This window comes from Pedobacter sp. R20-19 (genome assembly GCF_000708265.2).
In the GTDB taxonomy this organism is placed as follows: Bacteria; Bacteroidota; Bacteroidia; order Sphingobacteriales; family Sphingobacteriaceae; genus Pedobacter.
This window is the reverse complement of record NZ_JCKI01000002.1, coordinates 461,004-691,689: the sequence shown is the minus strand read 5'-3', so window position 1 is coordinate 691,689 and position 230,686 is coordinate 461,004. Positions and strand designations below refer to the sequence as shown.

Sequence of the window (230,686 nt, the reverse complement as noted above, 5' to 3'; positions counted from 1 at the left end):
ATTGATTACGTTAAAACCCTAATCACTATTCTATGCCAAGTGTTTTGATCATTGAAGATGAGTTGCCAAATGTGTTGAGACTCGAAAAAATGCTTCACCAGCTAGATAGCAGCATAATGGTGGTAGATCGCTTACAAACTGTTCAAGATAGTATCATTTGGTTTCAGGGACACCTACAACCAGACCTTATTTTTATGGATATCAGGCTTACAGATGGACTAAGCTTTGAAATATTTAATCATGTTGAAATTACTGCACCTGTGGTTTTCATTACCGCTTATGATGAATATGCGTTAAAAGCCTTCGAGGTAAACGGAATAGATTACCTTTTAAAACCTCTTGATGTAGATAAACTTTCTAAAAGTTTAAGAAAGGCGGCACCAAAAGACCGGCACACCAATGATTTACTTTTGCAGACCTTAAGGGAGTTACAGGTCAGAGAAATATCTTACCGCAACAGGTTTCTGGTTTTTTATCGGGATACCTACGTGCTGGTGATGACCAGTGTAATTGCTTATTTTTCATCCGAGAATAAAACCACTTTTCTGCATACCTTCGACAATAAGCGCTATGTGATCGAGCAAACGTTAGAGAATCTGGAAAAGGAACTTGATCCTGATGTATTTTTCAGGGCAAGCCGACAATATATCGTATCATTAAAATCGATCCACAAAATACACCTTTTCTTTAACAGTCAGCTCAAGATTGAGTTATCGCCTTCTGAGGGCGAAGCAATTACCCTTAGCAGGGAAAAATCTTCCCAGTTAAAAAAATGGCTGAACCAGTTCCCCTCAAATAAGCTTTAGCCTTTTATATATAGCGTCCTTGCGAGGCACGAAGCAATCTATTTTGAAGATTTCTTTGATAGAGATTGCTTCATCAGATGAAGAATCTGCTTCGCAATGACGAATTTTAAGGAGATTTTTTAGGTACCCTTTAACCCACTCGTCATGCTGAATTTATTTCAGTATCTACCTTGATAAGATCCTGAATCAAGTTCAGGAGGACGATTATTCGTGCTTCGCAATAAAGAATTTGATGAGTTTTTTGAGGAAACCCTTTAACCCACTCGTCATGCTGAATTTATTTCAGCATCTACCTTGATAAGGTCCTGAATCAAGTTCAGGAAGACGATTATTCGTGCTTCGCAATAACGAATTTGATGAGTTTTTTGAGGAAACTCTTTAACCCACTCGTTATGCTAAATTTATTTCAACACCTACCTTAATAAGATCCTGAATCAAGTTCAGGAGGACGATTCTTCGTGGGTATAGGAGGACGAGCCATTAAGCAGAATCCTCATTTCAAGGAGCTACGACAGCTTGCCCCGACCTTACGGGGAAGCAATCTATTGCGTAAAATTTTCAACAGCGCTTTCATACCATTCATTCTGTAAGGTGAGCACCGGATTTTGTCACTTCAGTAACTATCATCCAAATAACCTTACTGTTCTGCTACATCTTTGCCAAGCAGTAGTAATATAAAACACAATGAATTTCAGCACCTTTAAAAAAGTAATACTTATCGCTCTGGTTTTTTCCGGCATTTATTATACTGTAAAAGCGCAGACTTCAGATCCGGTAAAAGAGCGCAAATGGCGGATAGATTTTGGCGGGGCAATTGGTTTGTTTGCCCCATTTGATCAGGTTGCTGGTGAACCCATGCTCCTGGGTACTACCTCTCAAACCACCGTTCAGTTCAACTACAAGAAACAATTTTTCGGGAGGATACAATTGGGCGAAACCAGTGTGGGCTACAAGAGTAACACGGCATCAAATGGAATAAATTCTATGATAGATGCAAATTCCAATAGCATAAACCTGGGCTTGGGCTTAGGTTATCATAGGGGTTTGGGTAATTGGGTGCCTTTTATTGTAGCAGGCTTAGGTCCATCTTTGGTTCGCCACCCACAAGCTGATATTGATGCGACAAGCAATACAGTTAATTATTATAATGATTCTAAGTTATACCTGTATGGTAATGTCGGACTAGGCGTGAATTATAATTTATCAAAATCCATTATGCTATTACTTGAATGCCAGGCTACTAAAATCGCTAACCTCCCCAAAACACCTAGCACCCACCTTAGTGGAATCAGTGCTTTGATTAATGTGAAGTTTGCTTTATAAATTTGCGCTTTTTTCTACTGGTTGGTGTGACACCAACCACGTAAACGATTAAAAGACGAGTTAATATAGATGAATTACCACCCCGCCTTACAGGCTCCCCTCCGGAGGAGGGGAATGAAAAACTACTTTTCTATCTTAAACTTTCCTTCCAGCTTCACCTGATCTGAAGAGGATGAAACCATTACCGTATATTCTCCAGCTTCAACCGCCCACTTCATTTGAGCATTATAAATTTCCAGATCATCATGATTCAGCACAAAAGTTAAATTCTTTTGCTCACCAGCATTTAAGGAGATTCTTTTAAACTGTTTTAGCTGTTTAGTCGGCAATACGACAGATGAGGTTTTCGTTTTTACATAAAGTTGAACCACCTCTTCCCCATCTACAGTACCTGTATTTTTCAAATCAAAATTAACTGTAGCCAATCCGTTCTCATATTTAATTTTAATATTTTGGTAATCGAAAGTGGTATAACTTAAACCATAACCAAAGCTATACAAGGGTTTAGCATCCATTTCAATATAATCGTGTTTCTCAGGGTAGCGGGCATTGTAATACACGGGTAACTGTCCGACAGATTTAGGAACGGAAATCGGCAAACGGCCGGCAGGATTATAATCACCAAAAAGCACATCAGCAATGGCATTTCCTCCTTCCTGACCAGGATACCAGGCATCCAGAATGGCAGGAACATGTTCAGCAGCCCAGTTTAAATTTAACGGGCGACCTTTGATCAGCACCAGCACCACTGGTTTACCTGTATTTACTACCGCTTTTAAAAGTTTAAGCTGATCACCGAGCAAATCTAAAGTAGCCCTATCATAACCTTCACCACTTTCCATATCGCTGAGCTGATTACCTCCGGCCTGAATTTTTGCCGCTCCGGTTTCAATATATTCGGTTTTAAAATCCCTCGCACTGGATCCACCCAAAACAATGACCACTGCATCAGCTTTTTTTGCCACACTAACCGCTTCCTCAATGTTGCTGGATGTAGTATCACGTATGGCGCAACCTTTCACATAGGTGATTTTAGTATGGTTACCCAGTTTATTTTTGATTCCCTGTAAAACGGTTACCACATTGCCTTCACTTTGCGGTGCAGAATAATCGCCAATCTGGTTGTAAAACTGATCCGCATTTGGACCGATCACCGCAAGATTTTTTAGCGATTTACTTAACGGAAGCAGTTTGTCTTGATTTTTTAACAGAATGATAGATTCCCTTGCAACCTGCCTCGCCAAAGCTACTTTTTCCGCACTTCTTACCTGCTGTTTTGCAAGGTCAGGCTTTACATAAGGGTTTTCAAAAAGCCCCATATTAAATTTAATACGCAATACCCGGCTCACGGCGGTATCTAAAACCTGAGGACTTACTTTTCCTGATTTAATGGCGGCCAGCAGAGCCTTGCCATAACCGATGCCACTTAAATCAGCATCTAAACCAGCGTTAATGGACAATTCAGCTGCTTCTGCCGCATTTTCAGCAATGTGGTGATTGGCTTTCAATCCGGAAATGCTATTTAAATCCGAAACGACGAAACCTTTAAAACCCCAGTCTTTTCTCAAAATATCATTTAACAATATTTCATTAGAAGAACAAGGAATTCCATCAATGGAATTGTAGGCGGTCATCACAGATAGTGCACCAGCTTTTACAGCAGCTTTGAAAGGTGGCAAATAAAACTGATGCAAACTGCGTAAGCCAACATTAATGCTGCTCCCGTTATGGCCACCTTCGGGTGCCCCATAAGCAGCAAAATGCTTTAAAGTAGCGACCACGTTGACACCGCTATTGATGTTTTTACCTTGGAAACCTTTCACCATGGCCTCACCCATCCGGCTGTTGAGTACCTGATCTTCTCCATAAGTTTCTTCCACTCTTGACCATCGAGGTTCACGGGCTAAATCCAGTACCGGGCCATAACCAACGTGCCCACCCTGTAAACGGGTTTCTTCGGCAATTGCAGCAGCCATTTTCTGAATCAGTTCCGGATCAAAAGTACTGCCCTGCCCTATTGAAGTCGGAAAAACGGTTGTTCCAATGGCCATATGGCCATGTGGCGCTTCTTCCGAAAGTAAAACCGGAATACCCAAGCGGGTATTTTCAATCGCGTATTTTTGAATGGCATTGGTAGCCTTGGCAGCCAGCTCCGGATTTAAACCATTGGCTAAAGTCTTTTTCGTCCAGGGATCAGCACGAAGCGTTGCCCAAAGCATGCCAGTATATTCTTCCTTCAATGATTTTTTGAAAGCCTCACTTACTTCCACCTCATTTCCGTTTTTGGTATACATGGGCCAGCCAAGAGGCATAGAAATCTGCCCGACTTTCTCTTCCAACGTCATCCGGGAAAGCAGGTCTTTAATCCTACTTGCTACAGGTGCTTTTGCATTTTTATATAAGGGAAGTTTTGCCTTAGTTTGAGCAAAAACATTGGTATTTATTGTGATTAAAGCCAGGCTGAAGTACCAGGCCAGTCGTTTGTTTATCTTCATATCAGGTAAAAATTAAGTCCAGGCGTTTCTAAGAAAGCGCAACCAGTTGCCATGCATCAGGTGCTGAACGTCGGTATCGGTATAGCCTCTTTTCTTAAATAACTCAGACACTTTTTGCAGGTCGGCGATGGTTTCTAAATCATAAGGACATTGCTCTTTACCAAAAGCGCCATCAAGATCAGAACCAATGCCCACATGTTTTGCATTTCCGGCTAGCTGGCAAATGTGGTCGATGTGATCAATCATCACTTCCAAATTGCAGTTCATTGCCCTGGGCTGAGAAATACCCCGCTGCCAGTTGGGTACCATCATCCAGGCATCAAGCGCTGCACCGATTACGGCACCACGACCAATCAATTCTTTAATTTGCTCATCACTATACTGGCGGTTGTGGTTCACCAGGCTCCGGCAGTTGTTATGCGATGCCCAAATATGTCCGTTAAAACGGTTCATGGCATCCCAAAAACTATCATCACATAAATGCGTGGCATCTAAAATGATATTCAGGCGTTCCATTTCTTTTAATAAATCGTGCCCAATTGCCGTCATTTTTCCTGTGGCATCTGTTCCCTGTGCGTAACGTCCCGGGCCATAATGCGCAGGACCCACCGCCCGCAAACCATTTTGCCAGGCTTTTTCCAGATGGCCAACCGTTACCAGAGAATCTGCCCCTTCAAGGCTAAGAATGTAACCGATTGGCTTTTGATCATTAGGCTGATGATTATTCCATAGCGATAAATGATGCTCCAGTGTTTCCAGGTTATGAATCTGAACCATCTCGCCAGCATCTTCCATCGCTTTGTACCAGGCCAGTTGTCCTTGCGTTTGCGCCCAGGCCTGCGCTGGCGAATGCCATCCGGGTAAATGGTTATCAGGCGCCACATAACGGGCAATTTGTGTGGCCACCACCAATCCAATCTGGCCTTTACGCAACTCTGGGAGCGATACGGTTGCCAAAGCACGGTCGGGTTTATCGGTTAAGCCTTTCTCACGCAAATTAAGATCGGCTATGGGCTGCGTTAAATCGCGGTTCCACTCCAAAGCATTCATGCTTAAATCTAAATGGGCATCTATGGTAAACATGGTTGAGGTTATATGGTGATTTTTCTTTTCCGGGCAATAATATCCCAGCGTCTAATTGATCCGTCAGCAGTTAAACATAATGCTTTTTCATGCAAAGCTACTGTTGGGCAGATGTGGTAGGGTAAGCCATAAAGCATATTGCCCAATTGATATTGTTCGGGTTCATCAGTGCTCAAAACCAGGTGTTCTTCGCTCTGGCTTTGTACTTCCATAGAAGGTGCATTAATAAAAAACACACGACTTTGGAGTTCTTTTTCGGCAGCAACGGCTTTGTGACCTAAATCTGAACACACCAGGCCCTGAATCGGGAATGACACGATCCGGCTCAACAACAAAGCTGCTGTATTAAAATTTTGTTCGGTATAAGCATCCTGGTAGCCTCTATCCCATAAGATAAAAGTACCTGGACTGCATTCGAAACGAGTATTTAAAGCATAGATCGGAAAGGTTGGCGTTCCGCCAGCAATCACCTTCATTTCTTTGGCAGCTATACCTTCCATATCAATTTTTAAGGCAGCCAGTTGCGTAATAATGGGCGTTGTTTTTTGTTTTCGAATTTTAATAGAAGCATCATGGATCTGACCATCATAAGCATGTAAGCCTTCTACTTGCACGAAAGAAAACGCCAGCATGGAGTTAAATAAATCAAGTGCAAACTCAGGTAAAATCCCGGTTCTGTTCATGCCCACATTCAGATCAATGTAGACATTAATTATGGTATTTTCTTCTTTACCTTTTATCGCCAGTTGTGTGGCGATGTCGAGGTGATCAACCAGGCAGCTGAAATGCGTATCCGGATACCTGGCTTTCAGTTTAAAAAAGCGATCAATATTTTCGCCTACAGGCTGATAAGCAAGTAAAACATCATCGGCTTTCGCCATCGCCAGCATCTCAGCCTCGGCTATGGTGGCACATTTAAACTTTCTGATCCCTGCTGACAACATCAGCTCGGTAATTTCCAAACACTTATGCGTTTTTACATGTGGCCGCAACCGATCCGGATCATCAATCATGCCTTTCAGCATTTGAATGTTTTCGCGTAAACGTTCCTCATAAAAAATAAGGGAAGGCGTTTCGATATTGGCCTCATTCGGCAAAAGATACCATGCTTGCTCTTGCATAATGGGTTTAAAAAAGTTCAAACAAAGCTTCAATCTCTACCGGAATATTATCTGGCAAGGAGCCAAAACCCACCGCACTTCTTACCCCAATTCCATTTTCTTCACCCCATACCTTTGCAAAAAGTTCACTGCAACCATTAATAATGAAAGGGTGTTTTTCAAATTCAGGCGTACAGTTTACCATGCCTAGCACTTTAATTACCCTTTTCACTTTATTGAGTGAGCCCAGGTTTGTTTTAATGGTAGAAAGCATAGTTAAGCCTACCTGTAAAGCCGCAAGCTTTCCTTCTTCCTGACTTAAATCTGAGCCAATGCGACCGATAATTAAAGATTTATCTTCCTGCACCGGACCGTGACCGCTTAAATAAAGATATTTCCCATCAACCAGGCAAGGTTTATACACACCCAGTGGTGCAGGTGCAGGTGGCAGGTTAAGTTTGAGTTGTTCGAAACGTTCATCAGGTGTTAAATTTTCCATTGTATCTGTTTATATAATTATACGATAATAAGATGTAGTAAAAGTATGCCCAACAGGCCAACAATGCCCACCATTGATTCCATTAATGCCCAGGATTTGAAAGTATCTTTAAGGCTAAGTCCGAAATATTCTTTAAACATCCAGAATCCGGCATCGTTCACATGCGAAAACATTAAACTTCCGGCTCCAACGGCTAAAACCATCAGGTTCGGATTGGTATGGGTTTGCTCCATCAGCGGAACAATAATGCCTGCTGTAGTGAGCCCTGCAACCGTGGCCGAACCTACACAAAAGCGAATAATGGCCGCAATTAACCAGGCCAAAAATAAAGGTTCTACTTTTACATGCTGTAAATAATCTGCAATTTGATTGCTTACGCCACTTTCCGTTAGCACTTGCTTAAGTGCACCAGATCCGGCTATGATCAATAAAATCAGGGCAATATCTTTAATCGCATCGCCGTAAATAGTCATAATATCTTTGATCTTTTTTCCTTCGGATACGCCCAAAAGCCAGGTGGCTACCACCAGTACCAGGAGCATAACCACCGAAGGATGACCTGCAAATAAAATGTAAGGAAGTATTTTGGAATCTGCATTTAAAATTAAAGGGAAAAAAGATGCTGCTGCCAATAAGAGCACAGGCAACAAGGCCGTAAAAAAGCTTTTGAATCCGCTGGGTAAATCTTCATCAGCCAGGTCTTTTGCATTAAAGGAAGCTAATGGAGTAGCCGGAATGGCTTTCAAAGTTCTCGAAAATATTGGCCCGCCAATTACGATTGCCGGAATGGAGACCGCCAAACCATAAAGTAACGTTAAGCCCATATCAGCATTAAACTGAATGACTAAAGCTGCTGGCGAAGGATGTGGGGGCAGAAAACCATGCGTTACAGAAAGTGCCGCCAGCATGGGCAAGCCAATGTATAAGGCTGGTAATTTATACCGATATACCACTGAAAAAATGAGCGGCACCATTAAAACGAAACCGATGCCATAATAAAGCGGAATCCCAATGAGGAAACCAGTAAGCACCATGGCCCATTGAATATATTTCGGACCAAAGGCATCCATACTCACTTTTGCTATTTTTTGCGCGGCACCGCTTTCAGCCACCAGTTTACCCAGCATGGCTCCCGCAATAATAACAATGGCCAGTGAGCCTAGAACGTCGCCCATCCCCTTTTCAATCATCGAGGGAATTTTTGCAGGTGGCAAGCCTAATGCTAAAGCAGCAAGAAATGATACCGCCAGAAAAGCCAGAAAGGCATTCACCTTAAAGGCAGAAATAAGTATGATGAGCAGTGCAATGCACAGAATAACGATGAGTATAGTCATTTAATTGATGATAATTTCGTCAACCATTAGCCAGGCTTTAGTGCCTGCGCCATAAAAGCCATCCGGGATGATCCCGATATTGCTGGCCTTAATTTTTACATAGCGGGCTGGCATGGCCTTCAGCTTTTGCCTGGCCATGTTAATCCCTTCTTTACCGAAAACCGTTTGCCTGGAAACCTCTTTAAAACTAATGTTATCCGTAGATACCTCGAAAGTGAGTAGTTTTGGCGGATGCATTTTTTGCCATTGGTAATTGAGGGTATTCAGCCCTACTTCACTGATGGTTTGCACTGCTTCCAAATCTACAACAGCCTCAAAATCAACCCCACTGTAACCAAGCCATTCGCCATTATTGTAGAGTGGCGAGCCCTGAACGCCATTGGTTAAAATTTGTGGATCTACATGGTAATTGCCCTGTCCGGGCTGTGCAAGACTTACTTTTTTTCCGGTGGCCAGGATTTTTATAAGGATTTGTTCGTACAGCTTGCCGGCTGCCTTTCCATCTTTAAAAAGCCTTGCTTTAAGGGTTCCGGATTTTTCCATGCGAACCGGAGAAATGTATTTTAAACTGCCTGGTGTGGGATCAGTTCCATTGATCGTGTACCTGATTTCAGCATTTTTTAGATCAGTGGAAAGCTTAAACGATGAAGCATTTTTAACGCTTTCACCTGTAATTTCATTAAATGAAGTGGCATAATGAATTCCTTTCAAAAAACGGAGGTTTTGGTTTAAGCGGATCAGGAAATCCGGGTACTTTTTATATTCCGGTTTAGACCATGCTGTTTCTGCCAAAGCAATGATGCGGGGAAAAATCATATACTCCGCTTGTGCAGCACTGTTCAGGTATTCCGACCATGCATTGGCTTGTACCCCTTTGATGTAACGCTGCTCCGATTTAGAGAGTTCATCAGGCATGGGTTCGTATTCATAGATTTTACGAAGCGGCAAATAGCCTCCGGCGGCAACGGGTTCTGTTTTACTGAGCGATTGATAGTAATCGAGGTACACGAATTTCTCCGGCGTCATGATGACATCATGTTGGAGTTTGGCTGCAGCAATACCGCCTTCTAAACCACGCCAACTCATTACCGTTGCATCCGGCGCCAAACCACCTTCTAGAATTTCATCCCAGCCAATGATTTTCTTGCCTTTGGTATGGAGGTATTTTTCCATCCTTGCGATAAAATACGATTGCAGTTCGTGCTCATCTTTTAGCTTTTCATCCCTGATTCTTTTCTGGCATTTCGGGCAATTGTGCCAGCGGGTTTTCGGACATTCATCACCACCAATGTGTACATATTTTGAAGGAAATAAAGGTATCACTTCATCCATAACGCCTTCTAAAAAATGAAAGGTTTCTTCATTACCTGCACAGAAAACATCTTCAAAAACACCCCAATAGGTAGCCGTTTGGTATGGGCCGCCTGTACAGCCCAGATTTGGATAGGCTGCCAAAACCGCCTGTGCATGTCCCGGCATTTCAATTTCTGGTATGGTGGTAATTTGCCTGTCTGCCGCATAGGCAACAACATCTTTAACTTCTTCCTGAGTATAATAGCCGCCATATCTTTTTCCATCAAAAAGGTGTGGATCTGTTCGCTTATGGCCGATTAAAGTTTCTTTTCTAAAAGCAGAGACACTTTGCAGCAAAGGATATTTTTTAATTTCGATGCGCCAGCCCTGATCATCTGTTAAATGCCAATGGAAGGTATTGATTTTGTAAAAGGCCAGCTGATCAAGCCATTTTTTTATTGCCGCCACGCTAAACAGGTGCCGGGCTACATCCAGGTGCATGCCCCGGTAAGCAAATCTAGGTGCATCTGCAATGTGGTATGAATCCACAAAAATCTTTTTACCTTTTTTTTTGATCAGCTGTGTAAGTGATTGCAAACCATAAAACAAACCGTGTTCATCACTGGCTTTGATCACAATGTTTTTTGGGGATACATCCAACATATAACCTTCTGTCGGAATATTGGAGGCCGAATCAATCAAAAAACTAATTCCATGCGATGCTGATTGACGACTCGTTTGAAGCGAAAATCCTGACAAATCCTTCAGGTATTGATTAAAGAAGCTGGCATTTACTTTTCTGCCATTAGCGAAAAATAACTTCGTATCTGGATTAATGATAAATGTACCCTCTTTCTTAATTTCTTCAGCAGGTCTTGGTATAATTCCTGAATGGTGATCTCCTTGTGCTTGTAAAAGCTTGGAACAAAACAACAAACTCACCGTCAGGATGAAGGCGAATATCATCGGCCTGATGAAAAGGAAATTCTTCTGGGAAAATTTTATCATAATACCAATCTTCATCAACTAAGGTAGATTTAAAACTTTATTTTCTCCTTCTATCACTACATTTTGCTGTTCTGCTACGGCTTTGTATTCGTACGAACCCTTCGGCAATTTTATTGTCCCTAAAAATGTTCCATCAGCTTTAATGGTTACCCATGGGCTCATTTTCCATTCTTCAGCATAAAGCGTTTCCACTTGTCCGCGGTATGGGCGATAGTAAAATTTTGCCCGGCCTGGTTTAACTTGTGTATAGTTTAATATTTTGCCATTCAGGGTAGCCACACCGCTATTGGCTTTAGCATTACCTGTTTGTACCATGGCTGCCTCTGCAAAAACAGGTGCTACATTTTCTATTTTAATCACGACCGGATTTGGCCAGCGGTGATCATCATAAATACGCTGGGCTTTCACTACCGATAACTCCAAACCATTGCCGGTTTGTTTAAACCTGGAAGAAACATCTAAATCAGGCTTATACTCCATGATTTTACTGTTTTGGCCCAACACACTGATTTTGGTATTTGCAGTTGCCTTTGCTGATTTTAAAAAGAAGTTTCTACGTTCACCTTCTTTCCAGTCCTTTGAATCCATGACGATGGCAAATAAAGTGCCCGGCGCTTTCTGAGTAAAATAAATATTATTTTCTTTGCTGACTACCCAACTGCGTACATCATCCATTGCTTCATGATTGATGAAATACCAGCCGGCCATTTCGCGTAAACGGTCTTCCTGCTCGGTGGCTAAGGCGCCACTTGGCTTCGGCCCTATATTTAATAACAATGATCCTCCCTTCGATCTGGCTTCTATCAGCAAATCAATCAATTGCGAACCTGATTTATACCTTTCATTAGTAGGCTGATATTGCCATGCGGTTCCGATAGTTACCGGAGATAACCAGGGTTGAGTGATCTTTGCACCTGGCAGGGTTTGCTCAGGAGTTAAAATAGCACCTCTGGTAATTAGAATATCAGGTTGCATTTTCCATGCAGTTTCCTTCACGGTTTCCTTCGGATCGCCATCAATAAACAGCACATCGATTTTGCCATAGTTCTGCATCAGTTCTTCTGTTTGCCTGCGGTTATATTCTGCATATTCTTTTGTGGTTGCCGCATCCAGATTGGTAATATTCCTGCTGATTGGGATTTTGTGTTTGTAAAGGAAATTGAAATCTTCGGGCGAAAAATAAAAACCGACATCCAAACCTGCATCACGGGTAGCCTTTACAAATTCTTTGAGTAAATCTTTTTTATAAGGGGTATTGGTGATGTTAAAATCGGTTGTTTTGGTATCCCAGAAGCAAAAGCCTGCGTGATGCTTAGTTGTAAAAACAATGTATTTCATCCCCGCCAGCTTGGCCAGCTCAGCTACCTCTTTCGGATTGAAGGAAGAAGGATTAAAAGTTTTAGGGAGTTCATTAAAGTAACGTTCCGTGTAATCATCAGAAGCACCCACCAGCGAGTGGCTGATTACAATGCCAAGTTGCGCATCTACATTAAAATGGATAAATAAACCTGCACCTGTATTTCTTAACCATTCTTCCCGTTCGGGCTTATTTAAATTGTATGTGCTGGAAGTTTCGTCTTCCACCACATCGTTTTTTTGTGCATAAACGGTTCCTGTAAAAAGCAGGCAAAGGATGAGTAATCGGTACATATTGCTTATTAAGTATTGTAAATCAATTTTGTAAAGGTTATTGTTTTATTTGGGGTCGTCATTGCGAACTGAAGTCCAGGCTTTGTGTTATCGGGGTGAAGCAATCTTTCAAAGCAAGGCTCCTTAATATTCATGTAGTCATCGGATGAATATTTGTACCTAGCCTGGTATTCATCCGATGACTAATTCCATAAACACCCCGCCCTGCGGGCTCTACAATTTATCCCACCAGATCCTGGTCATGAAATCATCAGAACCTTGCCTGGCGATGGCTGCGTCTAGTGAGGCCCGGTTTAAATTTTGCTCAGAAAGCGGGTACAACATCCTTCTAAAGATTCGGCCTCCTGTAGCATTACCTACATACACCACCGGAACCAAAGCCGGGTATCCCGTTCTGCGATAGCTCGCAAAAGCTTCCTGGGCATCAGGAAATATAGCCAGCCAGTATTCTGTATAAATTTGTTGCATTTTCTGTTCAAACGTTCCTGCTGTGTTAAATGGATGGTATTTGATATAGGTATTAATTTGCAGATCGCTGATGATTCCATCCGCAGGCACGATGATGGCCCACTGTTTCATCGCTGCCCTGATGCCGGCTTCATAAAGGGCAGCCGCATTACCTGCCGCATACCAGCCACGCAAATTGGCTTCAGCCAACAAGAAATCGGTTTCTGCTGTAGTGTAAATTAATTTTGCTCCACCTAAGGCCAGCACGGTCTTCTGGTTCGGTTCTGAATAGGTTACAAAATCAGCAGGTTTTGAACTAAAAGTTGCCGGCATTCCTTTTTGAATGGCCATAGTAGTATCAGCTACTCCATTCACATACACTACAGATAAAATCCCCAAACGCGGATCTTTATTCGTTTTCATATAAGTGATGAAGGTATTCTGGTATTTACCGCCTTCCTGGTTACTCGTTCCATCTGCTTTGATGTAATCTCCGTTGTAAAGCGTTAAAGCGATTGGATTTTTGTTAATGTCCTGACCAGCGCTCATGTATGAAATTTTGGCAATGTCGGCATCATCGGTAATCACACCACCAGCAATGGCTTTTTTAACCCAGCTTTCAGCCAGCACAATATCTACTTTAGTTAACCGCATCCCTAAACGCAACATTAAAGAATAAGCAAATTTTTTCCACTTGGTCGTATTTCCGGCATATATCAAATCTGCCTGACCGAATGTAGTTTTTGCAGCATTCAGGCTTAATGCAGATTCTTCCAATTCTTTTAACAGATCAAGATAAATGGCTCTTTGAGCATCGTAAGCAGGTTTATAGTTGGCACTGGTATATCCTTGCGCAGCTTCAGTATAGGGAATATCACCATACAAATCAGTGGTCCTGGCAAAACAATATGCTCTCCAGATCCGGGCTGCAGCCAATAAATTCACCTGATCAGGATTGGCTTTTACGGCATCAATCACCAATGTAATTTCATTTATTTCCTGGTAGTAAGCGTTACTAAACTGTGCTGAAGATTGCTGACTCTGACTGGACACATACTTCGATCCAAAACCAGCCACATCATTAAAGCTGGTGGTGTATTGCATGGTACCCAGTAATAAGGTCAGGTTATTTTTAGCGCCATCGTACAGCGCTTTGGTAAAAACAAATGCGGGCTGTATATTGGCCGATGCTTCAGGATCGGTATTGATTTCCTGAAAATCTTTTGTACAGGAAGGCAGGATGGCACTGAACAATAATGCGCAGATGGCTGCTTTATATTTTTTAGCGTACATTTTCATTTTTTTAAGCATTAAAATTTAACCATTAAATTCATCCCGAAGGTGCGTGTTCTAGGCAACCCGATTGATTCAAAACCCTGCGCATTGCCGTTTGAATAACTTGATTCAGGATCGAAGTTGTCGGTTTGTTTGTAAAACGTTAAAATATTACGAGCCACGAAGGAAATGCTGGCCGATTGCACCTTCAAGAAATCCAGTTTTTTAACTGGAATGTTGTAGGAGATAATGGCCTGACGAAGTTTTACAAATCCACCATCATGAACGAACAGTTCAGAATAGTTCCGCATATCGTTGTAATAAGCCCTTAAATCACTTACTGGAATTAAGGCTGAATAAGGATTTCCTGCCTGATCTACGCCTGAAATCGTTAAGCCATTTTCACGCCCTGGCAAGGTACTTTTCATTAAACCTAACCTGGTGGCGTACACTTCTTTCACAGAGAAAACTTTATTCCCGAATTTCCCATCAATCAGGAAACTGAAATTAAAGTTTCCGAACCTGAAATCCTGTGTTAAACCCATGGTGAGTGGTGGCACGCCATCGCCTAATTCTTGCAAACCGGTAGCAACCGGGCGTTTTGTTGCTGAATTGTATACAATTTCTCCGGCATCATTTCTCAACATTCGGGTACCCACAATCGTTCCGTAAGAGCTGCCAACCGTTTGGTTAATGTAACCCCAATTCCCTACCGAAGTGGCCATCTGAAAGGTATTGGTACCATCTACCAGTTTAATTACTTTACTTTTATTGTAAGCGATATTGTAACTGATGTTCCAGCTAAATTTATTGCCTTGAACTGGTGTACCTGTGAGCAAAAACTCAATTCCTTTATTGCTCAGTTCCCCCACATTTAGTACCGCATTGTTATAACCAGAAGTTGATGAAATGGCTGCATTCAAAATGTCATTGGTTGTTTTACGACTATATGCGGTGAAATCAAATCCCAATCGGCCTTTAAACATTTTTAGCTCGAAACCACCTTCATAGGTAGTGGAGGTATATGGCTTTAAATTTTGGTTCGTGATGTCATTACTGCTTACGTTTTGCAATGGCTGACCTGAACTTGGCACATTGGTATAGGTTAAATTAATTTTATAAGGGTCTGCCGCACCACCGCCAACCTCTGCCCATGATCCACGGATTCTGAAAATATCTATTGATGATGGCATTTTTAAGGCATCAGATAGCACCAAACTTCCACCAACACTCTGGTAAAGAATACTATTATTATCTGGACTCAATGTAGAAAACCAATCATTTCTGGCGGTATAGGTTAGGTATAGAATACTTTTATAATCTGCATCAACTGATCCAAATACAGAGTTGGTTCTAATGCGCTGATGTGTTGGAACAGTACTTGCTGTGGCCAGGTTTTTATAGCTATAGAAGTAAGGAATGGTAAACGTATTACCAGTCATATCAAGTTGTTTGTTTTCGAAACGGCGGCTGTTGGCACCACCTAAAATTGAAATCCCGATTTTATCGGCTATCCGGTTTCTATAGTTACCTGTAATGAGTGAGTTGGTTTCAGAAACATCAGATTTTATAGCCGAATATTGTCCGTTGGGAACATAAGTATCGCCTGTTGGTAAAATATTCTCGTAATTATAATTGTAAAAATCGCGACTGATGACGCCTTTTAGCTGGAAGTTTTTAACGATATCATAGCTGATGGAACCCTGGCCAATAAACCTGTTTTTCGTATCATTCTGTTGGTATTTGTTCATTACGAAATAACCGTTTGTAGCAATACCGGCATCATTCCAAGGCGTTTGGTTGCCTGCCGCATCATAACCTGGAGCCAGCCACCTCACATCTACCGTATTGGCCACCTCGTAAGGCGTCCAGTTTGGGTTACCCAGGGCATCCCCTGCTGAAGTTCTGTTATAACCCCGCTCTAAATTATACTGTGCCAAACCCTCCACTTTAATCTTATCTGTGATTTTGGCATTGATATTTAAATTGGCCGTTTGACGTTTAAACCTGGTGGTGGAAATAATACCTTTACTATCCAGATCGGCAACCGATAGACGGTAAACAATACCATCTGTACCACCAGAAAATGCAACAGTATTGGTGAAGTTGGTTCCAGTGGAATAAAAATTACTGATATTATCTTTAACTGCACTGTAAGGATGCGTTAAACCATCGGCAGCCACATAATCAGAACCATCTATTTTAGCACCAAATGAAAGTCGGCCGGTGGCTATTGCATCATTTTTATTCATAGGCTTTACCCCATTTAAACCCTGACCATACTCATATTGATAATCGTTATCATTAATCGCATTTTCCATGGTGAAGGTAGAATTGTATTCAATACCAATGCCTTTTTGCTTCACGCCCTTTTTAGTAGTGATCAGAATTACACCATTACTGGCCCTTGATCCGTATAATGCCGCTGCCGTACCCCCTTTCAAAACAGTGATGCTCTCAATATCATCAGGATTGATGCTGCTGATTCCATCGCCCCGGTCTACATTACTGGCTATCCCATTTGTAGTTGCCGCACCTCCTGGTACAGAATTATCTATGGGCATACCATTTATCACATAAAGTGGCTGGTTATTGCCATTAAAGGAACCATTACCACGAATAATGACCCGGCTTGATCCACCTGGTCCGGTAGATAAACCTGTAGCATTTACACCTGCAACTTTACCAGTTAGTGCATTAGCCACATTATTTTCACGAGCTTGTGTAAATTCAGATCCTTTTACTTCGGTTACTGCATAACCCAACGCCTTACTATCACGTTTTATCCCTAAAGCCGTAACCACCACATCATTTAGGCTGCTGCTACTTTCTTTAAGTTTTACACTAATAGGCGTTTTGAAGTCGCTTACTGGCAATTCTAAAGTCTGGAAGCCTACTGATGCAATGCTTAATACGATCGGTTTTCCAGCAAATTCGGCTGGAATAGTTAAGCTAAACTGACCCTGGGCATCGGTTGAGGCCCCGGTTTTGGTACCCTTAATGTAAACGGTTGCGCCGATTAATGGAAGATTATCAGTAGCAGAAAAAATGGTACCTTTTATAATATCAGCTCTTTTTGCTTTACCAGCATCTACAATAATATATTGCGACTCACTGATTTTATTAAAGTCTAGCGTAGTGCCATTTAGCACGAACGTTAGTGCCGTTTTAGGGTCACCAAAGGCCATAATCTGGGTTTCATCCAAATTACTGTTTTTATTTTCAAGAATCCCCTCTTTATATGCGATTTTAATCTCGAACCTGGACTTTATTAGGTCTAGTGCTGTTTTAAGCAATATCTTATGATCGCCATGAATTTGCGCTTCACCTTTTACCCGAGTCAGGTTCCGGGCCATCAGTTGGGCAGAACAAAACACGGTGCATGCGCAGAACATCATAGTAAGGCAGCCGAATTTCGCTACCCTGCTAAGGTATAGTATTCTCATAATCTGTTTAGTTTTAGTTGTTGGTTGTTGCTTTTATAGTCGACCAGATTTAAGCGCTTAAATCATGCAAACTATTTGGTTATGGTTATCTTTTTATTTTCGGTTTTAATGGTTAAGTATAAGGTATTGGATAAAATCTGAAGTAATTCTTTTACGCTGCTCACGTTAATTTCGCCTTCCAGTTTCAAATGGTTCAATTCATCATCAGGAAGCATTACTTCATAACCCAGGTCATCCTGCAGCACGGCAATCATTTCTTCTAGCGATGCATCCTGAAACACCAGGTGGCGGGTGGTCCATGCCGTTAAATGTTGTGGGTTCACAATTTTCTGGTGCACCAGTTTACTTTCTCTGGCATATTTCACGAAATCGCCGGGAGCCATTATAAAGGCTTTCTTCGTTTCAGAAACGTCGTTATAATCAATCTTAATTTTCCCACTAAGCAAACCTACGCTTGTTTGATCATGCCGGCTTTTCACATTGAAGGTGGTTCCTAAAACTTCAATATTCATATCGCCACAATGCACCATAAATTTCTCAGCTGGTTTAATGTTGTTGGTATCAATATTAATGTGCTTCACGTTAAATAATGCCTCACCATTTAACCAAACCTCTCGTGTGCCTTTCTTAAAGTCTTTGGCATAACTAATTTTAGAATTGCCATTCAATGTAACTTCCGAGCCATCAGGTAAGGTCAAAGTTTGAATATGGCCAAAATCTGTTTCGATTGATTTTTTGTTCCAAAAGCTAAAATAGAGCACAGCTGTTAAGGCTACCACCGCAAAAACAGCCGCTACCCTAAAAAACGATAAAAAATTAAATGATTTTATTTTGGGTTGAGTAGTATTAATGGTTGCCGTAATTCTATCAAAAACCATCGATTGTGAGGTTTCGTTGGTAAAAACTTTTTGTTGGCGATAAGCAGAAAGGGTTTCGAATGCCGCCTGTGCAACTTTACTTCGATACGGCTGCTCCTTTTTGAAGTTTTCCCATGCATCCAAATCCGAAGCTTTTTGATCAATAATAAAATGCAGGAAAGCATCATCATTTAATAGATCTTCATAATTGTAATGTATGTATTGAGAAAAATCCATATCAACATGTTATTATATCCCTTATATACATGAGGTAACTGAAATTATCCCTCATCCTTTAAAAAAAAATTAATTTATTTCTAAAAGTGTCTTTTCAGATGCAAGAAGACATAAAATCATCATCAAATCTTCCAGCTTAACTTGTTTCTGAAGTTTCCCAATAGCCTTATACAATAGTTTATAAGTAGAATTGATGTTTAGATTCATGATATCGGCAGCTTCTTCATAGCTTAAACCTTCATAAAACCTCAGGTAAATAATTTCTTGTTGCCTTGCAGAAAGCGTTTGGATGGCTTCCTTTAATTTCTTTTGAAGATCTTTTTTGGCCTCATTCTCCATGAATAAGGTATCGAAAGAGACTTCAAAATGGAATTGATAATCCTCTCCGGCATTTAACTTAACGAATTTTTGCTGCGTTTCCATTTTACGAAATAGCATGTTTCGCAAAGATTTATACAGATAATTACGCACAGAGGCAGGATTGCCGATTTGTGTTCTTTTTTGCCAGAGGTTTACAAAAAGATCATGTACTGCATCTTCAATCTGATCAGTATCTCTGGTAAACTTATATCCGTAATTGTTTAATAATTTGAAATGTGTATCGTAAATGCGACCAAAAGCTTCCCAGTTCCCCGCTTTAAAGGAGTTCCATTCTATATAATTGGTTTCATTATGCAGAATTTTTTTAACAGGCATAGAGATAGTTCGTTTTACTAACATAATAAAAATTAGCTAGTAAAACGTATTACCTGCCTATTTTAACAATTAATGCTAAAAACTATCAGGTTATTGATGCTTACACAACTTAACGGAGTAAAATTAAGTAAGGTTTATGCTCTTGAAATGTATTTGCCTGATTGACTTAGATGCTTTTCAGGTACGCAAAAATGAAGGTCAACAATATAGTGATCCTTATGGAATTTATTATTTAGTTTTCATTTTCCACCAATCAAGGTTGAAGCTACCGCCTTTAAAAATCAGATAAAGGTCATGCTTACCTTTTACGGCTTTGATCTTGCTTGAAATGGTTTCCCAGTTTGGAGATTTAACATTTAGCGTACCCAATAAATCGCCCGCCTGATTGTCAATCCTAATTTCCAGGCTTCCTGCGGTAATAGCTACCATGCGGGCTTCAAATGTTTTAGCGCCTTCTCCAAAATCAACACCACGTACTTTTATATATGCACCGGCACGGTTATTACTGGCAAAAAGCTGTCCGGTTTTAATATCCTTTTCTGTATTAATACCATCAGCCCAGTTGATGGTTTCAGCTTCTGTACGTTTGTAAGGATCAAGATTTTCGATCTGCTCAACCCCAGTTTCAGACCACCATGGTAATTCTGGAATCGTTCCATCAGTATTATATTTTAATTCTTCTACGCAAACGGAACGTCGTTCATGATGTTGCTCGGTAAGCATAAAATTCAACCTGAAATTAAAACCAAATACATAGGACTTCCCCTTATAATCAATAATTCCAGGATGATTACCTGATGATTTTGCATTTGGTTTCATGATGTAGCCCTTATATTCCCAGGGGCCGATGGCACTATTGCTCATGGCATAACCAATCCCTTCCGGGCAACAGGTAGAAGCATAAGCCAAGTAGTAATGTCCATTGCGTTTGTAAGTCCATGGCCCTTCCTGGTAGTGATAGGCATCTTCAGTAGTTTGCCCCTTCTCTTTACCAATATTGGGAATTTTAGTGACTTCACCAGCGTAGGAAATCATATCTTCATTTAGCTTAACATACCAAAGGCTTGGATTGCCCCAATATAAATAAGCTTGTCCGTCATTATCAATAAATACCGAAGGATCAATATCGTTCCACAAATGATCGGTATCCACCAGCCTTTTGCCTATGGGATCTTTAAATGGGCCATAGGGGCTATCAGCAACTAACACCCCAATTCCACTTCCTTGTACAGCACAATAAAGGTAAAACTTTCCATTGCGTTCAATACATTGGTGGGCCCATGCGCCATTATCCTGCCTGCCCCAGGTAAAATCTTTTAATGATGCCACTACACCATGATCTGTCCAGTTCACCATATCAGTAGAAGTATAAAGGAGCCAGTCTTTCATCAGGAATTTTCCCATACCGGGGCCTGCATTATTCTCATCATGAGTGGTGTATAAATATACGGTATCCTTATAAACCATCGGAGCCGGATCTGCGGTGAATTTAGTTTGAATAATAGGATTCTGTGCAACGGATACCGAAGATATTATGCTCAAAAAAATGATGGTGAGTACGCTAAATTTCTTTGTCATTTTTATTAATGTAGATTAAGCTTATGATATTTTATTTGGATTTACAGCAACTGGCATTTTGATTATAGCCTGATAAAAACACACTTAGCTACTGTAAATTATTTAAGGTTAGAAAAAATATGCATTAAAACAGATTTGCAATGTATTAAAAAACAAGTTTTTATCATGCCGATTAAACATATGTACCATCATTACATCAAAATTTATAAATCAGGAGGGTGTAGATAATGCTTTAATGCGCATAAAATTGATTCTTAACCTTTAGCTGGTGTTATCACCAAATTGTGATTTTCAACCATAACCCTCTACAGCAATAAAAACAACCATTTAAATATCAAAGATTTAACTTGATAAAGCAGATTTTAATCACTTACGCATACGTTAAATTCTGATCTCCGGTTTTTACTAAAGACAAAACCAAAGGTTGTAACATTTACGATACACAAAACAAACATTTCACCTACACCCCTGTTCTCTATCGAAACAAAAAATAACCGTTATGAAAATAAAAATTACAAAATCAACTTTGATGAATGTGAGGATTGATCATTCCAAGATCAGTTTTAAAACATTGTTTTTGTAGGTAATAAAAAATTACGGCTTATTGAAATCAATTTTATTAACCTAGAAAAAACAGAAAATGTCACAAACAATTCACACAGTAAGAGATAAATCTGCTATCGGATTTATCAGTCGCCTATCATGGAGCGCAATCATTTCAGGCGTTTTTATTGCCATTGCCATTCAACTTTTGCTCAGTATTCTTGGTTTGGGTATTGGCATGGGAAGTATCGATCCAATCGAAGAAGCAAAGCCTTTTAGTGGTCTTGGAACCGGAGCATTAATCTGGTGGATTGTAACCATGCTTATTTCTTTATTTACAGGTGGCTGGGTAGCTGGCTGGTTTTCTAACCATGTTCAAAAAACAGATTTAATACTACATGGATTACTTACCTGGTGTTTATTAACCTTTTTAAACTTATATCTCATTACTTCATCAGTAGGTAAAGTGGTTGGTGGAGTTGGCTCTGTAATTACAAAAGGTTTTTCTGTGGCTGGAGAAGGCATTAAGGCTGCAGCTCCTGAAGCTGGAAATATGATTAAAGATCAGCTAGGTGTAGATGAAAACACTTTTGGTAAAATGAAACAAGAGGCAGAACTGTTATTAAAACAATCTGGTAAAAAGGAATTACAACCAGGCGCCTTAAAAGAGAAAGCCAATGAGGCAACCGGAGCAGGTGAATCAACAGGAAAAGATATTTTGGAAAATCCTCAGGATGCACAAGAGAAGCTAGATGCTCTTTTTTCTAAATTGTTTTCAGCGAGCGACTCTACCTTTAATGCTGTAGATCAGGAAGCCCTGGTTAATATCGTTCAGACAAGAACCGGAAAAAGCCGTGTAGAATCTCAACAGATTGTAGAAAATTGGGTAAGTACCTTGAATACCGCAAAAGAAAAAGTTAAACAAGTTAAAGCAGAAGCAGAACAGAAAGCCAGAAAAGTTGGTGATGAAATGGCATCAGCAATTTCTAAATTCGCTATTTTCTCCTTCATCGGAATGATTTTAGGTGCCGTTAGTGCCAGTATGGGAGCCATTTTTGCTTCACGAAAACGTGTTACTGTTGTAGCTCATACAGCAGATAATTTGTAAAAGTTAACATTCATTTTTGGCATGATTAAAATGCCAATAGAATAAAGTGGGGAAATCTTAAAAGCTGAGTTGGTTAATTATTTGTTTATGCAACTAAACTCATACTTAAAATATTCCTCACTTTATTTACATCATATGCGAATGCTTAAATAACCTGTAAAGTACTGATTAAAGTTTAACCTTTACAAAGTATAAACGGTTCCGATCTACGGTTTTAGTTAATGGTAAAATCTTTTGGGCAAAGCCACTTGCTCCATTATCCACCACGCCAAAATCGTCATCATTAGAAATAACAAGGATGTTTCCAGGTAATAGCGCAAGTCCTTCTGCCTTATCATGTGGGTAAATCGATGGCAAATCTTTTAACAGATCTAAAACGAGCGTTTTTGAAACAGGAGCAATTCCCACAGCTGCAAGCCCTGCCTGATTATTTAACTCTTCTACCGTTTTTCCACCGTAAAGTTTTCCTGTTGCGCCATCGGCTGCATCAGAAATATCTGTAGCATTGCTGATATCAATCTTAAATACTTTTTTAAAGGCTGCAGGATTAGTGGTATCACCACCAAAAAGCCCATCTCTTTCTATGGTTAAAAACGTAGTCGCATTTACAGCTACAATATCGCTCACGCCGGTAAGTGTGGTATTATCCATTAAATAAACATATTGTTTGGTTGCACCAGTTGCGATATCAAAAGTTAAGATCCGCAGTACTGTTGAATTGGCCACCGCACTTTTTGAAGGGTTATACATTGGTGATTGCATCATGCCCACCAGCGTTTTCCCATCCGGTGTAATGGCTAATCCTTCCATCCCACGGTTTGCCCTTCTTTTGGTAAAAACTGCCGGAATTTTTCTGCCTCCCGTTCCGGTACCAAATGGATTAATGCGTTCAATGGTTTTTCCATTGGCATCAAAATGGGCTAGGTGTGGTCCGTATTCATCACTGATCCAAAAAGTTCCATCTGCTGCCCTCACCAATCCTTCTGAATCAATGCCATCAGCACTCGGCGCAATCACCTGCCCGTTTAGGTCATACGCTGTCTCTCCTGAAGCCCCCATACCTGCCGGATTTGGAATTCCGTTTAACTTTCCACCCGCTGCATTTTTCAGCTCGATGGTTTGTTCCAATATCAGTTTTCCATCTTTCAACCTAAACTTTCCAATTTGTGGATCGAAATCAGGTTTTCCGATAATAATGGAATTGGCCAGCTGCCCGGCTACATTTGCACCCCTATCCGTTAACATATAAAATACTGCTGCGTCATTTGGATCTGCTGCAACAGCCGAACCGAAACCACCATTATAAACCTTAACACCACTTGCCGTGGTAAATAGGATAGCTGGATCAGCAACTTCTGCCATATCAGGATAGGTAATAACATTTGGTTCATCGTTGCCCGGAGTCTTTTTACAAGATACCATCCCCAAAAACACCATTAGCCCCAATAAGATTAATTCTTTCTTCATTTCTTAATTTGAATAGTTATCCCGCAAATCAACTACCCGCATATGAATTTCATGTTAATCCAGCAACAAGTAATTTCCATGCTTTATATTGATGACCTATTGATTGATTAAAATTTAACATTTTGATCATACAAATCGAGGATATAACTTTTATATTCACAGGTATGTATTGGTATGAAGATGAGGTGAAACGTTTAGAACAGGTTTCTCCAGAGAAAAGAAAAAATTATTCCACCATATTTTATGGAAGTTCATCCATTCGTCTCTGGCAAAGCCTTCAAGATGATTTTCCTGAGAAAAGAGTTATTAACCTTGGGTTTGGAGGTTCAACACTCGCGGCATGTGCATGGTTCTTTGATCGGATTATGACAGGCTATCAGCCTGATGAACTCATCTTTTACGCGGGCGATAATGATTTAGGTGATGGACGAAACCCTGAAGAGATATTTTTGTTTTTTCTTCAGCTGATGGCAAAAGTAGATGAACACTTCGGCCCTATCCCTTGTTATTTCATCTCGCTAAAACCAAGCCTTTCCAGGTGGCACATGGCCGATCAGTTTAAGTATACCAATAACCTGATCGAGAACGAGCTAATTAAACGGAATGGGAACTGGCATTTCATAGATGTATTTAGAAAAATGCTGGATAAAACCGGAAATCCAGATCCAAATTATTATGATCACGACGGACTTCATTTGAGCAAGGCCGGGTATGATTTGTGGCAAATGATTATTCAGGAAAAATTAGGATAATCATGATCATTTGTTAATGTTGAAATAATACCGCTAATGTAATTTCCACAAACAATCAGACATGCATAGGGAATATCACAAATGGTACAGTAATCACCTGGAGCGCGACATGGAACTCCTGGTTTTCGGGCAGGCGGGCAGGGCGGTATTAATGTTCCCAACCAGAATGGCCAGATTTTACGACTATGAAAACTGGGGAATTGTGAATTCATTATCTGACAAGATTGAAAGAGGCGAACTGCAGCTTTTTTGTGTGGATAGCGTAGATGCAGAGAGTTTCTATAATCAGTCAGTTTTTCCATCAGTACGTATGGCGAGGCACCTGCAATATGAAAGATACCTGCTGGATGAAGTAATTCCATTAATGTACCAAAAGGGTACCTCTAACTGGATCGAAACGGTTGGCTTTAGTATGGGCGCCTATCATGCCATTAACCTTTCCTTAAAATATCCCCAGCTTTTCAATAAGACCGTGGGCATTAGTGGAAGGTATGATCTTACCCAGGCACCCGATCCTTTTATCGACCTGATGGGTGGCTTTCGCGATGAACTTGTTTATTTTAATATGCCAGAGCAATACCTGCCAAACCTTCAGGATGTTAATCTTATTGCCAGCTTAAAATCCATGGAAATCATCCTGGCCGTTGGAGAAACCGATCCCTTTTATGAAAGCAATAACAGGTTAAGCCAGCTCCTTTGGGAAAAGGGCATCACAAATCAATTATATAAATGGGACAATGATGCGCACCGCCCGCATTACTGGCGAAGAATGGCGCCACTCTACATCTAATAACCTACAGCGTAGGCGCTTAACGCTAAAGATAACGCAATACATCAATTATTTAACATTGAGGATATATACACATCACTTCTATTGTGGTACTTTGATGCTGTGCCTACCCTTAATCTTTACTTTATTATATGTCTTCTTTAAGCGTTATACTTCCCTTTGTGGGCGATACCCATTTAAGCACTCCCCTGTTATTAATATTTTTGTTATGCTTGCTGGCTGTTGTAGCCTTTGAGTTTGTTAACGGGTTTCATGATACCGCTAATGCAGTGGCTACCGTAATTTATACGAAGGCATTAAAACCAGTTATCGCCATTCCCTGGTCGGGATTTTGGAATTTTATGGGCGTTTTTACCGGAGGGATTGCAGTTGCCATGGGGATTCTTAAACTCGTTCCGCTTGATGCGCTCATGAACTTACCTATTGGCGTGGGCGCCTGCATGGTGCTTGCTGTATTACTAGCCTCAATCGCATGGAATTTAGGTACCTGGTACCTGGGCATTCCTTGTTCCAGTTCACATACCATGATCGGAGCTATGATTGGTGCCGGATTGGCTTTTACCTGGTACTACGGCGGCGCGGGTGTAAACTGGGGAAAGGCAGAAGAGATTGGTTTATCGCTCATTTTATCGCCCATTATCGGTTTTGGTTTGGCCATACTGCTAATGTATTTCCTCAAACATGTAATTAAATACCACGCCTTATTTCATATTCCACAGGGTGAAAATGACAGACCACCGCTGTTAATCAGAGGTTTGCTGATTATGACCTGCACATTGGTTAGTTTCTTTCATGGTAGTAATGATGGCCAAAAAGGAGTTGGCCTTTTAATGCTTATCCTCATTGCCTTTTTACCGGCTAAATTTGCAGTGAACCACCATATTGCCAAAGAAAAAGTACTTACCGAACTCAACAGCAGTGAAGTGCTGCTAAAAAAGATTGCTGTATTAAATCACAATGAGGGGATTAATATGGCAGAATTTATCAAGCGAACCCATCAAACCAAAATTCATCTTGCTAAAAAAAATGAGACGGATAAGGAAAATACCTATCAGTTCAGGAAGCAGATTGAAGGCGTTATTGATATGATGGGTAAGGTAGAAGCAGATCAACACCTAAAGATGAATGTTTCAGACAAGAAACAACTTTCGGAAATTAAAGGTGAGCTTTCAAAGTTGGTTGATTTTGCCCCGCTTTGGGTAATTTTAATCATATCTATTTCATTAGGACTGGGCACCATGATTGGCTGGAAACGGATTGTAGTCACCATAGGTGAAAAAATTGGCAATGAACATCTCAATTATGCACAGGGCGCTACTTCTGAAATTGTAGCAGCATCAACTATTGGCCTGAGTACAGCATTTGGCCTTCCCGTAAGTACTACGCATGTATTATCCAGCGGTATTGCCGGTGCCATGGTTGCTTCAGGTGGTAGGAATAATTTAAATAATAACACATTAAAAAGCATTGGTTTGGCCTGGGTACTCACCCTGCCTGTATCAATTGTTCTGGCTATATTGCTTTTCATGCTGTTCCACTTATTCATATAGTTTCAAACCTTAAATCACATCAAAATGAAACAGATACTGGTTGCCACAGATTTTTCAAAAAGTGCTGCAAATGCATTTGCTTATGCACTGGCGATGGCCAAAGTGTTACAAATGGAAGTGGCTGCAATTCATGCCATTCACCCTACAGAAGGGATCAATAACAGTACCTATAATGCCATTTTTATTGAATCTTATTATCAGAATAAAAAAACGGCACTTGAGCAATGGGCAAATAACATTCGCGAAGAACAACAGCTGCAGCAAATTAAAATTTCAACCACCTGTGATGTTGGTTTCTTAAAAACAGTAATTACCAAATACACCAAAACCAAGCCAGTAGAATTACTGATTATGGGCATTACCGGAGCAACAGGAATAAGTGGCATTGTAGGCAGTAATGCGAGTATGGTGGTTACCAAAATGCGCATTCCAACTTTAATTGTTCCCTTAGAAAGTAATTTCCCAGCAAGTCCAATCATTACGCTGGCTACAGATTATGAAACTAAGCTTTCTCAAAAAGATGTATTGGCATTGGTAGAAATGCTGAAGGCTTCTGGCTCACAAAAAATGCAAGTGTTATATGTAGCAGAAAACTCCGACCAAAAGCATATTGAAACTGGTGAAAAAAGCATCAGGGAACTTTTACCAGGTACAAAAATCGAATTTAATTACATTAAACACAATAGCGCACCCAACGGGATAATGGATTTTATTGAACAAAACCATACCGATATTCTTTGCCTGGTTAAACATCACCATAACATTATTTACCGCCTGTTTACCAGTAGCACGGTAAATCAGGTCATCAATAAAACAGTGAAGGCTATTCTGGTGCTTCATGAATAAATTAGTAGCCGGATGAATATAGCCTATAAAACAATATTCATCCGCCGCCTAAAAAATTTGTTCCTCACAGATCATTACCACGGACTAATACCTGTTTCATCTTCGATATCGTTACTATAAAACTGTCCTGAAAGCGCACCATCATCAGTTAAGGTATGTTTGATAATAAATGAGGCTGCACTTTCTACCGTACCAGGGCCACTATGATGGTTAAAGTCAGTTGCTGTATAACCCGGATCAATCACATTCACTTTGAAAGGAAGGTCTTTCAATTCATAGGCCAGCACAATGGTATAAGCATTTAGGGCAGCTTTTGATGTTCCATACGCAGCCGTTTTAACCTGGTAGTATTTCCATAATGGATCACTATGAAGCGTTAAAGATCCAAGTCCCGAAGTAATGTTGCTGATTCTCGGACTATCAGATTTTTTAAGTAAATCCAAAAAGGCCTGTGTCACACTGATCACCCCAAAAAAATTCGTATCAAACACTTCCTGTATGTGACTTATAGGCGTATCAACAGCCATTTGAGGGCTATCCCCAAGAATACCTGCATTGTTTATCAGGATATCAAGTTTCCCTTGTTCCTTTTCTATGCTATCTTTAGCTGCAGATATTGATTCAGCCTGAGTGACATCAATTGCTATCGCTTTGATATTTTTAAACCCCTGCTTCAGGAGATCAGCCACAATGGCTTCACCTTTTTCCAGATTACGGCTGCCTAAATACACAAATAATCCTTTTTCCGACAGCTGTTTTGCAACTTCCAGGCCAATGCTTCTGTTGGCCCCTGTTATTAGTACTGATTTCATTTTTCTTTTGGTTTTAATTGATGATGTAAAGTTGCATCAACAGATTGGGGAATCATTTGCCATTTGGCAAAAAGTATTTACCGGATATTTTTTCTAATCCTGCTTAATGATGATTGTGTAACGCCCAGATAAGAAGCAATATATGAAAGCGGAATCCGGTTGACCACTGTTGGATAAATTTCCAGAAATTTCAGGTATCGGGTAGTGGCATCTTCCGTTACCAGCGGACTTCTTCGCTCTACTTTTTGCATCAGTGCCCTTGAAATGATTTTATTCACCATCGTTTCAAAGCCAACAATGGTTTGTAACAGCTCCTGCCAGTCTTTTTTAGAGAATACAATTAAGGTACAATCGGTAACGGCTTGCACATAAGCACTCGAGCAGATTTCGAGATCAAAGCTTTCCAAGTCGACCACCAAATTATTTTCTTCAATAAAATATTTGGTAACCTCTTCGCCTTTATTACTATAATAGCATACCCGCACAATTCCTTCTACAACGAAGCCTACCTGCCGGGCAATTTTTCCGGCTTCTGAAAAGTATGCATTATTAGGAAGCTGCATTTTAACAGCCTTGCTGGATATAAAATCCATCTGCTGCTGATTGAGATTCCCAAACCTCAGCATAAATTCAAATAATTCTTTCATGCGTGTAAGTTAGGCAAAGTAAGCCTTAGCACATTTGCCATTTGGCAAAAAAATATCATCCCAAAAAGCCTGTACCTAAGCATCAATATTTTATGGCAGGTAATAATTTTGCAGGCTTGCCAGCTTATTTCTAATTTAGCAATTGCTCATGGGCATTTGTTATTTTTAATATGGGAACATCAATAGATACCTTACAGGAATTATTGTTTGATTTAGCAGGTGTGTTACCGGCAGATACAGCGCCTTTATTTGCCATGACTACCCCGGTATTGCTGGAAACCAATGAGGCCTACATCCGCGAAGGAGAAAACAGCCGAAGGCTTGCTTTTATTGAACAAGGCGTAATCAGGGCATATACCATAAAGGAAAATGGTGATGAAGCCACACTTCTCCTTCGTTGGGAGGGACAGTTTATTGCTTCGCATGATACCATTATCAACCGCCAACCTTCCAGGTTTATTTACCGGGCGCTTGAACCGGTAAAGTTGCTACAGATCGATTATGATGTTTTAGAAGAGATTCTGAAAACACACCCGGAATACGAACCACTCCGTAATTTTTTCCTGATGAAAATGCTGGCAGAATCCTTAAAAATGCTGGAATCTTTTGTTACACAATCGCCTGAAGAGCGTTATCGGGAACTCCTGGCAGAACGGTTTGACCTGGTAAACCGGGTGCCTGATAAATACATTGCTTCCATGCTTGGTATTACACCAGTATCCCTAAGCAGAATCCGAAAAAGGATGCATACAAAAGGAAAAACATCAACATAAATTATCCTTTGTTAAGCCACTAAATTATCTTTTGTTAACGGCGCTAAATACATCTGGTTTATACTTTTGGAGTATAAAAATGATATAGATATGGAAAAGATAATAGAAGCCACCATTAATATTTTTAGTTTTTCGGCTATCCGATATTTTATACTTGCCGGAATCCCTTTTGCATTGTTTTATCTGTTGATGCCTGCCAAGCTAGGCAAATTCAAGATTCAGCAAAAAATAGCCACCAAAAAAGACTTTGTACGTGAGGTATGGCATTCCATGCAAAGCACGCTGATATTTTCAATCATTGCGGTTGGCTTAGCTTTCACACCATTACGTCAATACACCAGAATTTATGCGCATATTAATGATTTCCCAATTTGGTACATTGGCGTTGCATTAGTGCTGAGTTTGATTATACATGACACTTACTTTTATTGGATGCACCGTTTGTTACACCATAAAAAATTGTTCAAACTAACGCACCTGGTTCACCATAAGAGTACAAACCCCTCTCCATGGACCTCATATAGTTTTCACATTCTGGAAGCCATTACCGAAGGGTTGGTTCTGGTACCAATTGTGATCCTGCTGCCAATGCACCCATTAACCATATTACTTTTTACCATAACGGGTTTCATCATTAATGTGTACGGACACTTAGGCTATGAAATTATGCCTAAAGGGTTCCGTCATACCTGGGCATTTGAAATACTTAATACTTCGGTACACCATAACCTGCACCATAGTAAATTTAAAGGTAACTACGGCTTGTATTTTAGAATCTGGGACCGGGTGATGGGCACGGAACATCCAGATTATGTTAAGGAATATGACCGCTTGCAAGATCAGCGGTTTGGACATATATCGTCAGAAGAAAAGGATCATAAGTCCCAGGCTGCCTGAAAAAACATATCTATCTATCTATAGAAGCCTTTCTCTTAAAGAGCAAGGGCGAAGAAGAAAAAAATATTTATCGAATCTAAAAGCCATATCGTAAAATCAAAACCCCTCCTTTTTATGGAGGGTTGCTTCAAGGCGGGGGTGGTTAAACCTCATGAGTTTTAAATTAACTTACGAAGTTTCAAAGGCCAGGAGGGTGGTAGAACTTCTTCAGTTTCCTGGTGCCCCCCTATCTCACAAAATAAACGCCTATCATAAATATCATATTCCCCTCCTTTTTTTAAGGAGGGGTGCCTGCAAGGCGGGGTGTTTAAAAGACAAACATCTAATTTACCAATATTTAATTACTCACTCCTACAAGTACTTTTTAATGCAGTTGAAATTAAAGGTTCTAATTTCGGTTGGTGAGACACCTTACCGATAGATGAAAGCCTGAAAAATACTCCTATCCGCCTACAAGAACCTTTCCACTTGAAGGAGAAGGCCGTGAAAAATATATTTATCGAAAGTAACATATTGTAAAATTGGTCTTTAATAAAAAAGTCCCTATCACCAATCAATTATTAATCAAAAAAGAAAAAAACAGTCACATACCTGTTACAAAAAGAATGATATTGCCTTAACCTTTTGGTTATCTCGGCTTACTAATTTCGGCAAGAAAATGACCAAACACATGATCAAACGACTACAAAAATTACCCTGTTACTTCACTACACTTTTTATTTTACTTACGCTAACTGCGCTTTTTGTTAGCCTATTGCCAAAAATTCAAGGCTTTTTATGGGTAAATCAATACCATACCAACTGGCTTGATTTTACTTTTAAAATCATGACCAATCTAGGCGATGGCTTTTTCATCATTTTTGCAGTGATATTGCTATCGGCTATTAAGAAAAAAAAGAAAGCCATAGCCGTTTTACTGGCCTATGCCTATTCTGGTCTGTTGGTACAGTTATTTAAGAGATTATACAATCAACCCAGGCCAAAGTTACTCATGCAGCAACTCCACATTCCTTACACACATTTTGTTCAGGGCTTAAATGTGCATAACCACTCTTCCTTCCCATCAGGCCATACGGCATCTGCTTTCGCACTATCCACGATTATGGTATTGGTTTTTAAAAAGAAAAAAATATCTGTGCCATGTATCCTGTTTTCCATAGCTGTGGGTTATTCCAGAATTTACCTGGCACAACATTTCCCTATTGATGTTCTTTTTGGCGCTTTGGCTGGTGTGCTTTGTGGCTGTTTAAGTTACCACCAAACTTATATTCTTAAATTATTCAGACCAGTTAAGGTTGCAAAACGACTGAAACGTTTGAGAATGGCTAATCCTGAACTGATTACTAATGGCTGATTTGGAGGATAACATAATAATAGTTTACCTCTAAACCGCTACACATTCGGATCAAATTCTACCGTCCATTGAACGCCAAATTGATCAACAAGCATACCGAAGTATGAACCCCAGGGACTATCTGCAATAGGCATTTCTATTTTTCCATCAGCTGAAAGTTCTTTAAATAAATACGCCGCTTCTTCTTTATTTTCAGCACTAATGGCAATGTGAAAATTATCTCCGAAAGTAAATTTTCGCCCTTCCATTTCCAGCATCGCGTCAGAGCCCATCAGCATATTATTTTTCCCGAGAGGCAAAGCGATGTACATGATTTTATCCAGATAGGTTTCTGGAATTGCATATTCAGCAGTTGGGGTCAAATCTTTGTAACGAACCAACTTGGTAAATTCTCCACCAAGTACTGATTTATAAAAGTTAAATGCTTCTTCGGTATTACCGGTGAAATGTAAATAAGGATTAAATAACGCCATAATTTTATTTTTTAGGATATTAAGATTGAGCTCAGTCTTATCTTCGTATCAATTATGGTTGGTTGGGGATTGGCAAAACGACTGCTCAATTCAAATATAAACACAAATCTTTTATTTTCAATTGTTATTTGATCTCTTACTTTAAATGCGATTTAGTAAAGTAGTTTGTAAATAAAAACAGCATCAGCTATCAAATTAGATTCCTGCTGCTATCCGGCATAAAGCCAATAATCCCGACTGCTATTTAAAATTTCACTTCTATTTTTTTGCCGGTATAAGCCACGTTTTTCTTTGCACCCGAGGGTAATAAAATGGTAAATTTTCTATTTTGAAGCATGCCATTATAACTACCTTTCCGATTGGCAATGGTTAATTTCTTAGCGGCATCATTCCAATTAAACTCAATTTCTGTATAAGCGCCTTTTTCATAATTGTAGTTATCCAGCTCGTCTTCATACAATACGAAAGAACCATTTGCACCAGGATATACTTTAACTTGCAGGTTATCCCATTTTTGTTGGGTAGCATATTGTACTTTTGGGCCCATTGGTATAATTGCACCAGCCTTAATATAAATCGGAATCATATCAATAGTCGTTTTTTTAATCAGCTCCTGACCACCTTTCAACTGCTCATTCGTCCAGAAATCGTACCATAACGTACCAGCCGGAAGATATACGGGTGATGATTTTTCAGCAGTAAAATCTATTGCAGCTTTCTGATCATTTTCTTTACCTTCTTTTTTATTCCAGCCACTATTTTCATTCACCTTAACTATAGTTTCTGGCGTGTATTGGGCTTTAATAACTGGTGCCACAAGGATAGACTGACCAAACATGTATTCATTGTTCATATCCCAGACTTTTTTATCGTCTACAAAATCCATAAAAAGGGCACGCATAAAGCTGGATTGCTTTGCTGTAACCGCCCAGGAAGTAGAATAGATATAGGGCAAAAGGGCGTAACGGAGGTTGATGAATTTATCTATGGCATCATAAATTGGCTCACCCTTTTTCCCAAACTGATAAATTTCTCTCGGTACATCAGTTCCATGCGAACGCATCATTGGATTAAATGTACCAAACTGAAGCCACCTGACATACAACTCCTGGTATAACGGGTTTTTGCTGCCCGAACCATCACTCCAGGCTTTATTATATGCGCCGGCGAAAAAACCACCAATATCAGAATTCCAGTGCGGTATGCCGGTAAGCGAAAAATTTAATCCAGCAGGGATCTGCTTGCGGAAAGTATCCCAGCTGGAACCTGTATCTCCAGACCAGGTATTGGCACCGTAACGTTGCTGCCCCGCAAAGGCCGATCTCGTTAAAATAAAGACCCTTTTATCTGACGTAGTTTTACGCTGGTGATCATATACCCCGCCCACAGCCATAAGTGGATAGGCATTACGCACTTTACGAAATGATCCAAGATAGGTTTTGGTGTCATAATCAGCAGGTTTGACCTGCAGGTGATCAGGCTCGGTAGAATCCATCCACCAACCATCAATCCCTTTGGCAAGCAAACCATTATTGGCATATTTCCAATAAATATCGCGGGCTTCAGGATTGTAGGCATCATATACTCTTACTCCAGAGGGATAATCCAAATTCGGAGGCCATTTCTCTGAACCTGATTCTGGCCAGGTTTTAATATTGAAAAGCATACCTTTTTTATCCATCTCCTGGTATGGCTTAGTTTGCGGACCAAAGGAAGACCAGATGGAAATAATCAGGTGTGCATTTTGCGCATGTACATCATCGGCCATTTTTTTCCCGTCAGGAAAATCTACATTCAGGAAGTCCATCGCATTCCACAGGTAATTATTTCCCCAATACTGCCAATCCTGAATAATGCCATCAAGCGGCACATTCAGTTCGCGGTAAGTTTTCACCACATTTAATAATTCCTGTTGACTTTTATAGCGCTCCTTACTTTGCCAAAAGCCATATGTCCATAAAGGGAACATCGGCACCTTACCTGTTAGTGCCCGCATGTTGGAGATAACGCCATCAGCATTGCCACCATACATGAAATAATAATCTACCCCATCTCCTACCTGCGATTTAAAGGACGTTTCATCAGCATCATCATGAAATTCAGTCGGAGAATAATTATCCCAGAAAAGGCCATAACCTTTTACCGATTGAAAAAAAGGCACGGCATCCTCTACATTGCCCTGCTCAAGATGATATTGCTGATTTCTTTGATTCAGGTGGCCACCTTGATGCTGTCCAAGTCCATAAATTGGTTCCTCCTGCTCTAAAACAAATGCCTGATAAACATGATAACTGTCTGCACCCGTATCATTGAATGACGTAAACTTTGTCCCTTTATTTTTTTCTTTGAGCAACCCTTTACCTGAAGCTGATAAAAATTCAACATTTCCGGTCCCAAGATCTAACCTGACATTTATTTTTTCTGTTTTTAACAGCACTGTACTGCCCGTTTGCTGTGTGGTGAAAATGGTTTTAGATGGAGACAAAGTTACCGAAAGGCTTTCTTTTAAAAATGGTTTTCCTGCAGGTGCTTTGATTACCCTAACTATTGATGGCGTATAAAATTGTACTTCTACTTCATTACCGTTAGCAATGGCTTTTATACCCAGCTTAGTTTTTTGAAATGGCTGCGCAACTATATTCAGCGTGGATACAGCAAGCACAAGCATTAAGCAGATTTGTTTCATAATGGATTTATATTAGCTATGGGTTTGAAATTTCTGTTACAATATCGCAATATTGATATCATATAAAGATTCTGACTGGCTAAAGTAGAAGAAATAAATTACCAGGGTTTGCACTGATGTTGAAACAATGGTTTCAAATGTTGAAGAAATAGCCATTGAAATTAAAATATACTATTAGAAATGACTGGAACCCACGTTCCAAATCTTCACATTTTATCAGCATAATTATCCATATCTTTGCAAAAACATCCCATTTATTCATGAGCATCATCAAAAGAAATAATGTAACCATTAGAGGAACAGGCCAACAGGTGATGATGTTTGCACACGGTTTTGGCTGCGATCAGCACATGTGGCGCTACATCGTTCCTGCTTTTGAAGATGATTATAAAGTAGTTATGTTTGACCATGTAGGTGCCGGAAATTCTGATCTTTCTGCCTATAGTTATGAAAAGTACGATCGTTTGGATGGTTATGCGACAGACATCGTTGAGATTGCAACAGCCCTTCAACTTCAGGACGTTATTTTTGTTGGACATTCAGTAAGTGCAATTATAGGACTCATGGCTGCAGAGATGGCACCCCATTTATTTAAAAGCCTTATTTTGGTAGCACCATCGCCATGTTACATCAATGACGAGGATTATGTTGGCGGATTTAGAAAAGATGAAATAGATGAATTACTGGAATCTCTTAACAGCAATCATTTAGGATGGTCTATGGCGATGGGGCCTGTGATTATGGGCAATCCAGACCGGAAAGAATTGGGTGAAGAATTATCTAACAGTTTCTGTAAAACTGATCCGGAGATTGCTAAACATTTTGCCCGCACCACCTTCTTAACAGATAAACGTTCTATACTCCCTCAAGTTAAATTACCTTCATTAATTCTACAATGCAGCAATGATGTGATTGCTCCGGTTGAAGTAGGCGAATACATGCATAAAAACATGCCCAACAGTACGCTGGTCATAATGAGTGCCACAGGCCATTGCCCTAATCTTAGCGCGCCACATGAAACAACCGCAGCCATAAAAGCATTTCTATAAATGAACAGTAAAATACCATCATCTATTTCGCCTTTAGCTGAAGATTTTGAGGATTTTTTCGACCATTCCGTATGTGGTTTTATCATTACGGATGCGGAAAGTAATATCCAGCGAATGAACAAAACAGCTGCCGAATGGCTGAATGGTTCTCCAGATGATTTTATAAACAAGCGTTTTTCTGATCTTTTTGCTGTGGGTGGTAGAATTTATTTTGAAACCCATTTGTGGCCCCTGTTACGTATGCAAGGTCATTTTGATGAAGTTACAGTAGAGCTAGCGGATACCGGCAATGGAAAAATGCCAATATACCTCAACGGTTTAGAACGAAAAGCGGATACCGGACTGCCGGTTTTTATGCGCTTTGTATTGTTTCGTGCAACAGATCGCCGCCTGTATGAGCAGAATCTACAAATGGCTAAACAGTTGGCAGAGAAAGAATTATCTGGAGAAAAACAAAATGCAGTAATTCGTGAGCAATTTATAGCTGTACTTGGTCATGACTTGCGCAACCCACTTGGAGCAATCATGAGTGCAACTCAAATGCTGGCCCGTACCACATTGGCAAAAAATGAAGAAAGACTAATAAAAGTTCTTCAAAATAGCTCTAAAAGGATGCACGAAATGATCGATAACATCATGGACCTTGCACGTGGGCGTCTTGGTAGTGGTATTACGATTAATCCGACAACTGTAAATCTGGATGATTTGCTAAAAGAAGTGGCCGAAGAACTTAAACTGGCCTGGCCCGAAAGAATAATTGATTTCGACTTTGATATTGAGACAGAAGTAAATTGTGATCGTGGCCGGATTGCCCAGCTAACCTCTAACCTACTCGCCAACGCACTTACCCATGGTTCAAATGATGCATCTGTTTTACTAAAGGCAGTCGCGAATGATTCATATTGGGAAATCTCCATTTCCAACCAGGGAAAACCCATTCCAGAACATTCATTTGCCAATTTGTTTCACCCATTTCATAGACAGGATGCACACTCCAGCCAGAATGGATTGGGACTAGGCCTTTATATTGCTTCTGAAATTGCAAAGGCACATCAGGGGCAAATTACAGTGCTATCTAATGAACAAGTAACCTCGTTTACCTTCAAAGTGATAATGGCTTAAATGATCGGGAACTAACCCTTTATTCAGCATAATTAGCCGCAAAACCAATATCCATCCTACTTAAATTTTAGATTTAAAGAAATAATATGGGTTATTAGCGCTGTTGAAGGGCGCATCCAAAACGTAACCTGCAAAAATTTCTTTCACCTCATCCTTTTCTTTTTCAGGTACTTTTTCTATTTCAAGTTACTCTCTACTGAGTTCACATTCATAATGTTCCTGCTCCGTTTTAACAGCCAGGCATTCGTCAAGTCCCATCGCAATACAACTAGTAAGGCTAAATTGTGATTTAAGTTTTGTTTAATCTGTTGTATGTTTATATTTGCCAATGTGAACAAGCTAATCGTAATCTTACTGTTCCCCATTATCATTTTTAACGCTTCCATCTGTGAAGTGCTGAAAACACCTCAGCTTGTTTTTCACTACCTGCAACACCATGAGATAGATTCAAAAATCACTTTTCTAACTTTTCTGGAAATGCATTATTTAGGGAATGACCTCAATGATAATGATGAGGACGAGGATATGAAACTCCCGTTCAAGAAAATTGATGGTCATCATTCAATCTCTATTGCAGTTCCAAGTGAAGTGATAGTCTTATTAAATTTTATTCCGACACCTATATCTGATTCCATACAATCAGAATATACCTTCTTGCATAGCAATCCGAGTCCGGGGTCGCTTTTCCGACCACCCATGTTAATGGTTTAACACCATTATATCCATTATTTCGTCTGTTTTGCATTTTATATGCCTTACAGACTATTTTTCAGATCCTTTTAATATACTATTATGTTGAATAACATTATTGGTTTTTCCGTAAGGAATAAGCTGATCATTGCCTTATTCGTATGCTCACTAATTGGTTGGGGTGCGTATGAGGTTACAAAATTGCCTATTGATGCCCTCCCCGATATTACAGACAATCAGGTTCAGGTGATTACAGTTTCTCCTTCACTTGGTGCTCCTGATATCGAACGATTAATTACCTTTCCAATAGAACAATCCTGCAGCAGCATTTCAGGATTAAAGCAAATCAGAAGTTTTTCAAGATTTGGCTTATCGTTGGTAACGATCGTTTTTAATGAAGAAACAGATGTTTATTGGGCACGACAGCAAATTGCTGAGCGTTTGCAGCAGGTGCAACAAGAAATACCCCAGGGAATTGGTGCACCGCAAATGGCTCCCGTATCTACAGGTTTAGGTGAAATTTACCAGTATGTCGTTCGCCCAAAGAAAGGTTACGAAGGGAAATATGATGCGCAGGCACTAAGAACCATTCAGGATTGGATTGTGCGCAGGCAACTATTGGGTACCCCAGGCGTAGCAGAAGTTTCTAGTTTTGGTGGCCGGCTAAAGCAATATGAAGTAGCCGTTAGGCAAGATCAGCTTAAGGCATTTGGCCTTACCATAGCAGATGTATTTGATGCCTTGGAGAAAAACAATGGCAATACTGGTGGTGCTTACATCGAAAAAGGACCTACGGTATTGTATATCAGAAGTGAAGGATTAACCACAAGCTTAGCAGATATAGAAAAGATTGTAGTTAAAACCTTGCCCAACGGAATGCCTGTACTCATGGGGCAAATCGCTAAAGTCCAGTTTGGCTCAGCCATAAGATACGGCGCCATGACATACAATGCCCAGGGTGAAGTTGCCGGAGCAGTGGTGATGATGTTAAAAGGAGAAAATTCTTCCGTTGTAGTGAAGCGGGTTAAAGATAAGGTTGCTGAAATTCAGAAAATGCTGCCAGAGGGTGTAGTTGTTGAACCATTTCTAGACAGAACTAAAATGGTGGATAATGCCATCAGTACGGTAGAAACAAATCTGTTAGAAGGCGCACTAATTGTTATTTTTGTACTTGTTTTCTTTCTCGGGAACTTACGTGCCGGTCTCATCGTGTCCTCGGTAATCCCCCTCTCCATGCTTTTCGCCATCATTTTAATGAACACCTTTGGTGTGGGCGGTAACCTGATGTCGTTGGGTGCTATTGATTTTGGTTTGATCGTAGATGGTTCAGTTATCATTGTGGAAGCTATCCTCCACCGCTTTTCGCATAGCAAACATTTCAGGTCTACAAGCACCATCAATCAAAACCAAATGGATGCAGAAGTTGAAAAGTCGACTGGCTCCATGATCAAATCAGCAGTATTTAGTCAGATTATCATTCTTATTGTTTACCTCCCGATTCTTTCTCTTGAAGGTATTGAGGGTAAAATGTTCAAACCAATGGCCTGGACCATAGCCTTTGCCATATTAGGCGCATTCATCCTTTCGGTTACCTATGTGCCTATGATGTCTGCACTTTGCCTTAATAAAACCATCAGCCATAAAAAGAACCTGACAGATAAATTGATGATCTGGATAGAGCGCAGATACCAGCCTGCTTTAAGCCGCATACTGGGTTATCCTAAAATGATTTTGATGGTAACCATATCGCTTTTTGTCATCGCTGTATTTACCATGGGCACCTTAGGTGGAGAATTTATTCCGCAGCTGGAAGAGGGAGACTTTGCCGTTGAAACACGGTTACTTACCGGAAGTAATCTAAAAACAACTATAGAAACCACCCAGCAGGCTTCTAAAATTTTACTTGAGAAATTCCCTGAGGTAGAAAAAATCGTCACCAAAATTGGTAGTGCCGAAGTTCCAACTGATCCTATGCCATTTGAGGCTGGCGATATGATGGTGATTCTGAAACCTAAAAAACAATGGACTTCTGCAAGCTCCTTTCCTGAACTCAGTGCTAAAATGACCAAAGCTGTTGAAGTAATTCCCGGGATTACTGTTGGATTTCAGTTTCCGGTACAGATGCGTTTTAATGAGTTGATGACCGGTGCAAGGCAGGATATTGTGTGTAAAATATTTGGCGAAGATCTGGATTCACTTGCCATGTACTCCAAACGTTTAGGAAGCATTATTGGAAATGTAAAAGGAGCCATCAATATATATGAAGAACAGGTTACTGGAATGCCTCAGGTAGTGATTAAATACAACAGAGATGGTATGGCACAATACGGCATTAACGTAGAGGATGTTAACCGGGTGGTGAATACAGCATTTGCGGGCCAGGTTGCCGGGCAGGTATACGAAGGTGAGAAACGTTTCGACATGGTGGTGAGGTTGGATGAAAGTGCCAGAAAAAACATTAAGGATGTAGAAAATTTAATGATACTGGCCAAATCGGGAAATCAAATCCCATTGAGCTTAGTTGCCAGTGTGGTAGAAGAAGAAGGGATTAATCAAATTCAACGCGAAAACACACGCAGACGAATTATAGTAGGCTTTAATGTGAAGGATAGAGATGTTCAATCAATCGTAGAAGAGCTTCAAATCAAAGCGAACAAGGATCTTAAGCTGGCCAAAGGCTATACCATCACCTATGGAGGATCATTTGAAAACATGACTGCTGCAAAATCAAGATTGGCCATTGTGGTTCCTATTGCTTTATTATTAATCTTTTTGCTCCTCTATTTTGCTTTCAATTCAGTGAAGCAAGGATTATTGATTTATACCGCCATTCCATTATCTGCTATTGGTGGAATATTTGCCCTATGGATCAGAGATCTTCCTTTTAGTATTTCAGCTGGAGTAGGTTTTATTGCACTTTTTGGTGTAGCGGTACTTAATGGAATCTTACTGGTAACAGAATTTAACCGATTGAAAAAGGAAGGATGGACTGATGTTAAACGTATTGTGATCCATGCTACAAAGTCTAAACTGCGGGCGGTATTAATGACGGCACTTGTTCCCTCTCTTGGATTTATCCCCATGGCAATTAGTACTGGTGCAGGTGGCGCTGTACAAAAACCATTGGCTACAGTAGTTATTGGCGGCTTACTGGTTTCAACCCTGCTTACCTTATTTGTATTACCTATGCTTTATATTTTATTTGAAAAGGGATTTGGTTATTTTAATAAAACCAGAAAAACAGCTGGCTTAATTGCTACCCTGATCTTAATTAGTTTTTCTGTTAATGCACAGCATCCAATCAGTTTAAAGGCAGCACTGGATACTGCAGCAGAAAAAAACTTATCACTGCAAATTTCAAGAACAGAGAACAATTACTACCAGCAGCTTACCAAAAATAATTTTGATGTACCTAAGGCATCTGTAACCTTTGATTATGGAAAGTTTAATAGCCTGGCCAATGATAATAAGTTCTCCATTTCACAGGGATTGGATTTTCCAACCGTTTATACCAATCAACGTAAGGTGAATCAGGGTAATTTATACATCAGTGAACAGCGTACCCATCTGAGACAAATCGATCTTCAAACCGAAGTTAAAATCAGTTATTATCAACTGCTGTTGTTACGTGAAAAAAGAAGTTTATTGGTTTGGGCCGATAGCATTTATTCTGCATTTCTTGAAAAATCCACTCAAAGATTTAAATCAGGTGATGTTGATGCGCTTGAATTTCGAACTGCAGAAAACCAAAAACAGCAAATTACCAATCAACTTGAGCTGTTAAGGTCTGATTATAAGCAAGAAATTAACCGGTTTAACTTTTTATTAAACAGCAATAATCTGGAACCTGCTGTAGATAGTAGCATTTATCAATTGAAATCTAATTTATTAAGTCAAATTCTTGGTAACCCGATGCAGAAACTAGCAGAAGCAGAAGTTAACCTCGCCAAACAACAAAGGGTACTGGAGAAAAGTAAACTACTCCCGTCCTTATTATTTGGTTATAACAATTCAAGCATTGTGGGCTGGCAGAGTAATAGCATCGGCACTGAGCAATACTTCGATTCCAGTAAACGGTTTTCTTCAGTAAGTTTTGGTTTAGGAATACCTATATTTTCTGGTGCCTATAAATCAAAAATTAAAGCCTCAGGTATCGAAGTTCAGAGAAAAGAGCAGGAACTTAATCTGATTTCCAAAACAGTTGCGCTCAATCTGGAGAATGCCCGAATGCGCTATATGGAACTGAGTAGATTAATTGCGTCTTACCAAAAGGTTTCCCTCCACAATTCAGCAGATATTGTTAAAACTGCATCTGAAAAATTATATGCCGGTGAAATTGCCTATCTGGATTGGGTAATGTTGATTAATCAATCGATACAGCTTAGAAGTGAATATTACGAAAAAGTACAGCAGCTAAATCAGGCTGCCTTTGAAATAGAAAGAATTACAGCAACAGAAAAATAAGATATGATAAGATATAAATTAATATTAGCAGCAGTATTGGTTTCTACACTAATGGCATGTGGAACTACCGATCAAAAAACTGAAGCCAAAGCAGATACTCAATCCCCACAAATGCCTGAAGATGAAGTGCAGCTCACTGCTGAACAAGTTAAAAATGCAGGTATTCAAACAGGTAGCCTGCAGTTAAAAGCTATGCACCAGGTAATCAAAGTGAATGGCATTGTAGATGTTCCACCAGAAAATGCTTTTTCAGTAAGCGTACCCATGGGCGGCTATATCAAATCAATGAAGATTATACCAGGTATGATGGTAAAAAAAGGTAGTTTGTTAGCAACTGTCGAAGATCAGCAATATATCCAGCTGCAACAGGATTACCTCACCGCAAAAAATAAACTTCGTTTTGCTACTGCTGATTATCAACGCCAAAAGGGCTTAAACCAAACCAAGGCCAGTAGCGATAAAGTATATCAATTAGCTGAAAGTGAGTATAACAATGTAAAGGTATTGGTTAATGCACTGGCTCAAAAACTTCGTCTGATCGGGATTAATCCGACTTCCTTAAATGAATCTAATATCACCAGAAACATCAGCATAAAAGCACCTGTATCAGGTGTGGTTATTAAAGTTAATGTGAATGCTGGAAAATATGTGAGCAATACAGATGTACTTTTTGAAATGATTAGCCAGGGAGGACTCCATGCTAACCTTACCGTTTTGGAAAAAGATGCCGCCAATATTAGAGTAGGCCAAAAAATCGTTTGTACATCAAGCGCCAATCCACAGAAAAATTATATTGCAAAAGTTCATTTAATTACGCCTAGCATTGATAACGATCGCACCACTTCCGTTCATTGCGATTTGGAAAATGCAGATAGTAAATTATTGCCAGGAGCCTTTCTCAGTGCTTCCATATCGGTGTCTAATGCCAATATAGAAGCCATTAATGATGATGCGATAGTTAAGTGGAATAGTAAATATTACGTTTTTTCAGATTTAGGCAATAACAAATATAAGATGACAGAAGTTGAACCCGGCGAAAGTGTGGACGGTTTTACGGCGGTTAACACTAAAGCCAAGCTTAGTAAAGTCATCATTAAAAATGCGTATGCGGTATTGATGAAAATGAAAAACAGTGGAGAAGAAGACTAATCTTCTATTGATTTTAATCCTTTAAACCATTTTAAGCGCAGGCCATTGCTATAGTAGAAACTTAGTAGATAAATAATATGGATTAAAAATTCATAGATAAACAAGTCCGGAAAAAAATTCCGGACTAACGCATGAGCTGGTCGGGATCTACAATCCCGACCAATTTCCCTAAGGATTTTTAATCCTTTAAATCAAGCTTTCCATGATTTATAAGTTTAATAAGTCTGGAAAAATTTCCGGTCTAGCGCATAATCTATACATTGATCAAAGAATGTCCACCCATGAAGATGAATAGAAATTTTGATAGGATACTTTAGTATAACTATCTTTAAAATCCAAAACACCGAAATGAAAGATACCACAGTAGCCGTATACATTGACCGTCTCTTCCCACAATTTGAACCTGCACTAAAGGCCATTCTGATCGAAAATGCCCTGCTAAAAGATTTTCAGGGAGGAGATATGTTAATGCAGACCGGACAGAACATGCGTTCAACGGTACTTATTGTGGAAGGGATGGTGAAGCTATACAGGGAAGGTGATGATGGGCAGGAATTTTTCATGTATTATCTCCAGCCAGGAAATGCCTGTGCCCTTTCGATGATCTGCGCTACCAGGCAGGAAACCAGCGAGGTGATGGCAAAGGCAATTGAGCAGACCAAAGTACTCATGATCCCTATTGCCTTGATGGATAAATTGATGCGTGATTACAAAACCTGGTATTATTTCGTAATGGAAACCTACCGCATGCGTTTCGAAGAATTACTTTTCGTTATTGATAATATTGCCTTTAAAGCCATGGATGAACGACTGGCATTTTACCTAAAAAAGCAGTCAGAAGATTTAAACACAAAGAATTTGCAACTTACCCACAGCGAGATTGCTGTAGATCTGAATACCTCAAGAGAGGTAGTCTCCAGGTTACTTAAAAAGATGGAGCAGGCCGGAGGAATCGTGATGCACCGGAATTATATCGAATACCGACTGTAAAAAATAAATCTTCAAGTCAGCACATCATATACCATTGATCGGTAGGTTATAGTATTTTACTATCTAATTTTTAAGAAAAATATCGAGTGTGACAAAAGTCACCAACATCAGCATATCATAATCCGATTTTTGTTAAAAAATAACAAAAATGGAAATCCTCGCTTATGTAGCCTCTGCCCTAATTGGTATCTCTCTTGGTTTAATTGGTGGTGGCGGATCCATCCTAACCATGCCCGTACTAGTTTATCTCTTTGGCGTTAGCCCTTTGCTGGCTACCTCCTACTCGCTGTTTATTGTAGGCTCTACAAGCCTTGCCGGAACAGTGGGCAATTTTAAACGCGGCTTAGTTAATGTCAAAACCGCTCTGTTATTTGGCAGTGCATCTATCTCTACCGTTTTTTTTACCCGAAAGTTCATCATACCGCTCATTCCCAAAAATATCATAAGAATTGGAAGCTTCGAACTCACAGAGAATATGCTAATGATGGTACTTTTTGCTGTATTAATGGTAGCGGCTGCAGTAGCCATGATAAAGGGCGTTAAAGATGAAGATGTAGCCCAGACAGAAAGACCAAAACTGAATATTAAAAAACTATTGCTTTATGGAATCTCCATAGGCCTGGCAACTGGATTTTTAGGTGCAGGGGGCGGCTTCCTGCTGATTCCCACACTGGTTATCCTGGTAGGCCTGCCCATGAAGGAGGCGGTCGGTACATCACTCTTTATTATTGCTTTAAACTCACTTATAGGTTTTACTGGCGACTTAGGACACTTTTCAATTGACTGGTTTTTTCTTGCAAAGATTACTGTGGTAGCTATAGCCGGAATCATAATTGGAGGAATGATGAGCAAGAAGATAGACGGCGCAAAGCTTAAGAAGGGTTTTGGATGGTTTGTACTCGTAATGGGTTGCTACATCATCCTAAAGGAAATTGTTCTTAAATAAATTCTTCCATCAAAAATAGCTGTGTGACAAAAGTCACCATAGTGAAAAATATTAAGTATTAATTTTGAAATATTAAACTGATGATCATGATTATAGAACAGATTTATACCGGATGTTTGGCACAAGGAGCCTACTATATCGAGAGCAATGGAGAAGCCGCTATTATAGATCCGCTTCGCGAAGTTAGACCTTATCTGGAGCGTGCAAAAAAAAGTGGCGCAAAAATTAAATATGTGCTTGAAACGCACTTCCATGCCGATTTTGTATCAGGCCACCTCGACCTTGCAAAAGAAAGCGGAGCCAAAATTGTATATGGCCCCAATGCAAAACCTGATTTCGACTTCTATGCCGCAAAAGATGCGGAGATTTTACAACTATGCGGGGCAAAAATTAAAGTACTGCATACACCAGGCCATACCATGGAAAGCACCTGTTTTCTGCTTAGCGATGAACAAGGTAATGAAATAGCACTTTTCTCAGGTGATACGCTTTTTATAGGTGATGTTGGCCGACCAGATTTGGCACAAAAGCTAGTGAACGAACTAACGAGTGAAATGCTTGCGGGTTACCTCTTTGATTCTTTGCGCAATAAGATCATGCCTTTAAGCGATGACATTATCGTTTATCCTGCTCATGGAGCGGGTAGCGCTTGTGGAAAAAATATGAGCAAGGAAACAACCGACTTTTTAGGCAATCAAAAAAAGACCAACTATGCATTAAGGGCAAATATGTCTAAAGCTGAATTTATTAAAGAAGTTACAGATGGACTGCTTCCACCACCCGCTTATTTTCCTGAAAATGTGATGATGAACATTCATGGTTATGATCCTTTCGAAAAAGTAATGAAAAGAGGTATGCATGCGTTAAGCCCAGAGGCTTTTGAGCAAATGGCAAATGAAACCGGAGCAGTAATTTTAGATACCAGAGATCCTAAGGTTTTTGTAAAAGGATTTATTCCAAACTCAATTAATATTGGTATAGATGGAAACTTTGCACCTTGGGTAGGAACCCTTATACCCGACATTAAGCAGCCCATTTTACTCATAACGGATGAGGATAGAAACGAGGAAGTGGTTACCAGATTATCCAGAGTAGGCTTTGATGGCGCAATTGGTTATTTAGCTGGTGGTTTTACTTCATGGAAAAATGCTGGAAAGGAAACGGACGAAATAAAATCCATTTCTGCTGAAGAACTGGCAAAAATTAAGCAGACAACAGCAGTAACTATTCTGGATGTTAGAAAAACGAACGAGTTCCAGAGTGAGCATGTGGAGAATGCCATTAACCTTCCTTTGGATTATATCAATGAAAAATTTGAGGATATGGATAAGAACCAGACTTACTTTGTTCATTGCGCCGGTGGTTACCGCTCTGTAATTTTCAACTCCATCATGAGGGCAAGAGGATACCATAACCTGATCGATGTGGCCGGTGGTTTTAAAGCCATTAAAGAAAATAGCCATATCCCTACCACTGCATTTGTGTGCCCAAGTACCCTGAAATAAATCAATAGCAAATGGTAAGCTCAGGTTTATGCATTGCTAACCTTGCCCCTCAATGGGCAAAATCACTGACAATGAATCATAATATTAATACTTCGGCACAACAACTAGCCGAAAATTCACAACAATACAATGAATAAAATATTCCAGATGCTGAGCGGTTTCTTTTCAAAAAGTGAATACGACCTTAGTGGTGATTACTTTAAAAATGAGTTTAAAAAAAGTGAAAATAATGTACTTCTGGACGTGAGAACACCAGCAGAGCATAACAATGCCTCGTTGCCTTCGGCCCTGCATATTGATTTCCTGGATCCTTCCTTTTCATCATCAGTTGGTAAACTGAGAAAAGACAAAAACTATTTTGTTTTTTGCCGGAGTGGAAGCAGATCTGCTTCAGCTGTTTCAATGATGAGAAAGATGGGCTTCGAAGCATTTAATCTGGTAGGTGGTATTGGTGCCTGGCCAGCTTAAGCCGAAAATGATATGTTAAAGCTATTGGTTTATACCAGATCTTTTATGGGTATAGATGATTATTTATCTGTAGCTACCAGGCTGCATCATGTTTTTGGCGTAAGCGTACATTTCCTCCACCGTTACAAAACGGATGAACAAACGGTAGAAATGCCGATCAACCTGAATAGCAGATACATCAAACAAGCACCCGAGGACATGAACATATCAGAACATCGCATTAGCAAAGCCAATAGGGATCTTGTAAAATCCTATGCAGAAGGAATTAAGGCGGAAATGATGGTTACACAGGTATCTCGTTACCCTGAAGGTGGCAACACAAATATTCAAACCCTTTATCAAACGGCAAAAGAGCTTGGCCTGCCAATGCTCTTACTTAAGAAAGGTTTTGAAAAATTAAACCCTAAGCATGTATTACTGATTGCTGATGCCGAATATTTCGGAAAAGGTGTTCAGATTAATGCATTGAAGAAATTTGTTGACAGCCAAAAAGGGAAAATTCACCTGTTACATATTCTCCATAAAAAAGAAATGGAGGACATTGCAACCGAGCAAATGAAATTCTTTGCAAAAGAACACCATATTTACCCGGCGAGCTTTCACTTGATTAATCACAAGAATCTCGAAAAGTCCTTAACAAAACTCTGCCAGGAAATGTCAATTGACTTGATCTGTATCAGAACGCATGGCAATCAAAACATGGGAAAGTTTTTTCTGGAACACTCAGATATTAATTTTTTATTAAACTCAAAAATACCCTTATTAACATTTCATTTAAAACATTATGATTGATTTCATTAAACAACCCTGGCCCTGGTATTTTTCGGGTACAATGATCGTATTGATTATGCTCATATTGCTTTTTTTTGGCAAATCATTTGGTTTCTCTGCTAACCTACGCACCATTTGCAGCATGGCAGGAGCAGGAAAAAAAATAAAATTCTTTGATTTTAAGTGGAAGGACCAGGTTTGGAACCTGATGTTTCTGGCCGGTTCTATTTTAGGCGGGTTTATCGCTACACATTACCTGAGCGAACCAGCTCCAATCAAGCTCTCTGAAGCAACAATTGCCGATTTAAAACAATTGGGGGTAAAATTTGATGGCGGCCTGAATCCAGCTGATCTCTTTTCCCTCGAAGCCATGAAAGATTTGAAAACACTTGGCATCTTACTCATTGGAGGACTACTCGTAGGTTTTGGCTCCCGCTATGCAGGTGGATGTACATCAGGCCATGCCATATCCGGGCTCTCCAATCTTCAGCTACCTTCACTCGTTGCCGTAATTGGTTTTTTTATAGGAGGCCTCATCATGACTTTCCTGATCATGCCATTCATCTTCTAAACCCACAACAATGAAATTTATCAAATATATTTTAGCAGGAACACTCTTCGGCATCATCATGTTTAAATCTGAAGCTGTTTCCTGGTACAGAATACAGGAAATGTTTCGTTTCCAATCCTTCCACATGTATGGAATTATCGGTACGGCAATTGTACTTGGTGTAATCGCGGTATTCCTTATTAAAAAATTCAAGATCAAAGATATCTCAGGAAATCCAATCCTCTTTCATCATAAAGATAAAGCATATCGTAAATACCTGATTGGAGGAACCATCTTTGGCTTAGGCTGGGCACTAACCGGCGCATGTCCAGGGCCAATGTTTGTTAACCTCGGTAGTGGATATGCCGGGATGGCAGTAGTTATTTTGGGCGCCCTCCTCGGAACATATTTATACGGTGTGATGAAGAACAAGCTGCCCCATTAATGATTAAACATTGCCTGATGACAAAGCTTACTATGGTAATAAACCAGAATGATCCAGGTCACACTATATCAATTGATCAGAAATAGGACTTACCAGATGAAACCTGAAATGAACGCCGAAGAAAAGCTTAAAGCCTTTTCAAGTCTTGGAAAATATCTGTCATGGATCGGATTGATATCCGTTGGCGTGATGTGTTGCCTGGTTCTTTCATTAACAGGCTTTCATTTTCCTAAAACGCTATACACGAATACAAACGATCAATTATCTTCAAAAAATCAATTAAAACCTGCAACCGGGCATATTGCAGGGCCTCGCTATTGGATGGCGCCTGACACGATTAAAATACGAGATAAACCCGATGCAGACCTGATCAGATATGGGAGAAATTTAATTGTGAATACAGCATCATATTTAGGGCCACAAGGTACAGTAGGAAAGCTCGCAAATGGTATGAATTGTCAAAATTGCCATTTGGATGCCGGAACCAGGCCTTTTGCAAATAATTTTTCCGTTTTCTATGTAAGTTATCCCAAATGGAGTGCAAGAAAAGGCAGAAAAGAAAAAGCCTTTGAACGAATTGATGAGTGCTTTGAGAGAAGCATGAACGGGATAGCACCAAAAAGAAATTCAAAAGAAATGCAGGCCATGTTGGCCTATTTAAAATGGGTTGGAGAAAAAGTAAATTCAGAAACGCCGCTTGCTGATCATTCGGTAAAAAAGGTTCCCTATTTAGATATTCCTGCAGATCCGATTAAAGGAAAAATTGTTTATACTTCTAAATGCATGAGCTGCCATGGTGGCGAAGGTAAAGGAATGGTAGCCCCTGGCGGAAAAGGCTATATTTACCCACCGCTTTGGGGGCCTGACAGTTATAATGATGGTGCAGGGATGTTCAGACTTGGAAATTTTGCTGGTTTTGTCAAGAACAATATGCCTTATGGTTCAACTTACCAAGATCCGATATTAAGCGACGAAGAGGCCTGGAATGTGGCCGCATTTGTGAATTCACAACCAAGACATCATCTTAACCCGAAAAAAGATTATAAAGATGTCTCAACAAAGCCTATCGATTATCCGTTTGGACCATATGCAGATGGTTTTAGTGAAAAACAACACAAATATGGACCGTTTAGTGAAATAGCAAAACAACACCCTCTTAAAAACAAAAAGATAACATGAAAAAATTATTAATCTTAGTTTCCTTTATTTTAATTACAGCAATTTCTTCAGGCCTGTCTGCACAAGAAAAAGCGAGCAACTATGTGGGCGCCATAGCAAAAAAGAAAACTTATAAAGCACTTTATGTACTCAATAGTGCCGATGAAAAACACATTTCCGGCACACTTAGGAATATGAATAATGCCTTGGAAGATCCAAGATTAAAGGGAAAACTAGAACTAGAATTGATTGCTTTTGGAGATGGAATGGCGGTTTACCTTAAAGATGGGAAATTTCTTGATCAGCTTAATACACTTAGAAACAAAGGGGTGCGCTTAGCACAATGTGAGAATACCATTCGTGAGCGCAAAATTGATAAATCGACTTTGTTTGATTTTATAAACTATGTACCCAGTGGTAATGGAGAAATTATCATTCTTTCGGCAGAAGGCTGGGCAATTGTACATCCATAAAATCGCCTGTTAAGGGTATAAATAGATAAGTATAGCCTCTACAGCGTAATGGTTAAATTTTATTTTGATCTTATTTTAGGATTTAAATTTTAATGATCCTGCTGAATAAAGTTTCCTTATAAAACTTGGCAACGCAATGATTAACAACGGCAATGCAACAATAAACCCACCAATTACAGCAATCGCCAGGGGTTGGTGGAGTTGTGCACCAGCGCCAATGCCTAACGCCAATGGCATTAATGCAATAATTGCCCCTAATGCAGTCATTAATTTCGGCCTTAACCGGGTGGAAATGGCAAAAGTAATCGCATTGTCCACATCTTGATCGGACAAAGATTCCTTAAATTGAAGGAAGGTGAAGATTGCATTTTCCCCAATAATGCCAACTATCATAATTAGCCCGGTATAAAGATTGGCCGTTGCTAAGCACCTCATCATAACCATAACTGTGAATAATGGGTGCATAAAGTCCGCTTGATGTCCCGGTAACCTGCGGTTTTGCTGTAGCCCTGACAATCAAACTATCAATGCCTGCAGATTTATGCTGATTCGCCAGATCTTTAATCATTGGGCTTGATGTTTTGGCCTGACCAAGATAAAAATCGAGATCTTTAATCTGCTCTTGTGCTTTTACCAAAATAGAAGAACAGAAGAGTGCAAAAAAAAGAAAATACTTCAATCTCATTTTCATTTGCTAAAAATTGATCTCAGCTAAATAAAGCTTTATCATAAGCTTCAGCTGATTTGGATGCCTGAGTAATACTGTACCCGTATTTTAGAATTGTCCTGAACCAATTTTACAACCGCCCTGAAAGCATCAAGCCCGATGCACCTGGTTGATAAAAGGGCATCAAGGTAAATTTGCTATCCTTTTTCTTGTCGAAAATCTGTTTCATATATGGGTAAATCAGATAGGCTATTTTAGTTGACGCAATCCCGAATCCGGCGCCAGCAACCACATCACTAAACCAATGTTTGTTGTTGTACATCCTAAGTGTACCTGTAGCGGTTGCCACAAAATAGCCTGCATAGCCAATCCAGAGATTTACATCTTTATACTCCTGATGCAAAAATTCTGCAGCCATAAAAGCGGATGCAGTATGCCCCGAAGGAAAAGAGTTTTCGCCATTTCCGTTAGGCCTTTCCCTGCCCACACCTTGTTTCACAAAATGAGTAGAAACGCCCATAATCGCAGCTGAAGTTGCATAAAGCATAGTCGCATCGAAGAGATTATGTTTTCCTTTTATGCCTGAAAGATTTAATGCATACACTGCTGCCGCAGGTGCAAACTGCAGGTAATCATCTACATGTGCGGCAAAGAGTGGGTGATCTTCCTGCAGTTCAGCCTTCGTACTCACATCAAGCTGTTTGAGTGCACCTTTATCATAAACTGCGGCAAAACCATAACCAATAAGAACTGCAGGAGCAATAAATGTGGCTACTCTAAATTTATTTTTTGGGACAGGATTACCTGCATACCACCTACCCAGCGAATCTGGTGTAAGGACATTTTTTAAAGAATCTGCATTTTGGGCAAATGAAGATAGTGTTACTGCCATAAACAGCAACATTAAGGTGATTAACTTGGCCATACTAAGGTTTTAAAGCGTTTCCTTTTGTACCGCACATCAATAAAAAAATCCCTAAAAGCTTTTTCATAGTTTTTATTTTTAATCAAAACTATCAAGCAATTATGTAGGAATTCTGTAGTTAGGATTCAGGATCAAAAAAAATAGAAAATTGGTGCATGCCGTTCATTTGCTCATAATTTATATGATATCCGTAGAGGTTACAAACTTGTTTGGTTATGGCTAAACCAAGTCCCATGCCTTCAGATTCGGGTGATTTTGAGAACCTATCAAAGAGCCGCCCTGTATCATTAACGTTCTTTCCAGTATTAGAAATCACCAGCGCAGTTTTAGAGAGTGCTATCACAATTCTTCCATCTCTGAGGTTATGCCTTACCGCATTACTGAAAAGATTATTCAATACTATATCTGCAAGATAGCGACTCATGATTACCGTTTTATTACTCAATCTAACTTCAACAGTTAAACCATCCCTTTCAAAAAGCTCCTGAAATTGCCTCACTTTAGACTCAACGAGATCTTTAAAATCTAGTTCCTGAGCATCTGTAATTAAGTTATTTTCGATTTTGGCCAGCAGTAAAAGTGATTGATGAAGACGTGCAAGCCTTCCAGTTGCCTGATAGATATCTTCTAATAATGCGCCCTGCTGTGCAGTGAAAGATTCAGTCTGCAAAAGCGAATCAAGTTTCGAGTTAATAACAGCGAGTGGAGTCATCATTTCATGCGAGGCATTATCAGTGAAACTTTTGAGCTCCCTGTAATCCTGTTTCACACGGTCGGCCATAGCATTTACCGATTGGTTAAGCTCAATAAATTCATCTATTTCTGTAAGATCCTGGCTTACTTCCCCTATTTTAGTCACTTCAAAAGATTTCATCCTTTTCAGCGTACTATAAAAAGGCATCCAGAGTCTGTTCAGCACAAACCGATTAATTAAAAAAAGTGAAACCAGTAAAATTAAGGTCACGCCCAATGTGATGAGCAAAATTACCCGAACCAGATCTTCAGATTCAACCCTTGATTTTGTAATGGTAACCTGAATGTTTTTGCCTTTTAAATGAACAGTTGTTACCAAACTCCTTCCCGGTTCCCGATCATTTTCTTCTTGATTTAAATAGGTAGTATAGCTGAATTCGGGAATATCATTTGTATTACCCGGTAATTCACGATAGGAAACCTGCTGATCCAGGTAGCTTGCCGGTAGTGGCAGCTTTTGGTAAGTTCGCGTGTATTGCCTGATCTCATCCTCCTCAACAGCCAAATCCTTATCCAGTTTATTGGTTAGAATGAGGTGGATAAAAAAGTAATAGATTATACCGGTTATAATCAGGATAATGGAGGAAGTAAGGATATTAACCCTGTTGTAGCGGGTGGATAACTTCATGCTTCTGTAAATTTATAACCAATGCCATAAACCGATTTAACATAATCTTTTGCACCTGCCTCCCCTAGTTTCTTTTTCAAATTTTTAACGTGGGTGTAAAGGAAATCGAAGTCATCCGACAGATCCATTTCATCACCCCAAAGATGTTCTGCCATCGCATTTTTTGTCACCACCTTGTTTTTATTTGATAAGAAGTAAACAAATAAATCAAACTCTTTTTTGGTAAGCGTTACCGGATTATTGTTTACTGTAATGTTCATGGCTGATATATCTACATTGATCTCATTGAACTTGATTACATTATCTCCATCAAAATTTTTCCTCCTTACAATTGCGGTAACCCGGGCCTTTAGTTCAGAAAGATGAAAGGGCTTAACTAAATAATCATCGGCTCCGAGATCAAGTCCTGAAAGCCTGTCATCCAGCGAATGTCTCGCGGAGATAATAAGTACACCATCCTTTTTGTTAGATTTCTTTAACTGTGAGAGGAGGTCCAGACCTTCGCCACCGGGTAAACCAAGATCTAAAAGAATACAATCGTAGCTATATAATTGAATTTTTTCACTTGCCGTATTAAAATCTGCAGCATGTTCGCATATATTTCCCTCTCCGGTGAAATAATCAAAAATGCTTTCATATAAGGCATGCTCATCTTCAACAATCAGTATTTTCATGATAATCTAATTTTTATGCATCATAACCAAACAGATAACATAACTCATTTTGATATACACCACATAGCAAGCTCCCATTAACATATTTTAAAGTGTTTCTTATTGTGTTGGAAATAACTTTAGCATTTCAGCAATTATTAAAATTTCATACATTTTGTTGACCGGCAATGTGCTAAACCATCTAAATGTTGATCTACAAGCTGCGCCAAAGCTTAGGTAAGTTGATAAGGTTAATCAGTCATATTCAAAGATAATGATAAATAACAGGATAGAATCTGAGTGTTATGGTATATTCATTTGTTGTTTTCTGATAAATTTTCTTTTTAAGCACCAATTATCTATCTTAAAATTCTAAAGCGACCGAAATGGACTTTACCAGAATTACGCCACATCCAGATTTAGATGAATTTATCGAATGTTATTGGATGATGTACAGTGATGATTCAGTCCCCATAATTGAAAAGATTATTCCCGATGGTTTTACAGAGATTATTTTCAATTACAGAGATGTCTATAAATCTAAAATTAGCGGCGACTGGCATTTGCAATCGCCAAACCTACTCGCAGGGCAACTCAAAACTTTTTTTTATCTTCAAAATACCGGGACTACCGGTTCTGTAGCCGTAAAATTTAAACCTGCGGCTTTAACCCAGTTATTTGGTTTCCACATGGATCAGTACGTAGATAAAATTGTCGACCTGGATACCTTTCAAAATTTAGAACTTAAACTATTAAAAGAAAAAATACTGGCAGATGTTAGCCCTGGTATTAAAATACAAGCGCAACACATTAAACAAATTTTAGACGATTATTTTATTTCAATAATTCAGCATGCACCAGCCAATCCTTTAAAAATACCTTTGGAACTTATATTTAATTCTAATGGAATAGTTACCGTAGCCGAAATGGCTGCTATGGCCAACGTTGGCGAACGACAGCTGGAACGTTTATTTAAAAAATATATCGGCCTTCCTCCAAAATACTATGCCCGGATTATCCGGTTCAATTATATTTTTGAATTAATGAAATCAAAAACCAATACCTGGGCAGAAATTGTTTATCTATCCGGATATTATGATCAATCGCATTTTATCCAAAACTTCAAAGCTTTTACTGGCGAAGACCCTTCAGCCTACTTTTTCGAGAAAAAAAATATGGCAAACTTCTTTTTGAACAAATTATAACCAAAGTCGGCTTTTTACAATACCATAAGGAAAGAGCAACCTATTTTTGATCAAAAAACAAAATGGGCACCAAAAAACTATCCCTTCTTATTCCCTTGCTTTTATGGATATACACTGGAAATGCACAGGAAAGCAACAAACAAAAATTTAAAAAACTAGAATGGCTAACCGGAAAATGGAATCGGACTAACTCAAATGCGGGGCATTCTGGTTATGAAACCTGGAATAAAATTTCTGATTTGAAGCTAAGCGGTAAAGGCGTAACGCTTAAAAGTAATGAAGTAATTTTTATGGAGGAACTGGAGTTAACTGTAAAAGGTACCGATATTTTTTACGTAGTGACATTACCAGGTGAATCAAAGCCCGTATACTTTAAGTTAACAAAACTAAATCATCATGGCTTTACATGTGAAAACCCAACGCATGACTTCCCCAAAAAGATAACCTATAAGCGTAGCGGAAATCATGTTAAAGCAGTAATTTCTGGTGATGGTAAAAGCGTTGATTATATTTTTGTGCGAGAACAGTCCAGGTAAAGCATATGCCTGTGACCACCTGCTTTTAAATGTTTATGGTAATTTCAAAGAACCTATTCACCCAATTTTCCAGGTTATTTTCTTAGTGATCAAATAGGCAACGAACAAATTTGGAATCCATGACAACCAAGCCACGATAATATAAGCGGTGTTGAAGTGACCAATGATCAAAATCAAAATGGGCAGCCAGATTCTCAGTGTTACAGCGGCAAAACAAGCCGCATAACTGTAAATCATCAATACCCGATGTTTAACAATCTGTTGATTCCAAATGGTTAAGTAAGCCATTAAGGTGGTACAAAACCAGATGATACCCAGACAGCTAAATCCTAGCGATGCCCAGAACCCTCCATCTGCAAATAGCGCAATATAAGAACCAGAAAATGAACTGAATAAAGCTGAAACCACATAAATCTTCCCAATGTACCGGTGTATATTAACATTTCTGGACCTAATTTTAGCGCTAAATTGAAGCCAACCCACCAATAATGAAATCCCTCCCAAAACAATATGTATGTAAAATGCAATATACCAAACGACATGATTTAAAAGCCATTCGGGTTTAGCATTCAGTATGCCAACCTTTCCATTCATTAAGAAATACTTAAGTGGATATAAGCCAATAGTAATAGAGAAAAAACCAAATAAAACCCAGAAAATCTTTTTTTTCATGTCAGCATACCTTGTTAAATGAATGAGCTTTGCAAATACGGCGTGCCCAAATATTATTTCAACAAAAATGTATATTAAGGCATTAAAAATGGTTCCACTTTGTAAGGTGGCACCTCATTATGGGCTAGATGGTAGCTTTGAGATGGATCTTCTGCTGTTTTAAATAAGCGGTTGGTGAAAATCCTGTCTTCTTTTTGAAATTTCTATTGAATGAAGTTTTAGAATTAAAGCCAGCTTCATACGCCAGGGCCAGTAAGGTGAACTTTTGATTTTCTGCCCGCATCAGCATACGTTTAAATTCTTCAATTCTAAGTTCATTGATATAATCATAGAAGTTTTTATTTTCTATGGTATTAATGACCTGCGACAAAGCATTTGGATGGATGTTCAATCGTTCTGCAAGTTCATTCAAACCCAGTTCGGGATCTTTAAATAACTTTTCTTGCCGCATCAGCTGTGTAACTTGTGTGTGTATTTCTGAAAGGTACTCATCTCCTATTGTTGATTTTTGATATTTCACCCTGGCCGTTATTAAAGGCGTAGTTTCACTGACACCTAAAAATTTCATATCAAAATCGTTAATAGGCAAAGGAATGGCCGTGTTGCTAAACAGTCCCACCTGTTTGATGCCAAAATAACCGATAAACAGGATATACAGATCTACCAATGTAAAAGTGGAAATGTCATTACCAAACATAATGGATAACCAGATCATACACATACCGATCATCAGATTTCTCAACCAGTTCAGATTAATCTTTTCCAGTCGAGAAACCAGGTTTGAGATATTTTTACGATGTTTTCCAATCAGATCAAGCGACATGATGATATAAGCAATACCAGAAGGTAAGATGGCAAAATGGATAATTTTTAAAAGGCCCAGATAACCAACACCATTATTTTCATAAATAAATATCTTTTCAGCTGTTGATAATATAAAGAACCTTGACAAAGCGATATAGACTAAGGCTGCAGGAAGAAAATGAAAATACCTGTGTGATTTATGGATTGTTTTTCCGGTCAACAAAGTGGTATACCAAAAGAAAAATGGACCATGAAGCAGTGGCATGGCGATTTCGAGACCCAAAAAGTATGGAAATTCCTGAATTTTATCTGATGCAAGTAAATAATAGCAAAACAGGTGTAAAGAGATTAAAAAGAGCCAGAAGGCCAATACCAGATCAGCACGGGATTTACCCTGTTTGGTAAAAAGTAGTATGGAAAGGAATAAAGAAATGACAATTCCTATAATATGTAGCATGGCCTAAAACAAAAGTATAGGCTAAATATAAAGAAAACAGTTAGATTTTGAATTTACATACACCTTATCACTTCTGATAATAACGGGGCAAAAAATATAATCAAGTTGAAACAAATCATTTTTAAGAACTACGATATTTCTTCGGAACATTTCCTAATCTTTTTTAAGCGCTTGATAAAGTGATGTGAGTATTTAAATCCTAATTTTTATGCTATTTCATTTATACGCTTATTACTCAAGCATTTCAACAGCCCATCACCATATTGTTGATGGTAGGTACGGAAATGGTAAAGACAAAACTCAAGCTAAATGCCGGACAGCATTCGATGCTTACAATTATTATGACATTTACCATTTGCCAGATGCTATGATGAACTATAGGTGTAAGGTAATCAAGCCACAAAAAATGTCGCTTTAAGAAACGGCTCGACAGAACAGATCACCCTGCCAGGTTATAAAAGTGAAGCTTTGCCCCCCCGATGGAAGTAAGCGATAACCCTTTTTACCATAGGTACTGATTTCGCTCGCATATGAACAAACCAATGTTAATGGCATTGGCTTTTATTCATATGCCCTCTACCCTCTCTAATTAAACAAATGTCTGGACCCCAGGGGCGAAATATTTGTCTTTGACTTGAAAAGTTTACTGAAAGATTGTGAATGTTCAAAGCCCAGTTCATAAGCAATTTCAGAAACAGATAGATTTGTAGTTGATAATTTTTCTTTGGCTTTTTCTATAATTACATTCTGAATGTATTGTTGCGTGTTTAGCCCTGTTAATGAACTCAACATGTCACTCAAATAGCGTTGCGACAGCTTTAATTCCGTGCTGATATATTTCACGGATGGCAAGCCGTTTTTCAGACTGTTCTCTTCTTCAAAATAGCGGTTTAAAAGTTTGTCCAGAGAAGTGATAATATCATGATTGACTGCCTTCCTGGTAATAAATTGCCTGTTGTAAAAACGATTGCTGTAATTTAACAACAATTCTATTTGCGATACCAAAACATCCTGGCTGAAATGATCAATATTGTTGTCTAATTCATTGGCTATTGTAGCAAATAAATTGGCTATGATTTCTTTTTCTTTTGCCGATAAAAATAAAGCTTCTGAAACATGGTAAGAGAAGAATCCATATTGATTGATTATTTTTCCTAATGGATAATTTCGGATAAAATCAGGATGGAAATACAAAGCGATTCCTTCATAGCTTTCTATATCTTCAGGAGAAAAAACGATTTGTTTGGGCTTCAGGAATGCCAATCCACCTTCTTCAAAATCGTAATAGCCCTGTCCGTATTTGATGTGTCCTGTAAAAGTAGGCTTAAAGGAAATTTTGTAGAAATCAAGACTTACTTTTTGCCCTTTTGGAAACCTATCAATCGAAACATTATTGTAATCGACTAATGCAATCAATGGGTGCGATGGTGCAGGAAATCCCAGGATACGCACCAGTTGCGATATACTTTGAATGTGATTGATGTTAGGTTGTTGCTGCATTTTCGTTTACGAATTTAATCAATTTTGTTTTGACGGACGAATCACAATATCGCCAACTTCAACATCTCCAGGTTGGCTCATTGCATAAATCACCGCATTGGCTATGGCTATCGGATTGATGGCAATCTGTTCCATTCCTTTTTGAATAGCTGTTTTCATTTCTTCGTTTTTGATATTGTCCGCAAAATCTGTTTTCACAAATCCGGGCGAAATACCTGTAATGCGTATGTTTCCGTCTGATTCCTGACGAAACGCTTCTCCGATAGTGCGAATGGCATTTTTAGTCCCTGCATAAACGCCCTGCATGGGTGTAATCTTTATTCCTGAAGTGGAAATGATATTAACAATATGTCCTGATTGTTGTTCCTTGAAAACGGGAATTGCAGCCGCCATCCCATACAAAACACCTTTGAGATTAACGTCGATCATTTCTTCCCAACCGTCAATATCCAATTCATCAATTCGGCTTAATTGGCTTACACCTGCATTGTTGACGATGACATCTAATTTTCCATATTGCTCAACGGCTGTATTAACCAACCGAACTAAATCAGCTTTATTCTTTACATCAACTTGAGTACAAGTGGCATCGCCACCTGTACCTTTAATTTCTTCAACGAGCTGCTGTAAGTATGCTGTTCGTCTTGCACCCAAAACAACCATAGCACCGTTTTTTGCTAATGCTATGGCGATGGCTTTACCCATCCCGCTGCTGGCACCGGTAATAGCCACAACTTTCCCTTTAATATTTTGCATTGCTGTTGGTTTTTATTTGTCTATTTGTTTTTCTAAAAATTCCGGATAGCGGTCACCTACAATTGTAATTTCATTGACTGTTGTGTTAATTTTTGCCAGTTCATCGGCGGTTAATACAATATTTGTACTGCCAATGTTTTCTGCTAAACGATGCAATTTTGTAGTTCCTGGTATGGGCGCTATCCAAGGCTTTTGCGCTAAGAGCCAGGCCAATGCCAATTGTCCGGTGGTCACATTTTTTTGTTCGGCAATTTCTGAAAGCGCCTCCACTAAAACCAGATTGGCCTTTATATTTTCTTCACTGAAACGGGGAATAATATTTCTACGGTCTACATCTGCTAATTTTTTATTGATGATGCCGGTAAGGAAGCCTTTGCCTAAAGGACTGAACGGAACGAAGCCAATCCCTAACTCCTCCAATGCCGGTATGATCTCATCTTCCGGTTCACGCCAAAACAGAGAATATTCGCTTTGCAATGCGGTTACAGGTTGTACTGCATGTGCTCTTCTAATCGTTTTAACACTTGCTTCAGATAAACCGAAATATTTCACCTTGCCCTCTTTTATCAGGTCTTTTACTGTACCTGCCACATCTTCTATGGGAACATTCGGATCAACCCTGTGCTGATATAACAAATCGATATAATCTGTCTTTAATCGCTTTAAAGAGGCTTCGGTGACTGCCCTGATCGTTTCAGGCCTGCTATCCAAACCTACTGCTGGTCTCGCATCCTTGCATCCAAATTTCGTAGCAATTACTACGTCCTTTCTATAAGGCTGTAATGCCTCGCCCACAATTTCTTCATTAGTATAAGGGCCGTAAGCTTCGGCAGTATCAAAAAAGTTGATTCCTCTTTCAACTGCATTTTGCAGTAAAGTGATGGCATCTTTTTTATCAATACCTTTGCCATCCAGAAAGTTTAAACCCATACAGCCAAAGCCTAATGCGGAAACTTCCAAGCCACTATTTCCTAATTTTCTCTTTTGCATCATTCTTTATTTAATTATTTCTATAACTGATTTTTATCTCAGGTACAAAATTCTGGATGGTAGATCTATAAAAAGTAGCCAGATTGGTAATAATTGTAGTCAGGTTTTCAAACCTGCGCTAAATACTATAAATGAGTCTCGATCTTCGGCAATACTTTCAATATTAAAAGCATTTTTAATGCTTATTAATGCTATAGTTAATGATTTGGAAGCTAAAGAATTTATAAATAATACCAAACCCAGTCAAAGTATTTTATTTCAAACTACCTTGACCGGGAAACTTTGAACAGTAAACTTGATATTTCAATTGATTGTAGTTTGCTAATCAATATTCCGGCGTTCTTCCTTCAACTACAGGATGCGCTCATTAGGTTAGGAAGTGGTGTTGACGATTTGCTGTTTGTTCAGGTATTAGAGCCATTTCAGTCGCCCTGAGAAAAGTTCGTATAAGGGTTCGTCCGCCCGTTCATAGTACCGGCGTAGCTGATATTTGCTATTTTTAATGGTCTAAAAAGCCCCAGGTCGCTGCGACACACGTCGGAAAACGAAGATAGGCCGGACTTACACCGGATCGCCTGAGCTATGTTGTTAATAATAAAATCGTGGGATTGCAAATGTTTATTGTGTCATGAATATAGAATTTTGTTTTAATGGGTTCATTATAAATCTGGGCAATAATCCATAGATAAAGATTATGCTACAATAGCTTCTTCATCAGATTCCCGATACATCATATTATAATGTTCTTCATGGCCCATTTCAATAAATATTCGCTTAAATACATCAATATATTTTTCCAGTATAGCTTCCTGTTGTTCTATATATAAATCGTCAGGTAGTCCGTGAGAACCGTCATTTATCCAACAAACTAGCGAACGACATATTTCTTGTTCTTGAGGATTAGTAAAACTTTTGATAAGATCATCATCCGCATATTTTCCTAAAATTTTGAAGTAGTTTTCTATAATTCTTCGCATTATATTTTGAACAGTAATACCTGAATTTTGCTGTGTATTTCTTAATTCCTTCCAAAGTAGTTCATAAGAACTTTGGATAGGGTTTTCCATTCCATAAGACTGAACATTAGAAATGTTATTGTTTTTTCTTATAATCCAGAAATTTGTATCACCATTTTTTGGTGTTCTTCCATCCACAAAAGAGACTTCTTTATGAAAATATACATTATGAGTAAGTAATATAAGTTGCTTTACACTACCTGTATTTTGTTTTATCGATTTAATAATTTCCTTGATTAAAGAACTTACTACAAAAAGAACGGTACTATCAAGACTAGAAATAGGATCATCTACAATTAAAATCCGTTCTTCAGTTATAGTATCTTCTTGTGTACTTCCTTTAGCTAATTGTAAAAAATATAAAAAAGTAATAAATGTTGATTCTCCTTCACTTAAGGTAGATTCTGCAATTGTACCATCTTGTCTTAATATTTGATACTGATTCGCCTCAGTTTTAGATGGAACTATCTCGAAATTTAAAAATCCATATGATTTTAACAAGCGATTTATTTCATCTACAGACCGTTGCACGCTCGTAACATTTTTATTAGCCTCCCTTATTTTCTTATTTAATTCTAAATATTGTTGTTGAAGTGCTTGATGCCGTTTCCCTATAGCTTCAATTCCCTTCGATAATCCTTCTTGTTTTTTTACAAATGAATCTATTATACCATTGTGAGAATCAATCAGATATTTCCAAATAGAATTAATTAAATTATTTTTTTGGTTAGTATAATCTTCAACAATAACGTTATGAGATTTTATTTCAATATTACATTGATCGATTATTTCCTGAATTTTCTCTAATTGTTCTTTTGTTGATATTAATTCAAAACTTCTGCTGGGTTCTTTTGCCTTATTGCTCAATAACTCTTTGTTAGCTATAAATTGATTTATCAGAGTTTTTAAAGAAGCAGAAAATAGGTCAATATTAAGTTTAGAATCAGGTTTTGCTTTTTCTTGACTTTCGATTTGTTCTAAAAGATTTTGGATATTTAAAGCATCTCTGTTGTATTGTATTGATAAATCCTTTACTATTTGTATATCCTTTGTAAATGTTTCATCAAAATAATCTTCTAGTTGTTTTTTAAAATTTTCATTAATAGTTTTTTGTTGGCAAAAAGGACATGTTTCATCTTCTGTTAGGTAATTCCTTCCTTCATTAACCCAATCATTAAGATTTAACTTTTGAATCAATCCTGCAATTGTTACATCTGATTTACCAATAATTTTTCTTTTCCATATACTATCAACTTCTATTTTAAGAAAATCATTAAATACAATCGAAGTGATTAGGTTCATCGCTGATGGTGTTGAACCAAATATTATTTGTGCTTTTTCTTTCAACTCTTCAACCGTTGATAAGGATTCTTTGTTATTATCAAACTCATATAATAATTTATCTTTAAATGTATCTTTTTTAAGAAATCCTCTGAATGCATCTTTAAAATCATCCTCATTTTCCTTGTAAATATCTGTCCATACAACTTCTTTAAAATTATTTTCTTCTTGCAGTTTTGTTTCCTCTTGTTTTATAAGACTAGCCTTCTTTTCTATGCCTTTTGTTTTAAGCTCAGCTAATTCCTGCTGCATTTTCTCAATTTTTTCAATCTCGTCTTTTGTCGCCTCTCCAAGTGTAAATACTCCATCTATTTTACCTTTTCCAAAGTTTCTGTCTCGAAAATCTTTATTGTATACAAGTACATTTACAGGTAATCCACCTTTCCAGCCAAGATTACAAGCATTGTAAATTGGATTTGTATTATCATAAATGTATTTGGACAAAGTTGTTTTTCCACAGCCATTTGCACCATATACGAAATTGATTTTCTTTAGATTCTCTAATCTTATTCCAGCCGGATCATAAGTGGCAATACCTTTAATGGTGATTGATTCTAACATAAGCTTAATATTTTGATTGTTAATTATATTTTAACCCCCCATCACCTCCACCTTACTCCTCCCGCTCTGCTGCTTACTCACCTTAATCTGCACCGGGATCCGTTCCGTCATTTCCTGTACGTGTGAGATCACGCCCACTTTACGGCCCTGGTTGTGCAGGCGTTCGAGGGCATCCATAGCGATATTAAGAGTGGTGGGATCCAGCGAGCCGAAACCTTCATCAATAAATAAAGATTCTACTTTCATGCGGCTGGACGACAGCGAGGCCAAACCCAAGGCCAGGGCCAGCGACACCAGAAAAGATTCTCCGCCCGAAAGCGAGTAAACCGTACGCACTTCATCGCCCATGTCCTGATCTACCACCTGGAGACCCAATGATGCAGGAATGCGTTCGATCCGGTAGCGGTTGGTCAAGCCCTGCAAATGGATATTGGCATAACCGAGCAGCACATCCAGCGTATATTCCTGGGCAATCTGGCGGAATTTCTTCCCATCGGCCGAACCAATAATCTCGTTGAGTTTGGCCCAGTTTTCAGTACTGGTGGCCTGTACCGAAATGCACTTCAAGAGATCGCCTATTTTATTCTTGTTGGTTTCGTCCTGTTGCAGGCGGAAACTGTTTTCTCCTTTTTTATGCTTCTTTTCTTCCACTTCCGACCGGGCATTCGCCTGCAAGGTCATCAGTTCTTCAAGTGCTGTTTCCGACTTACTGTTTTCCTGATGACGGTCCAGAGCCTGTTTCCGTTCAGTCAGAATGCTATTGGCTTTGGTCAGTTCCTCGTCAATGGCCTGCAATGCCATCCGTTCATTTTCGATCCAGTCATTTCCTAAAGCCAATAAGCGGTAAAGGTTGTCCAGGTTTAGGGATTGACCATTCTTTTGGTTATAATCGTTAAGCCAGTCCTGCATTTGCCCGGAAGTTTTCCGTATGGCCGCCTCCAATGTGGTTAGGGCATTCGTGAGTTCCTGCTGCTGGGTCAGAACTTTGGTATGTTCGATGGCCAGCTCTTGCTGCCTGGCTTTCACCTGTTCTACATCCGCCTGTGCCTGGGTAACTGCCTGTTTGAGTTGACGTTCCATTTCATCGGCTGGCAAGCCTTCAAAGAGCGCTTTACGTTGTTGAACCAGATTCAGATACAATTGCTGTTGCGTCAGGTAGATTTCTGCTTTCCTGCCGGCTTCCGTTTCCATACTTTCGGCCTGGTTTTCAAGTTCTTTCAGTGTAGCTTCAAGTGCCGCTTTTCCCTGGGTATGAACTTCCAGTTTTTCGGTATATTCTTTCCATTTACGGGCAAAGTGGGTGATGCTTTCCACAAATGTTTTGGGGTCTTCTTTCCACTTGTCTATCCAGCCGGATGCTGTAAAATAAGGCGTAAGAAGCTGTTCAATTTCACCCAGATGGACGGTGGTGAGTTCCTTTTCGCGTTTAGCCTGGCTTTGCTGCTCGTCATAAAGCGACAAGCTGTTTTGAAGATCTTTGAGTTGTCCGGAAAGCGCATCGGTATTTTCTTTGAGCTGATCGATCCCTGTTTTAGCGGTTTCAAGTTCCTGCTTTTGCTCCGCATAGACTTTTAATTGGGCAGATAAATTGGCTTGTCTCTCTTTTAAAGTTTCTAATTGCGCTGCGATCCAGTCTGCTTTTTCAGTATCGGCGATGTCATGGCTATTTTTAGCAATGTCAAAGTGCGCCCAGGTCTGCCTTTGTTTGGTTAAGGCTGATGCTTTAGACGCTATTTCTTCATTTCGACGCCGGATGTTTTCTTTGAGGGTTATATATTCCTGTTCCATGGCATCATGACGGCTGTGGAGGCTCAGATGATGTTGTGTTTTCTCCTGACAAGCTCTTTCCAGTTGGGCCAATACTTTTTCCAGTTGCGGATTTTGAATGACATAAGGATGATGGGTGCTGCCACATACCGGGCAGGGTTTATCTTCTACCAAGGCTTCCCTTAACGTTTCTACATTTTCTGCCGATGCCAGACGGGCCTGTTGCAGGAGTTGATCTGCCGTATCGCTTTCCGCTTTTGCCAAAGGGATTTCCTGCTTCAGCTGCTGTAAAATTGCTTGTTTGGCCTGATGGTCGGCCTGGTCCTGCACTTGTTTCTGCCCTAGGTTTTTCCACTCCGTTTGTGCATAATGCAAGAGCTGCCATTGTGCCTGTGCCCTGATGCTTTCTTCTATTTTTTGGTCGGTGTCGGTTTTATCAATGGTTAAAGTGTCAACCGGAATGGAACGTAACGCTTCGAACTTTACTTCATAAGTTTTTCGTGTATCGTCCAGCAATTAAAGCTGTTGTTTCCAGGTATCCTCAAGAGCTTTATGCTGTACTTCGACCTTCCCGATTTTATCTTTTACATCAACTAATTTTGCTGAAGAAGCTTTTAAGTTCTCTAACAGTTTTTGCGCGTCTTCAAGTTTGGTGAGGATGAGGTCTTTTTGTTCCGCAACCATTTTGCGGTGAGCCTGTTCACTTTGCCACTGCGTAATACTTTCAATCTGTGAAACCAGGTTGGTAAAGATTTGCTTTTTCTCTTTTAAAGCATCCTGATGCTGCCGGTTCTGTACAGTTGCTTTTTCAGTATCTGCTTTCAGCCCGTCCAACTGTTCTTTTTTCTCTCCCAGCAAGGTATCCAGTTTGCGGGCTTGTTCCAGTAATGGCAGTGCATCGGCCAGTTTCTGGCTTTGAAGGGAAAGCTGATGTTCAACCTGTTGAAGCTGCGTTTCTAGCGTTTCCTTTTGTTGTTGTAAAGAAGTGAGGGTTTCCGTTACGGTTGCCAAAGCAGTTGTTTTAGCGGTATGTTGTTCATTTAACTGCGCTAAAGCATCTGCCCAGCTTCGGGTTTGTTGCGCGTGTTCAACCATACGCAGGTGCTGGCTTCTTGACAAGGCAGAATTTTTGTTTTCAGATGCCAGCTGTAAAGTCTGGATTGCTTCATCGTAGCTTTCCCGGTATTTGGCCAGCTGCTCGTGCCAGCTGATTCCTGCATTTAACCTTTCCATTTCTTTGTCCAGATCTGTGATCTGCTTTTCCAGAAGCGCCTGATCTGCGGTTAAGGCTTGCAGTTCTTCATCGCTCAGGGTGATGATGCCTTCTTTACGGATATGGAGATCGCGCAGCTGTGATTCTTCTGCTTTATATTTTTCAAAGATCTTCCGGGAGATTTCAGAATAGATATGGGTTCCCGTCAGTTTTTCAAGCAGGGAAGATTTCTCATCCCGATTGGCTTTCATAAAAGCGGTAAAGTCGCCTTGCGCCAGTAATACCGACCGGGTAAATTGTTCGAAATTCAAGCCGACCAATCTTGCGATTTCACTATATGTTTCTGCTTTTCTTCCCGGAAGATCAACCAGATTAGAGATGCTTTTTAAAGTCACTGCATCCGACTGCATGCTTCCGTCAGCGCGGTTCCTGGCCCGTCGTACGCTCCAGGTGGCCCGGTAATTTTGTCCGTCGATTCCCCTGAAATCCACCTCTGCAAATCCGTCTGCCGTGCCGTCGCGAAGGATACCGCGTACATCTCCCTGGCTCAGCGTGCTGCCCTGCACGTCTTTAATCTCTATACCTGTTTCCCTCGCTTGCAGATATCGTGGTGTTTTACCATATAAGGCCAGGCATAAAGCATCCAGTATGGTCGATTTTCCGGCGCCGGTAGCGCCGGTGATGGCAAAAATACCTGCCGAACATAAGGGTTCTGCCGTAAAATCAATTTCGGTGGTGCCTTCCAGAGAAGCTAAATTTTTGATGCGTATGGCTAATATCTTCATGTTATCCGGCGGTTTGGTTTACTTCCTCTGCAACCTGTTGAAATAACTGCATGATTTCTGGTGGTACTTCGCTTTGGAACCTGGATTGGTAGACTTTACCGAAAACATCAATCGGCTGCAGTTCATTCAGCTTTTCAGCGGTAATGAGTTCCTGTGTTTCTTTGGCAGAAGTTGGATACTGCGCATCAATTTTGGCCAGCCGTACAGGTTTACCGGCCAGGGCGGTTTCTATTTTATGCCGTAAAGCGGGCTCGGGTCCATCAAGTAACACACGAACCTGCAGATAGGGCAGGTTTTCCGGGTTGGAATCGGCTACTGGTAATTGTTCCAAAAGGGAAATGACTTCATGCAAGGGCTGATGCTGTTGTGGAATTCTTTGCAAGGGTACAGCTACCGGAATCTCAATCGCTTTCAGATCGCTGATTTCCTGATCAAGGTCAAAAACAATGACCTGATGTTTGTAATGAATTTCGGAAAAAGACATCGGCAAGGGACTGCCGGAATAATGGATATGTTCTTTTCCACCAATTTTTTGTGCTTTGTGGATGTGTCCCAAAGCCACATATTTGATGTCGGGATGAAAAGCTGTAGCTGAAATGCATTCCACACCGCCCATGATCAGCCGTTCGGTCTTATCCAGATCAGTGATCTCTGCCTGCTGGGTATGCAAATGTCCCATAGCAATGATGGGTTGATTTTCCGCGTTATGTTGTTGAGCATAATCAAAAGCCCCTTGATATAAAGCCGCAACGCCTTCGGTATAAGGATTGGCGCAGTCGGCAATGGCCGGATAGTCGCCCATACGCAGGAAAGGAATGGCCAGGCACCAGGCTTTAATGTTCCCGGAAGCATCGTGTATTTTAACCAGCAGTTTTTCGTAATCGATATTTCCCCCGGCATCTTTCTCTACCAGGCCGATGATGTGAACATTAGAAGATTCCAGTAAAGGTTTGGGTGCTTCCAAACGTGCCGCCGAATCATGGTTGCCGGCCGTAATGATAATTTGCAGACCAGGCAGTGCAGTTGTTGCCTCATTTAGGAAACGGTAGAACATCCGGACCGAGACTGCCGACGGGTTGGAACTATCGAAGATGTCACCACTGATCAACAGCACATCGATTTTTTCAGCGACCAAGGTTTTCACCAGCCAATTCAGAAATTGCTGATGTTCGTAGCTGCGGTCATATTCGTGAAACAGCTGACCAATGTGCCAGTCTGCAGTATGTAGAAATTTCATAAAAGGGATTTTAATACGCTCAATATTTATCCTATAAAACTTATAGCATAAAAGAGTACATAGCCAATATTAGCCCATGCAAATCACGCAATGCTTTAGTAAAGCTGCTTATCGAATTAAATTAGGAACTTGTCTATTTGGTTTTTTCATGATGAGGCGTTATTAGTTGATGCAATTTAATAATTAATTTAAAATCAGAAATAAATTTCCCAAATATTTATATACCTGTATAAATTCTTCCAGCAATACTAAAATATCAGATCGAAATTAAGCTAAACAAATGACATAAAGGTAAGGGAAACCGTAAGGTTTAGCCGTTTATTTTAATAAGGGACATTGACTCAAGATTCATTCGCAGACTGTTCCAACCTTCAATAACGTAGTCCCTAATGGCTTATTAACATAATCGGCAATGATAAAAAGTCATTGGCGAAGTTTCCGATGACGATTTCAGACACATCAGATCAAAAATAAAATCTGCCAGATATATTGCACCAGCAGTTAAAAAAATATTTGGCATATTTCTTTAGTAAGTAATCAAAAGCAATCCCTTAAAAATCATTATTATTTCTCCATCAAAAATCTATAGAAAAATGAATAGAATAGATTCACTTGGAGATTCTAGTTTTTCTGATAACCGGATGATCAAAACTCCTGGAAAAAAATCCCTTGAAAAAGGCTTAAATTATATTAATCGATAAAAGTCATAAAAAAACCGGAATCGAAGTATTCGATTCCGGTTAGTACCCGGAGCCGGAGTCGAACCGGCACGGTTTCCCACAGGTGTTTGAGACCAGCGCGTCTACCAATTCCGCCATCCGGGCATGTATTGGACGGGGTTGCAAATGTAGATATCCGAAACCTAAATCACAACATTATTTTAAAATAATTTATAACTACTTTATTAAATGCCACTTGCAGATTCCGCACGCTCATCTTTCAACTTTCTGTCTACAACAAATGGTGCAAAAGGTAGTAATGAAGCCAGGAAGATCAGCACCGCTTTCCCAAATTTCCATTTCTGTTCTTGCCAGGCCATGATTAAGGTAGCTGCATACATCACAAATAGCAATCCATGTGCCCATCCAGTGTATTTTACATATAAAGGCAAGTGAGCCCAGTATTTTAATGGCATGGCTACAAATAACAAAAGCAAATAGGAAATCCCTTCTGCCACAGCAACTTTTCGAAAAATGGATAGTGAACTCATGAATCTGATTTTTTTTCGAAAATAGGGTAAAACAGCTATTTCAACGAATACTAAAAAATGATTTGACAATCAAGTGTTGTTGTACAACAGCTAAAATAGGAAATGAAACACAACCTATTGCTATACAAACTTGAAGTAAGGGTTCCAATTTCAAAGAATACTCCACACAAAACTATTGCCGATGTTTTTTGATATAGGTAAGGTTTGTAAAAGACGCATAAAGCGCTTTGGATAATTGGCACTGCAAATGTGCAGCATTTATTAACACTGCTAGATACAATATTAATTCTGAAAATTACCATGCTCCTCGGCAAAAAGCGAGTAAGAATCTTTAACAAATTAATGGTGTCCACATGATAGCCCTTTGAAGAGGAATCGCGATCGTAATTTTCCTCTTTCAGAGAGGTGGTTGCAGACCGGGGTGTTAAGAAACGGAGAGATCTTGAAAATCAGGTTTATTGATCAATCTAATTTACGATTCCAAAGGTTGCTCCAAAGGAAATGAACAGGCTTTCGAAGCAATTAAACCACCCCGCCTGTAGCTTCTGTAAATATTTTCAAAGCCTTTCCCTTTCAGTGGAAAGGTGCCGATAGGCGGATAGGATTTTAACAAATAGGGTACCCTATTTAAATAACATGGTAAGGCATATCATTAATCGAACGCCCATGTTATAGAAAATAATTTAATTATTCTCCCTATATTTAAAGTAGTGTTAAATCGCTGAAAAGACAAATCAATTTCTTCACCCCGCCTCCATTCCACCTTTACTCCACCTTTAATCCGCCTTCTAGCCACACTTACATTGTACATAACTTAAGTCTGCCTGTAGATTTAAATAATGATAACGGCTAATATCATCTATCTAGCAATATATTAATTACTCGTATTAAATGAATTTAGAAATATGATTTCGTACCCCCACTTGATCACTTTGATAAGCGTTCACGAATTCTTGCGGTGTATTTTTGACGGTAAAATATATCCTTTATAGCAGGTAAGAACTTTTCTGAATCATCCGGATGACGATCAAATGCCTCAATCAAATGATTTAATTCATCTTCCAGCTGTTTTTCAATAAGATCAATATCTTTTTCAACCTCAGCCAATTTCGCTGCATCAGGTTCAAATTCAAGGTCCATTAAAGCCTCATTCACATCCATCATTTCCATCAGGAAAGATTGCGGTAATTGGTAACCTTCATCCGTTTCTACAATCCCCTTCAGCTCAAGCACATATTTTAATCGCTTTTTAGCATGACTAAGCGTTTGATAAGCTTTATTATTCAAAGTAGATAATTCCAGTACCTCCTGCTGCTTTTCATCGCTCTCATTAGCATAAAAGTCTGGATGAAACTGCTTACTTAAAGCATAGAACTTCGCTTTTACAGCATTTTGATCTGGATTAAATTGAACCGGTAATTCGTAAAACTCGAAATAATTAGGTTGCTGTGTGTTTTCGCTCATGATAGGTATAAATAAAAAAAGCCGCAGCTGTTCAGATTATAATCTATCCAGCTGCGGCAATAATATAAATTTGGTTTTACTTCCCGAAAGATTTTAAGATATCATTACCAAAAGCAAACACCATCAGGCAAATTAAAATCACGAAACCTACAATTTGCGCTTTCTCCAATACTTTTTCACTTACAGGCTTGCGTTGCACCATCTCAATTAATAAGAACACCACATGGCCACCATCTAAGCCTGGAATAGGCAATAAATTCATAAAAGCCAAAGCCATGGAAATTAAGCCGGTTAAAGTCCAGAATTTTACCCAATCAAAAGTGCTTCCATAAACTTTTGCAATACCAATCGGACTGCTGATATTCCTCGCACTCAATTTACCAGTGATCATTTTTCCAATTCCTTTTGCATTATCTACAAAAGTACTCCAGGCCATACCCGCTCCCACCGGAAGCGATTCTGCAAAGCCGAAATCAACATGAGCAGTTTCCGGTGCTTTTAAATTTGGAGCAATCCCGATGGTACCATCAGCACCCACTTTTAAATTGAAATTAACTGGTTTTCCCTGGCGCAATGCCTGAACAGAAATTGCCTTATTTTTATTGGATGAAACCTCATCTTTAAACTGATCGAAAAAAGTAATGGCTTTCCCATTTACTGCCAGGATGCTGTCACCAGGTTTAATGCCTGCAGCATAAGCCGGGTAAACAGGTTTTACATATTTCCTGCCAAAAATACGATCCAGGAAAGATTGCTGATCTGCTTTTTCATCTGGTGCCAATACCGTGGCTACACTGGCCATGCGGTAACGCGGACTAATAAAATTCTCCTTATCGTTTTTAGATAACTTATTTAAAATCGTATCCGGAATAGAAACATAAAGGGTTTGGCTGCCTCTTAAAATGGTAAGTTGCGCACCATCAAACAATACCTTACTCGAAATCGCATCTTCAAAACGAATTAATTTATTGCCATTAATCGCCAAAATCCGGTCTCCGTTTTTTAAGCCGATTTCCTTACCCAGCGTGCCAACTGAAATACCATCATTTAATTTTCCATTTACAGTATAGTTTTGACCAACGTTAAAGGTGAGCATCCAGAAAATAAAAATACCCACGATAACATTCACGATAATCCCGCCAAGCATCACAATTAAACGTTGCCAGGCCGGTTTAGATCTAAATTCCCAGGGTTGAGCAGGAAGAGCCATTTGCTCTGTGTCCATACTTTCATCAATCATCCCGGCAATTTTAACATAACCACCCAACGGAAGCCAACCCACACCATATTCTACATCACCTTTTTTGAAGCTGAAGAGTTTAAAACCCCAGGCATCAAAAAACAAATAAAACTTTTCTACTTTAATACCAAATGCTCTGGCTGCCAAGAAATGCCCTAATTCGTGTAATATTACCAATAAAGACAATCCGAGCAGCAGCTGCCCCGCCATAATCAATCCATTCATATGCTATACTAATATTTTATTTTAGATGTTAAATGCTACTTTTTGTTACTAATTCGCCGGCTAAGATACGGCTATGTTTGTCAGTTTCTAAATAATCAGTTAATTGTGGTTTTTCTGTGAAGCTAATTTCAGCCATACATTGCTCAATCACATCACTCATTTCCAGGAAACCAATCTTATCCTTTAAAAATGCCTCCACCACAATTTCATTGGCTGCATTTAAGATACAAGGCATATTCCCTCCCTTTCTTAAAGCTTTAAAAGCTAAATCCAGATTTCTGAACGTTCCCCTATCCGCTTGCTGAAAACTTAAATTAGGATAATCCAGAAAATTAAAACGTTTAAAATTGTTTTTTAGCCTGTCGGGATAATTTATAGCATACTGAATAGGTAATTTCATATCCGGAACCCCCATTTGTGCCTTCATAGAACCATCCGTAAATTGCACAATAGAATGAATAATGGATTGGGGATGAACAATTACGTCAATCTGATCCACATCAAGATCAAATAACCATTTGGCTTCAATCACTTCCAGCCCCTTATTCATCAAAGTAGCAGAATCAATGGTGATTTTTGCACCCATAACCCAGTTGGGATGTTTTAAAGCCTGTTCTTTTTTAATGGTAGATAAGAAATCTTTCCCCTTTCCCAGAAAAGGACCGCCGGATGCAGTAAGGTAAATCTTTTCAATCTCGTTCTGTTCCTCACCTACCAGGCACTGAAAAATGGCAGAATGCTCTGAATCAACCGGAAGAATTTTTACCTGATGTTCGGCTGCTAAGGCGGTAATGTATTCACCCGCAACCACTAATGTTTCTTTATTCGCCAAAGCGATGTTTTTACCTGCTTTAATGGCTGCTATAGTGGGTTTTAAGCCAACCGAGCCCATTAGAGCGGTAAGTACGATATCACTTTGCGGATAGCTGGCTACTTCCGATAAAGATTCCTCTCCTGCCAGTACTTTTATGTTTAAAGAAGACAATGCGTCTTTAACAGTCTGATACTGGTTTTCATCGCAAATCACCACTACTTCAGGCTTAAACTCTTTTGCTTGTTGGACCAGTAATTCCGAATTTTTTAATGCCGATAATACAGAAACCTTAAAAATCGATGGATTGTCCCGCACTACTTCAAGTGCCTGCGTACCGATGCTTCCTGTAGAACCTAATATGGTTATGTATTTCAAATCGTCTTAATATAATCATGCTTAAAATGTAATTAAGCACTTTATTTATTCATTATTATAGTTTTCGTCATTGCGAAGCTGGGCCTGAGTGAGCTGAAGCAATCTGATTTGTTCAAATGAGATTGCCGCGTCGTGCCTCCTCGCAATGACAATGAAGATCTAAACAATATATTTCTCCAACCTATCCGCCAACTTCCTGTCATTACTCAATCTAGGCACTTTATTTTGGCCACCCAACTTCCCTTCACTTTTCATGTAATTTACAAAAGCATCCTTTTGTAACCTACGTATAATTAAGGGCTGAAGGATGTTCCCCTCAATTAAATCAAAATAGTAAATATTTTTCTTTTGCAAGGCCTCATCTACTTTTTTACTGAAAGCAGCCATATCTTTTGGTGCAGTCGAAAACTCTACAAACCACTCATGATAAGGCAATACACCATCTGCCGGATTTACCTGAGGTGCTACCGTAAACTCTGTAATTTCTACCTGCTCGGCATTAGCAACACTTAATAGCGCCTGCTCCACTTCTTCACCGATTACATGTTCCCCAAATGCAGATATAAAATGCTTAATCCGCCCGGTGACCACAATTTTATAGGGGTTCTTGGAGACAAATTTTACCGTATCTCCAATACTATAACCCCATAAACCTGCATTAGTGTTCAAAACCAAAGCATAATTCACATCCAATTCTATTTCTCCCAATGATAGCCTGGTTGGGTGCTCATTATAATACTCATCTGCCGGAATAAATTCGTAAAAAATTCCTGCATCAGCCAAAAGCAGTAAACCTTTGTCATTTTGAGCATCCTGATAGGCTATAAATCCTTCTGATGCCGGATAAGTTTCAATGGAATCTATTTTACGACCAATACTTTGCTCAATTTTTGCACGATAAGGCTCAAAATTCACCCCTCCATAAATAAACAGACTAAAGTTTTTGAAAATTTCGCTTATCTTTTTCCCATTTGTTTTTTCGGTAAGCTTATCGAAATACATTTGCACCCAGGGTGGAATCCCAGAAATCAGTGTCATATCCTCATGAAGGGTTTCCTCAACAATCGCATCTACCTTCTCCTCCCAATCTTCAATAATATTGGTTTCATACGAAGGCAATCGATTCTTTTGCAAATAGGCCGGAACATGATGGGCTACTATTCCAGATAAACGCCCTACATTAATTCCATTTTTAACATTCAAAACAGGGCTCCCTTGTAGAAAAATCATTTTCCCATTTACAAAATCGGCTTTTCCTGTCTCATGAATATAGGTAAGGATAGCATTCCGGGCAGCTTTAATATGCTCCGGCATCGATTCTTTGGAAAGCGGAATGTATTTTACACCTGATGTGGTACCAGATGTTTTAGCAAAATAAAGCGGTTTGCCTTTCCAAAGTACATCTGCCTCGCCCCCTACCACACGGTCTACATAAGGTTTCAACCCCTCATAATCCTGTATGGGTACATGCTCTTTAAAATCATGATAGTCTTTGATTTCAGCAAAATGATGATCTTTACCAAAAGCTGTTTCCTTCGCTTCAAGGAGGAGGTTTTTCAGAATTTTATCTTGGGCAACAACGGCATTCTTTTTCCATTTGTTGATCTGCCATACTGCAAATGCCGCAAATGGTTTACTTAATGCTGCTTTTAATCCCATAATTAATGATTGATTTTTGGATAATTAAAATGATTTTCCTTAAACGATATTATGCAAGATATCCGGATGTTCATCTCCCTTATATTCTCCCGAAATTTTGCGGTAAGCTACTGTTAAGGCTACGCTGGATAAGGGAACAATAATAAAAGAACTTAAAATGTTAACTACAAAAGCAACAAAAGGCCAATGCAACAGATTAAAAAATAAATAAATTAAATATCCTCCACCCAAAACCAACAACAACAACAAAATTTTAGTGAAGTTTCCTTTTGTAATGGCCAGACTAAGTTTAATAGATTCAAATGGTGGTGCATTTTTATCAATAATAAAAAAAGGAAAAAATGAAATCCTTAACCAGGTGATGAATAAGGCCAGAATCGCAATCCCTACCGCAATTTGTGTAATAACTACACCTGTGGTTTGAAAACTTTCTACCCAGCCAATCTTAACGAGATAACGCAAAACCGGATCCAATACATACAAAATTGGAAAAAGGATTAATCCGATAAATAAGATACAGCCTATAAAATATAATGTGGCTACTAAAAACCTGATAATCTGTTGCCTGGTCGGGAGCGTACCAACAATAGTAACGTCTTCATCCTCATTATCAATAAGGTGAAAAATATATTTAAAAAGCGAAAGGTTGATGGTAAAGTATAACATGATGAAAATAATCACCATAAAGAAACTAAGTACCTTGCTTACATCCTTAATAAAAAAAGCCATTAAACTGGATGCGCTCGCAGTAATGAACATCAGAAAACATAGCGTAGCAATAGAAAAATAATGCTTTGTCATGATGCTCCAGGCTTTGCGGATCACATCATTAACAGCAAATGTACTTTCTTTTAGATAGTTGATCATTTTAATTTCTGATTCTTATTTTTTTGTTGAAAGGTGTTCCACTTTCCTTATCATTCCTTCAATTTCCCCTGAATATTCCCTTCCCAATCTATTTCCCAATCCCTATTCTCGCTTCTCTATTTCCTCTTCTCTATTTTATTTCCCCGAAAAAATCACTCTTTTAAATAAATCCTGTATAAAACCTAAACCATAGGCAGTTAATTGGATGAACGAAGATATAATGCTCAAAAATGCAACTTTTAAAGATTTATTTACAGACCAAGAGTGAAAAAATATCAACATAAAATATAATAACACCATGAAATCTAAAACATAAGCCAAAGGTGGATAAATAATATTCATAAGCAATGTTACCATCATACCAATTGTGGCAACTGCCGGAAAAAAATGGATCAATTTTAATTCCTTCGGAAAGTGTTTATAAATATTAATTCTCGCCCTGCCAAAAAAGTGCAATTGTTTGTAAAATTGACTGAAGCTTGTCCGGCGCTTGTGATATACTTTTGCCTCGGGGATTAAGCCGATTTTAAAACCATTTTCATGAATGCGAATGCTGTATTCAATATCTTCCCCTAACCTGGGTAAAATAAATCCACCAACCTTTTCCCATGCCTGTCGGGAAACACCCATATTAAAGCTTCGTGGATGAAACTGCCCCACATGCTTTTTGTTTCCTCTAATTCCTCCCGTGGTAAACGGGGAAGTCATGGCGTAACTGATGGCCTTTTGTACCGGGGTAAAACTTTCATGTGCCGCATCCGGACCACCATAGGCATCAAGCTGGTGTTCATACAGATAATTTTTTACGATCTCCAGATAATCTGCAGGAACCAGGATATCCGAATCAAAAATGATGAAATAATCTCCGTTAGCTCTTTCAAAAGCATAATTGCGGGCAAAACCTTGTCCCGCGTTTTCCTTATAATAATATTTAATATCAAGCCGATCGGCATAACTATCTACGATTGCTTTCGCATCATGAACAGAACCGTCTTCAATAACCAATACTTCAAACTGTAAATACGTTTGTTTGGTTAAAGTATACAAAAGCTCATCAATTTCTTGTGGACGGTTATAGAGCGGGATAATGATAGAGAAAAACATGTCTTGAAGCTGAAAGCTTAAAGACTAAAGACCAAAGCAATTTTGCTTTAAGTTTTAGTCTTAAGCTTATTTAAGTTCTTTTTCGATTAGGTATTGATTTCTTTCTGGTGCGTTTCGCGATAAAAGTTCGGCAATAAAACCAGCCAGAAACATTTGAGAACCCACCACTATAGCCACTAAAGACAGGTAAAATAGCGGTTGTTGAGTTACATCACGGTAGGCTAAACCATTCCAAATTAGATATTGCTTTTCGATTAAGGTATAAAGCGACATGATTATCCCAACAAAGAAACTCAATACACCCAATGAGCCAAAAAAGTGCATGGGGCGTTTTCCAAATTTGCCAACAAAGAAGATAGAGAGCAAATCTAAAAAGCCATTAATGAATCTGCTAAAGCCAAACTTGGTGGTGCCATATTTACGGGCCCTATGTTCTACAACTTGTTCGGAGATTTTATTAAATCCAGCCCATTTCGCAATAACCGGAATGTATCGGTGCATTTCACCATAAACCTCAATGGTTTTGATCACATCGCTACGATAGGCTTTTAAACCACAATTAAAATCATTTAATTCAATGCCACTCATTTTTCGGGTTGCGGCATTAAATAATTTTGTAGGTACGGTTTTAGTAATGGGATCGTAACGTTTCTTTTTCCAGCCAGAGATCAGATCTAACTTTTCTTCCTTAATGCGACGATATAATTCAGGAATTTCATCCGGACTGTCTTGTAAATCAGCATCCATGGTAATCACTACATCGCCCTGTGTGGCTTCAAAACCAACATTCAGCGCTGCAGATTTTCCATAATTCCTCCTGAATTTGATTCCTTTTATTGCTGGATTTTGCAACCTTAATGCTTCAATAACTTCCCAGGATTTATCGGTACTGCCATCATCAATTAAAACAATTTCATAACTGAAATTATTTTCCACCATCACCTTATCAATCCATGCCGTTAATTCTGGCAGGGACTCATCTTCATTGAATAAGGGTACTACAACTGATATATCCATTTCTAATATTTAAACCTCAAAGGTTTTAAAAACCTGTGAGGTTTGTGCAAAATAAAACGTGCAAATTTCATCAAATTAAATGATAAAACCTGCACGTTCAAAATTTTATAAAAATTAACCTTCCGTAGGGAAAGTATTAAAAACAACCGGTGGTTTCTTTTTCAAGATCGCAGCTAGAATTAATGAAATTACACCATATGATGCAATAGAAACCCCAAAACTGGTGAAAGTATTCTTAAAACTAGGCTCTAGTTTTTCCTGCATATTGCCAGCCTTTGCCATTGCTTCATCAATTTCATCATTACCTAAACCAAATTTTGCCATCATCGCTCTTTGAGCATCTTCAATAGCGGCCGCAGCTTTTGCCGGAAGATCAGGATCAATTAACTTCATCAAAATAAAATTGTAAAGTGTAGCTGTAATCGCAAGAATTAATGAAATAATTAAAAAGGCTTTAAATGCTTCTCCAAATGTCCAAAAGCCGCCAATTTCCTTACGGATGTTGATACCTGAAACCACTAAGAGCGCAATAAAAACAATAAAAATACCAATTGAGGCCATCACATTAGTGTAAACCAAAACCGGATTGATGAAATGCATGGTAAGAGAAATTACCACCGAGACAGCAGCGAGTATAAAACCATACTTAAGAGATAACTGGGAAATTTGAGCACTTTTGTCCATTGTAATGAAGTTTAATTTAGTTATTAATCGTTGTAATTAATATATAAGTAGCAGAATCGAACGATTTGTTACTGCTAAATTGAATTATTTCTTTAGTAGTAGTTGCGCTTCCCTCTACATCAAGGAAAAATGCCATAAAAGGAACAAACAATTCCTGCATTTCTTCACTGATATTTAAGGTTGGTGCAGTTTTGCAAATTTCCTCCACACTGCCTTCAGCCAATTGCTGATTACTGATCATTTCTTCATAAATTTCAAACTCATCCTGAAATTCATCATCTTCTACCAATAAAAATTCTTTGAGGAAATCACCCAATTCAGGATCAATATCTTCATCCTTACACTCTTTGATGTAAAGCAAAAGATTCAATAATTCCGTCCCCCTATCAATGGTTTCTTCTTCAATTTTTGCCCACTCATCACTTTCCAGATAGTCATCTTCCAGTTTTTGAACATCACTGCTAAAGAAATTCACCATTAGCAAATCGAAAAACACTTCACGTAATTCTTCAAATTTAGGGTGAGCATCAAAAACAGCATCAAATGCAACTACTTTATCCAAGAATTTGGTATCAAGTTCAAACGCAGCCAGTAACTCCGTTTCAAAACCTTCAACATTAATTGCTGCTACTTCAGCATATTTATTTAGTGATGCGACCAGCGCTTTTTTTACTCTATTGTCCATATTAATTAGTATCAGGTATTTAGTATCAAGTCCCACGCAAATGCCTTATTTTTTTGTTCTAATCTTATTGCTTTAGACCCCCTTAGCTTTCATCTTTAGTCTTTCTGCTTTGAGCTTTACCCCTCAGCTTTCACCTTTAGGCTTTCTGCTTTGAGCTTTACCTCTTAGCTTTCACCTTTAGTCTTTCTGCTCTGAGCTTTACTTCTTAGCTTTCACTTTTAGTCTTTCTGCCTTGAGCTTTACCTCTTAGCTTTCTTTATATTGATTGTTATTATAAACCAGAATTACTTTTCCGATAAGTTCCGTGCCTAACAATGGGCTATTTGCAGATTTAGAAAAATTGCTTGATGAATTGTACAACCATTTTTCATTCGGGTTGAAAACTGTAAAGTTTGCTTTTGTACCTTCTTCAATCACCGGAATATTTAAATTTAGCAATTTACGTGGATTAATGGCTAATTTCTCTGCAATCATCCCCACATCTAAACCAGCCTTAAGTAATAAAGGAAGCACGGTTTGCAGCGCAATGATCCCATAATGGGCTATCTCAAATTCAACATTTTTAAATTCAATTTCCTCCGGACGGTGTTGTGAAGTAATGGCATCAATGGTTCCATCTTTTAAGCCTGCAATAAGTGCCTTTACATCGGCTTTACCACGCAATGGTGGTTTTACTTTATAGTTGCTATCAAAGTCGGCCAAAAGTTCTTCGGTAAATACGAGATGATGCGCAGTAACATCGCATGAAACCTGAATATCGTCTTTTTTTGCTTTTCTAATCAAAGCCACAGCACCAGCGGTAGAAATATTGCTGATGTGGATTTTTGTTTCATTATAAGTGGCCAGAAAAATATCACGGGCAATGTGCATTTCTTCTGCCAAAGCAGGCAAGCCCTTCATCCCAAGAAGGACAGAATTTTTACTTTCGTTGATTTGCGATTTACCAGCAATGGATTTGTTTTCTGGATAAACCATCAATAAAGCATCTAAACCTTTAGCATATTGAAGCGCACGGCTCATAAAGCCATCATCCTGCAAAGCCCGATCTCCATCAGAGAAAGCAACAGCTCCTGCTTGCTGCATATCAAAAAGTTCGGCTATTTCTTTTGCCTCTCTGTTTTGGCTAATGGCCCCAACAGGTAAAACATCAACCAGGTTATTTCTGGTTTTATTGATAATATATTCTACCTGTGATTTAGATTGCACCACCGGATTTGCCTGCGGCAGTAAGGCAAGGCCAGTAAATCCACCAGCTTTTGCAGCCGCTGTGAGGGTTTCAAGATCTTCCTTGGTTTCAAAACCGGGATCTCCGGCTACACAATTCAGGTCAAAAAAACCTGGAGTAAGGCATGCACCAGATGCATCAAAAATAGTTTCGCCTTCTTGAGCAGTTAATTTACCTATGTTTTTAATTTGACCATCAACTACCCTTACATCACATTCTTGTTTGTTGAATTGACTTTGCGGATCGGTAATGATTACATTCTTAACCAGGAGATTCATATTGTTCTTTTTGTGTTGTTAAAAAATCGGATAAGGAGAATTTCTGCTGCAATAAAAATCAGTGACAAAATTAAACAAAGTTTCCATAAAGTTTGCCCGATTTTATCGGCTCCGGCAGTGAGCTTAATAGCATCCTGATCTGTATCAAATATTTTTAAATGACTGTTTCCAGCCAGGTTATTGAGTTCAGTTTTACTCAGATAGTGCATGTCAGACTCTTTTCTATCACTGTTGAAAGCATATACAGCAAGAATAGAGTCGGCAAGGCTGAGGTTATAAAAACCAGCATCCTTAATTTGATCTGCGGTATAAATTAATGTCTTACCATCCACCTGACGGATTTCGGGAATGGTTTCAAAGTTATCTGCCTTTAGCTTTAGTGTTTGATTTTTACCTATAACCATCTTCTTTCCTGATAACACATTATCACTCCCAAGATAATGATAAAGCGCATCTGCCGTACCACCACTTAAAGCAACACGATACATTAATGGTACAAAAACCGGATGAAGAGCTAAATTACCATCCGCAGCATTTAAACCAGTTGCCGATAGATAAAGTGATCCATTCCCCATGCCATATTTGGCAAAGAACAGTTTCCGGCCAGGAAGGGTTAAAATATTTTCCTTATTGACTGAATTGCGCTCAATGAAACTATAATATCGGTTTATTAAAGGCAAATCGAGGTTTTTAGGTATTTCCTCAAAAACAGTTTTAAAAATCGGGTGCTGAAGGTCTATCTGATCTACCTTGGTTTCAGTTTTCTCTAAGCTTTGAATAGCGGGTAAGGATAAGGCTGAAAAAAAAGTATTATAAGTCTGAATATCTGCATCAAGATCTGGAAAGATAACCACCAAACCTCCGGCATTTAAATAAGTTTTTAACTGTTGCGCCAAACCCGTTGATGGATTTTGCAAACCATTCAGCACAATTAAGCTATAATTGGTAAAGCCATTATAATTGACGTTGCGCTCATCATTTTCAGTAAGCTTATAATAATCATCAGCGCCAAATAGTGCCCTTATATAATTCCCGGCATGGGCACCATTAATGCTTAACACCGGCAAGCTTTTATCTACCTTAAAACTAAAAGATAACGCATCATCAAACGTGACTGGAAAATCTTTTATACTTACTATTCCCTTTTGCCAACCAGCACTTAGCCCTGAAAAATTTAAGGTATCTCGTTTGGTTTGTTCTGCAGGAATGGTAATTGATCCTAAACCTTTTTGCTGATTATTTAGGGTTAATTTGAGCGGGATATTTTTAGCTTCTTCAGGCGAATAGTTTTTTAATTGAATCACCAATCTTTCATTTGCACCAGGCTGATGATTGGGCGACAACATCCATACGCTATCTACTGCAACGTTAGGTAATGTTGAAGCATTTAACTTAACAAATGCGTATTGGATATCAGGATTTGTGTTGAGCTTTTTAGTCGATATGATGCTTTTCTGAAAATCGGACAATACAAAAATATATGGATTAGCTGCGCCGCTGAACACATTTTCTTGTCTATTTAAAATTTGTTGAAGATTGCGAGTGGCCGCCGAGATTTTTACCTCATCAAGGGCTTTAAGAAATTCTTCCTGATTTAACAAACGCTGATGCTTGCCTTCAAAATCATTGGTAAGTAACTGAAACCGATCATTTATACCAAAGCCTTTTACGATTTCTTTTGCCCTTCGCCTCGCTTCATCAAACAGGTTACCATCTTTATTAATGGCTTCCATGCTGTAAGAATTATCAATATATATACTGACTATATTATTTTGAAGACTTCTTTTTTTCGAACTTACCGGGATATAGGGCTGTGAAAAGGCCAATACCAAGAAGATAATGGCTAGAATTCGTGAAAAAAGGATCAATAAGTTTTTAAGCTTTTCTCTGGATGAATGCTGCTGCTCTACCGCTTTCAGAAATTGAACATTTGAGAAATAAACCTTTTTAAATTTCCTGAAATTAAATAAATGAATGATAACCGGAATGGCAACCGATAATAGTGCGAAAAGAAAGCCTGGATACAGGAAATTCATTAAAAACCAAAGATAGAAAAATTATGGAATTGGGCATAATATTCCTGATTTATTATCAATGTTATTTATGTCTTGATTAACGGTTATCCTAGCCTACAGGAGAATGCGTGCTATTGAAAGATTGGGAAAAAATCGTCCTTTTGGAATGGAGCGTGTTTTATAATTCGTATTTTAACTAAATATTTAAGAGCTGGTTTATTCCGTTAGGATAATAATTTTTTATGCTATTTATTTATCACCGTAGTGGCCAGCAGCCGACAATACCAATACGCTTATCATTTCGCCATTTATTTGATAAACCAATCTATGCTTCTGTGTTATCCTTCTAGAATATAAACCAGACAAATTGTATTTCTTTAGTTCTGGCTTGCCAGTACCAGTAGTTATATGCTCAATAAGTTCCAATAACAATTTCTGAACCTTATTATAAGCATTTTGATCAGTTTTCTTGAGCCACTTTAAATCCTCTACTGCTTGATTAGTAAACTCAAGGATATACATTACAAATCTTTAAGAAATTTAACTAAATCATCTTTCCCAGTAACCTTTGTAATTTCTCCATTTTTAGCCTGCAAAAGTGATTTTTCGATTTTATTAATCATCTCCTTTGAAAAAAAGATATCATCATTTTTGATTGGCGTGATTGAATATGCTTTATTCTTTCCCCTTTGTACAATAATTTGTTCGCCACTATCGGCCATATCCATGTATTCGGCCTGCTTTTCCCTAAATTCTCTACTGCTTACTACTAACATTACTCTATTTTTAGTGTACCATATTGGTACAAATATAAAGATTTATATTTTTATTATGACTTGCTTATCAATAGTTTTAAATTGATATTAAAATAAATCTTAGTTAAGTAATTTTAGTAACTAAACCCAGGAAACTCAATATTAACAATTTTCCATCGGCCATTTTGCAAAGCGAAGTATAACTTAAAGGGACCACTAATAATTTTGGATTCTTTCTTCAGCACCGCCCTGAAACCCGCAACACCTTCTACAAAGCCCATTCCTTTGCCACCATCAAGCAATTCATAATGGGTATCAATGATGTCGTATCTTCCTCCAACATACTCATCAGCTTGGCCAAAAATGCCTTTAAGCCTGGCAATGATCACCTGCTTATCGATTACTTTTCCCACTGGAAGAATGAAAAAATCACTCAGCTCTTCTGTAATCTTTTTAGATTGTTTAAACCATGCGTTCGTAAATCTGATCGCACTGTTTACGATATCGGCTCCATGATTGAAAGTTGATTTTTCTTGCATTTTTGAAGGTGTCTTTCATAATTTAACCTGCTAGTCATATGACTAGCAGGTTAAAAACTTGGCGAAGTTAACTATTCTTTAGCCTTTCTCTAATTTCAGCAAGAGAATAATCAATCAATAAATTTCCATCCCTGAAAACTTCCTTCAATTCACCCTGTGCCTCTTCTGCCCAGGTACACTGATCTTTCAGTTCATACTCGCCCTGAGCATTTTTGAAAATCTGCAATAACCCCTTAGCCGATTTCTTGGTTCCATCATCCGTAATGGGATCTTTAAAAATCTCACGTCCAACGCCATCCACTTCTCCGTAGGTAGCTTTCATCGCAAAACCAAAGGTATCACGGGTATTGTACTGATAAGTGAAGGAACCGATCCCAAAAACGACATTAGTAGAAGCAAAGCCTTTGGCTTTCAAGCGTTCACAAATTTGAGTAGCCCGATCTGTGGTAATGCTATCACCATAAATGGCACCAATCTGTGGTACCAATTCTTTATAGCCTTTATCATTGGTTTTTCCGCCAAAAACATCCCAAAGCAATTCAATTACACCTTTTTTCTCGTTTTCATCTTTACCATCCGGATTTCCACAAATAATATCAACCGGATCTCCAGAATCTGGCCTGATTACCACTTTTCCGTCTCTACTGATGATATCTTCTTTTAAAGCAGGCAAATATTCAGTAAGTACCTTCCATAAATCCCAGGTATCAGATACGATCGATACAGTTCCTTTTGGATACACCTCTAGAATTAACCGTTTAAAAGTTTCCAGCTCACCGGTGTTCGTACCCATACACATTACAGAATGCTCTGTAGCGGCAACAGAGCCACCAATTAACTCATGATCTGAGTCTGCATTATAATATGTTTCCAGAAAATCAATTGCTGGGATAGTATCTGTTCCGGTAAAACTTAATAAGTGTCCAGCTGCAGAAGTTACGGCAGCTTCTATCCCACCCATGCCACGCATAGAAAAATCATGACCTTGCCAATCTACAAACTCTGGCACTGATGAGGTTTCTGCCGCATATCCATCCATAATTGCCCGATACTGCTTCGCAATGGTAGCAGAATTACAAGGCAGCCAGACAACAGCAGAGAGCAATGTCTCAAAATAATTAGTCAGCCAAAAAAATTGCGGTAACGTATTGTACATAGTAAACATGGGCACACGCAATGGAACTTCAGCACCTTCTGGCAGTGATTTAAAAACCATCGGAATGTATCCAAGATCGTGCAAATCAGCAATGTGTTGCGTTCCAACTAAATTTTCACCCAGATAATTATTAATTCTGCGGGCATATTTCTTTAAAATTTCTGCTTTAGGCTGTTTAAAGAAATTCTGATTGAAATCTTCAATAATATATTTTTTAATAAAGTATTGCAAACCAAATAGTACAATGTGGTCTACATTTTCAAGCCTGCTTTTTCTAGGTGTCCAATTGGAATAAACCAGGGTTGTATTTTCAGGATATTGCCTTCGGTGATCTACTTTGTATCCATCTGTTAATAATAATGGGTTCATCATAATATTATATTTTATAGTTTAACGTTTATTTCTACCTTTTTCATTTGGATAAAGGCTTTGTAGGGCATCGCTTTGCCAGAAATCCTTTGTCTGAATATCTAAACAGCTTAATTTTCCGCTGAAAGCAGCACCGGTATCAATGTTCCAAACATTGCATCCATTCATGGGCACTTCCACATTGTAATATAGGGTTGGCGTGTGGCCGATATAGATCTCATGATAAAGCAATAAGCGCTTGGGATAAATCGCAGAATTTTTTGCGATTCTGTTATCCATAGTTAATGCCATTTCCCACAGCGTTCTGTCCCATGAATAATTGGATGAATAACGCTCTTTATCAGGGCCATGCATAGAAGAAAAACCAGCATGAATAAAAAGGTTGTTTTCTTCATCTACATAATAATCTTTCATTCTTCTAAAAAAACTCAAATGTTCCTGCATTTCTGAATCAGAAATTTCCCGATAACTTTCCATGGTTAACCGGCCGCCATGAACAAACCAAACCTCATTAACGATTTCTTCTTCCAGCCAATCGATACACCAGGCATCATGATTTCCTTTGATAAAAATACAGCTATAATTTTTTTCCAGTTGTATCAGATAACTAATAACCTGAGCTGATTCGCTCCATCCATCCACATAATCGCCCAAAAAAACCAGCTTGTCGTCTGTGGAGATTTCAGCACGTTCGAATAACTGGATCAAACCTTTTAATCCTCCGTGAATATCTCCTATTACTAATGTTCTCATAGATTAGTTTTAACAAAAATGATTTGGAACTGTTCAGATATTAAGTTTATAAATCAACATGTAAGCCATTTAGTTTCATTTCATCCCGCACTTCCATCAATGCGAAACCTAAAAGATTTAATCCCTTCCACCAAACCGGATTCTTCGCATTGGGATGTTCTTCTGGTAATCCAATGCCCCAAATTAAATCCACCGGACTGGCTTCTGCTAAAATCTTTCCCCCGGTATTAATCAGAAATTCTTTCAGTTCTTTATGCTGACTAAATTTATGAAAATTGCCCATTTTCACAATTTCGTATCTGTTTTTAGTCCAAATTGCTTCATCATAATTACGCACCTCCCTGCCTAATTTTTTAACTTCTTCCGGCGAGGTGGCGGCTAAGATTTTATTTAACACGATCTCATCATTAAACAATTCTGCTTTTTTACTCATCATCCAATGCTCAGCAGTTTTGTATGTAATCTGATTAACGGTGAAAGGCGCATCCCACCACTGCGTTAAACAGGATTTAGTGAGTATTCCATCTTCCGGTACTTGATGCTCCCAAAAGAAAAAATATTCCAGTTTTTCATGGCTTGAAAACAGCTTTTCTACCGTATAAGTTGGCGTTTGATTATATTTATTTTCCAATGTTTTGCATAGCTCCTCAACATCTGATCGCCGGACGAGCAGGTTTTTCCATTTTTCTGGAATGGCATCAAAACCATAAATTAAACCAGCCAGACCGCCGGCAATTGCAGCCGTTGTATCGGTATCTTCGCCCAAATTAACCGCTTTCAGAACCGCATCCTGGTAAGATTCCGTAGTGAGAACACACCATAAACTGGCTTCAAGACTATGTAAAACATAACCAGATGAATAAATTTCATGCTCATGAACGGTTGCTATATCACTATTAAAGATCCTTTCAAAGAGATCAATTTCATTTGTATCGAAATCATTTTGTGCGATGAACTTTTTAACAGTGACCTGCGTGTTTTGATATGCGGCCTTTTTATCGTAGCCCTTTAATAATTCCAAACCGTAAATAATATAGATAAAACAGGCAAAAACAGAACGGAAATGTGCATGGGTAATAGCAGAAACTTCCTGAACCTTATTGAATATTACCTGAAGATTATCTTCATTTCGAAGATAAAAAAGCAGGGGTAAAATCCGCATTAATGATCCATTTCCATTATCCGCTTCGTTGTTTCCACCACATAAAACAGGATCAGTTCCATTCGCAATTTTGTTGATAGCTTTACTGGTTGCGATTCCAATATCAAAAACCTCACCATGTGGCGTCCAAATCTCAGCACGGTACCAACGGAGAAATTTGTGGCTTATATCTTTCAAATTATAACCTGAACAAAGACTTTCTGCCAGACAAAAGGTTAACGAGCTATCATCACTCCAGGTTCCAACAGGCTGATTATGGGCACCATAACCTTTCATATCTTCAACAGGATTTTGTTTTAGATATGCTCTAGATTGAAACTCTACGGGTACCCCAAGTGCATCGCCAATGGCTAAACCAAAAAGTGCACTTTGAACAACTTTGCTTTTCATTTGATAGGAATTTAATAATTGATCAATTTCAGATTTATTGAAAATCTTGTAACCTGATTTGTGTAACACCCGGGTGTTCCACTTCTTTTATAGAATCTGTAGTGAAAATTTGTTCGAAATACTGGCTTAAGTCATCAAAGCCTTTACTGAAAATACCGTGACTAACTGCCAGATATAATTTACCTGCATTTTTTGCCTGAAGTGCTTCGGCTAAACCATTAAATGTTCCTCCGCCATCGCAAATATCATCTACAATCAGGCAATCTGCACCACCAAGGTCATCTGTGTAAACTTTAAATCCAGAAAGTTTTCCGGTTTTAACGTCCCTGCTTTTTGAACATTCTACCACTTCTGCACCACCTAAAAACTCAGAAACTTTATAAATTTTCTTCAGTGCGCCACCATCAGGAGAGATAAGTTTTACTTCTGATCCGATTTTAGCAATCACCTGCTTAATAAATTCATGATTGGAAATGGTGATACAGTTATTGAGCAACGCAGGTGTTACTTCACTATGTGGATCAAAAATAGTTACACTAGCTAAGTTCATTGCATTAATGATATCTGCATAAACCTTTACAGACAAAGGCTCGCCGGGAATCATCACCCGATCTTGCCTGGCTGCTGGAAAGTATGGAATGTAAAGGTGAATTTCTTTTACCCCCATTCTTTTCAAAGCATCAACCGTGATACAAATTAGACCTAAATCATTAAAAGAGTTTATTCTTTGGGTAATGGTTACAGGTTCATTATGATTGAAATTTCCATCAATTTTAATGTGTGGTTCGCCACCTGCAAACAGGAAAGATTTGTAGTTTATGGAGTTATTTTCGCCTAGCGGATTAAAACCCGGATCTAAATTTATCATATATTTGCGTATTATTTACACAAATATAGAAATGATTTTTATAATCCAAAAATAATTTGTGTTTATTTTACGCAAACCTAATGTCAAACTGGAAATTATCCTTCAAAAGTTGATTATATTTTGACTTATCAAATGTAAAAAGCTTGCCTGGTCTACCACTAGCCCCTATTTTAACAACTTTATCGGTTTCATTAACAATTCCGAAGCTTAGAATTTTTTTTCTGAAATTTCTTCTGTCGATATCCCTTTCCAGAATGCAGCAGTATAAATTCTCCAGTTCAGAAAACAAAAATTCATCACCTAAAAGGTCAAAACCAATGGGCTGGTAAGTAAGTTTATTTTTTAATCGTTGATGCGCCAGCGTGACCATATTCTGGTGATCATAACCTAAAGCCGGAAGTTGGTTAACTGGAAACCATTTAGCATCCTTAGCATCAGTATCTGCTTTTAAAACAAAGTTTTGAGGATTAACCAATGCAAAGTAGGCGACAGAAATTACCCTAAACCGATCATCTCTGAGAATATCATCACCAAAAGTGTTGAGTTGTTCGAGGTAATTAACGGCTATTCCAGCTTCTTCTTTCAATTCGCGTTCAACAGCTGCCAATAAAGGTTCATCATCTTTCACAAAACCTCCTGGAAGAACCCATTGATCAGTCAGTTTTCCAAATCGCTGCTGTACAGCCAATACGTAAAGAATTCCTTTCTCGTACCCAAATACAATACCATCAACAGCTATTTTGATATTTTGATCAATCATCCTTATTTGTGTAAAAACAACACAAAGTTAAGAAATTTATACACTATGAGAACATTGCTTCGCCAATAACATTAAATCACCATACTTATTTCGCAATTACAAAATCGATCACGCTCACTTACTGTAACTAAATACTTTGATAATGTGAGCCACATTAAATCACTACCTAAACTTTTTCATCGCCACCCAAAGTTTTTCATCCATTTGATAAATATCAGGACGATACTCAATTTTATTATTTTGAGACCAGGCTGTGATATAAGTAATAATAATTGGCACCTGTTTTTTTGGTCCGAACCAGGCGGGTTTTAATTGAAAAGATTTAGAAGTATCAGCCTTAGCAGCCATTCTTTTTTTATACCATTTCATATGTGTACTATCAATCGGAGGAAGATCAACTTCCGCTCTTAACTTGTCATATGTATATGAATCGCCAACTAATTTTTCTGCAAACTCTAAAGGTTTTTCTACGCGTACACAACCATGGCTAATGGCCCGGTTACTCAGGTTAAAACCATTCTTATTATTGGTATCATGAAGGTAAATACTAGAGCTATTATCGAAGATAAATTTAAACTTTCCTAAGGCGTTTCCACCGCCTGATCCCTGCTTAAATTTAAAGGGTAATTTATCTCTTGAATACCGACTCCAATTGATCGTATCAGGCTCACCAATCAGCTTATCTTTATAGTAGACTTTGATGTTGCTATTTGATAAATAATAAGGATCTTTTCTAGCCATCCAATAGATCTCACTTTGCGCAATACTCACCGGAATATTCCATACCGGATTGGCTTGAATAGAATTGATTTTACTGAACAACATAGGAGTCTCGTGGTTCTTAGGTTTATCATCTAAATTGCCCGATTTAGCAAAGGCTTTCAACTTCTCTTCATAGCCATTTTGACGCTTTCCGCCAACGCAAACTTTCATACTGATAACAGTGTCTGCTTTATCGAACCAGGTTAATTTAAAATCAGGAATATTAACCTGAACATAATTGGATCCGGTTTCAGGCATTTTCCATCGAAAACGCTCCATATTTACGAGCAATATCCGTTTCTCATTTTCTTCAGTTGCATTTAAAAAGGCTTTTTGAAGCGCTTTATATTGCATAGATGATGGTTGTATTGCCCTTAAGGTATCCAGAATATTTTCAGAAGAAAGCAATCTGATCATTCCTGCACTATCAGGCCGTTTTACTTTAATATAGTACCGTGAAAAGATATTTCGTGGATTTACTACACCATACTTTAGAAAATTATTATAATTTAAATACGCATTGGCAGAAAGCAATTCCAAACGGGCAATCACAGGATAACTTTCTTCAACTTTTTTAAATTTATTATCAGAAAGCTCCTTTAATAACGCCTTAATCTGGCTAACCTTAAAAATTTCCGGGTTAAATCCATGCACTTTGCTATTATCCAAATAAGTCGCAAGGGAATCCAATTCCCCATTAGTGTAGAATTTTGTAACCAATTCTGGTGCCCCATGGTGTTCGAGGTAAAAGGCTTTAACAGTCTTTGGATTGATGAACCCCTGATCTAGACTATCCATTGTTTTTACAAAAACGCTATCATAAGCTATTGTATCAAAATCTTTATAAATCTTGTTTTTAAAGTGTTCTGATAGCACTTTTCCAATTTCGGGTGGTGATTTAAACCAGTTACAAGCCGAAACAGATATAATAAGTGGAATGATTAGAAAGCGAAAGTTTTTCAACACGTAATAAGTTAATACAAAATAGATTTAATTATCTAGAGCGTAAATGGCAAATTAAGTGCCATTATTTTTTGATTTACCATTGCAAACGTTATATTTGCCAACGCTAGTCAGCTAAAGCATTGATATAGGCAGAAATAATTATATGGAATTAACTTTGAATCATCACTTACATTTGCACCATCGCCGTTAGGCGATATGATATGTTTGTTTTGTACTTCAAAACTTTTTTTCCGTAAAATACTTTTTTGTTCACTCTATATTCAATACTTTGAAAACACTTAAAATTGCTATCCAGAAATCGGGTAGACTAAACGAAAAATCTGTAGAAATATTAAAAAATTGTGGTCTTTCTTTTGAAAACTACAAAAGCTCCCTAATATCTACCGTTACCAACTTCCCTTTAGAAATACTTTTCCTTCGTGATGATGACATTCCGGAATACGTACAGGATGGCATTGCCGACCTTGGTATTGTTGGCGAAAATGTAATTGTAGAAACCAAAGCCGAGGTAAGCTATTTACAAAAATTAGGGTTTGGAAAATGCACTTTAAAAATTGCCGTTCAAGCCACGAGTAACATTCAGAATCTAGAAGAGTTAAACGGCAAAGCCATTGCCACTTCTTACCCCGTAATTCTAGAAAAATTCTTACAGGAAAAAGGAATAACTTCTGACATTAGAACGATTTCAGGTTCAGTAGAAATTGGTCCGGGTTTAGGATTAAGTGATGCCATTTTCGACATCGTTTCTACAGGCGGAACATTAAAAAGTAATGGACTAAAACCTTTCGCAGATGTAATGCAATCGGAGGCAGTTTTAATTGGAAATAAATCAATTGCTGACAACCCTGAGGTAGCAGAATTACTGCAAAGAATCCGCTCAGTGTTAAGTGCAAAATCAAATAAATATGTGGTACTTAATGTATCAAAAGATAACCTTCAAAAAGTTGTTGATTTGTTACCTGGTGTTAAAAGTCCAACAGTTGTTCCGCTCTTCGAACCAAATTGGGTCGCTGTTCATTCTGTAATAGCTGAAGAAGATTTCTGGGATAAAATTAACAGCTTAAAAGCTGCCGGTGCAGAAGGAATTTTAGTTATGCCAATTGAGAAAATCATCACTTAAAAATTGATAAAATCATAGCAAAGCACATTAACTAATAGTTAATTTAAAATCATAACACATTGAAAATCTACAATTATAATGATTTATCTAAATCAAAAATTAAAGAACTCTGTTCAAGACAAATTGATGATGATAAATTGATAGAAGAGCGTGTAATAGACATCATTGAAACAGTAAAAAAAGATGGAGATAAAGCACTCTTTAATTTTGCAAAAACCTTTGATCAAGTAGCACTAGAAAAGCTTTTTTTAGATAATGAAGAATTAGAAGCGATTGCTTCCACAATTCCTGATGAAGCGAAAAAGGCGATCAATACTGCGTATCAAAACATCAAAACATTTCATCAGTCACAACTAAAAACTGAAGACAAAGTGGAAACCATGACTGGTGTAGTTTGCTGGCGTGAAACGAGAGCAATTGAGAAGGTTGGACTCTATATTCCAGGGGGAACAGCTGTTTTACCCAGTACGTTTTTAATGCTTGCCACACCTGCAATTCTTGCTGGATGCAAAGAGATTGTGGTATGCTCTCCACCACAAAGTGATGGTAAAACAAATTGCTATTTGGCCTATTGCGCAATTCTTTTAGGTATAGACAAAATATACCTGGCAGGAGGCGCTCAGGCAGTGGCTGCGATGGCACTTGGAACGGAAAGTGTTCCACAGGTATATAAAATTTTCGGACCAGGTAACCGCTACGTAACCACAGCTAAAACAATGCTACAAAATAAGGTGGCTATTGATATGCCAGCCGGGCCTTCTGAGGTTTTAGTAATTGCAGATGAGACTGCCAATCCGTCATTTGTTGCTGCAGACCTACTTGCACAAGCTGAACATGGTATTGATAGTCAGTCTATTTTAGTTTCTACCTCAAATGAAATGATAGCTGAAACATTAAAAGAAATTGAAAGTCAGATAGCTGAACTACCTAGAAAAGATATAGCAGCCAAAGCAATAGCAAACTCATACGCCATATTAACCACTGATTTACAAGAGTCTATGGATTTTTCAAACCAGTATGCTCCGGAACATTTAATTTTGGCTACTGATCAATTCGAAAGCATCATTCCATTGATCATCAATGCAGGGTCAGTATTCCTCGGAAACCTAACACCTGAAAGCGCTGGTGATTATGCTTCAGGCACCAACCATACTTTACCTACCAGTGGCTTTGCAAAAGCTTATTCGGGTGTTTCGCTCGACGCCTTTGTTAAAAAAATCACCTTCCAACACCTTTCTAAGGATGGATTAAAGCATATAGGTGCAACTGTTGAAACGCTGGCCGCTGCTGAAGGACTACAAGCACACAAAAATGCCGTCACCATTAGATTAAAGACTTTATAAAGCATAAAATTTGAAGCTAAGGGCTATTGCTAGTCCCTTTTACCTTTTACCTTTTACCTTTTACCTCAAAACATGGATATCAACGATTTAGTTAGAGAAAATATAAAAAACCTTAAACCATACTCCACCGCCAGAGATGAGTTTAAGGGACAGGCATCAGTGTTTTTAGATGCCAATGAGAACAGCTATGGTTCTCCCCTACCCGCCAATTACAACCGCTACCCCGATCCTTTACAGTTGGATTTAAAGGATGCGATCAGTAAAATTAAAGGTGTGCCGATTGAAAATACTTTTTTAGGAAACGGAAGTGATGAAGCGATAGATTTATTGTTTCGAGCCTTTTGTAATCCAGGAAAAGACAATGTAATTGTGCTTCCGCCAACCTATGGAATGTATGAGGTTTCGGCTAACATTAACGATGTTGAAATCCGTAAAGTAAGCCTGCTTCCAAACTTCCAGTTGGACATGGAAAAAATTGCAGAAACGATTGATCAGAACACCAAATTAATTTTCATTTGTTCACCAAATAATCCAACAGGTAATTCAATAAATCGCGAAGATATTGAAACCATATTAACCAACTTTAAAGGTCTGGTTGTAGTGGATGAAGCGTACATTAATTATGCCCGGCAAAAGACCTTTATTCAGGAGCTAACTGAGTATGCAAACCTCGTAATTTTACAAACTTTTTCTAAGGCTTGGGGGCTTGCAGCTTTGCGTTTAGGCATGGCATTTTCTTCCAGAAAAGTAATCGATATTTTAAACAAAATTAAACCACCTTACAACATCAATCAGGCCACTCAGGATTTAGCTTTTGAAGCATTAAAAAACATCAGTCAGGTGAATGATTGGATCAAAGAATCTGTTGCCGAAAGACAGCGTTTATCTGATGCATTAATCGACCTTAAAATCGTTACAAAAGTATATCCTTCTGATGCAAATTTTATTTTGGTTGAAGTAACTAATGCACTCCAGATTTATGACACTTTGGTTAACCAAGGAATCATTGTTAGAGACCGCTCTAAAGTGACCTTATGTGAAGGATGTTTACGCATTACAGTAGGCACGAAAGAAGAGAATGATTATTTATTAAATGTGCTAAAAAACATATCATGAAAAAAGTATTATTTATCGACCGGGACGGGACATTAAACATTGAACCGGATGATGAACAGGTAGACAGTTTTGCGAAGTTAAAATTTTATCCGCGCTCACTTTATTACCTTTCTAAAATTGCCCGTGAAATGGATTATGAATTGGTGATGGTAACCAACCAGGATGGCTTGGGCACACTATCAAATCCTGAAGAAAATTTCTGGCCAATTCATAATTTCATGTTAGATACTTTTGCAGGCGAAGGGGTGAACTTTAGTGAGATCGTGATCGACAGAACATTTGCAAAAGACAATGCACCTACCCGTAAGCCAGGTACCGCTTTGTTAACAAAATATTTCAGTTCAGATTACGACTTAAAAAATTCTTATGTTATTGGAGATCGTTTAAATGATGTGGTCTTGGCTAAAAACCTTGGCGCCAAAGCGATTTTCCTTCGTCAGAATGATGCACTAGGATCTACCGAAGCTTTGGACAAACATGAAACTTTGCTTGATATTATTGTGCTTGAAACCAAAAAATGGGAAGACATCTACAACCTGTTGAAGGCAGGAAGCAGAAAAATTAACCATGTTCGTAAAACGAATGAAACCGACATCACCATCAATTTAGATTTGGATGGAACTGGCAAAGCAAAAATTGAAACTGGTTTAAACTTCTTTGACCACATGTTAGATCAGATTGCCAGACATGGTAGCGTTGATTTAGAAGTGATTGCCAAAGGCGACCTGCATATTGATGAGCACCATACTATAGAAGATACCGGAATTGCTTTAGGTGAGGCCTTTGCTAAAGGATTGGGCAATAAACTTGGCATTGAGCGCTATGGCTTCTGCCTGCCCATGGATGATTGTTTAGCACAAGTGGCGATTGATTTTGGTGGCCGAAACTGGATAGTTTGGGATGCGGAGTTTAAACGGGAGAAAGTCGGCGATATGCCTACAGAGATGTTTTACCACTTCTTTAAGTCGTTCAGTGATGCTGCAAAGTGTAATTTAAACATTAAAGCTGAAGGTGACAACGAACATCATAAAATTGAAGCTATCTTTAAGGCCTTCGCAAAAGCAATTAAAATGGCCATTAAGCGTGATGCAGAGAAAATGGTGTTGCCGAGTACAAAGGGGCTGTTGTAAAAGGAAAAATGGACAAAGATTAATAACTAATGGTCTTTAGTCCTAGAAAGATAAGCATCTTGTCTTGACACTAAATACTTGATACTAATATGATTGGAATTATAAACTACGGCGCTGGGAATATTTTCTCTCTTACTGCTGCATTAGACCGCCTAAATGTGACCTACGGCATGGTAAATACAGAAAACGACCTCGAAAAATATAGCCACATCATCATCCCTGGTGTTGGGCATGCTAGTGCAGCGATGGAAAAACTAAAGCATACCGGATTAATCAGAGCGATAAAAGCACTCACTAAACCTGTTTTGGGAATCTGCGTAGGTATGCAGCTGATTACTGAACATTCTGAAGAAGGTAATGCCGCTTTATTAAATATTGTTCCGGTAAAGACTAAAAAATTCGATAAGTCATTGAATATCAAAATCCCGCACATGGGCTGGAACGCGGTGCAACATCAAAACAATGCACTATTTGAAGGTATTGAAGATAATGCACAATTTTACTTCGTTCATTCGTACTTTATTGAATATAACCCTATTTTTGACATCGCCGCTGCAAATTATGGATTAAAATTTTCAGCAGCAGTGCAAAAGGATAACTTTTATGGCGTTCAGTTCCATCCGGAAAAATCGGGAAAAGCTGGCGAACAGATATTAAAAAATTTTTCAAACTTAAGCTTATAAAATGTACATAATTCCTGCTATTGATATTCTGGATGGAAAAGTTGTTCGCCTTCGTGAAGGTGATTACAATCAGAAAACTGAGTATGATGTTTCTATTGCCGACATGATAGAAAAATACCGTTCAAACGGAACAGATTTCATTCATATTATTGATTTAAATGGTGCTAAGGGCGATTTTAGCAATCAGAAATCATTGTTTGAAATCATCAAAAAAACTGAAATGAAGGTACAATATGGCGGAGGTATTCGTACTATTGAGCAGGTTACAAATTTGCTCGATGCCGGAATTCACCGGGTTATTGTAGGTACTCAGGCCATCACTAATCCTGACTTTTTACAGCAATTAAGTGAGGCTTTTGCTAAAAAAGATGATTATGCCAACCGCATTGTAATTGCCATTGATGTTTTAGATGAAGTGATCAAATATTCTGGCTGGATGGAAAGTTCACCCATTAAATTAATGGATTATGTGGATAAGTGCCTGGCATTGGGATTCTTCCGTTTCTTATGTACGGATATCAGCAAAGATGGAAAGTTAGGTGGTGCAGCTGTTGAATTATATAAAAAACTGCTGGAGCATTCTCCAATGATTAAGTTAATTGCTTCAGGCGGGGTGAGTTCGATGGAAGATATTTACGAATTGGCCAAATATCCAATCAGAAGCGTAGTAGTTGGAAAAGCCATTTACGAAGATAGAATTACCATCGAAGAGATTAAAGAATGGAATTTGAAAGCATTGAGTAGTATATAACCCACCAGCCCCCTAAAGGGGGAGCTAATAACATCGTGGAAAGGCGAGCGATTAGTGGATAGTACCATAACATTGAGTGCGATAGAACTTAAGGAAATTAAGAGTTACAAGCGAGTTGGAATGTAAGGTTAAATGTCTGTTCACATAATAGTTTTATTTAATAAAATATGAACAACGATAAGACAAAGCCTAATTTAAAAAATTGGGGTTTAATTGATGATGATCTTGATTTTTTGCAAGTCAATGAACCAAAAATGTTTTATGGTGCTTCGAACATCATTTTTGAAAACGCCAAGAAGTTAAGAAATACGGTCACAGATGCTGAAAAATTATTATGGGAACATCTTAAAGAAAAGAAACTAGGTGTAAAATTTAGACGACAGCATCCAATTTCTTCCTTTATTGCTGATTTCTATTGTCATGAGAAAAAATTAATCATTGAATTAGATGGCAGCATCCACAATATAAAAGAAATTTTTGAGAATGATTTAGAAAGACAGGCAGCAATTGAAGCTTTTGGAATAAAGGTTATTAGATTTAAAAACGAAGAAATTTATAAAAACATAGACATTGTTTTGAACAAAATAAATAAAGCCATGCAGGCTGAGCAATTTATAGTTCCACCTTTAGGGGGCGGAGGGGGTTTAAGTAAAAGAATAATTCCTTGTTTAGATGTTAAAGATGGCCGCACAGTAAAAGGTGTAAACTTTGTTGATTTACGCGATGCAGGCGACCCTGTAGAATTAGCAGCTCAATATGCACAACAAGGTGCTGATGAGTTGGTTTTCTTAGACATAACGGCCACTCACGAACGTCGTAAAACGATGATTGAGATGGTAAAATCTGTTGCACGCCAGCTCAATATTCCTTTCACCATTGGTGGTGGCATCACTGAAATTGCTGATGCGGAGGCTTTATTAAATGCTGGTGCCGATAAGATCAGTATTAATTCTGCGGCAGTAAGGAATCCAAAACTTATTGAAGAACTGGCCAAAGCTTTTGGTGTTCAGTTTGTGGTTTTGGCTGTTGATACTAAATACGTTGACGGTAAAAATATGGTTCATTTAAATGGAGGGCGCTTAATTACAGAACTGGAAACTGAAAACTGGATTAAGCAGGCAGAAGATTTGGGTGCAGGAGAAATTTTGTTAACTTCTATGGATCATGATGGCACTAAAGCTGGTTTTGATTGCGGTTTGTTAGGCCGGATTAACCAAATGATCAACATTCCAATTATAGCCTCAGGCGGAGCAGGTAGCATGGAACACTTTACAGAGGTTTTCCAAAAAGCCAACGTAGATGCAGCGTTAGCAGCATCCGTATTTCACTATGGTGAAATTTTAATACCTGATTTAAAGAAAGAGTTGCGAGGACATGGAATCCCCGTAAGATTATAAATTAATAAATACACTCGTCATTGCGAGGCAACATCATAAAAATGAACATCGATATACAATCTCTTGATTGGGATAAAACAGCCGGCTTACTTCCTGTTATTATTCAGGATTATAAAACCCTTGAAGTTTTAATGCTAGGTTATATGAATGCTGAAGCTTTGGAAAAAACACAAACGGAAGGCAAAGTAACTTTCTTTTCCCGCTCAAAAAACCGCCTTTGGACGAAAGGAGAAACCAGCAACAATTTCTTGTATGTAAAAGAACTTTTTGTGGATTGTGATAACGACACGATCTTGATAAAAGCAGATGCAGTTGGACCAACCTGTCACACCGGTAGCCGCAGCTGTTTTAAAACAGATTTTAATCAGAATTTTATTTTTGAGCTCGAAAATATCATAACTGATCGATACGAAAATCCTGTTGAGGGCTCTTACATTAATAAGATGCGCAGCAAAGGTTTGAATAAAATTGCACAAAAGGTTGGTGAAGAAGGGGTAGAAACAGTTATCGCCGCACTTGCTGAAAGTGAGGAAGAATTGATTGGCGAAGCATCTGATTTAGTTTTTCACCTGCTATTTTTATTGAAAGAAAAAGGTTTATCCATTCAAGATATTGCAAAGAATTTGGAAAAGAGACATCAGTAAAGTTGCGAGTTACAAGTTGTGAGTTACAAGGCAAATTGCTTTAGAAATGACAGATATTTTTGAAACCATTTTAAAGGCTAAAACCGAAATTTGGCATTTTCTTTTAGTATTTATAATTTCTGCTTTAGTATGTTTCTTCTCATACACCTTAATTATTCCTCTTATTTATTGGGGTGCTTATGGAAAAGGTGCTGAATTAGCAAGAATTGAGGCTTTACCAATCAACGTATTTATTGACGAGTGGGGCGCCTTAATTTTTATTGTTTTAATTTTAATAATTTTGACAGGGATTAATCTAAAAATACATAAAATTAAAAGGACAAAGTCATTCATATTAACATTATTGATCATAATACCGGTTTACTTCTTTAGAAATCCAATTATTGATTTATTAATTGAACTAGAAATTTACTAAGCCATCGGCTACCTGACCTGCAACTTGTAATCCACAACCTTCAACTCTTATGCTTAAACACCTCAAAACCCTTTCAGGCCATCAAAATCCTGTGTATGCTTTGGCGAATTCAGATCAGGATGAAACATTTTTTAGTGCAGGGAATGATAAAGGTATAGTGGAATGGTCATTAAATACCATGGCTTTTATAAAGGTTAAAATGCCTGTACAAAGCTCTGTTTACTGTTTGCATTATTACAATAATCAGCTTTTTGTTGGAGAGCGCAGTGGCGCTTTTAGTGTCTATGATTTAAAGGGAGAAAAAGTAATTGCCCGAATTAATGCACACACCAAGCCCATTTTCAATATTCAAACGGTTAGAAGTAAAAACGAGCTGCTAACAACAGGTGAAGATGGAACTGTGGCAGTTTGGTCATTAAAAGATTTTACGGAAGTTTATCGTTTCCAAGCTGCATACGATACGGTTAGGGCAATTGCCATTTCAACTGATGAAAAGGAAATTGCTTTTGGCTGCAAAGATCACCTGGTAAAAATCTATCATCTTGCAGACTACAGCACTAAACAAAATTTAGATAGTCATACTTTACCTGTTACTTCTTTGGCTTATCATCCGAACGGAAAATATTTAATTTCTGGCAGCAGAGATGCGCAATTGAAGATTTGGACTTTACCTGGCTATGAATTGATTAACACCATTCCGGCGCACATGTTTACTGTATATGATATAGCCTTCCATCCTACCCTACCTTACTTTGCAACGAGTAGTCAGGATAAAAGTATTAAACTTTGGGATGCAGAAGGCCTTAAGCTGTATAAAATATTAAGTTTAGAAAAAGCGGGTATTGGGCACACGCATTCCATCAATAAAATTATTTGGAGCAATGATGGAAAGTTTTTAATTTCTACAGGCGATGACAGGCAGGTAATGGTTTGGGAGATGCATTTGTAATGTTTTATCCATTCAAAAACTGGGCAATTTTTTCAAGAAATGTTGGTTGTTTTAATACTCCAAATCCGCCTAAAATATAGCTTCCCATTTTCAAGCCAATTACAATACGTGCTTTTTTGGATAAGTTTATTTTTATGTTTTTACCCTCATAACCAATATACCTTAAATCTAAAATCACATTTTTTTTGAATTTATTTCTATCTAAAACAAGTTCAAAATTTCCATCCTTATCCGTAACAGCGCTTATAGATGAGCCTTTTACTCTTATATTTGCACCAATAATAGGCTGCTTTTCATCTTTATCGATCACAGTTCCACTAATGGTCACCAAATCTTCTGATACATTCTTACACTCGATGTTTTTGGAAAATGATTTTCGACTGTCGCTCTGAAAAGTAGCGAAAGGTTTAGTATTAATTGCATTTCCAAGCTTTGGAAAACTTAATAGCGCTATTAATGACGCAGCAACTAAACCAGGTTTAAAATTTCCTACTGAAAAATTTGATTTTTTTTCAATTAAACGGTTAAGTTGCTCTGGTTTAAATCTGCCACAGCCTTTACCTTGATTTCGAACAAACCAATTCTTCAATTCAGCATCAGAAAATTGAGTAAAATCAACAACTGCCTTTTGACAACCGATGCAAAACTTACCATTTTGATGCGCTTTCATCTCAGCCCAATGTGCTGTACATGGCTCATTTATTATTAGTTTAAAAGAAGTTGCCATAAATCAGTTTTTATAATATGATGCCGCTTTGGGGGTTTATTCCACAAACCGTTTAATAATCCTCAATTTATGGCTGTAAACACCCAATTCCCTATTAAAAATCCCCTCATCATCAATCGGATCTATCTTTACTTTTGCAGAAGCATGAATAATCTCGTTCGACCCCAGCATAATACCCACATGGGTAATTTTTCCTTCTTCATTATCAAAAAAAGCTACATCACCAGGCCTGCATTCTGCTAGAAAACCAACCAGTTCACCTTGTTCTGCCTGCTGAGAAGCATCCCTGTTTAATTTGATATTCAACATTTTAAAAACCGTTTGCACAAAGCCAGAGCAATCCATCCCAAACAAGTGTCTACCGCCCCATAAATAAGGTATGTTTTGAAAAAACTTTGCTGTTGCTTCAACATCTGCCTTAAAATTTACTTTTGTTGGATCATGCGGCTCGAAGTTTAACCGATACTTCTCCTTTCCGGTATAACAAAACCCTTCTGCTAGGTAAGGCAGGTTGCTAGCCGGATTTAAATGATACAAACTTCCATCGGTAGCCGTTAATACATTGTTGAAACTCAAGGGTGCCAACCACTTACATTCTTGCAAATCTATAAACTGATCCTGGGTAATGGTAGTCAGCTGTCTGAAATCCATCCAGCCTTGATAGCCATCATAACCATTTTGAATGAGCCACCAGCGCTCATCTTTTTTAAGAATTTCTACGTGATCGCCAAACAAAAGCTGCGAAACAATTTCTGCTCGATCTGAAGGTTCAGCTCTTAAAGGTGCTACAGCAACCCTACAAATTCCATATTGATTTTCCATCTGGTTATGATCGGTAAAGATATCCGTAAAACTAATAAATTAATCAATTGTCTAACATTTCGCCCCTAAATTTGTTATTTTTATGATGATTATTTAATCTTTCCAATATGAATTTTAAAAAAATATTAATTGCTGTGGACAACAGCACCTGTTCAGAAAAAGCAGCTAAAACTGGTTACGATATGGCTGAAAAATTTCAGGCTGAAGTGGCATTGGTTAATATTATAGAGCCCGTTCCTGCAAATGTAAATCCCGATTTAACACTGGCGCCTGTATTTTTAGAAACCTATGACAACAGTGAAGAGAATAGCCATATCTTACTAAAGGAAATTGAAAATAAATATGGCAATGGCATTCAAACAACCTATTTAAGTGTGGTAGATACTGCCGCTCATGGTATTATCCAACAATCAGATGAATGGGGATCAGACCTGATCGTTATCGGAACTTATGGCAGAACAGGTTTATATCACTTTTTAATGGGTAGTGTGGCACAGCATGTGGCCAGGAAATCTGCATGTCCGGTATTGATTATTCCAAATAAATGGGACGTATCTGCAGAATAATTCACGAAAGCCAATGAGAAAAATAATTTATTTCCAGCTCCTGTTTGTATTATTTACTTGCCAGTTAACACAGGCACAAACCAACAGCACATCTTTTTTCATTTCTGAAAAAAAGATCCGGCAGATCGATCAACTTTTTAAACAATACCTGGATAGCGGCTGGATAAAAGGGATTACCGCAAACATCGCCATTGATGGCAAAACGGTTTACAACAAGGCGTTTGGCAATCAAGTAGGAAGACCATTCAAAACAGATGATATTTTAAGAATTGCCTCACAAACTAAGGCGATTACCAGTGTTGCGGTTATGATGCTTCAAGAAGAAGGCAAATTTTCACTTGATGATCCCATTTCCAAATACCTCCCCACCTTTAAAAATCCTGAAATTTTAGTAAAATTCAATTCGAAAGATTCCACTTATACCTCCAGACCTGCAAAAAATGAAATCACCATCCGTGAATTGCTTACTCACACCTCCGGACTTGGATATGCACAAATTGGCTCGCCTGAAATGCAGGCCATTTACGCTAAGGCAGATATTTCAGCAGGATTTGTAGATCATAAAAAACTATTGAAAACCGATATTGATAAATTGGGTAAGCTTCCACTCTCTTCTGAGCCAGGCCAAAAATGGCAATATAGTTTAGGCATGGATGTATTAGGCAGGTTAGTTGAGGTAACATCTGGTTTAAATCTTGATCAGTTTTTTAGAGATAGGATTTTCATTCCGCTGGGCATGAACGACACTTATTTCGCTTTGCCAAAAAATAAACAGCTGAGATTATCATCTGTTTATACCGAAGATCCAAAAACCAAAGCAGTTATACCCTGGGTAGATGGTGTAGTTAAGGGATCATCCATTAATTACCCGATCAATGAAAATGGTTATTTTGCAGGTGGTGCCGGGTTGGTATCTACCTCTAAAGATTATGGAACCTTTTTGCAGATGCTTTTAAATGGTGGTGAATACAAGGGTAAAAGAATTTTATCAAAAAACAGCGTAGCCTTAATGACAAAAAATCAAATTGGCAATATCCCATTCGGAGATAATTATTTTGGATTGGGTTTTGAGGTGGTTTCTGATAAGGGAAGTAAAAAATTGGGACAAACAGCCGGCTCTTATGGATGGGGTGGGTTTTTCGGTTCAACGTATTGGGTAGACCCCAAAAAGAAGATGGTTGCGCAAATCTATGTTCAGCAATCACCATTGTCTCACGGACAATTGCCTAATCAGTTTAAAGCATTAATTTATCAAGATAATAAATAATTGAGATAAGCCTTTAACCAAAGCGATAATATCGAATCTGTTTTTACAAGGCAATATCCCTGAACTTAAATATCAGTTTTACAATTTTTGGAATATCCCAAATAAATGCGATTTTTGAGGTTAGATTTTTCAATCAAACAAAATGAAAATTCATTTATTTGGGGCTTCTGCTTCCGGTGTTACTACGCTCGGTCATGCCCTGGCGAAGAAATTAAATATCCCCTATTTTGATAGCGACCAATATTTCTGGTTGCCCACTGATCCACCTTTTACTTCAAAACGCAACCCTGAAGAAAGAAATCAACTTATTAAAAAAGCTTTAACGGATACTGATCATTGGATTTTTGGAGGGTCGAGCGTAAGTTGGGGTAGCAATGTGTTTCCCAAATTTGATTTAATCGTATTTCTCTGGATTCCGCCTGATGTGAGACTGAAGAGATTGAAAGAAAGAGAATTTGAAAGATACGGTTCAGCCATTTATGATGACCCCGACCGGAATAAAAATTATCAGGAGTTTATGGATTGGGCAACCCAATACGATATTGATCCAAAAGAATCTGGCTTCAAAGGTAGATCTTTAAAAGTGCATGAAGACTGGATAAAGGGTTTAAATAGGGAGGTATTGGAAATTAGAGGAGATTTTAGTGTAGAAGAAAGAATTCAAAAATTATGAAATATCTTTAAATTAAAAAGGCGCTAAAAATAGCGCCTTCATTTTATATTTTCAAAGCTTATCCTTCTTGATGTAACCAAGCTTTTTTAGCTAATAATTCTTCTTCCGTTTCGCGGATATCTTCATCATCCACACAACAATCTACCGGACAAACCGCAGCACATTGAGGTTCATCATGAAATCCTTTACACTCGGTACATTTATCAGATACAATATAATAAACTTCATCAGAAACAGCTTCCTGAGCAGAATCAGCTTCTATTTGTTGATTACCAAAATCGATGATACCTTCTAAATTCGTACCATCAGAAAATCGCCATGCAGTACCGGCATCGTAAATTGCGTTATTAGGGCATTCCGGTTCACAAGCCCCACAATTTATACACTCATCTGTTATTTTAATCGCCATGTCTTCGTCTAATTCTTTTGCTTAGTTTACCTTTGCGCTGCAAATATAAGATATAATCAATTAATAATAATTCTAAATATGTCAGTTTTAACACAGGAAAAAGCAATAATTGCATTCAAAACACTTGGCAAAAAACTTGCTCATCCTACTGATGTTTTAGGAGACTCCATTTATCAGGTACAAAACAGCAATGCCTGGTTTACTTTAGCGTATATAGAAAAGGCAATTCTATCATTTTCTGAAATGTTAAATGATGCGGATGTAGATCAATGGTTTGAAACTGTTCAGTTTACTTCATCAGCAAAAAAAATCGGTTTAATACTTGCCGGGAATATTCCTATGGTTGGCTTTCATGATGTGCTTTGCGTATTAGCTACCGGCAATATAGCCCTGATCAAGCTATCGTCATCTGATGACAAATTAATTAAAATGGTAATTGCTGAATTAATCGCTATTGAACCTGCATTTAATGATAAAATTGAATACGTAGAAAGGCTAAAGGATTTTGATGCCGTAATTGCGACTGGAAGTAACAACTCTTCAAGATATTTCGATTATTATTTCAGTAAGGTACCTAATATCATCAGAAAAAACAGAAATAGTGTAGCTGTGCTTGATGGAACTGAAAGTGAGGAAGATATTAACAATCTTGGTGCAGACATTTTTGATTATTTCGGACTTGGCTGTAGAAACGTTTCAAAACTCTATTACCCTAAGGGATATGATATTGCCCGATTTTACGAAGGAATTGAGCATCATCAAAACATCATCAATCATTTTAAATATCAAAATAATTACGATTATAATAAGTCTATTTACCTGGTGAATATGGCTAAACACTTTGACAATGGATTTCTGTTGCTAAAGGAAGATGAGCAACTTACCTCGCCACTTGCGGTTTTATTTTATCAGGAATATGAAAATCTGGCCACGGTTGAAAATCAGTTAAAAGCACAGGCTGAAAACATTCAATGCATCATTTCAAAAGCTGATATAAGTCTGCCAAAATTTCAATTCGGTGAAAGTCAGCACCCTAAGCTTTGGGATTATGCAGACAATATAAATACAGTTCAATTTTTAAATAAACTGGCATAAATCTGTTGTTGTAAGTATCAAAGGAATACTGATCCCTATCATCTTTTGCCTTTCAGCTTTCAGCTTAAATAGTTATTTTTGAAAACAATGTATATCGTTAAAGTTAAAGGCATCGCCAAAATTCCAGATTATGTGCAATTAAGAGATGATAAATTTACACTCTTGGCATATTTTAGGGTAGACAGACCAGATAAATCCTTAGAAAAATTAGGGCTGGCAGATAAACAAGATTACATTATGGAAATGATTAAAGATTTGCCTTTCGGGCAGATTGCTAAATTAGAAATATAAAATGGCAGGAAACGCAGTAATTCACTTAAGCAATGTTGATGTTTTTCAACAGAAACACTTGGTACTTTCTAACGTAAATTTACATATTGAAAAAGATGAGTTCATTTTTTTAATCGGCCAGACCGGTTCTGGTAAAAGTAGCTTACTAAAGATATTATATGGCGATTTACATATTGGTAATGGAGAAGGAAATATTGCCGGTTTTGATTTAAAGAACTTAAAAGAAAGCCAGGTACCATTTCTACGCCGTAAACTAGGTGTTGTTTTTCAGGATTTTCAATTGCTTACTGATCGTACCATTGAGAAAAACCTGGAATTTGTTTTAAAAGCCACCGGCTGGACTGATGCAAAGTTAATTAATGAGCGGATTAAAGATGTACTGGATAAAGTAGGCTTACGCTCAAAAATCAGAAAAATGCCTCATGAAATTTCTGGGGGTGAACAACAACGAATTGTAATTGCCAGAGCGCTGTTAAATGATCCGGAAATTATTCTTGCAGATGAGCCAACCGGAAATCTGGACCCTGAAACATCTGAAGAAATTGTAACGCTATTAAGGCAGATTAGCCAGGCAGGAACAGCCGTTTTAATGGCTACTCATGATTATCATATTATTCGCACCTTTCCATCACGCATTATTAAATGTGAAAATGGTGCCGTATTGGAAGGCGCACAAATTGCTTAGGGGTTAGGTTTGTAGAATTACGATTTTAGCATATTTGATCATCAAACTTTAAAGCTAAAATCGTAATCTAAACCCAGCAATCATCCATCTCCCTTTCTGCCAAAATCGTATCTCTAAAATCAACAATCTTACGTCCACTGTCAATCTGTTCAGATTACGCTAAATAAATCTGCCAGCTTGGCTGATTTAGGTTAATGGCAAAATAGTTGACATTAACACAAAAAATTCAGCCTGTATATTATGTTTAACAAGAAGAAAAATAACGATAAAGACGAAAATATAGTGAATCCTGAAAATACATCAGAAAATCCAGTTGAAAATGCAGAACAAACTGATACCACGGTAAATCAGACAGTAGAAACTCCTGAATTATCGGCAGAAGAAAAGTTACAAGCAGAAGTTCAACAGCTTAATGATAAATATTTAAGGTTATATGCTGAGTTTGACAACTATAAACGCCGTACACAAAAAGAACGTGTTGAGTTGTTACAAACTGCCGGAAAAGATGTAATTGTATCATTATTACCCGTTCTGGATGATTTTGATCGTGCTTTAAAGGCAATGGAAACCGCTGCAGATGTTGCACCAGTTAAAGAGGGCATCCTTTTGGTAAGCACCAAATTCAAAAACACACTTGCACAAAAAGGTTTAAAAGATGTGTCAAGCATTAATGAGCCATTTAATACAGATTTCCACGAAGCCATTACCAATATCCCTGCTCCTACTGAGGATTTGAAAGGAAAAGTAATTGATGAAGTGGAAAAAGGCTATACCCTTAATGATAATGTAATCCGCTTTGCTAAAGTTGTAGTAGGCGCGTAAATTAATTATTGAATGCCAGAATGAACGAATGATTGAATGGTTTATACATTCTCTAATTCAATCCTTCAATAATTCAATCATTTTAAAAAGAAGATGAGTAAAAGAGATTATTACGATGTATTAGGCGTTAGCAAAAGTGCCGCAGCTGATGAGATAAAAAAAGCCTATCGGAAGATGGCCATTAAATATCACCCGGATAAGAACCCTGGCGATAAGGCTGCAGAAGATAAATTTAAGGAAGCAGCAGAAGCTTACGAAGTTTTAAGCAGTGCTGAGAAGAAACAACGTTATGATCAGTTTGGTCATGCAGGTGTTGGCAGTAGCGCATCAGGTGGTTACGGCGGTGGCGGTAATATGAATATGGATGATATCTTCAGCAACTTTGGAGATATTTTTGGTGGACATAATCCTTTTGAAAGCTTTTTTGGCGGTGGTGGCGGTGGCCAGCAACGAGGTGGTCGTCGTGTAGCGAAAGGCTCTAATCTCCGCATTAAAGTTAAATTAACGCTGGAAGAAATTGCTCATGGTGCAGAGAAGAAAATTAAGGTAAATAAACTAATTTCTTGTAAAACCTGTGATGGCACTGGTGCCAAAGATCAATCATCTGTAAGTACTTGCGGTACTTGTGGCGGTAGCGGACAAGTAAGACGCGTAACCAATACCATTTTAGGCCAGATGCAAACAGCATCTACCTGCCCAACTTGTAATGGTAGCGGACAGCAAATTACGGCTAAATGTAATGTTTGCCATGGCGAGGGTGTAGTACGTGGTGAAGAAACCATTACCATTAACATCCCTGCTGGTGTAAGTGAAGGTATGCAGTTAAGCATGAGTGGAAAAGGTAATGCTGCACCAAATGGTGGTATCCCTGGAGATTTAATTATATTAATTGAGGAAACTCCACACGAAACATTAAAGCGTGAAGGAAATAATATTGTTTATGACCTGCATTTAAGTTTTGTTGATGCGGCCCTGGGCTTAAGCATTGAAGTACCCACTATTGATGGTAAAGCAAAAATTAAAATTGAGCCTGGAACGCAAAGTGGAAAATTATTACGCCTTAAAGGAAAAGGTTTACCTGAGGTAAATTCTTATCATAGAGGAGATGAGATTATTCATATTAACATCTGGACACCAAAAGCATTAAGTAGTGAAGAACGTAATATTTTAGAAAAACTACGTGAATCACCAAACTTTAAGCCACAACCAGGTAAGAACGACAAAAGTTTCTTCGAAAGAATGAAAGAATATTTTGAATAATTCTTTTCTAAAAGAATACAATAAAAAACCCGATAGCTTTGCTATCGGGTTTTTTGTTTGCTAATGTTTAGCGCTGAAGTAGTAATAAAAAAAAACATCGTTGCTTAGGTAACTTCCTCAGCTCGTGAAACAATTTTATTTTACCGACTAACCTACAAAGTAATTATAAGTAGTACGCATGTACTCGTGTTTTCTAACCAAATCTTCGATGTCACTTTCCGTTAATTTGCCTGTAGCAGAAGCATCTCTAAGTGTTTTTTTAGCTTCAATTAGATAATCTTTAAAACTCTCATTGAAACGATTAAACGAACCATCTTTACTTGGAAATTTTGTTGCATCCGGAGCATCCATTTCAGTGTGTTTTTTATTTTGGGCTTCCAGGGCTGCGTAGGCTGATTTTATTTTGGCTTCATCTGCTTTAAAATTCTTGGTGTCCATCATTACCTTGTTAAAATCTCCTACAGCTTTTCTATCATCTTTCATCGCAAAAATATATTCCTTTAAAGGATGTGTTTTCAAAATGATTCTTTCCGCATCATCTCCAATCACTTCAAGTTTGGCTAAAAGATTCTCATCATATTTATAATAAGCTTTACTCATGGAATAAATAGAATCAATTAATTTTTTCCCTTTAACGCTCTTATCATCCTTCCAGTCTTCTGCCTTTAAATAATCATCTAAAGACTTATAAGTATCTTTAATTTTTGTCATGGTTTCATTTAAACCAGCTACATTTTCTTTAAAGTACTTTTGATCATCACTGCTTAAAGCTGATGGTGGTGTTTCGGGTTTAAGTTTTGAAGTGCTAAAAGCTGAAGAAGAGTAGGGTGAAATAATCCCAATAAAAGCAAATCGATCATTGGGATTATCCAGCCCCTTATCTATCTTCTGCAAATTTTCATCAAGTCTTTTTAAGTATTCATTGTTTTTATCGGTTAAACCAACCAAAACGTTATTATACTCTACAATTTGATTGGCATCATCATTATCGGCTTCGGCATATTCTGTTTTTGCTCCATCTTCCTTTTTTTTATCTCCACTTTTACAAGCAGTAAATGAAATGGCAATTGCCACGACTAATAGTTTAATAGTTGACTTCATTTTTTAGTTATTTATATTATCTGATAATTGTTTGAAACGCATATACCTTTTGGCGAAAACTTTAACAATTACAACTACAAGTTGTTTTGGAAAAATTTAAATGATTACAAAAAAGGAATCTCTATCACTATAAAGTTATTCATCTAAAAGAAACTTAATTCAATCCTTAAAACTTTTAATAATACGTCCTGTTTATCGAAATGAAATGACAAATTAGGTGCTTAACATTTATATTTAACGTCGTTAATTTGGTAATGACAACTCCAGTCAATTTATGGAAAATTTATTTTTAGTTTGCCTCATTCCACCAGTTTCAATTGTTGAAGACATTGATACCATCAGAAATTATATTTCTGAGACGTTTAATGTTTATGAATCTTTAAAAAGGCCTGCACATATTACCCTATATAATCCGGTAAAAATTACTTCAAGAGAAATGGAAGAACGGTTCTTCAATGCATTGTCATCAGCAGCTTACCAGAATTCTTTTACGCAAATACTATCTCATTTTGGTTCATTTCCATCGCACACTTTTTATCTTAATGTGGAGCAAAACACAGGCATCATGAGCCTTCAATCACAGATTAAGACTGCACTGAAACCATTAAAATTGCTTCTACAAACCGATAATTTTAAATATACGCCACATTTAACCCTGGCTTTTAAGGATGTGAAACCGCCAGTTTTTGAAGAGATCGTTAAAACATTTAAAGACCGGAAATTTAAAAGAGAATTTTTAGTTTCCGGATTTTCAGTTTATAAACATGTAAACAAAAGATGGCAGCCTTATAAAGAATTTCTGTTTAAAAGCCCAAAAGATAATCCAAAAACATTTGATCTTTTTAGTTAGTTAAAATGGCATGCCGATACCAAAATTATATTGAACAAAACGATAAGTATCTGGTGAGTGGGTGGCGTTATAACTATCTTTAAACTCTTTTGTTCCTGAAAATAACTTACCAATTACCCATTGATCGTTGCCTGAAAACTGCGGATCTTTTAGCTTAAGACCAATATCAAAACGAAAAACAAAATATTGAACATCATACCTAAAACCAATCCCAGTACCTATTGCAACCTGTTGAGCTAATTTACTTAATTTAAATAGTGTCTTTTCTCTTTCTGCCTCATCTACATTAAATATGAAACTTGAATTGTTCAAGTTCCAAACATTTCCAGCATCAACAAATGCAGCTCCTTTTAATGTTGCTCCAAAAAACTTTTTTACTAAGGTACAACGGTATTCAAAATTAGTTTCAATCTTCATCTCTCCTAATTGATCCAAGCCAAAAAATGCTTTACGTGCCTCAGGGGTTGGAATCACGTCCCGATTGTAATTACCTGGACCTAAAGTTCTTGCCTGCCATGCCCTGATTCCACTAGATCCACCTGCAAAAAAGAGCTTTTCAAAAGGAATACCATAGTCAATTGCATTGCCGTAGGCATAACCCACACCTGCATTTACCCTGGCAATAAATTGTTTTTCGCCGCCTAAATGCTTATACCATCTTAAATCAATTTCTGGTCTTACATACTGGTTAAATGGCAAGCCAAAAATTTTGGCTGTATTACTACGATCCGGATCGCGCTGGGCTCCGGTTATACTGGTTATTGCTTGCAATAAATTACCTGCGATATCAATTCCTCCCCTGAAATAAAAAAATGTTCGGTATTGATTTAATTTATCATTATTTAAAGTGTAAACATATTTCATCCCTAAGGTAAAATCTTTTCTATTCAGCAATGCTGCATAATAAATATTGTTATTAAGTGTAACAGAGTCTACACCTGGTTCAATATTTCCAAATCGATATTCAAAGTTTAGTGGCGTAAAAGAGTGAAGTTTTGATTTAGTTTCAAACCAGTCATAAGTAATCGAATTAATAAAGATATTTCTCACGGAAATATCTTTTTGCAAAGCATAAATATAACTGGAAGAAAAAGTAGTGTGTGGCATTCCATTTCCCCCCAGTTCAGGGTTATAGAAAGGAATAATTAAACGTGGTACAGAAATGCTGGCACTTACAGAAAAGTCTCGCTGATAGATATCTTTGAAAGGCTTTGCACCATTGCCTAACCTAGACTGTAAACCACCTTTAATCTGTAATTCGAATCGTTCGGCTCCCCTAAAAAAATTATTATTTGTATAGGTGTTACTGAGGTTAAAACCTACCGTACCGCCATTAAATGGCACCTCACCTTCTACCCTGTTGCTCATTACCTTTTGAGGGGTTAGCAGAATAATTGGAATAATCTTGTTTGATGTACTATCGCGATTGTAATAATCGATTTTAACATTTTTAAAAATGTTTAATTCATACAAACGATCAAAAGTTAAGTTTTCATTTCTGATATCAAACATATCTCCCCTTTTCAGGAAATCATATCTTACAATCGGATTTCTTCTGTAACGTTTAGAAAAATCTGTGAAAATAACACCGCCAACAGTGTCTTTACTTAATTTACTTCTTACAGAATCTGGAAAGCCATCCGGACTAGGTGCAATAAGCATATGCGTATAATCAATATTATACTGCTTATGCGGCCCTTTCGGCGGATTGGTGATGTTTAATCTAACATCTACCTGATCGGGTTTTGCCGTTTCAATTACATCAAAATTTACATAAGGCCTAAGGAAATAAAAATAACCATTTTCCTTCATTACCCTGTAAATCTGCTCTCGTTCATAAGTAAGTGAATCTACATCATATTGCATTCCCTCATGCAAACGTGAAAAAGTCGGTTTAGTGGTATTGTAAACACTTTTAACATTAGGGGTATAGATAGAATCAGTAATTTTATTGATGTAAGAAGGTTTGCCCTGATCTGCCTTAAATCGTATATCAGCCTTTTTATCCTTTACACTAACTTCTGCAGTAACCTTTGCAGAAAAGTAGCCCTTACCAACCAAAAACTTTTGAATCTGATTTCTCGAAATTTCAACCAGTGTACTATCTAAAATAGCTGGTGGTGTACCGAAGGGTTTTATGTTGTTGGTTTTATAACGTCCATCTTTCGTATTAAAAAGATTGTAAAGCGGTACATTAATACTAAAAGCAGAAAGCGGTCTGATATCTTTTTGCACATAATTGTATGCCTGCTCTTCAAATCTTTTGTCTACACTATCAATAGTAACCTTTTTAACTATTGATTGATAATCTGCAATGTATTTTGTAGATGAACAAGCCTGAATTAAAACAATAAATAATAGTAATATTGCAAGACTTTTAAGTTTAGAATATATTAAAGATTGGTATGCTTTCAAAATCACAGATTAGTTTTATTAAATCATTACATCAAAAAAAGTATCGTAAAGAAAATGGGCTGTTCCTGGTTGAAGGTATAAAATCGATCAGAGAATTTATATCATCAGACTACCGGATTGATACCATTTATTACGATAAAGAGCAATATCAACATTTACCCAAATTACCAGCAAATATAAACTTATTTGAAGTAAACAACGCCGAATTAAGCAAGATTAGTACTTTACAAACTCCACAAGGCTTTTTGGCATTGGTTAAAATACCTGAAACTAAAAATATTGCAAAAAAAGACCTTAAAAATAAATTCACACTGGTACTGGATGGTGTTCAGGATCCAGGAAATATGGGCACCATTATAAGAACGGCAGATTGGTTTGGTTTTGAAAATATTATCTGTTCTATAGATACCGTTGAAGCTTATAACCCTAAAACGGTACAGGCAACCATGGGGTCTTTAGCCCGGATAAAAATATTTTATGAGGACTTACCTGCATTTCTAACTCAAATCGATATTCCGGTTTTTGGAGCATTATTGGACGGAAATTCCATTTATGAAACCAAATGGGGTGAAGAAGGATTGGTTGTGCTCGGCAATGAGGGGAAAGGAATTACAGCAGCGGTTATTAAAAAGATTAATCACCCTGTAACCATCCCACGAATTGGCGCAGCAGAATCATTAAACGTTGCCGTAAGTGCCGCTATTTTTTGCACTGAAATAGTGAGAGTTAAAAATTAAATACATATTTATTGCGATATTATTTGCGGGCTTAGTAATAATTGCTATTTTTGCAACCTTGAATTTCAAGGTCGAGTGGCCGAGTGGCTAGGCAGAGGTCTGCAAAACCTTCTACAGCGGTTCGAATCCGCTCTCGACCTCCATTTGTACAAATAAAATAATTAAAAGGTTATTACCATGGCAGTTACCAGATTAAAAAGAAAAGACAGAAGAAATAAAAATACAGCTCACCAAGAGGTAGCATTTTTAAAAAGAGCAACTAACATTGAGTTAGGAAGCCGTTCTGCTCAACCTAAAAACGATCAATTAGCTAAAAACAATGCTGTTTTAGCTGGTTTAGCAAAATAGTTTTTAGAAAGAAATTCTTCTTTAAGATTTAAAGCATCCTTCTGATCAAAGGATGCTTTTTTTATTGGGTAAAATTTGATGTAAATTTATAGCATCAATAAAATTAAATGTTTACGCATCACGGAAAATCAAGAACATTAAGTCATAATCTAAAAATTGCTTCTCTTTTGTCTTTCGTTGCTGGTGTGGTAAATGTTGCCGGTTTTTTAGCTGTTCAAAAATTAACCACAAATGTTACTGGTCATTTTGCATTTTTTGTAGATGAGGTTTTTAAACTTCATTTCGTTGCAAGCATTACGTATTTTCTGTATATCTTCTTTTTCTTTTTAGGCTCATTTACATCCAGTTTTTTGATAGAGTTGATATCCAGAAAAAACATGCGCTATGTTTTTGTTATACCTACCATTATAGAATGTATTATCTTATTTTTTGTTGCCCTATTTGGCAAAAAGCTAATTACAGAAAACCCGAATTTAATCGCCTTTAGTTTATTATTTGCCATGGGTTTACAAAATTCATTAGTTACAAGAATTTCTGGCGCACTAATTCGCACTACGCACTTAACTGGTTTATTTACAGATTTAGGCATTGAACTTTCACAGTTATTTTTTCGCAAAACTGAAGAGCAAAGAAGAAAGTTAATCACAAACACACAATTACGTTTAAGAATAATCTGCTTCTTTTTTATGGGTGGTGTTATTGGTGGCCTCACTTATTCTTCTCTTGGCCTGCACAATCTATTCATACCAACTACAATTTTAATATTAGGCTTATTTTACGATACGCTAAAGTTTAAAATCATACATTGGAAAAGAAATCATTAACAGTAACAATCTGTTTTCAAGATAAATAAACAACCTTGGAGATTTTGCATTTAAATTGATCTTGTTGACATCAAATTTTAGATACAGTATACATGCATCATGAAACGATGTTTACTTAAGGCAAAAAGGATAAACAGAAAAATTTTATTTTATTAGCGACTTACAGATGGATTTAATTAATCCTGGCCCTTCGTAAATAAAGCCTGTGTATAACTGAATCAGGCATGCCCCAGCATCTAATTTTTCTTTTGCATCTTTAGGAGAGTGGATTCCACCTACTCCAATAATTGGAAAAGCTTTATTTGATTTTTCTGAAAGATATTTAATCACTTCTGTTGACCGCTCTTTTACTGGCCTACCACTTAAACCGCCCATCTCTTCAGATAAAGCTTTTTCTGTAGCCAGATTTTCCCGACTGATGGTCGTGTTGGTAGCAATAATACCAGCAATTTTTGTCTCCGCCACAATCTCAATAATATCATCTAATTGTGCATCGGTTAAATCGGGTGCTATTTTTAATAAAATTGGGCGTGAAATATCATTTTTACGGTTACGCTGCTGGAGTGTATTCAGAATGTTTTTAAGTGGCTCCTTTTCCTGTAACTGACGTAAACCCGGGGTATTTGGAGAACTCACATTCACCACAAAATAATCCACTACATCAAAAAGCCGATCAAAGCATTTAATATAATCGCTTACCGCATCTTCATTTGGTGTGGCTTTATTTTTACCAATGTTGCCACCTACAACAATATCAGGATGCCTGTCTTTAAGCAAGCGCAAACGCTCTGCCATCACATCCACACCTTTATTGTTAAAACCCATCCGATTGATCAGGGCTTCATCATTTGGTAACCGGAACATCCTGGGTTTATCATTTCCAGGCTGTGGCATTGGCGTAACCGTTCCAACTTCTACAAAACCGAAACCCAAATTACTCAATGCTTCTACATATTCGCCATTCTTATCAAAACCAGCGGCCAATCCAACAGGGTTTCTGAATTTAATTCCAAAAACTTCTCTCTCTAAACCTTTAATATTGATATCGAAACTGCTTCGAATGATGGTTTTACCCAATGGAAACTTATCATTAAACCATTTGAGCCGCTTAACCACAAAGTAATGTACGTTTTCAGGGTCAAATTTAAAGAATATTGGTTTAATAAGGCGATACATGCCACGAAGATAAATAAAATATGGAAAAAAGGGATGATGTAATCTCGAAATTGGATAATCACTTACCCTATCCCTAACACTACATCATCACTTTTATGATATTTTGTATTTTTTAGTATGCTGCTGTAAATTGTTCTTGGTGATGTGCATTTTTTTCCAGTTCATCAGCAATCACAATTGATAAATCTTCAACAGATAATATCGAACGTCCTTCCTCATTAAAAACCGGGGAAGTTTTTCCTAAACGGTATTTACCTGTGCGACCAATGGTAATACCCGGATGCATTTCAATTGCCGGACTGAAGAATACCCAGTCTAATTCTTTTTCTTCTTTCAATTTATTAAAATAGTCTCTCACTGCTGATGCACCAGGGTAAATTTCTTTCGGAAAATCTGATCCATCTACCAACTGATTACCATCTATTTGCAAGGTACCTGCACCGCCAATAAAAATAAAGCGTTTTACACCTGATGCTTTAACGCCCGCCTGAATGGCTTCCGCTCCTGCAACCGTATCCTGATAAAGGTTTGGATTGGTCCAGCCTGGGTTGAATGCGCTTACCACTGCATCTGCACCTTTTAAAGCCGCAGCTAATGCTTCAGTATCCAATACATCAACAGCTACTTTGGTTACTTTTTCATCCGTACTTTCAATTTTAGCCGTATCGCGGGCAATGGCAATTACTTCATTTCCACGACTTACCAACTCATTCAAAAGGGCTTTGCCTACAAATCCTGAGGCACCTATCAATGCTACTTTCATATTCTTAAAATTTAATGTTTAACTTGATATTTATTTATAATTGTAATATTTTTAGTTACAGTTTTAAGCAAAAAAAACTATTTAAACTTTATTGCAAAATCTGCCAGGGTTTGTTTCGACAGGTTTTGAATTAAAGCATTTTCAGCCTCACTATACAAACTGATTAAATGTTGGTTAATTTGTTTTCCGATTGGACATTTCGGATTAGGTTCATTTTTATTCTGCCCTAATATATAATCTGATTTTACCGCATTGTAAACTTCACCTAAATTAATGTCTGCTGCACTTTTAGCTAAAAATGAGCCTCCACCCTTTCCTTCCTTGCTATCTACGAAGCCAAATTTCCGCAGGTTCATAATCTCTTTACGCACTAAAACCGGATTAATGTTGATACTTCCAGCCAAATAATCAGAACTCAACAATTCGCCATTTGCATCATCAAGCAAGGTGAGAATATGTAAAGACACTGGAAACCGATTATTCATTCTGTAATTATTTTTGTTACAGTACAAAGGTAAATACTTTTTTGCTTTTTCAAAATTTATTTAAAATATGATGAAAGTACCTGAATCAGAAAGAGGTTTACTGTTCATACTTAATCCAACAAATGATTCAGTTGAGCATATTGTAATAGCATAATCGTTTTCCCATCTTTAATTTCACCAGTCTTAATCTTATTGACAGCATCATTAAAAGACATTTCTAAAACTTCGATATTCTCCTGCTCCTCATGATGACCGCCACCATCGCTCACCTTCATATCTTTTGAATATTCGGCTACGAAAAAATAAAGGATTTCGGTAACAGAACCTGGTGACATATAGGCTTCAAAAACCTTTTTTACATCCGTAATTTTATAACCTGTTTCTTCTTCTGTTTCTCTTTTGATGGCTGTTTCCGCATTGTCCTGATCCAATAAACCAGCACAGGTTTCAATGAGCATTCCGCTTTCATTGCCGTTAACGTAGGTTGGCAAACGAAACTGCCTGGTTAAAATTACAGTTTTTGCTTGTTTATTATAAAGTAAAATGGTTGCGCCATTGCCCCTATCATAGGTTTCGCGGCTTTGGGTCTCTATTGATCCATCTTTTTTATGGTATTGAAAAGTGACTTTATTAAGGGTATACCAATTATCTGAAAGAAGTTCCGTGCTAATGATCTTAATGTTTTCGTTGTTCATGTTTAATACTTTACGTCCAAATATATTATAATTTTTAGCTGATATCATTAAAAGAACGGTAACGATGTGTTAAGATTGTGGTATTTCATATCAGCATTTCATACGCATTCTTTGCGTTAGCAAGTCATCTGCAAATAATTAAAAATGATGTTTTTTCTATTTCATTTTGAAACTAAAAAAAGCCTTTAAAATTCGTACTTTTGCAGCCGAAATGATTTCAATAAATAATTTAACATTCCTGATTGGCTCAAGAGCCTTATATGATGAGGCCAACTGGCACATTAAACCAGGGGATAGAGCTGGCTTAATTGGCGCTAACGGAACGGGAAAATCGACACTTTTAAAAATAATTGTTGGTGAATACGCACCGAGTTCTGGTACGGTCTCTATGTCTAAAGACCTGAAAATCGGTTACCTTAACCAGGATTTACTCTCTTACGACTCACACCACAGCATTTTGCACGTAGCGATGGAAGCTTTTGAGCGCCAAAACAAGCTGCATGATGAAATTGAAGAGCTGCTTAAAAAAATAGAAACGGATTATAGCGAGGAAGTTTTATATAAACTAAGTGATAAACAGCAGGAATTTGAGGCACTTGATGGTTACAACATTGAATACAGGGCCAATGAAATTTTAGCAGGTTTGGGTTTCAGCACAGCAGATCAGTTACGTCCGCTAAATACCTTTTCAGGAGGCTGGCGCATGCGGGTAATGCTTGCGAAAATTCTTTTACAAAATCCTGATATTTTGCTGCTTGATGAGCCTACCAACCACATGGATTTACCTTCTATTAAATGGTTAGAGAACTATTTAATGGGTTTTGAAGGTGCCATCGTCATTGTATCTCACGATAGGTATTTCTTAGATAAAATCGTAAACCGTACTGTTGAATCACGCAAAGGAAAGTTAACTGTTTACGCAGGTAACTATAGCTTTTACGTAGAGGAAAAAGCTTTGCGTGGGGAGATTCAAAAAGGTGAATTTAAAAATCAACAGGCTAAAATTAAACAGGAAGAACGTTTAATTGAGCGTTTTAAAGCCAAAGCTTCTAAAGCTAAAATGGCACAATCGCGCATGAAAGCCCTTGATAAAATGGAACGTGTTGATGATGTAGATGATGATAACCCAACGGTAAACTTTAGCTTTAAATTCACTAAGCCATCTGGCCGTCACGTGGTTCGGATTGAACATGCCACCAAACATTATCCAAATGTTCATATTTTGGAAGATGCTGAGGCCGTGATTGAAAAGGGCGATAAAATTGCCCTAATCGGGGCCAACGGAAAGGGTAAATCTACCTTATTGAGGATGATAGCAGGCACAGAGAAATTTGATGGTTTCTGTGAAACCGGACATAATGTAACCACCACCTTCTTTGCGCAGCACCAGCTGGAATCATTACACCTTGAAAATTCGATTTTAGAAGAATTACAGGCATTTGCGCCTAAACATAGTGATACTGAATTACGTGGTATTTTAGGTTGTTTCTTATTTACCGGTGATGATGTTTTCAAAAAAATTAAGGTATTGTCCGGTGGTGAAAAATCACGTGTGGCACTGGCCAAATCCTTAACCACAGATTCGAACTTTCTGATTCTGGATGAGCCAACCAATCACCTTGATATTCAATCGGTAAACATTCTGATTCAGGCACTTGATCAGTTTGAAGGCACCTTTATTGCGGTATCTCACGATAGATACTTCTTAGATAACGTAGCCAACAAAATCTGGTTTATTGAAGGTGAAAAAATTAAGCAATACCCAGGCACTTACGAGGAATACGAAGAATGGAATAGCAAACGCGAAATTCCGGTTTCAAAACCTATTCCTGTGAAAATGCCTGAAAAGGAGAAAGAAGCACCAAAGCCCGTTACACCTAATACTGCTAGTCAGTTGAAAAAACTGAACGATGAGTTAAAAAAGATCGAAACTTCAATAGCTGAATTGGAATCTTCTGTAAAAAACATCGAAGCAGAACTAGCAGATGAAAATGTTTATGGCAAAGCTGATAAACTGGCTGAAGCGAATAAGCGTTACTTAGCTGCCAAAAAAGATCTGGATCAGCATCAGGCTAAATGGGAAACCTTAGCTGCTGAAATTATGGAGCTGGAAGGTTAAGTAATTTTTAATAGTTTTTAAAGCCACAGGATTATTTCTGTGGCTTTTTAATTATTATCCTTGAGAGGAGGAACGACAGCCTGCCCCGACCTTTCGGGGAAGCCATCTCCCTTTTTAATTCTTCGATGAAGATTGCTTCAGCAGATGAAGATTGCTTCAGCAGATGAAGAATCTGCTTCGCAAAGACGATTTTTCTTGGGGATGCACTAACAAAACCGTCATGCTGACCTGTAGCGCATCGGAAAGCTAAGCAGTAAATTTAGTTCAGCACCTATAAAATAAGATCCTGAATCAAGTTCAGGAGGACGAATTTTCAAGTGGAATCGTCCTTGCAAGGAGGCTTCTTCAGCCGACGAAGCAATCTCTTTTATAGACTCCTCGATGGAGATTGCTTCAGCAGATGAAAGATCTGCTGAAGCATCCGATAGCTATCGGATGATGGATTTTCGTACGGACTCTCTAACCAAACCGTAATGCTGACCTGTAGCGTAGCGGAAAGCTACAAAGTAAATTTAGCATCATTCTGAATTCATTTCAGAACAGCAACTATTTCGATAGATCCTGAATCAAGTTCAGGAGGACGACTCTCTAAAAACTTACTGGAGGCAGACTAAACCACTAACCTCATAACCCCCTAACCAATCTAACCTCTTAAACAAAATTATCACATCTACGCACGCTATCTTTAACGAATACTTTTTACATTTACCTATGCAAAAACTAATCGCCATACTTTTATTTTTTATTTCTTCCCTAACCTTTGCCCAAACCAACCAAACTTTCAGTAACGAGAATAAAACTTATCTGCCCAACATCAAAACGGTGCTTTGCTACAACAGTTCAAAAGAACAAAGCATTCCGGTGATTATGCTAAATTCAGCAGAAAAAATTATACTTTCATTTGATGATTTACTTGGTGGCACGAAGAACTACTGGTATACGATTGAGCATTGCACCTCAGATTGGCAAACATCCAGAATTTCAACAACAGACTATTTAGATGGTTTTAATGATGATCGGATTATCGATTACCGCTATTCATCTAACACCGCCAGAAAATACACCCATTATCAAATCAGTTTACCCAATACGCAAATCCAACCTAAAATTGGCGGCAATTATATCCTGAAAATTTACCTGGATAGTGATAAAAATAAACCTGTTATTTCACAGCGTTTTTATATTCTGGATAGTCAGGTGGCTGTAGCTACAGAGATTACCAACCCTTTGCAGGTTAGCGATCGCAATGCCAGGCAGAAAATCAATTTTACTATCAATTACAATATGTCTATAGCAAATCCTTACCAGGAAATTAAAGCTATTGTAATGCAAAATTTTGATCCGAATACTGCCATCGTCAATACCCGTCCGGCATTTATTAAACCCAATCAACTGGTTTATAATGACATCAACACCAATGATTTTTTCGGGAACAACGAATTCAGAAAGTTTGACACCAGAAGTTTGCGCTATAAAGCAGGTAATGTAAAAGATATTTATCGCGACAGCCAATCGGTTAATGTCATGCTGTTTCAGGATGCGCCAAGAAATACAGGTGCTTTTGGAAATCAATTTGATGAAAATGGAAACTTTTTTATCCGGAACACCGATGGCAGAGATGACCAAACAGAAGCTGAATATACCGACATTCTCTTTACACTGAATGCTATAGCACCAAGTGCAAATGGCGATGCTTATGTGGTTGGACGTTTCAATAACTACACCTTAAACAAAGAAAATCAGCTGATTTATGATGCGGGCAGAAAACAGTTTTATGCCAATATTTTACTTAAACAAGGCTTATATGATTATGAATATGCCTGGGTAAATCATGACACCAAATCTGTAGAAACACAACCATTTGAAGGATCTTTTTTCCAGACTGAAAATAGCTACCAGATTTTTGTTTACTATCATCGACCTGGTGCCCGCTGGGAAACATTGGTTGGATATACCAATTTAAGCAATAAAATCTCAGAAGGCAGATAAAACCTTTTAGCTAAATAATAAATGTCATTTATACTTTTATTGTTACATAAATTTTCTTCATTTTAAAATTGGTTAATTACTTTAGTAATCAGATTATTGAGTAACTTAAATACCTGTTAACAGGTGTGTCTAACCAATTTGTATGTTGAAAAGAATTCTTGCGTTTGCATTAATCATTATTGTACACGGGCAAAACTTTGCTCAAGATTCAAAGCCTTACACACAATCTATCAATGGAACCAAATTAAGTTTCGATATGCTGTTTATTCCGGCAGGTACCTTTAAAATGGGGAACAAAAATGGCAAACCAGATGAACAACCCGTTCACGAAGTTAAGCTGGATGCTTTTTGGATGGGCAAATATGAAGTAACCTGGGATATCTTTGAACCTTTCCTGTATCGTGATTATGAAAAGCAAGCCAGTATCAGTCCGATTCCGGCGGAGGTAGATGCGGTAACCCGACCTACAAAACCCTATCTAGACATGACTTTTGGCATGGGTAAAGAACATCAGCCTGCAGTTGCCATGACCCAATACAATGCCATTCAATTCTGTAAATGGTTATATGTGCGTACAGGTGTCTTCTATCGATTACCAACTGAAGCCGAATGGGAATATGCCTGCAAAGCCGGAACAACTACCGAATATTCGTTCGGCAACGATATAAATAACCTTAAAGATTATGCCTGGTACAAGGATAACAGTGAAAATAAAACACATCCCATAGGGCAAAAGAAACCTAACCCGTGGGGATTATTTGACATGCACGGCAATGTAAGCGAATGGACTTATGATCAGTATTTTGCAGATTTTTATTCAAGGGATAAAGCAAAAGTTGCCGTTAATCCGGTAGCCATTCCTAATCAACTCTATCCAAATGCCGTTCGTGGTGGTTCTTATGATGAAACACCAGATCATTTAACTTCTACCGTAAGGTTAGCTTCCGATCCTTCGTGGAAACAACTCGATCCTCAAATACCTAAAAGTAACTGGTGGTTTCCTGAAGCACCCTTTGTTGGTATGCGTTTAGTTCGTCCGGCTAAAACGCCAACAAAAGCAGAAATTGATGCCTATTACAATAAGCAACCCATTAAAGATCTTTAACTCACCTCAATGAACCAATATAAACTTGTATGAAAAAAGAACCAAACGCACACGAAAGACGTGATTTTTTAAAGGCCTCTGCCCTATTGGCCGGCGGTGCCATTTTAAGCAGCATCCCACTGGCAGGCGCTTATGCATCTGGCAGTGATACCATAAAAATAGCATTGATTGGCTGTGGCGACCGTGGAACCGGAGCAGCATTTCAGGCACTGAGCACTAAATTCAATTTAAAGTTAGTGGCAATGGCTGATGCCTTTCAAGATCGGCTGGATAGCAGCTACCAATCATTAAGCTCCAAATTTGCCTCCAAAATGGATGTTCCAAAAGAACGGCAGTTTGTAGGTTTCGATGCTTATCAAAAAGCCATCCCCCTGGCAGATGTTGTTTTGCTGGTAACGCCCCCAGGTTTCAGACCCATACACTTTGAAGAAGCCATTAAACAAGGCAAACATGTGTTTATGGAAAAACCTGTAGCAGTAGATGCACCTGGCATTAGAAAGGTGTTGGCTGCTGCAGAAGAAGCTAAAAAGAAAAAGCTTAATGTTGTGGTGGGTTTACAAAGAAGATATCAAAGCAATTATCGTGAAGCCATGAAGCGGATTCAGGATGGTGCGATTGGCGATATTGTTTCTGGCCAGGTATATTGGAACAGTGGCGGCGTTTGGGTTCGTCCGCGAACAGCCAACCAAACAGAAATGGAGTATCAAATGCGTAACTGGTATTATTTTAACTGGTTATGTGGCGATCATATTGTAGAACAACACGTTCATAATATTGACATTGCCAACTGGATTACCGGACAGCACCCCGTTTCAGTAGAAGGTACAGGAAGCAGGGCCTGGCGTACCGGAAAAGATTATGGCGAAATTTATGATAACCACGCCAATGAATTTACCTACGCCAATGGTGCTAAAATTTACAGCCAATGCAGGCATTTTGAAGGCACCAGAAATCGGGTTGATGAAAGCTTCCAGGGTACAAAAGGTAAGGTTTACCTGTCGGCAGGCAACCAGGCCATTATTTGGGATGCTAATGGAAAAGAAATTTATAACCACAATACCAAGGGAAATGCCAATCCCTACCAAACCGAACATGATGAACTTTTTGATGCAATATCAAAAGGAGAATATAAATTTACCAATGCTGATTATGGTGCAACCACCACGTTTTCTGGCATTATTGGGAGATATGCAACCTATTCCGGACAAACCATTAAATGGGATGAAGCATTAGCTGCAAACAACAGTTTACTACCAGAGCGTTTTGCCTGGGATGCCAATCCAAGGTTGATGCCAGATGAAAATGGCTTGTATCCTATTCCTACACCAGGGAAAACTAAAGTTTTATAAACGGTGATGAATAAACTGCTGTTCCTTTGCATGCCTTTTATTTTTGCTTTATTTCCTATTGATGAAATGAAGCAATATAAAATTAAGGGCTTTGCGCAAGGAACAGATTACACCATCATGTATTATGCGAAAGATAGCGTTGCGACTAAGAGTGGTATTGACAGTTTATTAAAAGTGATTGATCAGTCGATGTCTTTATATCAAAAAGGCTCACTGATCAATCAGTTTAATGCCGCAGAGAAACAAATTCAAACAGACCGTTTTTTAAATGCGGTGCTAAAAAGAAGTTTTGAAATCAACGCGGATACAAAAGGCATATTCGACATTACGGTTGCACCACTGGTTCAGGCCTGGGGCTTCGGACCAAAGCCAGTAAGTACCGAGCCAGATGAAAAGAAAATAAAATCGATTCTCAATATTGTCGGCATGCAAAACCTTAAACTGAAAAAAGGCTTACTCATTAAAACAAAGCCCGATATCCAGATTGATTTAAATGGCATTGCCCAGGGGTATAGCGTCGATTTAATTGCAGATTACCTGAATCAAAAAGGCATTAAAAGTTATGTGGCAGAATTAGGTGGAGAGATTAGGATTGCTGGTCCGAAACCAGACGGCACACCGATGAAAATTGGTATTGAAGGGCCCGATCAAAATGATGAACCTGCCATCAGGCATATTGCCCTTTTAAATCAGGGTGCCATCACCACTTCTGGCAATTACAGAAAATTTCACCAAAGCGGGAAGAAAAAAATCTCACACCTGATTAATGCACAAACCGGCTATCCTTTAGAAAATGAAATGATCAGTGTAACCGTTTATGCCAAAGATGCCATTACCGCTGATGGATATGATAATGCATTAATGGGCATGCACCTTCAGGAAGCTTTAAAATTCGTAGAAGAACGACCAAACCTAGAAGCTTACTTCGTGTATCATAAACCAGATGGTGCCATTGCCGATACCTTAAGCACAGGCTTTAAAAAAATTTTAAAAAATTAAAACTGGCTTTTACATTTTAAAAACCAATAAATGAAAAGAAGTGAATTTATAAAAAGCAGCCTGCTCACCGCAGGTGCGCTTACTGCTGGTGCAGGCATTACCAATACTTTTGCTGCCGAAAAGCAAAACCCTTTTGCCGCAGGTAAAACTTTTAACATGGATTATGCCCCTCACCAGGGCATGTTTGAAAACCATGCAGGCAAAAATTTTCTCGATCAGATTCAGTTTATGTACGATAAGGGTTTTCGTTCAATAGAAGATAATGGCTTTCTAAACCGATCTGTTGAAGAGCAAAACAAGATTGGAAATCTACTCACCAAATTGGGCATGAGAATGGGCGTTTTCGTGGTAGATGGCGGCGACAACTGGAAAACTTCATTAGCTACCGGAAAGAAAGAATTTAAGGATAAATTTATCGAAACCTGCAAAAAATCTGTTGAGGCAGCCAAACGTTGTAACGCCAAATGGCTTACTGTGGTTCCGGGATTTTATGAGCGCAATTTACCCTACGGCAATCAGTTTGCCAACATTATTGATGCCATGCGAGCAGGCGCAGAGATTTTTGAACCGCATGGATTAATTATGGTACTCGAAACTTTGAGCGATACCCCTGAGTTATTCCTGCAGAAAACCAATGAAACCTATGCCATTTGTAAGGCTGTACAAAGTCCGTCGTGCAAAATTTTATATGATATTTACCACATGCAGCGTACCGAAGGTGATTTAATTAAAACCATCGATCGTTGCTGGGATGAAATTGCTTATATCCAAATTGGAGATAATCCCGGTAGAAAAGAACCGACTACGGGAGAAATTAATTACAAAAACCTGTTTAAACACTTGCATGCCAAAGGCTATAAGGGTGTGATGGGTATGGAACATGGCAATTCAAAAAGTGGAAAGGAAGGAGAATTGGCGGTTATTGCGGCGTATCGTAAAGAAGATGATTTTTTGTAAGGTTTGGGGCACCAATCGAAAAGTCGTCATTGCGAAGCAGATATTTAATTTGCTGAAGCAATATCAATCGAATAATCTTCAAAATAGATTGCTTCCCCGAAAGGTCGGGGCAGGCTGTCGTTCCTCCTCGCAATGACGAGTTTTCCTATTTCTTTCGCCCTTTCCCCTCAAGGGGAAAGGTGCCGATAGGCGGATAGGGGGTTAATCCGTATTACAACCCTTCTGCCTCTTTCAAAATCCAAACCGATACACTCCCGGCATTACAATGAAATTCAGCGCAACCTTTATCATCTATCACAACCTCCTGCGGCCTATGGCCTAAAGCATCAATAAATGTTTTACCAGCAAAGCGTGTTCCTATCTCCATGGTTTTATATCCTTCCTCACTATTACTCAACACCACTGCCAGACCACTATTTTTATGATCATCATCTCCGCTCCTCGTCCAGCCGATGCAGTTTCCATGATCAAAGTAATCACGCTGTTCACCATATGCAAAGGCAGCCCTGATTTTACTCATCATTTCCACTTCAGGAAGAATCGCGAGTTCGACATGAACCACATCACCTTCTTTATCCTTATCATCATAAATGCCACCATATAAATCAGGAAAAAACAAACACGGAATCCCTTGAATCCGCAGCAAGATAATAGCATAAGCTATGGGCCTGAACCAAAAATCGACATAACTTTCCAATGCTTGCAGCGGCTGTGAATCGTGATTATCAACAAAAGTAACCGCAGAATCAGGCGCCATCTCCACCAAGGTGTTATTTAAAATGGTTCGCATATCGAAAGTATTTCCTTCCTTACTCGCAATGAAAAAATTATGATGTAGTAACGAATCGAAAATTTGCGTTCGTCCCTCCATTAGTTTAATATATTCCAGTTGCGATTCATAATTATCTACATTCCAGTCTTCGGCTACGATAAAAAATTGCTTATTGTATTTGGTGTCCAGGTGTTCGAGCCATTCCTTAATAAAATCAGGGTTAATATGTTTAACAGCATCCAGCCTGAAACCATCAATATGCGTATTATCTACCACCCATTCGCCCCAATACTTCAATTCTTCTACCACTGCACGGTTACGGAAATCAATATCACTAAACATGAGGTAGTCATAATTTCCCAGCTCTGTAGAAGGAACCTCCTCAAAGCCCTCGCCAACAAAATTCTGAATAGAATAAATGGCTGTTTCCTTGCGGTCTTCAGCCCAATCTACACCACTAAAACACTGATGATCCCAGGTAAATGTAGAGTACTTACCTTTTCTATTTGGAAAAGTAAATTTAGTCCAGGCCTCAATTTCAAAAATATCACTGGTAAATTCGTTTCTATTTTCGGGGTTTACCGTTCTTACCTTCACTTTCTCCACTTCATCGGCACCCGCTTTATGGTTAAAAACAATATCCGCCATTGCAATGATGCCCTGCTGTTGCAAAGCTTGTATCGCTTCTAAATATTCTTGTTTTGATCCATACTTGGTATTGATACTCCCCTTTTGGTCAAATTCGCCTAAATCAAATAGATCATAAATATCATAACCTACTGAAACGCTACCTGTACTGGCCTTATACGCCGGAGGCAGCCAGACACCCGTTACACCTATTTCTTTCAGGTAAGCTGCTTCCTTTACAACTTTAACCCATAAATTTTGAGTCTCATTGTAATACCAATGGAAATACTGGATAAGCGTTTGATTTTGCATGTACGGATTATGTTTTTCAGGGTAAATATACGTTTGTTTGGTAATAGATAGGTTAGATGGTTTAGGCGGTAAGTTGAACAGGTGGTGAGTATTGGGTAATTTAGGTTAGATGGTTTAGGGGCTAAGGAGGTAAGTTGAGAAGTTGGTGAGGCAGATAGCTTAGCATGAAAAGTGCACTAATCAGCAAAATGTTTTCCTAACTTATATACTAAACCCTACCACCAAACATCTAACCAACCCATCTAACCAATACTAACCCACCTAACCAATTCTAAACCATCTAAACACCTAACCCACAATAACCCATCTACCCCCCTAAAACACCTAACCACCTTTCCGTCTTTTTAATTACTTTTGCTGAATTATGAGTTTGAAAAATAAATTTGCCAGAGAGAGTTTTACCATCATGAATGAACTGGTATTGCCGAATGACACCAATACGCTGAACAACCTAATGGGTGGCCGACTGTTGCATTGGATGGATATTGCGGCGGCGATTTCGGCTCAAAAACATTGCAACCGGATTGTGGTTACCGCTTCTGTAGATAATGTATCTTTTAAACATCCCATTAAACTGGGTGATGTAATTACCATTGAAGCCAAGGTAACCCGAGCTTTTAATACCTCTGTAGAAGTACGTTTAGATGTTTGGGCAGAGAACATTCCAAGTGGTGCCCGCCAAAAAAGCAATGAGGCTTATTACACTTTTGTAGCGCTTGATCAAAGCGCCAGAACCATCCCCGTACCCGAACTCATTCCGGAAACGCCAGAAGAACTCGAACTTTTTAATGGCGCCTTACGCCGCAGACAATTGCGACTGGTTTTAGGCGGAAAAATGAATCCGGATGATGCCAGCGAACTCAAGGCCCTCTTCTTTAAAGCCTAAATTTTACATCAAACTTCTTTCAGGTTAAACTGTTTGTCTTATTTTAGCAGCTTACCATTCGCTCAAAATATGACTACATATACCATACTTATTATTTTAAGCGGATTAGTGATCTTTTCCTATCTGTTTGATTTGGTGGCCAGTAAAACCAAAGTACCATCGGTTTTATTACTGTTGTTACTGGGCATTGGCCTGCGGTTTCTGGTCGATTACCTTAAAATCCAGACTTTTAATTTCCTCTCCATTTTACCCACACTCGGAACCGTAGGTTTAATCCTGATTGTTTTTGAGGGATCGCTGGAACTGAAGTACGATCGCGAAAAAAATAAAATTATAAAAAGCGCTTTCTTCTCTGCATTAACCATTCTACTGGGAACAGCAACCATCATCACGCTGATTATTTACCAGATTACCCATAAAGATTTATATACCTGTATTGCCAATGCCATTCCGTTTAGTGTAATCAGTTCGGCCATTGCCATCCCCTCTGCAGCGGCACTAGGGAAACAAGACCGGGAGTTTGTAATTTATGAATCTTCCTTTTCAGATATCCTTGGCATTATCATTTTCAATTTCGCCATTACCAACCACTCCATCACCACATCTGCCTTTATTGGCTTAGGGTTAAGCACTTTTTTAATCGTTTTATTATCGGCGATTGCTTGCGTGGTGCTGCTTTATATAATGGGGAAACTGGTGCACCACATAAAGTTCTTCCTCATTATATCTATCCTAATCCTGGTTTATGCCATTGGCCAATCGTACCATTTATCTTCGCTGGTGTTAATTCTAAGTACCGGATTATTTCTAAACAATGCAGATACCATCCAGAATGCATGGTTCAGAGGAGTATTTCTTTATAAAAACCTTTCTGCAGATTTATCGCAACTTTACCAACTCTCTGCCGAAAGTGCCTTTATTTTAAGAACCTTTTTCTTTGTGATATTTGGTTTCACCATGAACATTAGCGAGCTTAATGACAAGCCCGTACTGGCCAATGGTTTTTTTATTTTGGTAACCATTTTCGCCGTACGGTTTTTCTTTTTGAAGGTGTTCAAAAAAGGCGCACTTACCCCTATAGCTTATATTGCGCCTCGTGGATTAATTAGTATTTTACTATATTTTAATCTGCCTAATTCGCTAAAAATTCCTGAGGTTGGGCCTTCTTTTCTATTCCTCGTGGTGTTGGGTACCAGCATTGTGATGACTTTAGGTATTACGTTGAGCAAAACCAAAACAGAAGAAATCCCTACGGCTTAAAGGATTTTAACTTCCCATTTCCAATATTTTATCAAATTCTGTTGCTTTTAAAGGCATTACCGATAAACGGCCCTGGCGAACCAAAGAGATATCAGATAAGCTAGGTTCAGCTTTAATTTGCTCTAACGTAACCGGATTTTTTAATGATTCTACAGGCACTAAATCTACTACTACCCAGTTTTTATCATCAGTAGTTGGGTCTTGATAAGATTCTTTTACCACCTTCGCTACGCCCACTACATTTTTGCCTTCATTGCTGTGGTAGTAAAGCACCAAATCGCCTTCTTTCATTTCCCTAAGGTTATTTCTAGCCTGATAATTCCGAACGCCATCCCAAAAGGTGCGGCCATCTTCATTAAATTTATCCCAGCTGTATTTAAAAGGTTCTGATTTTACTAACCAATGGTTCATGTAAGGTAATTTTAAGCCACAAATTTAAGCTTTTTGCCCTTACTTGTAAAGCACTAAAAATAAATCATCAGAAACTGCTATTTTGCAGATTGGTTATCTAGTTACGACGATAATGAATTAGTAAACTGGCTGAGGTATGAGCACCATTTAAATTCTAAATTAATAAGGCATTTCAGCCTCAATTTCCCATCAAAAAGTACCCTATAATAAAAACAATTGATATGAACAAAGACGAAAAAGAAAGAAGAAAAGAAATATTAAATGAGTTGCAGAAAAAAGAGCAACAAGCATTTGATCAAAGCTTACCCATGGAAAGGCATTTTTTTGAACTTTTATTTGATTATCTTGATCAGGAGTTGGAAGAAAATGGCTGTGATGATACCAATAACCTAACGAAGGCTTTTTTGATAAGCCATAAAATATCAAATCCAGAGATTGTTTTAAACTGGTTGGCTGAACGCAGCTGTTATTGTGATTGTGAAATTTTAGCTAATGTCGAAGAACAGTTTGAGTAATCTCTAAAAAAGTTACTGACCTACTTCCTGGCTCACTCATGCTGCGTGCGTGTGAAAGCCTTTGTAAAGTTAAGGTCTATTAAACTCTTGCAGGTAAATATTAGTCTTTTTAACGCCTGATAAAATAACGCACACGCGGCATGCATGCGACAGCTAAAGGGTTTAAAAAACACGATAATTTAAACCGTTCTAATATTTGAAGCAACTATCAATAATACTGGCAAACACTATAAATGCTAGATTTAAGTATTTGTAACTTTTTTCATATTAAAGTTGCATAATGTTTATATTTTAGTAAAAATAGAAATCTTACCTAACCTTTTCACACATTCTCATCATTCGATCTAAATAACAATAACTCTTTAATAAATAATTAACCATGCCCGTAGAAACAATCGCCTTTAGTATTGGAACCTGGATACTAGGAAAGGTGGGTGATAAAGGATTTGATTCCTTAGCCTCAAAACTTTCAAACACAGATTTAATTAATAAAAAATTTGGAAAAGCTGTTAAAAAAGTATCTACTGAATTTCAATCGACTTACCCCAATTTGCTAGGAGGAAATATTGAATTTTTCTTTAAAAAAGAAGAGGTTTTTGGAGAGTTATTCAAACTTCTATTCAAAATTTCAAAAATTGATGACACAACAATTGAGAATATTTTTGATACGACTACTCTTCCTGAATACTTCATTAAAAATTTCATCGAGGCACTTAAAAATGAACTTTTGAAAGATAAAGTATTTGATGAACTATTTTCTAATAATGAATTATATATTGTTTTTCAGGGATTAGGAATTAATATAAGAAATATCGCACAGAATTCAGATATCACAGTTGAGAAACTCTCTGGCATTTCCAAAATACTTGAGGACAGAATGGGAAACTCTTTCGATTTTGGTGAATTTATAAAAACTTATACTCATAATGCCCTTAATAACCTTTCTCAAGTTAACTTTATTGGTTTAGGAATCGACATATCTATAAAAAAGCAAAGGAAAAATTTGTCAGATATTTTCGTTAAACCTTTGTTCAGGGTATACAAAGATGGAGAAACTTTTTCTGACATCAGCCATTTAAGCTATAGCAAAAGTAATGGGATAGGGTATGATGATTTATTTGTTACAGGAAAAAGATTGGTAATCTTAGGAAATCCTGGATCAGGGAAATCAATAGTAATTAAATCAATAATATGTGACATCTTAAAAAAGGAGAACGAAAGATTTTTTGGAAAATTAATAGGATTTCTACCATTTAGAATTGAATTGAGAAATTATCTGGCATTTAAAAAGGAGAACAAAGGTTCATTTTTAAAATATCTTGTATTTCTATTAGAAAATGAATATCAAATAAATAATATTACAGAGTCTATTCTGATAAATATCTTAAAAGAAAATAAATGTATCTTACTATTTGATGGTCTTGATGAAATATTTGACATCCAAGATAAAATCGCGACTAAAAATGACATAGAGAACTTTCAAAATACATTTGATAATATCTACTCAGTAACCACTTCAAGAGTAATCGGCTATGATGAGGCTAGCTTAAATGAAACATTTGCCCCTCTTTTAATTGATCAATTTGACCATGTGAAAATTGAAGAATATGTCATTAAATGGTATGAAAAAGAAGAAGAGATAGAAGATATACGTTTAAAAGAAATCGAAGGATTTATTAGCAAGATGTATGAAATTGATTTTGAACTTATAAGTAATCCTTTACTTTTATCTTTAATAGTAATACTTTATAGAAACATTTTGAAACTTCCTGAATCAAAATTGGAGATATATCAAAGTTGTACAAAAACGTTAGTTGATAAATGGGATGCCTCTAAAGACTTAGTAATAAATTTAGATTCTCAGCTTTTAAAAGAGAAAGATAAATTATTTGCAGACTTAGCACATTGGCAGTATAATGAATTAAGCAGTAAGTCCACAAACATAACATATAGCAAGGCAAAACAAACAATTTCAAAATCTATAATTCGATTGAATATTTCAAAGGAGGACGATTGTGATAATTTGGCAGATACATTTATGGAATATGCTCAAAAGAGATCACTTTACTTTGACAATAACTTTACACATAAGACATTTTTAGAATATTATACAGCATACTGGATCTATTCGAATATTGAAAAAAAACACCTTGTCAACGAAAGAAATAACATTATATCAATATATATAGGAAATCCCTTTTGGTTTATTGTTCTAGAACTTCTCCTAAATTTAATTGATAAAGATCAGGCAGACAATGATATTATTGATGAAATAATTAATAAACAATTGGAGGTTTCTAATAACAGTATCCCATTTCTAATTAACATTTCTTATAAGCTTAAAAATGTAAGTAATAGTGCAATACAAAAATGTGTGAACCAAGGGATTAAATATATTGACGAATTCAATAAAGATAAACATAGAAAATTAGCCCGAACAAGAAATAATTCTATATTCAATTCAATTACATCGGCTACTAGACACTCTTCGAAGGTTAAAAATTTTGTAACCCAAGAATTAAAAAGACTCGAGGCTCTTAAAATTGATAAGCCTAGTCAACTAAAAAATATCTACATATTACGCCTAGAATTATTAAATCCACTCTTTACCGAAGAAAGCTCAGAGTACATGTTAGATGACACATCTACTTTCGAAAAAATATGTAGAACTGATGCATATCTCTTCACGTTAAGCAAAACATTTTCAATTCCTTACCCTAAAAGAGTCTTCGATACTATTGACGAATTTATATCACTTTTTGGCATTGAGAAAATTTTTATAAATCTTCCTTCCGTTTATGATACATATAGGTTTAGCTCTTATTTTGAAACGTTTATTTCAGAAACGATAAAGAGAGATCTTTATAATCTAGAAGATGCACTTTCTGTATTAAAGAAATGGGGAATGACATACAAAGAGATAGCTTTTAGAATATCAAAAATCGATATCGGATTCTCTCTAGATATAGAAAATCTTGATAAACAGTTTGCTGAATTCAGTCGGCATCCAGATTTAGAAATTTCTGAAATACTTATACAAGTAATTAGGCAAGGAAGAAATATTGACATAACCAAATTTAATACTAGCAAGCTGAGTGTAGACAAACTTAATTTATACGAACGAGTGATGGCATCCGAATTAGACTTTGACGAAGAAGACTAATTAAGTCCCTTTATCTCACGCCGCATATTGCATATGAATTAGGTGCTGTTCTAAAATGAATTCAGTATGATGATTCTATCCTGAGATCGTCATGCTGAACTTGTTTCAGGATCTTATCAAAGAAAGATGCTGAACTGAATTCAGCATAACGATTCGGATAGAAAACCCTTTCTTGCATATGCGTGCCAACGATAGTAAATCCCCTTGCTGGCGCACGCGTGCCGCGTGTGGATTTGATACTGGTGCATCCTAATCTTTATTTCACAAGCGACACGCATGGGCCAGCGCAGTGAACTGCAAGTACAGAACTATCAGCTGCATGATCTGAACTATTGACTGCAAGCATAAACCTGCCAACTGCAAGCATAATGTTGTTAACTGCGCTGATAGAACTATCAACTGAAAGTATACAACTTTGAACTGCAAGTTCAGAACTATGAACTAAAAGCACAAACCTACCAACTGCAAGTATAATATTGTTAACTGCAAGTTCAGAACTGCGAACTGAAAGCATAGAACTGCTAACTGCAAGTATAGAACTATGAGCTGCAAGTTCAGAACTATGAACTGAAAGTATAGAACTATCAACTGCAAGCATAAACCTACCAGCTGCAAGTATAATGTTGTTAACCGCGCTGATAGAACTGTTAACTGCAAGTTCTGAACTGCCTTCATTTATGCGTTATCTGAGCAAAAATATTTTGTAGATTGATTTTATTGTATTTATCTTAGCGATGCTAAATGATAATTAACATATTTTACAAATCTTAAAAGAGAAGCAATTAAGTAAGCAATTCAATTTTTAACAATATTCCTGAGACGAGCGGTAGTCCCGCATCTATATTTTCTCTGTAAAGAGTTAATTGTCGTTTAGCAGCGTCTCAGGATCTTTTTATCAATGTTATGCTAAACGACAATTGTAAAAACCCAAACACACAGCTCCCAAATCAGGTAGTAGCTGTAACAGAATTCCGGAAACTTATTGGAGGCTATTTTGAAATGAATAGTTTATCGGATGTAAATCAAATACTTACTGAAATGCTCAGCGCAACTACCGGGCCCGATCCTCGTTCAGGCAAACACAAACCCATTACTATTGCCAACGCACTTTATGATGTAAACAATATCATCAGCCTGTTTGCCAAAACCAAACCTTTAGCCAATGAAGACACCTTTCAGCAATATGCCCAAAGCCAGACTTATCAATTGCAAGCCGTCGGCAATTTTGATGTAGAGCACCTATCCGAACTGTTATATTATGGCTTAAATGCCTACATCTTTCAAGAAGAAGGTTATGAAGGTGCAACCCTAAACTTTTCTGCCGAAATTACCGCTGCATATAAAATGATTTATGATTGGTTTACAAATTGCGATGCCTGGCATACCGCTTTTAAACAAAGAATTCAAATCAATTAATTTGAGTAGCTGTATCACTAACTGATAGGTTATGGCAATCGATACACCCCTCCTTTTTTTAAGGAGGGGTGCCCAATGGGCGGGGTGGTTTAAGCCCCTATCCGCCTATCGGCACCTTTCCCTGAAATGGAAGGGGTGATGATAAAAATATTTACCGAAGCTATAATTACATTAATTTCGGCCGGTGAGACACCAGACCGATAGGTAAGCTAATAGGCGGCATGGTTTATCGCCTCGAAAAACTCGTCATTTCGAGCGCAGCCGAGAAATCTTTGAAACCTCAATTAGATTGATCAACCCTGATTTCAAAGATCTCTCCGTTTCGCTGCTGCCTGAAAAAGGCAGGCGCTCCAGTCGAGAAGACGACCTTGGTGTAAATTAACCCCTATCCGCCTATCGGCAACTTTCTCCTGAAAGGGAAAGGGCGATGATAAAAATATTTACCGAAGCTATAATCACATTAATTTCGGCCGGTGAGACACCAGACTGATAGGTAAGCTAATAGGCGGCGTGGTTTATAGCCTCGAAAAACTCGTCATTTTGAGCGCAGCCGAGAAATCTTTGAAATCGTGAATTAGATTGATCAATCTTGACTTCAAAGATCTCTCCATTTCGCTGCTGCCTGAAAAAGGCAGGCGCTCCAGTCGAGAAGGCGACCTTGGAGTAAATTAACCCCTATCCGCCTATCAACACCTTTCCCTGAAATGGAAAGGTCGATGATAAAAATATTTACCGAAGCTATAATCACATTAATTAGGTAGGTGAGACACCAGACCGATAGGTAAGTTAATAGGCGGCGTGGTTTATCGCCTCAAAAAACTCGTCATTTCGAGCGCAGCCGAGAAATCTTTGAAACCTAAAATTAGATTGATCAATAAGACCTGATTTCAAAGATCTCTCCGTTTCGCTGCTGCCTGAAAAAGGCAGGCGCTCCAGTCGAGAATACGACCTATACGCCTATCGGTTGGTGTCTCACCAACCGAAACAATACCCGATTCCTATCCCGACAGATAGATGAACGCAATGCTAATGCATCGTTTTCTTTGATTCAATCACCTCTCTAAAGAAAGATAAAACATCATCAATATGATAGTTAAAACTCAGGATTTCTCTTTTATCCCACATTTCCTGCTTTATGCGATTCATCTGTTCCTTATTACTGAGCTGCACAGCCAGATCATCATAAGAATGATAAAAAATCCCAAATCCATTTTTACAGGTAAAAGATTGAGAAGCGCAGATATGCCCGGTATTATTCCGCTGAATCATCGGGAGCCCGGCAGCACCAAGTGTAGACATCCTCGCGGCGTAGTTGAGATCTAGCCAACTTGCTTTCATCAACTCCCCAAAATTTTCCGAATCGTAAATATGAAGCCAGCCCGCATCATATTTAGAAAGTTCTGCTACCCAGTGCTGTGGCGAACATGCCGGATGCAGATGGAGATAGCCTGGAGCCAATAAATTGGCCTCATCAATCCATGATTTATAAACACTGTGGTAGAAATCTCCATAAAGATGTAAATGGATTTTCCTTTTAGCCAATTCCTGAACATCAATTGGTGATAGCCCCATCGGCCTTCCCGGAACTACGGTATGAATCTCCCCATCCTGCTCCGAAATCAAACTGCTTGGCTTTCCTTTAAACCGTTCAACATGAGGTAAATCTCCATCTAAGATCATACTCAACGGTACATCAAAATGAAAAAACTCTTCATACCAGCGCTTAATTTCCTCATTCAGATAAATCGTTCCGTCAGCATACTGAAAAAGATCAATCATTTTATCCCACAAGCCTTTTTGCCTGCAAAAAAACGGACCTTCTTTAAAATGCCACACAAAAGGAATCCCTAAATCTGCACGGAGCACTTCATGAATAAATGGTATTGCCCTAAAATTTAAGAGCGCATAAATGATATCTGGTTTGAGATTTTGTACAGTTTGTTGCCAATTCTCTTTAGGGATGTCGATGATATTGCCAAAAGGAAGTGGACCAACCGCGTTATAAAAAGAGGGCTCATCCATCCATAAACCATATAACTGATGGCCCTTTTCTTCAAAAGCCAAAACCCGCTCAGCATTATAGGCCAGCTCACCTACCAAAAGGATTTTTAAGGATGGCTCATTTGAAATCACAGGACGATGATCAAAGTCTAAATATTCTACGTGTTCATCTATTAATCCGCCAAAAGCCGATTTGAATTTCAATTTTTGATTGATCTGGTAAAACTGCTTGTATAGATTAATCCCGCCGCCCCAACGCTCGCTAATAATTTTATGTCGCTGACTGGGGTGAGAAGTCCATTCGGCAGTAATTTTCATAGTAAACTTAGGCTCGGTTCCATTTAGCAATTTATTCCAGAACATATTATTCAGACTATCCGTTACCAATTCGCTCCTTTCCAACCATCTGTGATCTGTTTTTTTGTGCATTACCTGCACCAGCTGATACCCAATATCTATAAAAAGCCCAAAACACTTTTGTCCGCCACTGCCACTATGATCATCCTGATAATTATGTTTTGCACCCGAACAGAAAAAAGCAGCTCCCGGATTGGACAGTGCCAGATTCCATAGCGACTGAAGATGATCTTCAAAGTATACATCATCAGAAGGCAGGTAGCTAATATAATCATACGAGGCATGATCCAGCCCCTGGTTAATGGCAGCACCCAAGCCCTTATTTGATTTATTGCACAGGTATTTTATTCGATCATCGCTGAGATAGCAGTTGATCACATCTCTTGTTGCATCAGTACTGCCATCAACGATGATGATCAGTTCCCATTCGCGAAAGGTTTGAAACTGTAAACTGGCAATTGCCCGTGAGATAAATGCGCCATGCTGATACGTGGGCATGATCACACTAATGCCTTTATTTTTCATTTAATGGAGAGAAATGGCAATAGAATGCACATCATCTGCATCCGATTACCGATACGTTAAAAAATATTTAGATAGTTAAGAAAAGGATACCATTGTAAGCCCTTTAATACAATAATAAATATTATTTCTTACATTATTCTAAAGGTCAGTCCCGCAGATTTAAATGATTATCGCAGATTTTAACACCCTATTCTGCTGAAGTCTTCAGAATCTGCGTAGAGTCGTCCTCCTGAACTTGATTCAGGATCTTATCTAAATAGATGCTGTTCTGAAATGAATTCAGAATGACGCTAAATCTAGCATGATGATACCGTTTTAAATGATTATCGCAGATTTTAACACCCTATTCTGCGAAAATCTTTTAGATCCGCTGGAAAAATTATTTTTCCTCCCTGAGAGATTTCACCAGATAAAGATGCCAAACCGCTGGAAACATAATAGTTTTCTTTTGATGCCACAGACGCAGTAATGGATCAATAATGACCTCTTTCTGAAGCGCAGACACATCCTGTGTTGCTGCCATTTCCTCAATCTGATTCATTATTTTTTCGGCTTGCTGCACATCATTATTTTCTGCAGCCCATTTGGCAAAAGCGATTAAGGTGGTGATTTTGCTATCGAACAATACGTATTTCGGAATAATTCCGGTGCCATCCTCCCCTTCATCCAACAGGTATAAAATTCTTTGTAGATCTTGTGCTAGAAATTTTTCAGGAAACGCTGCCAATACGAAATTAAAATAATCAGTTTGTTCCAGGCCTTCAATCAGATTCTCCAAATGACCTATCAACACTTTTTCTGATGCTTTCAAATCAAACTTCCAGCTTCCCCAACTGCTTAAATGTTTATTCTTATTGCTAAAATCATCAGAAAGCCAGCCGGATAAATCATAATGAAAATGCCAGTCTTTTGGTAAAAGCGAAGCCTGCTTTTCTTGCCATTTCAAAATTAAACTATGTTGTATTGCAAGTTTACAGAACAGGGTATTTTCTTCCACATCCAGCTGAAGCTGAATAAACAGGCGATGACCTGGGCCTCCATATTGATCATCGCTAAGATCCTGATACCAAAGCCAGGTTTCTCTATGATCTGTTTGAAGGTATTTCCAATTTAAAGGTACCAGATGACGATCAATAACGGGTTGGATGAGTTTTATCTTTTCATGTCCTGTTTCTAAAGCAAGCTGATCTTTCCTGTATGCACTTTCCAGCGTGGCAATATCTTTTGAAAGTTCGAGCAGGTAACGGATTTTGTAGGCTTCCTCTACGCTGGTTGTATCTAAAAGATTGATTTTTAAAGCCGGGAACGACAAATAATCCCCTTCATTTTCACTTGTTTTCTGCTTATCTAGCCGGTTGCGCATTGCAATATCCCGGATTTCAGGAAGATGATCATGCCTTAAAAAACCAGTAAATGTGCCTGGTATACCTTCATCTTCTCCAAAATCGCCTTCTAAAATGGCATTTACAAGTAAGTTATACCATTGTTTCAACAAATCATCATGCTGTTGCCTTTCTGCCTCCAGCATCATAATTTTAACAAGTTGCGGTATCGATAGCCTTTGCGGACTTTCACGATCTGTTTTCGGCAAAATATCAAGTTCACATAAACGCTTCCAAAACCAATCTCCAGCATCACAATACAGGTACATCTCGCCATTTTTGCTTTGTGCATAACCCATTTCCTTTTGATCCTGATCATACACCCAATCACCATACTCATCTGTAGGAAGCTGTTCATCGGTAATGCCCAATTGCGGGTATTTTGCTATGGGGATTTGATAAACAAACCGATTTTTAACCAAAATATCCATCACTCTGAAATGAGTATAACTGGTATCAAAAAATGCTTCTAAACGGTACAAATTAAATAAGATGTCTCGCTTAGTTATTAAACCATCGTTAGAAGATCGGTCTACCAGATGAGTAGTTTCTTCGACGAGGTCTTCAATTTCGTGCATTGACATGGCTTTACTTTCTGTTAAGGTCTGTAATCAATAATGGATTATCCACTTTTAAACGATCAATGAGCTCTTTTACGGCATCTGTAGTTGGATTTAGCTTGAGTTGTTCTACCTCAGTATTGGTAATGCCTACCATTTGGAGAAAGCTAACTTCACCGTGTGGCGTCTGGATTTTTCCCAGTTCAGGGTCCAGGGTAAAAACAAAACCAGTAATTTCAGTTTCCGTATCCAGTCTGATGGGTCCATTGGCTGGAACAAAGTGATTTTCTTCAAACCATTTACCGCTCGAAAATACATAGCGGGCCAGGTTATTCATCACCTGTATGACCCAGATAGGATCATTCTGATCATCTTGAAAGGGTACCAACCTAAAGGTAAACTCAAAACCCCATTTACTAAATTCGCCACCAGCTTTCTCTTCATCATAATAAAGTTCACTCATACCATAACTTACAATGTGGCGGTGAAATTGCTGGTGATTGCTATCATATACGCTGGCACCATCTATCGGGTCGCTGCCACCTGCCATATAATGGATACCACATAAAGGTGGATAATGACGTGGTTCAATACTGCCATAAATTTTATCCAATTGATGATCAATTGCCTGCCAGCCTGGGGTATCTTCTGTGGTGTATTGTTTTTGATATTCTTCTTTATTCATTACAATTGCTTTTGTGTTCAGGTTATAAGAAACATTTTTAATGAATGATTATAAACGTATGAATGGATAACTTCTTATCAAATTACGGCAGATCTAAATAGACAAACCTTGCTGCAAACAATTAATCTGTTATCATTCCGTGGCCTTGCCAGCCCAGAATATGTCCATCATCATCACTTACCCGTACCAATTTGCCGCTTTTATTAAATACCAGTTGCAGGCCATGCTCCTGTTCCCATTCGCAACTAAAGGTTAAACGAAGGTATACGCCCTTATCTTCATAAGGTTCGCGGGTAACATATATTTCCCGTGGTGTAACATAATTCCATATTTCCTGAGGATCTTTGATATCCCATAAATGCTGGTCAGCTTCATCATAGCCTATTGCATCTAAAAAATCCATACAGTTTCTATACACATGTGCATTTGTTGCTTCGCGATCTTTAAGCGTTTTCGACATAAAATTACGAATGGTTTCATCAGCTTCATCCATAAAGTTTTCATCCTCATTAGGATTATAATCGGTGATGGTGAAGTTCATTTCAACATCATCTAAAAAACCGATTTTTTGCGGTTGTGATACCCACCAATCGTCGAAATCTGCGTTATTTAACACACCAATTACAGCAGATCTTACTTCCGTTTGGGTGATGGGTGCCCGTTTCTTTTGAAGAGGAATTTCATTATTCAGACTTGCAAATGCGGCTTCCTTTTCTGCTTCTGCTCTTGGCGTATAACTTTCCAGTTTAGAAAATATTTCCTTAATGTTCGTTACCCGTGTCATCTCTTTGCTGGAAATGGTGATGGCCAAATCTTGTATATTCTGATCATATCGAACAGCTAACATATTATAATTAAAATTTGTAGGCAGCTCAAAAAAGAAGTATGAACTATAGGTATAGTAAGCCAGGCAAATTCTATAACCATCTGACGGATTAATGGGGTCATTTGGAGAGCAGTTTAATGCAGGATGATATTTGCGGATAATAAATAGCTTTTCCCCATCAGGACTAAGCGCTGCCAAAAGATATTTTTTTAAAAAATCCCTTAGATATTTATCGTTTTTGGATAGAAGATTTTCTCCTGGGTTTTCAATTTCCCAACCTGTCATGCCCATATTGTTAAAGTTTAATAAATTTCAAGTAATCTTTATCGCTTTGTGGTTTTTGCTCCCGGAAATATTTTAATTCCGTCAACAGTTAATGTTTTTACATACACACTAATGTGAGGCCACCACATGGCTTCATTGGTACTGTAAAAACTTTCAGATGCCGAGGCAACCTCCCAGTTAGTAAAGGTGATGATGCGCGGTTTGTTTAAAACGTTAACATCTGCAATGGTAATTTCACCCTTTATATCATTTATGGTTCCGGCCACCCACTTAAGCAGAAAATCATCTGCGTTTTGCGCCATTTCTAAAATCAATGTACAATTGCTTTCCGCAGTAGAATTTCCTTCTTTTTGAAGTATAAATGGCTTACTTACCGAATAACTGCTTCCTAAAAGCTTGTAGGTATGGGTAGCTTTGGAAGCGTTATCGGTAATCTTTAAGTCTATTTTTACCTTCTGCGTATAGTTATCCCCTTCTGGATTTTGTGCTAACGCTTTAAAACCTGGCAACAGGATAAAAAGTGCTATGGCATAGCCATAACACCTTAAGCTGAGAGGCGCTATAATAATTTTGAATAACGACTTCATTCTGATTTTTTTTAAATTTTACTTTCTTTTTCTGAAGCGAAGTTGAATCTGCCTTCAAATATTTTTCCGATGATGGGAACTGGTTTCTCTACTTCATTATTCGCCGCAATAATGCCTAATAACAACAGCAAAAACGGAATGAGTAAAACGATATAAAAGATAAAACCCAACGAAGGGATAATCGCCAGGATGATACTACTGATGATACTTAATGCAAATGAGGTAATGATAATTCCAAGCGACTGACCTAAATGATAATTAACCAGTCTGCTTTTTTCTGTAGATTTTTTAAATTCCAGATAAGAAATGATCCACCCAATAAGGGTAATGTAGGCTACTATTGCCATCGTTTTGTTTTTCATGATTTTATGATTTAGTGATAGAATACCACAAAATTAGCGGCACTTGCATTCCAAACCAAGAAAACAGGGTCTACTCAAAGACTACAGGCAAAAAAATAATGGTCTACAATGCGTCTACAAAAAACACCTAAAACTCTTTATCACAACAACTTAATATAATTTACATTTTTCGGGAAAGTATTTCTTTTTTCTATTTTTGGTTCATGCAGCTACCACTGAAATCACTATTATTGATTGTATCCCTTTCCTGTATTTTTAATATAGATGCATCAGCACAAAAAATATATCTGGATTCACTTAACCGTTTACTGGCCCAAAAAGATATTTCTAAAATAGAACAGGTTAATATTTTATGCAAACTGGCGAAGGCAAATTTTGAGCAACATCTACCACTTTCGTTTGAGCAGACCAACAGGGCGCTTCAAATCAGCCAGACTTTGCCTGATGGACAAGGTAAAGCCATGGCCTATGCCACGTTTATTCATCTGTATGTTTGGAAAAAAGATCTTAAAAATGCTTATGCCAGTCGAGACAGCGCCATGTACTATGCCAGAAAAACAAAAGACCGGGCAACACTAGGCTTTGTATGGTTTAGAAACGGGTGGTTAGATCTGGTGAATGATGAGAATGATCAGGCAGCAAAGAAATTATTAAAAGCACTAGATTATTTTAAAGGGCAACAGGTACCAGACTATGAAAGTACTACCTACCATTATTTAGCCAGTATTTACAGCTACGGGAACAATTCTGCAAAGCAAAAAAAATATGCCGATTTATGTTATCAAAAAGCATTGGAGAGCCAACAGGTAGATCAATTGAATAATGCTTATTATACCATCGGACAAACCTATTTCGATCAGTTTAAACTCAATACCTCCAAACGGGGCCTTTTGGATTCAGCCATTTTTGTTTATAAAAAATCTTTGTTGCTTTCTAAAAAACAAGAAGGTCGTTTAATTTTAAGAAGTAATACCGCAGCCATTGCCTTAAATACTGCTAATGCCTATTTCCAATATTTCCCTGTCACTTACCGTGACAGTGCAGAGAAATACCTGGATCAGGCTATCGAAATTGCCACTAAAACCAATTTGCAGGAAGTATTACTAAATTGTTACGGCTTACGTAGTGAATATGCTTTGCGAGACGGGCATGATGACGAGGCCGAAAAGATTTTATTAAACGGCTTAAATAAAACAGATGGCGTAGTGAGTATGCCCATAACCAAAGCCAGAATTTACCAGGGACTGGCTAATATTGCAGAAAAGAAAGGTGATGATAAGCTTGCCTTGAAATACATGAAGCAATATTTTGAGTATTACAAAAAGGCGTTTAACGAAGAAAAAATCAATAGCATAACCCGGGTAGAAGCACAGTATCAATCAGCCAAGAAAGAACAGGAAATTGCTTACTTGCATCAAGAAGCTGTATTTGCAAAAAAACGCACCACCTTTTATGTCATCTTAGGGATTATGGGAATGGCGGTACTGCTTTTTCTACTTCGATCTTATAACTTTAAATTAAAGGCATCAGTCAGGAAACAAGAGTTAATAGATAAGGAGAAAACGGCAGCAGAATTAAGGGCACAACTAAAAGAGGCTGAAGCCATACAACTACAAACGGAACAGGTTTTACTTAAAGAGCGACAGCAACGTTTACAAAAAGAACTGCTGGCTGGCACTTTACAGATAGAAGAGAAAAATGAATTACTGGAATTGCTTTCAGGCAAGGTGGATACAGAAAGTCATCTTTCTTTTGATGAACAAATCAAAAGGATTTTGAACCAGCAAAAGAAAATGGATAAAGATTTTGAAGTGCAGAAAGCTGATTTCTTTGAAACTAACCCAGCGTTTTTTGATCGTTTACAACAGCAAGCCAACCAAAGCCTAACCCGGCTTGATCTAAAATACTGTTCTTATATGCTGATGGGGCTTTCAAATAAAGAAGTATCTATACGTTTAGGCATTGAACCCAAAAGTGTGCGTATGAGCAGATACCGGATTAAACAAAAGCTTGGGCTTGGAAAAGAAGATGACCTGAATGTGTTTCTACAAAATCAAAGTTAAAAACGTTAAGGTTAGCGGGTTATAGGTTTAGAAGGTTAGATGCGTCTATGAGAAATTAACGCAGGCCGTCTTCCTGAACTTGTTTCAAGATCTTACCATAAAAGATGCTGTTCTGAATTGAATCCGATAACTATCGGATCAGAATGACGCTAAATTTACTTCGTAGCTTTGCGCTGCGCTACAGGTCAGCATGACGATTTCGCTGGATAATCCTCTCGAAAAATCGTCATTGCTTCAGCAAATTCTTCATTTGCTGAAGCAATCTCCATAGAAACATCTACAAGGAGATTGCTTCGTTCCTCGCAATGACGATAGTTCGATAGTTCGTCCTCATGAACTTGTTTCAGGATCTATCTAAATAGGTACTGTTCTGAAATGAATTCAGAATGACGCTAAATTTACTTCGTAGCTTTCCGCTGCGCTACAGGTCAGCATGACGGTTTGGTTATACCATTCCCCCTTATTCATCCTCATAAACTCACAAAAGTTACTAATCTATCGTAAAATACCTCAGCCCAAGGGTAGTGCTATTTGCCTTTCTAACTTTATTGGCTAAGTCTTTATCTGCTGAAAGTTTCTTCTCATACGAAGGAATCATTTCTTTCATTCTTGATTGCCATTCTGGCGAAGCCATTTGTTGTGGAAAGCATTTTTTTAATAGCGTAATCATAATATCAACAGAAGTTGATGCACCCGGCGAAGCACCTAATAATGCCGCCAAACTGCCATCTTCGGCACTTACCACTTCCGTTCCAAATTGAAGTACACCACCTTCTTTTTCATCTTTTTTAATAATCTGCACCCTTTGTCCGGCAGTTTCAAGTTTCCAATCTGAAGCCTTTGCTTCTGGAAAATATTCCTTCAAGGCATTTAAACGTTCCTCGTCGGATTGTGTAACCTGACTAATCAAATACTTCGTTAACGGAATATTATCTGCTCCGGCAGACATCATTGGCCAAATATTTTTTAAGGTAATGGAACGGGTTAGATCTAAATAAGATCCTTGCTTTAAAAATTTGGAAGAAAAGCCTGCATAAGGACCAAAAAGTAATGCCTTTTTACCATTAATAATTCGTGTATCCAGATGTGGTACAGACATGGGTGGTGCGCCTACTCCTGCCTTACCATAAACCTTTGAAATGTGCTTCGCAATGATTTCCTGATTATTGCAAACCATCCACTCGCCACTTACCGGAAAGCCACCAAAGCCCTTCCCTTCCGGAATTTTAGATTTCTGGAGCAGCCTTAAAGCGCCACCTCCGGCACCAATAAATACAAATTTCGCCTTTATATTGCGCTCTTTTTCTGTTTTATTATCCAATACGGTAACCAGCCAGGTACCATCATCCAGGCGCTTAAGATTTTTCACCTCATGATTCAGTTCTACCTTAACACCATTTTCTTTTTTTAATGAGGCCACTAACCCTCTGGTTAAACTTCCAAAATTAACATCAGTACCAATGGCCATATAAGTTGCAGCAACCTTTTGTTTCCGGCTTCTTCCCGTCATGACCAGCGGCATCCATTTAGAAAGGGTATCAAAATTTTCAGAATATTGCATGCCTTTAAACAGCAGCTGCTTGCTCAACACATCATATCGTTTCTTCAGGTATGCTACATTTTTATTTCCCCAAACAAAACTCATGTGCGGCACATTATTGATAAAGGAATTAGGTTCGGGAAGTCTCCCCTTGCTCACCATATAAGCCCAAAATTGTTTTGAAATTTCAAACTGTTCATTAATGGAAATCGCTTTGTTAAACTCAATGGTTCCATCCGGACGCTGCGGCGTGTAATTCAGTTCACAAAAAGCTGAGTGGCCTGTACCGGCATTATTCCAGGCATCAGAGCTTTCTGCAGCCACCAGATCCAAACGCTCATAAATATTGATTTTCAACTTTGGGTTCAATGTTTTCATCATCGAGCCTAGTGTTGCACTCATTACCCCTGCACCAACCAATACAACATCAGTTTCTTCATCAGCACTTTTATTTTTGCAACCTACACTAAAACCTATTAATAGGATAAGCAGGTATGTTATTAATTTTTTCATCATTTTTAATTATTATTTATTTTCAAACGAGTGCGTTAAGATTCGCTTTTAGAAATAACAAGCGCTGCGATGGCATGTCCAACAGTATTGGTAATGGCCCGTGCTTCGCTCATAAAACGATCAATGCTCAGTAAAACGGCTAAACCTTCTACCGGAATTTTATGTATGCTACTTACCGTAGTCACCAAAGCTAAAAAGCCTGTTCCGGGAATACCCGATGCCCCTTTAGAGGTGAGTAAAATAATGACAACAATGCCGGCTAGTTCAGATACGGAAAAACTTACATTGTAAAGCTGTGCAAGAAAGATTACAGACATCCCCAGATAAATACAGGTTCCATTCAAATTAAGCGAGTTTCCGGTAACGGTAACTAACCTCACCACCGGCCTTTTCAAGCCTATTTTTTCCAATTTTTCGAGAAGTAAGGGAATAACTGAACTGGACGATGATGTTCCTAAGGCATAAAGCAATTCATTTTTGATTGAACCTAAAAAGATATAAAGATTCACCTTCAAACCGGCAAGTAAAGACCCCAAAATGAGTGCAATAAACAAGAACATCGTAATATAGGTACCGGCCAGCATTTTACCGATAGGCACCAAGGTATCCAGCCCAAAACGCCCAACCGTATAGGCAATGCCACTAAAGGTAACAATCGGTGCCAATAGAAAAAGGTATCTTAATATCCGAAGCACTATAGATTTGAGCTGTTCAAAAACTTTAACCACGTGATTCCGATTTGCTAAACGGTTGATTAAAATACCAATGGCGACGGCCAGAACAAATAACAGCAGCATGCCATTTTGCATCACAAATTTGAGCCAGCCTTCATAGTGAGTAGAAATTACCCTCGCTGGTTCAATGGATTCCACTAAACTACGGTCTATCTTTCCTGGGTGAATAATCAGTGCACTGCAAATCCCAAAAATAATGGCCACTGTGCTTACCGCTGCAAAATAAAAAATAGCTTTTGCGGTAATCCTTCCAGCCAGTTTAAGGTTTTCCAAACTTCCGAATACACTCACGATGCTTAGAAATATAACAGGTGGCACAAAAGGCTCAATCACCGAAACAAATAAACTCCCCACCCATTGCAGCCTGATGGCAAAACTTGGAAAGCAAACACCAGCCAGGGCACCCAATATAATGGCCGCAAATATTTGTAAGCTCAGGGTTTTGTTCAGCTTATCAATAACCAGATCTGTTTTCTCTATCAGCCTCAAATTATATTCTATTGATCTTCAATATAATAATATTTCTACACAAGTGACGGAGCTGCATCCTTAATTACCGTACTGGCCAATTCTGCATAGCTAGAGAAATGATGCTCAAACAAGAGCGCTAAGTCAATTGCTTTCCGGTCATATTCCTTCACATCTTCCCAAAGATTTCTCGGGTTAAGAATTTCTGCTGGCACACCCGGACAATCCTGAGGTACGGCAAATTTGAACACCGGATGATTTTCATACCGAACATGCTGTAAATCTCCCTTCATGGCAGCAGCAATAAGTGCCCTGGTGTATTTCAGGCTAATCCGGTTTCCCGTTCCATAGGCACCTCCAATCCATCCGGTATTCACCAGCCAAACATTAATATCAGGATTTGCATCCAGTTTGCTGCCTAAAAGCTCAGCATATTTAAGTGGATGAAGCGGAAGAAAAACCCTTCCAAAACAGGCTGAGAAAGTAGATTGTGGTGCAGAAACACCCATTTCTGTACCAGCCACCTTTGCAGTATATCCTGATATAAAATGATACATGGCCTGCCCCTTATCCAGCTTGCTAATAGGAGGTAAAATACCAAAGGCATCGCAGGTGAGGAAGAAAATGTTTTTTGGCATTCCCCCTGATGAAACCTTTTTGGCATTGTGAATAAAATCAATGGGATAGGCCAGCCTAGTATTTTCTGTTTTTGTCGTATCAGAAAAATCAATTACTCCGCTGGAAGGATTTACCACCAGGTTTTCTAAAAGCGCACCGGGTTTAATGGCACCAAATATTTCAGGTTCTTTTTCCGGATTAAGATCTATGGCTTTTGCATAACAGCCGCCTTCGAAATTAAAGATTCCTTCGTCAGACCAACCATGTTCATCATCGCCAATTAGTGCACGACTTGCATCTGCGCTCAATGTTGTTTTACCCGTTCCAGATAAGCCAAAAAACAGTGAAACATCACCTTCTATCCCTTCATTTGCAGAACAATGCATGCTGAGCACACCTTTTTCTTCTGGCAAAATATAATTTAACACACTGAAGATTCCCTTTTTCATCTCTCCGGTATAAGCCGTTCCACCAATCAGGATGATTTTACTGGTAAAGTTCACCACTGTAAAGTTTTTTGAACGTGTACCATCTTGTTCAGGATTGGCTTTAAAACCCGGAGCCTGCAAAATCAGCCAGTCGGTTTCATCAGCTATCATATGCTGTTGTTCGGGCCTTAAAAACAAATTGTAGCAAAATAAATTTGCCCAAGGCGTTTCATTTACCACTCTAATGCTTAGGGCATATCTCGGGTTGGCACAGGCGTAAGCATCTCTCACCCAAACCTCTCTATCAGCCAGATAAGCCCGCATTTTACTATACAATCCATGAAAGTGGGCTTGAGAAATAGGCCTGTTTACATCGCCCCAGTCTATGGTATCCCTTGTGGTATCGTCAATTACGGTAAACTTATCTTTTGGAGAACGGCCTGTAAAAGTGCCAGTATCTACGCAAAGTGCGCCACTGTCGCTCAAACTGCCTTGCCCACGCTCAAGCGTTTGACTGATCAGTTTTTCTGCACTTAACTGATAATGCACCTGTTTACCATAAACGCTGAACCTTAATTCTTTGAATGTTTCTGAAGTATTCATTTGATTGGATTTAGTACACAAATTCTTGTTTCGCCAGTTTATTTTCTGATCGTATCGGGTTTTCATCTTCTTCTACACGAGGATGAAACTCATTTTCACTTTTAGAAATCACGATGGTGGCTACACCGTTACCGATAATATTGGTTAAGGCACGTGCCTCACTCATAAACTTATCTACGCCAAGCAAAAAGGCAAGACCCTCAATCGGAATTTTATGAATGGCAGCCAATGTGGAAGCCAGCACAATAAAACCACTTCCGGTAACACCCGCAGCACCTTTTGAAGTCACCATTAAAATGCCGATGATACTTAGCATTTCCCACACGGAAAGTTGAACGCCATACAATTGGGCCAGAAAGATAACGGACATAGAAAGATAGATGGACGTTCCATCAAGGTTGAAAGAATAACCAGTTGGAATAACCAACCCGACAACAGATTTACTACAACCCATTTTTTCCAATTTCAGCATGATGGATGGCAATGCAGATTCTGAAGAAGATGTTCCGAGAACTAGTAAAAGCTCTTCTTTAATGTACTTAATAAACTTCCAGATGCTCATCTTATAATATTTCATAATGCTACCAAGAACTATGAAAATGAAAAGCCCCATTGTTAAGTATACTGTACCCATTAATTTTGCCAAAGGAACAAGCGTGTGTAAACCAAATTTTCCGATGGTGTAAGCCATTCCGCCAAAGGCACCGAGTGGTGCCAGATACATTACATATTTTAACCCTTTAAAAACAATTTTGGAGGCATAACTCAGTCCACTCACTGCCTTTTCACGATATTTGGAATAGTTTAAAATAATACCGACAATAATGGCAACCACTAAAACCTGAATGGTAAGGTTACTCATGAAAAAATTGATCCAGTCAAAGCCCTTAGCTGGCGCTGAAGTATACTTAGAAGCATTCTGGATTTGCAGATGAGATTTATCAATATTACCAGGCTTAATTAAGATCGCCATCAGGATACCAATCGCTAATGAAATGGTAGATACCACTTCAAAATAAATCAGCGATTTGAGTCCGATTCTACCCACCTTCTTTAAATCGCCCATCCCACTAATGCCCAGCACGATGGTTAAAAATATAATGGGTGCGATGAAAAGCTTAATGATATCGATAAACGTTTTACCGATAATTTCCATCTTCACGGCTGTTGCTGGCGCATAACTACCCAGTATTACACCGGCAATAATGGCGATAAGCACCCAAAAGGTAAGATTGGAGAAAATTCGTATCCAAAGGCTTTTAGAAAGCCTGGCTTGCTGATCTGCTGGTTGAGGATTTTTGTTAATTAACATATTACGCTGTTTTATTAATCTATATTGATATGGTACATCAGAACGAACATCATTTTCCTATCAGAAACTTTGAGTTCATTTCCCTGAAGGGTATAAATAGGTCTGCTTTGTGCATTAAATACAAATTTTGACGCATGATCACGAAGTAAAAGATTCAAACCGAGGTCGTAGGTAAACATAGGATCGGCTAATCGCTCAAATTTAGAATACTGAATCCCAATGACAGGCATTAATCTTGCTTTCTTTTTTTGCTGATTAAAATAAGGCATTGAAAAACCAGTCTGAAAAATGAAACTGTTTCCGGTTCCCACCACCGGATAGGCATTTCCAGATCCATTAAAGGAAGCTGTGCTGGCATCAAGCCCGTTCGCCATATTATTGATTCCTAAATTACGCACATAGCCGGGGCCATAATCATGGTAAAAAACGGCAGCGTAAATATTTAATGAGGTTCCCTTTTGTACATTGATCGGCGTATCATAAAATACATCTGCACTATAAAGCTTCATATCATTCAGTATCGTATCCGCTCCGGCCATGTGCCACATTAAATCTTTTTGAAATTCAGCTCCGATCCCCAGGGCAAGTACCTTTTTCTTTCCTAAATAACTTCCCACAGCAGTTGAACCCGCATTACTTTCCTGCTCAAAAAATTGCCATTTAAGGTAAGCAGATAGATTTGGCTTTACGCTTAAATTATTAAATCCAGAAATTTGCTGTATCGGTTTTGTAGGGGCGGATATATAAGGCTTCGCCAGAATGATGCGATAATCTAATCTACCCAATTGACCTTTTGCAAAGATATTCAGGTTTCGCAAGGTCAGATCTGTACGGTTAACATTACCCAAATCAAGAAATGGAACATCATAAAGCAGTGTTGATGTAGGGCCGGAGGCAAACCGGGTAAGTCCTTTCCAATTGGAACGGCCTGCACCGATGCTCAATTTCTCGCTAAATTTATATTCCCCGAAAGCATCGAGCAGATCGAAAGAACTTTCACTATCATCCAGATAAGTGAGGTTGGTGGTACCGCCTTGAAAAATTAAAGTAAAATGATCAATCAGGTTAACCACCATTTTCATTCTCAATCTTCTTAATGATAAATCTGCAGTACTTTTGCGAAGACTTTCATTTACCTTACTTCCTGGATTTAGCTCCGTGTACCTCGCCCATAATTGTGCGTAGCCAGAAAATTTTATGAAATGGGTTTTATCTTCATTCAAATAAGCAACAAGTGGCTTATTCTGCCTTTCGTCTTGTGCAGATGCACGATAGAAAAAAGCATTGCATATGCAAAGAATAACCATAAACGGCAGAACACGAATTAGCGCAACATTTTTATTAAAGAAAATAGATTGATCAGCCATCATTGATTGTTGCCTATTAATTGAAATAGTAAATCCTATGTTTATATTTGGTTAATTCAGATATGAAAAAGACATCACTGAAAATTAAAGATGGGTATAAGTAGTGCTGAAAAACATTTATATCAATAAACGACGTAAATTATAAACGAACTACAGAAACAAAACCAAATACCATGATCCTTTTGGTCAATCTTGTCTTCCTGATACTGATTCTTCGCCTTTCGTTCGATAAAAAAGTGATGGATCTACTGTTAAATGGCAAATGGCCTGGCGTAATCACTGTTCAGCATTTGCTCTTCTGGATGGCATTTCTTGGTATATGCAGTTACATTTATGTGAGTTTTTTTAATATACCTGAGGCGGCATTAGCCATGCTGTTCATGCTGGTCCTTAACATTCCGGTGTACCTCCTGTGTTTTAAAAAGCTAGTTCCAGAATTTTATCAGAAGGCCAGATATGGCGAGTATGTTCGGTACACCGCATCATTATTTGTAATCTCCAGCTTGATTAGGATACTGGTTGAACCAGAGATTTTTAGCGCATTTAAATCTACAGATGGCAAATATTTATTTATGGTTTACCTCATGCAGACCATTATTATTCTGGTTCCTTCTGTACAGGGTATTTCCAAATATAAACTTATTGCTGAGCGTGAATTATCGGCATTAAGCCTGAGAAAAAAAGAGGCCGATATGGAACTGCTGAAATCTAAAATTAATCCGCATTTCCTTTTCAATACACTTAATAACATCTATTCTCATAGTTATGCTACAGATGGAAGTTCTGCCGATTTGATTAAACAGCTGAGTCTTTTGATGCAGTATACCACCTATGAAATTGAAAAGAAAACCATTCCTATTGAACGCGAATTGCAAATGATTGCAGCACTAAGCAAGCTTTATCAATTAAAAAGTAACCGGAAACTAAATATGGTGATCAATTTTGAAACCAGTGAACTCACTGCTATTGTAGAAATTCCACCCACCATTTACCTTACCCTTTTTGAAAATGCCATTAAATATTCGGCTATGGGCAGAGATGAAAATGCACAGATTACGGCTTCATTATTGTTTAAAAAAGCTGAAGTTGAGTTTAATCTTTTCAACACGATATCCGAAAAGAAGATAACAGATGATGCCTCAAATTATCGTGGCACAGGACTTAAGGTATTAAAAATGATATTAGATGGTGAGTATGGAGAAAAATATGAAATGAAAACTGAACAGAATGATAACACTTATTCATCTAAACTGATCATACACATATGAAACCAATAAAGGCAATTTATGTTGATGATGAAGCCCCGGCGCTCGATTTGATTCGAAAGTATTGTGATACAATTGAAGAAATAGATCTTTTAGCTTGCTTTCAAGACCCTACAGAAGCGGTGATTTACGAGCGAATGGATGAGGTGGAATTGCTGATTCTGGATATTGAAATGCCTGGCATATCGGGTACGGAAATGGTAGAACTGGTACCCAGTGGCAAACTGTGTATTTTTATCACCGCCGATCCTACCCATGCCGCAAAAGCTTACGAACTGGATGTAATTGATTATCTGGTAAAACCCGTATTTCCTGAACGTTTTTTAAAGGCTGTTCAAAAAGCTGCAGATTACCTGAAATTTACAGGATTGGATCAGGAAAATGATTTTCTGGTATTTAAGTCAGATTACATGGTGAATAAATTGCCTTTAAAAGATATTTTATGGATTGAGGGATTTGGAGAATACCTAAAAATCATCACACGGTTTAAACAGTACATGGTTTTACAGCGCCTGTCAGATTTTATTGAGAAAAACGAAAAACTGGGTTTCGTCAGAATTCATAAATCATATATCGTTCATGTTAAACAAGTGAAATCGCACAATTCACAATTTGTTTTCCTGGCAGATGAAAAACAATTGCCAATAGGAAGAAAATTTAAAGACTGCCTTAAATAATTGATCATGAACAATCTACTAGTCAGGTATACCTAAGTTTGTAACAACTTTTTCCATACTCCATCTAAAAGATAACCTAAAAAAAGATGTTATGAAAAAAAGTTACCTGATCATTTTATTGTATGCCGCCCTGCCACTCATTGGCTGGAGCCAGGAGTTAATCTCCCCGAAAAAAAATTTAGTAGATAAGAAATGGATCCACAACGAAAACTACCAGATGGAATGGACCATGCTTAGAGACACCAGCAAGTTTACCATTGGTTTTGTAGATACAAAGGTGGATGTTTTGGGTGATAAAATACAGGTGATTACTACCGTTAAAATGAAATCTTCTCCTTCACCGTGGATTGATTCAACTATTGTTAAAAAAGCAGATCTTTCACCAGTTTACCATGCTTCTTACAATGCGCAACGAGATATGTCACTTCACTTCGGAACAGAAATTAATGGTTTCTACCAGGATAGAATCAGTGGCAAAAAGACAGCAATAACTCAACAAGCTGCAGCTGGTTATTTCGACAGTAATTTCTACCCAATGCTTATAAACTGGTTGCCGTTAAAGACTGGCTTTAAAGCTGATTTAAATATTTTCGATTATAATCCAAAAGGAAAAACTGGTGTTATTAAGGCACATATATTAAGCGTAAGCGAAGGGGAATAACATTCCAAAAAATCTGGTGATAGAAAGGTGTGGATTGTGGAAGTTTCAGATGAGATTGGCAGTGCAGATGGAAAAAGTGTTTATCAAATCGACCAAATCACCAGGCAGCTTTATCAACAGCGAATTACAATGGGCAACCGCATCATGGAAATGACCCTCGTAGAACCTTAGTTTCTTTCCACATTCGGTACATGCTGATTTAAAAAAGATGTACCGATAAAAAAATAGACTTGTTTTCCAATATTCAATTATCCCCCAAAGGCAATTAGATCCCGTTTAGGTAGTATAAAATTTATATTAAAATAGAGAAGGATTAGCGATCAATCTATCTTATTTAATTTTTCATGACGATTGCAATCGATCCCGTGAACGATTGCACAAATATTTTTATTGAAATCAGACATGAGCGCAGTCATTATATGTAATTTAAAAAATACATCCTGTATCATATTTTCCGACAGTCAGAGAAACATTGCGCTCACACTCTTTTCAATTATAACCAAATTTTAATTCAAAATGAAAAACAAGTATTTATTACCATGCCTTGTGGCTATGGCCATGGCATTTTCTATGCCTGCATGCAAGAAAACAAATCAATCTGAAAGTGCTGATCTTAAAGAAGAAACAACTTCCTCAACAGTTGCTGCTACTGAAGCTGTTTGTCCATCAAAAGGCTGGTCATCTCAAAACGGCGGGACAACTGGCGGTGGTGAAGTAACCGCAACTGTAGTCACAAACTATACCACGCTGAAATCGGCCATACAAAACACCAGTGTTAAAGTGATTCAGGTAAATGGAACCATCACCATCCCTTCGGGAGGACGGATTTCTTTTCAGGATCAAACCGGAAAAACAATTTTTGGTTCATCAGGCGCCAAAATTGTATCAGCCGACCAAACTAAAGATAATTCCGGGATCATGTATATTAAGAGGTGTAACAACATCATCATCAGAAATATTATTTTTGAAGGGCCTGGTGCATATGATGTAGATGGGCAAGACAATGTAACGGTTGATGCCTGTAACAACATTTGGGTTGATCACTGTGAATTCAGGGATGGTGTAGATGGCAACTTTGATATCAAAAACATTTCTGATTACATTACCGTATCTTACTGCAAATTTTCATACCTCAAACCTCCAAAAGCAGGTGGCTCAGGCGGATCAGATAATCACCGTTTTTCTAACCTGATCGGATCCAGCGATGGCGCAACTGCCGATAGAGATCACCTACGAATTACTTTTGTCCGCTGCTGGTGGGCACAGGGTTGCGTGGCCAGAATGCCTCGTGTAAGATTTGGCAAAGTGCACATTGTTAACAATTTATTTAATAGTACGGTAAGCAAAAGCTGTGTACAGGCTGGCTTTGAAGCAAATATTTTGGTGGAATCAAATGTATTTGAAAATGTGAAAAATCCTATTGACCTTATGGATAATACCGCTACAGCAGTACAGGCAAAAAACAATCTTTTTACCGCAGTTACCGGAAATACATCAGGTAATGGAGTCACCGCTTTTACGCCTCCATATAGCCTGACTATTCTTAATGCTTCTAGCGTAAAGGCTACAGTAACGGCTTCAAATGGTGCAGGTGCAACGCTATCCGGTAATACTTGTTCGTCACTATAATTTTTAGCCATCTGATGAAGACAAACAGGATGCAATATTCACTGGATGACCTCATTAGCAGTGAAAAATAATGTATGATGACTGATCGGAAATAACAGGATAATTATAAGTCATTTGATGGATACAAACAGAGCGCAGGTATTCATTAAATGACTTAATTCGTATTGATGTTAATGAATGATTTTAAAAACCAGTTCCTTTAATAATTCGCCATCGCTTACATTTCCAGAACTATCAAGGCCTTTGCTTTTTAAATCATAAGCCCTTAGCAAACCAATCACCTGAAAAACTTTTCCGGTATTATAGTTTCTGGCTGCCAGTTCATAATCTTTGATAAAAAATGGAGGAACACCTAGCGCAGAAGCCGCATCAGCTTTATTGGGGATATAATGGTATTTAAGTAGTTTGGTAAAATACCCACCCAAATTTGCCAAAACCATTACCGTTGGATTGGCTTTCGGATTACTGGCAAAATAATTAATAATTTTATTGCATTTCAACACGTCTCGAATGGCCAGCGCTTTCTGCAATTCGAAAACATTATATTCTTTACTGATGCCGATATTTTTCTGAACTAAATCGGTATTGATGGTCACCTCTTTAGGAACATTAAGCATCAGTTTTTCAATTTCATTGGCGATTTTAGATAAATCAGTACCTAAATATTCTGCCATTAACGCAGATGCCTGCTGATCGATTTTATACCCTTTTTCTTTTATAAATTCTTCTATCCAGGGCACCAGCTTATAATCACGAACCAAATCTGATTGAAAAATTAAACCTGATTTATTAATCGCTTTATAAATTTTCTTCCGCTTATCAAAATTGGCATACTTAAATGCCAGTACCAGAATGGTACTAGGTAAAGGTTTTTCGAAATAGTTGAGTACAAATTCGGCCTCTTTACTACCTGCATCTTCTTTACCCCATTTTAAATCCTGAGCCTCTTTCACAATAACCACCTGAAAGTCAGACATCATTGGATACCGTTTTGCAGCACCCAAAACGGTGGCCATATCGGTATCCTTACCATACAAAACAGTCTGATTAAAGCCTTTCTCCGCATCATTTAAAAGCTTATCCTCAATGTATTCGGTAATCTGATCGATATAATAAGATTCTTCGCCATGTAACAAATACACAGGTTTAAATTTTCGGGCTTTTAAATCTTTGATAATTTCGGCAGCTGTCATTAGCGGTAAAATTACAATTTAGCTTTTAGGATTTAAGTAAAAGTTTATAAACAATATTAACTTTGAAGCGGCTAATAATGGTTAGATTGTTTTGTGGTTAAATTATTAACCCAAGACATTCAATTGAAAACCACCAACTGATAAAATGTTTAACCCTACTCCGCTTAACCTTCCGCCCTATCCTTTTAAAATTACCCGAAAAGATGATGTAGTTTTCATTTTTGATGAATTGAGAAAAAAGCATTTGGTTTTGACACCAGAAGAATGGGTTCGCCAGCATTTTATACAGCAACTGATTGCAGAAAAGAAATTTCCAAAAACATTAATTCAAATTGAAGGTGGTTTGGTTCTAAATCAATTGCAAAAGCGGAGTGATATTCTGGTGTACAATACTGCCGGAGAAAAAGTGATGCTTATTGAATGTAAAGCCCCTAAAGTAAAAATTACGCAAGCAGTTTTTGAACAAGCATCGCGTTATAATTCTATTCATCAGGCTAAATGGATAGTTCTGACCAATGGTTTGCAACATGTTTTTGCCAAAATGGAACTGAAAAAAGGGAGTTTTGTTTTCATTCCTGAAATGCCGGATTATCAGGATTTGTAAATTTGATTTAAAGCTATTCTTTGAGAGGATTGTAGTGCCCAGGAACGACGCAATTCCTTTTAGATGCTTCGATAAAGATTGCTTCAGCAGATGAAGAATTAGCTTCGCATCCGATAAGCTATCGGATGACGGATTTTTCGTAAGGATCCACTAACCGAATCGTCATGCTGACCTGTAGCGCAGCGGAAAGCTACGAAGTAAATTTAGTTCAGCATCTATCTCAATAAGATCCTGAATCAAGTTCAGGAAAACGATTTAACGATAAAAAACCATTAAACAGCATATTCCTTTTTCCAAACCTGTTTATTTCCTGAATATATCGCTTCATTACACATCGCCACACAAATCGAAGCCTGAGTACCAGTTTTTACATTTGATGCCGGAAGTTTACCAGAAATAATCGATTCATAAAATTCTTCCAAAGCATAATTCGTTCCATCCATAGTTGGTTTATCTAAAATCGGGATTCCTCCATCGGTGTTTACTACAATTTTAGATGCCCCGGTAACCCCATCTACAATCCCAAGTTCTTTTTTCCTTTCCGGCTCCGGATAAAAAACCCCCGTATTGGTAAGCAAAGAAACCGAGCCTTTTGTACCCTTGATTTTAAAAAGATAACCATCATGAGCATTACCACAAGTTGCACCAAAGTTCCCGATCATTCCGGCCTGATCGTAACGAAGCATCGCCTGGATATTATCATAAGTTTCTCTTCCATCTTTAAACACGTCAATACCTCCCGTTCCAGTAATTTCATCAGGCTGGGTTTCGAAAGCCCAGTTAATAAAATCAATTTGATGTGAAAGCAGTTCGGCAGCTAATCCTCCAGAATATTCTTTGTACATCCGCCAGTTAATCTGACGTTCCAGTTTAGGATCATTTACTTTTCTCCGCCAGTTCCCGTTTCTATCCCAGCGGCAATCAACCTGCGAAACCTTGCCTAAATACCCGCTTTGGATCATATCCTTCACCCTAAAATACAAAGGTGAATATCGGTATTGATAACCTACCTGATAAACCTGTTTAGGATATTTCAGCACTAAATTTCGCAGTTCCAACGCCTGAGCAATGTTATAGGTCATGGTTTTTTCAACATACACATGCTTTCCGGCCAATACGGCATCCTTTGCAATTTTAAAATGTTCACTCAGCGGCGTGGCGATAAAAACAGCATCGATCTTTGGATGATCTAAAATTTGTTTATAATCCTTGATAGCCTTTGCAGATGATGGCACATATTTTTTGGTTTCTTCCAAACGAAAATCCAGCACATCACAATAAGCCAAAATGTTAAATTTTTGAGGCATCGATTGGATAACAGAGAGCACACCTTTACCCCTGTCGCCACAGCCAATCATTGCCACGTTTATTATTTTCTCCCGATTAAGTGTCAGGTTGGCCAATACTTTTTCCGAACCCAGAACCCCTGAACCCACCAATACCGACTTTTTTAAAAATGATCTGCGATGCATTATAAAGTCTTAATTTTGATGGTTCTGAAATCAACTTTATTTCCATGATCCTGAATCAGGATATGACCTTTGGGCGCCTCTCCAAAATTTTTCCAGTCCTTATATTTACTAATGGCCACCAGCTTTTTAAACTCCGCTGATCCACGCACATATTCTAAAACCTTTACACCATTCAAATAATGCTCTACTTTATTATTTGGGTAAACCACTAAACGGGCATTATTCCAGCTTCCAATCGGCCGTAAATACCGGGCTTCTTTTTTGGCGGTAATTAAGTCATATAAGGAAGCCAAAGTACGGTTTCCATCTCTCCCTAGTTTAGCATCAGGATGCAATTCATCGTCTAAAACCTGGTATTCTAAACCAATGGCCGATCCTTTATTATTTTCACTTAGTGTTACAAAATACTTTACACCACTATTTGCACCAGGTGTAAGCTTAAATTCAAAAGAGAGGTCAAATGCTGAATATTCTGCCTTTGTTACAATATCCCCACCATTAGTAGATTCTGAACCGCCAGATGGCTCAACACTGATTACACCATCAGCTATCTTCCAACCTTTTGCCGGGAAATCATTTTTATACGCCCCAATCCAACCATTGTTTGTTTTACCATCAAAAAGCAATTGGTATCCTTCTGATTTTTCATAGGCAGATAAAGTATTTGGGGTTAAGTTAACGGTGTAAATCCCTTTAGGAAACGCTTTAGGCTTTATCCCTTCAGTTTGAATGTTAATATTTTTGAAATAAACCTTCTTCCCGTCATTTTCCAAATTATTGCCAATACTATGCACCTGCAAGCCAATAAAACCTGACTGATCCAATGTATCAATCACATCAGAAACTGGCTTCCCATTTACCCAGGTTTTAAGCTCATTACCAATGCATTCGATTCTGTAATGGTTAAATTCATTCTTTTTATACAATGATTTGGCAGTCGGATTTAACTCCAAAGGATAAAGCCAAAGTCTTCTGGCCTCGTCATAAATACCGCCAGTCCACGCACGCGATGTTGGGTCTATTTCTACTTGCCTGCCATAAACCAAACCTTTTCCTCTGTTTCCTTCAGGTTTAATATGGCTCCTCGTCTGGATACCAGAATTGGTATTATCACCTTCTAATTTAACATCCAGTTCCAGAATAAAGTCTCCGTATTCCTGTTCTGTAATTAGGAAAGAATTTGGCGTATCCTTAGTCATGGTACCCACAATCATTCCATTCTCCACTTTATAAGGTGCTGCTCCCGCAACGGCTTTCCAACCGGTTAGCGTCTTTCCATCAAATAAAGGTTTTGTTTTTTGTGCAACTGCTGACAGGCTGATCAGGCAAAAGGCTAGAATACTATATTTTTTGATATTTAACATGATAGGTTTTTTCTTGCCGTCATTGCGAGGAAGAATGACGAAGTAATCTTTTTTGCTGAATAGATTGCTTCGTGCCTCGCAACGACGATATTTTTATTTTAATATTTAAATACTTTACCGTTGGCGATTACTTCCTGACGGCTTTCATCAAAGACTGATTTTGCTCCTGTCCGGACTGCAGCATTGGTCATGATGTTGGCAATAGAATGAGAATAGCCAGCTTCTACGGGTGCATTAGGTGTTTTACGACTCCGAACGCATTCCATCCAATTGCGCATATGTCCGGATGTTAAACCATCTCCGCCCATGTTGGCGCCGGTTGCTGCTTTAATTTCTGTTTTAGATAAATCAAATTCAGGCAAAAGATTCGCTTTCAACCCCATCGCTGCAGCTTCCTGCTGTCTTAACCCTCCCTTTGGAGAAACTTTATTGGTCATCAGGTTTAGTTCCCCACCGTTTGAATAGTAAACTTCGCCTACATCACCAACGCTATTTTGCATTCTAGATGTAAAAGTAACCTGAAAACCATCTTCAGAATTGGGCTGACCATAATCGAAAACCGCTACCATAGAATCCCAGTTTCTGCGGCCATCTTTCCATGTGTAAATGCCACCATTTGCCACTACACTTCGTGGATGTTTTAAGTTGGTAAACCAGTGAACGGTATCAATCTGATGTGACATCCATTGTCCGGGCATCCCGGATGAATATGGCCAGAACAACCTATACTCCAAATATTTTCTTGGATCAAAAGCCTCAGAAGGACGATTCAATAAAAATCTTTTCCAATCGGTATCTTCTGCTTTAAGTTTAGACACTAAATCTGGTCTGCGCCACCTTCCAGGTTGGTTCACATTCCAAACAAGATCTACTGCTGTGATGGGACCAAACTTCCCTTCCTGAATGTATTTTGCCGCATTGGCATAATTCTCTCCACTCCGGCGTTGAGAACCTATTTGAACAATACGATCAGTTGCTTTTACCGCTTTAAGTGCTGCTTTTGCATCATCCATCGTTTCAGCAAAAGGTTTTTCAACATAAGCATCACAATTGGCCTTTACGGCTTCAATGGTATGTAAAGCATGCTGAAAATCAGCCGTACTGATAATTACCGCATCCAGATCTTTCATGGCATATAGTTCATCATTATTTCGGCAGGCTTTAATATCATGGCCAAATTTTGCGTTTAAATGTGCTACCCCTAAATCCCTTCTGTAATTCCATAAATCAGAAAGTCCAACAATATCGAAGTTTAATTCTTTGCTATGGTTTAGGAAACAAGGCAGCAAAGTATCTTTAAAGCGATCTGAAAAACCTACCACACCTACACGAACCCGGTCATTAGCACCGATAATTCGTCCGTAACTTTTAGCACTCATGCCCATAGTACCCGCATAGGTTGCCGCAGCAAATATGGCAGATTGCCTGATAAATTTTCTTCTGGAATTTTCCATATAAATGTTTTAATAAATAGCCGGTGTATGTTCTTATTTGGTGTAAACTTCTTTAATTTGTTTAGTTAGATACTGATAGCAAAATGCCATTTGCGCTGGTGAATAATTACTTCCAGCCTCAACAAATATTGGCCCTTTATATTTTGCCGTTCTTAAAGCCTTCAAGTAAGGTCGAAAATCATCTCCCATAATACCAGGCAAGGTTCTTTCTTTATCTTCTGCAATTTCACAATGGATCAGTAAATTTTTGGCATCAATAATACTTTGAGGCAATTCTCCTTCCCGCCGCATATGAAAAATATCGGCGTTGAGTTTGAAATTCGGATGGTTTATGCGTCTTACCACATCTGCTGCAGATCTTACACTGTTCAGAAAATTGGTTTCTTTGCTTTGCAAGTTTTCAAGCGCGATTTTTACGTTATATTTTTTAGCGATTGCTGCAATTTTTTTTCCTAATAAAATAAAGTCTGACGTTGCTTTATTGACATCGTAACCATCGGGTAACCTGCGTGCGGCACCACTCCCTAAAACGATTACCTTAACTTTAGCTTGCTGGGCCCTAGAAAATAAACGATCAGTATAATTTAATACGGCTTGCTCTTGAACATCCGGACCAGCTATTTTCATTTGACCAGGAAACATAACATTACAAATATAGAGCCGAGATTTTGCATTTTCAATCAGCTTTAGGTTTTGTTTAAATTTCTCTTCAGATAAGGATGGAGAAATCATTCGTCCAACAGATTCTCCGAATAATCTAAATCCTGATGCAGATATTAAACTGTCTTTTTCTATTGGCGCCACAATACCAAGTGAGATAAACGTTTGATTAGCTGATTGAAAACTAAATAATAAAGGTGTAAGAAAAAATATAATGGCTAATTTTTTTAATCTCATTCTTCTTTATATTGTTTAGTCAATTTGCAAAACAATGAATAATTGCAACTCCTGACTTTGGATTTGGTTAGAAAAAGCTAAAGCCTTTTAATTACTCTAAAATAAGGCTTTTACAGGAGAGATTGTAAATTGGTAGGTAACATTTTAGAAACCGGAGTACTTAGCAGTTCTAAATCAATCGAGCAGATGAATTTAGTTTTGAATTTTTAATAAACAAAAAGCCCTTTAGAAAATTAATCCTAAAGGGCTTTTCAAACCTATGAGGTTTTAAAAATCTCATAGGTTTATTTAATAATCTTATCCCAGCATCACCAGACTTTCTTCAATGATCTTGATTTTTGCCTCAGCATCTGCTTTCTTATTGCGTTCATTGGCAATAATTTCTGGTTTCGCATTTTGCACAAAACGTTCGTTACTCAACTTCGCATCAACAGATTTTAAGAAACCTTGCAAATAAACTAAATCAGCATTTAAACGGGTGCGTTCTGCTTCAACATCAATATTTTCAGAAAGCGGAATGAAAAATTCATCCTTTCCAGCCATGAATGCAGTTGCACCGGCAATTTTATCGTTTACAATTTCAGCTTCAGAAACATTAGCCAATTTGAAAACAATATTCAACCATTTTTCGTAGTCGATATCAGAATTCACTTTCAAACTGAGTGGCAAGGCTTCTTTTGGAGATATTTGTTTTTGATTCCTCACATTTCTAATTTCTGCAACAACCGTTTTTATCACCTCAGCATCTTTCAATAATTTTTCATCTATTTCACCAGCTTCCGGGAATGATGCAACGATACAACAATCCATTTCTCCACGTTCAGCAAACAAATCATCATGCCATAATTCTTCTGTTAAAAAAGGCATATTAGGATGCAATAACTTAATAATCTGCTCAAAAAAAGCAACGGTAGCCTGATAACTCTCTGCATCAATTGGTTGCTGATAAGCCGGCTTAACCATTTCTAAGTACCAGGCACAGAAATCATCCCAAACCAATTTGTAGGTGATCATCAAAGCTTCCGATAAACGATATTGTTTAAAATTAGCCTCAATCTCAACTAACGCTTCATTGAAACGATTTTCAAACCAGGAGATTGCCTGTGTATTCGGATTCTCTAAATTTTCATCAACTTCCCATCCCTTAACCAAACGGAAAGCATTCCAAATTTTTGAGGCAAAATTACGCCCTTGCTCACAGTAGCTTTCATCAAACATCAAGTCGTTACCGGCAGGCGATGACATTAACATACCTACACGAACGGCATCGGCACCATATTTTTCAATCAGTCCAATCGGATCAGGTGAATTACCTAATGATTTAGACATTTTGCGACCTAATTTATCGCGAACAATACCTGTTAAATACACATTGGTAAATGGTTTTTTACCCATAAACTCATGTCCGGCCATGATCATACGAGCCACCCAAAAGAATAAAATCTCTGGTGCTGTTACCAAATCATTGGTAGGGTAATAATAATTGATGTCTTTATTATCAGGGTTTTTAAAACCATCAAATACAGAAATTGGCCACAACCAGGAAGAGAACCAGGTATCCATTACATCTTCATCTTGTTTGATAAATGGCTCAAGCTGATGTTTGAAGCCAGCTTTATCTGCCTCCACACCATGATCATCTAAATGCTTTTTATTCCAGAATTCTTCTAATGCTTCGTCCTTTGTTTTGGCAACTACCCAGTTTCCTTTATCATCATACCAGGCAGGAATTTGTTGCCCCCACCAAAGCTGACGGGAAATGTTCCAATCTCGAACGTTTTCCATCCAGTGGCGATAGGTGTTTTCAAATTTATTCGGAATCAGGTTAACTTCTCCATTCAAAACGTCATCCAATGCTGGCTGCGCCATCTCTTTCATCTTTACAAACCACTGCATAGAAAGTTTAGGTTCAATAGCAGCATCTGTCCGTTCAGAGAAACCTACCTGAGATTTATAATCCTCAACTTTTTCTAAATGACCTGCTTCATCTAACAATTTAGCGATCTTTTTACGGGCAACGAACCTATCCTCGCCCACTAATATAACGGCAAGTTCATTTAAAGTTCCATCATCATTTAAAATATCAGTAACAGGCAAATTGTGTTTAACGCCCAATTCATAATCATTTAAATCATGTGCTGGCGTAACCTTTAAACAGCCTGTACCAAATTCAATATCAACATATTCATCCTCAATTACTGGAATTTCGTGATTAACCAGCGGAACAAAAACTTTTTTTCCTTTTAAATGCGTAAACCGTTCATCGTTTGGATTAATACAAATCGCTGCATCGGCCATAATCGTTTCAGGTCTCGTTGTAGCGACGGTTAGGTATTCCGGATCATCTTGATTATCACTACTTACTACCTGATACTTAATATAATATAATTTCTGATTTACTTCCTTACGGATTACCTCTTCATCAGATACGGCCGTTTTACCAGCAGGGTCCCAGTTTACCATACGGATACCACGATAAATCCAGCCTTTCTTGTACAAATGAATAAATGAATCGATAACAGCAGCGGAAAGGTCTTCTTCCATCGTAAAACGTGTACGATCCCAATCGCAGCTTGCGCCTAATTTCTTTAATTGCTCTAGAATGATACCGCCGTATTTTTCTTTCCATTCCCAGGCATATTTCAAAAACTCTTCACGCGAGAGGTCTTTTTTATCCATGCCTTGCTCCTTTAACATGGCCACAACTTTCGCCTCAGTAGCAATAGATGCATGGTCAGTACCCGGAACCCAACAGGCATTTTTACCCTGCATACGTGCTTTACGAATCAAAACATCCTGAATCGTATTATTCAACATATGCCCCATGTGCAATACTCCAGTTACATTTGGCGGCGGAATGACGATGGTATAAGGCTCACGCTCATCAGGCTCTGAATGGAAAAACTTTTTTGATAGCCAGTAGCTATACCATTTATCTTCTGTTTCTGCAGGATTGTACTTAGTGGAAATGCTCATGAAAAATTAATATAAAAGCCCAAAAATAGCTAATTAAGCGCAAAGCTAAAAGACTAAAACAGAAAGATAAATGCGGAATTTAGGTATATAGCATGATCTCCCTCTTAAAAAGTACTTCTTGCTGTAATTGAAATCATCGAAAAGCAATTAGCTGAACTTCACACTGGCTTAATTTGCTATTGGATAGGGGAAGTTAAAGATATTTATAGGCTTCATTCCGATTGACGAAATACCTGTCTTAAGGTCAAAACCTACCGAAAATCATAATAATTTTTTCCAAATTTGTTGATGAGCAAATTTAATTGGCATTCCGAACCTTTGAGTGATCAAACAATCATCACCAAAGATTTTAAAAACACACAAAATGTACGGCGTTATTTCCGATCACATTTCGGAGAAAGCTGGAAAAACAATAGAATCTTTATGGCTTGGTTTAAAGACAATGATGGAAAAACTTTAAAAGAGGCTGTAGAAGAATTTAAGAATCAATATATTTAACTTGTAGCTCAATTAGCAATCCATAATCTTCTAATCTAAATCTTGAAACACATCGTCAAGTGATAGTTCAAAACCTGGCAAAACTGATGAAGATACCTTTTCACTTAAGGTAAATATTTTTGAAGGTTGAAATTTACCAAACTCATTTAAGGTATAAATCAAAATACTTTGATCGCTTTGGCTCACCACCCAATATTCCTTTACGCCAAACTCTTGATAAACTTTATATTTATGCAACAGCTCCACTTTAGTATTTCCTGGGGAAAGAATTTCGATAATCAAATCTGGTGCGCCGATGCAGCCCCGATCATCTAATTTATTTTTATCACAGATAATACAAATATCGGGCTGCAATACGGTAAATACGTCTTTATCCTGTTTACTTTCTTTAGGAAAACGAACATCAAAAGGTGCGTTATAAACCTCACAAGATTTACCTTTTAGAAAATGAACTAATGAATAAGAAATTCTAATCGAAATTTTTTGATGTATACGTGATGGCGCAGGGCTCATCTTAAAGATTTTACCTTTAATGAGCTCAACCCGATCCTGAAATAACCAATTTAAATAATTCGCATAACTATACGTTAATGATGCATCAATATCATTAAATTCCCTAACGGGTTCATCATTTAAATCTGAATATATAACTGGCTTATTCATAATCAAATATACTAAAATTTATAGTATAAAAAACTACAACAAATTGCCTCCCTTAATTTATATTTCCAATGATTTAATCAAGATCCTGAAATACATCGTCTAATGCCAATTCAAAACCCAATAAAACAGAAGAGGTTACCTTTTCGCTTAAAGTAAATATTTTTGAGGGCTGAAATTTACCAAACTCATTTAAGGTATAAATCAAAATACTTTGATCGCTTTGGCTCACCACCCAATATTCTCTGACACCAAACTCCTGATAAACCTGATATTTATGTAATAGCTCCACTTTGGTATTACCTGGAGAAAGAATTTCTACAACTAAATCAGGTGCACCAATGCAGCCCCGATCATCTAACTTACTTCTATCGCAAACTACACAAATATCTGGCTGCAATACGGTAAACACATTCTTATCCTCCTTACTTTCTTTCGGAAAACGCACATCAAAAGGTGCAGAATAGACTTTACAATATTGATTTTTAAGAAAGTTAGCTATTGGATTAAAAATATTCCTGGAAATTTCCTGATGCACCCGTGACGGCGCTGGGCTCATCTTAAAGATTTTACCCTTAATGAGCTCTACCCGATCCTGAAAAAGCCAGTTTAAATAATTCGCATAGCTATAAGTTAATGATGCATCAATATCATTAAATTCCCTAACGGGCTCATCATGTAAATCCGGATATGAAACGGGCTTATTCATAACCAAATATACTAATTTTTGTAGTAAAATAAAGCGAGATATTCAATACTAAGACGTCTTAATTTTTTTATCCCGGCTAACATTAACATAACACATTCTAATTTTTGCTAAAAATAAAAGATGACTTAAAAGCTTAATGATAGAAAAATCATAGAGAATTAAATACCTAATAAGTTTACTGCATTTGTAAATAAGACTTTCAACTTTAGCCCTTACCCTTTAAGCTTTTAATTTAAATCACTAAAAACATCATCCAATGCAAGTTCAAAACCCACTAAAACAGAAGAGCCTACCTTTTCACTTAAGGTAAATATTTTTGAGGGCTGATATTTACCAAACTCATTTAAGGTATAAATCAAAATACTTTGATCGCTTTGGCTCACCACCCAATATTCTTTGACACCAAACTCTTGGTAAACCTGATATTTATGTAATAGCTCCATTTTGGTATTACCCGGTGAAAGGATTTCTACAACTAAATCAGGTGCACCAATGCAGCCCCGATCATCTAATTTACCTTTATCGCAAACTACACAAATATCTGGCTGCAATACGGTAAACACATTCTTATCCTCCTTACTTTCTTTTGAAAAACGAACGTCAAAAGGCGCAGAATAAACTTTGCAAGGTTTACCATCCAAAAAATTTATGAAAGATTTTAATAAATTAATAGAAATTTCTTGATGCACCCTGGATGGCGCAGGGCTCATCTTAAAGATTTTACCCTTAATGAGCTCAACCCGATCCTGAAAAAGCCAGTTTAAGTAATTCGCATAGCTATAGGTTAATGATGCATCAATATCATTAAATTCCCTAACAGGCTCATCATGTAAATCTGGATAAGGAACTGGCTTATTCATAACCAAATATACTAATTTTTATAGCAAATTAAAACTTCATTTTCTGAATTCTAACTGCATTCAAAATTGCCAGTAAAGCTACACCAACATCAGCAAAAACAGCTTCCCACATGGTGGCAATTCCACCAGCACCTAAAATTAACACCAATGCCTTTACCGCAAAGGCCAATGTAATATTTTGAATGACTACTCTTCTGGTTGCCCTACCAATTTTAATGGCCGTTACAATTTTTGAAGGTTGATCAGTTTGTATCACTACATCTGAAGTTTCAATAGCAGCATCACTCCCCATGGCACCCATCGCAATCCCGATATCACTAATGGCTAAAACTGGCGTATCATTAATACCATCGCCTACAAAAGCAACTACATTATTTTTATCTTTTTTAATTTCCTCTAATCTCGAAACCTTACCTTCAGGTAGTAAATCCCCAAAGTAAGAACTGATGTTTAAACTCTTGGCAACTTTCTCAACGATACTGGTCTTGTCTCCACTTAACATTACAACCTGAGTAACGCCATTATGATGAAGCTGAGCAATCGCATCAGCTGCATCTTCCTTAATTTCATCAGCAATTAAAACATAGCCAGCATATTTTCCATCAATAGCCAAAACCACAATGCTTTCAACCAGATTATTAATTTCTGGATCGAAATCGATATTAAATTTTGTAAGGAGTTTAATATTGCCAGCCAAAAGTTCCTGGCCATTTACAACGCCTTTCAGTCCCATTCCAGAGATTTCCTCTACGTTTTCAGCCTGATAAGTAATGTGATCTCCAGCATATTTAACAATTGCTTTAGCAATTGGATGAGTGGATTTAGCTTCTAATGCTGCTAAGAGACCAATAAATTCATTTTCTCCAATATTACTTTCTATTTTTTGAACATTGAAAACGCCTTTAGTCAACGTTCCCGTTTTATCCATTACTACTGTATTTAATTTCGTAATTAAATCCAAAAAGTTAGATCCCTTAAAGAGAATCCCATGAGCAGAGGCTGCACCTATACCACCAAAGTAACCTAGCGGAATAGAAATAACCAATGCACAAGGACAAGAAATGACCAGAAAAACCAATGAACGATATAACCAGGTTTGAAAATGATAGTCATTTCCTAAAATTAATATGGGAACAAGCACCAAAGCCAGCGCTAAAAAAAATACAATTGGTGTATATACTTTGGCAAACTTGCGAATAAACAATTCCGTTTTTGCCTTTCTCGTTGTCGCATTTTGAACCATTTCTAAAATTCGGGATAGTGCACTATCAGCAAATATTTTAGTCACCTTAATTTCGATCACCTGATCCAGGTTTAGCATCCCTGCCAATACACTCTCTCCTTTAATAATAGTTCTAGGACTGCTTTCTCCTGTTAATGCAGCGGTGTTAAAACTACTTTTTTCTGATTGCATTTCGCCATCCAAAGGAATTTTTTCACCAGCTTTGATTTGTATGGTTTCGCCTATAATAACTTTTTCCGGATTAATACTTTCATACTTTCCATTGCGTAATACATGAGCGATATCGGCACGTACATCCAGTAATGCAGAGATATTTCTCTTTGCCCGATTTACTGCAGCCATCTGAAATAACTCTCCGAAGGTATAAAAAAGCATTACCGTTACTCCCTCAGGATACTCACCAATGGCAAATGCGCCAATGGTTGCGATAGACATTAAGGAAAATTCAGTAAAGAAATCTCCCGCTTTAAAAGTTTCCCAAACCTCCTTCAAAACAGGGATACCTACCGGCAGATAAGCAACAACATACCAGTAAGGCCGTATAATGGTAAATGCATCAACTCTCAAAATATGGTCGAAAACAATTCCAATCAACAACATTATTAGGGTAACCAGTGCAGGCAGATAGGTTTTAAATGCAGATGGATCGCCACCATGATCGTGGTCATCTCCATCTTCATGCGAATGTTTATGCTCAGGCTTACAATGGGCTTTGGTACTGCAGCAACTATCTTCTTGATCGTGATTATGGCTCATTATATTTATGCTAACTATATTAAGTTCTTAAATGATGAAGGAAATACAATTTTAATTAAAAACCTAATGAATTTAAAAATCATCAAAAGAGTATAAATGTAGCTTAAGCAATATCTATCCACAATAAGCCTTCATTTCAAGTCTGTTAAATAACAGACGATCAAATTTAGATAAAATTAAATGCTTTATGCTGAATCATTCTTGATAGTGATTTTTTTGACAAGGACACAATAAATAATGTTAAAAAATGTTAATACTGTTATAAAGATTGAAAATCATGAAATCCATTAAAATCACATTTTCAGCATCAGAAATTATCAGACGTCTCGGTTTGGCAAAAATATACTATTGGTTTAACAAGTAATATTCTTGGTATAAAGCCTCAGTATTAATTAGTATTTCATAAATTTCGCATTAATAACTAACTTATTCAATCGAATGAAATACCAAAATTTGAAAACATATTTTGCTGCACTTGGTATAGTAGCCGCAGGCCTTTCTGCAAACGCACAGACCACGAAAAAATTTATTGACCCGGCAAATATGGATTTATCCGTAAAACCCGGCGATGATTTTTACACTTACGCCAGTGGTACCTGGGTTAAAAATAATCCAGTTCCAGCCAAAGAGACTCGCTGGGGCTCATTTAATGAACTTCGCGATTTTAACATCAATGCTGTAAAAACTTTAGTAGAAGATGCTGCAGCTGATAAATCTGCACCAGCTGGTTCAGTTAAACGCCGTGTTGGTGATTTTTTTGCCGCAGCAATGGACACGGTAGCCATTGAAAAACTAGGCTATACACCAATTAAAGCTGATCTGGAAAAAATAAATCAAATCAAAGATATTCAAGGTGTTTTAGATCAGGTAGCCTATATGCGGGTGAGTGGAATTGGCAGTCCGATGTTTGGTGTTGGTATTGGCCAGGATCGCAAAAATGTAAGCAAATACATGGTTAACATTGGTCAGGGTGGTACAACTTTGCCAGATCGTGATTACTATTTGAAAGATGATACCAGAAGTGTTAAAATTCGTGAGGCTTACAACACCTATATGACAACCCTGTTCACCTTAACAGGAAGTGATGCAGCAGCAGCAAAGCAGAAAGCTGAAACTGTTTTTAAAATTGAGAAGCAACTGGCAGAGGCACAAATGAGCCGCATGGAAATGCGTGATCCATATGCCACTTATAATAAACTTACCGTAACAGATCTGAATAAGAAAACACCTGATATTAACTGGGCTGCTTTTTTACCAAAATTTAAAATTAAGGGACAGGATACTGTTTTGGTATCATCACCTAAGTTTTTAGCCAGTTTAGATGGCATGTTGAAATCAGTTCCACTGGCAGATTGGAAAACATATTTACAATGGAATATTTTAAAAAATTCTGCAGGAAGCCTGAGTTCTCCATTTGTTAAGGCAAACTTTGCTTTTACACAAGCACAAACCGGACAGAAAGTACAAACTCCACGCTGGCAACGCATGTCGTCTTTAACAGATGGCACTATTGGTGAACTTTTAGGACAGCTTTATGTGGCCAAATATTTCAAACCAGAAGCGAAAGCACGGATGGATGCCATGATTGTAAACTTACGCAAAGCTTTCGAAATTAGAATTAACGGCCTGGAATGGATGAGTGCAGAAACCAAGAAAAAAGCTTTAGAAAAACTTGCTGCCTTTAAACCAAAAGTAGGCTACACTACAAAATGGGAAACTTATACTGGCCTAGACATTAAAAGAGATACTTATTTCCAGAACTTACGTAATGCAAGTGTATGGAGTTACAATGAAAACGTAAACAGATTAGGTAAACCAGTAGATCGTAATCGTTTTGGTATGACTCCTCCAACAGTTAATGCGTCATACAGCCCTACCATGAACGATATTACTTTCCCTGCCGGAATTTTACAGTTTCCATTCTTTGATCCAAATGCAGATGATGCTGTAAACTATGGTGGAATTGGTGCTGTAATTGGTCATGAAATGAGCCACGGTTTTGATGATAGTGGAAGTCAGTATGATGCACATGGTAACTTAAAAAACTGGTGGACAGCTGAAGACAAAGCTAAATTTGATGCTAAAACAAAAGCGTTAGGTGAGCAGTTTGATGCCTATACTGTTTTAGATACTGTTCATGTTATTGGTAAATTAACTATGGGCGAAAATATAGGCGATTTAGGTGGACTAAATGCAGCTTACACAGCCTTCAAAATGACAAAACAAGGTCAGAGCAATGAAAAAATTGATGGTTTTACACCAGATCAAAGATTCTTCTTATCATGGGCACAAGTTTGGAGAGGTAATATTTTACCAGAAAGTGCAGCGCAATTAATTAAAACAGATCCACACTCTCCAGGTCCGTACCGTACCATTGGCGCACCAGTTAATATGGATGCCTGGTATACGGCTTTTGATGTGAAACCTGGCGATAAATTATATAAAAAACCAGAAGACAGAATTAGAATGTGGTAAATTAAGGTGAAGAGTTGAAAGTTGGAAATCGTAAAGCTATCCACCAGTTAACCTAAACTATCCACCCTATTCATTCATACATTATCGCAAACGCTCCCACAACCATGGGAGCGTTTCGTTTTATGATTCTTAGAGATTTTAATTCAGGATCAAACTAAAATCCATGAGAATCATTATATCTTTGATCTACTTATGCATCCATCATCATTATCCATGAAAGTAACACTTAATTTTTTTTCCTTACTGGCCCTATGCTTCATCTCATTTGGTGTTTCCGCTCAAAATAAACTCATCAGTTTAGATAAATTAATTAACAAAACTGATCCGGCCTGGCCATTGGTACAAAAGTGGATTGATTCTGCTAAAAATAAAGTTGAAGTTTTACCCGTTGATTCTTCTAGAGCTAAAGAAGTGCTATATAATGCACAGATGACCACCTATGCCACACTGGGATCAGTTATTTACAATACTGGCGGTATCATGGTAGACAATGGCTGGATCAGAATTTTAGGCTCAGGCAGTGAAAGATTAACACGTAATATCGCAGAATGGAATAAAGGTAAAACCATCAAGGAATATGGAGACAACATTCCTTATCTACTTATTGCTGACGATGCCGTAGGTGGTTTCTTCGCCATTAATTATGGTGGCTTAGGGCCTGATGTTAAGAATGTTTATTACTTAGAACCCAATACACTTACCTGGCAACCCCTTGGCGCTGGCTATGGAGAGTTTCTGATTTTCTGCTTTGATAGCGACCTATCTAAATTCTACAAAGGCTTACGCTGGAGCACCTGGGATCAGTTTATTGGGAATTTAGCAGATACCAAAAGCTACAGTTTCCGCCCTTATTTATGGGAACAAGGTACTGATATTGAAAAATGTACAAGAAAACTAGTGGGCATTGAAGAAATGTATAATTTCAACATCATGAAATCAAAAGAGTTGAATGCAGATAAAGGAATAAAAAAAGACGATGCAAAACAATAACCTAACCGCTATTAACTAAAATGCAAAGCAGTGAAGAACAGTTAAATCAGATAAGAAACACCAGACTGTTTATTTTAGATTTAGTGAAGGATTTGAGCATTGAACAGCTCAATAAAATCCCAAATGGTTTTAACAATAACATCATCTGGAATATTGCACATTTAACCGCAGCACAACAAAATCTTTGCTATTCGAGGTCAGGCTTGTTACCTACTGTGGCAGATAAACATTTCTTGCCTTTTTTAAGTGGAACAAAGCCTGATGGCTTCCTTAGTGAAACTGAAATCAAAGATATTTACATTACCTTTTTAGCCAGTATCGATCAGTTTAAAGTAGATTATGCCAATAATTTGTTTTTAGCGTTCGATCAATGGGATAAACGCTATGGCATGAAATTGAAAAACATTGAAGATGCCATCAACTTTATTCCTTTTCACGAAGGCATGCATATCGGTTACATCATGGCACTTAAAAAACTGATTTAAGCTTCAATATATTTTGCCTGTGTTTTCTTGGGCAATTTGGCTAAAACCATCGCTCTTGAGTCGGCCACCCTCGATTTCAATTCCTGATCGTTAAAAACTTCGAGATTTTCAATCATAATCCATTGCCTTTTTGCCAAATGATAAGCCTGTGCAATTCCATCTCTCGCCGTTAATTCATCAAAATCATCAGGATTACATTTTATCGAAAACCTGCTTCCCTCGTCAATAGCAATAATGATGTATATTTTTTCTTCGATCATAAAACACAAATGATCCCATTTCATTCCCTCGGTTGTACCAGGCAAGCTTAAACAGTATTCTCTAAAAGATTCAATGTCCATGGAGGTAGTTAGGTGGTTAGGTGAAACTAAAATAGAAGTACTATTTTTGCATGATCATAAATTATTGATATGCGAAAATAATAAATTTTCAACTATTATCTTGAACCCGTTAATCCTCATCATCCAAAACATGAATATTATAACCCCTACTGCCGATGGTTCCAACACCCTTTACAATGAAACCATTGGAGAGCATTATCATAGCAAGCATGGTGCTTTACAAGAAAGCAAACATGTTTTTATAGATGCCGGATTAAAATTTGCTTCAGCAGAAAAATCAGCTATTTCAATTTTGGAGGTTGGCTTTGGAACGGGATTAAACTTTATCTTGAGTGTAGAATACTGTGCTCAACACCAAATTCATTTAGACTACACCAGTGTGGAGGCTTTTCCACTTACTTTTGATGTAATTAACCAAACAGGTTATTCAGCTTATGTATCTCCAGCTATTTGGGATAGTTTTATTAATAACTATAATGAAGCTTTACATCACCCACAAACACTATCTGAATACTGTAAGCTTGAAATCCCATATACCACACTTGTCAACTTTACCACAGAAAAAAGATTTGACCTAATTTATTACGATGCTTTCTCCGTGCAACATCAGCCTGAAATGTGGACGAATGAAATTATTGCTCATGCCTGCAATTTTTTAAAGCCAGGTGGTATTTTTGTAACCTATGCCATTACCGGCAACCTTAAACGTGCGGTAAGAGCAGCTGGTTTCAACATTGAAAAACTACCTGGTGCGCCAGGTAAGAGAGAAATGCTTAGGGCAGTAAAAATCTGACAAAAAGGAGACTGCCAGCAAAAACCACCATTCTATTGGTTTGTTATTCTATACAAAAGTGAACATCATGGAAAAAAGAACATTAGGAAAAACAGATTTAAATATAGCACCCATAGTATTTGGAGGAAATGTTTTTGGATGGACAATCGACGAACAAAAGTCTTTTGAAATACTCGATCATTTTGTTGATGCTGGTTTTAATTTTATTGATACAGCCGATGTGTATTCACGCTGGGTTCCAGAAAATAAAGGTGGAGAATCAGAAACAATTATTGGTAACTGGCTTAAAAAAAGAAACAGACGCCATGATGTGGTTATTGCAACAAAGGTAGGCTCGGATATGGGGCAAGGCAAATCATTAAGAAAAGATTACATCATTAACCAGGTTGAACATTCTCTTTCGCGTCTGCAAACAGATTATATCGATTTATATTTTTCTCATTTTGATGATGAGTCTACACCTGTAGAAGAAACATTAAGCGCATATGAAATCTTAATTAAATCTGGCAAAGTACGTTGGATTGGTGCTTCAAACTTTTCTGCTGAAAGATTAAAAGAATCTTTAATTTTCTCTGCACAACACCATCTTCCAAGTTACGAAGTTTATCAACCCGGATATAATTTATTTGACCGGGAAGAATTTGAACGCGAACATGAAAAAATTTGTTTGGATCATGATTTAGGAGTAGTTAGTTACTATTCTCTGGGCAGCGGTTTTCTAACCGGAAAGTACCGCAGCGAAGAAGATTTAAAGAAAAGTCAACGTGGTGGCGGCATTAAAAAGTTTCTAAATGAAAGAGGCTTTCAGATTCTGGATGCATTAGATCAGGTTGCAGACAAATATCATGTAGAACAGGCATCTGTAGCACTGGCATGGCTTATTCACCATCCTTCCATTACAGCACCAATTGCAAGTGTAACAGATCTGAATCAGTTAAAATCTTTTACAGCAGCGGCCAATCTGAAATTAATGCCAGAAGATATTTCTCTATTAAATAAGGCGAGCAGCTATTAAAAATAATCACCTATATTTAAATGCCCGATTAATCAAACAATTAATCGGGCATTTTGTATTAAACTGAATTTATAACACCATGAAAGAAAAACTTACCTTTTTGCCTAAATTGGCCCTTGTTCTTTTCTGCCTGATCAGTCTAACTTACATTGCTATTTTAGGACAATCACTTTTAGCGCCACTACTTTTTTCTTTTTTAATGGCTATTCTCCTGCTTCCGGTAGGTAACTTTTTAGAACACAAGTTTAGGTTTAAAAGAAGCCTGTCAACCATTCTTGCGGTCATTCTAATGATTGCTGTTATTGGTGGTATTGTTTATTTCTTCGGAAATCAATTAAGCGATTTATGGTCAGACTGGCCTTTACTCAAACAAAAGGCTAACGTTTCTTTTCATGAATTGCAGCATTGGATCTCAACCACTTTTCATGTGAATACAGAGAAACAACTGTCATACCTGAATGACAGTACAGAAAAAGCATTAGCTACCAGTGCCACAATTGTGGCGACAACACTTGCTACCCTATCTTCTACCTTGCTATTTTTAGGCTTCACCTTGCTATTTACCTTTTTCATATTAAATTACCGCAGGGTATTATATACCTTTCTAACAACAGTTTTTAAAGAAGAACATAAAGAAAAGGTAACCGAAATTGTAAGTCAGATTCAATACATCATCAAAAAATATATCATCGGTTTGTTTTTGCAAATGCTTATAGTAACCATTTTAATGATTGCCATTTTAAGTTTATTGGGCGTTAAATATGCTGTCCTTCTAGGCTTAGTAGCAGGCATTTTTAATGTGGTTCCTTATCTGGGCATCTTTTTCGCCTTACTGGTAAGCTGCTTAATTACCTTTGCAACGGCAGGTGCGGGTAAGGTTTTGCTGGTTTTAATTACATTTATAGGTGTTCATGCCATTGATGGTAATATTCTAATGCCACTGGTTGTTGGCTCTAAAGTAAAAATTAATGCGCTTTTTGCCTTTCTCGGAATTATTATAGGTGAGATGATCTGGGGTATTTCAGGAATGTTTTTATGTATTCCTTATCTGGCCATGTTAAAAATTATATTTGACAGGGTAGATAATCTGAAGCCATGGGGAATTTTAATGGGCGAAGAGCATAAACCTCAAAAGAAAAAGCGTGTGTATCAAATCACCAAAAAAATTAAGCTAGAGGAAAAAGATTAATAGTAAAACTTGCTTAATGAAACCTTTATTTGTTTTACTAGTGGTATATGTGGCTGTATTGGCCTTTAGCAGTCATACTACCTTCGACAAAGGAAATATTTTTGCCGGGAATATCGCTATGTCAGTGATGCTTCTTTTTACGGCAATTGGTCATTTCAAATTCAAGACAGCTATGGCCGCCATGATTCCGCTATTTATACCCGCAAAGGTTGAAATTATTATTTTTACAGGTGTGCTTGAAATTTTATTTGCTATTGGTTTAGGGATAGAAAGTACCCGCTATTATACTGGCATCGCACTAATCATATTTTTGTTTACTATTCTGCCTGCCAATATTTATGCGGCTAAAAACCGAATCAATTATGAGAATTTATTTAAGCCTGGCCCCGGAATCAAATATTTGTGGTTTAGAATCCCATTTCAATTTTTCTTAATCGCCTGGGTTTGGTACTTTAGCATCAGATAAAATATAAATATGCCTAATCATCCAATTCCTGCAGCTGCTGATCATCCTGCTGGCGCCTTTAACAGATTACTTACCGTTCTGGATACACTACGTACGCAATGCCCATGGGATAAGAAGCAGACCATGGAAACCTTGCGCCATTTAACGATTGAAGAAACTTATGAGTTAAGTGATGCCATTTTGGAAGGCGACCTGGATGAGATTAAAAAAGAATTAGGTGATGTAATGATGCACCTGGTTTTTTATTCACGTATTGCATCAGAAACCAGTGCGTTTGACATTACCGATGTTTTAAATGGCGTGTGTGATAAACTGGTTAATCGCCATCCACACATTTATGGAGATGTAGAAGTACAGAATGAGGAAGATGTAAAACGCAATTGGGAACAAATTAAGCTAAAAGAGGGAAATAAGTCTGTACTTGCTGGTGTTCCAGCTTCTCTTCCTGCCTTGGTAAAGGCTTCACGTATTCAGGAAAAAGCACGTGGAGTGGGCTTTGACTGGGAAGATAAAAATCAGGTTTGGGAAAAGGTGGAAGAAGAACTTCAGGAATTTAAGGCTGAATTTAATGTAGCCGATCACACGGCAATAGATATAGAAAAGGCTGAATCAGAGTTTGGTGATGTACTTTTCTCTTTGATTAACTACGCCCGTTTCATCAACATTAATCCAGAAAATGCCCTTGAAAAAACAAATAAAAAATTTATTAAACGTTTCCAGTATTTGGAAGAGAAAGCCAAAGAAAATGGCAAGGCTTTAGCAGATATGACACTCGCTGAGATGGATATTTATTGGAATCAAGCGAAGAAATTATAAATATGAGTTCTGAATTTAAAGATCATCAAATACCAAAAAACCTGGTGAATATCATCACTTTTAATGTTACTGACACTAAAAGCGTAGATGGCGGTATTGTTCCATGGGTAAATATCGGACGTGCAAATGAGGAAATTCTCAATCTGGTAGATGCAGATGAGATTGTAATTCCTGAACATGACATTTCAATTTCCATAGATTACCCTATGCAAAATCCAGAAACTTTTCAGCTCTATTCATCCATCGGATTTTCCAGAAAACTACTATTGATAGAAATCAGGGAGAAGTTTCTGGAACTTTCGAGCAGGAATGATGAGTCATTCGACAGCAATGCTTTAGATCTGGTTGCTTTGGATGTGTATAAAACCGAAGCCGGAAAAATTGAAATCACTTTAGATATAGACGCTTAATATTTAGCACCATTTTTTTTTCGTGCATCATCAAACATATGAATTTTTTATACTTTAACTTATTAATAATCTTCTTCTCTATTAACGGCTTAAAAGCTTCACAGCTGCAAGATTCGATTCCCGCCCACGATAGTTTTACCATAATATCGGAGAAGGTTGGAGAAACCAGAACCATTAATGTTTGGGTTCCGGAAGGCTATACTAAAAATACCGATGCTCTGCCCGTAATGTACATGGCTGATGGCGGCATAAAAGAAGACTTTCCACATATTGCAAATACATTTGCCAAACTGATCAATGCCAAAAGTATTCCACCTATAATACTCGTAGGCATAGAAAATACACAAAGAAGAAGAGACCTGACTGGTTTTACCGAAGTTGCAGAAGATAAAACAATTGCTCCGGTTGTTGGAGGGGCAGAAAAATTCAGAGCCTTTATTAAAGATGAGCTTTTCCCTGAAATTGGTAAACGGTATCACGTGTCTAACAAAAGAGGAATCCTTGGTGAATCCCTTTCAGGATTATTCGTGATGGAAACTTTAATGCTAAAACCTGATATGTTTGATTACTACATTGCATTTGATCCTTCATTGTGGTGGAACAATCATAATCTGCTTAATCATGCAACACAGCAGTTAAAAAAATTACCACGACCAGAAAAAACATTATGGTTTGCTGGTTCTGGTACAAAGGGTATTTCAGAATACACCAAAGCTTTAGCCAATATTTTAAAGTCTGGAAATTATAAACACATCAAATGGATGTACACTGACAAACCTGAAGAACAACACGATACCATTTTTAAAGCTACAAAAGAGGAAGCCATTTACTGGACATTGCAAAAATAAATGGAGTATTACAGCCTGTTTAATAAAATACGCCATCTACATAATACCACTTCCCGTTTTCTAATACGAAGTTTGATTTTTCATGGAGTACCGCTGTCTGAAACTTTTGAGTAAGATAAAAGGCTTTAAATTCTACGGTATTAAAATCGGCAGCAATAATTTCTAGTTTTACCCACTTGGTCTCTTTCGCACTTTGCAAATAAGCGTCTTTTCCATTTCCTTTTCGCTTGCTTACATGCGTAGTTTCAGAAAGATAATCAGCTTCCGCTAAAACAAAAGCAGCATACCTCGACCGCATTAAGGCCTCGGCAGTTGGCGCAAGTTTAAGCTTAAGGTGATAAGGTTGGCAGCAATTTTCATATTGCAGAGCACTTCCACAAGGACAATTCATATTGTTAATTAACTTCATTTAAATAGTAAGAACTGTTCATCTTCCTATTGGGTTCAAAATTATCATAAATCATTTTAACACCATCACTAAATCTGTATTTATGTTCTAAAGTAGCTTTTAAGCCATTAATCAAATTACATTCTTTTTCGCTGAAGTAAAAATTATGCTGGCTAAAATATTCCATAATGATGTTGAATCTGCGCCGATCTGTGTACTCCGCATCAACCAATAACCTAAGTTCTTCTATCTTTTTCAAAATATTCGAATGCATTACCTGAGGCTTTAACTCTGGAATAAGGTTGATCATCCCATCTTCTGAAATCACAACTAAAACAATGCCCGTCTTTTTCTCCATAAACTCATAATACCTAATGGCCGAATTAAGCCTGGCTCCTCTGGATGAATCGCCATAAGAACTGGCAATTCCATCCAGAATCACCCCTATTCCATAACACCAACAATTCGTATCCAATAATACGGCACCATCAATAGATGTAATTTGCTGCATCAAACTTCTGTTTAAAGCTACGGGCTTCACTTTAAAAGATTGTTCACTTAATCTTTCGGCTTCCTCTTTTGCCGCATTGGTAATCACTAGAATTGTTCCGTGTTTCTGCTTGGTCGCTTCGATGGTAATTTCCCATAAATTATTTAATCTATCTCGGTCTATATCTTTAAAAACCCTGTTTAATGTAGAATAAAACTTTTCCTTATTAATTTGTTCACTATACAAACTGGGCATCCTGAAGGCAACAGAGAGCATAATTTTATGATGATGCAAAACTTCCCAATGAAAATGTTTGGTAAAATGAATAACAAACAACGATTCCTCGTGGTGGTTATATTTACCTTTAATTTTCCCCAGCCCATAGATATAGACCGAATCGGAAATCAACAGATTTTTATGATCAGCCAGTTCCAAAAACTTTCTTACTTTCCTAAAATCCTTAATGAGAATAGGTTCTTCCAGTGCAATAGTTAAACTTATATTTTGATGATTTTTTTTGGCAATAATCATTTTGCCTAACCCCTCTTCACCTTCATATTTTAATGATGAAATGGTATTACAAGCATCATATAAAATGTGGAGGTTGTGTCCGTTTTGCCCGCAGGCCGAAACCGTTTTCATAAAATCATGCGCTGCAGAACTAACCAGCTCATCCCTGCTTTTAGATAAAATTTTAAACTCTGAAAGCGATTTTGCTTTTAATGCATTTGTACTGGCATTTAGATAAGTTTTAATGATACTTTCAATAAAGGAGCGACTTATTTTTTGTGTCCTAGTGGCAGTTGAATAATCTTTAGTTAAGGTATAATAAGTGTTCATTACACTTTTATTCAGTTCGGTAACTACAAAAACCAAATAACCATTGATATAGGCTGGATTGGAAATGAAACTTTCCACCACTCTGCTTTTAGCATGACTTCTTAAAATTCGTTGTATTTCAGCTAAATACTGGTTGATAAGATAGGATGAAACTTCGTTATCTGAACTTTTTGCTACAGGAAGAATGACCTTCGGAATTGATTGCAAACTTATAAAATCGGTAACACAGTAATCACAATCTTTACATTCTAAGTGAATGAAAGCTTTTTCCAGGTCATTATTTACCCTTACCCCAATCATATATACTTTTGGGTACAATCGCTCATCTAATGAATCAAAAAGTTCTTCTGCGGCAAGCTGTAGCGATATCTGACAGTGTAGCTGTTCCTCCCAAATTAAATTATTGCAACCCATCATAGTTGTTCACGAATTTAAATTAGGTACAGATTTCTACATGTCGATTTTTTTACTTTAAAGATTATTTTCAAAGATATCTGATTTCGCAATATGCCGATGTTAAAAAAGGTTAAGCATCAGTAATTTTTAGAAGATGTTTAAACCAGTCGAATTAAAGTATTTTTGTGTAAAATTGCAGTTCAAAAAATGAGGTATTTCTTTCACATCGCCTATCAGGGTCAGTATTTTAGTGGTTGGCAAAAACAGCCTGGTGTAAAAAGCGTGCAGGAAGTTATTGAGCAAACGCTTTCTAAAATATTAAAATCGCCAATCGCTATAAATGGTTGCGGAAGAACCGATGCACATGTACACGCCAGTCAGTTTTTCTTTCATGCAGATTTTGAAAAAGAAATTGAATTTGATTTACTTTTCATCCTAAACAAAGCCCTGCCTTATAACATTGCTGTTTTCGATATTATCAAAATGGAGGGAAAGCCACACGCCCGTTTTGATGCCGTTCAACGAAAATACGACTACTTTCTACATACTTATAAAGACCCTTTTTTAAGCACACAAAGTTCGCTTTACCAGGAAGCAAATTTTGATTTACATAAAATGAAAGCAGCAGTTAATCTCTTAACAAAGTATAATGATTACAGGGCTTTCTGTACCCATCCAAATAAGTACGACCATACCAAATGTAATGTAATGGAAGCAGATTTATTTGTAAATGCTAAAGGAGATAGATTTCGTTTTAACATTGCCAGTAACCGCTTTTTAGGTAAAATGATTCGTATCATTATGGGTCAGCTTATTAAAGTTGGCAAAGGTGAATTAAGCGTGGATGCGTTCGAAAGTCATTTTATCGATTTGCAAATTGGTAATGTAATTGCACCTGCTCACCCAACAGGTTTATACCTTTCTAAAGTTACTTATCCTTACCTAAATCTGGAGCCAAGAACCGATATGCTTTCGATGATTGAAGGCACACATTGGATTTCGATTTAAATAGTGTAGCACTTTTGCTATGCGCACCGTTTAAGTTTAAAACCTATACCAAATGAAAAATCAATTCATCGCTTTCGCCTTATTTGTATGTTTGATCAGCAGCTGTAAAAAAACAACATCCCGAGCTTTAATTCCAAATGGCAATTATTCTGGTGTATTAGAAGTATCCTCGAGCGCATACAAAATGCCATTTACATATCCAATCGCAATAACTTTTGAGAATGAAACATACAAAATCAGTCCCGATCCAGCTAGAAAAGATGGCGGCGGTTCAGGAACCTATGTATTTGATGGAACAATAGGAAATTTCAATGATGTAAATGTATGGAAAACAGATTTTGATAGTAACCTTATATTAAATGGCGAATATGAAATTCAATCCAATGGTAATAATCTGGTTTTAATTAAAAGATTTAAAGCATCTACCCAAACTCCACCTCCAGCCGTAACCATCTCTCAAATGTATTACAAATACATTTTAAAGAAAAGTAACTAATTTTACCTGTTACTTAATAAGTATTGCACTTTAGTCTCTAAGCTTTAATCTTTCAGCTAAATAAATAACCATTAAAGTTAAAAACCCTCTTTAAATATAAAATTTAAAGAGGGTTTTATTTATTTAGCTTTCAGCCCTAGTCTTTTAGCTTTAGCCTTTCAGCTTTAATCTTTCAGCTCTGCCTTTCCGCTTAACTAAGCATCAATCTTTGCATATTTCGCATTACGCTCAATAAATTCTCTACGTGGTGCAACTTCATCACCCATTAACATAGAGAAAGTATGATCACATTCCGCAGCACTTTCAATAGTGGCTTGCAACAAAGTACGGGTAGCAGGATTTAAAGTGGTATCCCAAAGCTGCTCAGCGTTCATTTCACCCAAACCTTTATAACGTTGTATGTGCACACTATCTTCTTTACCAGCACCTTTTAAACGTTGTACTGCGGCATCACGTTGCACATCATTCCAGCAATATTCAAATTCTTTCCCTTTCTTAACCTGATAAAGTGGCGGTGATGCGATATAAACATATCCGGCTTCAATCAATGCCCTCATATAACGATAGAAGAAGGTTAAAATTAAAGTGGTAATGTGTGAACCATCAATATCCGCATCCGTCATGATGACGATTTTATGGTAACGCAATTTCGTTAAGTTCAAAGCCTTATCATCCTCAGGCGTACCAATACTCACACCAATAGCCGTGAACATATTCTTAATCTCGTCATTTTCGTAGATTTTATGCTCCATCGCTTTCTCCACATTCAATATTTTACCTTTTAACGGTAAAATAGCCTGGATGTTTCTATCGCGACCTTGTTTAGCGGTACCACCCGCCGAGTCACCCTCTACTAAGTAAATTTCGCATTTTACTGGATCACTGTCCGAGCAATCGGCAAGTTTACCTGGCAAGCCAGAACCACCCATTACACTCTTGCGCTGAACCATTTCACGTGCCTTACGTGCCGCAGCACGAGCCGTTGCCGCTAAAATCACTTTGTTAACAATCATTTTAGCTTCCTTCGGATTTTCTTCCAAATAAGCACCCAATGCCTCACCAACAGCAATATCTACAGCACCCATCACCTCACTGTTACCCAGTTTAGTTTTAGTTTGCCCTTCAAATTGCGGCTCTTGTACTTTTACAGAAACTACTGCTGTTAATCCTTCTCTAAAGTCATCACCAGTAATTTCCATTTTTAGGTTCTTTAACAAACCCGATTTATCTGCATAACTTTTTAAAGTACGCGTTAAACCTCTACGGAAACCAGCAATATGAGTTCCACCCTCGTGTGTATTAATGTTATTTACATAAGAGTGAACATTTTCAGAATAACTATCATTGTATTGGAAAGCCAGTTCAACCGGAACACCATTTTTAATCCCATCGATATAAATTGGCTCTGGTAAAAAAGAAGCTCTGGTTCCATCTAAAAAGGAAACAAATTCCTTTAATCCACCTTCAGATTGAAAAACTTCTGATAAAAATGTACCATCCTCTAAAGCTTCACGCTCATCTGTTAAGGTGAGCTTAATTCCTTTATTTAAGAAAGCCAATTCGCGTAAACGACTGGCTAAAGTATCGTATTTATATTCAGTTGTTTGCGTAAAGATACTCGCATCAGGACTAAAGGTCACAATTGTACCGCGTTTATCAGTCGTTCCAACTTCTTTAACATCATACTGCGGAACACCAATTTTGTATTCCTGCATCCAGATTTTACCTTCACGGTGTACTTCCGCTTTTAAATCTGTTGATAATGCGTTAACGCAACTTACCCCCACACCGTGTAAACCACCAGAAACTTTATAAGTATCCTTATCAAATTTACCACCCGCGTGCAAAACCGTCATTACAATTTCTAACGCCGATTTATTTTCTTTTGTATTAATCCCCGTTGGAATACCACGACCGTTATCTTCAACCCGGATGGAGTTTCCTTCTAAAATCCTTACGTCGATTGTATCTGCATGACCGGCTAATGCCTCATCAATAGAGTTATCCACAACCTCGTAAACCAAGTGGTGTAAACCCTTTACACCCGTATCACCTATATACATCGAAGGGCGCTTACGCACCGCTTCCAAACCTTCTAAAACCTGTATATTATCTGCCGAATAATTTGACTTTAAATCTTGTTCTTCGCTCATATTTTATTTAAAAACTATAAGTATCAAAAATACGGAATATTTGGCATTTAAACTAATATGTGGATAAATGTACCAGGGTATTAAAGAGGTTGTGTAAACCCTTATATCCCTCGCAGATCATGAAGATGAGCATCACGATGAATTATTTCTGCTGTTTCAATTGAAAAACATTTCCTTCAGGGTCTACTCCATCACATAACCAATAGTCATAAGCCTCAAAAGTTTTAACGCCTCTCATCTCTACACCCTGATCCATCAAATGAGTTCTTAGTGCATGCATATCCTGATCAATTTCAAAGACAATTTTTACATTGTTTTCAAACTTAAATGGGCCCTTACTTTTATCAAGGTAATCTTCTCCAATTTGATGAAGACCTATTTTACAAGGCCCCGCAGAAAGAAGCGCCCAGGAAGATTTGAATTCTTCTACCACCTCAAAACCAAAAATGGTAGTATAAAAGGCCCTTAATTTTTCTACGTTTTGTACATAGAATATAATGGTGTCCAGATTAAATGTTGTGTTCATATATTATAATAAGCTTTGCAGCACTAGAAGGTTTAGTACAATTTCACGTTAACTTAATTATCGTTGAGCCCTGGTTGCTTTATCGAAAGTGAAAACTAAACTTTTCTGATCAATTTTATTTAATGGAATTTCACTTGTTTTTATACCCTCGCCTGTAGTAAAATAAACACTGGCTTTCATTTCCGATCCCTTATCCAATCCATCTTCGAATAAGGCAATACCAAATAAGCTTGGGTCTGTTTTAGAGGTAGCTGTAATGCTAACCGTACCTAAATCGTAATTACCATGATTTTTTAAGGTAATTACACCATTTTTATACGTGTAAGTTAATCCCTTTATAGTTGCCAAATAGGTTTTGTTTTTACTGGTTACCGCTTGGTAGGTTTGTGCCTGTGCAGAAATTCCCATCCCCAGGGTAATTAAAATTGCGGCGAATGCTTTCATCATATTTTATTTAAAAGTAAAGCTAAGAATATATCAATAAATCTAAACGCACTAGTATCATAAATAGTCTTTAACTTACTTATTATTAGCAATTAGCAAGTTTTAAAAAGCAAAAACTGTGCTCAATTCAGAGTTAGTCCCGCTTTCCTTTCCAAGGCACGTAGAAAAAACGGGCGCTTTACACTACAATCGGGTTTAATAGGCAAAACAAATAGTTCCTAGGTAAGTTTAATCTCCATTCAACCGTCCATTTCAGCAATAAAAGCCCACCTGAACCCGATAAAAGCGGACACGGCGCAATAGCCTTTTTGGCTAATTAAAGCTTAAAGTGAGTAGCAGGAACAAACATTAAAATGAAAAACTCAACCTGCTTTCCAAATCATCTTTAGCCACTAATCTCATTTGGCTAATGCTAAGCGTAACTCTTAATTGCATTTAAAAACTAATTTCTATAAGTTTGTTAAAATTTATTAAACAATAATGGAAAGAAAAACCTTTAAAACCTTTGGTTTATTTGCTACAGCTGCTTTAATCACAGCATTTTCTGCATGTCAAAACAAAGACACTAAAACCACTGAAACTAAAAAAACAGATAGCACTACCGCAGCGGTTTCTGTTAGCGACAAAATAGTATTTGTTAACCAAGACTCTTTGTTAACAAAATACGACTACTATAAAGACCTTAAAAATAAATTTGAGAAAAAAACCAAAGATGCGCAGTCAGACCTGCAATCAAAACAACAAGCTTACCAACGCGAAGTAACTCAATACCAACAATCTGCAGGCTCACTTTCAGCTGATCAACGCAAATCTACTGAAGAGCGTTTAGGTAGAAAAGGTCAGGAATTACAGGCTTATCAGCAAAATGCTGGTGGTGCTTTACAAAATGAGCAGGCTGTAGAAACCGAAAAACTTTATGATAAAGTAGCTGGATACCTAAAAAATTACTCGAAAGAAAAAGGCTATAAAATGGTTTTAACTTTCTCTAAAGGCAATAGCGCAATTCTTTTTGCTGATGAATCTCTTGATATTACTTCTGAAGTAATTAAGGGTCTTAATGCAGAATACACAAAAAAATAATAATTAAAATATAAAATATAAATGCTCCGGGTAATCGGGGCATTTTTTTTGTGTCATCATTTAATATGGAGAATCAAAAACACGAAGAATTTATGAAGATGGCTATTGCGCTATCGGTTGAAAATGTAACAGAAAACGTTGGAGGACCATTCGGCGCAGTGATCGTTAAAGATGGAAAATTTGTAGCAGGCTCAGCCAATAAGGTAACCTCAACAAATGATCCAACAGCACATGCTGAGGTTTCTACCATCCGTTTAGCTTGTAATGAATTAAATACGTTCGATTTAAGTGGATGTGTTATTTACACCAGTTGTGAACCATGCCCCATGTGTTTAGGTGCTATTTATTGGGCTAAAATTGATACGATTTATTATGCCAACACTAAAACTGATGCAGAAAATATTGGTTTCAGTGATAAATTTATCTACGAAGAGCTGGAAAAACCGATGGAAAAAAGATCACTACCCGTGGTTCAAATGATGCGAGATGAAGCTTTACAGGCATTTAAACTTTGGGAAACCTCACCTTTAAGCATTAAATATTAACCAGATATAGAAACAATTCGCACCAGTTTAACGTCTGAATAGTAAATAAAATGATGACTTACGAACAAAAGATAACGAGTGAACTGGATTTCTGGAAGTTCAAAACTTTACAGAAATCTTCACTTTTTAATAAAGTTACAGATACTGTTCAGAAGAAGATCAATAGTTATATTCCTGATAAAATTCATAGTGCCATTACCACAGCCATAAAGCAAATGGTGAAGGCGGTGCTTTTTGGATCAACTTTTACAACAGCAAAGCCTGTTACCGATTTAACACTGATGCATCGCGAAGCACTGATCAATCAAAAAATAGACACTTATAAAAAAACTGGTGCTGCAGAAGGTGGCATTACCGGTGCTGGTGGTTTTTTGATGAGTTTGGCCGATTTCCCCTTGCTATTAGGCATTAAAATGAAAATGCTTTTTGATATTGCTGCCTTATATGGCTATGATGTCAAAGATTATCGCGAGCGCCTCTACATTCTTCATATTTTTCAGCTCGCCTTTTCAAGCAAGGAAGAAAGTAAAAACGTTTTTTTGAAAATGCAGAATTGGGATGATGTCGCACATAAGCTACCAACCAATATTGATGAATTTGATTGGTTAACTTTTCAACAACAATATCGTGACTACATTGATCTGGCTAAATTAGCTCAGATGCTCCCCTTTATTGGTGCCGCGGTTGGAGCAGTTGCAAATTATAAACTGATAGAGAAACTTGGCAAAACTGCCATGATGAGTTATCGCATGAGGTATTTTAATCTTCAGTCTATAACTTTAAGTCATGAGCCAACCAGCGATTTTAAAATCACAAAAGGGAATTGATTTTCCTTATCTGATGCCTATGGACTTCGGACTCAAGACTGATGATTAATTATTCTTCCTCTTCAAACATACCGCTAATTAAATCATCGGTTTCACGCCTGTCCTTTTTAGTTGGTCTGCCTGCCCCACGATCACGCTTTAAATTTGGCGCATGAAAAGCCGATTTAAAAGCATGGGTTTCTTCAACCGGCGTTAAATCCTTATATTTTGTTAAGGCGGTAGGAGAATCAGTTCTATTATAAGAAAAATCTACTACTTCAATAATTTTCTTTTCTATTCCTTTTGATACCTGATAAACATCGCCAATTTTTACAATTGCAGATGGTTTAATATTTTGTCCTTTTAATTTTATACGCCCGGCTTTACAGGCATCGGTAGCCAGACTTCTGGTTTTAAATAACCTGATCGCCCATAAATATTTATCAATCCTAAGTTTCTCTGCTTCTGCCATTGGTGGTTTGTTAGTTAGTTGGTTTTTTAGTTGATTGGTAAAAACCATAACATAAAATCCAAAATGCTAAAATTTGAAAAACAAAGTTAAGCAACCATATCCCAAAAAACCAAACATCTAAAAATCTATACAACCAAATGAGCAACCCTAACCCCAAAAAACCAAACACGTAAAAAACTAAAAAACCGAAAAATTTGATTTATTTTGCGTAAAATTTAAAAACATCATGTATTCAGATTTAAAGAAATTAATTGAAGCCGCTTGGGAAGATAGAACCCTTTTAAAATATAGCAACTATTGCGAAGCGATCGAAACCATTATTCAGGGATTAGATAAAGGCGAAATTCGTGTTGCTGAACCAGTTCTAAATTCTTGGGGCATTAATGAGTGGGTAAAGAAAGCTGTAATTTTATACTTCCCTATTCGTGAGATGAAGGAAATTAAGAGCGGTCCTTTTGTATACCATGATAAAATGGATTTAAAAACCGATTATAAAGCAACTGGTGTACGTGTAGTGCCAATGGCGAGTGCCCGTTACGGTTCATATTTAGCAAAAGGTGTAATCATGATGCCATCTTACATTAACATTGGTGCTTATGTAGATGAAGGTACAATGGTTGATACCTGGGCTACTGTGGGTTCTTGTGCACAAATTGGTAAACGTGTTCACTTAAGTGGTGGCGTGGGTATTGGCGGAGTTCTGGAACCTGTTCAGGCTGCACCGGTTATTATTGAAGATGATGCATTTTTAGGTTCAAGAGCAATTGTTGTGGAAGGGGTTAAAGTAGAGCGTGAAGCAGTATTGGGTGCCAATGTGGTATTAACAGCATCTACTAAAATTATTGATGTAACTGGCCCAACGCCTGTAGAATATAAAGGTGTAGTACCAGCACGTTCAGTAGTAATTCCAGGTAGCTATACCAAAAAATTCCCTTCTGGAGAATATCAGGTTCCTTGTGCTTTAATTATTGGAAAACGTAAAGAAAGTACAGATAAGAAAACCTCACTTAACGATGCGTTGAGAGAAAATAATGTAGCTGTTTAAGCTTAGAGGGAAAAGGTGAAAGCGGAAAGCGAAAAGCAAATTTCTAAAGCCGAAAGTCCTGAACTTGATCAATCAAGCTTTGGTCTTTCGGCTTTAAGCTTTCCAATCCAAATAGGCTTTGATGGCAAGCGTGCAGCAAATAACTTAACTGGATTAGGTAATTATAGCCGGTCTTTAATTGAATCGCTTGCAGCGCAGTACCCTGAAAATCAATATTTGGTTTACTCACCAAAAGTAAAGCATGCTAAACAAATTGATTCCTTTTTTGAAAAAGAAAACATCACGTTAAAACTTCCTAAAGAAGGTGGTTTTCTTTGGAGAACTTTAAATATCCTCAAAGATCTGGGCAGAGATCACGTTCAGATTTTTCATGGCTTAAGCCACGAAATTCCATTCGCCATTCAGCACACCCGCATTAAATCCATTGTTACCATTCACGATTTAATTTTCCTTCGTTTTCCGCAATACTATCAATTTATAGATCGTAAACTTTACAAATGGAAGAGTAGATCTGCTTGCAAAAGAGCTGATCAGATTATCGCCATAAGTGAAAAAACCAAAGCAGACATTGTAGAGTTTTACAATGTAAATCCCGACAAAATTAAAGTCATTTATCAAAGTTGTAATGATGGATTTAAAATGGCAATGCCCGAATCAACTTTAAACAGGATTAAACTCACTTATGAACTTCCAGAAAAATACATTCTCAACGTTGGAACCATCGAGGCACGTAAAAACCTCAAATTATTAATACAAGCACTCAAAACTGTAGATCACCAATATAAGCTGGTCGTTATTGGAAAAGAAACCGCTTACTTTAAAGAAATTGAAAGAGAGCTTGACCGTTTAGCTTTAAGAAATCGGGTAATCTTTTTAAAAAACATTCCATTTACAGACTTACCTGGCATTTATCAAATGGCTAAACTGTTTGTTTATCCTTCCTTTTACGAAGGCTTTGGCATTCCTATAATCGAGGCTTTATATTCGAAAGTACCTGTAATTGCAGCCACAGGTTCTTGCCTGGAAGAAGCAGGCGGACCTGATAGTATTTATATCAATCCAACAGATGTAAGTGGTTTAGCCTACTGGATTGATCAAGTTCTTCAACATGCTGATCTCCAAAAAGAGATGAAAGAAAAAGGGCTGGAATTTGTTCAAAAATTCAACAGCCCTCAAGTAACAAAGCAATTAATGGATTGCTATAGCAATTTATTAGGTTCAGCTACTACTTAGCAGCCAAAGCATTTGGTGGATATTGTGCCAGAATTTCTTTAACACCAGTGTAAAGGCGTTCTTCTCTTTTCTTTAAATTATCCAAATTAAATCCACTACCCCTTCCGTGCCAGAATAATTCTTTTTTAGCCGGATCTAAGAAATCAATGATGATCGTACCTTCAATGTATTGGTTAACGTAGTTACCGCCACCCCAGAAAGGAGAACCCCAACCACCACGCCAGCCCCAGCCGCCGCCCCAACCCCATCCACCGTAATAGGCAGGGCCATAAACGTCTGTTTTTTCTCTCGCCACCACCACTAAGTTTACAAGCATATCCGGCCTTTCAGATTTTGTAAAACCTTTAGCATTCATCTCCGTTTCTACGGCAGCCATTAAACGTCTTTTATCTAAGTTATTCAACTTTACTCTGGCGATTCCTTTGTCATAAAAATTGTAGGTTTTATAACGATTGAAATCTGCATTTTTATCAAAATCAGATGCGGTACGAAGACTCGAACATCCTGCTAATGCGATTACGATGGCAAACAGCATTAATAAGTTTTTAATTGTTTTCATTGTGTGTTGTTTCATATAAATAACCGATATTAAATATAATAAAATTTAATTTTAATTTCATAAAACTGGTATAATTTTACAATCAGATTGTTTGGATAGAACGTGTTATAAAACAGAAAGTTTTATGGCAAATGTTAAATAATTAGCCAATGATGAATATTTAACATTTCAACTAAAAAATTAACTTTGTATCATGTTAAAAGAGGAAATCAATAAAGCTTTGGAAGTGCTGAAAAATGGTGGTGTAATTTTATACCCTACAGATACAATCTGGGGTTTGGGCTGCGATGCAACCAATATAGAAGCTGTAGAGAAATTACTTAAAATAAAAAACAGGCCAGCAGATAAAAGCTTAATTGTATTGCTCGATGTAGATAGCAAATTACAAAGCTATGTAACGGAAATTCCTGAAGTAGCCTATGACCTGATTGAATACGCTGAAAATCCTTTAACGATTATTTTCTCTGGGGCAAAAAACCTTGCACCAAATGTAATTAACGCAGATGGCAGCGTAGGCATCCGCGTGGTGAAACACGATTTCTGCACACCACTTCTCCAGCGTTTTCGCAAGCCGATGGTTTCTACCTCTGCCAATTTAAGCGGAAAACCTTCACCAAAATATTTTGATGATATTGATCCTGAAATTTTAGAAGCAGTTGACTATATAGTCGATTTCGAGCAAGAGAATAGAACGCATAAAAAGCCATCTACCATCATGAAACTTTCTCCGAGTGGACAATTTGAATTTATTCGCAAGTAATTTTATTACTTTTGCATAAACTTTAAATCAATTCGTCACCCTGAATTTATTTCAGGGTCTTTAGCCAAAAAGATGCTGAAGTCAATTCAGCACGACGAAAATATTATTATGCATCAACACCTACAAGATCCGATTTTTAAAACCCTTTCCACAGTAGCTGATCAGCAGAATATCGAAGCTTATGTTATTGGAGGTTTTGTCCGCGATATATTTTTAAACCGAATATCTAAAGATATAGATGTGGTGGTAGTGGGTAGTGGAATTGAATATGCAGAGGCTGTTGCAAAAAAACTAAACACAAAAGTTGCTGTTTTTAAAAACTTTGGTACCGCAAATATTAAATTCAAGGATTTAGAGGTCGAATTTGTAGGTGCCAGAAAAGAATCTTACCGATTAGAATCCCGCAAACCGATTGTGGAAGATGGCACGCTAGAGGATGATCAGCTACGACGCGATTTTACCATTAATGCGCTTGCCATTAACCTTAATATTGCTCACTTCGGTGAGTTGCTCGACCCCTTTGATGGTCTTACAGACTTAAGAAGTAAATTCATCCGTACGCCGCTTGATCCGGAAATCACTTTTTCCGATGATCCTTTGAGAATGATGCGGGCAATCCGTTTCGCTTCGCAGCTTAATTTTAAAATTGATCCGGCGGCACTCCACGCAATTCAGACTCAAAAAGAAAGAATTAGCATTGTATCTAAAGAGCGAATCACGGATGAACTGAATAAAATTATTTTGTCCTCCAAACCATCTATTGGATTTAAACACCTTTTTGATACCGGCCTTTTACAAATTATTTTTCCACAAATGGCACAGCTTTATGGGGTAGAAATTGTCAAAGGAAAAGGGCACAAGGATAACTTCTATCATACTTTGGAAGTACTGGATAACATTTGCCTACATACAGATGATTTATGGCTACGCTGGGCCGCTATATTGCATGATATAGCCAAACCAGCGACAAAACGTTTCGAAGAAGGCCATGGCTGGACTTTTCATGGGCATGAGGACAAAGGCGCAAAGATGGTTCCAAAAATCTTCGCTCAGTTGAAACTGCCACTGAATGAAAAAATGAAATTTGTTCAAAAACTTGTTCAGTTACACTTAAGGCCAATCGTTCTTGCACAGGAAATCGTTACCGATTCAGCCGTGAGAAGGCTTTTATTTGATGCAGGCGAAGAGATAGATAGCTTAATGCAACTGTGTAATGCCGATGTTACAACCAAAAACGAGTATAAAAAAATTAAATATCGAAACAACTTTGAGTTAGTTAAACAAAAGCTAAAAGATGTGGAAGAGCGTGATAAAATCAGGAATTGGCAGCCTCCTATTACCGGAAATGATATCATGATTACCTTTGGCCTGGATGCAGGTAAAGAAGTTGGCCTAATTAAGAATGCCATCAGGGAAGCTATCCTGGAGGGAGAGATTAAAAACGACTATCAGGAAGCATTTAATTTTATGATAATTCAAGCCAAACAAATGGGATTAAATCCTGTTCTTAAATAATTTAATTGACCAAATACCACTCAAAGGCAATATCTTGTAAGACATGATGTTTGTGGTTAATATAAATTAACTTTATTTTTACGGTTCCAAAATACAATAATGGCTATTTATAAATTTAGAATTACTTTCGAAGATTTTGATGATGTGGTGAGAGAGATCGACATTAAATCAAACCAAACATTTGAAGACCTGCATAAGGCTATCCATAAATCTACTGGTTACAATGCAGAAAAATCTTCGTCATTTTATGTAAGTACAGATAATTGGTTAAAGGGTGATGAAATTGCCTATTTGCCCAATGAAAGAAAAAAAGATCGTGTGGTTTTGATGGAAAATTCTAAGTTAAGTGGCTTCATTGAAGATCCTCATCAAAAGTTCTATTATATTTATAATTTCGACCGTCCTTTTGATTTTCATGTAGAATTGGTTAAAATCGTTTTAGATCCAGATCCAAATATAGAATATCCATTTTTAGCGAAGAGTTCAGGTGAAGCACCGAAAATTTTTGAAAAGAATGCAGTGAGCATAGATGATGCCGAAAATTCGGCTGTAGCTGTGGGTGAATTTGATTTTTTAAATGAATTAAATTTCGTTCCTGAAGATACAGACGAACTCGAAGCTATGGGTGAAATGGGCATTAATGAAAAAGAGCGGGATGATGATGAAGAATCTGAGGATGATGAATTTGGAGATGAATTTTCAGATAATGATAATTTTGAAGACGATACCAAAGATGATTATTAATTAATACCAACCTATATGCAATTATAAAAGCTGTCAAACATTAAAATTGGCAGCTTTTATTTTATATAAGCTCCTCATGTCTAATTTAAAAACATTAATTTCCGTTGTAGGGCCAACTGCTATTGGCAAAACTGCCCTGGCTATTGAACTGGCTAATCATTTTCGAACAGAAATTATTTCTGCAGATTCGCGACAGTTTTATAAAGAAATGGAAATTGGTACTGCTAAGCCTACTCAAACTGAGCTCGCAGTTGCAAAACATCACTTCATAAACTCCCATTCTGTTAATCAATTATTTAGTACAGGAGATTTTGAAGTCGAAGGTTTAAAAGTGCTGGATGAAATTTTTAAAACTCATGATTTAGCCATTATGGTGGGTGGATCGGGATTATACGTAAATGCGCTGATTAATGGTCTGGATGACATGCCAGAAATTGATCTGCTTGTCAGAGATCAACTCAACAATCTTTTTAAAACAGAAGGTATCTCCCCTATTCAGGAACAACTAGCAAAACATGATCCTGAATATTATGCCAAAGTAGATCAGCATAATCCCCAAAGAATGATCCGTGGTTTGGAAGTCTTTTTATCTACCGGAAAAAAACTTTCATCCATGTTATCTGCCACTAAGAAAGAACGGCCATTTAACATCATCAAAATAGGTTTAAATACAGAGCGGGTAACTTTGTATGATAGAATTAATAGCAGAGTTGATCAGATGATCAGTAATGGTTTGTTAGATGAAGTAAAATCGTTAACTGAATTTAGATCTTACAATGCACTAAATACAGTAGGTTATAGCGAAATATTTGATTATTTAGATCAAAAACTTTCATTTGAAGAAGCAGTTTCAAACATTAAACAAAATACACGCAGGTTTGCCAAAAGACAGCTAACCTGGTTTAGAAGAGATGAAGAAATAACTTGGTTTGAGCCAAATCAACACGAGGAGATCGTCAAACATATTGAGCGCAGAATAAAATAAAAAAGGGACTTGCTAATGGCAAATCCCTTTAAATATTATTAGTTACATCATGTTATTTTGAATCTGGAAATTTCACACCCCTGTATTTGGTAATATCAATTGTTGGAATGGTTGAACCATATTTAGCATTAATCGCATCAACAAATACATTGGCTATGGCAGCATTTCCACGTGGGGTTAAGTGTATACCATCTAAAGAAAAAGCACCACCTGTAATAAATGCGGCATTAATGTTTATACCTTGAATAGAAATACCTGCTTTTACCGTATTAAAGTAGGTATAAGTATCGGCAAGAGCCAACCCTTTACTATTCGCAAGAGATTTAATGGTACTGTTATAGCTATTTACATAATCTTTAACTTTTACTACTTCATCTTTATCTAACACCCAATTATTGGCTATTGGATTTCTAGGATCTAAACCATAAAAATAACCTGCGGCATTAGGCACAGCAAATAATCCAGCTGTTTGAAATGGCAATCTAATTAAATCTTCACTGGTTGCAGCCCTTACCGTTCCGGTACCTGTTTGAATATAAATCGATGCAGCTGCAGGATTAATTGCTTTTGCAGCAGCCAATAAAGCTGCAGGCGTTACTGTATTAAAGTAAGGTACAGCCGTAACATCCGGAATGGTTGCAACTACACCTTTTTGTCCGCCAGCAGTTAAAATATTAAGCATATTGGTATACAAGAAAGAGAAAGTTGCTTTTTCAGTAAGCACAGTTGTCGCGTCAGTAGTAACACCACCATTTAGCGCATAACCAAGCGCATCATTATTACCCAACCATAAAGAGAAGAAAGTATGATTTCTTCCTTGAATATAAGCTGCGTAATTCACTTTGCCAACCTGAGCATCCGTAAGCAAACGCTCAAAAAACATATTTGCAGCACTAAAGGTAAAGGTTGGATCGAAAGCTAAATCCAAACGCATTCCTGGAATGCCTAAATTTTGAATCTCTCCCGAATACTTAGCCAGCTTGCCTGGTGCAACATAAGCTGTACCTGTTGTAATCTGGCTAATGGTTGGGCTACCATTAGTTAGTGCAGTTAAGCTTGCATAACCTGATCCATTGGCCTGAATATCACTAAAAAATGGAGAAGTAAAACTTCCACCACCAACTGTAGCCATTTGAGCCGCCAATAAGTTTGGATAAGCCACTTTCTGGCCTTCCAAATATAAACCGCCATCAGCATAGCCAGAGGTTAATGAATTACCTATGGCAATATATTTACTAAAATTTGCTGTGCCTGCTGTTGTAGCTGCAGGTGTTTCAATTTCAGGTTTACAAGATGCTGCGAACAAGATGGTAGCAGCAACAAGACTATTGAATATAATTTTTTTCATGTTGATATCTCCTACCATTTATAAGTTAATGAAAGACCTGGTGCATATACCAAAGTTTTGAACGTGCCGTCTAATCCGGTTTCTATATTCTTTTGCTGACGTGATTTTACATCTTCAAAAAAGAAAGATGCATTAAGCTCAAAATGGCTGGTAGGTGCATAACCAACACCTGCACTTAAAATATAACGATCAGCATCCGGTGCTTCCGGAGTAACGTAGCCATCCTGAACTGGTGAGAATGCGTAACCAACTCCAGCTCTTAAAGCCAACTTTTCTGATGCCTGGTGGTTAATTCCCATTTTAAATGATGAACCATCGCGATAATTACGAGCAGATCGGGTATCTGCAAGGGCTGAAGTATTCACAGCATAATCAAAGGCAAGCTCCTTATAAACATGCCATTGTACCCAGCTGGCATCAAATGCTAAAGTTGTACTTTTTGATAAAGGAACACCTATACCTAAGGTTGTTGTTGATGGTAAAGGCAATTCAGCATTAAATGTATTGCCTGCAGGAAATGAAGTACGTAATGATTCTGGTACATCAAATGTTGCTGTACCATCATTTAACTTCGTAATTACTTTTGATTTGTGTACAACAGCGAAAGTGATATTACTTAATGTTTTAATGTATAAACCTGCATTCCAGCCGTAACCACTGCCTGTGCCCTCTAGTGTTGCATGACCAGATCTTCCGTCAGGATAATTAACAGGTAATGCTCGTTGTAGATTAACCTCTCCATGGTTATATACAAAACCTGCTCCAATACCAATGTTTTCAGTAATTTTTACACTTAGTGTTGGCTGGAAATAAATCGCTTTTAAGTTTAAAGACGTTAAGGCATATCTTCCAGACCACTCATTACCCCAATCTACTAAACCACCGAAAGGTGTATAAACACCTAATCCTAGCTTCCATTTATTTGATTTAGGTCCCCAAACTGCATAAGCCTCAAACGGGGGTGCTATTTTATTTTTAACATTCTCTGTAATATTCGATCCCGTTTGTTTAAATGCAGATTTAAACAACAACGGATTTACTCCGGCAGAAATAGAGTTCTTCTCCAGAAAAGAAACTGCTCCGGGGTTATAAAATACCGAAGCCTCATCCAAAGCCAATGCAGATCCTGCACCAGCCATTCCAATCTGCTTTTGCCCTTGTAAGTTAACCTGGAAACCCTGTCCAAACACCCATAGCGGGACAGAAAGTACTGCGCTCAATAAAAGTTTTTTCATTTTTATATATGGTTATACACAAATATATATTATGCAGGCATAGCAAGCAAATATTTGGAGTAAGAATTATTAAGCTTGTGCAGTTGGTCCACCAAAGCCCATAGGAAATGGAGGTTCTTCCTGTGTTTTGATTCGGCCGTTTATAGCTTCAAATTTTTGAATATTATCATCCAATGCAGATAATAATCGTTTAGCATGTTCGGGCGTTAAAATAATCCTAGATTTTACTTTAGCTTTAGGAATGCCTGGCATCACACGGATAAAATCCAATACAAATTCCGTATTTGAATGAGTAATGATGGCCAGATTAGAAAAAATACCTTCAGCAATTTCTTCCGATAGCTCTATATTTAATTGATTTTCGTTTTGTTGTTCTTCCATAATAGATCAAAAATAAAAAATTCCGCCGTGAATAGGCAGAATATATAAAGTAAACCTTAATATATAGAACTATTTTTTGATAAACATTAATATAAAGCCAAATGTAACTACTATTTGACCAATCCAAAATATAAACATCCACTTTATGATTTCTGCTTTGGAATTGGCTAAATCTTCTTTAGTGGTCAGAATTTCTCTTTTATTATCAAATTCAGATTTAACTTCCTCCTTGACAAAAGAAACCAACTGCTCAGCTTCCTGTTCTCCAAGTTTGGCTTTTAAAATCTGAAAAAGTTGTATTTCTGTAACGCTCATTATTTTATTTTTATATAAAACTACAAAATCTATTCCAAACAAAAAAGTCCCCCACTTTTGGTGGAGGACTTAATTTTAAGCAATTTAAAATGATTAAGCTTCTACTTCTTCTTGTTTCGAAGCCAATAATTTATCGTATTCTTCTTGAGAACCAACGATGATTCTTTCGTAACCACGTACACCAGTACCTGAAGGAATTAAGTGACCAACGATCACGTTTTCTTTCAAGCCTAACATATTGTCGCGTTTACCTGCAATCGCCGCCTCATTCAATACTTTCGTAGTTTCCTGGAACGAAGCCGCAGAAATGAACGATTTAGTACCCAATGATGCTCTTGTAATACCTTGTAAGATAGAACTTGCTGTAGCTGGTCTTGCATCTCTTACCGTAATCTGTTTTAAATCTTTACGTTTCAATTGAGAATTTTCATCTCTTAATCTACGTAATGAAATAATCTGACCTGGTTTGATTTCATTTGAATCACCTGCATCTTCCACAACTTTCTTATCGTACATGGCATCGTTCTCGTCAGCAAAATCCCAACGGTCAACAGCATTGTTTTCTAAGAAAATAGTATCACCCGGATCTTCGATGTGAACTTTCTGCATCATCTGGTGAACAATTACCTCGAAGTGCTTATCATTAATTTTCACACCTTGCAAACGGTAAACCTCTTGAATACCATTTACTAAGTATTCCTGAACCGCTGCCGGACCTTTAATTGATAAGATATCTGCTGGTGAAATTGAACCATCTGACAAAGGCATACCTGCTTTCACAAAGTCATTATCCTGTACAAGGATGTGTTTAGACAATGGAACAAGATATTTTTTAACTTCACCATCTTTAGATTCGATCGTAATCTCACGATTACCACGTTTAACACCACCTAAAGTTACCACACCATCAATCTCAGTTACTACAGCTGGATTTGAAGGATTACGTGCTTCAAATAACTCTGTTACACGAGGCAAACCACCCGTAATATCTCGGGTTTTACCAGTAGCACGAGGAATTTTAGCAATAATCTGACCAGTTTGGATGGCTTCACCTTCATCAACTGAAACGTGGGCACCTACCGGAATGTTATAACCTTTGATAAATTCACCTTTCTTATCAACAATCTGAACAGAAGGGTTTTTAGTTTTATCACGAGTATCAATAATTACTTTTTCACGGTGACCAGTTTGCTCATCTGATTCTTCACGGAAGGTAACACCTTCAATAATGGCATCAAATTGCGCTTTACCGGCAAATTCTGAAAGAATAACCGCGTTGTACGGATCCCATGAACAAATTTTGTCGCCTTTTGATAACTTATCTCCTTCTTTAACAAATAAGAATGCACCATAAGGAATATTATTGGTTACAATGATACGTCCGGTTCCTGGCTCAACAATTTTGAACTCACCTGAACGACCCAATACAACCTGAACTGTACCTTCTTCTGTTTGTGTATCTACAGTACGAATGTTTTCAAACTCGATAACACCATCAAATTTTGCTACGATGTTTGATTCTGCAGCAATGTTTGATGCAGTACCACCCACGTGGAAAGTACGAAGGGTTAACTGTGTACCCGGTTCACCGATTGATTGTGCTGCAATTACACCAACTGCCTCACCTCTTTGAACGCGTTTACCAGATGCCAGGTTACGTCCATAACATAATGAACAAACACCCCTTTTATTTTCACAGGTTAATACCGAACGAATTTCGATACCTTCTAATGGAGACTCTTCGATTAGTTTTGCAACCTCTTCGTTGATATCTTCACCAGCACCTACTAATAAAGTATTATCTAATGGATTGTAAACATCGTGCAATGAAGTACGACCTAAAATCCTGTCATATAATGGCTCTACAATATCTTCCTGATCTTTCAATGCAGTAGTGTACATACCCCTTAAAGTACCACAATCTTCTGAATTTACGATCATATCCTGAGCAACATCATGTAAACGACGAGTCAGGTAACCCGCATCAGCCGTTTTTAACGCCGTATCCGCCAAACCTTTACGTGCACCGTGAGTAGAGATAAAGTACTCTAATACCGATAAACCTTCTTTAAAGTTTGATAAGATCGGGTTTTCAATGATATCACCACCTGAACCAGATTTTTGAGGTTTCGCCATCAAACCACGCATTCCGCAAAGCTGACGAATCTGCTCTTTCGAACCACGCGCACCAGAATCAAGCATCATATAAACCGAGTTGAAACCTTGGTTATCCGAAGATAACTGGTTCATCACGAAAGTGGTTAACCTGTTGTTGATACGGGTCCAGATATCAATAATCTGGTTGTAACGTTCGTTGTTCGTAATGAAACCCATGTTATAGTTGTTTCTTACTTCTTCAACTTCGTTAGCAGCCTGCTCCAATAAAGTATGTTTTTCAACCGGAATGTTTACGTCTTGTAAGTTGAACGATAAACCACCCTGGAATGCCATACGGAAACCTAATTCTTTGATATCATCCAAGAATTGAGAAGAACGAGCCATACCAGTCATTTTAACTACCTCACCGATAATATCTCTTAACGATTTCTTAGTTAATAATTCATTGATATAACCTACTTCCTCAGGAACCATCTGGTTAAATAAAACCCTACCTACTGTAGTTTCAGTGAGTTTATTAACGATAGAACCATCGGGTTGTTTAACATTTACCCTTACTTTAATGAAAGCGTGTAAATCTAACTCTTTCTCATTGTAAGCAATAATTACTTCCTCTGGAGAATAGAAGTTGGAATCTTGTCCTTTAACCACTCTGGTTTCATCAGTTCTACGGCCTTTAGTAATATAATAAAGACCCAAAACCATATCCTGAGAAGGTACTGTAATTGGCGTACCGTTGGCAGGGTTTAAGATGTTATGTGCAGCCAACATCAATACTTGGGCTTCCAAAATTGCTGCATTACCTAGCGGTAAGTGGACAGCCATCTGGTCACCATCAAAATCGGCGTTGAATGCAGTACAAACTAATGGGTGTAACTGGATTGCTTTTCCTTCAATTAGTTTTGGCTGGAAAGCCTGAATACCTAGTCTGTGTAAGGTAGGTGCACGGTTTAATAATACCGGGTGACCTTTTAATACATTTTCTAAAATATCCCAAACCAATGGATCTTTGCGATCAACGATTTTCTTAGCAGATTTAACTGTTTTTACCACACCACGCTCAATCATCTTACGAATAATGAACGGTTTGTAAAGCTCAGCAGCCATATCTTTAGGAATACCGCACTCGTGTAATTTGAGGCTAGGCCCTACAACAATTACGGAACGAGCTGAATAATCCACACGTTTACCTAATAAATTCTGACGGAAACGACCTTGTTTACCTTTCAGGATATCTGAAAGTGATTTTAAGGCACGGTTACCTTCAGTTTTAACCGCGTTAACTTTACGTGAGTTATCAAATAACGAATCAACAGCTTCCTGTAACATCCGTTTTTCATTACGTAAAATTACCTCTGGTGCTTTAATCTCGATCAACCTTTTCAAACGGTTGTTACGGATAATTACACGACGGTATAAATCATTTAAATCTGAAGTAGCGAAACGACCACCTTCTAATGGAACTAAAGGACGTAATTCTGGTGGAATAACCGGAACGATTTTAACAATCATCCACTCTGGGCGATTCTCAATACGGGTATTAGCACCACGGAAAGCTTCAACAACCTGAAGACGTTTTAAAGCCTCATTTTTACGTTGTTGAGAAGTTTCATTTGCAGCCTGGTGACGTAAATCGTAAGATAAAGTATCTAAGTTGATACGTTTTAATAAATCTTCTAACGCTTCAGCACCCATTTTGGCGATGAATTTATTAGGATCTTTATCGTCTAAGTATTGGTTTTCTTTAGGTAATTTATCTAAAATATCTAAATATTCTTCTTCCGTTAAGAAGTCCATATAGTTGATACCTTCCTCAGCCATTAAGCCTGATTGGATTACTACATAACGCTCGTAATAGATAATTAAATCTAATTTTTTAGTAGGAAGACCTAATAAATATCCGATTTTATTCGGTAACGAACGGAAATACCAGATGTGAGCAACAGGAACCACCAAAGCGATGTGTCCCATACGCTCACGACGTACTTTCTTCTCTGTTACTTCAACACCACAACGATCACAAACAATACCTTTATAACGGATACGTTTGTATTTACCGCAATGACATTCGTAATCTTTTACCGGACCAAAAATACGCTCACAGAACAAACCATCACGCTCAGGTTTGTAAGTACGGTAGTTAATGGTTTCCGGTTTCAACACCTCACCGCTTGAACGTTCCAGAATAATTTCAGGAGACGATAAGCTAATCGTGATTGATGTGAAATTGCTTTTTAATTTATTATCCTTTTTGTAAGACATATGCTTTTGTTTGTAGTAGCAAGTACTTAGTATTGAATATCAAGAATGATTGCCCATCTTGATACTCGATACTTTATACTTAATACTTAGTCTAACGTAATATCTAAACCTAAACCGCGTAACTCATGTACCAATACATTAAATGATTCTGGCACACCTGGAGTCGGTAGGTTTTCACCTTTAACAATGGCTTCGTAAGTTTTGGCCCTTCCGATCACATCATCCGATTTAACGGTTAAGATCTCCTGAAGAATATTAGCAGCACCAAATGCCTCTAATGCCCAAACCTCCATCTCACCAAAACGCTGACCCCCGAATTGAGCTTTACCACCCAATGGTTGTTGTGTAATTAATGAGTATGGTCCGATTGAACGGGCGTGCATCTTATCATCAACCATGTGACCTAATTTCAGCATGTATATAATACCAACTGTTGTAGTCTGATCGAAACGCTCACCAGTTAAACCATTATATAAGTAAGTTTTTCCTGATGCAGGAACTCCTGCTTTGGCAATCCACTCTTCAACCTCTTGGTGTGTAGCACCATCAAAAATCGGCGTAGCAAATTTTACACCTAATTCCTGACCAGCCCAAGCCAAAATAGTTTCATAGATCTGCCCCAGGTTCATACGTGAAGGTACACCCAGTGGGTTTAACACAATATCAACCGGAGTACCATCAGATAAGAAAGGCATATCTTCGTCACGTACAATACGTGCAACAATACCTTTATTACCGTGACGACCCGCCATTTTATCACCTACTTTTAATTTACGTTTTTTAGCTACATAAACTTTTGCCATCTGTACAATTCCCGATGGAAGCTCATCACCTACACTGATCGCAAATTTATCGCGTTTGTAAGCACCAAGTTCTTCGTTAACACGGATACCGTAGTTGTGAAGCAACATTTTAATCATCTCATTTTTGTCGTCATCAGTAGTCCATTTGTTAGGGCTAATGTGAGCAAATTCAAGATCTGCTAAAATTTTCTGCGTGAATTTAGCACCCTTAGCAACCAATAATTCCTTGTAAATATTAAATACACCTTGTGAGGTTTTTCCATTTACGATAGTGAATAATTTGTCAACTAATTCTGCTTTTAGTTTTTCAGTGATTTGAGTATATCCTTTGTCTAATTTCTCAATTGCCGATTTCTCTTCAGCTTTTGTAGTTTTCTTAGCACGGCTGAATAATTTAGTATCAATTACTACTCCCTGGATAGAAGGAGGAGTTTTTAAAGACGCATCTTTAACATCACCAGCTTTATCACCAAAAATAGCACGTAGTAATTTCTCTTCAGGTGAAGGATCTGATTCACCCTTAGGCGTAATCTTACCAATTAAAATATCACCTTCTTTTACATCAGCACCTACACGGATAATACCATTTTCATCAAGGTCTTTAGTAGCCTCTTCAGAAACGTTCGGGATATCTGGTGTTAATTCCTCTTCTCCACGTTTCGTATCACGTACTTCTAATTCAAACTCTTCAATATGCAATGAAGTGAAAACGTCATCACGAACAATACGTTCGTTAATTACAATCGCATCCTCAAAGTTGAAACCTTGCCAAGGCATGAAAGCCACTTTTAAGTTTCTACCTAATGCCAACTCACCATTTTCAGTTGCATAACCTTCGCAAAGAACCTGTCCTTTAGTAACTTTCTGACCTTTCTTAACGATTGGTTTTAAGTTGATACAAGTATTCTGGTTGGTTTTTTTGAACTTAATTAAACGGTAAGTTTTGCTATCACCTTCAAATGAAACTAAACGATCATCTTCGTTACGCTCATATTTAATGGTGATTTCGTTAGCATCTACATATTCTACCACACCGTCACCTTCAGCATTGATCAAAGTTCTGGAGTCACGAGCAACGCGACCTTCTAAACCTGTACCAACAATCGGTGCTTCAGGACGTAACAATGGTACGGCCTGACGTTGCATGTTCGATCCCATCAAAGCCCTGTTCGCATCATCATGTTCTAAGAACGGAATTAACGAAGCAGCAATTGAAGTAATCTGGTTAGGCGCAACATCCATTAAGTCTAATTTCTCAGGCTCAATAATCGGGAAGTCACCCTCATAACGTGCTTTAACGCGTGGTGTAATAAAGTTACCTTTATCATCATATTCTGCATTGGCCTGAGCAATGGTTTTACCATCTTCATCTTCTGCAGATAAATAAATAACGTCTGAATCAACAACTACTTTACCATCTTCAACACGTTTGTATGGTGTTTCGATGAAACCTAAATTATTGATTTTTGCATGCACACAAAGTGATGAAATTAAACCAATATTTGGTCCCTCAGGTGTTTCAATCGTACATAAACGACCGTAGTGAGTATAGTGAACGTCACGTACCTCGAAACCAGCTCTTTCACGTGATAAACCACCTGGGCCTAAAGCTGATAAACGACGTTTGTGTGTAATCTCTGCCAATGGATTCGTTTGATCCATAAACTGAGACAACTGATTCGTACCAAAGAAAGAGTTAATTACCGATGATAACGTACGGGCGTTAATCAAATCAGTTGGCGTAAAAACCTCATTATCGCGAATATTCATACGCTCACGGATGGTTCTGGCCATACGGGCTAAACCAACACCGAATTGTGCGTATAATTGCTCACCTACCGTACGTACACGACGGTTTGATAAGTGGTCAATATCATCCACCTCCTCTTTAGAGTTAATTAATTTGATCAGGTATTTAACAATAGCAATAATATCAGCTTTAGTTAAAACCTTTACATCATCAGGTGTATTCATTTTCAATTTACGGTTGATGCGGTAACGACCAACATCTCCTAAATCGTAACGTTTATCCGAGAAGAATAAACGATCAATGATACCACGTGCAGTTTCCTCATCAGGTGGTTCTGCGTTACGCAAAGCACGATAGATGTTCTCAACAGCCTCTTTTTCAGAGTTTGATGTATCTTTTTGTAATGTATTATAAATAATGGTATAATCGGCCTGGCTCGCACCATCTTCCTTAGAAAGGATAATGGTTTTCACACCAGCTTCAATAACCATATCGATGTGTTCGTCTTCTAAAACGGTTTCTCTTTCAAGAATCACTTCATTACGGTCGATAGAAACTACCTCACCTGTATCTTCATCTACAAAATCTTCGACCCATTTCTTTAAAACTCTTGCTGCAAGTTTACGACCGATATATTTCTTTAAACCTGATTTACTAACCTTTACTTCGTCAGCAAGATCAAAAAGTTCTAAGATATCTTTATCAGAATCATAACCAATAGCACGTAATAAAGTGGTAACCGGGAATTTTTTCTTACGATCGATATAAGCATACATCACGTTATTAACGTCTGTAGCAAATTCGATCCATGAACCTTTGAAAGGAATAACACGTGCAGAATACAATTTGGTTCCGTTGGTGTGACGGCTTTGGCCGAAGAACACCCCTGGAGAACGGTGTAATTGAGAAACGATAACACGTTCTGCACCGTTAATTACAAATGTACCTTTTGGTGTCATATACGGGATAGTACCTAAGTACACATCCTGGATAATGGTTTCAAAGTCTTCATGTTCAACATCGTTACAAGAAAGCTTTAGCTTTGCTTTTAATGGAACATTGTAGGTTAATCCACGCTCAATACACTCGTGTATATCATAACGTGGCGGATCAACAAAATAATCAAGAAACTCTAAAACGAAGATGTTTCTTGAATCTGTTATTGGAAAGTTTTCAGCAAACACTTTAAACAAACCTTCGCTAGAGCGATCGTCTGATGTGGTATCTATCTGGAAAAATTCTCTGAATGATTGCAATTGCACATCCAGAAAATCCGGATAGTCTATAATGTGCTTACTAGTTGCAAAATTTACTCTTTGTTCGACTGTCTTTGCCAATGGACTAAAAGATTTTAGTTTAAGAATAAACTATTTGTATGGTTCAGGTTTGAAACATTCTCATTAACCAAACAAAATGAGATGTTTATAAACAGGTAAAGACACCGACATTTTCAGTCGGTGTCTAATACATTTTTAGCTTAGCTAAATTAAGTGATTACTTAATTTCAACTACTGCTCCAGCTTCTTCTAATTGTTTTTTAAGAGCTTCAGCTTCGTCTTTAGAAACACCAGCTTTTAATTCTTTTGGTGCGCCATCAACTAAGTCTTTTGCTTCTTTCAAACCAAGGCCAGTTAAGTCTTTAACAAGTTTCACAACTGCTAATTTAGCGCCACCAGCTTCTTTTAAGATAACATCAAATGATGTTTTTTCTGCAGCAGCAGCAGGTGCATCACCACCAGCAGCAGGACCAGCAACTACAGCAGCAGCTGCAGGCTCGATACCATACTCGTCTTTTAAGATTTGAGCTAATTCGTTAACTTCTTTAACGGTTAAGTTTACTAATTGCTCAGCAAACGATTTTAAATCTGCCATTTTATTAAGATTTTAAAAATTTACGTAAAATAATTTTGTTTTATTTGCGAACTTAAGGTGTTCGTTAACCTTCTCTTTCTTGTAGAGTTTTAACAATTCCTGCAATTTTGCCTCCGCTTGATTTAAGCGCAGATACAACATTTTTCGCTGGTGATTGTAATAAGCCAATGATATCGCCAATAAGCTCTTCTCTCGATTTTAAGCTTACTAAGTTATTCAATTGGTCATCGCCAACATAAACTGATGAATCTATAAATGCTGCTTTAAGCAAAGGTTTATCAGAAGTTTTTCTCAAGGTTTTAATCAACTTAGCCGGAGCGTTTGCTGTTTTTGAGAATAATAATGATGAAGAACCTTTAAGGGCTTCGTATATCTCTGAAGCATCACCATCTAAACCTTCAATCGCTTTGCGGATTAAAGAATTTTTAGCAACCTTCATTACGATATCACCTTCGAAACATTTGCGGCGGATGTTATTGATCTGCTCAACAGAAAGGCTTGATGTATCAGCAATATAAAAATTGCCAAACTCTTGCATTTGTCCTTGTAGTTCTAAAACTACTTCGTTTTTTTCTTCTCTGTTCATGATTAGATCCCCGCTACTGATTTAGTTTCAATTGCAATCCCAGGACTCATTGTAGAAGACACATGAATGCTTTTAAAATAAGTTCCTTTTGCAGCAGATGGTTTTAATTTAGAAATTACTTGAATAATTTCAAGTGCATTCTCATAAATTTTGTCTGCTGGGAATGATACTTTTCCTATCGAGGCGTGTATGATACCCGTTTTGTCTACTTTAAAATCAATTTTACCCGCTTTAACCTCAGTTACAGCTTTACCAACATCGTTAGTTACTGTTCCTGATTTTGGATTAGGCATTAAGTTCCTTGGACCTAAAACACGGCCCAATTTACCTACCTTAGCCATACAAGCTGGTGTAGTGATAATAATGTCTACATCGGTCCAACCACCTTCAATTTTAGCAACATACTCGTCTAAACCTACGAAGTCTGCGCCAGCTGCTTTTGCTTCTTCTTCCTTATCAGGAGTTACTAGAGCCAAAACACGTACAGTTTTACCTGTTCCGTGTGGTAAAGTAGCAATACCACGTACCATTTGATTCGCTTTACGCGGATCAACACCTAAAGATACATCAATATCAACTGATGCATCGAATTTAGTGGTAGTGATTTCTTTTACCAAAGCAGCAGCAGCCTGTAAAGTATAAGCTTTACCAGCTTCTATCTTAGCATGTGCCTTTTTTTGATTTTTAGTTAATTTCGCCACTGTTGTAAACTGTTTTTTAATTAATTGTTCCAGGGTGCGTCACCAGAAACGGTGATTCCCATACTGCGTGCTGTTCCAGCAACCATACTCATTGCAGATTCGATTGTAAATGCATTTAAATCAGGCATTTTATCTTCAGCAATAACTTTAATCTGGTCCCAGGTCACCGACCCAACTTTCTTACGGTTAGGCTCAGCAGAACCACTCTGTAATTTAGTAGCATCTTTTAACTGGATAGCTACCGGAGGGGTTTTGATGATGAAATCGAATGACTTATCAGCATAAACAGTAATTACAACTGGCAATACTTTACCTGCTTTATCTTGGGTACGAGCGTTGTACTGTTTGCAAAACTCCATAATATTCACCCCTTTAGCACCTAATGCAGGTCCTACTGGTGGCGATGGATTTGCCGCTCCGCCTTTGATCTGTAATTTGATCATTGCACTGACTTCTTTTGCCATTTTGTGTTTTTTGTTTATTTAAAACTCAATGTTAAATATTGGAAGCATGTAACATTTAATTCCTTTTCGCTCCTATCAAGCTTAAAGGACTGCAAAGATATGGATAATCTAACAGTCCTGCAATAGATTAGTTAAAATAATTTATATATAAACGTTATATCGTAAAATCAAGATTGACAATCAAATTTACTTATAATAAAAAAGCTTTCCCATTTAAGGAAAGCTTTTTATTTTTTCAGAAAATCGTAAATCTGAAATCTACAATCGTAAATCTGCTTATTCTTTCTCCACTTGCATATAGTTAAGCTCAAGCGGCGTTTTACGACCAAAAATCTTAACCATTACCTTTAATTTTTTCTTCTCTTCGTTCACCTCTTCAATCACACCAGAGAAACCGTTGAAAGGTCCATCCATTACTTTAATACCCTCACCAACATAATAAGGAACATTCATGGTTTCACCCTGTTCGCTCATTTCATCAACCACACCTAATATGCGGTTTACTTCTGCCTGACGCATTGGAATTGGATTGCCAGCTTTGTCTCCTAAGAAACCAATAACACTGTTAATCCCTTTAATGATATGCTCTAACTCTCCATCTAAAGTAGCTTCAATTAAAACATAACCAGGATAAAAGTTACGCTCTTTGGCAATCTTTTTACCATCTTTCATTTGGTAATATTTTTCCATCGGGATTAATACCTGAGGAACCAAATGAGAGAAACCTAAACGACTGATCTCAGCATCAATGTATTGTTTTACCTTCTTTTCTTTACCGCTAACCGCCCTTACAACGTACCACTTTAGATCGCTCATTAGTAAATATTAATTAGAAAGTGATTTATAAAAAGTATCTAACACAAAAGTAGATCCCTTATCCATTGCAAAAATAACCAATGCAATAATTAGAGAAGCCACTAAAACAAGAATCGCAGAACTTTGAAGTTCTCCCCAGGTAGGCCAGGTAACCTTACTGGTCATTTCATCGTATGATTCTTTTATAAACTCAACTACTTTAGCCATATTTAATTTATTGAATGATAGAATGACTAAATGAGTGAATGATAATATTCAAAAGCTAACTTTCAAATTCAATCATTCACTCATTCAATTACTCAACCATTGTTTTGAGCACGGGAACAAGGATTCGAACCCTGATCAAAGGTTTTGGAGACCTCTATTCTACCGTTGAACTATTCCCGTGTAAGAAGCTAAAAGCATAAAGCTGAAAGTTAATAAATTAACCCAACACCCTATGCTTTTAGGCTTTTATAAAAGCTTTCGGCTTTTGGCCTTAAGCTTATTGCTTAATACTAAGCTAAGATTTCAGTTACCTGACCAGCACCTACTGTTCTACCACCTTCACGGATAGCGAAACGTAAACCTTTTTCCATTGCAATCGCGTTAATTAATTTAACTGTGATTGTAACGTTATCACCTGGCATTACCATTTCAGTTCCTTCAGCTAGTGAGATCTCACCAGTTACATCTGTAGTACGGAAATAGAATTGAGGACGATATTTGTTGAAGAATGGAGTGTGACGACCACCTTCTGCTTTTGATAATACATAGATCTCAGCTTTGAAATCAGTGTGAGGAGTTACTGAACCTGGTTTACAGATTACCATACCACGACGGATATCAGTTTTCTCAATACCACGTAATAATAAACCTACGTTATCACCAGCTTCACCGTAATCTAAAATTTTACGGAACATCTCAACACCAGTTACTGTAGATTTTAAGTTCTCAGCACCCATACCTAAGATCTCAACCGGATCTCCAGAGTTGATTACACCACGCTCAATACGACCAGTAGCAACAGTACCACGACCAGTAATTGAGAATACATCTTCAACAGGCATTAAGAAAGGAAGATCAGTTAAACGTGGAGGAATTGGAATGTAGCTATCAACTGCAGCCATTAATTCCATAATTTTCTCAACCCATTTAGCATCACCGTTTAATCCACCTAATGCAGAACCTTGGATTACAGGAATATCATCTCCAGGGAAATCGTAGAATGATAATAATTCACGAACTTCCATTTCAACTAATTCTAATAATTCAGGATCATCAACCATATCCACTTTATTCATGAATACAACTAATGAAGGAACACCTACCTGACGAGCTAATAAGATGTGCTCGCGAGTTTGTGGCATTGGACCATCAGTAGCAGCAACAACGATAATTGCACCGTCCATTTGAGCAGCACCTGTAACCATGTTTTTCACATAATCCGCGTGACCTGGACAGTCAACGTGTGCATAGTGACGGTTAGCTGTTGAATACTCAACGTGAGCTGTATTGATTGTAATACCTCTTTCTTTTTCCTCTGGAGCAGAGTCAATTGAATCGAATGAACGTGCCTCAGATAAACCTGCATCAGCCAAAACTTTTGTAATAGCTGCTGTTAAAGTTGTTTTACCGTGATCGACGTGACCGATTGTACCGATGTTTAAGTGCGGTTTACTGCGGTCAAATTTTTCTTTTGCCATTTTATTTATAACTAATTAGTAGGTTAACTTTTTATTATTTTTAATTATTGTTTTTCCAACACAAAAAACCTTGCCTCTTCTGTATCTTTAACAGATTTAACAAAGCTTTATTATACCTGAGCCAACTATGGGAATTGAACCCATGACCTCTTCCTTACCAAGGAAGTGCTCTACCGCTGAGCTAAGTCGGCTAATTTAGTTCTCAGTTTTCAGCCGCCAGTTACAGTAACTGCAAACCGCCAATTGCCAACTACTCAACTTATTTAAGAGCGGAAGACGAGGTTCGAACTCGCGACCTATAGCTTGGAAGGCTATCGCTCTACCAACTGAGCTACTTCCGCTTACTAATTTACGATTGATGATTTACGAGTTACGATTTTTCAACCGTCGATCTAAAATCTTTAAATCTAAAATCAATTGGTGGGGAGAGAAGGATTCGAACCTTCGAAATCTTGCGATAACAGAGTTACAGTCTGTCCCATTTGGCCGCTCTGGAATCTCCCCAACTTTATCTTAAAATGTCAACACTTTAAAATAAAAAGAGCCTCCTATCGGAATCGAACCAATGACCTACTGATTACAAGTCAGTTGCTCTACCAGCTGAGCTAAGGAGGCTTTTAAATTTGTGCAATGATACGAAAAATCTTCATTTTTCATACAATTAACGTGTTTTTTTTAAAAGTTTATCTTTTTAAAGAACTATCCTTTTCTGATTGGCTTAACACCGTTTCCGAAAGGGAATGCAAATATACACACTTATATTTCAGTTCAAAATAAATTTGAAAAAAAATAGCGAACTTTTTGAGTTCGCTATCTTCAAATTTGTATTTTAAGGTAATACCTACTTAGTAATCAGATGCTTCGCTTTCACTTAAAATTGCTTTATGTTCGCTTAATTTTGCACGCGTTTTATCTTTGTGCTTAGTAATCTGCTTCCTCAATGACTCAATTGCCAAATCAGTAGCCTCTTCAAATGATTTACATTGTTCCTTAGCAAAGAGGGTCCCCCCCGGCACAATCAATTTAATCTCACTGATTTTATTGGCCTCGTCTTCAACATTCTCTAGCTTTAAATACACTTCTCCGCTAATAATCTGATCAAAAAACTGATCCAGCTTGTTCGCTTTCTTCTGAATAAATTCTAACAACTTACTATCTGCACTGAAGTGGATTGATTGAACTCCGATTTTCATTTTTCCTCCTTTTTTTATGCCTTTGGATGGGCTTGTTTATAAATTGTTTTTAATCTTTCGATTGAATTGTGTGTGTAAACCTGGGTAGCGGCTAAACTTGCATGCCCTAAAAGTTCTTTGATGGCGTTTAAATCTGCTCCTGCATTTAACAGAGAAGTGGCGTAACTATGCCGCAGAACATGTGGACTTCTTTTCTCATTGGTTGATATATAGTTTAGGTATGAGGTAACAATGCGGTAAATTAATTTTGGATATGCCGCAGCACCTGTATTGGTAACGATTAAATGAAGTAAATTGTTATTGAAGTTTTGTAACTTTTTTTGCTCAATATAAGTATTTAATTGATTGACAAGCGGTTTATTAACAGGAATAATTCTCTCTTTATTCCTTTTACCTAAAACTTTTATAGTACCGGCATAAACATCAATATCCGTTTCTTTTAATGAAATTAATTCTGCCAAACGAATCCCCGTACCGAAAAGCAATTCAATAACCAGGTGATCCCGTACAGAAGAGAAACTATCATCAAAATAGTTTTCAGAATCGAGGAGTTGATCCATCTTCTGTGCATCAATAAATACAGGTAATCGCTTAGGAATTTTTGGTGCCTTAAGTAAAATTGTAGGGTTTTGCTCAATTTTACCCTCCTTCATTAAAAATTTATAAAAACTCCTGAGCGATGATATTTTTCTATTAATGGTGGTTTCAGATCTTTTTTCTTCCATCAGATCCACCATATAGCTCCGAAGATGGCTATGTTTTACATCAGGAATAATTAAATTGAATGTAGCGGTAATGTATTCTTCAAACTGAATTAAATCAGCTTGATAGGATGAAACCGTGTGCTTAGAATAGCGTTTCTCGTGGGTTAAATATCTAATAAAACTATTGATTAACATTCTATATCATTTAGCTGCATTGATATGAAGTTACAAATTGTTTCGATATAAAGAAATGATTAATGAATTGTTTAGCCAAGATTACGAATAAGGGCTATAAACAAAAAAGCCTTTTGATGCAACATCAAAAGGCTCTTACAAAAATATCTTGAACAACTATGAAGTTGTGTCTTGATTCATATTCTGAATGTAAACAGCATGTTTAATTTCAGTACGACGAGCTACGGATTTTTTCTCGTATGCTTGGCGACTACGTAGTTCTCTCAATACACCAGTTTTTTCAAACTTTTTCTTGAAACGTTTTAGGGCTTTATCTAATGATTCGCCGTCTTTAATATTAATAATGATCATAACGCTGAAATACCTCCTCTCGTGGTCTTTTAATTTCCCCTAACTATCGGGGTTGCAAATGTAAGTAATTATTTGATAATGAGGAAAATTTTTAATAAGATTTTATTTCTTTTCGGCCAATGATTTATTCTCTCGTTTAACTACATTTATTCATCCATACATTATATAATATGACAACAGGTAAAAAAGTGATCTCTATCGTTGCGGTTCTGCTGGTAATTGTAATTGCAGCCATTTGCTACTACCGCTACTTTTTCGTTTTTGGAGAAGGTGTTAAGGCCGGTGAATTAAATTATGTCGTTAAAAAAGGTTATCTGTTTAAAACTTATGAAGGAAAACTCATTCAAAGCGGTATCCGATCAAAACAGGCAGGCACCCTTCAAAACAATGAATTTGAGTTTTCAATTGCAAATGAAGAAATTGCAAATCAAATGATGACCAATAGTGGAAAGTTTTATGAACTGCACTATAAAGAATATAAAAATACACTGCCCTGGCGAGGCTTTAGTGTTTATGTAGTAGATCGCATCGTATCTTCTAAAGAGATGCCGCAATAGTCTTTAGTCTTTAGTCTTTAGTCTTTAGTCTTTAGTCTTTAGTCTTTAGTCCAAAACATTACTATGGTAACCTGGTTTTAGAAAAAAATAAACATCCGGAGGCATCAAGCCATCCGGATTTACTCATAATATATTTGGTTTTTAATAATGTTGAAGTTAAAGGTATAAGTATCTTTGACTTTCAGCTTTAGCCTTTCAGCTTAATTCAATATTTCTCTGGCGATTACAATCTTTTGAATTTCTGATGTGCCCTCACCTATCGTGCACAATTTACTGTCGCGATAAAATTTCTCTACAGGAAAATCCTTAGTATAACCGTAACCACCAAAAATCTGCACAGCCTCTGTTGCTACCCTAACGGAAACTTCCGAAGCAAAATATTTCGCCATTGCCGATTCCTTTGTCATGGGCAAATGCCTGTTTTTCAAATCTGCTGCCTGACGGATTAATAACTCGGCGGCTTCAATTTCTGTAGCCATATCAGCTAGTTTAAAACTAATGGCTTGAAAACTGGAAATAGGCTGGCCAAATTGCTGACGTTGCTTTGAATAAGCCACTGCCGCATCAAAGGCACCTTTGGCAATTCCGAGTGCTAATGCTGCAATAGAAATTCTTCCCCCATCCAAAACTTTCATAGCCTGTTTAAAGCCTTCCCCTACATTACCCAATAAATTAGCTTTAGGAACCCTACAATTATCAAAAATCATTTCTGTAGTTTCCGATGCCCGCATACCCAACTTATTTTCTTTTTTTCCTGCAGAAAAGCCTGGCGTACCACGCTCTACTACTATCGCTGAAATCCCTTTAGAACTTCCCTGCTCACCAGTTCTCACCATCACCACCGCAATATCTCCGCTTTTTCCATGAGTAATCCAGTTTTTAGCACCATTTATAATGTAATCATCTCCATCTTCAATAGCAGTAGTCATCATTCTTAAGGCATCCGATCCTGTATTTGCTTCTGTTAAACCCCAGGCACCAATCCATTCGGCTGTAGCCAGCTTTGGTAACCATTTTTGTTTCTGCTCTTCGGTAGCAAAAGCCATAATGTGCCCGGTACATAATGAGTTATGCGCCGCTAGAGACAAACCAATAGAACCGCAAACCCTGGCCACCTCTACAATAACATCTACATATTCCTGATAGCCCAAACCCGAACCACCATATTCTTCAGGAACCAGTACACCCATTAATCCCAAATTGCCAAGCTGTTTAAAAAGCTCAACAGGAAAGTGTTGCGCTTCATCCCAATCCATAATATTTGGGAGAATATTCTTCTCTGCAAAATCGCGAACCATCGCCTTTACACTTTGCTGCGTTTCGGTCTCTGAAAAATTAAAGCTTACACTCATTGAGTTTATATTTAAGTTAGTTTACAGCAATGATAAACAATATCTGATGGTTAAATACCATTAAATATTTGTGCAGTTACAGAATGAAATGGTATTTAGTACAATTAGTTTATTGATGAATTTTAAAGCTTGAAATTAAAAGGAAAAGTTTTTTTAAATTATTTTACAACATGGGGTAAATAAGCTGAGAAACCCCGGTTTCAATAAAATAGAACGACAAATCTACTATTGAATTTTTCAGGATTTAAACCTTTAACATTTTAAAAGTTAAAAGGATAAGTAAGGTGTAATTTGATCAATTACCTTCTGATTCAGAATCGCAATCTTTTTTAAATCAGAGATATTCGTATAATTGCCATGTTGTTTTCTATATTGAATGATAGCGTTTATCTGTTTATAAGAAAGATATGGATTTGCTTTTAAATCGTTATATACAGCAGTATTAATATGGATTAACTTCAAAGCAACCGGACTTATGGAAATCTGATCTTTGATTTCATTGTATTTAACAGAATCCAGCCCGTAAACTTCCAGGAGTTGTTCCTTTTGATGAAAGCCACCTAATCTTTCACGATATTTCAAAATCCGGTTTGCGAATGCACCACCTATTCCTTTTACCTCATCTAGCTTGGCAGAATCGGCAGTATTAATATCAATAACAGGCAAAGCTTTCTTTAAATAAACCTTTTTTTCATAAACGATATCCTCTTTAGGATTGGAAGTAATATTTTTTTCAATCCTAACATATGGTACCAGCTTGATGTAGCGCTCCGGAGAAATGACATACATCTTTTTTAAATCCTTAGGATCATAAAACTTACCGCCCTTACTCGTATAATTAACAATTGATTTAGCTTGCTTGAAGGATAAACCTAAACTTTGCCAGCCTTCAATATTTAACGTGTTCGGATCAAATTTGAATAAGTTTTCTGCCCGTTTTGAAGTAACTAATCCATCGCGCTCTTCCTCAGAATTAAAGTTTCGGTCATCTGTTAGTTTAATTTTCTGAATTTGCGCAAGCAGATGAGGAGAATCTTTCTCTACAGGTTTAAAGTGTCCATATAAATAAGGTACTATTTTGAGAAAGAATAAAATGAAAAGCAAAATAATTAATCCATTAAATTCGCTCCTACTAAAACTGAAGTATTTATTAAGCCAAATTCTCATAGATAAATGTTATGACATTTTTATTTGAATATAAATCTTATTTTTGGAATTGCAAAACAAACTTGTTTTGCATGTCAACAACCTAAGAATTTTATATGAAAATCATAACTACATCAGAGTTTGCTAAGGCAACTAAGATAGATAAGCTTGGTGTGCCCGGTTTAGCAGGCTTAATGATGGAACTCATGAAACTGAATGACATAAATGATGTTTTCGCTCAAAACCAACATTTTAAAGGATTAGAATTTGTAGATAAAATACTCGAAACCATTGGTGTTGCTATTGAGTTTGATGAAGACGATTTAAACTGCATTCCAAAAACAGGACCATTTATTGCCATCGCTAATCACCCTTATGGTGGTGTAGAAGGATTGGCACTGGTAAAATTGTTATGCACCGTTCGGCCTGACGCAAAGGTTATGGTTAATTTTATTCTGAAGAAAATCCCCAACCTTGATGAATTTTTCGTTGCGGTAAACCCTTTTGAAAATGTTCAGCATTCATCGAGCATCAGCGGGCTAAAAACAACTTTTGATTTATTGAGAAGCGGTACACCGATTGGTATTTTTCCTGCTGGTGAAGTTTCAACCTTTAAATTAGATGCCCAGCAAGTTACAGATAGAATGTGGCATCCTGTAGTTGGAAAACTGATTGCTAAAGCAAAGGTTCCGGTTGTTCCCATCTATTTTCATGGCAACAATGGTGTTTTGTTTAACATCCTCAGCTTTATCCATCCAACGTTAAGAACGGCGAAACTTCCTTCTGAATTTTTAAATAAACAGGGTTTAACCATTAAAGTGAGAATTGGAAAGCCAATTGCACCTGCTGAAGTATCTCATATGAACAGCAGCAATAAGTTGATGGATTTTTTAAGAGCCCGTACGTATGCACTGGGCATTGGTTTAGATACCGAGAAGAAACTTTTTAATCCGCTTAATCTTTTTAAAATCAAGAAAAAGCCTGCTGAAGTAATCGAAGAAACTTCAAGGATTTTAATTAAGGCCGAAGTGGAAACACTTGAGGATTTTAAAGTATGGACTGAAAAAAATTATGAAGTTTATATTGTGCCTACACTTAAAATTCCAAGTATTTTAAGAGAAATTGGCCGGTTAAGGGAAATTACTTTCCGGGAAGTTGGAGAAGGAACCAACAAAAAAATAGACCTGGATAACTACGATATTTATTATAATCACTTATTTATCTGGGATCGGGATTTAGAAAATATTGTAGGTGCCTACCGCATTGGTAAGGGCGATGAGATTTTAGAAAGTATGGGCCGCCGGGGATTTTATCTTTCCGAGCTTTTTAAGATAAAAGATCAGTTTTATCCCATGCTGAAACAGGGTATTGAATTGGGCAGATCCTGGATTAGAAAAGAATATCAGGGCAAACCGCTACCCCTATTCTTATTATGGAAGGGCATTTTAAAATACCTGCTGGATAATCCTCAATACCGCTATATGTTTGGTCCTGTAAGTATCAGCAACAATTTTTCTAAATTTAGTAAAGCATTAATTGTGGATTATATTACCAAAAACCATTTTGATTATGAAATGGCCAAATACGTAAAACCACGGAATAAATTTAAGGCTGACCTTTTACCCATTTCTACAGACACATTGGTAGATAGCAGTGAATCTTTTAAAGATTTAGACAGCATTATCGGTGACATCGAAAATTCGCACATTAAGATTCCGGTTTTGTTGAGACAATACATGAATTTAAACGCAAAGATTATCTCCTTTAATATAGATCCTAAATTTTCAGATTGTCTGGATGGGTTCTTAGTGGTGGATACACATAATATTCCCCCAGAGATGATTGAAAAGCTCGGAAAGAATTTATAGAAAAGTAAAAAACCCAGACATCCATCTGGGTTTTTTATTATCAACTAACCTAAACTTTATAAATACTAACCAAATATTTATGTCACAAAAGTAAACCTGGCTTGTTAAGTTCATATTAAGTATGGATTATAATTTAAAGTAATTTATTTCAGTCATGTTAATTTGATGTTAATTATTCCCGAAGCCTTTCACATTAAAAAATTGTTGCTTTTACGTTAATTTTAGGTAAATTTAATTAACCAAGTATAGCACAATTTGAAAACAACAATCAACATCTACTCCTTTAAGATATTTATATTCTTAAGTATGTTGTTGATTCACAACAATGTAAATGCACAGCAATACGCTTTTGATTTTTATGATGGTACATTTCATTACACTGCTGATTCTTCCTTATCTATTTCCGTTCCTCTGGATGCTTCGGCGGCAGAAGTGAAACAGTTTTATGCTAAAATAGCTACAGGTCATTATCACGAGTTGATCTCCAATCTTAAAGCTTATCAGGATAAACAACATTTAAATGATTGGATTTTTTATCAGCTCATCCGTAAGGTGGCCGAACAAATCAGTCCTAAATCTGAAAACTATTTCAGGTATACCCTATATAAGTGGTTTATTTTAAATAAATGTGGGTATGACGCCAGGCTGGCTACGGGAAACAATCAGGTTATACTTTATATCAGGAATGATGAAGACATCAGCGACATTCCTTTTTTCATGATAGACAGCAAAAAGTATATGTGCTTGAACTACCATGATTATGGAAAATTGTTTAAACAGGCTGATGCCTACAAGCCTGTTAACATTCTAATTGCTGAAGCCAAAAATCAGTTTTCATATAAAGTAACCCGAATGCCTGATTTCAAACCACAAGGTTATGAAGATAAAAACATTGAATTTAGCTACAGGCAAAAAAATTATCATTTTAAATTAAAAGTAAATAAAGAAGTACAAAGCATTTTCAAAAATTATCCGGTAGTAGATTTTGAAAGCTACTTTAATATTCCATTAAGCAGAGAGACGTATAGCTCTTTAATTCCCACCCTAAAGAATAACCTAAAGAAAATGGATCAAAAGAAAGGTATAGATTACCTGATGCGATTTACGCGTTATGCATTCCTATACGAAGATGATGGAGAAAATTTCGGAAAGGAAAAACGCAATGCACCAGAACAAACCTTACTGAGTCAATACAGTGATTGTGATGACCGGGCTGCACTTTTCTTTTACCTGGTTAAAGAGATCTATAACTTACCTATGGTGGCGGTACTTTATCCTGAACATTTAACCATTGCCGTTAACCTGGATAAGCCAGTGGGTAATACCTTAACCTATAACGGCAGACAATATTCGTTTTGTGAACCAACGCCTCAAGTTCAGGATCTAAAAATCGGACAGATTTCCTCCAACTTAAAGCATAGCAAATATGAAATCGTATATGCTTATGAACCAAAAAAGACAATTCATTGAAGTAATGACGATAAATTTAAAGTTAATTTAATGTTATCTGAAAGTTATCTTATTGCTAAGGAGGCTAAACTATTATCCTTTTAGTCTAATTTAGCCATTACCTGAAATAAATTCTAAATTAATTGCAATGTCGGCTATTATATACACCATATTAAAAGAGTTTTTTGTACTCATTCATGAACATCCGGTTAAGGCAAGAATTATGTCACCGGTAAATGATGAAAATAGCTTTACTTTCCAGGTCAGCCTGCATTTCAAGAACAATAGTAGTGCAGACCCAAATATTCCAAATTCTACATTTACCTCATATGCAACTGCAGAAAGACATCTGTTAGGGTACTTGGAAGCTTTTCAAAACACCCTGGACCTAGGTGGCGATATCGCAGGTGGAACTAAATTTTGATTATTTCCTTTTCACTTTTTTCTACCGGCATTTCGGCATCAAGAACTTCTTCCTCAAACTGTTTTTTATCCTTTATATTTCTTTTAATCAGGAAAATGATTAAAAGAAGAACTAAAAAAGATATTGTACCAATCACCAGGTAATTCATATAAGGTTATTTAATTTCTTATCTATCAAGTAATTTACAGTAAATATTTTACATGTTAACCCCACCTATGTTTGTTAACATAATCATAATATTAATTTAACTTAACGATATTTTATCTTTGTAGAAATCCTAATTAAGTTAAATGAAAAAGCACAAATCTAAGTCGAAGAATATTTCGGCCAATAAGAAACTACGTAAAGAAATAGAAACTAAATTAACAACTGCATTTAACGAGGTTCTGGCGCAATTTGGAAAGGCAAAGAAAACGGAGCAGGTAATAGAGAAATTCGCTAAACGTCTTTCTAAAAAAATCAGTCTGAAACCAGTAAATGATTCGATTGAACCATTCATAAAAGAAGAAGTAGTTGTATTGGTTAAAGAAAAAATGGCCAAGCCAGTATCTACGAAAAAAATAAAGAGTCCGGTAACAGAAGAATTGGAATCAAAATAAAAAAAAATACCCTGCTAACTAAAATTAGCAGGGTATTTTTTTTTATGAAGTCTGACTAGAAACTATATCTTAAACCCAATTGCATTTGGTAACGTGATGCAAAAAAGTCTTTTGAATAAGAAGTAACATCATTTTGTGAAAACGTATAAACCGGATAGGTTGTTGGTGTTCCGGCAGTTGCCACTTTAACACCTACACTGGCCATTGAGTTATAAGTGTTCGGAGAAAAGTATTGAATACCCCAGTTCTTGTTAACTAAATTAGTCAGGTTTACAATATCATAAGTTAAGGTTAAAACATGTGGATGTTTTCCCTGTGCTACCTGAATATCCTGAGAGAAACGGAAATCTGCCTGAACATTCCAAGGCGTACGTGCACCATTACGTTCTGTAAAGTTTCCACGGCGTGAACTTAAATATTTATCACCATTGATGTAATTATCAAATGCTGCTGCCTGAGCAATTCCATCAGCTGTATTGGCAAAGAATTTTGTAGTTTCTCCTGCTGTAGGGATATACAATAAACTTACCGTTTGTCCGGTTCCATTAATTCTGGTGTTAACCAAACCTAAAGAATACGGAGAGCCAGATTGTCCGCTAAAGAACAGTGAAAAGTTCGAAACATATTTACCATTTTTAGCCCAATCCAATCTGTAATTGATAGTTGATATGATTCTGTTTCTAATATCGAAGTTTGAATAAGCTAAACCTGGGTTATTAGGACTTAATGCCTGATTTAACTGCCAGTTAGATTCCATAGAGTTACGGATACCGTTTGCAATATCTTTTGATCTTCCATAAGTGTAAGCCACCATCATATCTAAACCAATTGGCAATGATTTACTAATTTGTGCCGTTAAGCTATATTTATAACCTTTATCTGTGTTAGATAATAAGTAAGCATTGGTATACAAAGGATTAATTTTGGTACCAGAATAGATTGGCTGCTGGTGTTGCGTATCATAAACCATGTATTTAGGATTATCTACATAGTTGATTTGCTGAAACTGCACATCTTTAATTACCTGGCTAAAAATTCCCTCTACAGTGAATTTCCATTGGTCATCCGTTTTATAATCGAAGGCTAAGTTACTTCTCCATGCCTTTGGCATTTTAAAATTATTATCTACTAAATCTACTTGTGTAGCACCCGATGCATCCTTAACATTAACACCCTGTTTAGTTACATAACCTGCTTCTCCATTTCCTGTTAAAGCATCTTTAATTGGATCTGAACCAGCTGCAGGAGTTACTATTTTGGTAGGATCTGCATTTTTGTAAACATATGATTTATCAAATGAACCATAGTTTACACCATTATTATAATAAGCATAACCAATCCAGGCAAAAGGAATACGACTGGTAAATAACCCTGTTCCTCCACGTACAATTAAACTTTGATCACCCAAGGCATCAAAATTAAAACCTAAGCGAGGAGAGATTTGAATTTTATTCAGAAATTTTCCAGTAATTGATGATGGTTGGGTATAAGTATAGGTGGTACCATAATTTGCATCAACCGGAGAGTTGGTTGTTTTGCTGCTCAATGAAGGCATATCTGGCAAGTTGGCCATATCGAAACGCAAACCTGGTGTTAATTTTAACCGATCGCCAATTCTGATTTCATCCTGACCATACACACTATACATATTCACATTAAACTGTGCAGTTGGGTTAGCAATAATGTTATCTCTACTGTTATCATCATAGTTATAACTTGTACGCACCCTATTTGGCATATTATTTAAGAAATCACTTACACTGCTATAAGCAACCCGACCGTTCCATGAATTTACAAAACCATAATTAATGTTATAAAATTCATTGTGTGTACCAAAAGTGAAAGTATGGTTGCCTTTACTGTAAGAAAAGTTATCAGTAAACTCAAAGGTGTTTTGCTTCATATTAAAAATACTTGCTTCCCTATCCGTACCCAAAAATAAAGTACCACCGTTGGATGCAATTTCAATTTGAGGCAAAGCAGGGTTAGAAAGCGGATCGCGGAAATCATGAACGGTAGAATATCCTACAATTAAGTTGTTGGTTGAAGCATTGCCGAAACGGGTTTTTAAATCAGCTACAGTTGAACTTTGATTATTGTTCTGCTTAAAATCAATTCCACCAAACCTGAAGTTAGATTGATCTCTTTCTAAATTAGTTGCTTTAGAAATAATGGTGTTGTTCCTAATGGTTAACTGGTTATTTTCATTAATGTTCCAATCTAAACGGTTAAAGAATTTATTAGATTGAGAATAGATATTATAGTTACCAAATTCACCTGCATCTACTCCGTATACATTTTTCATGCGATCAGAAATTTGTTGCGCTTCTGTTAACGTTAGCAATTTCATATCAGAAGAACCTGCGCCCAAAATAACCGGATCCTGACGGCGGGTAATTTCCTCATTGGTAAAGAAGAATAATTTATCTTTTATAATAGGGAAACCAACACGGAAACCGGTTTGATAATCATGAAATGAAGAAGGTTCTTTAGCATTATCGCCGATTTTATTTCTACCAATCAATGAAGCATTACGTCCATAGCCGTAAACTGATCCGGTAACATCATTTGTACCACCACGCGTTACCGCATTGATACTTCCACCTAGAAAGTTACCTACTTTAACATCATAAGGTGATAAAAGAACAGTCACATCCTGAATGGCATCTAAAGATACCGGATTGGTACGGGTACTGCTGCCCGGCATGCCCGAACTACCACTTTGTCCGCCCAGAGATGGGCTAAAACCAATGGCATCATTGTTAATTGCACCATCAATAGTAACGTTATTGTACCTAAAGTTAGTTCCGCCAAAAGTATTGTCTTTACTGCCTTGTGGCGTTACCCGGGTAACATCCTGTAAACTTCTGTTCATGGTTGGCAGTGTTTTAATCTGTCCTTCGCCAATACTGGTACCAGCGCCAGATTTTGTAGGGCCTTTTTGTCCTTTTACACTCACCTCGGCCAGCTGACTGCCTTGTTCCTGAATATCAATATCAAGTTTTTGATCAGCTCCAAGGGCTAAATAAATATTTTCTTTTACTACCGGACTGTAACCTACGTAGGTTACCGTGATTTTATATGGACCACCAGGATTTAAGTTGCCAATGCGATAAAGTCCGGTTTCATTTGATGAAGCTTTGGAAACCGTTCCGGTAGGCACATAAACTACAACAATTGTAGCTCCCGGAATGATTCCTTTTTCATCCTTAA

General features: G+C 37.7%; 206 protein-coding genes, 7 tRNA genes and 1 pseudogene (2 of these 214 only partly in view). 96 read left to right on the top strand and 118 right to left on the bottom strand.

What is annotated here, in order from left to right:
* The 3 genes from AN34_RS06845 to AN34_RS06835 form a co-directional block, all read left to right on the top strand.
* Window positions 1-22, top strand: the 3' portion of a protein-coding gene (locus AN34_RS06845) for a sensor histidine kinase (protein WP_051666293.1). It extends 1,076 nt beyond the left edge of the window; 22 of the gene's 1,098 nt are visible here — the last part of the coding sequence; its start codon lies off the left edge, out of view; it ends in the stop codon at window positions 20-22.
* A 10-nt stretch (window positions 23-32) separates the two neighbouring features.
* The gene (locus AN34_RS06840; protein WP_029283615.1) at window positions 33-806 is read left to right on the top strand and encodes a LytTR family DNA-binding domain-containing protein; all 774 of its coding nucleotides are present in this window, start codon (window positions 33-35) and stop codon (window positions 804-806) included.
* Between the two features lie 684 nt (window positions 807-1,490).
* Window positions 1,491-2,129: an outer membrane beta-barrel protein gene (locus tag AN34_RS06835; protein ID WP_029283613.1), complete on the top strand. Its 639-nt coding sequence runs from the start codon at window positions 1,491-1,493 to the stop codon at window positions 2,127-2,129.
* A gap of 122 nt (window positions 2,130-2,251) precedes the next feature.
* Here the strand turns inward: AN34_RS06835 and AN34_RS06830 are convergent, their stop codons facing one another.
* From AN34_RS06830 to AN34_RS06775, 12 genes are all read right to left on the bottom strand, one after another.
* Window positions 2,252-4,624, bottom strand: coding sequence for a glycoside hydrolase family 3 N-terminal domain-containing protein (locus AN34_RS06830; protein ID WP_051666290.1), 2,373 nt, complete (start codon window positions 4,622-4,624; stop codon window positions 2,252-2,254).
* Window positions 4,625-4,636: 12 nt separating this feature from the next.
* Window positions 4,637-5,707 carry a dipeptidase gene (locus AN34_RS06825; RefSeq protein WP_029283609.1) on the bottom strand — a complete coding sequence of 357 codons (1,071 nt, stop codon included), beginning with the start codon at window positions 5,705-5,707 and terminating at the stop codon, window positions 4,637-4,639.
* Between the two features lie 8 nt (window positions 5,708-5,715).
* Window positions 5,716-6,828 carry a D-TA family PLP-dependent enzyme gene (locus tag AN34_RS06820; RefSeq protein ID WP_029283606.1) on the bottom strand — a complete coding sequence of 371 codons (1,113 nt, stop codon included), beginning with the start codon at window positions 6,826-6,828 and terminating at the stop codon, window positions 5,716-5,718.
* Window positions 6,829-6,835: 7 nt separating this feature from the next.
* Window positions 6,836-7,306 carry a RidA family protein gene (locus AN34_RS06815; RefSeq protein ID WP_029283604.1) on the bottom strand — a complete coding sequence of 157 codons (471 nt, stop codon included), beginning with the start codon at window positions 7,304-7,306 and terminating at the stop codon, window positions 6,836-6,838.
* Window positions 7,307-7,323: 17 nt separating this feature from the next.
* Window positions 7,324-8,640, bottom strand: a complete 1,317-nt coding sequence (locus AN34_RS06810) for a gluconate:H+ symporter (protein ID WP_029283602.1) — start codon at window positions 8,638-8,640, stop codon at window positions 7,324-7,326.
* The gene (locus tag AN34_RS06805) at window positions 8,641-10,941 is read right to left on the bottom strand and encodes a family 20 glycosylhydrolase (RefSeq protein WP_197285492.1); all 2,301 of its coding nucleotides are present in this window, start codon (window positions 10,939-10,941) and stop codon (window positions 8,641-8,643) included. It lies immediately after the preceding gene.
* Between the two features lie 18 nt (window positions 10,942-10,959).
* Window positions 10,960-12,591, bottom strand: coding sequence for an alpha-L-fucosidase (locus AN34_RS06800; RefSeq protein ID WP_029283597.1), 1,632 nt, complete (start codon window positions 12,589-12,591; stop codon window positions 10,960-10,962).
* 213 nt (window positions 12,592-12,804) lie between these two features.
* The gene (locus AN34_RS06795; protein WP_231625495.1) at window positions 12,805-14,331 is read right to left on the bottom strand and encodes a SusD/RagB family nutrient-binding outer membrane lipoprotein; all 1,527 of its coding nucleotides are present in this window, start codon (window positions 14,329-14,331) and stop codon (window positions 12,805-12,807) included.
* A gap of 17 nt (window positions 14,332-14,348) precedes the next feature.
* Complete coding sequence (locus tag AN34_RS06790; RefSeq protein WP_029283592.1) at window positions 14,349-17,759, bottom strand: SusC/RagA family TonB-linked outer membrane protein; 3,411 nt, start codon at window positions 17,757-17,759, stop codon at window positions 14,349-14,351.
* Between the two features lie 71 nt (window positions 17,760-17,830).
* Entirely contained in the window at window positions 17,831-18,853 is a 1,023-nt protein-coding gene (locus AN34_RS06785) for a FecR family protein (RefSeq protein WP_029283590.1), read from the bottom strand.
* Window positions 18,854-18,922: 69 nt separating this feature from the next.
* Window positions 18,923-19,549, bottom strand: coding sequence for an RNA polymerase sigma factor (locus AN34_RS06780; RefSeq protein ID WP_036676607.1), 627 nt, complete (start codon window positions 19,547-19,549; stop codon window positions 18,923-18,925).
* Window positions 19,550-19,777: 228 nt separating this feature from the next.
* Entirely contained in the window at window positions 19,778-21,127 is a 1,350-nt protein-coding gene (locus AN34_RS06775) for a glycoside hydrolase family 43 protein (protein WP_029283586.1), read from the bottom strand.
* 640 nt (window positions 21,128-21,767) lie between these two features.
* Here AN34_RS06775 and AN34_RS06770 point away from each other — a divergent pair.
* Window positions 21,768-22,778 carry a hypothetical protein gene (locus tag AN34_RS06770; protein ID WP_029283584.1) on the top strand — a complete coding sequence of 337 codons (1,011 nt, stop codon included), beginning with the start codon at window positions 21,768-21,770 and terminating at the stop codon, window positions 22,776-22,778.
* Window positions 22,779-22,946: 168 nt separating this feature from the next.
* Here AN34_RS06770 and AN34_RS06765 read toward each other — a convergent pair whose 3' ends face one another.
* Window positions 22,947-24,245: an esterase-like activity of phytase family protein gene (locus tag AN34_RS06765; protein ID WP_029283582.1), complete on the bottom strand. Its 1,299-nt coding sequence runs from the start codon at window positions 24,243-24,245 to the stop codon at window positions 22,947-22,949.
* 122 nt (window positions 24,246-24,367) lie between these two features.
* On the opposite strand from AN34_RS06765, the gene AN34_RS06760 reads away from it, so the two are divergent.
* The 4 genes from AN34_RS06760 to AN34_RS06745 all read left to right on the top strand — a co-directional run bounded on the left by AN34_RS06760 (window position 24,368) and on the right by AN34_RS06745 (window position 28,183).
* On the top strand, window positions 24,368-24,997 hold the full coding sequence (locus AN34_RS06760) for an SGNH/GDSL hydrolase family protein (RefSeq protein ID WP_231625494.1): 630 nt from the start codon (window positions 24,368-24,370) through the stop codon (window positions 24,995-24,997).
* Window positions 24,998-25,058: 61 nt separating this feature from the next.
* A complete protein-coding gene (locus tag AN34_RS06755) occupies window positions 25,059-25,787 on the top strand; it encodes an esterase family protein (RefSeq protein ID WP_029283578.1) in 729 nt (242 codons plus the stop codon).
* A 131-nt stretch (window positions 25,788-25,918) separates the two neighbouring features.
* Window positions 25,919-27,337, top strand: coding sequence for an inorganic phosphate transporter (locus AN34_RS06750; protein WP_029283575.1), 1,419 nt, complete (start codon window positions 25,919-25,921; stop codon window positions 27,335-27,337).
* 24 nt (window positions 27,338-27,361) lie between these two features.
* Window positions 27,362-28,183 (top strand): universal stress protein, encoded by an 822-nt coding sequence (locus tag AN34_RS06745; protein ID WP_029283573.1) that lies wholly within the window; start codon window positions 27,362-27,364, stop codon window positions 28,181-28,183.
* Window positions 28,184-28,257: 74 nt separating this feature from the next.
* Here AN34_RS06745 and AN34_RS06740 read toward each other — a convergent pair whose 3' ends face one another.
* Together AN34_RS06740 and AN34_RS06735 are read right to left on the bottom strand one after the other, a co-directional pair.
* Window positions 28,258-28,995: an SDR family oxidoreductase gene (locus tag AN34_RS06740; RefSeq protein WP_029283571.1), complete on the bottom strand. Its 738-nt coding sequence runs from the start codon at window positions 28,993-28,995 to the stop codon at window positions 28,258-28,260.
* Window positions 28,996-29,072: 77 nt separating this feature from the next.
* Window positions 29,073-29,642 carry a Crp/Fnr family transcriptional regulator gene (locus AN34_RS06735; protein WP_029283569.1) on the bottom strand — a complete coding sequence of 190 codons (570 nt, stop codon included), beginning with the start codon at window positions 29,640-29,642 and terminating at the stop codon, window positions 29,073-29,075.
* A 170-nt stretch (window positions 29,643-29,812) separates the two neighbouring features.
* Between AN34_RS06735 and AN34_RS06730 the strand changes: the two genes are divergently transcribed.
* The 3 genes from AN34_RS06730 (at window position 29,813) to AN34_RS06720 (ending at window position 32,666) form a co-directional block, all read left to right on the top strand.
* The gene (locus AN34_RS06730) at window positions 29,813-30,415 is read left to right on the top strand and encodes a Crp/Fnr family transcriptional regulator (RefSeq protein ID WP_029283567.1); all 603 of its coding nucleotides are present in this window, start codon (window positions 29,813-29,815) and stop codon (window positions 30,413-30,415) included.
* Window positions 30,416-30,505: 90 nt separating this feature from the next.
* Complete coding sequence (locus AN34_RS06725) at window positions 30,506-31,312, top strand: sterol desaturase family protein (protein WP_029283564.1); 807 nt, start codon at window positions 30,506-30,508, stop codon at window positions 31,310-31,312.
* A gap of 670 nt (window positions 31,313-31,982) precedes the next feature.
* Window positions 31,983-32,666 (top strand): phosphatase PAP2 family protein, encoded by a 684-nt coding sequence (locus tag AN34_RS06720; protein WP_197285491.1) that lies wholly within the window; start codon window positions 31,983-31,985, stop codon window positions 32,664-32,666.
* Between the two features lie 38 nt (window positions 32,667-32,704).
* Here the strand turns inward: AN34_RS06720 and AN34_RS06715 are convergent, their stop codons facing one another.
* Window positions 32,705-33,139: a VOC family protein gene (locus AN34_RS06715; RefSeq protein ID WP_029283559.1), complete on the bottom strand. Its 435-nt coding sequence runs from the start codon at window positions 33,137-33,139 to the stop codon at window positions 32,705-32,707.
* A gap of 244 nt (window positions 33,140-33,383) precedes the next feature.
* Window positions 33,384-35,825 carry a TIM-barrel domain-containing protein gene (locus tag AN34_RS06710; protein WP_029283557.1) on the bottom strand — a complete coding sequence of 814 codons (2,442 nt, stop codon included), beginning with the start codon at window positions 35,823-35,825 and terminating at the stop codon, window positions 33,384-33,386.
* Between the two features lie 260 nt (window positions 35,826-36,085).
* Here AN34_RS06710 and AN34_RS06705 point away from each other — a divergent pair, with 260 nt between their 5' ends.
* The 14 genes from AN34_RS06705 to AN34_RS06640 all read left to right on the top strand — a co-directional run bounded on the left by AN34_RS06705 (window position 36,086) and on the right by AN34_RS06640 (window position 51,605).
* The gene (locus tag AN34_RS06705) at window positions 36,086-36,874 is read left to right on the top strand and encodes an alpha/beta fold hydrolase (protein ID WP_029283555.1); all 789 of its coding nucleotides are present in this window, start codon (window positions 36,086-36,088) and stop codon (window positions 36,872-36,874) included.
* Window positions 36,875-37,996, top strand: a complete 1,122-nt coding sequence (locus tag AN34_RS06700; protein ID WP_029283553.1) for a PAS domain-containing sensor histidine kinase — start codon at window positions 36,875-36,877, stop codon at window positions 37,994-37,996. It begins immediately after the preceding gene.
* Window positions 37,997-38,308: 312 nt separating this feature from the next.
* Complete coding sequence (locus AN34_RS06695) at window positions 38,309-38,707, top strand: hypothetical protein (RefSeq protein WP_051666286.1); 399 nt, start codon at window positions 38,309-38,311, stop codon at window positions 38,705-38,707.
* Window positions 38,708-38,788: 81 nt separating this feature from the next.
* Window positions 38,789-43,150 carry a CusA/CzcA family heavy metal efflux RND transporter gene (locus tag AN34_RS06690; RefSeq protein ID WP_029283548.1) on the top strand — a complete coding sequence of 1,454 codons (4,362 nt, stop codon included), beginning with the start codon at window positions 38,789-38,791 and terminating at the stop codon, window positions 43,148-43,150.
* 3 nt (window positions 43,151-43,153) lie between these two features.
* Window positions 43,154-44,299, top strand: a complete 1,146-nt coding sequence (locus AN34_RS06685) for an efflux RND transporter periplasmic adaptor subunit (RefSeq protein WP_029283546.1) — start codon at window positions 43,154-43,156, stop codon at window positions 44,297-44,299.
* Window positions 44,300-44,647: 348 nt separating this feature from the next.
* Window positions 44,648-45,289, top strand: a complete 642-nt coding sequence (locus tag AN34_RS06680) for a Crp/Fnr family transcriptional regulator (RefSeq protein ID WP_029283544.1) — start codon at window positions 44,648-44,650, stop codon at window positions 45,287-45,289.
* Window positions 45,290-45,437: 148 nt separating this feature from the next.
* Entirely contained in the window at window positions 45,438-46,235 is a 798-nt protein-coding gene (locus AN34_RS06675) for a sulfite exporter TauE/SafE family protein (RefSeq protein ID WP_029283542.1), read from the top strand.
* A gap of 86 nt (window positions 46,236-46,321) precedes the next feature.
* Window positions 46,322-47,740 carry a rhodanese-like domain-containing protein gene (locus AN34_RS06670; protein ID WP_029283540.1) on the top strand — a complete coding sequence of 473 codons (1,419 nt, stop codon included), beginning with the start codon at window positions 46,322-46,324 and terminating at the stop codon, window positions 47,738-47,740.
* A gap of 129 nt (window positions 47,741-47,869) precedes the next feature.
* The gene (locus AN34_RS06665) at window positions 47,870-48,208 is read left to right on the top strand and encodes a rhodanese-like domain-containing protein (protein WP_051666283.1); all 339 of its coding nucleotides are present in this window, start codon (window positions 47,870-47,872) and stop codon (window positions 48,206-48,208) included.
* 12 nt (window positions 48,209-48,220) lie between these two features.
* Window positions 48,221-49,000 (top strand): hypothetical protein, encoded by a 780-nt coding sequence (locus AN34_RS06660; RefSeq protein ID WP_029283536.1) that lies wholly within the window; start codon window positions 48,221-48,223, stop codon window positions 48,998-49,000.
* Window positions 48,993-49,550, top strand: coding sequence for a YeeE/YedE family protein (locus tag AN34_RS06655; protein WP_029283534.1), 558 nt, complete (start codon window positions 48,993-48,995; stop codon window positions 49,548-49,550). Before AN34_RS06660 ends, AN34_RS06655 begins: the two co-directional genes overlap by 8 nt.
* 10 nt (window positions 49,551-49,560) lie before the next feature.
* Window positions 49,561-49,974 (top strand): DUF6691 family protein, encoded by a 414-nt coding sequence (locus tag AN34_RS06650; RefSeq protein WP_029283532.1) that lies wholly within the window; start codon window positions 49,561-49,563, stop codon window positions 49,972-49,974.
* A 48-nt stretch (window positions 49,975-50,022) separates the two neighbouring features.
* Window positions 50,023-51,153, top strand: a complete 1,131-nt coding sequence (locus AN34_RS06645) for a c-type cytochrome (RefSeq protein WP_197285490.1) — start codon at window positions 50,023-50,025, stop codon at window positions 51,151-51,153.
* Window positions 51,150-51,605 carry a DsrE family protein gene (locus AN34_RS06640; protein ID WP_029283527.1) on the top strand — a complete coding sequence of 152 codons (456 nt, stop codon included), beginning with the start codon at window positions 51,150-51,152 and terminating at the stop codon, window positions 51,603-51,605. Before AN34_RS06645 ends, AN34_RS06640 begins: the two co-directional genes overlap by 4 nt.
* A 75-nt stretch (window positions 51,606-51,680) precedes the next feature.
* On the opposite strand, the gene AN34_RS06635 is transcribed toward AN34_RS06640, so the two are convergent.
* The 5 genes from AN34_RS06635 to AN34_RS06615 form a co-directional block, all read right to left on the bottom strand.
* On the bottom strand, window positions 51,681-51,998 hold the full coding sequence (locus AN34_RS06635; protein WP_231625493.1) for an efflux RND transporter permease subunit: 318 nt from the start codon (window positions 51,996-51,998) through the stop codon (window positions 51,681-51,683).
* Window positions 51,946-52,290, bottom strand: coding sequence for a hypothetical protein (locus tag AN34_RS21565; RefSeq protein WP_029283524.1), 345 nt, complete (start codon window positions 52,288-52,290; stop codon window positions 51,946-51,948). Before AN34_RS21565 ends, AN34_RS06635 begins: the two co-directional genes overlap by 53 nt.
* 112 nt (window positions 52,291-52,402) lie before the next feature.
* Window positions 52,403-53,197: a phosphatase PAP2 family protein gene (locus AN34_RS06625; protein ID WP_029283522.1), complete on the bottom strand. Its 795-nt coding sequence runs from the start codon at window positions 53,195-53,197 to the stop codon at window positions 52,403-52,405.
* A 118-nt stretch (window positions 53,198-53,315) separates the two neighbouring features.
* Window positions 53,316-54,578: a HAMP domain-containing sensor histidine kinase gene (locus tag AN34_RS06620; RefSeq protein WP_029283520.1), complete on the bottom strand. Its 1,263-nt coding sequence runs from the start codon at window positions 54,576-54,578 to the stop codon at window positions 53,316-53,318.
* Window positions 54,575-55,252, bottom strand: a complete 678-nt coding sequence (locus AN34_RS06615) for a response regulator transcription factor (RefSeq protein ID WP_029283518.1) — start codon at window positions 55,250-55,252, stop codon at window positions 54,575-54,577. The genes AN34_RS06620 and AN34_RS06615 overlap by 4 nt, the downstream gene beginning before the upstream one ends.
* 365 nt (window positions 55,253-55,617) lie before the next feature.
* On the opposite strand from AN34_RS06615, the gene AN34_RS06610 reads away from it, so the two are divergent.
* Both AN34_RS06610 and AN34_RS06605 read left to right on the top strand, forming a co-directional pair.
* Window positions 55,618-56,436 (top strand): helix-turn-helix domain-containing protein, encoded by an 819-nt coding sequence (locus AN34_RS06610; RefSeq protein ID WP_029283516.1) that lies wholly within the window; start codon window positions 55,618-55,620, stop codon window positions 56,434-56,436.
* A gap of 62 nt (window positions 56,437-56,498) precedes the next feature.
* The gene (locus AN34_RS06605) at window positions 56,499-56,972 is read left to right on the top strand and encodes a DUF6265 family protein (protein ID WP_029283514.1); all 474 of its coding nucleotides are present in this window, start codon (window positions 56,499-56,501) and stop codon (window positions 56,970-56,972) included.
* Between the two features lie 57 nt (window positions 56,973-57,029).
* Here the strand turns inward: AN34_RS06605 and AN34_RS06600 are convergent, their stop codons facing one another.
* From AN34_RS06600 to AN34_RS06445, 31 genes are all read right to left on the bottom strand, one after another.
* Window positions 57,030-57,644 carry a DUF2306 domain-containing protein gene (locus AN34_RS06600; RefSeq protein WP_029283512.1) on the bottom strand — a complete coding sequence of 205 codons (615 nt, stop codon included), beginning with the start codon at window positions 57,642-57,644 and terminating at the stop codon, window positions 57,030-57,032.
* A 124-nt stretch (window positions 57,645-57,768) separates the two neighbouring features.
* Window positions 57,769-58,905: a helix-turn-helix domain-containing protein gene (locus AN34_RS06595; protein WP_029283509.1), complete on the bottom strand. Its 1,137-nt coding sequence runs from the start codon at window positions 58,903-58,905 to the stop codon at window positions 57,769-57,771.
* A 585-nt stretch (window positions 58,906-59,490) separates the two neighbouring features.
* The gene (locus tag AN34_RS06590) at window positions 59,491-60,405 is read right to left on the bottom strand and encodes an AraC family transcriptional regulator (protein WP_029283507.1); all 915 of its coding nucleotides are present in this window, start codon (window positions 60,403-60,405) and stop codon (window positions 59,491-59,493) included.
* Between the two features lie 18 nt (window positions 60,406-60,423).
* Window positions 60,424-61,161, bottom strand: coding sequence for an SDR family oxidoreductase (locus AN34_RS06585; protein WP_029283505.1), 738 nt, complete (start codon window positions 61,159-61,161; stop codon window positions 60,424-60,426).
* Between the two features lie 12 nt (window positions 61,162-61,173).
* The gene (locus AN34_RS06580) at window positions 61,174-62,151 is read right to left on the bottom strand and encodes an aldo/keto reductase (RefSeq protein WP_029283503.1); all 978 of its coding nucleotides are present in this window, start codon (window positions 62,149-62,151) and stop codon (window positions 61,174-61,176) included.
* 692 nt (window positions 62,152-62,843) lie between these two features.
* Window positions 62,844-65,069 (bottom strand): AAA family ATPase, encoded by a 2,226-nt coding sequence (locus tag AN34_RS06570; RefSeq protein ID WP_051666279.1) that lies wholly within the window; start codon window positions 65,067-65,069, stop codon window positions 62,844-62,846.
* Window positions 65,070-65,099: 30 nt separating this feature from the next.
* A complete protein-coding gene (locus AN34_RS06565) occupies window positions 65,100-67,352 on the bottom strand; it encodes an SbcC/MukB-like Walker B domain-containing protein (RefSeq protein ID WP_029283498.1) in 2,253 nt (750 codons plus the stop codon).
* Window positions 67,353-68,834, bottom strand: a complete 1,482-nt coding sequence (locus AN34_RS06560; RefSeq protein ID WP_029283495.1) for an AAA family ATPase — start codon at window positions 68,832-68,834, stop codon at window positions 67,353-67,355.
* 1 nt (window position 68,835) lies between these two features.
* The gene (locus AN34_RS06555) at window positions 68,836-70,071 is read right to left on the bottom strand and encodes an exonuclease SbcCD subunit D C-terminal domain-containing protein (protein WP_029283494.1); all 1,236 of its coding nucleotides are present in this window, start codon (window positions 70,069-70,071) and stop codon (window positions 68,836-68,838) included.
* A gap of 744 nt (window positions 70,072-70,815) precedes the next feature.
* Window positions 70,816-70,895: transfer RNA gene (locus tag AN34_RS06550), tRNA-Leu, on the bottom strand.
* Between the two features lie 80 nt (window positions 70,896-70,975).
* Window positions 70,976-71,281 carry a DUF3817 domain-containing protein gene (locus AN34_RS06545; RefSeq protein ID WP_029283491.1) on the bottom strand — a complete coding sequence of 102 codons (306 nt, stop codon included), beginning with the start codon at window positions 71,279-71,281 and terminating at the stop codon, window positions 70,976-70,978.
* Between the two features lie 927 nt (window positions 71,282-72,208).
* Entirely contained in the window at window positions 72,209-72,745 is a 537-nt protein-coding gene (hscB, locus tag AN34_RS06540) for a Fe-S protein assembly co-chaperone HscB (protein WP_029283489.1), read from the bottom strand.
* 76 nt (window positions 72,746-72,821) lie between these two features.
* Window positions 72,822-74,210, bottom strand: coding sequence for an RIP metalloprotease RseP (rseP, locus tag AN34_RS06535; RefSeq protein ID WP_029283487.1), 1,389 nt, complete (start codon window positions 74,208-74,210; stop codon window positions 72,822-72,824).
* Between the two features lie 28 nt (window positions 74,211-74,238).
* Window positions 74,239-75,399, bottom strand: coding sequence for a 1-deoxy-D-xylulose-5-phosphate reductoisomerase (locus AN34_RS06530; RefSeq protein WP_029283486.1), 1,161 nt, complete (start codon window positions 75,397-75,399; stop codon window positions 74,239-74,241).
* Between the two features lie 159 nt (window positions 75,400-75,558).
* Complete coding sequence (locus AN34_RS06525; protein ID WP_029283483.1) at window positions 75,559-77,058, bottom strand: GH3 auxin-responsive promoter family protein; 1,500 nt, start codon at window positions 77,056-77,058, stop codon at window positions 75,559-75,561.
* Between the two features lie 39 nt (window positions 77,059-77,097).
* Complete coding sequence (locus tag AN34_RS06520) at window positions 77,098-77,925, bottom strand: hypothetical protein (protein WP_029283481.1); 828 nt, start codon at window positions 77,923-77,925, stop codon at window positions 77,098-77,100.
* A gap of 135 nt (window positions 77,926-78,060) precedes the next feature.
* Entirely contained in the window at window positions 78,061-79,029 is a 969-nt protein-coding gene (locus AN34_RS06515; protein ID WP_029283479.1) for a glycosyltransferase family 2 protein, read from the bottom strand.
* A 66-nt stretch (window positions 79,030-79,095) separates the two neighbouring features.
* Window positions 79,096-80,046 (bottom strand): glycosyltransferase family 2 protein, encoded by a 951-nt coding sequence (locus tag AN34_RS06510; RefSeq protein WP_029283477.1) that lies wholly within the window; start codon window positions 80,044-80,046, stop codon window positions 79,096-79,098.
* A gap of 114 nt (window positions 80,047-80,160) precedes the next feature.
* Window positions 80,161-80,730: a DUF4199 domain-containing protein gene (locus AN34_RS06505; protein WP_029283475.1), complete on the bottom strand. Its 570-nt coding sequence runs from the start codon at window positions 80,728-80,730 to the stop codon at window positions 80,161-80,163.
* A gap of 16 nt (window positions 80,731-80,746) precedes the next feature.
* Window positions 80,747-81,415, bottom strand: coding sequence for a hypothetical protein (locus tag AN34_RS06500; protein WP_029283473.1), 669 nt, complete (start codon window positions 81,413-81,415; stop codon window positions 80,747-80,749).
* 246 nt (window positions 81,416-81,661) lie between these two features.
* Window positions 81,662-82,918 carry a dihydroorotase gene (locus tag AN34_RS06495; RefSeq protein WP_029283471.1) on the bottom strand — a complete coding sequence of 419 codons (1,257 nt, stop codon included), beginning with the start codon at window positions 82,916-82,918 and terminating at the stop codon, window positions 81,662-81,664.
* Window positions 82,915-84,954 carry a BatA and WFA domain-containing protein gene (locus AN34_RS06490; protein ID WP_029283469.1) on the bottom strand — a complete coding sequence of 680 codons (2,040 nt, stop codon included), beginning with the start codon at window positions 84,952-84,954 and terminating at the stop codon, window positions 82,915-82,917. Before AN34_RS06490 ends, AN34_RS06495 begins: the two co-directional genes overlap by 4 nt.
* A gap of 228 nt (window positions 84,955-85,182) precedes the next feature.
* Window positions 85,183-85,455: a Txe/YoeB family addiction module toxin gene (locus tag AN34_RS06485; RefSeq protein ID WP_029283466.1), complete on the bottom strand. Its 273-nt coding sequence runs from the start codon at window positions 85,453-85,455 to the stop codon at window positions 85,183-85,185.
* Window positions 85,455-85,709 (bottom strand): type II toxin-antitoxin system prevent-host-death family antitoxin, encoded by a 255-nt coding sequence (locus tag AN34_RS06480; protein ID WP_029283464.1) that lies wholly within the window; start codon window positions 85,707-85,709, stop codon window positions 85,455-85,457. The genes AN34_RS06485 and AN34_RS06480 overlap by 1 nt, the downstream gene beginning before the upstream one ends.
* Window positions 85,710-85,822: 113 nt before the next feature.
* Complete coding sequence (locus tag AN34_RS06475; RefSeq protein ID WP_029283463.1) at window positions 85,823-86,227, bottom strand: hypothetical protein; 405 nt, start codon at window positions 86,225-86,227, stop codon at window positions 85,823-85,825.
* Between the two features lie 67 nt (window positions 86,228-86,294).
* Window positions 86,295-87,755: a nicotinate phosphoribosyltransferase gene (locus AN34_RS06470; protein WP_197285489.1), complete on the bottom strand. Its 1,461-nt coding sequence runs from the start codon at window positions 87,753-87,755 to the stop codon at window positions 86,295-86,297.
* An 18-nt stretch (window positions 87,756-87,773) separates the two neighbouring features.
* Complete coding sequence (locus AN34_RS06465; protein WP_029283459.1) at window positions 87,774-88,505, bottom strand: metallophosphoesterase family protein; 732 nt, start codon at window positions 88,503-88,505, stop codon at window positions 87,774-87,776.
* Window positions 88,506-88,551: 46 nt separating this feature from the next.
* Entirely contained in the window at window positions 88,552-90,057 is a 1,506-nt protein-coding gene (locus tag AN34_RS21870; protein ID WP_231625492.1) for an ADP-ribosylglycohydrolase family protein, read from the bottom strand.
* A 34-nt stretch (window positions 90,058-90,091) separates the two neighbouring features.
* The gene (gene prs / locus AN34_RS06455; RefSeq protein WP_036676595.1) at window positions 90,092-90,925 is read right to left on the bottom strand and encodes a ribose-phosphate diphosphokinase; all 834 of its coding nucleotides are present in this window, start codon (window positions 90,923-90,925) and stop codon (window positions 90,092-90,094) included.
* A 67-nt stretch (window positions 90,926-90,992) separates the two neighbouring features.
* Complete coding sequence (locus AN34_RS06450; RefSeq protein WP_029283454.1) at window positions 90,993-91,685, bottom strand: NUDIX domain-containing protein; 693 nt, start codon at window positions 91,683-91,685, stop codon at window positions 90,993-90,995.
* A 162-nt stretch (window positions 91,686-91,847) separates the two neighbouring features.
* The gene (locus AN34_RS06445) at window positions 91,848-93,413 is read right to left on the bottom strand and encodes a L,D-transpeptidase family protein (protein WP_231625491.1); all 1,566 of its coding nucleotides are present in this window, start codon (window positions 93,411-93,413) and stop codon (window positions 91,848-91,850) included.
* 268 nt (window positions 93,414-93,681) lie between these two features.
* On the opposite strand from AN34_RS06445, the gene hisG reads away from it, so the two are divergent.
* The 11 genes and pseudogenes from hisG (at window position 93,682) to AN34_RS06395 (ending at window position 102,961) form a co-directional block, all read left to right on the top strand.
* The gene (gene hisG / locus AN34_RS06440) at window positions 93,682-94,533 is read left to right on the top strand and encodes an ATP phosphoribosyltransferase (RefSeq protein WP_029283450.1); all 852 of its coding nucleotides are present in this window, start codon (window positions 93,682-93,684) and stop codon (window positions 94,531-94,533) included.
* Window positions 94,534-94,592: 59 nt separating this feature from the next.
* Window positions 94,593-95,876: a histidinol dehydrogenase gene (gene hisD / locus AN34_RS06435; protein ID WP_029283448.1), complete on the top strand. Its 1,284-nt coding sequence runs from the start codon at window positions 94,593-94,595 to the stop codon at window positions 95,874-95,876.
* A 72-nt stretch (window positions 95,877-95,948) separates the two neighbouring features.
* Complete coding sequence (gene hisC / locus AN34_RS06430) at window positions 95,949-96,992, top strand: histidinol-phosphate transaminase (protein WP_029283446.1); 1,044 nt, start codon at window positions 95,949-95,951, stop codon at window positions 96,990-96,992.
* Complete coding sequence (gene hisB / locus AN34_RS06425) at window positions 96,989-98,122, top strand: bifunctional histidinol-phosphatase/imidazoleglycerol-phosphate dehydratase HisB (protein WP_029283444.1); 1,134 nt, start codon at window positions 96,989-96,991, stop codon at window positions 98,120-98,122. The genes hisC and hisB overlap by 4 nt, the downstream gene beginning before the upstream one ends.
* Before the next feature lie 89 nt (window positions 98,123-98,211).
* On the top strand, window positions 98,212-98,805 hold the full coding sequence (gene hisH, locus AN34_RS06420) for an imidazole glycerol phosphate synthase subunit HisH (protein WP_029283441.1): 594 nt from the start codon (window positions 98,212-98,214) through the stop codon (window positions 98,803-98,805).
* A 1-nt stretch (window position 98,806) separates the two neighbouring features.
* On the top strand, window positions 98,807-99,556 hold the full coding sequence (hisA, locus tag AN34_RS06415; RefSeq protein ID WP_029283439.1) for a 1-(5-phosphoribosyl)-5-[(5-phosphoribosylamino)methylideneamino]imidazole-4-carboxamide isomerase: 750 nt from the start codon (window positions 98,807-98,809) through the stop codon (window positions 99,554-99,556).
* Between the two features lie 167 nt (window positions 99,557-99,723).
* Window positions 99,724-100,143 (top strand): annotated as a pseudogene (locus AN34_RS21865) (endonuclease domain-containing protein); the annotation flags it as partial.
* Between the two features lie 9 nt (window positions 100,144-100,152).
* Window positions 100,153-100,953 (top strand): imidazole glycerol phosphate synthase subunit HisF, encoded by an 801-nt coding sequence (gene hisF / locus AN34_RS06410; protein ID WP_051666320.1) that lies wholly within the window; start codon window positions 100,153-100,155, stop codon window positions 100,951-100,953.
* Between the two features lie 41 nt (window positions 100,954-100,994).
* Window positions 100,995-101,597 (top strand): bifunctional phosphoribosyl-AMP cyclohydrolase/phosphoribosyl-ATP diphosphatase HisIE, encoded by a 603-nt coding sequence (gene hisIE / locus AN34_RS06405; protein ID WP_029283435.1) that lies wholly within the window; start codon window positions 100,995-100,997, stop codon window positions 101,595-101,597.
* A gap of 46 nt (window positions 101,598-101,643) precedes the next feature.
* The gene (locus AN34_RS06400; protein WP_029283433.1) at window positions 101,644-102,012 is read left to right on the top strand and encodes a hypothetical protein; all 369 of its coding nucleotides are present in this window, start codon (window positions 101,644-101,646) and stop codon (window positions 102,010-102,012) included.
* Between the two features lie 49 nt (window positions 102,013-102,061).
* Complete coding sequence (locus tag AN34_RS06395) at window positions 102,062-102,961, top strand: WD40 repeat domain-containing protein (RefSeq protein WP_029283431.1); 900 nt, start codon at window positions 102,062-102,064, stop codon at window positions 102,959-102,961.
* A 4-nt stretch (window positions 102,962-102,965) separates the two neighbouring features.
* On the opposite strand, the gene AN34_RS06390 is transcribed toward AN34_RS06395, so the two are convergent.
* Window positions 102,966-103,688 (bottom strand): carboxypeptidase-like regulatory domain-containing protein, encoded by a 723-nt coding sequence (locus AN34_RS06390; RefSeq protein WP_029283429.1) that lies wholly within the window; start codon window positions 103,686-103,688, stop codon window positions 102,966-102,968.
* Window positions 103,689-103,724: 36 nt separating this feature from the next.
* Complete coding sequence (locus tag AN34_RS06385) at window positions 103,725-104,510, bottom strand: C40 family peptidase (RefSeq protein ID WP_029283428.1); 786 nt, start codon at window positions 104,508-104,510, stop codon at window positions 103,725-103,727.
* 107 nt (window positions 104,511-104,617) lie between these two features.
* On the opposite strand from AN34_RS06385, the gene AN34_RS06380 reads away from it, so the two are divergent.
* The 3 genes from AN34_RS06380 to AN34_RS06370 all read left to right on the top strand — a co-directional run bounded on the left by AN34_RS06380 (window position 104,618) and on the right by AN34_RS06370 (window position 107,016).
* The gene (locus tag AN34_RS06380) at window positions 104,618-105,076 is read left to right on the top strand and encodes a universal stress protein (RefSeq protein WP_029283427.1); all 459 of its coding nucleotides are present in this window, start codon (window positions 104,618-104,620) and stop codon (window positions 105,074-105,076) included.
* Window positions 105,077-105,089: 13 nt separating this feature from the next.
* The gene (locus tag AN34_RS06375; protein WP_029283426.1) at window positions 105,090-106,343 is read left to right on the top strand and encodes a serine hydrolase; all 1,254 of its coding nucleotides are present in this window, start codon (window positions 105,090-105,092) and stop codon (window positions 106,341-106,343) included.
* Window positions 106,344-106,485: 142 nt separating this feature from the next.
* Window positions 106,486-107,016, top strand: a complete 531-nt coding sequence (locus tag AN34_RS06370; protein ID WP_029283425.1) for an adenylate kinase — start codon at window positions 106,486-106,488, stop codon at window positions 107,014-107,016.
* A 58-nt stretch (window positions 107,017-107,074) separates the two neighbouring features.
* Here AN34_RS06370 and AN34_RS06365 read toward each other — a convergent pair whose 3' ends face one another.
* On the bottom strand, window positions 107,075-107,425 hold the full coding sequence (locus AN34_RS06365; RefSeq protein WP_029283424.1) for a 4Fe-4S dicluster domain-containing protein: 351 nt from the start codon (window positions 107,423-107,425) through the stop codon (window positions 107,075-107,077).
* 78 nt (window positions 107,426-107,503) lie between these two features.
* On the opposite strand from AN34_RS06365, the gene AN34_RS06360 reads away from it, so the two are divergent.
* The 5 genes from AN34_RS06360 (at window position 107,504) to dnaJ (ending at window position 111,578) form a co-directional block, all read left to right on the top strand.
* Window positions 107,504-108,520, top strand: coding sequence for an acyl-CoA reductase (locus tag AN34_RS06360; protein ID WP_029283423.1), 1,017 nt, complete (start codon window positions 107,504-107,506; stop codon window positions 108,518-108,520).
* A gap of 87 nt (window positions 108,521-108,607) precedes the next feature.
* The gene (locus AN34_RS06355; RefSeq protein ID WP_029283422.1) at window positions 108,608-108,811 is read left to right on the top strand and encodes a hypothetical protein; all 204 of its coding nucleotides are present in this window, start codon (window positions 108,608-108,610) and stop codon (window positions 108,809-108,811) included.
* Between the two features lies 1 nt (window position 108,812).
* Window positions 108,813-109,496: a cell division ATP-binding protein FtsE gene (locus AN34_RS06350; protein ID WP_029283421.1), complete on the top strand. Its 684-nt coding sequence runs from the start codon at window positions 108,813-108,815 to the stop codon at window positions 109,494-109,496.
* 240 nt (window positions 109,497-109,736) lie between these two features.
* A complete protein-coding gene (locus AN34_RS06345; RefSeq protein ID WP_029283420.1) occupies window positions 109,737-110,318 on the top strand; it encodes a nucleotide exchange factor GrpE in 582 nt (193 codons plus the stop codon).
* Between the two features lie 93 nt (window positions 110,319-110,411).
* Window positions 110,412-111,578 (top strand): molecular chaperone DnaJ, encoded by a 1,167-nt coding sequence (gene dnaJ / locus AN34_RS06340; RefSeq protein WP_029283419.1) that lies wholly within the window; start codon window positions 110,412-110,414, stop codon window positions 111,576-111,578.
* 147 nt (window positions 111,579-111,725) lie between these two features.
* Here dnaJ and AN34_RS06335 read toward each other — a convergent pair whose 3' ends face one another.
* A complete protein-coding gene (locus AN34_RS06335) occupies window positions 111,726-112,679 on the bottom strand; it encodes a DUF3829 domain-containing protein (protein WP_029283418.1) in 954 nt (317 codons plus the stop codon).
* Between the two features lie 274 nt (window positions 112,680-112,953).
* On the opposite strand from AN34_RS06335, the gene AN34_RS06330 reads away from it, so the two are divergent.
* A complete protein-coding gene (locus AN34_RS06330) occupies window positions 112,954-113,529 on the top strand; it encodes a 2'-5' RNA ligase family protein (protein WP_029283417.1) in 576 nt (191 codons plus the stop codon).
* Here the strand turns inward: AN34_RS06330 and AN34_RS06325 are convergent, their stop codons facing one another.
* A complete protein-coding gene (locus AN34_RS06325) occupies window positions 113,530-115,950 on the bottom strand; it encodes a BamA/TamA family outer membrane protein (protein WP_231625490.1) in 2,421 nt (806 codons plus the stop codon). It lies immediately after the preceding gene.
* Here AN34_RS06325 and AN34_RS06320 point away from each other — a divergent pair.
* From AN34_RS06320 to AN34_RS06305, 4 genes are all read left to right on the top strand, one after another.
* A complete protein-coding gene (locus AN34_RS06320; protein WP_029283415.1) occupies window positions 115,935-116,681 on the top strand; it encodes an RNA methyltransferase in 747 nt (248 codons plus the stop codon). The genes AN34_RS06325 and AN34_RS06320 overlap by 16 nt on opposite strands.
* Before the next feature lie 69 nt (window positions 116,682-116,750).
* Window positions 116,751-116,824: transfer RNA gene (locus AN34_RS06315), tRNA-Cys, on the top strand.
* Between the two features lie 34 nt (window positions 116,825-116,858).
* Window positions 116,859-117,029, top strand: coding sequence for a hypothetical protein (locus AN34_RS06310; RefSeq protein WP_010602219.1), 171 nt, complete (start codon window positions 116,859-116,861; stop codon window positions 117,027-117,029).
* A gap of 107 nt (window positions 117,030-117,136) precedes the next feature.
* Entirely contained in the window at window positions 117,137-117,853 is a 717-nt protein-coding gene (locus tag AN34_RS06305; RefSeq protein WP_029283412.1) for a YoaK family protein, read from the top strand.
* A 144-nt stretch (window positions 117,854-117,997) separates the two neighbouring features.
* Here the strand turns inward: AN34_RS06305 and AN34_RS06300 are convergent, their stop codons facing one another.
* From AN34_RS06300 to nudK, 4 genes are all read right to left on the bottom strand, one after another.
* On the bottom strand, window positions 117,998-119,029 hold the full coding sequence (locus AN34_RS06300; RefSeq protein WP_029283410.1) for a quinone-dependent dihydroorotate dehydrogenase: 1,032 nt from the start codon (window positions 119,027-119,029) through the stop codon (window positions 117,998-118,000).
* A 112-nt stretch (window positions 119,030-119,141) separates the two neighbouring features.
* The gene (locus tag AN34_RS06295) at window positions 119,142-119,792 is read right to left on the bottom strand and encodes an NAD(P)-dependent oxidoreductase (protein ID WP_029283408.1); all 651 of its coding nucleotides are present in this window, start codon (window positions 119,790-119,792) and stop codon (window positions 119,142-119,144) included.
* 77 nt (window positions 119,793-119,869) lie between these two features.
* Window positions 119,870-120,277: an Rrf2 family transcriptional regulator gene (locus AN34_RS06290; RefSeq protein ID WP_029283406.1), complete on the bottom strand. Its 408-nt coding sequence runs from the start codon at window positions 120,275-120,277 to the stop codon at window positions 119,870-119,872.
* Between the two features lie 110 nt (window positions 120,278-120,387).
* Entirely contained in the window at window positions 120,388-120,972 is a 585-nt protein-coding gene (nudK, locus tag AN34_RS06285; protein WP_029283403.1) for a GDP-mannose pyrophosphatase NudK, read from the bottom strand.
* A gap of 211 nt (window positions 120,973-121,183) precedes the next feature.
* Between nudK and AN34_RS06280 the strand changes: the two genes are divergently transcribed.
* The 6 genes from AN34_RS06280 (at window position 121,184) to AN34_RS06255 (ending at window position 129,490) form a co-directional block, all read left to right on the top strand.
* Window positions 121,184-123,091 (top strand): ABC-F family ATP-binding cassette domain-containing protein, encoded by a 1,908-nt coding sequence (locus AN34_RS06280; RefSeq protein WP_029283401.1) that lies wholly within the window; start codon window positions 121,184-121,186, stop codon window positions 123,089-123,091.
* A gap of 711 nt (window positions 123,092-123,802) precedes the next feature.
* The gene (locus tag AN34_RS06275; RefSeq protein WP_029283399.1) at window positions 123,803-125,080 is read left to right on the top strand and encodes a DUF5103 domain-containing protein; all 1,278 of its coding nucleotides are present in this window, start codon (window positions 123,803-123,805) and stop codon (window positions 125,078-125,080) included.
* Between the two features lie 142 nt (window positions 125,081-125,222).
* A complete protein-coding gene (locus AN34_RS06270) occupies window positions 125,223-126,185 on the top strand; it encodes a formylglycine-generating enzyme family protein (RefSeq protein WP_029283397.1) in 963 nt (320 codons plus the stop codon).
* Between the two features lie 29 nt (window positions 126,186-126,214).
* Entirely contained in the window at window positions 126,215-127,534 is a 1,320-nt protein-coding gene (locus AN34_RS06265; RefSeq protein ID WP_029283395.1) for a Gfo/Idh/MocA family oxidoreductase, read from the top strand.
* Window positions 127,535-127,540: 6 nt separating this feature from the next.
* Complete coding sequence (locus AN34_RS06260) at window positions 127,541-128,533, top strand: FAD:protein FMN transferase (protein ID WP_029283393.1); 993 nt, start codon at window positions 127,541-127,543, stop codon at window positions 128,531-128,533.
* A 30-nt stretch (window positions 128,534-128,563) separates the two neighbouring features.
* Window positions 128,564-129,490: a hydroxypyruvate isomerase family protein gene (locus AN34_RS06255; RefSeq protein ID WP_029283391.1), complete on the top strand. Its 927-nt coding sequence runs from the start codon at window positions 128,564-128,566 to the stop codon at window positions 129,488-129,490.
* 211 nt (window positions 129,491-129,701) lie between these two features.
* Here the strand turns inward: AN34_RS06255 and AN34_RS06250 are convergent, their stop codons facing one another.
* Window positions 129,702-131,201: an alpha-amylase gene (locus tag AN34_RS06250; RefSeq protein ID WP_029283389.1), complete on the bottom strand. Its 1,500-nt coding sequence runs from the start codon at window positions 131,199-131,201 to the stop codon at window positions 129,702-129,704.
* A 364-nt stretch (window positions 131,202-131,565) separates the two neighbouring features.
* On the opposite strand from AN34_RS06250, the gene AN34_RS06245 reads away from it, so the two are divergent.
* Together AN34_RS06245 and AN34_RS06240 are read left to right on the top strand one after the other, a co-directional pair.
* Complete coding sequence (locus tag AN34_RS06245; RefSeq protein WP_029283387.1) at window positions 131,566-132,087, top strand: acyl-CoA thioesterase; 522 nt, start codon at window positions 131,566-131,568, stop codon at window positions 132,085-132,087.
* Window positions 132,088-132,156: 69 nt separating this feature from the next.
* On the top strand, window positions 132,157-133,347 hold the full coding sequence (locus tag AN34_RS06240) for a sodium:proton antiporter (RefSeq protein WP_029283385.1): 1,191 nt from the start codon (window positions 132,157-132,159) through the stop codon (window positions 133,345-133,347).
* Between the two features lie 6 nt (window positions 133,348-133,353).
* Here AN34_RS06240 and AN34_RS06235 read toward each other — a convergent pair whose 3' ends face one another.
* The gene (locus AN34_RS06235) at window positions 133,354-133,758 is read right to left on the bottom strand and encodes an EVE domain-containing protein (RefSeq protein ID WP_029283383.1); all 405 of its coding nucleotides are present in this window, start codon (window positions 133,756-133,758) and stop codon (window positions 133,354-133,356) included.
* A 221-nt stretch (window positions 133,759-133,979) separates the two neighbouring features.
* Between AN34_RS06235 and AN34_RS06230 the strand changes: the two genes are divergently transcribed.
* The 3 genes from AN34_RS06230 (at window position 133,980) to AN34_RS06215 (ending at window position 138,852) form a co-directional block, all read left to right on the top strand.
* Window positions 133,980-134,273, top strand: a complete 294-nt coding sequence (locus tag AN34_RS06230; RefSeq protein WP_029283382.1) for a DUF2695 domain-containing protein — start codon at window positions 133,980-133,982, stop codon at window positions 134,271-134,273.
* 379 nt (window positions 134,274-134,652) lie between these two features.
* The gene (locus tag AN34_RS06225) at window positions 134,653-137,436 is read left to right on the top strand and encodes an NACHT domain-containing NTPase (RefSeq protein ID WP_029283380.1); all 2,784 of its coding nucleotides are present in this window, start codon (window positions 134,653-134,655) and stop codon (window positions 137,434-137,436) included.
* Between the two features lie 903 nt (window positions 137,437-138,339).
* The gene (locus AN34_RS06215) at window positions 138,340-138,852 is read left to right on the top strand and encodes a hypothetical protein (RefSeq protein WP_029283376.1); all 513 of its coding nucleotides are present in this window, start codon (window positions 138,340-138,342) and stop codon (window positions 138,850-138,852) included.
* A 1,026-nt stretch (window positions 138,853-139,878) separates the two neighbouring features.
* Here AN34_RS06215 and AN34_RS06210 read toward each other — a convergent pair.
* The 6 genes from AN34_RS06210 to AN34_RS06185 form a co-directional block, all read right to left on the bottom strand.
* Window positions 139,879-141,735 (bottom strand): glycosyltransferase family A protein, encoded by a 1,857-nt coding sequence (locus AN34_RS06210; protein ID WP_029283374.1) that lies wholly within the window; start codon window positions 141,733-141,735, stop codon window positions 139,879-139,881.
* A 379-nt stretch (window positions 141,736-142,114) separates the two neighbouring features.
* Window positions 142,115-143,701 carry a hypothetical protein gene (locus AN34_RS06205; protein WP_197285488.1) on the bottom strand — a complete coding sequence of 529 codons (1,587 nt, stop codon included), beginning with the start codon at window positions 143,699-143,701 and terminating at the stop codon, window positions 142,115-142,117.
* Between the two features lie 4 nt (window positions 143,702-143,705).
* Window positions 143,706-144,362, bottom strand: coding sequence for a suppressor of fused domain protein (locus AN34_RS06200; RefSeq protein WP_029283370.1), 657 nt, complete (start codon window positions 144,360-144,362; stop codon window positions 143,706-143,708).
* 121 nt (window positions 144,363-144,483) lie between these two features.
* Complete coding sequence (locus AN34_RS21755) at window positions 144,484-145,473, bottom strand: hypothetical protein (RefSeq protein WP_197285487.1); 990 nt, start codon at window positions 145,471-145,473, stop codon at window positions 144,484-144,486.
* A 38-nt stretch (window positions 145,474-145,511) separates the two neighbouring features.
* A complete protein-coding gene (locus tag AN34_RS06190) occupies window positions 145,512-146,060 on the bottom strand; it encodes a hypothetical protein (RefSeq protein WP_029283366.1) in 549 nt (182 codons plus the stop codon).
* 11 nt (window positions 146,061-146,071) lie between these two features.
* The gene (locus AN34_RS06185; RefSeq protein WP_029283364.1) at window positions 146,072-146,422 is read right to left on the bottom strand and encodes an import component protein; all 351 of its coding nucleotides are present in this window, start codon (window positions 146,420-146,422) and stop codon (window positions 146,072-146,074) included.
* Window positions 146,423-146,625: 203 nt separating this feature from the next.
* Here AN34_RS06185 and AN34_RS06180 point away from each other — a divergent pair, with 203 nt between their 5' ends.
* Window positions 146,626-148,485 (top strand): LuxR C-terminal-related transcriptional regulator, encoded by a 1,860-nt coding sequence (locus AN34_RS06180; RefSeq protein ID WP_029283362.1) that lies wholly within the window; start codon window positions 146,626-146,628, stop codon window positions 148,483-148,485.
* A 490-nt stretch (window positions 148,486-148,975) separates the two neighbouring features.
* Here AN34_RS06180 and AN34_RS06175 read toward each other — a convergent pair whose 3' ends face one another.
* From AN34_RS06175 to AN34_RS06155, 5 genes are read right to left on the bottom strand one after another with little or no spacing between them, the layout of a single operon-like run.
* Window positions 148,976-150,541 carry a malate:quinone oxidoreductase gene (locus AN34_RS06175; protein ID WP_231625489.1) on the bottom strand — a complete coding sequence of 522 codons (1,566 nt, stop codon included), beginning with the start codon at window positions 150,539-150,541 and terminating at the stop codon, window positions 148,976-148,978.
* Between the two features lie 32 nt (window positions 150,542-150,573).
* Window positions 150,574-151,761: a cation:dicarboxylate symporter family transporter gene (locus AN34_RS06170; RefSeq protein WP_197285486.1), complete on the bottom strand. Its 1,188-nt coding sequence runs from the start codon at window positions 151,759-151,761 to the stop codon at window positions 150,574-150,576.
* A 35-nt stretch (window positions 151,762-151,796) separates the two neighbouring features.
* The gene (pckA, locus tag AN34_RS06165) at window positions 151,797-153,389 is read right to left on the bottom strand and encodes a phosphoenolpyruvate carboxykinase (ATP) (RefSeq protein ID WP_051666270.1); all 1,593 of its coding nucleotides are present in this window, start codon (window positions 153,387-153,389) and stop codon (window positions 151,797-151,799) included.
* A 10-nt stretch (window positions 153,390-153,399) separates the two neighbouring features.
* Window positions 153,400-154,701, bottom strand: a complete 1,302-nt coding sequence (locus AN34_RS06160) for a cation:dicarboxylate symporter family transporter (protein WP_051666268.1) — start codon at window positions 154,699-154,701, stop codon at window positions 153,400-153,402.
* Between the two features lie 14 nt (window positions 154,702-154,715).
* Complete coding sequence (locus AN34_RS06155; protein ID WP_029283351.1) at window positions 154,716-156,071, bottom strand: hypothetical protein; 1,356 nt, start codon at window positions 156,069-156,071, stop codon at window positions 154,716-154,718.
* Window positions 156,072-156,241: 170 nt separating this feature from the next.
* On the opposite strand from AN34_RS06155, the gene AN34_RS06150 reads away from it, so the two are divergent.
* The 5 genes from AN34_RS06150 to AN34_RS06135 all read left to right on the top strand — a co-directional run bounded on the left by AN34_RS06150 (window position 156,242) and on the right by AN34_RS06135 (window position 160,300).
* A complete protein-coding gene (locus tag AN34_RS06150) occupies window positions 156,242-157,336 on the top strand; it encodes a sensor histidine kinase (protein WP_082468332.1) in 1,095 nt (364 codons plus the stop codon).
* Entirely contained in the window at window positions 157,333-158,010 is a 678-nt protein-coding gene (locus AN34_RS06145) for a LytTR family DNA-binding domain-containing protein (RefSeq protein ID WP_029283346.1), read from the top strand. Before AN34_RS06150 ends, AN34_RS06145 begins: the two co-directional genes overlap by 4 nt.
* Window positions 158,011-158,101: 91 nt before the next feature.
* Window positions 158,102-158,671 carry a hypothetical protein gene (locus tag AN34_RS06140; protein WP_051666266.1) on the top strand — a complete coding sequence of 190 codons (570 nt, stop codon included), beginning with the start codon at window positions 158,102-158,104 and terminating at the stop codon, window positions 158,669-158,671.
* A gap of 36 nt (window positions 158,672-158,707) precedes the next feature.
* Window positions 158,708-158,842: a hypothetical protein gene (locus tag AN34_RS21995; RefSeq protein ID WP_255353645.1), complete on the top strand. Its 135-nt coding sequence runs from the start codon at window positions 158,708-158,710 to the stop codon at window positions 158,840-158,842.
* A 345-nt stretch (window positions 158,843-159,187) separates the two neighbouring features.
* Entirely contained in the window at window positions 159,188-160,300 is a 1,113-nt protein-coding gene (locus AN34_RS06135; RefSeq protein WP_029283344.1) for a polysaccharide lyase family 1 protein, read from the top strand.
* A 170-nt stretch (window positions 160,301-160,470) separates the two neighbouring features.
* On the opposite strand, the gene holA is transcribed toward AN34_RS06135, so the two are convergent.
* The gene (holA, locus tag AN34_RS06130) at window positions 160,471-161,493 is read right to left on the bottom strand and encodes a DNA polymerase III subunit delta (protein WP_029283342.1); all 1,023 of its coding nucleotides are present in this window, start codon (window positions 161,491-161,493) and stop codon (window positions 160,471-160,473) included.
* 145 nt (window positions 161,494-161,638) lie between these two features.
* Between holA and AN34_RS06125 the strand changes: the two genes are divergently transcribed.
* Window positions 161,639-162,097 carry a type I restriction enzyme HsdR N-terminal domain-containing protein gene (locus AN34_RS06125; protein ID WP_029283340.1) on the top strand — a complete coding sequence of 153 codons (459 nt, stop codon included), beginning with the start codon at window positions 161,639-161,641 and terminating at the stop codon, window positions 162,095-162,097.
* 272 nt (window positions 162,098-162,369) lie between these two features.
* On the opposite strand, the gene AN34_RS06120 is transcribed toward AN34_RS06125, so the two are convergent.
* The 5 genes from AN34_RS06120 to AN34_RS06100 all read right to left on the bottom strand — a co-directional run bounded on the left by AN34_RS06120 (window position 162,370) and on the right by AN34_RS06100 (window position 170,260).
* Window positions 162,370-163,569, bottom strand: a complete 1,200-nt coding sequence (locus AN34_RS06120; protein WP_029283338.1) for a Gfo/Idh/MocA family protein — start codon at window positions 163,567-163,569, stop codon at window positions 162,370-162,372.
* Window positions 163,569-164,933, bottom strand: coding sequence for a DUF1080 domain-containing protein (locus tag AN34_RS06115; protein WP_029283336.1), 1,365 nt, complete (start codon window positions 164,931-164,933; stop codon window positions 163,569-163,571). The genes AN34_RS06120 and AN34_RS06115 overlap by 1 nt, the downstream gene beginning before the upstream one ends.
* A 98-nt stretch (window positions 164,934-165,031) precedes the next feature.
* Window positions 165,032-166,387 (bottom strand): Gfo/Idh/MocA family protein, encoded by a 1,356-nt coding sequence (locus tag AN34_RS06110; protein ID WP_029283334.1) that lies wholly within the window; start codon window positions 166,385-166,387, stop codon window positions 165,032-165,034.
* Window positions 166,388-166,420: 33 nt separating this feature from the next.
* A complete protein-coding gene (locus AN34_RS06105) occupies window positions 166,421-167,284 on the bottom strand; it encodes a sugar phosphate isomerase/epimerase (protein ID WP_029283331.1) in 864 nt (287 codons plus the stop codon).
* Window positions 167,285-167,581: 297 nt separating this feature from the next.
* Entirely contained in the window at window positions 167,582-170,260 is a 2,679-nt protein-coding gene (locus AN34_RS06100; RefSeq protein ID WP_029283329.1) for a valine--tRNA ligase, read from the bottom strand.
* 288 nt (window positions 170,261-170,548) lie between these two features.
* Between AN34_RS06100 and AN34_RS06095 the strand changes: the two genes are divergently transcribed.
* Window positions 170,549-170,758, top strand: coding sequence for a DUF6434 domain-containing protein (locus tag AN34_RS06095; protein ID WP_029283327.1), 210 nt, complete (start codon window positions 170,549-170,551; stop codon window positions 170,756-170,758).
* Window positions 170,759-170,788: 30 nt separating this feature from the next.
* Here AN34_RS06095 and AN34_RS06090 read toward each other — a convergent pair whose 3' ends face one another.
* The 4 genes from AN34_RS06090 to AN34_RS06075 all read right to left on the bottom strand — a co-directional run bounded on the left by AN34_RS06090 (window position 170,789) and on the right by AN34_RS06075 (window position 174,986).
* Window positions 170,789-171,421 (bottom strand): Uma2 family endonuclease, encoded by a 633-nt coding sequence (locus AN34_RS06090; protein ID WP_029283325.1) that lies wholly within the window; start codon window positions 171,419-171,421, stop codon window positions 170,789-170,791.
* 73 nt (window positions 171,422-171,494) lie between these two features.
* Complete coding sequence (locus AN34_RS06085; RefSeq protein ID WP_029283323.1) at window positions 171,495-172,127, bottom strand: Uma2 family endonuclease; 633 nt, start codon at window positions 172,125-172,127, stop codon at window positions 171,495-171,497.
* Window positions 172,128-172,354: 227 nt separating this feature from the next.
* A complete protein-coding gene (locus AN34_RS06080) occupies window positions 172,355-172,987 on the bottom strand; it encodes a Uma2 family endonuclease (RefSeq protein WP_029283321.1) in 633 nt (210 codons plus the stop codon).
* Window positions 172,988-173,015: 28 nt separating this feature from the next.
* Entirely contained in the window at window positions 173,016-174,986 is a 1,971-nt protein-coding gene (locus AN34_RS06075) for a heavy metal translocating P-type ATPase (RefSeq protein ID WP_029283319.1), read from the bottom strand.
* Window positions 174,987-175,424: 438 nt separating this feature from the next.
* Between AN34_RS06075 and AN34_RS06070 the strand changes: the two genes are divergently transcribed.
* The 3 genes from AN34_RS06070 (at window position 175,425) to AN34_RS06060 (ending at window position 178,936) form a co-directional block, all read left to right on the top strand.
* The gene (locus AN34_RS06070) at window positions 175,425-177,461 is read left to right on the top strand and encodes a M13 family metallopeptidase (RefSeq protein ID WP_029283317.1); all 2,037 of its coding nucleotides are present in this window, start codon (window positions 175,425-175,427) and stop codon (window positions 177,459-177,461) included.
* A gap of 213 nt (window positions 177,462-177,674) precedes the next feature.
* Entirely contained in the window at window positions 177,675-178,451 is a 777-nt protein-coding gene (locus tag AN34_RS06065; RefSeq protein ID WP_029283315.1) for a DUF2625 family protein, read from the top strand.
* 20 nt (window positions 178,452-178,471) lie between these two features.
* A complete protein-coding gene (locus AN34_RS06060; protein ID WP_029283313.1) occupies window positions 178,472-178,936 on the top strand; it encodes a DinB family protein in 465 nt (154 codons plus the stop codon).
* On the opposite strand, the gene AN34_RS06055 is transcribed toward AN34_RS06060, so the two are convergent.
* Window positions 178,933-179,277, bottom strand: a complete 345-nt coding sequence (locus tag AN34_RS06055; protein ID WP_029283311.1) for an MmcQ/YjbR family DNA-binding protein — start codon at window positions 179,275-179,277, stop codon at window positions 178,933-178,935. The genes AN34_RS06060 and AN34_RS06055 overlap by 4 nt on opposite strands.
* A gap of 130 nt (window positions 179,278-179,407) precedes the next feature.
* On the opposite strand from AN34_RS06055, the gene mnmD reads away from it, so the two are divergent.
* The 7 genes from mnmD (at window position 179,408) to AN34_RS06020 (ending at window position 184,814) form a co-directional block, all read left to right on the top strand.
* A complete protein-coding gene (gene mnmD, locus AN34_RS06050; RefSeq protein ID WP_029283309.1) occupies window positions 179,408-180,070 on the top strand; it encodes a tRNA (5-methylaminomethyl-2-thiouridine)(34)-methyltransferase MnmD in 663 nt (220 codons plus the stop codon).
* A 67-nt stretch (window positions 180,071-180,137) separates the two neighbouring features.
* Window positions 180,138-181,085: an aldo/keto reductase gene (locus AN34_RS06045; protein WP_029283307.1), complete on the top strand. Its 948-nt coding sequence runs from the start codon at window positions 180,138-180,140 to the stop codon at window positions 181,083-181,085.
* A 79-nt stretch (window positions 181,086-181,164) separates the two neighbouring features.
* The gene (locus tag AN34_RS06040; protein WP_029283305.1) at window positions 181,165-182,274 is read left to right on the top strand and encodes an AI-2E family transporter; all 1,110 of its coding nucleotides are present in this window, start codon (window positions 181,165-181,167) and stop codon (window positions 182,272-182,274) included.
* A 16-nt stretch (window positions 182,275-182,290) separates the two neighbouring features.
* Entirely contained in the window at window positions 182,291-182,740 is a 450-nt protein-coding gene (locus AN34_RS06035; protein WP_029283303.1) for a hypothetical protein, read from the top strand.
* A 9-nt stretch (window positions 182,741-182,749) separates the two neighbouring features.
* Complete coding sequence (mazG, locus tag AN34_RS06030) at window positions 182,750-183,556, top strand: nucleoside triphosphate pyrophosphohydrolase (RefSeq protein ID WP_029283301.1); 807 nt, start codon at window positions 182,750-182,752, stop codon at window positions 183,554-183,556.
* A 2-nt stretch (window positions 183,557-183,558) separates the two neighbouring features.
* Window positions 183,559-183,966 (top strand): hypothetical protein, encoded by a 408-nt coding sequence (locus tag AN34_RS06025; RefSeq protein WP_029283299.1) that lies wholly within the window; start codon window positions 183,559-183,561, stop codon window positions 183,964-183,966.
* Window positions 183,967-184,004: 38 nt separating this feature from the next.
* Window positions 184,005-184,814 (top strand): alpha/beta hydrolase, encoded by an 810-nt coding sequence (locus AN34_RS06020; protein ID WP_029283297.1) that lies wholly within the window; start codon window positions 184,005-184,007, stop codon window positions 184,812-184,814.
* Between the two features lie 19 nt (window positions 184,815-184,833).
* Here AN34_RS06020 and AN34_RS06015 read toward each other — a convergent pair whose 3' ends face one another.
* The gene (locus AN34_RS06015) at window positions 184,834-185,205 is read right to left on the bottom strand and encodes a YchJ family protein (protein ID WP_029283295.1); all 372 of its coding nucleotides are present in this window, start codon (window positions 185,203-185,205) and stop codon (window positions 184,834-184,836) included.
* Between the two features lie 4 nt (window positions 185,206-185,209).
* Complete coding sequence (locus AN34_RS06010; RefSeq protein WP_082468331.1) at window positions 185,210-186,949, bottom strand: diadenylate cyclase; 1,740 nt, start codon at window positions 186,947-186,949, stop codon at window positions 185,210-185,212.
* A 186-nt stretch (window positions 186,950-187,135) separates the two neighbouring features.
* On the opposite strand from AN34_RS06010, the gene AN34_RS06005 reads away from it, so the two are divergent.
* Together AN34_RS06005 and AN34_RS06000 are read left to right on the top strand one after the other, a co-directional pair.
* On the top strand, window positions 187,136-187,936 hold the full coding sequence (locus tag AN34_RS06005; RefSeq protein WP_029283291.1) for a tRNA pseudouridine(38-40) synthase TruA: 801 nt from the start codon (window positions 187,136-187,138) through the stop codon (window positions 187,934-187,936).
* A 52-nt stretch (window positions 187,937-187,988) separates the two neighbouring features.
* On the top strand, window positions 187,989-188,432 hold the full coding sequence (locus AN34_RS06000) for a hypothetical protein (RefSeq protein WP_029283288.1): 444 nt from the start codon (window positions 187,989-187,991) through the stop codon (window positions 188,430-188,432).
* A gap of 194 nt (window positions 188,433-188,626) precedes the next feature.
* Here AN34_RS06000 and gyrB read toward each other — a convergent pair whose 3' ends face one another.
* The 3 genes from gyrB to AN34_RS05985 all read right to left on the bottom strand — a co-directional run bounded on the left by gyrB (window position 188,627) and on the right by AN34_RS05985 (window position 191,558).
* Entirely contained in the window at window positions 188,627-190,585 is a 1,959-nt protein-coding gene (gyrB, locus tag AN34_RS05995) for a DNA topoisomerase (ATP-hydrolyzing) subunit B (protein WP_029283287.1), read from the bottom strand.
* Between the two features lie 142 nt (window positions 190,586-190,727).
* Window positions 190,728-191,111, bottom strand: coding sequence for a VOC family protein (locus AN34_RS05990; protein WP_029283285.1), 384 nt, complete (start codon window positions 191,109-191,111; stop codon window positions 190,728-190,730).
* 57 nt (window positions 191,112-191,168) lie between these two features.
* Window positions 191,169-191,558 carry a hypothetical protein gene (locus tag AN34_RS05985; protein ID WP_157263219.1) on the bottom strand — a complete coding sequence of 130 codons (390 nt, stop codon included), beginning with the start codon at window positions 191,556-191,558 and terminating at the stop codon, window positions 191,169-191,171.
* 477 nt (window positions 191,559-192,035) lie between these two features.
* On the opposite strand from AN34_RS05985, the gene AN34_RS05980 reads away from it, so the two are divergent.
* The 3 genes from AN34_RS05980 (at window position 192,036) to AN34_RS05970 (ending at window position 194,007) form a co-directional block, all read left to right on the top strand.
* Window positions 192,036-192,635 carry an OmpH family outer membrane protein gene (locus tag AN34_RS05980; protein WP_029283281.1) on the top strand — a complete coding sequence of 200 codons (600 nt, stop codon included), beginning with the start codon at window positions 192,036-192,038 and terminating at the stop codon, window positions 192,633-192,635.
* Window positions 192,636-192,700: 65 nt separating this feature from the next.
* Complete coding sequence (locus tag AN34_RS05975) at window positions 192,701-193,180, top strand: nucleoside deaminase (protein WP_029283279.1); 480 nt, start codon at window positions 192,701-192,703, stop codon at window positions 193,178-193,180.
* A gap of 50 nt (window positions 193,181-193,230) precedes the next feature.
* Entirely contained in the window at window positions 193,231-194,007 is a 777-nt protein-coding gene (locus AN34_RS05970; RefSeq protein WP_051666264.1) for an EcsC family protein, read from the top strand.
* 49 nt (window positions 194,008-194,056) lie between these two features.
* Here AN34_RS05970 and AN34_RS05965 read toward each other — a convergent pair whose 3' ends face one another.
* Window positions 194,057-194,458 carry an RNA-binding S4 domain-containing protein gene (locus AN34_RS05965; RefSeq protein ID WP_029283275.1) on the bottom strand — a complete coding sequence of 134 codons (402 nt, stop codon included), beginning with the start codon at window positions 194,456-194,458 and terminating at the stop codon, window positions 194,057-194,059.
* A 226-nt stretch (window positions 194,459-194,684) separates the two neighbouring features.
* On the opposite strand from AN34_RS05965, the gene AN34_RS05960 reads away from it, so the two are divergent.
* Together AN34_RS05960 and AN34_RS05955 are read left to right on the top strand one after the other, a co-directional pair.
* Window positions 194,685-195,503 carry a 2,3,4,5-tetrahydropyridine-2,6-dicarboxylate N-succinyltransferase gene (locus AN34_RS05960; protein WP_029283273.1) on the top strand — a complete coding sequence of 273 codons (819 nt, stop codon included), beginning with the start codon at window positions 194,685-194,687 and terminating at the stop codon, window positions 195,501-195,503.
* Between the two features lie 15 nt (window positions 195,504-195,518).
* Complete coding sequence (locus tag AN34_RS05955; RefSeq protein ID WP_082468330.1) at window positions 195,519-196,736, top strand: glycosyltransferase family 1 protein; 1,218 nt, start codon at window positions 195,519-195,521, stop codon at window positions 196,734-196,736.
* Here AN34_RS05955 and AN34_RS05950 read toward each other — a convergent pair.
* Complete coding sequence (locus tag AN34_RS05950) at window positions 196,729-197,295, bottom strand: DUF4136 domain-containing protein (RefSeq protein ID WP_029283269.1); 567 nt, start codon at window positions 197,293-197,295, stop codon at window positions 196,729-196,731. The two genes, AN34_RS05955 and AN34_RS05950, sit on opposite strands and share 8 nt — an antisense overlap.
* A gap of 193 nt (window positions 197,296-197,488) precedes the next feature.
* Between AN34_RS05950 and AN34_RS05945 the strand changes: the two genes are divergently transcribed.
* From AN34_RS05945 to miaA, 4 genes are all read left to right on the top strand, one after another.
* Window positions 197,489-198,055, top strand: coding sequence for an L-threonylcarbamoyladenylate synthase (locus tag AN34_RS05945; protein ID WP_029283267.1), 567 nt, complete (start codon window positions 197,489-197,491; stop codon window positions 198,053-198,055).
* 108 nt (window positions 198,056-198,163) lie between these two features.
* A complete protein-coding gene (locus AN34_RS05940) occupies window positions 198,164-199,570 on the top strand; it encodes a CCA tRNA nucleotidyltransferase (RefSeq protein WP_029283265.1) in 1,407 nt (468 codons plus the stop codon).
* A 99-nt stretch (window positions 199,571-199,669) separates the two neighbouring features.
* Window positions 199,670-200,314 (top strand): hypothetical protein, encoded by a 645-nt coding sequence (locus tag AN34_RS05935; protein WP_029283263.1) that lies wholly within the window; start codon window positions 199,670-199,672, stop codon window positions 200,312-200,314.
* Window positions 200,315-200,390: 76 nt separating this feature from the next.
* Window positions 200,391-201,299, top strand: a complete 909-nt coding sequence (gene miaA / locus AN34_RS05930; RefSeq protein WP_029283261.1) for a tRNA (adenosine(37)-N6)-dimethylallyltransferase MiaA — start codon at window positions 200,391-200,393, stop codon at window positions 201,297-201,299.
* 52 nt (window positions 201,300-201,351) lie between these two features.
* Here the strand turns inward: miaA and AN34_RS05925 are convergent, their stop codons facing one another.
* The 21 genes from AN34_RS05925 to rpsU all read right to left on the bottom strand — a co-directional run bounded on the left by AN34_RS05925 (window position 201,352) and on the right by rpsU (window position 220,078).
* Complete coding sequence (locus AN34_RS05925) at window positions 201,352-202,647, bottom strand: SGNH/GDSL hydrolase family protein (protein WP_029283259.1); 1,296 nt, start codon at window positions 202,645-202,647, stop codon at window positions 201,352-201,354.
* A gap of 11 nt (window positions 202,648-202,658) precedes the next feature.
* Complete coding sequence (locus tag AN34_RS05920) at window positions 202,659-203,882, bottom strand: OmpP1/FadL family transporter (RefSeq protein ID WP_029283257.1); 1,224 nt, start codon at window positions 203,880-203,882, stop codon at window positions 202,659-202,661.
* A gap of 69 nt (window positions 203,883-203,951) precedes the next feature.
* A complete protein-coding gene (locus AN34_RS05915; protein ID WP_029283255.1) occupies window positions 203,952-204,263 on the bottom strand; it encodes a DUF3467 domain-containing protein in 312 nt (103 codons plus the stop codon).
* Window positions 204,264-204,332: 69 nt separating this feature from the next.
* Window positions 204,333-204,578, bottom strand: coding sequence for a hypothetical protein (locus AN34_RS05910; RefSeq protein WP_051666263.1), 246 nt, complete (start codon window positions 204,576-204,578; stop codon window positions 204,333-204,335).
* Between the two features lie 93 nt (window positions 204,579-204,671).
* Window positions 204,672-208,958, bottom strand: coding sequence for a DNA-directed RNA polymerase subunit beta' (gene rpoC, locus AN34_RS05905; protein WP_029283251.1), 4,287 nt, complete (start codon window positions 208,956-208,958; stop codon window positions 204,672-204,674).
* A gap of 86 nt (window positions 208,959-209,044) precedes the next feature.
* Window positions 209,045-212,848 carry a DNA-directed RNA polymerase subunit beta gene (gene rpoB, locus AN34_RS05900; RefSeq protein WP_029283249.1) on the bottom strand — a complete coding sequence of 1,268 codons (3,804 nt, stop codon included), beginning with the start codon at window positions 212,846-212,848 and terminating at the stop codon, window positions 209,045-209,047.
* A gap of 157 nt (window positions 212,849-213,005) precedes the next feature.
* Entirely contained in the window at window positions 213,006-213,383 is a 378-nt protein-coding gene (gene rplL / locus AN34_RS05895; protein ID WP_029283246.1) for a 50S ribosomal protein L7/L12, read from the bottom strand.
* A 64-nt stretch (window positions 213,384-213,447) separates the two neighbouring features.
* Window positions 213,448-213,969 (bottom strand): 50S ribosomal protein L10, encoded by a 522-nt coding sequence (gene rplJ, locus AN34_RS05890; protein WP_029283244.1) that lies wholly within the window; start codon window positions 213,967-213,969, stop codon window positions 213,448-213,450.
* Window positions 213,970-213,971: 2 nt separating this feature from the next.
* Window positions 213,972-214,670 (bottom strand): 50S ribosomal protein L1, encoded by a 699-nt coding sequence (gene rplA / locus AN34_RS05885; RefSeq protein ID WP_029283242.1) that lies wholly within the window; start codon window positions 214,668-214,670, stop codon window positions 213,972-213,974.
* Between the two features lie 20 nt (window positions 214,671-214,690).
* The gene (rplK, locus tag AN34_RS05880) at window positions 214,691-215,134 is read right to left on the bottom strand and encodes a 50S ribosomal protein L11 (protein ID WP_010601094.1); all 444 of its coding nucleotides are present in this window, start codon (window positions 215,132-215,134) and stop codon (window positions 214,691-214,693) included.
* Between the two features lie 276 nt (window positions 215,135-215,410).
* Window positions 215,411-215,950, bottom strand: a complete 540-nt coding sequence (nusG, locus tag AN34_RS05875) for a transcription termination/antitermination protein NusG (RefSeq protein ID WP_029283241.1) — start codon at window positions 215,948-215,950, stop codon at window positions 215,411-215,413.
* A gap of 9 nt (window positions 215,951-215,959) precedes the next feature.
* Window positions 215,960-216,157: a preprotein translocase subunit SecE gene (gene secE / locus AN34_RS05870; protein WP_010601092.1), complete on the bottom strand. Its 198-nt coding sequence runs from the start codon at window positions 216,155-216,157 to the stop codon at window positions 215,960-215,962.
* Between the two features lie 109 nt (window positions 216,158-216,266).
* Window positions 216,267-216,337 (bottom strand) — tRNA-Trp (locus tag AN34_RS05865).
* 110 nt (window positions 216,338-216,447) lie between these two features.
* Window positions 216,448-217,635: an elongation factor Tu gene (gene tuf, locus AN34_RS05860; RefSeq protein ID WP_029283239.1), complete on the bottom strand. Its 1,188-nt coding sequence runs from the start codon at window positions 217,633-217,635 to the stop codon at window positions 216,448-216,450.
* 119 nt (window positions 217,636-217,754) lie between these two features.
* Window positions 217,755-217,826: transfer RNA gene (locus tag AN34_RS05855), tRNA-Thr, on the bottom strand.
* Window positions 217,827-217,903: 77 nt separating this feature from the next.
* Window positions 217,904-217,976, bottom strand: a tRNA-Gly gene (locus AN34_RS05850).
* A gap of 77 nt (window positions 217,977-218,053) precedes the next feature.
* Window positions 218,054-218,139 (bottom strand) — tRNA-Tyr (locus AN34_RS05845).
* Window positions 218,140-218,177: 38 nt separating this feature from the next.
* A tRNA-Thr gene (locus tag AN34_RS05840) sits at window positions 218,178-218,250 on the bottom strand.
* Between the two features lie 230 nt (window positions 218,251-218,480).
* A complete protein-coding gene (hpf, locus tag AN34_RS05835; protein ID WP_029283237.1) occupies window positions 218,481-218,828 on the bottom strand; it encodes a ribosome hibernation-promoting factor, HPF/YfiA family in 348 nt (115 codons plus the stop codon).
* A gap of 14 nt (window positions 218,829-218,842) precedes the next feature.
* Window positions 218,843-219,727, bottom strand: a complete 885-nt coding sequence (locus tag AN34_RS05830) for a tyrosine-type recombinase/integrase (RefSeq protein ID WP_029283235.1) — start codon at window positions 219,725-219,727, stop codon at window positions 218,843-218,845.
* Window positions 219,728-219,883: 156 nt separating this feature from the next.
* Window positions 219,884-220,078 carry a 30S ribosomal protein S21 gene (rpsU, locus tag AN34_RS05825; RefSeq protein ID WP_010601088.1) on the bottom strand — a complete coding sequence of 65 codons (195 nt, stop codon included), beginning with the start codon at window positions 220,076-220,078 and terminating at the stop codon, window positions 219,884-219,886.
* 170 nt (window positions 220,079-220,248) lie between these two features.
* On the opposite strand from rpsU, the gene AN34_RS05820 reads away from it, so the two are divergent.
* Window positions 220,249-220,635, top strand: a complete 387-nt coding sequence (locus AN34_RS05820) for a hypothetical protein (protein WP_029283233.1) — start codon at window positions 220,249-220,251, stop codon at window positions 220,633-220,635.
* Window positions 220,636-220,835: 200 nt separating this feature from the next.
* Here AN34_RS05820 and AN34_RS05815 read toward each other — a convergent pair whose 3' ends face one another.
* Window positions 220,836-221,987, bottom strand: coding sequence for an acyl-CoA dehydrogenase family protein (locus AN34_RS05815; protein WP_029283231.1), 1,152 nt, complete (start codon window positions 221,985-221,987; stop codon window positions 220,836-220,838).
* A 267-nt stretch (window positions 221,988-222,254) separates the two neighbouring features.
* Entirely contained in the window at window positions 222,255-223,154 is a 900-nt protein-coding gene (locus tag AN34_RS05810) for a ComEA family DNA-binding protein (RefSeq protein ID WP_029283229.1), read from the bottom strand.
* 95 nt (window positions 223,155-223,249) lie between these two features.
* Here AN34_RS05810 and AN34_RS05805 point away from each other — a divergent pair, with 95 nt between their 5' ends.
* The 3 genes from AN34_RS05805 (at window position 223,250) to AN34_RS05795 (ending at window position 226,874) form a co-directional block, all read left to right on the top strand.
* Complete coding sequence (locus tag AN34_RS05805) at window positions 223,250-225,001, top strand: lysophospholipid acyltransferase family protein (RefSeq protein WP_029283227.1); 1,752 nt, start codon at window positions 223,250-223,252, stop codon at window positions 224,999-225,001.
* A 255-nt stretch (window positions 225,002-225,256) separates the two neighbouring features.
* Window positions 225,257-226,471, top strand: coding sequence for a hypothetical protein (locus AN34_RS05800; protein ID WP_369818082.1), 1,215 nt, complete (start codon window positions 225,257-225,259; stop codon window positions 226,469-226,471).
* 127 nt (window positions 226,472-226,598) lie between these two features.
* Entirely contained in the window at window positions 226,599-226,874 is a 276-nt protein-coding gene (locus tag AN34_RS05795; RefSeq protein WP_029283223.1) for a hypothetical protein, read from the top strand.
* Here AN34_RS05795 and AN34_RS21560 read toward each other — a convergent pair.
* Window positions 226,864-227,022 carry a hypothetical protein gene (locus tag AN34_RS21560; protein WP_157263213.1) on the bottom strand — a complete coding sequence of 53 codons (159 nt, stop codon included), beginning with the start codon at window positions 227,020-227,022 and terminating at the stop codon, window positions 226,864-226,866. The two genes, AN34_RS05795 and AN34_RS21560, sit on opposite strands and share 11 nt — an antisense overlap.
* Before the next feature lie 142 nt (window positions 227,023-227,164).
* Here AN34_RS21560 and AN34_RS05790 point away from each other — a divergent pair, with 142 nt between their 5' ends.
* Window positions 227,165-227,473, top strand: a complete 309-nt coding sequence (locus AN34_RS05790) for a hypothetical protein (protein WP_029283221.1) — start codon at window positions 227,165-227,167, stop codon at window positions 227,471-227,473.
* A 55-nt stretch (window positions 227,474-227,528) separates the two neighbouring features.
* On the opposite strand, the gene AN34_RS05785 is transcribed toward AN34_RS05790, so the two are convergent.
* Window positions 227,529-230,686 carry the 3' portion of a TonB-dependent receptor gene (locus AN34_RS05785; RefSeq protein ID WP_029283219.1) on the bottom strand. 94 nt of this gene lie beyond the right edge of the window, so only the last 3,158 of its 3,252 coding nucleotides appear in the window; its start codon lies off the right edge, out of view; the stop codon is at window positions 227,529-227,531.

Excerpts from the sequence above, each read along its gene's own strand:
- AN34_RS06840 (WP_029283615.1), top strand. The coding sequence starts at position 33 with ATGCCAAGTGTTTTGATCATTGAAGATGAGTTGCCAAATGTGTTGAGA.
- AN34_RS06835 (WP_029283613.1), top strand. The coding sequence starts at position 1,491 with ATGAATTTCAGCACCTTTAAAAAAGTAATACTTATCGCTCTGGTTTTT.
- AN34_RS06830 (WP_051666290.1), bottom strand. The coding sequence starts at position 4,624 with ATGAAGATAAACAAACGACTGGCCTGGTACTTCAGCCTGGCTTTAATC.
- AN34_RS06825 (WP_029283609.1), bottom strand. The coding sequence starts at position 5,707 with ATGTTTACCATAGATGCCCATTTAGATTTAAGCATGAATGCTTTGGAG.
- AN34_RS06820 (WP_029283606.1), bottom strand. The coding sequence starts at position 6,828 with ATGCAAGAGCAAGCATGGTATCTTTTGCCGAATGAGGCCAATATCGAA.
- AN34_RS06815 (WP_029283604.1), bottom strand. The coding sequence starts at position 7,306 with ATGGAAAATTTAACACCTGATGAACGTTTCGAACAACTCAAACTTAAC.
- AN34_RS06810 (WP_029283602.1), bottom strand. The coding sequence starts at position 8,640 with ATGACTATACTCATCGTTATTCTGTGCATTGCACTGCTCATCATACTT.
- AN34_RS06805 (WP_197285492.1), bottom strand. The coding sequence starts at position 10,941 with ATGATAAAATTTTCCCAGAAGAATTTCCTTTTCATCAGGCCGATGATA.
- AN34_RS06800 (WP_029283597.1), bottom strand. The coding sequence starts at position 12,591 with ATGTACCGATTACTCATCCTTTGCCTGCTTTTTACAGGAACCGTTTAT.
- AN34_RS06795 (WP_231625495.1), bottom strand. The coding sequence starts at position 14,331 with ATGTACGCTAAAAAATATAAAGCAGCCATCTGCGCATTATTGTTCAGT.
- AN34_RS06790 (WP_029283592.1), bottom strand. The coding sequence starts at position 17,759 with ATGAGAATACTATACCTTAGCAGGGTAGCGAAATTCGGCTGCCTTACT.
- AN34_RS06785 (WP_029283590.1), bottom strand. The coding sequence starts at position 18,853 with ATGGATTTTTCTCAATACATACATTACAATTATGAAGATCTATTAAAT.
- AN34_RS06780 (WP_036676607.1), bottom strand. The coding sequence starts at position 19,549 with ATGCCTGTTAAAAAAATTCTGCATAATGAAACCAATTATATAGAATGG.
- AN34_RS06775 (WP_029283586.1), bottom strand. The coding sequence starts at position 21,127 with ATGACAAAGAAATTTAGCGTACTCACCATCATTTTTTTGAGCATAATA.
- AN34_RS06770 (WP_029283584.1), top strand. The coding sequence starts at position 21,768 with ATGTCACAAACAATTCACACAGTAAGAGATAAATCTGCTATCGGATTT.
- AN34_RS06765 (WP_029283582.1), bottom strand. The coding sequence starts at position 24,245 with ATGAAGAAAGAATTAATCTTATTGGGGCTAATGGTGTTTTTGGGGATG.
- AN34_RS06755 (WP_029283578.1), top strand. The coding sequence starts at position 25,059 with ATGCATAGGGAATATCACAAATGGTACAGTAATCACCTGGAGCGCGAC.
- AN34_RS06750 (WP_029283575.1), top strand. The coding sequence starts at position 25,919 with ATGTCTTCTTTAAGCGTTATACTTCCCTTTGTGGGCGATACCCATTTA.
- AN34_RS06745 (WP_029283573.1), top strand. The coding sequence starts at position 27,362 with ATGAAACAGATACTGGTTGCCACAGATTTTTCAAAAAGTGCTGCAAAT.
- AN34_RS06740 (WP_029283571.1), bottom strand. The coding sequence starts at position 28,995 with ATGAAATCAGTACTAATAACAGGGGCCAACAGAAGCATTGGCCTGGAA.
- AN34_RS06735 (WP_029283569.1), bottom strand. The coding sequence starts at position 29,642 with ATGAAAGAATTATTTGAATTTATGCTGAGGTTTGGGAATCTCAATCAG.
- AN34_RS06730 (WP_029283567.1), top strand. The coding sequence starts at position 29,813 with ATGGGAACATCAATAGATACCTTACAGGAATTATTGTTTGATTTAGCA.
- AN34_RS06725 (WP_029283564.1), top strand. The coding sequence starts at position 30,506 with ATGGAAAAGATAATAGAAGCCACCATTAATATTTTTAGTTTTTCGGCT.
- AN34_RS06720 (WP_197285491.1), top strand. The coding sequence starts at position 31,983 with ATGATCAAACGACTACAAAAATTACCCTGTTACTTCACTACACTTTTT.
- AN34_RS06715 (WP_029283559.1), bottom strand. The coding sequence starts at position 33,139 with ATGGCGTTATTTAATCCTTATTTACATTTCACCGGTAATACCGAAGAA.
- AN34_RS06710 (WP_029283557.1), bottom strand. The coding sequence starts at position 35,825 with ATGAAACAAATCTGCTTAATGCTTGTGCTTGCTGTATCCACGCTGAAT.
- AN34_RS06705 (WP_029283555.1), top strand. The coding sequence starts at position 36,086 with ATGAGCATCATCAAAAGAAATAATGTAACCATTAGAGGAACAGGCCAA.
- AN34_RS06700 (WP_029283553.1), top strand. The coding sequence starts at position 36,875 with ATGAACAGTAAAATACCATCATCTATTTCGCCTTTAGCTGAAGATTTT.
- AN34_RS06695 (WP_051666286.1), top strand. The coding sequence starts at position 38,309 with ATGTTTATATTTGCCAATGTGAACAAGCTAATCGTAATCTTACTGTTC.
- AN34_RS06690 (WP_029283548.1), top strand. The coding sequence starts at position 38,789 with ATGTTGAATAACATTATTGGTTTTTCCGTAAGGAATAAGCTGATCATT.
- AN34_RS06685 (WP_029283546.1), top strand. The coding sequence starts at position 43,154 with ATGATAAGATATAAATTAATATTAGCAGCAGTATTGGTTTCTACACTA.
- AN34_RS06680 (WP_029283544.1), top strand. The coding sequence starts at position 44,648 with ATGAAAGATACCACAGTAGCCGTATACATTGACCGTCTCTTCCCACAA.
- AN34_RS06675 (WP_029283542.1), top strand. The coding sequence starts at position 45,438 with ATGGAAATCCTCGCTTATGTAGCCTCTGCCCTAATTGGTATCTCTCTT.
- AN34_RS06670 (WP_029283540.1), top strand. The coding sequence starts at position 46,322 with ATGATTATAGAACAGATTTATACCGGATGTTTGGCACAAGGAGCCTAC.
- AN34_RS06665 (WP_051666283.1), top strand. The coding sequence starts at position 47,870 with ATGAATAAAATATTCCAGATGCTGAGCGGTTTCTTTTCAAAAAGTGAA.
- AN34_RS06660 (WP_029283536.1), top strand. The coding sequence starts at position 48,221 with ATGTTAAAGCTATTGGTTTATACCAGATCTTTTATGGGTATAGATGAT.
- AN34_RS06655 (WP_029283534.1), top strand. The coding sequence starts at position 48,993 with ATGATTGATTTCATTAAACAACCCTGGCCCTGGTATTTTTCGGGTACA.
- AN34_RS06650 (WP_029283532.1), top strand. The coding sequence starts at position 49,561 with ATGAAATTTATCAAATATATTTTAGCAGGAACACTCTTCGGCATCATC.
- AN34_RS06645 (WP_197285490.1), top strand. The coding sequence starts at position 50,023 with ATGATCCAGGTCACACTATATCAATTGATCAGAAATAGGACTTACCAG.
- AN34_RS06640 (WP_029283527.1), top strand. The coding sequence starts at position 51,150 with ATGAAAAAATTATTAATCTTAGTTTCCTTTATTTTAATTACAGCAATT.
- AN34_RS06635 (WP_231625493.1), bottom strand. The coding sequence starts at position 51,998 with ATGATAGTTGGCATTATTGGGGAAAATGCAATCTTCACCTTCCTTCAA.
- AN34_RS21565 (WP_029283524.1), bottom strand. The coding sequence starts at position 52,290 with ATGAGATTGAAGTATTTTCTTTTTTTTGCACTCTTCTGTTCTTCTATT.
- AN34_RS06625 (WP_029283522.1), bottom strand. The coding sequence starts at position 53,197 with ATGGCCAAGTTAATCACCTTAATGTTGCTGTTTATGGCAGTAACACTA.
- AN34_RS06620 (WP_029283520.1), bottom strand. The coding sequence starts at position 54,578 with ATGAAGTTATCCACCCGCTACAACAGGGTTAATATCCTTACTTCCTCC.
- AN34_RS06615 (WP_029283518.1), bottom strand. The coding sequence starts at position 55,252 with ATGAAAATACTGATTGTTGAAGATGAGCATGCCTTATATGAAAGCATT.
- AN34_RS06610 (WP_029283516.1), top strand. The coding sequence starts at position 55,618 with ATGGACTTTACCAGAATTACGCCACATCCAGATTTAGATGAATTTATC.
- AN34_RS06605 (WP_029283514.1), top strand. The coding sequence starts at position 56,499 with ATGGGCACCAAAAAACTATCCCTTCTTATTCCCTTGCTTTTATGGATA.
- AN34_RS06600 (WP_029283512.1), bottom strand. The coding sequence starts at position 57,644 with ATGAAAAAAAAGATTTTCTGGGTTTTATTTGGTTTTTTCTCTATTACT.
- AN34_RS06595 (WP_029283509.1), bottom strand. The coding sequence starts at position 58,905 with ATGCTACATATTATAGGAATTGTCATTTCTTTATTCCTTTCCATACTA.
- AN34_RS06590 (WP_029283507.1), bottom strand. The coding sequence starts at position 60,405 with ATGCAGCAACAACCTAACATCAATCACATTCAAAGTATATCGCAACTG.
- AN34_RS06585 (WP_029283505.1), bottom strand. The coding sequence starts at position 61,161 with ATGCAAAATATTAAAGGGAAAGTTGTGGCTATTACCGGTGCCAGCAGC.
- AN34_RS06580 (WP_029283503.1), bottom strand. The coding sequence starts at position 62,151 with ATGCAAAAGAGAAAATTAGGAAATAGTGGCTTGGAAGTTTCCGCATTA.
- AN34_RS06570 (WP_051666279.1), bottom strand. The coding sequence starts at position 65,069 with ATGTTAGAATCAATCACCATTAAAGGTATTGCCACTTATGATCCGGCT.
- AN34_RS06560 (WP_029283495.1), bottom strand. The coding sequence starts at position 68,834 with ATGAAGATATTAGCCATACGCATCAAAAATTTAGCTTCTCTGGAAGGC.
- AN34_RS06555 (WP_029283494.1), bottom strand. The coding sequence starts at position 70,071 with ATGAAATTTCTACATACTGCAGACTGGCACATTGGTCAGCTGTTTCAC.
- AN34_RS06545 (WP_029283491.1), bottom strand. The coding sequence starts at position 71,281 with ATGAGTTCACTATCCATTTTTCGAAAAGTTGCTGTGGCAGAAGGGATT.
- hscB (WP_029283489.1), bottom strand. The coding sequence starts at position 72,745 with ATGAGCGAAAACACACAGCAACCTAATTATTTCGAGTTTTACGAATTA.
- rseP (WP_029283487.1), bottom strand. The coding sequence starts at position 74,210 with ATGAATGGATTGATTATGGCGGGGCAGCTGCTGCTCGGATTGTCTTTA.
- AN34_RS06525 (WP_029283483.1), bottom strand. The coding sequence starts at position 77,058 with ATGGGATTAAAAGCAGCATTAAGTAAACCATTTGCGGCATTTGCAGTA.
- AN34_RS06520 (WP_029283481.1), bottom strand. The coding sequence starts at position 77,925 with ATGATCAACTATCTAAAAGAAAGTACATTTGCTGTTAATGATGTGATC.
- AN34_RS06515 (WP_029283479.1), bottom strand. The coding sequence starts at position 79,029 with ATGTTTTTCTCTATCATTATCCCGCTCTATAACCGTCCACAAGAAATT.
- AN34_RS06510 (WP_029283477.1), bottom strand. The coding sequence starts at position 80,046 with ATGGATATATCAGTTGTAGTACCCTTATTCAATGAAGATGAGTCCCTG.
- AN34_RS06505 (WP_029283475.1), bottom strand. The coding sequence starts at position 80,730 with ATGGACAAAAGTGCTCAAATTTCCCAGTTATCTCTTAAGTATGGTTTT.
- AN34_RS06500 (WP_029283473.1), bottom strand. The coding sequence starts at position 81,415 with ATGGACAATAGAGTAAAAAAAGCGCTGGTCGCATCACTAAATAAATAT.
- AN34_RS06495 (WP_029283471.1), bottom strand. The coding sequence starts at position 82,918 with ATGAATCTCCTGGTTAAGAATGTAATCATTACCGATCCGCAAAGTCAA.
- AN34_RS06490 (WP_029283469.1), bottom strand. The coding sequence starts at position 84,954 with ATGAATTTCCTGTATCCAGGCTTTCTTTTCGCACTATTATCGGTTGCC.
- AN34_RS06485 (WP_029283466.1), bottom strand. The coding sequence starts at position 85,455 with ATGTATATCCTTGAGTTTACTAATCAAGCAGTAGAGGATTTAAAGTGG.
- AN34_RS06480 (WP_029283464.1), bottom strand. The coding sequence starts at position 85,709 with ATGTTAGTAGTAAGCAGTAGAGAATTTAGGGAAAAGCAGGCCGAATAC.
- AN34_RS06475 (WP_029283463.1), bottom strand. The coding sequence starts at position 86,227 with ATGCAAGAAAAATCAACTTTCAATCATGGAGCCGATATCGTAAACAGT.
- AN34_RS06470 (WP_197285489.1), bottom strand. The coding sequence starts at position 87,755 with ATGATGAACCCATTATTATTAACAGATGGATACAAAGTAGATCACCGA.
- AN34_RS06465 (WP_029283459.1), bottom strand. The coding sequence starts at position 88,505 with ATGAGAACATTAGTAATAGGAGATATTCACGGAGGATTAAAAGGTTTG.
- AN34_RS21870 (WP_231625492.1), bottom strand. The coding sequence starts at position 90,057 with ATGAAAAGCAAAGTTGTTCAAAGTGCACTTTTTGGTTTAGCCATTGGC.
- prs (WP_036676595.1), bottom strand. The coding sequence starts at position 90,925 with ATGATAAATTTAGATCCGGGTTTTAATCCGCTAGGCGAAAATAACTCC.
- AN34_RS06450 (WP_029283454.1), bottom strand. The coding sequence starts at position 91,685 with ATGATTGATCAAAATATCAAAATAGCTGTTGATGGTATTGTATTTGGG.
- hisC (WP_029283446.1), top strand. The coding sequence starts at position 95,949 with ATGGATATCAACGATTTAGTTAGAGAAAATATAAAAAACCTTAAACCA.
- hisB (WP_029283444.1), top strand. The coding sequence starts at position 96,989 with ATGAAAAAAGTATTATTTATCGACCGGGACGGGACATTAAACATTGAA.
- hisH (WP_029283441.1), top strand. The coding sequence starts at position 98,212 with ATGATTGGAATTATAAACTACGGCGCTGGGAATATTTTCTCTCTTACT.
- hisA (WP_029283439.1), top strand. The coding sequence starts at position 98,807 with ATGTACATAATTCCTGCTATTGATATTCTGGATGGAAAAGTTGTTCGC.
- hisF (WP_051666320.1), top strand. The coding sequence starts at position 100,153 with ATGCAGGCTGAGCAATTTATAGTTCCACCTTTAGGGGGCGGAGGGGGT.
- hisIE (WP_029283435.1), top strand. The coding sequence starts at position 100,995 with ATGAACATCGATATACAATCTCTTGATTGGGATAAAACAGCCGGCTTA.
- AN34_RS06400 (WP_029283433.1), top strand. The coding sequence starts at position 101,644 with ATGACAGATATTTTTGAAACCATTTTAAAGGCTAAAACCGAAATTTGG.
- AN34_RS06395 (WP_029283431.1), top strand. The coding sequence starts at position 102,062 with ATGCTTAAACACCTCAAAACCCTTTCAGGCCATCAAAATCCTGTGTAT.
- AN34_RS06390 (WP_029283429.1), bottom strand. The coding sequence starts at position 103,688 with ATGGCAACTTCTTTTAAACTAATAATAAATGAGCCATGTACAGCACAT.
- AN34_RS06385 (WP_029283428.1), bottom strand. The coding sequence starts at position 104,510 with ATGGAAAATCAATATGGAATTTGTAGGGTTGCTGTAGCACCTTTAAGA.
- AN34_RS06380 (WP_029283427.1), top strand. The coding sequence starts at position 104,618 with ATGAATTTTAAAAAAATATTAATTGCTGTGGACAACAGCACCTGTTCA.
- AN34_RS06375 (WP_029283426.1), top strand. The coding sequence starts at position 105,090 with ATGAGAAAAATAATTTATTTCCAGCTCCTGTTTGTATTATTTACTTGC.
- AN34_RS06370 (WP_029283425.1), top strand. The coding sequence starts at position 106,486 with ATGAAAATTCATTTATTTGGGGCTTCTGCTTCCGGTGTTACTACGCTC.
- AN34_RS06365 (WP_029283424.1), bottom strand. The coding sequence starts at position 107,425 with ATGGCGATTAAAATAACAGATGAGTGTATAAATTGTGGGGCTTGTGAA.
- AN34_RS06360 (WP_029283423.1), top strand. The coding sequence starts at position 107,504 with ATGTCAGTTTTAACACAGGAAAAAGCAATAATTGCATTCAAAACACTT.
- AN34_RS06355 (WP_029283422.1), top strand. The coding sequence starts at position 108,608 with ATGTATATCGTTAAAGTTAAAGGCATCGCCAAAATTCCAGATTATGTG.
- AN34_RS06350 (WP_029283421.1), top strand. The coding sequence starts at position 108,813 with ATGGCAGGAAACGCAGTAATTCACTTAAGCAATGTTGATGTTTTTCAA.
- AN34_RS06345 (WP_029283420.1), top strand. The coding sequence starts at position 109,737 with ATGTTTAACAAGAAGAAAAATAACGATAAAGACGAAAATATAGTGAAT.
- dnaJ (WP_029283419.1), top strand. The coding sequence starts at position 110,412 with ATGAGTAAAAGAGATTATTACGATGTATTAGGCGTTAGCAAAAGTGCC.
- AN34_RS06335 (WP_029283418.1), bottom strand. The coding sequence starts at position 112,679 with ATGAAGTCAACTATTAAACTATTAGTCGTGGCAATTGCCATTTCATTT.
- AN34_RS06330 (WP_029283417.1), top strand. The coding sequence starts at position 112,954 with ATGGAAAATTTATTTTTAGTTTGCCTCATTCCACCAGTTTCAATTGTT.
- AN34_RS06320 (WP_029283415.1), top strand. The coding sequence starts at position 115,935 with ATGCTTTCAAAATCACAGATTAGTTTTATTAAATCATTACATCAAAAA.
- AN34_RS06310 (WP_010602219.1), top strand. The coding sequence starts at position 116,859 with ATGGCAGTTACCAGATTAAAAAGAAAAGACAGAAGAAATAAAAATACA.
- AN34_RS06305 (WP_029283412.1), top strand. The coding sequence starts at position 117,137 with ATGTTTACGCATCACGGAAAATCAAGAACATTAAGTCATAATCTAAAA.
- AN34_RS06300 (WP_029283410.1), bottom strand. The coding sequence starts at position 119,029 with ATGTATCGCCTTATTAAACCAATATTCTTTAAATTTGACCCTGAAAAC.
- AN34_RS06295 (WP_029283408.1), bottom strand. The coding sequence starts at position 119,792 with ATGAAAGTAGCATTGATAGGTGCCTCAGGATTTGTAGGCAAAGCCCTT.
- AN34_RS06290 (WP_029283406.1), bottom strand. The coding sequence starts at position 120,277 with ATGAATAATCGGTTTCCAGTGTCTTTACATATTCTCACCTTGCTTGAT.
- nudK (WP_029283403.1), bottom strand. The coding sequence starts at position 120,972 with ATGAACAACGAAAACATTAAGATCATTAGCACGGAACTTCTTTCAGAT.
- AN34_RS06280 (WP_029283401.1), top strand. The coding sequence starts at position 121,184 with ATGATTTCAATAAATAATTTAACATTCCTGATTGGCTCAAGAGCCTTA.
- AN34_RS06275 (WP_029283399.1), top strand. The coding sequence starts at position 123,803 with ATGCAAAAACTAATCGCCATACTTTTATTTTTTATTTCTTCCCTAACC.
- AN34_RS06270 (WP_029283397.1), top strand. The coding sequence starts at position 125,223 with ATGTTGAAAAGAATTCTTGCGTTTGCATTAATCATTATTGTACACGGG.
- AN34_RS06265 (WP_029283395.1), top strand. The coding sequence starts at position 126,215 with ATGAAAAAAGAACCAAACGCACACGAAAGACGTGATTTTTTAAAGGCC.
- AN34_RS06260 (WP_029283393.1), top strand. The coding sequence starts at position 127,541 with ATGAATAAACTGCTGTTCCTTTGCATGCCTTTTATTTTTGCTTTATTT.
- AN34_RS06255 (WP_029283391.1), top strand. The coding sequence starts at position 128,564 with ATGAAAAGAAGTGAATTTATAAAAAGCAGCCTGCTCACCGCAGGTGCG.
- AN34_RS06250 (WP_029283389.1), bottom strand. The coding sequence starts at position 131,201 with ATGCAAAATCAAACGCTTATCCAGTATTTCCATTGGTATTACAATGAG.
- AN34_RS06245 (WP_029283387.1), top strand. The coding sequence starts at position 131,566 with ATGAGTTTGAAAAATAAATTTGCCAGAGAGAGTTTTACCATCATGAAT.
- AN34_RS06240 (WP_029283385.1), top strand. The coding sequence starts at position 132,157 with ATGACTACATATACCATACTTATTATTTTAAGCGGATTAGTGATCTTT.
- AN34_RS06235 (WP_029283383.1), bottom strand. The coding sequence starts at position 133,758 with ATGAACCATTGGTTAGTAAAATCAGAACCTTTTAAATACAGCTGGGAT.
- AN34_RS06230 (WP_029283382.1), top strand. The coding sequence starts at position 133,980 with ATGAACAAAGACGAAAAAGAAAGAAGAAAAGAAATATTAAATGAGTTG.
- AN34_RS06225 (WP_029283380.1), top strand. The coding sequence starts at position 134,653 with ATGCCCGTAGAAACAATCGCCTTTAGTATTGGAACCTGGATACTAGGA.
- AN34_RS06215 (WP_029283376.1), top strand. The coding sequence starts at position 138,340 with ATGCTAAACGACAATTGTAAAAACCCAAACACACAGCTCCCAAATCAG.
- AN34_RS06210 (WP_029283374.1), bottom strand. The coding sequence starts at position 141,735 with ATGAAAAATAAAGGCATTAGTGTGATCATGCCCACGTATCAGCATGGC.
- AN34_RS06205 (WP_197285488.1), bottom strand. The coding sequence starts at position 143,701 with ATGTCAATGCACGAAATTGAAGACCTCGTCGAAGAAACTACTCATCTG.
- AN34_RS06200 (WP_029283370.1), bottom strand. The coding sequence starts at position 144,362 with ATGAATAAAGAAGAATATCAAAAACAATACACCACAGAAGATACCCCA.
- AN34_RS21755 (WP_197285487.1), bottom strand. The coding sequence starts at position 145,473 with ATGACAGGTTGGGAAATTGAAAACCCAGGAGAAAATCTTCTATCCAAA.
- AN34_RS06190 (WP_029283366.1), bottom strand. The coding sequence starts at position 146,060 with ATGAAGTCGTTATTCAAAATTATTATAGCGCCTCTCAGCTTAAGGTGT.
- AN34_RS06185 (WP_029283364.1), bottom strand. The coding sequence starts at position 146,422 with ATGAAAAACAAAACGATGGCAATAGTAGCCTACATTACCCTTATTGGG.
- AN34_RS06180 (WP_029283362.1), top strand. The coding sequence starts at position 146,626 with ATGCAGCTACCACTGAAATCACTATTATTGATTGTATCCCTTTCCTGT.
- AN34_RS06175 (WP_231625489.1), bottom strand. The coding sequence starts at position 150,541 with ATGATGAAAAAATTAATAACATACCTGCTTATCCTATTAATAGGTTTT.
- pckA (WP_051666270.1), bottom strand. The coding sequence starts at position 153,389 with ATGAATACTTCAGAAACATTCAAAGAATTAAGGTTCAGCGTTTATGGT.
- AN34_RS06160 (WP_051666268.1), bottom strand. The coding sequence starts at position 154,701 with ATGTTAATTAACAAAAATCCTCAACCAGCAGATCAGCAAGCCAGGCTT.
- AN34_RS06155 (WP_029283351.1), bottom strand. The coding sequence starts at position 156,071 with ATGATGGCTGATCAATCTATTTTCTTTAATAAAAATGTTGCGCTAATT.
- AN34_RS06150 (WP_082468332.1), top strand. The coding sequence starts at position 156,242 with ATGATCCTTTTGGTCAATCTTGTCTTCCTGATACTGATTCTTCGCCTT.
- AN34_RS06145 (WP_029283346.1), top strand. The coding sequence starts at position 157,333 with ATGAAACCAATAAAGGCAATTTATGTTGATGATGAAGCCCCGGCGCTC.
- AN34_RS06140 (WP_051666266.1), top strand. The coding sequence starts at position 158,102 with ATGAAAAAAAGTTACCTGATCATTTTATTGTATGCCGCCCTGCCACTC.
- AN34_RS06135 (WP_029283344.1), top strand. The coding sequence starts at position 159,188 with ATGAAAAACAAGTATTTATTACCATGCCTTGTGGCTATGGCCATGGCA.
- holA (WP_029283342.1), bottom strand. The coding sequence starts at position 161,493 with ATGACAGCTGCCGAAATTATCAAAGATTTAAAAGCCCGAAAATTTAAA.
- AN34_RS06125 (WP_029283340.1), top strand. The coding sequence starts at position 161,639 with ATGTTTAACCCTACTCCGCTTAACCTTCCGCCCTATCCTTTTAAAATT.
- AN34_RS06120 (WP_029283338.1), bottom strand. The coding sequence starts at position 163,569 with ATGCATCGCAGATCATTTTTAAAAAAGTCGGTATTGGTGGGTTCAGGG.
- AN34_RS06115 (WP_029283336.1), bottom strand. The coding sequence starts at position 164,933 with ATGTTAAATATCAAAAAATATAGTATTCTAGCCTTTTGCCTGATCAGC.
- AN34_RS06110 (WP_029283334.1), bottom strand. The coding sequence starts at position 166,387 with ATGGAAAATTCCAGAAGAAAATTTATCAGGCAATCTGCCATATTTGCT.
- AN34_RS06105 (WP_029283331.1), bottom strand. The coding sequence starts at position 167,284 with ATGAGATTAAAAAAATTAGCCATTATATTTTTTCTTACACCTTTATTA.
- AN34_RS06100 (WP_029283329.1), bottom strand. The coding sequence starts at position 170,260 with ATGAGCATTTCCACTAAGTACAATCCTGCAGAAACAGAAGATAAATGG.
- AN34_RS06095 (WP_029283327.1), top strand. The coding sequence starts at position 170,549 with ATGAGCAAATTTAATTGGCATTCCGAACCTTTGAGTGATCAAACAATC.
- AN34_RS06090 (WP_029283325.1), bottom strand. The coding sequence starts at position 171,421 with ATGAATAAGCCAGTTATATATTCAGATTTAAATGATGAACCCGTTAGG.
- AN34_RS06085 (WP_029283323.1), bottom strand. The coding sequence starts at position 172,127 with ATGAATAAGCCCGTTTCATATCCGGATTTACATGATGAGCCCGTTAGG.
- AN34_RS06080 (WP_029283321.1), bottom strand. The coding sequence starts at position 172,987 with ATGAATAAGCCAGTTCCTTATCCAGATTTACATGATGAGCCTGTTAGG.
- AN34_RS06075 (WP_029283319.1), bottom strand. The coding sequence starts at position 174,986 with ATGAGCCATAATCACGATCAAGAAGATAGTTGCTGCAGTACCAAAGCC.
- AN34_RS06070 (WP_029283317.1), top strand. The coding sequence starts at position 175,425 with ATGAAATACCAAAATTTGAAAACATATTTTGCTGCACTTGGTATAGTA.
- AN34_RS06065 (WP_029283315.1), top strand. The coding sequence starts at position 177,675 with ATGAAAGTAACACTTAATTTTTTTTCCTTACTGGCCCTATGCTTCATC.
- AN34_RS06060 (WP_029283313.1), top strand. The coding sequence starts at position 178,472 with ATGCAAAGCAGTGAAGAACAGTTAAATCAGATAAGAAACACCAGACTG.
- AN34_RS06055 (WP_029283311.1), bottom strand. The coding sequence starts at position 179,277 with ATGGACATTGAATCTTTTAGAGAATACTGTTTAAGCTTGCCTGGTACA.
- mnmD (WP_029283309.1), top strand. The coding sequence starts at position 179,408 with ATGAATATTATAACCCCTACTGCCGATGGTTCCAACACCCTTTACAAT.
- AN34_RS06045 (WP_029283307.1), top strand. The coding sequence starts at position 180,138 with ATGGAAAAAAGAACATTAGGAAAAACAGATTTAAATATAGCACCCATA.
- AN34_RS06040 (WP_029283305.1), top strand. The coding sequence starts at position 181,165 with ATGAAAGAAAAACTTACCTTTTTGCCTAAATTGGCCCTTGTTCTTTTC.
- AN34_RS06035 (WP_029283303.1), top strand. The coding sequence starts at position 182,291 with ATGAAACCTTTATTTGTTTTACTAGTGGTATATGTGGCTGTATTGGCC.
- mazG (WP_029283301.1), top strand. The coding sequence starts at position 182,750 with ATGCCTAATCATCCAATTCCTGCAGCTGCTGATCATCCTGCTGGCGCC.
- AN34_RS06025 (WP_029283299.1), top strand. The coding sequence starts at position 183,559 with ATGAGTTCTGAATTTAAAGATCATCAAATACCAAAAAACCTGGTGAAT.
- AN34_RS06020 (WP_029283297.1), top strand. The coding sequence starts at position 184,005 with ATGAATTTTTTATACTTTAACTTATTAATAATCTTCTTCTCTATTAAC.
- AN34_RS06015 (WP_029283295.1), bottom strand. The coding sequence starts at position 185,205 with ATGAATTGTCCTTGTGGAAGTGCTCTGCAATATGAAAATTGCTGCCAA.
- AN34_RS06010 (WP_082468331.1), bottom strand. The coding sequence starts at position 186,949 with ATGATGGGTTGCAATAATTTAATTTGGGAGGAACAGCTACACTGTCAG.
- AN34_RS06005 (WP_029283291.1), top strand. The coding sequence starts at position 187,136 with ATGAGGTATTTCTTTCACATCGCCTATCAGGGTCAGTATTTTAGTGGT.
- AN34_RS06000 (WP_029283288.1), top strand. The coding sequence starts at position 187,989 with ATGAAAAATCAATTCATCGCTTTCGCCTTATTTGTATGTTTGATCAGC.
- gyrB (WP_029283287.1), bottom strand. The coding sequence starts at position 190,585 with ATGAGCGAAGAACAAGATTTAAAGTCAAATTATTCGGCAGATAATATA.
- AN34_RS05990 (WP_029283285.1), bottom strand. The coding sequence starts at position 191,111 with ATGAACACAACATTTAATCTGGACACCATTATATTCTATGTACAAAAC.
- AN34_RS05985 (WP_157263219.1), bottom strand. The coding sequence starts at position 191,558 with ATGATGAAAGCATTCGCCGCAATTTTAATTACCCTGGGGATGGGAATT.
- AN34_RS05980 (WP_029283281.1), top strand. The coding sequence starts at position 192,036 with ATGGAAAGAAAAACCTTTAAAACCTTTGGTTTATTTGCTACAGCTGCT.
- AN34_RS05975 (WP_029283279.1), top strand. The coding sequence starts at position 192,701 with ATGGAGAATCAAAAACACGAAGAATTTATGAAGATGGCTATTGCGCTA.
- AN34_RS05970 (WP_051666264.1), top strand. The coding sequence starts at position 193,231 with ATGATGACTTACGAACAAAAGATAACGAGTGAACTGGATTTCTGGAAG.
- AN34_RS05965 (WP_029283275.1), bottom strand. The coding sequence starts at position 194,458 with ATGGCAGAAGCAGAGAAACTTAGGATTGATAAATATTTATGGGCGATC.
- AN34_RS05960 (WP_029283273.1), top strand. The coding sequence starts at position 194,685 with ATGTATTCAGATTTAAAGAAATTAATTGAAGCCGCTTGGGAAGATAGA.
- AN34_RS05950 (WP_029283269.1), bottom strand. The coding sequence starts at position 197,295 with ATGAAAACAATTAAAAACTTATTAATGCTGTTTGCCATCGTAATCGCA.
- AN34_RS05945 (WP_029283267.1), top strand. The coding sequence starts at position 197,489 with ATGTTAAAAGAGGAAATCAATAAAGCTTTGGAAGTGCTGAAAAATGGT.
- AN34_RS05940 (WP_029283265.1), top strand. The coding sequence starts at position 198,164 with ATGCATCAACACCTACAAGATCCGATTTTTAAAACCCTTTCCACAGTA.
- AN34_RS05935 (WP_029283263.1), top strand. The coding sequence starts at position 199,670 with ATGGCTATTTATAAATTTAGAATTACTTTCGAAGATTTTGATGATGTG.
- miaA (WP_029283261.1), top strand. The coding sequence starts at position 200,391 with ATGTCTAATTTAAAAACATTAATTTCCGTTGTAGGGCCAACTGCTATT.
- AN34_RS05925 (WP_029283259.1), bottom strand. The coding sequence starts at position 202,647 with ATGAAAAAAATTATATTCAATAGTCTTGTTGCTGCTACCATCTTGTTC.
- AN34_RS05920 (WP_029283257.1), bottom strand. The coding sequence starts at position 203,882 with ATGAAAAAACTTTTATTGAGCGCAGTACTTTCTGTCCCGCTATGGGTG.
- AN34_RS05915 (WP_029283255.1), bottom strand. The coding sequence starts at position 204,263 with ATGGAAGAACAACAAAACGAAAATCAATTAAATATAGAGCTATCGGAA.
- AN34_RS05910 (WP_051666263.1), bottom strand. The coding sequence starts at position 204,578 with ATGAGCGTTACAGAAATACAACTTTTTCAGATTTTAAAAGCCAAACTT.
- rpoC (WP_029283251.1), bottom strand. The coding sequence starts at position 208,958 with ATGTCTTACAAAAAGGATAATAAATTAAAAAGCAATTTCACATCAATC.
- rplL (WP_029283246.1), bottom strand. The coding sequence starts at position 213,383 with ATGGCAGATTTAAAATCGTTTGCTGAGCAATTAGTAAACTTAACCGTT.
- rplJ (WP_029283244.1), bottom strand. The coding sequence starts at position 213,969 with ATGAACAGAGAAGAAAAAAACGAAGTAGTTTTAGAACTACAAGGACAA.
- rplK (WP_010601094.1), bottom strand. The coding sequence starts at position 215,134 with ATGGCAAAAGAAGTCAGTGCAATGATCAAATTACAGATCAAAGGCGGA.
- nusG (WP_029283241.1), bottom strand. The coding sequence starts at position 215,950 with ATGAGCGATCTAAAGTGGTACGTTGTAAGGGCGGTTAGCGGTAAAGAA.
- secE (WP_010601092.1), bottom strand. The coding sequence starts at position 216,157 with ATGGCTAAAGTAGTTGAGTTTATAAAAGAATCATACGATGAAATGACC.
- tuf (WP_029283239.1), bottom strand. The coding sequence starts at position 217,635 with ATGGCAAAAGAAAAATTTGACCGCAGTAAACCGCACTTAAACATCGGT.
- hpf (WP_029283237.1), bottom strand. The coding sequence starts at position 218,828 with ATGAAAATCGGAGTTCAATCAATCCACTTCAGTGCAGATAGTAAGTTG.
- AN34_RS05830 (WP_029283235.1), bottom strand. The coding sequence starts at position 219,727 with ATGTTAATCAATAGTTTTATTAGATATTTAACCCACGAGAAACGCTAT.
- rpsU (WP_010601088.1), bottom strand. The coding sequence starts at position 220,078 with ATGATCATTATTAATATTAAAGACGGCGAATCATTAGATAAAGCCCTA.
- AN34_RS05820 (WP_029283233.1), top strand. The coding sequence starts at position 220,249 with ATGACAACAGGTAAAAAAGTGATCTCTATCGTTGCGGTTCTGCTGGTA.
- AN34_RS05815 (WP_029283231.1), bottom strand. The coding sequence starts at position 221,987 with ATGAGTGTAAGCTTTAATTTTTCAGAGACCGAAACGCAGCAAAGTGTA.
- AN34_RS05810 (WP_029283229.1), bottom strand. The coding sequence starts at position 223,154 with ATGAGAATTTGGCTTAATAAATACTTCAGTTTTAGTAGGAGCGAATTT.
- AN34_RS05805 (WP_029283227.1), top strand. The coding sequence starts at position 223,250 with ATGAAAATCATAACTACATCAGAGTTTGCTAAGGCAACTAAGATAGAT.
- AN34_RS05795 (WP_029283223.1), top strand. The coding sequence starts at position 226,599 with ATGTCGGCTATTATATACACCATATTAAAAGAGTTTTTTGTACTCATT.
- AN34_RS21560 (WP_157263213.1), bottom strand. The coding sequence starts at position 227,022 with ATGAATTACCTGGTGATTGGTACAATATCTTTTTTAGTTCTTCTTTTA.
- AN34_RS05790 (WP_029283221.1), top strand. The coding sequence starts at position 227,165 with ATGAAAAAGCACAAATCTAAGTCGAAGAATATTTCGGCCAATAAGAAA.